The sequence below is a fragment of the Chryseobacterium sp. ON_d1 genome, assembly GCF_006829085.1.
Taxonomy (GTDB): Bacteria; Bacteroidota; Bacteroidia; order Flavobacteriales; family Weeksellaceae; genus Chryseobacterium.
The window spans coordinates 57,672-288,357 of sequence record NZ_BJTC01000006.1; the positions used below are offsets into that span (position 1 = coordinate 57,672).

At 36.5% G+C, this 230,686-nt stretch carries 203 protein-coding genes, 24 tRNA genes and 1 pseudogene (2 of these 228 only partly in view); 91 read left to right on the forward strand and 137 right to left on the reverse strand.

What is annotated here, in order from left to right; all coding sequences use genetic code 11:
• A protein-coding gene (locus CRS_RS10720) for a sodium:solute symporter (RefSeq protein WP_142724064.1) crosses the window boundary here: on the forward strand, window positions 1-89 show its 3' portion. It extends 1,471 nt beyond the left edge of the window; only the last 89 of its 1,560 coding nucleotides appear in the window; its start codon lies off the left edge, out of view; the stop codon is at window positions 87-89.
• 74 nt (window positions 90-163) lie between these two features.
• On the opposite strand, the gene CRS_RS10725 is transcribed toward CRS_RS10720, so the two are convergent.
• Complete coding sequence (locus CRS_RS10725; protein ID WP_142724065.1) at window positions 164-2,401, reverse strand: reprolysin-like metallopeptidase; 2,238 nt, start codon at window positions 2,399-2,401, stop codon at window positions 164-166.
• Window positions 2,402-2,703: 302 nt separating this feature from the next.
• Here CRS_RS10725 and CRS_RS10730 point away from each other — a divergent pair, with 302 nt between their 5' ends.
• The 3 genes from CRS_RS10730 to CRS_RS10740 all read left to right on the forward strand — a co-directional run bounded on the left by CRS_RS10730 (window position 2,704) and on the right by CRS_RS10740 (window position 5,148).
• The gene (locus tag CRS_RS10730) at window positions 2,704-3,219 is read left to right on the forward strand and encodes a hypothetical protein (RefSeq protein WP_142724066.1); all 516 of its coding nucleotides are present in this window, start codon (window positions 2,704-2,706) and stop codon (window positions 3,217-3,219) included.
• Window positions 3,220-3,288: 69 nt separating this feature from the next.
• The gene (locus CRS_RS10735) at window positions 3,289-4,173 is read left to right on the forward strand and encodes a transketolase (protein ID WP_228451236.1); all 885 of its coding nucleotides are present in this window, start codon (window positions 3,289-3,291) and stop codon (window positions 4,171-4,173) included.
• Between the two features lie 30 nt (window positions 4,174-4,203).
• On the forward strand, window positions 4,204-5,148 hold the full coding sequence (locus CRS_RS10740) for a transketolase family protein (protein WP_142724068.1): 945 nt from the start codon (window positions 4,204-4,206) through the stop codon (window positions 5,146-5,148).
• Window positions 5,149-5,342: 194 nt separating this feature from the next.
• On the opposite strand, the gene CRS_RS10745 is transcribed toward CRS_RS10740, so the two are convergent.
• The 7 genes from CRS_RS10745 to CRS_RS10770 form a co-directional block, all read right to left on the reverse strand.
• Window positions 5,343-5,861 (reverse strand): hypothetical protein, encoded by a 519-nt coding sequence (locus CRS_RS10745; protein ID WP_228451228.1) that lies wholly within the window; start codon window positions 5,859-5,861, stop codon window positions 5,343-5,345.
• Window positions 5,839-6,318 carry a hypothetical protein gene (locus CRS_RS10750; protein ID WP_142724069.1) on the reverse strand — a complete coding sequence of 160 codons (480 nt, stop codon included), beginning with the start codon at window positions 6,316-6,318 and terminating at the stop codon, window positions 5,839-5,841. The genes CRS_RS10745 and CRS_RS10750 overlap by 23 nt, the downstream gene beginning before the upstream one ends.
• 29 nt (window positions 6,319-6,347) lie before the next feature.
• Window positions 6,348-6,884: a DUF4375 domain-containing protein gene (locus CRS_RS10755; RefSeq protein ID WP_142724070.1), complete on the reverse strand. Its 537-nt coding sequence runs from the start codon at window positions 6,882-6,884 to the stop codon at window positions 6,348-6,350.
• Between the two features lie 39 nt (window positions 6,885-6,923).
• Window positions 6,924-7,457: a DUF4303 domain-containing protein gene (locus tag CRS_RS10760; protein WP_142724071.1), complete on the reverse strand. Its 534-nt coding sequence runs from the start codon at window positions 7,455-7,457 to the stop codon at window positions 6,924-6,926.
• Between the two features lie 98 nt (window positions 7,458-7,555).
• Window positions 7,556-7,732, reverse strand: coding sequence for a hypothetical protein (locus tag CRS_RS24400; RefSeq protein WP_172617037.1), 177 nt, complete (start codon window positions 7,730-7,732; stop codon window positions 7,556-7,558).
• Window positions 7,733-7,758: 26 nt separating this feature from the next.
• Entirely contained in the window at window positions 7,759-8,712 is a 954-nt protein-coding gene (locus CRS_RS10765; RefSeq protein WP_142724072.1) for a DUF3829 domain-containing protein, read from the reverse strand.
• Between the two features lie 48 nt (window positions 8,713-8,760).
• Window positions 8,761-9,081 carry a DUF4870 domain-containing protein gene (locus CRS_RS10770; protein WP_142724073.1) on the reverse strand — a complete coding sequence of 107 codons (321 nt, stop codon included), beginning with the start codon at window positions 9,079-9,081 and terminating at the stop codon, window positions 8,761-8,763.
• A gap of 239 nt (window positions 9,082-9,320) precedes the next feature.
• On the opposite strand from CRS_RS10770, the gene CRS_RS10775 reads away from it, so the two are divergent.
• The 5 genes from CRS_RS10775 (at window position 9,321) to gwsS (ending at window position 14,938) form a co-directional block, all read left to right on the forward strand.
• Window positions 9,321-11,171 carry a hypothetical protein gene (locus CRS_RS10775; RefSeq protein ID WP_142724074.1) on the forward strand — a complete coding sequence of 617 codons (1,851 nt, stop codon included), beginning with the start codon at window positions 9,321-9,323 and terminating at the stop codon, window positions 11,169-11,171.
• A gap of 450 nt (window positions 11,172-11,621) precedes the next feature.
• Window positions 11,622-11,822: a TIGR04139 family peptide modification target gene (locus CRS_RS10780; RefSeq protein ID WP_172617038.1), complete on the forward strand. Its 201-nt coding sequence runs from the start codon at window positions 11,622-11,624 to the stop codon at window positions 11,820-11,822.
• Between the two features lie 65 nt (window positions 11,823-11,887).
• The gene (locus tag CRS_RS10785) at window positions 11,888-12,793 is read left to right on the forward strand and encodes a hypothetical protein (protein WP_142724076.1); all 906 of its coding nucleotides are present in this window, start codon (window positions 11,888-11,890) and stop codon (window positions 12,791-12,793) included.
• Window positions 12,790-13,692, forward strand: coding sequence for a grasp-with-spasm system ATP-grasp peptide maturase (gene gwsG / locus CRS_RS10790; RefSeq protein WP_142724077.1), 903 nt, complete (start codon window positions 12,790-12,792; stop codon window positions 13,690-13,692). Before CRS_RS10785 ends, gwsG begins: the two co-directional genes overlap by 4 nt.
• Before the next feature lie 175 nt (window positions 13,693-13,867).
• Window positions 13,868-14,938, forward strand: coding sequence for a grasp-with-spasm system SPASM domain peptide maturase (gene gwsS / locus CRS_RS10795; RefSeq protein ID WP_142724078.1), 1,071 nt, complete (start codon window positions 13,868-13,870; stop codon window positions 14,936-14,938).
• 93 nt (window positions 14,939-15,031) lie between these two features.
• Here gwsS and CRS_RS10800 read toward each other — a convergent pair whose 3' ends face one another.
• The 3 genes from CRS_RS10800 to CRS_RS10810 all read right to left on the reverse strand — a co-directional run bounded on the left by CRS_RS10800 (window position 15,032) and on the right by CRS_RS10810 (window position 20,873).
• Window positions 15,032-15,409 carry a hypothetical protein gene (locus CRS_RS10800; RefSeq protein WP_142724079.1) on the reverse strand — a complete coding sequence of 126 codons (378 nt, stop codon included), beginning with the start codon at window positions 15,407-15,409 and terminating at the stop codon, window positions 15,032-15,034.
• 68 nt (window positions 15,410-15,477) lie between these two features.
• Complete coding sequence (locus tag CRS_RS10805) at window positions 15,478-15,948, reverse strand: Lrp/AsnC family transcriptional regulator (protein WP_002984446.1); 471 nt, start codon at window positions 15,946-15,948, stop codon at window positions 15,478-15,480.
• A 134-nt stretch (window positions 15,949-16,082) separates the two neighbouring features.
• The gene (locus tag CRS_RS10810) at window positions 16,083-20,873 is read right to left on the reverse strand and encodes a translocation/assembly module TamB (protein ID WP_142724080.1); all 4,791 of its coding nucleotides are present in this window, start codon (window positions 20,871-20,873) and stop codon (window positions 16,083-16,085) included.
• 4 nt (window positions 20,874-20,877) lie between these two features.
• Between CRS_RS10810 and tsaD the strand changes: the two genes are divergently transcribed.
• A complete protein-coding gene (gene tsaD / locus CRS_RS10815; protein WP_142724081.1) occupies window positions 20,878-21,894 on the forward strand; it encodes a tRNA (adenosine(37)-N6)-threonylcarbamoyltransferase complex transferase subunit TsaD in 1,017 nt (338 codons plus the stop codon).
• A 287-nt stretch (window positions 21,895-22,181) separates the two neighbouring features.
• Entirely contained in the window at window positions 22,182-22,877 is a 696-nt protein-coding gene (locus CRS_RS10820; RefSeq protein WP_142724082.1) for a 16S rRNA (uracil(1498)-N(3))-methyltransferase, read from the forward strand.
• A 47-nt stretch (window positions 22,878-22,924) separates the two neighbouring features.
• Here the strand turns inward: CRS_RS10820 and CRS_RS10825 are convergent, their stop codons facing one another.
• Window positions 22,925-23,605, reverse strand: coding sequence for an RNA methyltransferase (locus CRS_RS10825; protein WP_142724083.1), 681 nt, complete (start codon window positions 23,603-23,605; stop codon window positions 22,925-22,927).
• A gap of 163 nt (window positions 23,606-23,768) precedes the next feature.
• Between CRS_RS10825 and CRS_RS10830 the strand changes: the two genes are divergently transcribed.
• The 4 genes from CRS_RS10830 (at window position 23,769) to CRS_RS10845 (ending at window position 26,674) form a co-directional block, all read left to right on the forward strand.
• Window positions 23,769-24,785, forward strand: coding sequence for an asparaginase (locus tag CRS_RS10830; protein WP_142724084.1), 1,017 nt, complete (start codon window positions 23,769-23,771; stop codon window positions 24,783-24,785).
• A gap of 55 nt (window positions 24,786-24,840) precedes the next feature.
• Window positions 24,841-24,927: transfer RNA gene (locus CRS_RS10835), tRNA-Ser, on the forward strand.
• 178 nt (window positions 24,928-25,105) lie between these two features.
• Entirely contained in the window at window positions 25,106-25,522 is a 417-nt protein-coding gene (locus tag CRS_RS10840) for a hypothetical protein (RefSeq protein WP_142724085.1), read from the forward strand.
• A gap of 417 nt (window positions 25,523-25,939) precedes the next feature.
• Window positions 25,940-26,674: a hypothetical protein gene (locus tag CRS_RS10845; protein WP_142724086.1), complete on the forward strand. Its 735-nt coding sequence runs from the start codon at window positions 25,940-25,942 to the stop codon at window positions 26,672-26,674.
• Window positions 26,675-26,753: 79 nt separating this feature from the next.
• On the opposite strand, the gene CRS_RS10850 is transcribed toward CRS_RS10845, so the two are convergent.
• Window positions 26,754-29,222, reverse strand: a complete 2,469-nt coding sequence (locus CRS_RS10850; protein WP_142724087.1) for a TonB-dependent receptor — start codon at window positions 29,220-29,222, stop codon at window positions 26,754-26,756.
• Window positions 29,223-29,709: 487 nt separating this feature from the next.
• Here CRS_RS10850 and CRS_RS10855 point away from each other — a divergent pair, with 487 nt between their 5' ends.
• Window positions 29,710-30,504: a DUF2490 domain-containing protein gene (locus CRS_RS10855; protein WP_172617039.1), complete on the forward strand. Its 795-nt coding sequence runs from the start codon at window positions 29,710-29,712 to the stop codon at window positions 30,502-30,504.
• Between the two features lie 111 nt (window positions 30,505-30,615).
• On the opposite strand, the gene CRS_RS10860 is transcribed toward CRS_RS10855, so the two are convergent.
• Together CRS_RS10860 and CRS_RS10865 are read right to left on the reverse strand one after the other, a co-directional pair.
• Window positions 30,616-31,311 carry a hypothetical protein gene (locus tag CRS_RS10860; RefSeq protein ID WP_142724089.1) on the reverse strand — a complete coding sequence of 232 codons (696 nt, stop codon included), beginning with the start codon at window positions 31,309-31,311 and terminating at the stop codon, window positions 30,616-30,618.
• A 324-nt stretch (window positions 31,312-31,635) separates the two neighbouring features.
• A complete protein-coding gene (locus tag CRS_RS10865; protein ID WP_142724090.1) occupies window positions 31,636-33,168 on the reverse strand; it encodes a M20/M25/M40 family metallo-hydrolase in 1,533 nt (510 codons plus the stop codon).
• A 188-nt stretch (window positions 33,169-33,356) separates the two neighbouring features.
• Between CRS_RS10865 and CRS_RS10870 the strand changes: the two genes are divergently transcribed.
• Window positions 33,357-33,965, forward strand: a complete 609-nt coding sequence (locus CRS_RS10870) for an FMN-dependent NADH-azoreductase (RefSeq protein WP_142724091.1) — start codon at window positions 33,357-33,359, stop codon at window positions 33,963-33,965.
• 253 nt (window positions 33,966-34,218) lie between these two features.
• Here the strand turns inward: CRS_RS10870 and map are convergent, their stop codons facing one another.
• The 14 genes and pseudogenes from map to CRS_RS10940 form a co-directional block, all read right to left on the reverse strand.
• The gene (gene map / locus CRS_RS10875; protein WP_142724092.1) at window positions 34,219-34,983 is read right to left on the reverse strand and encodes a type I methionyl aminopeptidase; all 765 of its coding nucleotides are present in this window, start codon (window positions 34,981-34,983) and stop codon (window positions 34,219-34,221) included.
• A 426-nt stretch (window positions 34,984-35,409) separates the two neighbouring features.
• Window positions 35,410-35,736: pseudogene (locus CRS_RS10880) on the reverse strand (RHS repeat-associated core domain-containing protein); the annotation flags it as partial.
• A 197-nt stretch (window positions 35,737-35,933) separates the two neighbouring features.
• Window positions 35,934-36,647 (reverse strand): hypothetical protein, encoded by a 714-nt coding sequence (locus tag CRS_RS10885; protein WP_142724093.1) that lies wholly within the window; start codon window positions 36,645-36,647, stop codon window positions 35,934-35,936.
• 148 nt (window positions 36,648-36,795) lie between these two features.
• A complete protein-coding gene (locus tag CRS_RS10890; protein ID WP_142724094.1) occupies window positions 36,796-37,380 on the reverse strand; it encodes a hypothetical protein in 585 nt (194 codons plus the stop codon).
• A 235-nt stretch (window positions 37,381-37,615) separates the two neighbouring features.
• On the reverse strand, window positions 37,616-38,323 hold the full coding sequence (locus tag CRS_RS10895; protein ID WP_142724095.1) for a hypothetical protein: 708 nt from the start codon (window positions 38,321-38,323) through the stop codon (window positions 37,616-37,618).
• A gap of 4 nt (window positions 38,324-38,327) precedes the next feature.
• Window positions 38,328-39,131 (reverse strand): hypothetical protein, encoded by an 804-nt coding sequence (locus tag CRS_RS10900; protein WP_142724096.1) that lies wholly within the window; start codon window positions 39,129-39,131, stop codon window positions 38,328-38,330.
• Between the two features lie 153 nt (window positions 39,132-39,284).
• Entirely contained in the window at window positions 39,285-39,977 is a 693-nt protein-coding gene (locus CRS_RS10905) for a hypothetical protein (protein WP_142724097.1), read from the reverse strand.
• A gap of 1 nt (window position 39,978) precedes the next feature.
• The gene (locus tag CRS_RS10910; protein WP_172617040.1) at window positions 39,979-43,563 is read right to left on the reverse strand and encodes an RHS repeat domain-containing protein; all 3,585 of its coding nucleotides are present in this window, start codon (window positions 43,561-43,563) and stop codon (window positions 39,979-39,981) included.
• Between the two features lie 12 nt (window positions 43,564-43,575).
• Window positions 43,576-46,266: a hypothetical protein gene (locus tag CRS_RS10915; RefSeq protein ID WP_172617041.1), complete on the reverse strand. Its 2,691-nt coding sequence runs from the start codon at window positions 46,264-46,266 to the stop codon at window positions 43,576-43,578.
• Between the two features lie 5 nt (window positions 46,267-46,271).
• Complete coding sequence (locus CRS_RS10920; RefSeq protein WP_142724100.1) at window positions 46,272-47,861, reverse strand: T9SS type A sorting domain-containing protein; 1,590 nt, start codon at window positions 47,859-47,861, stop codon at window positions 46,272-46,274.
• Window positions 47,862-48,339: 478 nt separating this feature from the next.
• On the reverse strand, window positions 48,340-49,797 hold the full coding sequence (locus tag CRS_RS10925) for a TolC family protein (protein ID WP_142724101.1): 1,458 nt from the start codon (window positions 49,795-49,797) through the stop codon (window positions 48,340-48,342).
• Window positions 49,769-52,960, reverse strand: a complete 3,192-nt coding sequence (locus CRS_RS10930; RefSeq protein ID WP_142724102.1) for an efflux RND transporter permease subunit — start codon at window positions 52,958-52,960, stop codon at window positions 49,769-49,771. The genes CRS_RS10925 and CRS_RS10930 overlap by 29 nt, the downstream gene beginning before the upstream one ends.
• Window positions 52,961-52,981: 21 nt before the next feature.
• Window positions 52,982-54,064 (reverse strand): efflux RND transporter periplasmic adaptor subunit, encoded by a 1,083-nt coding sequence (locus CRS_RS10935; protein ID WP_142724291.1) that lies wholly within the window; start codon window positions 54,062-54,064, stop codon window positions 52,982-52,984.
• A gap of 146 nt (window positions 54,065-54,210) precedes the next feature.
• The gene (locus CRS_RS10940) at window positions 54,211-54,597 is read right to left on the reverse strand and encodes a hypothetical protein (RefSeq protein ID WP_142724103.1); all 387 of its coding nucleotides are present in this window, start codon (window positions 54,595-54,597) and stop codon (window positions 54,211-54,213) included.
• A gap of 655 nt (window positions 54,598-55,252) precedes the next feature.
• On the opposite strand from CRS_RS10940, the gene CRS_RS10945 reads away from it, so the two are divergent.
• Both CRS_RS10945 and CRS_RS10950 read left to right on the forward strand, forming a co-directional pair.
• Entirely contained in the window at window positions 55,253-55,645 is a 393-nt protein-coding gene (locus tag CRS_RS10945; protein WP_142724104.1) for a multicopper oxidase domain-containing protein, read from the forward strand.
• Window positions 55,646-55,682: 37 nt separating this feature from the next.
• Window positions 55,683-56,117, forward strand: a complete 435-nt coding sequence (locus CRS_RS10950) for an META domain-containing protein (RefSeq protein ID WP_142724105.1) — start codon at window positions 55,683-55,685, stop codon at window positions 56,115-56,117.
• Between the two features lie 69 nt (window positions 56,118-56,186).
• Here CRS_RS10950 and CRS_RS10955 read toward each other — a convergent pair whose 3' ends face one another.
• The 9 genes from CRS_RS10955 to CRS_RS10995 all read right to left on the reverse strand — a co-directional run bounded on the left by CRS_RS10955 (window position 56,187) and on the right by CRS_RS10995 (window position 66,777).
• Window positions 56,187-56,447 carry a SemiSWEET transporter gene (locus CRS_RS10955; RefSeq protein ID WP_142724106.1) on the reverse strand — a complete coding sequence of 87 codons (261 nt, stop codon included), beginning with the start codon at window positions 56,445-56,447 and terminating at the stop codon, window positions 56,187-56,189.
• 35 nt (window positions 56,448-56,482) lie between these two features.
• Entirely contained in the window at window positions 56,483-57,517 is a 1,035-nt protein-coding gene (locus tag CRS_RS10960) for an FAD-binding oxidoreductase (protein ID WP_142724107.1), read from the reverse strand.
• Window positions 57,518-57,571: 54 nt separating this feature from the next.
• Entirely contained in the window at window positions 57,572-58,510 is a 939-nt protein-coding gene (gene gldN / locus CRS_RS10965; RefSeq protein ID WP_142724108.1) for a gliding motility protein GldN, read from the reverse strand.
• Between the two features lie 22 nt (window positions 58,511-58,532).
• Window positions 58,533-60,125 carry a GldM family protein gene (locus tag CRS_RS10970; RefSeq protein WP_142724109.1) on the reverse strand — a complete coding sequence of 531 codons (1,593 nt, stop codon included), beginning with the start codon at window positions 60,123-60,125 and terminating at the stop codon, window positions 58,533-58,535.
• A gap of 53 nt (window positions 60,126-60,178) precedes the next feature.
• Window positions 60,179-60,871 carry a gliding motility protein GldL gene (gene gldL / locus CRS_RS10975; RefSeq protein ID WP_142724110.1) on the reverse strand — a complete coding sequence of 231 codons (693 nt, stop codon included), beginning with the start codon at window positions 60,869-60,871 and terminating at the stop codon, window positions 60,179-60,181.
• A 57-nt stretch (window positions 60,872-60,928) separates the two neighbouring features.
• Complete coding sequence (gene gldK, locus CRS_RS10980) at window positions 60,929-62,350, reverse strand: gliding motility lipoprotein GldK (RefSeq protein WP_142724111.1); 1,422 nt, start codon at window positions 62,348-62,350, stop codon at window positions 60,929-60,931.
• A gap of 108 nt (window positions 62,351-62,458) precedes the next feature.
• Entirely contained in the window at window positions 62,459-64,312 is a 1,854-nt protein-coding gene (gene glmS / locus CRS_RS10985) for a glutamine--fructose-6-phosphate transaminase (isomerizing) (RefSeq protein WP_142724112.1), read from the reverse strand.
• Between the two features lie 28 nt (window positions 64,313-64,340).
• Window positions 64,341-65,993, reverse strand: coding sequence for a DUF4270 family protein (locus CRS_RS10990; RefSeq protein WP_142724113.1), 1,653 nt, complete (start codon window positions 65,991-65,993; stop codon window positions 64,341-64,343).
• Window positions 65,994-66,006: 13 nt separating this feature from the next.
• On the reverse strand, window positions 66,007-66,777 hold the full coding sequence (locus CRS_RS10995; protein WP_142724114.1) for a glycogen/starch synthase: 771 nt from the start codon (window positions 66,775-66,777) through the stop codon (window positions 66,007-66,009).
• Window positions 66,778-66,948: 171 nt separating this feature from the next.
• Between CRS_RS10995 and panC the strand changes: the two genes are divergently transcribed.
• Complete coding sequence (gene panC / locus CRS_RS11000) at window positions 66,949-67,797, forward strand: pantoate--beta-alanine ligase (RefSeq protein WP_142724115.1); 849 nt, start codon at window positions 66,949-66,951, stop codon at window positions 67,795-67,797.
• A gap of 182 nt (window positions 67,798-67,979) precedes the next feature.
• Here the strand turns inward: panC and CRS_RS11005 are convergent.
• The 3 genes from CRS_RS11005 to CRS_RS11015 all read right to left on the reverse strand — a co-directional run bounded on the left by CRS_RS11005 (window position 67,980) and on the right by CRS_RS11015 (window position 68,296).
• Window positions 67,980-68,052 (reverse strand) — tRNA-Lys (locus tag CRS_RS11005).
• 53 nt (window positions 68,053-68,105) lie between these two features.
• Window positions 68,106-68,188, reverse strand: a tRNA-Leu gene (locus CRS_RS11010).
• Between the two features lie 35 nt (window positions 68,189-68,223).
• Window positions 68,224-68,296, reverse strand: a tRNA-Lys gene (locus CRS_RS11015).
• 116 nt (window positions 68,297-68,412) lie between these two features.
• Between CRS_RS11015 and CRS_RS11020 the strand changes: the two genes are divergently transcribed.
• Window positions 68,413-68,928, forward strand: a complete 516-nt coding sequence (locus CRS_RS11020; protein WP_142724116.1) for a shikimate kinase — start codon at window positions 68,413-68,415, stop codon at window positions 68,926-68,928.
• A 16-nt stretch (window positions 68,929-68,944) separates the two neighbouring features.
• Here the strand turns inward: CRS_RS11020 and CRS_RS11025 are convergent, their stop codons facing one another.
• Window positions 68,945-69,382 (reverse strand): RNA-binding S4 domain-containing protein, encoded by a 438-nt coding sequence (locus CRS_RS11025; protein ID WP_142724117.1) that lies wholly within the window; start codon window positions 69,380-69,382, stop codon window positions 68,945-68,947.
• A gap of 55 nt (window positions 69,383-69,437) precedes the next feature.
• On the opposite strand from CRS_RS11025, the gene CRS_RS11030 reads away from it, so the two are divergent.
• Entirely contained in the window at window positions 69,438-70,196 is a 759-nt protein-coding gene (locus CRS_RS11030) for a TrkA C-terminal domain-containing protein (RefSeq protein WP_142724118.1), read from the forward strand.
• 76 nt (window positions 70,197-70,272) lie between these two features.
• Here the strand turns inward: CRS_RS11030 and CRS_RS11035 are convergent, their stop codons facing one another.
• From CRS_RS11035 to CRS_RS11055, 5 genes are all read right to left on the reverse strand, one after another.
• Window positions 70,273-71,790 carry an FMN-binding glutamate synthase family protein gene (locus CRS_RS11035; RefSeq protein ID WP_142724119.1) on the reverse strand — a complete coding sequence of 506 codons (1,518 nt, stop codon included), beginning with the start codon at window positions 71,788-71,790 and terminating at the stop codon, window positions 70,273-70,275.
• 53 nt (window positions 71,791-71,843) lie between these two features.
• The gene (mtaB, locus tag CRS_RS11040) at window positions 71,844-73,190 is read right to left on the reverse strand and encodes a tRNA (N(6)-L-threonylcarbamoyladenosine(37)-C(2))-methylthiotransferase MtaB (protein ID WP_142724120.1); all 1,347 of its coding nucleotides are present in this window, start codon (window positions 73,188-73,190) and stop codon (window positions 71,844-71,846) included.
• A 66-nt stretch (window positions 73,191-73,256) separates the two neighbouring features.
• Window positions 73,257-73,847, reverse strand: a complete 591-nt coding sequence (locus tag CRS_RS11045) for a DUF1572 domain-containing protein (RefSeq protein ID WP_142724121.1) — start codon at window positions 73,845-73,847, stop codon at window positions 73,257-73,259.
• A gap of 74 nt (window positions 73,848-73,921) precedes the next feature.
• Window positions 73,922-76,024, reverse strand: coding sequence for a T9SS type B sorting domain-containing protein (locus tag CRS_RS11050; RefSeq protein WP_142724122.1), 2,103 nt, complete (start codon window positions 76,022-76,024; stop codon window positions 73,922-73,924).
• Between the two features lie 191 nt (window positions 76,025-76,215).
• On the reverse strand, window positions 76,216-77,013 hold the full coding sequence (locus CRS_RS11055) for a hypothetical protein (RefSeq protein ID WP_142724123.1): 798 nt from the start codon (window positions 77,011-77,013) through the stop codon (window positions 76,216-76,218).
• A gap of 204 nt (window positions 77,014-77,217) precedes the next feature.
• Between CRS_RS11055 and glgP the strand changes: the two genes are divergently transcribed.
• Window positions 77,218-78,882: an alpha-glucan family phosphorylase gene (gene glgP / locus CRS_RS11060; RefSeq protein ID WP_142724124.1), complete on the forward strand. Its 1,665-nt coding sequence runs from the start codon at window positions 77,218-77,220 to the stop codon at window positions 78,880-78,882.
• Between the two features lie 79 nt (window positions 78,883-78,961).
• On the opposite strand, the gene CRS_RS11065 is transcribed toward glgP, so the two are convergent.
• Window positions 78,962-79,150, reverse strand: a complete 189-nt coding sequence (locus tag CRS_RS11065) for a DUF6496 domain-containing protein (RefSeq protein ID WP_065400615.1) — start codon at window positions 79,148-79,150, stop codon at window positions 78,962-78,964.
• 11 nt (window positions 79,151-79,161) lie between these two features.
• Window positions 79,162-79,635 (reverse strand): hypothetical protein, encoded by a 474-nt coding sequence (locus CRS_RS11070; RefSeq protein WP_142724125.1) that lies wholly within the window; start codon window positions 79,633-79,635, stop codon window positions 79,162-79,164.
• A gap of 122 nt (window positions 79,636-79,757) precedes the next feature.
• Here CRS_RS11070 and CRS_RS11075 point away from each other — a divergent pair, with 122 nt between their 5' ends.
• The 8 genes from CRS_RS11075 (at window position 79,758) to recG (ending at window position 91,139) form a co-directional block, all read left to right on the forward strand.
• Window positions 79,758-81,887, forward strand: a complete 2,130-nt coding sequence (locus CRS_RS11075; protein WP_142724126.1) for a S9 family peptidase — start codon at window positions 79,758-79,760, stop codon at window positions 81,885-81,887.
• Window positions 81,888-81,895: 8 nt separating this feature from the next.
• Entirely contained in the window at window positions 81,896-82,606 is a 711-nt protein-coding gene (locus tag CRS_RS11080) for a hypothetical protein (protein ID WP_142724127.1), read from the forward strand.
• Between the two features lie 121 nt (window positions 82,607-82,727).
• The gene (locus CRS_RS11085; RefSeq protein ID WP_142724128.1) at window positions 82,728-84,383 is read left to right on the forward strand and encodes a peptide MFS transporter; all 1,656 of its coding nucleotides are present in this window, start codon (window positions 82,728-82,730) and stop codon (window positions 84,381-84,383) included.
• Between the two features lie 133 nt (window positions 84,384-84,516).
• Window positions 84,517-86,271, forward strand: coding sequence for a peptide MFS transporter (locus CRS_RS11090; RefSeq protein ID WP_142724129.1), 1,755 nt, complete (start codon window positions 84,517-84,519; stop codon window positions 86,269-86,271).
• Window positions 86,272-86,332: 61 nt separating this feature from the next.
• The gene (locus CRS_RS11095; protein WP_142724292.1) at window positions 86,333-86,728 is read left to right on the forward strand and encodes a DUF1016 N-terminal domain-containing protein; all 396 of its coding nucleotides are present in this window, start codon (window positions 86,333-86,335) and stop codon (window positions 86,726-86,728) included.
• 84 nt (window positions 86,729-86,812) lie between these two features.
• A complete protein-coding gene (locus tag CRS_RS11100) occupies window positions 86,813-88,324 on the forward strand; it encodes a peptide MFS transporter (protein ID WP_142724130.1) in 1,512 nt (503 codons plus the stop codon).
• A gap of 41 nt (window positions 88,325-88,365) precedes the next feature.
• On the forward strand, window positions 88,366-88,899 hold the full coding sequence (locus CRS_RS11105; RefSeq protein ID WP_142724131.1) for a thioredoxin fold domain-containing protein: 534 nt from the start codon (window positions 88,366-88,368) through the stop codon (window positions 88,897-88,899).
• Between the two features lie 152 nt (window positions 88,900-89,051).
• A complete protein-coding gene (gene recG / locus CRS_RS11110) occupies window positions 89,052-91,139 on the forward strand; it encodes an ATP-dependent DNA helicase RecG (protein ID WP_142724132.1) in 2,088 nt (695 codons plus the stop codon).
• Window positions 91,140-91,751: 612 nt separating this feature from the next.
• On the opposite strand, the gene CRS_RS11115 is transcribed toward recG, so the two are convergent.
• From CRS_RS11115 to dapA, 4 genes are all read right to left on the reverse strand, one after another.
• A complete protein-coding gene (locus CRS_RS11115; protein WP_142724133.1) occupies window positions 91,752-92,198 on the reverse strand; it encodes a response regulator in 447 nt (148 codons plus the stop codon).
• Window positions 92,191-92,772, reverse strand: coding sequence for an AraC family transcriptional regulator (locus CRS_RS11120; protein WP_142724134.1), 582 nt, complete (start codon window positions 92,770-92,772; stop codon window positions 92,191-92,193). Before CRS_RS11120 ends, CRS_RS11115 begins: the two co-directional genes overlap by 8 nt.
• A gap of 298 nt (window positions 92,773-93,070) precedes the next feature.
• Complete coding sequence (locus tag CRS_RS11125) at window positions 93,071-93,574, reverse strand: GNAT family N-acetyltransferase (RefSeq protein ID WP_142724135.1); 504 nt, start codon at window positions 93,572-93,574, stop codon at window positions 93,071-93,073.
• A gap of 124 nt (window positions 93,575-93,698) precedes the next feature.
• A complete protein-coding gene (dapA, locus tag CRS_RS11130) occupies window positions 93,699-94,571 on the reverse strand; it encodes a 4-hydroxy-tetrahydrodipicolinate synthase (protein WP_142724136.1) in 873 nt (290 codons plus the stop codon).
• A 107-nt stretch (window positions 94,572-94,678) separates the two neighbouring features.
• Between dapA and CRS_RS11135 the strand changes: the two genes are divergently transcribed.
• The 4 genes from CRS_RS11135 to recO are packed head-to-tail and all read left to right on the forward strand — an operon-like array spanning window position 94,679 to window position 99,330.
• Window positions 94,679-95,437, forward strand: coding sequence for a 5'-nucleotidase C-terminal domain-containing protein (locus CRS_RS11135; protein WP_142724137.1), 759 nt, complete (start codon window positions 94,679-94,681; stop codon window positions 95,435-95,437).
• Entirely contained in the window at window positions 95,437-96,387 is a 951-nt protein-coding gene (locus tag CRS_RS11140) for a bifunctional UDP-sugar hydrolase/5'-nucleotidase (RefSeq protein ID WP_142724138.1), read from the forward strand. Before CRS_RS11135 ends, CRS_RS11140 begins: the two co-directional genes overlap by 1 nt.
• A gap of 1 nt (window position 96,388) precedes the next feature.
• The gene (locus CRS_RS11145) at window positions 96,389-98,644 is read left to right on the forward strand and encodes a T9SS type A sorting domain-containing protein (RefSeq protein WP_142724139.1); all 2,256 of its coding nucleotides are present in this window, start codon (window positions 96,389-96,391) and stop codon (window positions 98,642-98,644) included.
• On the forward strand, window positions 98,644-99,330 hold the full coding sequence (gene recO / locus CRS_RS11150; RefSeq protein WP_142724140.1) for a DNA repair protein RecO: 687 nt from the start codon (window positions 98,644-98,646) through the stop codon (window positions 99,328-99,330). The genes CRS_RS11145 and recO overlap by 1 nt, the downstream gene beginning before the upstream one ends.
• Before the next feature lie 28 nt (window positions 99,331-99,358).
• Here the strand turns inward: recO and CRS_RS11155 are convergent, their stop codons facing one another.
• The 4 genes from CRS_RS11155 to CRS_RS11170 form a co-directional block, all read right to left on the reverse strand.
• Window positions 99,359-102,028: a glucosidase gene (locus CRS_RS11155; RefSeq protein WP_142724141.1), complete on the reverse strand. Its 2,670-nt coding sequence runs from the start codon at window positions 102,026-102,028 to the stop codon at window positions 99,359-99,361.
• A 91-nt stretch (window positions 102,029-102,119) separates the two neighbouring features.
• On the reverse strand, window positions 102,120-102,929 hold the full coding sequence (locus CRS_RS11160; RefSeq protein ID WP_142724142.1) for a glucose 1-dehydrogenase: 810 nt from the start codon (window positions 102,927-102,929) through the stop codon (window positions 102,120-102,122).
• A gap of 73 nt (window positions 102,930-103,002) precedes the next feature.
• Entirely contained in the window at window positions 103,003-103,476 is a 474-nt protein-coding gene (locus CRS_RS11165; protein ID WP_142724143.1) for an N-acetyltransferase, read from the reverse strand.
• A 5-nt stretch (window positions 103,477-103,481) separates the two neighbouring features.
• A complete protein-coding gene (locus CRS_RS11170; protein ID WP_142724144.1) occupies window positions 103,482-104,099 on the reverse strand; it encodes a DUF1684 domain-containing protein in 618 nt (205 codons plus the stop codon).
• Window positions 104,100-104,228: 129 nt separating this feature from the next.
• On the opposite strand from CRS_RS11170, the gene CRS_RS11175 reads away from it, so the two are divergent.
• Window positions 104,229-105,809: a GMC family oxidoreductase N-terminal domain-containing protein gene (locus CRS_RS11175; RefSeq protein WP_142724145.1), complete on the forward strand. Its 1,581-nt coding sequence runs from the start codon at window positions 104,229-104,231 to the stop codon at window positions 105,807-105,809.
• A gap of 2 nt (window positions 105,810-105,811) precedes the next feature.
• Here CRS_RS11175 and CRS_RS11180 read toward each other — a convergent pair whose 3' ends face one another.
• The 3 genes from CRS_RS11180 to mqo all read right to left on the reverse strand — a co-directional run bounded on the left by CRS_RS11180 (window position 105,812) and on the right by mqo (window position 108,659).
• Complete coding sequence (locus CRS_RS11180) at window positions 105,812-106,678, reverse strand: AadS family aminoglycoside 6-adenylyltransferase (RefSeq protein WP_142724146.1); 867 nt, start codon at window positions 106,676-106,678, stop codon at window positions 105,812-105,814.
• 1 nt (window position 106,679) lies between these two features.
• Window positions 106,680-107,081, reverse strand: a complete 402-nt coding sequence (locus tag CRS_RS11185; RefSeq protein WP_142724147.1) for a hypothetical protein — start codon at window positions 107,079-107,081, stop codon at window positions 106,680-106,682.
• A 72-nt stretch (window positions 107,082-107,153) separates the two neighbouring features.
• Window positions 107,154-108,659, reverse strand: coding sequence for a malate dehydrogenase (quinone) (gene mqo, locus CRS_RS11190; protein ID WP_142724148.1), 1,506 nt, complete (start codon window positions 108,657-108,659; stop codon window positions 107,154-107,156).
• Between the two features lie 512 nt (window positions 108,660-109,171).
• On the opposite strand from mqo, the gene CRS_RS11195 reads away from it, so the two are divergent.
• Genes CRS_RS11195 through CRS_RS11205 form a run of 3 tightly spaced genes read left to right on the forward strand, consistent with a single transcriptional unit; the run spans window position 109,172 to window position 111,895 of the window.
• Window positions 109,172-110,278 carry a hypothetical protein gene (locus CRS_RS11195; RefSeq protein WP_142724149.1) on the forward strand — a complete coding sequence of 369 codons (1,107 nt, stop codon included), beginning with the start codon at window positions 109,172-109,174 and terminating at the stop codon, window positions 110,276-110,278.
• Between the two features lie 13 nt (window positions 110,279-110,291).
• Window positions 110,292-111,113: a hypothetical protein gene (locus CRS_RS11200; protein WP_142724150.1), complete on the forward strand. Its 822-nt coding sequence runs from the start codon at window positions 110,292-110,294 to the stop codon at window positions 111,111-111,113.
• Between the two features lie 11 nt (window positions 111,114-111,124).
• The gene (locus tag CRS_RS11205; RefSeq protein WP_142724151.1) at window positions 111,125-111,895 is read left to right on the forward strand and encodes a hypothetical protein; all 771 of its coding nucleotides are present in this window, start codon (window positions 111,125-111,127) and stop codon (window positions 111,893-111,895) included.
• A gap of 76 nt (window positions 111,896-111,971) precedes the next feature.
• Here the strand turns inward: CRS_RS11205 and CRS_RS11210 are convergent, their stop codons facing one another.
• Window positions 111,972-113,012: an NAD(P)H-dependent glycerol-3-phosphate dehydrogenase gene (locus CRS_RS11210; RefSeq protein WP_142724152.1), complete on the reverse strand. Its 1,041-nt coding sequence runs from the start codon at window positions 113,010-113,012 to the stop codon at window positions 111,972-111,974.
• A gap of 225 nt (window positions 113,013-113,237) precedes the next feature.
• Between CRS_RS11210 and CRS_RS11215 the strand changes: the two genes are divergently transcribed.
• Window positions 113,238-114,266 carry a M23 family metallopeptidase gene (locus CRS_RS11215; RefSeq protein WP_142724153.1) on the forward strand — a complete coding sequence of 343 codons (1,029 nt, stop codon included), beginning with the start codon at window positions 113,238-113,240 and terminating at the stop codon, window positions 114,264-114,266.
• Window positions 114,267-114,564: 298 nt separating this feature from the next.
• Here the strand turns inward: CRS_RS11215 and CRS_RS11220 are convergent, their stop codons facing one another.
• The 5 genes from CRS_RS11220 to CRS_RS11240 all read right to left on the reverse strand — a co-directional run bounded on the left by CRS_RS11220 (window position 114,565) and on the right by CRS_RS11240 (window position 118,475).
• Window positions 114,565-115,737, reverse strand: a complete 1,173-nt coding sequence (locus tag CRS_RS11220) for an MBL fold metallo-hydrolase (RefSeq protein ID WP_142724154.1) — start codon at window positions 115,735-115,737, stop codon at window positions 114,565-114,567.
• A gap of 21 nt (window positions 115,738-115,758) precedes the next feature.
• Complete coding sequence (locus tag CRS_RS11225) at window positions 115,759-116,412, reverse strand: NAD(P)-dependent oxidoreductase (RefSeq protein ID WP_142724155.1); 654 nt, start codon at window positions 116,410-116,412, stop codon at window positions 115,759-115,761.
• Between the two features lie 60 nt (window positions 116,413-116,472).
• Complete coding sequence (locus CRS_RS11230) at window positions 116,473-116,883, reverse strand: Rrf2 family transcriptional regulator (RefSeq protein ID WP_142724293.1); 411 nt, start codon at window positions 116,881-116,883, stop codon at window positions 116,473-116,475.
• 65 nt (window positions 116,884-116,948) lie between these two features.
• Window positions 116,949-117,899, reverse strand: a complete 951-nt coding sequence (locus CRS_RS11235) for a hypothetical protein (protein ID WP_142724156.1) — start codon at window positions 117,897-117,899, stop codon at window positions 116,949-116,951.
• 141 nt (window positions 117,900-118,040) lie between these two features.
• Window positions 118,041-118,475, reverse strand: a complete 435-nt coding sequence (locus tag CRS_RS11240; protein ID WP_052198510.1) for an FKBP-type peptidyl-prolyl cis-trans isomerase — start codon at window positions 118,473-118,475, stop codon at window positions 118,041-118,043.
• Window positions 118,476-118,768: 293 nt separating this feature from the next.
• On the opposite strand from CRS_RS11240, the gene CRS_RS11245 reads away from it, so the two are divergent.
• The gene (locus CRS_RS11245; protein ID WP_142724157.1) at window positions 118,769-119,776 is read left to right on the forward strand and encodes a catalase; all 1,008 of its coding nucleotides are present in this window, start codon (window positions 118,769-118,771) and stop codon (window positions 119,774-119,776) included.
• A 237-nt stretch (window positions 119,777-120,013) separates the two neighbouring features.
• On the opposite strand, the gene CRS_RS11250 is transcribed toward CRS_RS11245, so the two are convergent.
• The 9 genes from CRS_RS11250 to CRS_RS11290 all read right to left on the reverse strand — a co-directional run bounded on the left by CRS_RS11250 (window position 120,014) and on the right by CRS_RS11290 (window position 127,323).
• Window positions 120,014-120,427, reverse strand: coding sequence for a nuclear transport factor 2 family protein (locus CRS_RS11250; protein ID WP_142724158.1), 414 nt, complete (start codon window positions 120,425-120,427; stop codon window positions 120,014-120,016).
• A 3-nt stretch (window positions 120,428-120,430) separates the two neighbouring features.
• Window positions 120,431-120,958, reverse strand: coding sequence for a TetR/AcrR family transcriptional regulator (locus CRS_RS11255; RefSeq protein WP_142724159.1), 528 nt, complete (start codon window positions 120,956-120,958; stop codon window positions 120,431-120,433).
• A 398-nt stretch (window positions 120,959-121,356) separates the two neighbouring features.
• A complete protein-coding gene (locus CRS_RS11260; RefSeq protein WP_142724160.1) occupies window positions 121,357-122,403 on the reverse strand; it encodes a TerC/Alx family metal homeostasis membrane protein in 1,047 nt (348 codons plus the stop codon).
• An 85-nt stretch (window positions 122,404-122,488) separates the two neighbouring features.
• On the reverse strand, window positions 122,489-123,097 hold the full coding sequence (locus CRS_RS11265; protein WP_142724161.1) for a TerD family protein: 609 nt from the start codon (window positions 123,095-123,097) through the stop codon (window positions 122,489-122,491).
• A 35-nt stretch (window positions 123,098-123,132) separates the two neighbouring features.
• Window positions 123,133-124,080: a hypothetical protein gene (locus CRS_RS11270; protein WP_142724162.1), complete on the reverse strand. Its 948-nt coding sequence runs from the start codon at window positions 124,078-124,080 to the stop codon at window positions 123,133-123,135.
• 16 nt (window positions 124,081-124,096) lie between these two features.
• Window positions 124,097-125,272, reverse strand: coding sequence for a toxic anion resistance protein (locus CRS_RS11275; RefSeq protein WP_172617042.1), 1,176 nt, complete (start codon window positions 125,270-125,272; stop codon window positions 124,097-124,099).
• A gap of 2 nt (window positions 125,273-125,274) precedes the next feature.
• Complete coding sequence (locus CRS_RS11280; RefSeq protein WP_142724163.1) at window positions 125,275-125,832, reverse strand: TerD family protein; 558 nt, start codon at window positions 125,830-125,832, stop codon at window positions 125,275-125,277.
• Window positions 125,822-126,646 (reverse strand): phosphoribosyltransferase family protein, encoded by an 825-nt coding sequence (locus tag CRS_RS11285; RefSeq protein WP_142724164.1) that lies wholly within the window; start codon window positions 126,644-126,646, stop codon window positions 125,822-125,824. The genes CRS_RS11280 and CRS_RS11285 overlap by 11 nt, the downstream gene beginning before the upstream one ends.
• Window positions 126,647-126,654: 8 nt before the next feature.
• Window positions 126,655-127,323, reverse strand: coding sequence for an HAD family hydrolase (locus CRS_RS11290; protein WP_142724165.1), 669 nt, complete (start codon window positions 127,321-127,323; stop codon window positions 126,655-126,657).
• A gap of 625 nt (window positions 127,324-127,948) precedes the next feature.
• On the opposite strand from CRS_RS11290, the gene fusA reads away from it, so the two are divergent.
• Window positions 127,949-130,015: an elongation factor G gene (fusA, locus tag CRS_RS11295; RefSeq protein ID WP_228451232.1), complete on the forward strand. Its 2,067-nt coding sequence runs from the start codon at window positions 127,949-127,951 to the stop codon at window positions 130,013-130,015.
• Window positions 130,016-130,171: 156 nt separating this feature from the next.
• Here the strand turns inward: fusA and CRS_RS11300 are convergent, their stop codons facing one another.
• The gene (locus CRS_RS11300; protein WP_142724167.1) at window positions 130,172-131,710 is read right to left on the reverse strand and encodes a SulP family inorganic anion transporter; all 1,539 of its coding nucleotides are present in this window, start codon (window positions 131,708-131,710) and stop codon (window positions 130,172-130,174) included.
• Between the two features lie 605 nt (window positions 131,711-132,315).
• On the opposite strand from CRS_RS11300, the gene CRS_RS11305 reads away from it, so the two are divergent.
• Both CRS_RS11305 and CRS_RS11310 read left to right on the forward strand, forming a co-directional pair.
• Window positions 132,316-132,744 (forward strand): helix-turn-helix domain-containing protein, encoded by a 429-nt coding sequence (locus tag CRS_RS11305; protein WP_142724168.1) that lies wholly within the window; start codon window positions 132,316-132,318, stop codon window positions 132,742-132,744.
• Between the two features lie 11 nt (window positions 132,745-132,755).
• Window positions 132,756-133,094 carry a helix-turn-helix domain-containing protein gene (locus tag CRS_RS11310; protein WP_142724169.1) on the forward strand — a complete coding sequence of 113 codons (339 nt, stop codon included), beginning with the start codon at window positions 132,756-132,758 and terminating at the stop codon, window positions 133,092-133,094.
• 429 nt (window positions 133,095-133,523) lie between these two features.
• Here the strand turns inward: CRS_RS11310 and CRS_RS11315 are convergent, their stop codons facing one another.
• The 4 genes from CRS_RS11315 to CRS_RS11330 form a co-directional block, all read right to left on the reverse strand.
• The gene (locus tag CRS_RS11315) at window positions 133,524-134,363 is read right to left on the reverse strand and encodes a hypothetical protein (RefSeq protein WP_142724170.1); all 840 of its coding nucleotides are present in this window, start codon (window positions 134,361-134,363) and stop codon (window positions 133,524-133,526) included.
• A 547-nt stretch (window positions 134,364-134,910) separates the two neighbouring features.
• Window positions 134,911-135,132, reverse strand: coding sequence for a phosphate ABC transporter substrate-binding protein (locus tag CRS_RS11320; protein WP_142724171.1), 222 nt, complete (start codon window positions 135,130-135,132; stop codon window positions 134,911-134,913).
• A gap of 342 nt (window positions 135,133-135,474) precedes the next feature.
• Window positions 135,475-135,852 carry a hypothetical protein gene (locus CRS_RS11325; protein WP_142724172.1) on the reverse strand — a complete coding sequence of 126 codons (378 nt, stop codon included), beginning with the start codon at window positions 135,850-135,852 and terminating at the stop codon, window positions 135,475-135,477.
• A gap of 151 nt (window positions 135,853-136,003) precedes the next feature.
• Entirely contained in the window at window positions 136,004-137,521 is a 1,518-nt protein-coding gene (locus CRS_RS11330; protein WP_142724173.1) for a TROVE domain-containing protein, read from the reverse strand.
• Window positions 137,522-137,809: 288 nt separating this feature from the next.
• On the opposite strand from CRS_RS11330, the gene CRS_RS11335 reads away from it, so the two are divergent.
• Entirely contained in the window at window positions 137,810-138,262 is a 453-nt protein-coding gene (locus CRS_RS11335) for a VOC family protein (RefSeq protein ID WP_142724174.1), read from the forward strand.
• 346 nt (window positions 138,263-138,608) lie between these two features.
• Here the strand turns inward: CRS_RS11335 and CRS_RS11340 are convergent, their stop codons facing one another.
• Window positions 138,609-141,305 (reverse strand): DUF6493 family protein, encoded by a 2,697-nt coding sequence (locus CRS_RS11340; RefSeq protein WP_142724175.1) that lies wholly within the window; start codon window positions 141,303-141,305, stop codon window positions 138,609-138,611.
• Between the two features lie 739 nt (window positions 141,306-142,044).
• Between CRS_RS11340 and CRS_RS11345 the strand changes: the two genes are divergently transcribed.
• From CRS_RS11345 to CRS_RS11360, 4 genes are read left to right on the forward strand one after another with little or no spacing between them, the layout of a single operon-like run.
• Entirely contained in the window at window positions 142,045-142,470 is a 426-nt protein-coding gene (locus CRS_RS11345) for a MarR family winged helix-turn-helix transcriptional regulator (protein ID WP_142724176.1), read from the forward strand.
• Window positions 142,471-142,477: 7 nt separating this feature from the next.
• Window positions 142,478-142,816 carry a GIY-YIG nuclease family protein gene (locus CRS_RS11350; protein ID WP_142724177.1) on the forward strand — a complete coding sequence of 113 codons (339 nt, stop codon included), beginning with the start codon at window positions 142,478-142,480 and terminating at the stop codon, window positions 142,814-142,816.
• 1 nt (window position 142,817) lies between these two features.
• Window positions 142,818-143,258 carry a DUF1330 domain-containing protein gene (locus CRS_RS11355; protein WP_142724178.1) on the forward strand — a complete coding sequence of 147 codons (441 nt, stop codon included), beginning with the start codon at window positions 142,818-142,820 and terminating at the stop codon, window positions 143,256-143,258.
• Window position 143,259: 1 nt separating this feature from the next.
• Complete coding sequence (locus CRS_RS11360) at window positions 143,260-144,144, forward strand: alpha/beta fold hydrolase (protein WP_172617043.1); 885 nt, start codon at window positions 143,260-143,262, stop codon at window positions 144,142-144,144.
• Window positions 144,145-144,200: 56 nt separating this feature from the next.
• Here the strand turns inward: CRS_RS11360 and CRS_RS11365 are convergent, their stop codons facing one another.
• The 32 genes from CRS_RS11365 to CRS_RS11515 all read right to left on the reverse strand — a co-directional run bounded on the left by CRS_RS11365 (window position 144,201) and on the right by CRS_RS11515 (window position 162,386).
• Window positions 144,201-144,752, reverse strand: coding sequence for a 3'-5' exonuclease (locus CRS_RS11365; protein ID WP_142724180.1), 552 nt, complete (start codon window positions 144,750-144,752; stop codon window positions 144,201-144,203).
• Between the two features lie 90 nt (window positions 144,753-144,842).
• Window positions 144,843-145,385 (reverse strand): 3'-5' exonuclease, encoded by a 543-nt coding sequence (locus CRS_RS11370; RefSeq protein WP_142724181.1) that lies wholly within the window; start codon window positions 145,383-145,385, stop codon window positions 144,843-144,845.
• A 114-nt stretch (window positions 145,386-145,499) separates the two neighbouring features.
• Window positions 145,500-146,063, reverse strand: a complete 564-nt coding sequence (locus CRS_RS11375) for a metallophosphoesterase family protein (protein WP_142724182.1) — start codon at window positions 146,061-146,063, stop codon at window positions 145,500-145,502.
• Window positions 146,064-146,272: 209 nt separating this feature from the next.
• Entirely contained in the window at window positions 146,273-147,217 is a 945-nt protein-coding gene (locus CRS_RS11380) for a peptidase (protein ID WP_142724183.1), read from the reverse strand.
• Between the two features lie 169 nt (window positions 147,218-147,386).
• Complete coding sequence (locus CRS_RS11385) at window positions 147,387-148,403, reverse strand: RNA ligase, Rnl2 family (RefSeq protein ID WP_142724184.1); 1,017 nt, start codon at window positions 148,401-148,403, stop codon at window positions 147,387-147,389.
• A 6-nt stretch (window positions 148,404-148,409) separates the two neighbouring features.
• The gene (locus CRS_RS11390) at window positions 148,410-148,973 is read right to left on the reverse strand and encodes a DinB family protein (protein WP_142724185.1); all 564 of its coding nucleotides are present in this window, start codon (window positions 148,971-148,973) and stop codon (window positions 148,410-148,412) included.
• Complete coding sequence (locus CRS_RS11395) at window positions 148,973-149,344, reverse strand: cyclic-phosphate processing receiver domain-containing protein (RefSeq protein WP_142724186.1); 372 nt, start codon at window positions 149,342-149,344, stop codon at window positions 148,973-148,975. Before CRS_RS11395 ends, CRS_RS11390 begins: the two co-directional genes overlap by 1 nt.
• Window positions 149,345-149,393: 49 nt before the next feature.
• Window positions 149,394-149,879 (reverse strand): ribonuclease H-like YkuK family protein, encoded by a 486-nt coding sequence (locus CRS_RS11400; protein ID WP_142724187.1) that lies wholly within the window; start codon window positions 149,877-149,879, stop codon window positions 149,394-149,396.
• A gap of 97 nt (window positions 149,880-149,976) precedes the next feature.
• Window positions 149,977-150,047: transfer RNA gene (locus CRS_RS11405), tRNA-Trp, on the reverse strand.
• Between the two features lie 10 nt (window positions 150,048-150,057).
• A tRNA-Gln gene (locus CRS_RS11410) sits at window positions 150,058-150,129 on the reverse strand.
• Window positions 150,130-150,215: 86 nt separating this feature from the next.
• Window positions 150,216-150,291, reverse strand: a tRNA-Phe gene (locus CRS_RS11415).
• An 83-nt stretch (window positions 150,292-150,374) separates the two neighbouring features.
• Window positions 150,375-150,450: transfer RNA gene (locus CRS_RS11420), tRNA-Leu, on the reverse strand.
• A gap of 523 nt (window positions 150,451-150,973) precedes the next feature.
• Window positions 150,974-151,045: transfer RNA gene (locus CRS_RS11425), tRNA-Glu, on the reverse strand.
• A gap of 78 nt (window positions 151,046-151,123) precedes the next feature.
• Window positions 151,124-151,210, reverse strand: a tRNA-Tyr gene (locus CRS_RS11430).
• A gap of 209 nt (window positions 151,211-151,419) precedes the next feature.
• Window positions 151,420-151,501, reverse strand: a tRNA-Cys gene (locus CRS_RS24405).
• Between the two features lie 218 nt (window positions 151,502-151,719).
• Window positions 151,720-151,791 (reverse strand) — tRNA-Asn (locus tag CRS_RS11435).
• A gap of 4 nt (window positions 151,792-151,795) precedes the next feature.
• Window positions 151,796-151,869, reverse strand: a tRNA-Ile gene (locus tag CRS_RS11440).
• Between the two features lie 2 nt (window positions 151,870-151,871).
• Window positions 151,872-151,946: transfer RNA gene (locus CRS_RS11445), tRNA-Glu, on the reverse strand.
• Window positions 151,947-151,949: 3 nt separating this feature from the next.
• A tRNA-Pro gene (locus CRS_RS11450) sits at window positions 151,950-152,024 on the reverse strand.
• 69 nt (window positions 152,025-152,093) lie between these two features.
• Window positions 152,094-152,167, reverse strand: a tRNA-Arg gene (locus CRS_RS11455).
• Between the two features lie 8 nt (window positions 152,168-152,175).
• Window positions 152,176-152,249 (reverse strand) — tRNA-Lys (locus CRS_RS11460).
• Window positions 152,250-152,322: 73 nt separating this feature from the next.
• A tRNA-Arg gene (locus tag CRS_RS11465) sits at window positions 152,323-152,396 on the reverse strand.
• Between the two features lie 8 nt (window positions 152,397-152,404).
• Window positions 152,405-152,472 (reverse strand) — tRNA-His (locus tag CRS_RS11470).
• 576 nt (window positions 152,473-153,048) lie between these two features.
• Complete coding sequence (locus tag CRS_RS11475) at window positions 153,049-153,177, reverse strand: penicillin-binding protein (RefSeq protein ID WP_142724188.1); 129 nt, start codon at window positions 153,175-153,177, stop codon at window positions 153,049-153,051.
• 416 nt (window positions 153,178-153,593) lie between these two features.
• Window positions 153,594-154,616, reverse strand: a complete 1,023-nt coding sequence (locus CRS_RS11480) for a hypothetical protein (RefSeq protein ID WP_142724189.1) — start codon at window positions 154,614-154,616, stop codon at window positions 153,594-153,596.
• Window positions 154,609-156,303 carry a PRA1 family protein gene (locus CRS_RS11485; RefSeq protein WP_142724190.1) on the reverse strand — a complete coding sequence of 565 codons (1,695 nt, stop codon included), beginning with the start codon at window positions 156,301-156,303 and terminating at the stop codon, window positions 154,609-154,611. The genes CRS_RS11480 and CRS_RS11485 overlap by 8 nt, the downstream gene beginning before the upstream one ends.
• The gene (locus CRS_RS11490; protein WP_142724191.1) at window positions 156,293-158,671 is read right to left on the reverse strand and encodes a hypothetical protein; all 2,379 of its coding nucleotides are present in this window, start codon (window positions 158,669-158,671) and stop codon (window positions 156,293-156,295) included. Before CRS_RS11490 ends, CRS_RS11485 begins: the two co-directional genes overlap by 11 nt.
• Window positions 158,662-159,405 (reverse strand): hypothetical protein, encoded by a 744-nt coding sequence (locus CRS_RS11495; protein ID WP_142724192.1) that lies wholly within the window; start codon window positions 159,403-159,405, stop codon window positions 158,662-158,664. Before CRS_RS11495 ends, CRS_RS11490 begins: the two co-directional genes overlap by 10 nt.
• The gene (locus CRS_RS11500; RefSeq protein ID WP_142724193.1) at window positions 159,378-160,511 is read right to left on the reverse strand and encodes an AAA family ATPase; all 1,134 of its coding nucleotides are present in this window, start codon (window positions 160,509-160,511) and stop codon (window positions 159,378-159,380) included. Before CRS_RS11500 ends, CRS_RS11495 begins: the two co-directional genes overlap by 28 nt.
• 12 nt (window positions 160,512-160,523) lie before the next feature.
• Window positions 160,524-161,105, reverse strand: coding sequence for a DUF4919 domain-containing protein (locus CRS_RS11505; RefSeq protein WP_142724194.1), 582 nt, complete (start codon window positions 161,103-161,105; stop codon window positions 160,524-160,526).
• Window positions 161,092-161,748 (reverse strand): hypothetical protein, encoded by a 657-nt coding sequence (locus CRS_RS11510; protein ID WP_172617044.1) that lies wholly within the window; start codon window positions 161,746-161,748, stop codon window positions 161,092-161,094. The genes CRS_RS11505 and CRS_RS11510 overlap by 14 nt, the downstream gene beginning before the upstream one ends.
• A gap of 245 nt (window positions 161,749-161,993) precedes the next feature.
• Window positions 161,994-162,386, reverse strand: a complete 393-nt coding sequence (locus CRS_RS11515) for a VOC family protein (RefSeq protein ID WP_142724195.1) — start codon at window positions 162,384-162,386, stop codon at window positions 161,994-161,996.
• A gap of 263 nt (window positions 162,387-162,649) precedes the next feature.
• Between CRS_RS11515 and deoD the strand changes: the two genes are divergently transcribed.
• Entirely contained in the window at window positions 162,650-163,360 is a 711-nt protein-coding gene (gene deoD, locus CRS_RS11520) for a purine-nucleoside phosphorylase (protein ID WP_041462068.1), read from the forward strand.
• A gap of 51 nt (window positions 163,361-163,411) precedes the next feature.
• Here the strand turns inward: deoD and CRS_RS11525 are convergent, their stop codons facing one another.
• From CRS_RS11525 to CRS_RS11570, 11 genes are all read right to left on the reverse strand, one after another.
• Complete coding sequence (locus CRS_RS11525) at window positions 163,412-164,197, reverse strand: TatD family hydrolase (RefSeq protein WP_142724196.1); 786 nt, start codon at window positions 164,195-164,197, stop codon at window positions 163,412-163,414.
• A gap of 7 nt (window positions 164,198-164,204) precedes the next feature.
• A complete protein-coding gene (locus CRS_RS11530) occupies window positions 164,205-165,032 on the reverse strand; it encodes a Sir2 family NAD-dependent protein deacetylase (RefSeq protein WP_142724197.1) in 828 nt (275 codons plus the stop codon).
• A gap of 19 nt (window positions 165,033-165,051) precedes the next feature.
• A tRNA-OTHER gene (locus CRS_RS11535) sits at window positions 165,052-165,121 on the reverse strand.
• A gap of 4 nt (window positions 165,122-165,125) precedes the next feature.
• Window positions 165,126-167,057, reverse strand: coding sequence for a hypothetical protein (locus CRS_RS11540; RefSeq protein WP_142724198.1), 1,932 nt, complete (start codon window positions 167,055-167,057; stop codon window positions 165,126-165,128).
• The gene (locus CRS_RS11545; protein WP_142724199.1) at window positions 167,044-167,565 is read right to left on the reverse strand and encodes a hypothetical protein; all 522 of its coding nucleotides are present in this window, start codon (window positions 167,563-167,565) and stop codon (window positions 167,044-167,046) included. The genes CRS_RS11540 and CRS_RS11545 overlap by 14 nt, the downstream gene beginning before the upstream one ends.
• Before the next feature lie 23 nt (window positions 167,566-167,588).
• A tRNA-Ser gene (locus CRS_RS24410) sits at window positions 167,589-167,660 on the reverse strand.
• A gap of 97 nt (window positions 167,661-167,757) precedes the next feature.
• Window positions 167,758-167,831, reverse strand: a tRNA-Asp gene (locus CRS_RS11550).
• A 3-nt stretch (window positions 167,832-167,834) separates the two neighbouring features.
• Window positions 167,835-167,906: transfer RNA gene (locus CRS_RS11555), tRNA-Gly, on the reverse strand.
• A gap of 88 nt (window positions 167,907-167,994) precedes the next feature.
• Entirely contained in the window at window positions 167,995-169,359 is a 1,365-nt protein-coding gene (locus tag CRS_RS11560) for an SDR family NAD(P)-dependent oxidoreductase (RefSeq protein ID WP_142724200.1), read from the reverse strand.
• Window positions 169,360-169,539: 180 nt separating this feature from the next.
• On the reverse strand, window positions 169,540-170,190 hold the full coding sequence (locus CRS_RS11565) for a hypothetical protein (RefSeq protein WP_142724201.1): 651 nt from the start codon (window positions 170,188-170,190) through the stop codon (window positions 169,540-169,542).
• A gap of 4 nt (window positions 170,191-170,194) precedes the next feature.
• Window positions 170,195-170,908, reverse strand: a complete 714-nt coding sequence (locus CRS_RS11570) for a DUF434 domain-containing protein (protein ID WP_172617045.1) — start codon at window positions 170,906-170,908, stop codon at window positions 170,195-170,197.
• A 287-nt stretch (window positions 170,909-171,195) separates the two neighbouring features.
• Between CRS_RS11570 and CRS_RS24675 the strand changes: the two genes are divergently transcribed.
• On the forward strand, window positions 171,196-172,035 hold the full coding sequence (locus CRS_RS24675; protein WP_228451233.1) for a DUF4822 domain-containing protein: 840 nt from the start codon (window positions 171,196-171,198) through the stop codon (window positions 172,033-172,035).
• 169 nt (window positions 172,036-172,204) lie between these two features.
• On the opposite strand, the gene CRS_RS11580 is transcribed toward CRS_RS24675, so the two are convergent.
• The 3 genes from CRS_RS11580 to CRS_RS11590 all read right to left on the reverse strand — a co-directional run bounded on the left by CRS_RS11580 (window position 172,205) and on the right by CRS_RS11590 (window position 177,001).
• Entirely contained in the window at window positions 172,205-173,254 is a 1,050-nt protein-coding gene (locus CRS_RS11580; protein WP_142724203.1) for an MBL fold metallo-hydrolase, read from the reverse strand.
• Between the two features lie 12 nt (window positions 173,255-173,266).
• Window positions 173,267-174,847 (reverse strand): Na+/H+ antiporter, encoded by a 1,581-nt coding sequence (locus tag CRS_RS11585; protein ID WP_142724204.1) that lies wholly within the window; start codon window positions 174,845-174,847, stop codon window positions 173,267-173,269.
• 402 nt (window positions 174,848-175,249) lie between these two features.
• The gene (locus CRS_RS11590) at window positions 175,250-177,001 is read right to left on the reverse strand and encodes an AraC family transcriptional regulator (protein WP_142724205.1); all 1,752 of its coding nucleotides are present in this window, start codon (window positions 176,999-177,001) and stop codon (window positions 175,250-175,252) included.
• Between the two features lie 194 nt (window positions 177,002-177,195).
• Here CRS_RS11590 and CRS_RS11595 point away from each other — a divergent pair, with 194 nt between their 5' ends.
• The 12 genes from CRS_RS11595 to CRS_RS11650 all read left to right on the forward strand — a co-directional run bounded on the left by CRS_RS11595 (window position 177,196) and on the right by CRS_RS11650 (window position 189,358).
• Window positions 177,196-177,387 (forward strand): hypothetical protein, encoded by a 192-nt coding sequence (locus CRS_RS11595; protein ID WP_142724206.1) that lies wholly within the window; start codon window positions 177,196-177,198, stop codon window positions 177,385-177,387.
• A gap of 8 nt (window positions 177,388-177,395) precedes the next feature.
• Entirely contained in the window at window positions 177,396-179,597 is a 2,202-nt protein-coding gene (locus CRS_RS11600) for a prolyl oligopeptidase family serine peptidase (RefSeq protein ID WP_142724207.1), read from the forward strand.
• Entirely contained in the window at window positions 179,598-181,826 is a 2,229-nt protein-coding gene (locus tag CRS_RS11605) for a lantibiotic dehydratase family protein (protein ID WP_142724208.1), read from the forward strand.
• Window positions 181,819-182,673: a thiopeptide-type bacteriocin biosynthesis protein gene (locus CRS_RS11610; protein WP_142724209.1), complete on the forward strand. Its 855-nt coding sequence runs from the start codon at window positions 181,819-181,821 to the stop codon at window positions 182,671-182,673. Before CRS_RS11605 ends, CRS_RS11610 begins: the two co-directional genes overlap by 8 nt.
• 399 nt (window positions 182,674-183,072) lie before the next feature.
• On the forward strand, window positions 183,073-184,512 hold the full coding sequence (locus CRS_RS11615; RefSeq protein ID WP_142724210.1) for an SIR2 family protein: 1,440 nt from the start codon (window positions 183,073-183,075) through the stop codon (window positions 184,510-184,512).
• A complete protein-coding gene (locus CRS_RS11620; protein WP_142724211.1) occupies window positions 184,512-185,204 on the forward strand; it encodes a TIR domain-containing protein in 693 nt (230 codons plus the stop codon). The genes CRS_RS11615 and CRS_RS11620 overlap by 1 nt, the downstream gene beginning before the upstream one ends.
• Window positions 185,205-185,206: 2 nt before the next feature.
• Entirely contained in the window at window positions 185,207-185,788 is a 582-nt protein-coding gene (locus tag CRS_RS11625) for a toll/interleukin-1 receptor domain-containing protein (protein ID WP_142724212.1), read from the forward strand.
• Window positions 185,789-185,857: 69 nt separating this feature from the next.
• The gene (locus tag CRS_RS11630) at window positions 185,858-187,018 is read left to right on the forward strand and encodes a toll/interleukin-1 receptor domain-containing protein (protein ID WP_142724213.1); all 1,161 of its coding nucleotides are present in this window, start codon (window positions 185,858-185,860) and stop codon (window positions 187,016-187,018) included.
• Between the two features lie 7 nt (window positions 187,019-187,025).
• Window positions 187,026-187,694: a hypothetical protein gene (locus CRS_RS11635; RefSeq protein ID WP_142724214.1), complete on the forward strand. Its 669-nt coding sequence runs from the start codon at window positions 187,026-187,028 to the stop codon at window positions 187,692-187,694.
• Between the two features lie 311 nt (window positions 187,695-188,005).
• Window positions 188,006-188,272: a nucleotide modification associated domain-containing protein gene (locus tag CRS_RS11640; RefSeq protein WP_142724215.1), complete on the forward strand. Its 267-nt coding sequence runs from the start codon at window positions 188,006-188,008 to the stop codon at window positions 188,270-188,272.
• Window positions 188,269-188,754 carry a TIR domain-containing protein gene (locus tag CRS_RS11645; protein ID WP_142724216.1) on the forward strand — a complete coding sequence of 162 codons (486 nt, stop codon included), beginning with the start codon at window positions 188,269-188,271 and terminating at the stop codon, window positions 188,752-188,754. The genes CRS_RS11640 and CRS_RS11645 overlap by 4 nt, the downstream gene beginning before the upstream one ends.
• A gap of 1 nt (window position 188,755) precedes the next feature.
• Window positions 188,756-189,358, forward strand: coding sequence for a hypothetical protein (locus CRS_RS11650; RefSeq protein WP_142724217.1), 603 nt, complete (start codon window positions 188,756-188,758; stop codon window positions 189,356-189,358).
• On the opposite strand, the gene CRS_RS11655 is transcribed toward CRS_RS11650, so the two are convergent.
• The 5 genes from CRS_RS11655 to mce form a co-directional block, all read right to left on the reverse strand.
• Window positions 189,355-190,359, reverse strand: coding sequence for a thymidylate synthase (locus CRS_RS11655; protein WP_142724218.1), 1,005 nt, complete (start codon window positions 190,357-190,359; stop codon window positions 189,355-189,357). The genes CRS_RS11650 and CRS_RS11655 overlap by 4 nt on opposite strands.
• On the reverse strand, window positions 190,320-191,342 hold the full coding sequence (locus CRS_RS11660; protein WP_142724219.1) for a nucleotide kinase domain-containing protein: 1,023 nt from the start codon (window positions 191,340-191,342) through the stop codon (window positions 190,320-190,322). Before CRS_RS11660 ends, CRS_RS11655 begins: the two co-directional genes overlap by 40 nt.
• Before the next feature lie 117 nt (window positions 191,343-191,459).
• The gene (locus CRS_RS11665) at window positions 191,460-191,690 is read right to left on the reverse strand and encodes a hypothetical protein (RefSeq protein ID WP_142724220.1); all 231 of its coding nucleotides are present in this window, start codon (window positions 191,688-191,690) and stop codon (window positions 191,460-191,462) included.
• Between the two features lie 237 nt (window positions 191,691-191,927).
• Window positions 191,928-192,001 (reverse strand) — tRNA-Ile (locus tag CRS_RS11670).
• Window positions 192,002-192,063: 62 nt separating this feature from the next.
• A complete protein-coding gene (gene mce, locus CRS_RS11675) occupies window positions 192,064-192,462 on the reverse strand; it encodes a methylmalonyl-CoA epimerase (protein WP_142724221.1) in 399 nt (132 codons plus the stop codon).
• Between the two features lie 94 nt (window positions 192,463-192,556).
• On the opposite strand from mce, the gene rbfA reads away from it, so the two are divergent.
• From rbfA to CRS_RS11710, 7 genes are all read left to right on the forward strand, one after another.
• A complete protein-coding gene (rbfA, locus tag CRS_RS11680; RefSeq protein ID WP_002983518.1) occupies window positions 192,557-192,916 on the forward strand; it encodes a 30S ribosome-binding factor RbfA in 360 nt (119 codons plus the stop codon).
• 3 nt (window positions 192,917-192,919) lie between these two features.
• Window positions 192,920-194,125 carry an ABC transporter permease gene (locus CRS_RS11685; RefSeq protein ID WP_142724222.1) on the forward strand — a complete coding sequence of 402 codons (1,206 nt, stop codon included), beginning with the start codon at window positions 192,920-192,922 and terminating at the stop codon, window positions 194,123-194,125.
• Window positions 194,126-194,204: 79 nt separating this feature from the next.
• Window positions 194,205-195,995 carry an endonuclease gene (locus CRS_RS11690; protein WP_142724223.1) on the forward strand — a complete coding sequence of 597 codons (1,791 nt, stop codon included), beginning with the start codon at window positions 194,205-194,207 and terminating at the stop codon, window positions 195,993-195,995.
• Between the two features lie 62 nt (window positions 195,996-196,057).
• A complete protein-coding gene (locus tag CRS_RS11695; protein WP_142724224.1) occupies window positions 196,058-196,795 on the forward strand; it encodes a shikimate dehydrogenase in 738 nt (245 codons plus the stop codon).
• Window positions 196,796-196,869: 74 nt separating this feature from the next.
• Window positions 196,870-198,672 (forward strand): DUF349 domain-containing protein, encoded by a 1,803-nt coding sequence (locus CRS_RS11700; protein WP_172617046.1) that lies wholly within the window; start codon window positions 196,870-196,872, stop codon window positions 198,670-198,672.
• A 63-nt stretch (window positions 198,673-198,735) separates the two neighbouring features.
• Window positions 198,736-199,761 carry a bifunctional diaminohydroxyphosphoribosylaminopyrimidine deaminase/5-amino-6-(5-phosphoribosylamino)uracil reductase RibD gene (gene ribD / locus CRS_RS11705; RefSeq protein WP_142724225.1) on the forward strand — a complete coding sequence of 342 codons (1,026 nt, stop codon included), beginning with the start codon at window positions 198,736-198,738 and terminating at the stop codon, window positions 199,759-199,761.
• Window positions 199,762-199,802: 41 nt separating this feature from the next.
• On the forward strand, window positions 199,803-200,462 hold the full coding sequence (locus tag CRS_RS11710; RefSeq protein ID WP_172617052.1) for a YigZ family protein: 660 nt from the start codon (window positions 199,803-199,805) through the stop codon (window positions 200,460-200,462).
• On the opposite strand, the gene CRS_RS11715 is transcribed toward CRS_RS11710, so the two are convergent.
• A complete protein-coding gene (locus CRS_RS11715) occupies window positions 200,459-201,169 on the reverse strand; it encodes a zinc metallopeptidase (RefSeq protein ID WP_172617047.1) in 711 nt (236 codons plus the stop codon). The two genes, CRS_RS11710 and CRS_RS11715, sit on opposite strands and share 4 nt — an antisense overlap.
• 105 nt (window positions 201,170-201,274) lie before the next feature.
• Between CRS_RS11715 and CRS_RS11720 the strand changes: the two genes are divergently transcribed.
• From CRS_RS11720 to CRS_RS11805, 19 genes are all read left to right on the forward strand, one after another.
• Entirely contained in the window at window positions 201,275-202,402 is a 1,128-nt protein-coding gene (locus CRS_RS11720) for a GNAT family N-acetyltransferase (RefSeq protein ID WP_142724226.1), read from the forward strand.
• A gap of 55 nt (window positions 202,403-202,457) precedes the next feature.
• On the forward strand, window positions 202,458-202,634 hold the full coding sequence (locus CRS_RS24415; RefSeq protein WP_172617048.1) for a hypothetical protein: 177 nt from the start codon (window positions 202,458-202,460) through the stop codon (window positions 202,632-202,634).
• A gap of 121 nt (window positions 202,635-202,755) precedes the next feature.
• Entirely contained in the window at window positions 202,756-203,127 is a 372-nt protein-coding gene (locus CRS_RS11725; protein ID WP_034693436.1) for an NADH-quinone oxidoreductase subunit A, read from the forward strand.
• A gap of 103 nt (window positions 203,128-203,230) precedes the next feature.
• A complete protein-coding gene (locus CRS_RS11730; RefSeq protein WP_002983540.1) occupies window positions 203,231-203,791 on the forward strand; it encodes an NADH-quinone oxidoreductase subunit B in 561 nt (186 codons plus the stop codon).
• A 6-nt stretch (window positions 203,792-203,797) separates the two neighbouring features.
• Complete coding sequence (locus CRS_RS11735; protein WP_065400513.1) at window positions 203,798-204,292, forward strand: NADH-quinone oxidoreductase subunit C; 495 nt, start codon at window positions 203,798-203,800, stop codon at window positions 204,290-204,292.
• Between the two features lie 77 nt (window positions 204,293-204,369).
• A complete protein-coding gene (gene nuoD, locus CRS_RS11740; RefSeq protein WP_065400512.1) occupies window positions 204,370-205,593 on the forward strand; it encodes an NADH dehydrogenase (quinone) subunit D in 1,224 nt (407 codons plus the stop codon).
• A 104-nt stretch (window positions 205,594-205,697) separates the two neighbouring features.
• Window positions 205,698-206,207, forward strand: coding sequence for an NAD(P)H-dependent oxidoreductase subunit E (nuoE, locus tag CRS_RS11745; RefSeq protein ID WP_002983545.1), 510 nt, complete (start codon window positions 205,698-205,700; stop codon window positions 206,205-206,207).
• 102 nt (window positions 206,208-206,309) lie between these two features.
• Complete coding sequence (gene nuoF, locus CRS_RS11750; protein WP_089697000.1) at window positions 206,310-207,668, forward strand: NADH-quinone oxidoreductase subunit NuoF; 1,359 nt, start codon at window positions 206,310-206,312, stop codon at window positions 207,666-207,668.
• Between the two features lie 5 nt (window positions 207,669-207,673).
• Window positions 207,674-208,549: a hypothetical protein gene (locus tag CRS_RS11755; protein ID WP_142724227.1), complete on the forward strand. Its 876-nt coding sequence runs from the start codon at window positions 207,674-207,676 to the stop codon at window positions 208,547-208,549.
• 41 nt (window positions 208,550-208,590) lie between these two features.
• Window positions 208,591-209,589 (forward strand): 2Fe-2S iron-sulfur cluster-binding protein, encoded by a 999-nt coding sequence (locus tag CRS_RS11760; protein WP_142724228.1) that lies wholly within the window; start codon window positions 208,591-208,593, stop codon window positions 209,587-209,589.
• Window positions 209,590-209,677: 88 nt separating this feature from the next.
• Window positions 209,678-210,742 (forward strand): NADH-quinone oxidoreductase subunit NuoH, encoded by a 1,065-nt coding sequence (gene nuoH / locus CRS_RS11765; RefSeq protein WP_142724229.1) that lies wholly within the window; start codon window positions 209,678-209,680, stop codon window positions 210,740-210,742.
• A gap of 111 nt (window positions 210,743-210,853) precedes the next feature.
• The gene (locus CRS_RS11770; RefSeq protein ID WP_002983553.1) at window positions 210,854-211,411 is read left to right on the forward strand and encodes an NADH-quinone oxidoreductase subunit I; all 558 of its coding nucleotides are present in this window, start codon (window positions 210,854-210,856) and stop codon (window positions 211,409-211,411) included.
• Window positions 211,411-211,908, forward strand: coding sequence for an NADH-quinone oxidoreductase subunit J (locus tag CRS_RS11775; protein WP_142724230.1), 498 nt, complete (start codon window positions 211,411-211,413; stop codon window positions 211,906-211,908). The genes CRS_RS11770 and CRS_RS11775 overlap by 1 nt, the downstream gene beginning before the upstream one ends.
• Before the next feature lie 4 nt (window positions 211,909-211,912).
• Window positions 211,913-212,242: an NADH-quinone oxidoreductase subunit NuoK gene (nuoK, locus tag CRS_RS11780; protein ID WP_002983557.1), complete on the forward strand. Its 330-nt coding sequence runs from the start codon at window positions 211,913-211,915 to the stop codon at window positions 212,240-212,242.
• A 2-nt stretch (window positions 212,243-212,244) separates the two neighbouring features.
• Window positions 212,245-214,158: an NADH-quinone oxidoreductase subunit L gene (gene nuoL / locus CRS_RS11785; RefSeq protein WP_142724231.1), complete on the forward strand. Its 1,914-nt coding sequence runs from the start codon at window positions 212,245-212,247 to the stop codon at window positions 214,156-214,158.
• A 2-nt stretch (window positions 214,159-214,160) separates the two neighbouring features.
• Window positions 214,161-215,654 carry a NuoM family protein gene (locus CRS_RS11790; RefSeq protein ID WP_142724232.1) on the forward strand — a complete coding sequence of 498 codons (1,494 nt, stop codon included), beginning with the start codon at window positions 214,161-214,163 and terminating at the stop codon, window positions 215,652-215,654.
• Window positions 215,655-215,670: 16 nt separating this feature from the next.
• The gene (locus CRS_RS11795) at window positions 215,671-217,050 is read left to right on the forward strand and encodes an NADH-quinone oxidoreductase subunit N (RefSeq protein ID WP_142724233.1); all 1,380 of its coding nucleotides are present in this window, start codon (window positions 215,671-215,673) and stop codon (window positions 217,048-217,050) included.
• Window positions 217,051-217,403: 353 nt separating this feature from the next.
• Entirely contained in the window at window positions 217,404-219,869 is a 2,466-nt protein-coding gene (locus CRS_RS11800; protein ID WP_142724234.1) for a TonB-dependent siderophore receptor, read from the forward strand.
• Window positions 219,870-220,085: 216 nt separating this feature from the next.
• Window positions 220,086-222,398: a GAF domain-containing protein gene (locus CRS_RS11805; RefSeq protein WP_142724235.1), complete on the forward strand. Its 2,313-nt coding sequence runs from the start codon at window positions 220,086-220,088 to the stop codon at window positions 222,396-222,398.
• Window positions 222,399-222,545: 147 nt separating this feature from the next.
• Here the strand turns inward: CRS_RS11805 and CRS_RS11810 are convergent, their stop codons facing one another.
• Window positions 222,546-223,721 carry a Pycsar system effector family protein gene (locus tag CRS_RS11810; protein WP_142724236.1) on the reverse strand — a complete coding sequence of 392 codons (1,176 nt, stop codon included), beginning with the start codon at window positions 223,719-223,721 and terminating at the stop codon, window positions 222,546-222,548.
• A 26-nt stretch (window positions 223,722-223,747) separates the two neighbouring features.
• Here CRS_RS11810 and CRS_RS11815 point away from each other — a divergent pair, with 26 nt between their 5' ends.
• On the forward strand, window positions 223,748-227,464 hold the full coding sequence (locus tag CRS_RS11815; protein ID WP_142724237.1) for a metallophosphoesterase: 3,717 nt from the start codon (window positions 223,748-223,750) through the stop codon (window positions 227,462-227,464).
• Between the two features lie 278 nt (window positions 227,465-227,742).
• Window positions 227,743-228,465: a hypothetical protein gene (locus CRS_RS11820; RefSeq protein WP_142724238.1), complete on the forward strand. Its 723-nt coding sequence runs from the start codon at window positions 227,743-227,745 to the stop codon at window positions 228,463-228,465.
• 93 nt (window positions 228,466-228,558) lie between these two features.
• On the opposite strand, the gene CRS_RS11825 is transcribed toward CRS_RS11820, so the two are convergent.
• The 3 genes from CRS_RS11825 to CRS_RS11835 form a co-directional block, all read right to left on the reverse strand.
• Entirely contained in the window at window positions 228,559-229,431 is an 873-nt protein-coding gene (locus tag CRS_RS11825; RefSeq protein ID WP_142724239.1) for a hypothetical protein, read from the reverse strand.
• A 52-nt stretch (window positions 229,432-229,483) separates the two neighbouring features.
• Window positions 229,484-230,251 carry a nucleoside triphosphate pyrophosphohydrolase gene (gene mazG / locus CRS_RS11830; RefSeq protein WP_142724240.1) on the reverse strand — a complete coding sequence of 256 codons (768 nt, stop codon included), beginning with the start codon at window positions 230,249-230,251 and terminating at the stop codon, window positions 229,484-229,486.
• A 237-nt stretch (window positions 230,252-230,488) separates the two neighbouring features.
• Window positions 230,489-230,686, reverse strand: partial view of a DUF5606 domain-containing protein gene (locus tag CRS_RS11835; protein ID WP_142724241.1) — the 3' portion only. It continues 363 nt past the right edge of the window; the window shows 198 of its 561 coding nt (coding positions 364-561); its start codon lies off the right edge, out of view; it ends in the stop codon at window positions 230,489-230,491.

Genomic DNA, 230,686 nt, shown 5'->3' on the forward strand with positions numbered 1-230,686 from the left:
TTGGGGTGGAGCTGATTGTTCTCAATGGATTATTAACCTTTATTGGGTTGTGGCTGGTAAAAGACAGACAACATTTAAGAGTCGTTTAATTCAATCGTAAAAAACATAAAAAGGCTGTTTTCAATTGCGAAAACAGCCTTTTTTATATTTATGGTCAAATGGATTATTCTTTAATCCATTTAATTGTTTTATCTATATTTTTAGATTTAACCTTGATCAGATAGTCACCTTTAATCAGGTGAGATAAGTCAAATGTACCCGTTTTATCATGACTCAGTTTATTATTAGCCTGGCTGAATACCAATTTTCCACTTACGTCATATACGGTAATATCATACACTTCATTTGAGCTGGTAAATTTAATATTCAGAAGTCCTTTGCTTGGATTAGGATATACTGCAAACACATCTTTATTTCCTGTAGTTTCATTCACTCCCAATGTCTGGGTAATGGTAAAATTAACAGGGTTGATGTTATAGAAAACGTTTGTCTCTGCTGCTACCATAATTCTTGCCTGTGTCGTATTTATGTTAGGAATAGTAACCGTCTCAGAACCATCGTTCGGTGTGGAACCCAAGATCAGTGTAGGATAAGTAAGACCTCCGTCTGTTGAAAGATAAATATTGACAGTGGCGGCATTCACCGGAAATGCAGTTGTATTGGCAACATTCCATGTTATGGTCTGGGTAGAGTTCCCTGCCCAGTTTACTGCTGTGGTAGGTGCTGTTACAGTAAATGGTCCTGAATTGCCATCAACAGTAATAATAGCATCATCGTTAGCAACTCCTGCACAACCTGCATTGTTATCCCTTACAGTTAATCTGAACTCCATCGTTCTGGCATAAGTTGGCTTAACTTCACCTTTAGAAACAGTACCATTGATTACATCTGTAAGTTTTGGAAAGTATCTGTAAGGAACTGTTACCGGTACGTATGATCTGAACAGAGGAGCATTTCCTGTAGGGGCATTCCAGTCACCTGCAGGCCCTACATCATTCTGTTCCCAACTGTAAGTAAGTGGATTGTTATCAATATCTGAAGCAGATCCTTCTAATCTGAAGGGAGTGTCTAAAGGAATTGTATAATCCCCACCAGCATTTACAGTAGGAGCAAAATTATTGGAAGGAATAGTCACCTGACATGTTGTTGACTGAACTTTTGTCGTAATAGACTGATATGATTTGGTATGGAAAGTAGGAATACTGTTGGCTGCCAGGTTATTTACACTACCGCAAATTCCTGCGTAAGCCATAATTGTAATTCCACTTCCAGGCTCTACAGCATTGGCTGCGCTGCGATTTCCACCGCCACAGCTTCCTGTAGTTGCATTAAAGGTATGTGGCCCTCCAAACTGATGCCCTACTTCATGGGCAACATAATCAATATCATAAGGATCACCCACTGGATTTGGCGAACCCGTGATTCCTCTTCCTTTATTGGTACTGTTACAGATGACACCTAATCCTGCTAATCCACCACCACCGGTACTGAAGGTGTGCCCGATATCATAATTGGCATTTCCAATCAGTAAATCAATTTGAGTCTGGCTTTCATTGATTAGCGTATTGGCATTATTATTTCCATTAAATGGATCTGTAGCTGCATTTGTAAAAACTACATTAGCTTCATTAGCTACTAATACCAGTCTAGATGCTACCTCCTGCTCATAAACTCCATTGACTCTGTTTACAGAGGTTACAATGGCCGAAAGTGTCTGTGCAACAGTAGGAGTAGCTGAACCAGTTGCTGCCACCGCATATTCACCCGTACAGGCGACTGCCAGTCTGAAAACTCTAATTTGAGTTCCTACGCTTGGACTTACGGTTTTTTGAGCGTTTTTTTTTCCTAATGGAGAATCATCCTCATCTTTTACTCCACAGGTTCTGGGATTTTTATCAATTAAATCACTTTTTCTGTAAATGATATAATTATTCACGTCCATTTTGGCATAAGGATCAATATAAATATCACCAGTGACTACGGATTTTATCTGCGCATGGAATCCAAGCTCGGTAAAATCCAGTTTTATGGTAGCATACTTATCATCAATTCCCTGCCCGGTAAGGGTAACAATCTGAGGAAACTGATTGGCCAATCCCGGAGCCATCACAGAAGACTTCCAGATTCTGAATTTTGCTTTTGTACCATCCGGCATTGGCAGTACAATGATAGGCGCATTGTCTTTACGGTCACTGTCTTTCAGTTCCGGAACGGAATTAAAATAGCTTTTCATCCCGGCCACATCTAAGGTATATGTCAGTGATTTTTCCGGTTGTACAGTTCGGTTTTTAGGATCTGCCTTAATAGACCTTTCGCTGATCACTGTAAAAAAATCCTGAGCCTTACTCAAGGAAACGGATATTACAAATATCCCCAAATAAAATAATTGTTTAATTTTCATATATAATGGTGTGTAATTTATATTAATTCAAACAATAAGGCCAAAAACTAAAAAACAATTAGTTAAAGGATTATAATTCTAATAGTCTGGAATTATAAAATTAGTTAAATTAATCTAATTATCATTTATGAAAATTCAAAAAGTTGCTGTTAATTTGTAAAAAAACAAACGATCCGGTTGGTATAAAGCATTTCACTTCATACAATATTTTTATTTTTTTCTTCATTAAAAGCAACTGATTTTATAGACTTTTGCTTTTTAATTATCTTTGAAGCCAGGATTAAAAACAAAAATTAAAAACCATGAAAAAAATGATCTCAATTTTCATTTTCGCATTAACATTTGGGTTTATGAATGCTCAGGAAAACTTTGAAGTATCGACCTTAAGAATCGGACCATTTAAAGTATTTATGCCAAAGGCTGAGGCTGAAAAAATAGCAGGTATAAAATTGGTGAATTCAAACGGAGAAAAGAAAAATATGGTAAAATATCAGGGTGAAACTATCCAGATTGATCTTTTTGACAATTACATCAATGAAGCCAACCCAAGTGTTCCTTCTATCACTTATATGACAACAACGAGTAAAAAATTTAAGACCAAAAGCGGAATTGGAGTTGGAAATACCCGGGAGGATCTTATCAATGCCTACAAAAATTACCCCAACTTCAGTGTACGTCCGGATTGGGAAAATGACAAACCGGTTAAAGATTCCGGTTATTTCAATATTGAAGACAGCCAAGCGGGAACGCTTCTAAGCTTTAAGTTTGTTAATAATATTGTTACTGAAATTTCCGTTTACCTCAATGAAGGCTGCTAAAGCGGAGCATTAAATAAATCTTACAAATCCGGGTTTTTACATTCGGATTCCGGACATTTCCGGTAAAAAATTGTAAATTCGCATACAAATAAATCAGATATAATGAGTAAAAGTATTGAGGAGTTAAAAACTCTTACTACGCAGATCAGAAGAGACATTTTAAGAATGGTTCATGCTGTAAATTCAGGGCACCCAGGTGGGAGCTTAGGCTGTACAGAATTCTTCACAGCCCTTTATGGAAAGGTAATGAACTATAAACTTCCTTTCACTATGGAAGGCAAAAATGAGGACCATTTTTATCTATCAAACGGACATATTTCCCCGGTATTCTACTCTACTTTGGCAAGATTCGGGTTCTTCCCGGTGGCAGAGCTGAGTACTTTCAGAAAATTGGATTCAAGATTACAGGGACACCCTACCACACATGAAGGACTTCCGGGAGTTAGAATTGCTTCAGGTTCTCTGGGACAGGGACTTTCTGTAGCGCTTGGAGTAGCGCAGGGTAAAAAATTAGATGGTGATCAGTCTATTGTTTACTCTCTTCACGGAGATGGTGAGCTTCAGGAAGGTCAGGTTTGGGAAGCCTTGATGTATGCTGCTGCTAAAAAAGTAGACAATATCATTTCTACTATTGATTATAACGGACGTCAGATTGACGGAGATACAGATGATGTATTAAGCCTGGGAGATCTTCATGCTAAACTGGAGGCATTCGGATGGATTGTTTTAGAAGAAAAGAATGGTAATGATCTTGAAGCGGTAATTGCAATCCTTGAGAAAGCAAAAACAGAAACTGGTAAAGGGAAGCCTGTAGCCATCCTTCTTCATACAGAAATGGGTTATGGAGTAGATTATATGATGGGATCTCATGCATGGCATGGTAAAGCCCCTAATGATGAGCAGTTAGACACAGCATTCAAGCAATTGTACCTAGAAGCTCCGGCTGATTACTAATATCTTAACATCTCGATTAATACAATAAAAATGAAATATACATATACAGAAAAAAAGGATACACGTTCAGGATTCGGAGCAGGATTAGCAGAACTCGCTGACAAAAATCCTAATGTAGTAGCACTTTGTGCTGACCTTATCGGTTCTTTGAAAATGGAGAAATTCATTGAAAAGGCTCCTGAAAGATTCTTTCAGATAGGAATTGCGGAAGCTAACATGATAGGAATTGCAGCAGGTCTTAGCATTACAGGAAAAATTCCGTTCACAGGAACTTTTGCTAACTTCTCTACCTCAAGGGTATATGACCAGATCCGTCAGTCCATCGCTTATTCTGACAAAAATGTAAAAATCTGTGCATCTCACGCAGGTCTTACTTTAGGAGAAGACGGGGCTACCCACCAGGTTCTTGAAGATATCGGTATGATGAAGATGCTTCCTGGGATGACAGTGATCAATACTTGTGATTACAACCAGACCAAAGCGGCTACATTGGCAATTGCAGATTTTGAAGGTCCTGTATATTTAAGATTCGGAAGACCAGTAGTTCCTGTATTCATCCCTGAAGATATGCCTTTTGAAATCGGAAAAGGAATCATGCTTCAGGAAGGTACTGATGTAACCATTGTTGCAACAGGACACCTTGTATGGGAATCTCTTGTTGCTGCTGATGAACTTGAGAAAGAAGGAATTTCCTGTGAGGTTATCAACATCCACACCATCAAACCTCTTGATGAAGAGATCATTTTAAAGTCTGTTGAAAAGACAGGTAAAATTGTAACGGCTGAGGAACACAACTTCCTTGGTGGTCTAGGTGAATCTGTTGCCGGTATGCTTGCAAGAAGAAGACCAACAAGACAGGAATTCGTAGCAGTGAATGATACTTTCGGAGAATCTGCAACACCTGCAGAACTGATGAAAAAGTATAAAATAGATGCTGCTGCAGTGAAAGAAGCTGTAAAGAGAATTTTAGCTTAATATCAGCTGTTTTATATAAACAAAATCCGGCGGTTTCTCCGAAACCGCCGGATTTTTTGTTGGTAGATTTGTGAAAATCTGTTTTTATGATGTATAAACCACCCCGTCAAAAATTCTTTGAATTTTCGCCACTCCACCGGAGGAGAGGAATGGTTACACCTCCATCCTTCATCGTATTAGTTTTACCCTGCTTATTATTGCTCTTCCTGATTCAAGGGAATTCCTACAGCAATCAGAATGGGAAATAAGATTTCTTTGATGTATTCATCTTCTCTCCTTTCCGAAGCTTTTGACCCTGAAAAATAATTGCTGATTCTGTAGTTTTTCACAAACTGATTTCTCTTTTTTCCGATTGAATAATAATAACCGCCTCTTTCATCATTCACAAAATAGGTCATCTCATCAAAATTCATGAGCTTTCTGGAAAATAACACTTTTCTGTAAATGCATTTTTCCGATTTATTAAAGATATATTTCACGGGAACTCTGAAAAGAAGATCAAACAGGAAGTAGATCATATACACACTCCATAATCCCATTGCAATTTTAAACTGGTCACCAGACATTTTATCCATGAAATAATACAAAATGACAGGAAGAGCAATCATACCCAATACCAGCCACCATAACAAAGCACGCAGGAAACTATAATTGGGCATCAAACTTATTTCACTTCCGTTTTCTTCAAACTTATAGCGGTCTCTGATATCCATTCTCAGGATTATTAACATTCATTATATCTTCTGTTTCGTTGACCATTTTCTGTATCCCTTTCTGGGTAAGGGCCTGGCCAATCGTAAGCTGTTTCTCCTTACCATCTACTTCAAAGTACATAGACAGCATTACATTTGTAGTGATAAAGCCCATATATTTTGTGGCCAAAACATGAAAATTTCTGAAATTCTCTATGGGATAGGTTCTTACCGGAACAAAAATGGAGTGTTTTCCAGTAATCGTTTTTCGGTCCAAATCAATGATAAATTTCTTAGTAAAGAAATTGACTAAAATAAGAGCTACCACAGCAATGATAATATAGGTTCCGGTTCTTACACTGTTAAAAATCAATCCTGCGATGATGAGAAAAATAATGCAGAGTACCGATACAAATACCGGCTGGTTTTTAAAAATATATTGGTTCCCTTCTTGTTTATAAAATTGATAGTTATTCATAATTAATGTAATTTGTTTAGTAATTAATTTTATCTCTTAATTTTCTTTCCTAACCATTTTTCCATTTCTGAAAACATTTCATCGATAGACAAAACCCTAAGGTCAGGATGACTTTTCAGCCACTGAGAGTGAAGCTCTGCCAGATTTTCTTCCAGCAGGTAAAATGAATCGTTATTCAAATAGTCTCTTGTATTGTTGGGTCCGAAATATTCGCTTTCCAAAAAGTTCTTCAGTTCACCTTCTTTCAGATGTTCAACTTTTGAAGATTGTTCCACAAACAATTCAAGATGTTTTTGTGCATTGATTTTGTTTAATCCTTCTTTGATAATTCTGTTTAATTCTGCTGACCAGCCTGAATTCCAGACAAACTGAGAAAAATTCCCGTTTTTATATTGACTGACATAGTAATCAATATAGTAACTGGTAATTGAATCTTCAAACATATTCTCTTCTTCCATTCCTTCTTCATGTAAAAGATTTACAACAGAAATATTGGAGTTAATAATATCATAAGGATCATTACTTTTAAAAGAGGCTTCTGAGACAATTATTTTATCGGGCTTCATATGTATATATTTAAAGTGTTTTTTTAATTCATCATACTTTTAATTGCCCCAGGTAGCCATCCAGTTCAGATATTCACTTTTGTATTCATTGTCATTAAGTCTGATAATAAGATCTTTCAGATCTTTTTTTTCAAACTCATAATCTGAAACAGTGAAAATCAGAAATATATCTTTGCCTGTGATCTTTGTGAAAAAGTTTTCATTTTTAAGTTTCTCCAGCACTTCAATGCAGGTGGAGAATAACTGAGTCTGAAAACCTTCAAACCATTGATCATCGTCATCATGTTTGTTAAGTTCTGCTCTCAATTGAGTGCAGATATCATTGAATTCTTTATCAGCCCCTTCCATTTCATAGGTCCACTCTGCCGGCTCATACTTATAATAAAGAGCATCATCTTCATCTACATCTTCCATTACTTTCATCGTATTGGCTGCCGGGCATACAGTCATTGCTCCTTCATCACTGTACAATGCAAAACAGTAAATTTCTTCTGCTCCATGCTTTTCGTACACTTCTAAAAAAGCTTTTTTAGCAGCTTCTTCAATCTGTTGTTTCAAAATTTCAAAATCCATACTTCTTTTCTTTTTTAAAACGGGCGTTAAAAATACCTTTATCCTGTCAAATCAGCACATTATATTTTATAAAGGTATAGCCAGTTTCATGATTATAGCTATCTGTTTTTATTATACATGAGCCATCCGGGAATCAAAACAGCTGCTCCAATTAGCATCGGAGGCAACTCTCCATATCTGAATAACCACGAAGTTTCTCTGGATGGTCCTATTTTAATGACTACTATCAGGCAGAAACTTATAATAATAAGGATAACTCCTAATGTTTTTTTCATACGATAAGATTGTAATGGCTCATCAGTCAATCTACAAAAGTGTTATAACGGTCAAGAACATATCCTGCTTCTCTTTCCAGATTATCAAGATTACGGTTCAGTTCCTGATTACCTTCATTCAGGCTTCGTTGTACAATCCTCATTTTACCCAGAAAATCATTAACAGAATTATTAAATGCCTGATAACTGCTTTCCTTCTGCTTCTCTGAAGACGGAATCTTTTCGCTGATATTTCTATTGTACAATTTTTCCATTTGCAGATACTGCTGTGAAAACTTGTTTTGATAAGCATTCATATCCGTTACATCATAAGAATCATCAATAATCTTCTGAGCCAGCTCCATGATCTCTCTGGATTGGATGATCTGTGTCTTAAGCGGATGATCTTTAAGCACCTCTATTTCGGCCTTATTTGCTTTGGGGGAAAGCCGGATAAATAAATCATTGGCTGCGGTCCGGTTTTTCTTGATAAGTTTTATTGCCTTTTCATTAATTTCAGCAACCTTTTTTCCTTTATCATCTTTCCAGTCCTCTGCCTGTTTATAAGTGTCCAGTTCCTTTTTCAATGATTCCAGTTGGATCATTGTATCCTTCATCTTATCAACAAGTGCCTGAAAATCTTTTCCCAATACATCCGGAGCCTTTAATTCCTGACGGGTATACATCATCACTGAAGGGGTAAAAATAGGCACTACACCAGAAAACTGTGGATTTGCATCAGCATTTTTTACATAATCTTCCATCTGTATCAATATACTCTGAAAATCTTTGATAAAATCTGACTGCTCATCATCCATTTTCACGACTTTGTTATTAAAAGAAATAATATCTCTGTTGGTATCCCCGGAATTAACACTGAAAGGATTTACCTGGCTGGTATCATTCTGAGATAGTTTTGCTTTAACTTTTTCCAGTTTATCACATGATATAACAGAAAAACTAAAAAGAAGCACTCCAGCGATGATTAATGGTTTTTTCATTATTCTATATTAAATGTTAAATAGGTATTTTCTCAAAATCTTCGAATCCTATCCGATAAAAGAGAATTTATCTTCAAACATTTTCCCGATTAATGGTAAAGGTTTTTCAACATTATTGGCCGCATTGATAATTCCTATAATCATCAGCACCAAAGGAATAATGCCAAATATTCCTAAAATTCCGATTTTGGTCACCATCAATATAATATTGAGAATGACAGATAATACAATTGAAAAAAAGATCAGTCCCAAAGATTGTTTCAGATGGTATTTTAAAAAACCGTTTGATTTTTCTTTTCCGATAACAAAGGAAATAAGCCACCCGAACAGAGTGATGTAAGATACAATTGATAATGTTTTATTGTCCATAATGTAAAAATTTAAGTGAATATTTCTGATTTTTTATCTGTTGTAAAATTGCCACAGAAAAATGTGTACAGCTTCTTTTCTGTAGCTACAAAATATCTTCAACTCAGATTTCAGGTGACTACAAAACGACTACACAAACAAATAAACAACTCATTAACAAATACTTAAATAAATAACCTGTTTTTATTTTTTCATAGGGAAAATTGACAGGTGTCTACAATTTTTGTACTTTCACCCCTATGAAACTGAAGTACTCATTTTTATTTTGTCTACTTTTTATCTGCACCCTATACCAAGCACAGAATACATTTATTGACAGCCTCAAAAACCAATTGAGAGGAGATGATATTTCTATTGAACAAAAATTCAGGGCATACAATGAGCTTACAGAATATTACAGGGTTAGTGATCAGTATAGTACAGCCGAAAAATATATTCAGCTACAGCTGCAGCTTGCCAGAAGAGAAAAAAACAATGCTGAAGAAGTAAAGGCTCTTACTCAGCAGGGCATTATTAAGCTCAATCAGTCTGAATATGATAAGATTCCTGGCATTATTGACGCTGCGAACTTAGTTGTTCAAAAAAGCAATGATAAAACAGCTTTATTATATGCCGGTTATCTGAATATTTATTATATCAATGCTTTGGGGGAAACTGAAAATACAATCAGGCAGGTACAGAAACTCCTTCCGCTTGTTGAAAGGCAGCCTTCAGAAATTCTTCTGAATGCAAAGCTGAATTATCTTCTCTATGCAATCTATACAGAATGGAATGATGCTGAAAATGCCAACAAATATGCAAAAAAAGCAATTGAACTTTCCGAAAAATCAGGAAATAAGAATATGCTGAGCTCAGCCTATTCTGCCCTAGCCGTATGCTATTCTTTTCTTCATGAAAAAACAGGAAATCTAAAAGACCTTGAACCTGTAATACAAACTTGTAAAAAAGCTGTTTCTTTATATTATAAATTCCCTGGCCGCATTTCATCCCATGTACATGCCATGGCATTGCTTAATCTTATCAATTATTATTTAAACTATCCTGTCATGACTCCTGCAATCCGTGAGGATATTCAGAATAATGCCAACGAAATTTTAACGCTTACCCGGCACACGACCCTTAACCAGGGAATTCAGGCAGGGGCGCTGGGAGTTTTAAGTAACCTTGCTTCACGGGATCAGAATGATGCTTTATCTGAGCATTATCTTCTGAAAGCAGAACAAATTCTTCTTACTCAGCAGCCGGTTTATTACCATGTCATGATCAACGTAGTGAAAGATCTTGCCAAGCTGTATGCAAAGCAAAAAAATTATCAGAAAGCATTTGAATATGAATCAAAGGTAGCAGAATACAGTAATCTGCTGTTTGATGAAGGGCAGGCAGAAACTGCCAAAAGGCTGGAAGCACAATATCAGTCCCGGAAAAAAGAATCTGAACTTCAGATTCTTACAGAAAAAACAGACCGTCTAAAAAGAGAGAAACTATTATACATTATTCTGGGGATTATTGGATTGGCTGGTGCATTTTTTATGTTCCGTTCTTATCATTTTAAACTGAAATATTCTATTGAAAGAGAAAATAAACTTGATACTGAAAAACATGAGGCAGAAATGCAGATCAAACTGCAGGAAGAAGAACAGGCAAGATTAAAAGCTGAGCAGGAGCTTCTTACACTTCAACAGCAAAAACTTCAAAGCGAAGTACTGGCCAGTCATCTGCATCTCCTGCATAAGAATAAAGTCCTTCAGCAACTTCAGACTCAGCTTTCTGACGCTGATATTAATATTCATCAGGTGGTAAAGGGAGAAAACCGAGTGGATAATGATTTTGAAAAGATCAGATTCACCATTCAGGAACTTCATCCGGATTTCTTTAAAAACATCGATGATAAGGCAAAACTGAAGCTCACTGCACTGGACCTGAAATACTGCGCCTATATTTATCTTGGAATGGATACCAAACAAATTGCCAACCTTCTCAATGTGGAACCGAAAAGTGTAAGAATGACTAAATATCGTTTGAAAAAAAAGTTCGGACTGGATGAAACTACAGCTTTAGATACTTTTTTTAGAGGAATATTTTCTGAGTAAATATTTCTGCTCTTTTACAGCCTCTATTATCAGCAGACCAAAAATTTCTTACAACCAGATGGTTCATCTTCTGCTTTTATTTTTTACTTTTTGCATTATTGTACAATAGAAAATAATACACAGTACTTTATTGGTATATTTTATTTTTTTTATTCGCTTGTATAAGTTTAGTTTATATTTTTTTTAATTATAAATATTTCACCAATACTCAATTATATTTTATATTAAAATTTGTATTTGTGTACATAAAAAAAACAAATCATTTGCAAATTTTATCCCATCAAAGTGATCTAATATTTTATAGATTTGGAAGCATCAACGTTGATGAAATATATTCTTCAGCTTTAAAATGTATGTGTACAGTACATGATAAATATGAGAATTATTCAACCCAAATGTCAGGGTTTGTATGACACAAATGATTTTACACAACACAAAAATTTTATCACAATGAAAAAATTAAATGGAATGAAGGGTGGCTTCTCTTCTACAGAAAACAAAAAATTACAAAGAAAAGATCTAAAATCTATTTTAGGTGGAGATGATTATAAATATGTAGAAACAGATTGTGGTTCTACATGTTATGATAAAGAGACATGGAAAGATGGCGTTCGTATCAGCACTTTGAAAATAGATACCAGCATTAATTAATATTAATACAGATAGAGGGGTATCCCTCTATCTTTTTCTATCAGATCATATTCGTTAGAGAATTTATGAAAAAAGATATTTGGAACTATACTTCATTTGCTTTAATAGCCATAATTTTTGCTCTTACAAGCTGTAAGAGCAAAAATTTAAACTATATAACCTATTATAATAAGATCAATGAAATCGACAGTATATTTCGTTTTCAAAAGGATACAATATTGACGATCAAGCAGTACAAAAAAATATTCAGACAATATCCTCCCAAAAACCAGGAACGGAGAGAAGAATATGAAAATTATATAAAGCTTGCAGATCAACATCACAAAAATTTCGGAGGAAAGAAAAGTCTTTACAAGCTTATTCCGTTAGTTGCACCTAATTGGAAATATAAAAAGCAAGATACTAGCTTTATACAACTCTATCAAAAATATGGTATTGACAGACAAGAAATGGAATTGAAAGTTGAAGAATGGAAAAAAAGACTTAATCAAAAACTTGTAGATTCTTTTACAGTCGCGTTTAAACGTGATCAAGACAGTCGTATTGATTCAAATTATGCAGATATCAATAAAAATGATAAAAAGAATGCTGAACTTCTTAGGTGGATGTTTGAGAACTATGGATTTCCAGACCTGCAAAAAATAGGTTTATGGAATGGTGATTTTTTTATGCCCTCCGGCCCCATGTTACTTCATATGGCCGATTATGAAGAGTATTACTCATATTTGAAAATAAAAGTATTAGAGTATGTAAAATCCGGTGAATGTCCCCCACGAGACTACGCAGCTATGATAGATAGAAATAATTTACACCATAAAGTACCTTATACTTATGGCGTTTATCAAGGATATGAAAATATAAAAGACTCCGCAACCGTCAATCGTAATCGCAAAAGCATAGGGCTGCCAAGCTTAAAGCATGCTCAGTTGATTACAAAAGATTTCTTCAAAAAAATAAAAAAGAAAAATTGATACTGATCATTTCTCAAAATAACGAAATAACGACTACAGAAGTCATTAAATGGCTACTAAAATTGGATAAAAGCTTTATCCGGGTGCATGAAGATGAAATTTTTGATATTAAAATCCAAGAAAAACGGATTTATCTAGAAAGCCCGAGAAATTGTTTTTTTATTGATGAAATTACTAGTATCTGGTATAGAAGAGGTGGGTTGAAGTTTAACCGCCTGCATTATAAAAATGAAGCAATTAATCTTAATATGAATGAATATCAACACTGGTTGGAAGATTATATAATAAAGGTTTTAGAGTCAAAAAAACATATTAATAAACAAAGCAATAGTGATATCAATAAACTTCTCGTGCTTGAAGCGGCTCAAAAAGTTGGATTAGATGTTCCGTCTTATTTTCTGGCTGACACCACAGATGATGTTACTTTAAATAAAACAATCATCAAAACCATTGGTGGAAATCCGCGAATGGAAAACATACTCAAAGATTCCAGTGGTATGATGTATACAACAATTGTTCAAGAAAATGAAGACGAAAATTTTTTTATCACTTTCTTTCAGGAAAAAATTGAAAAAGATTTTGAGATAAGAAGCTTTTATTTAAATGGTAAAGTCTGGTCTACAGCCATCTTTTCGCAAAATGATAACCAGACTAAAATTGACTTTAGGAGGTACAATGATGAAAAACCAAATAGAAAAGTTCCTTATAATCTTCCGAAAAATATTGAACAAAAAATACATCAGCTAATGAAGTCATTAGATCTTAATTCCGGTTCTCTTGATTTCATTAAAAATGATCGTAAATATTATTTTTTAGAAATCAATCCTGTAGGCCAGTTTTTGGGAATATCAGTAATATGTAATTATTTATTGGAAAAAGAAATAGCTGATTATTTATGAAAAGAGATTTTACTAGCAAAGAAAAACATACACTTCCTCTCACATTTAAATATATTGACGTTGTAAAAAGTAAAAGTCGTGAGAAAAAGCATTTTAGCATTACCATTCCTTGTGAAAAATATTTTACGGATTCTTATGCTAAACTTAATCCTTATAAATTTCTGACAAGATTACTATGAAATACTTTAATCTTTTTTCAACAATTGTGATCACAAAAGGAGCCACCAGAATTCTTATTTCAGATCTACAGAGAAATGTATCGGAATTATATCCCTTGGAATTGTACGAACTGATAGAAGAAATTAAAAAACATTCTCTTGAAGACATACTGCAAGATTATGATGAAGAATCCAGGTCAATTGTTCAGGAATATATTAATCTTCTGCTGGAAAAAGAATATGGATTTATTACTGAAAACGATTGGGACAGGAACTTTCCTCCTCTTTCTTATGAATATCATGAGCCCAGTGCTATAACAAATCTCTTTATCGAAATGGAAGATATAGAGCTGCTGAAAAAAATAAAACCTTCTGTAGAAAACCTTGGCATTAAACATCTGGTGATTTATAGTTTAAAACCTTTAACAATAAATGAATTCATAGAAATTGATGATACTTTTAAAACCTCAGTGCTGTCAGGAATAGAAGTCTTTTCACCATTTCATAAGGAAACCAATCTATCTTTTATACAGGCTCTTCACAAAAATACAGTCAGAATATACAGTCTCATTTTCTACAATTGCTCGAACCCTCCTTTCAAAGCTAAAGATGAATACAGATTTTCGCTGAATTTTCTGAAAGATGACCTGAAACTATCTGCCTGTGGAAAAGTGGATCTGAAATATTTCAACACGAACCTTCCAAAAATACTGGAAGCAATGAATCACAATTCCTGCCTGTATAAAAAGATAGGTATTGACAGACATGGCAACATCAGAAACTGTCCTCTGATGAATGAAAGCTATGGGAATATCCAAAATCAAAGCCTTGAAGCAGCCTTATTTCAGCCTGGTTTCAAACAATACTGGAACCTTACCAAAGACAGCATAGAGACCTGTAAAGACTGTGAGTTCCGGTATGTCTGCACAGACTGCAGGGCATATACCGAGAATGCCGAAAAAAACAAGGAAGGTCTGGATGTATCAAAACCCCTTAAATGTGGTTATAATCCCTATTCAGGTGTATGGGAAGACTGGTTAGAGAATCCTTTAAAACAACAGATTTTCCATTCGCTTGAGCTTAAATAGTATTTTTCTCATCCCTCTTATTATTCGAAAACCGCTTTTAAATAGAATTTAAAAGCGGTTTTATTATCTTATTGCCAATGCCTAAGCCTTGCCTTATTTAAAAAATTTCCATTTCGGAATAATAGCCAGCATTCCGAATCCTGTAAACAGGAAAAGATTGGTAACATCCGTATAAAGGAATGTAGAAAGATAATAATTGTGCATAAAGAAATGCAGTACCAGTAAAGCCGGAAACATAACTATTCCCACTTTTCTGTAAAAGAACATCAGCACCAGCCCAATCATCATCAGTACGTCAATGGAAAAAATAATATAGAAGTACCACCTAGGAATCTCCAGGTATTCATGCTGCAGATACTCATCCACATCTATTCCAAGTCCCATTATAGTAAACAACATCAAGGCAGCAAATGCCAGTATGAATCCCCATCCTTTCTTTGGGTCTTCGTCAAAATAGCTGTACTCTTCCATACCTGCAAAAATAAAGAACTTATGAGTAATTTCATAAGTTCTTTTATAATTATTCGTTTAAAATTTGATTAAACAGAGATCGCGTTGATCAGTCTGTTTTTGTCACTTAAGAATTCTTCCATAGAAATCATACTTTCAGTTCTCATTACGTCCTGAATGTCATCGATCTGATAGATAATTCTTTTAGCGTCATCGGTATTTTTAGCTCTTACTTTACAGAAAATATTATATTTTCCTGAAATTACGCTAGCTTCGATTACGTTAGGAATAGTTGACAACTCTTTCAATACTTCCTGAGTACGGTTTGACTTTGTCAAAAGGATACCTATGAAAGCTGTAAAGTGATAATCCAGCTTACCATAATCGATATTAAGAGATGATCCCAAAATAATACCTGCATCTTCCATCTTTTTCACTCTTACGTGAATTGTTCCAGCAGAAACATCCATCTGCTTTGCAATTTCAGTAAAAGGCATTCTTGTGTTTTCTACTAAGAAATCAAGAATCTTCTTGTCTATTTCGTCCAGTTGATAGTTCATATTAGTTAAATTACAATTTTTTTAAAAAATCTATGTATTTTTTGCAAATTTACGAAAAATAATTTAACTAAAAAATATATATCAAATATTAACAATAATTAACACAGATGATAAAAATCATTAAAATATTCTAATTATTTACCTTGCGATTTTATAGAATCTGTTTTTATTTCACCTTTTGCATCTGAACTTTTTTTGTCTTTTTTCTTCTTTTTAAACAAAGAATTGAAGCTTTTACTCCACACAACCCCTCCTCCATACGCTTGATTAGTAGAACCGTTTGTACTCACCATTCCGATGTTGGTAGGCTTGGAATAAGCACGGATGACCAATGAACCGTCATTCTTTTTAGACAGGTCATACTCGACTGAACCTTCCGTAGAAAGGTAATTGTTTTGTGCACCATCTGTTTTTGATAAAGGAATACCCAAACCTGTCTTAATATTAACCCTTGGAGAAACAGCAACACTCACCCCTGCATTAGCCCTGTCTCCGAAGTTTGAATTCTGATCACCTTTTACATAGTTAAGGTCGATCTGGAATTCATTACTCATGGTATTAAGAACAGATCCCAACTGTTTCAGAAGCATATTATACCCTGAAGACTCCGCTACATTCCCTACATTCACATCCACCCCACCGGTATTGGAGACATTAAAAGTACTCAACAGCAGGACAGATCCAAACTGAAGGACCTTCTCTCCCTCCTGGCTCATCTTTGCGGCGAGCGTTTCCCTTACCTGGCTGGACACATCCATGGCAGTTACGTTAAGATCAATCTGAGGATCCACCAGCGACTGGGTTATATGGGCCTGAAGCAGGATACTGATAGGCTGCAGTTTTCCCATACTAAGATACTCTCCGGCATTGGAAACCATTCTTATGTAGTTGGCGTTAATATCTAATGCGGGTTTCATTGCATCACCATCCCATCTGATACTGCTGTTTCTTTCAATCTGGAATGTTTTGTTAAGAATAGCCTTAGAAACGAATGTTCCGTTATCTACTTTATAAGTACCACTCATGGCAATATTCCCCTGCCTGTTCATATGGAACCTCAACGGATCAGCAGAGCCTTTTACCGTAATATTTCCTACATCATCTCCTACCAGTACGTTGACAGTAGTTCCTTTGTCTACAGCCAGGTTGAAATCAATATTCATATTGGCTCCTGTTTTTTTCTTTTCCTCGAGTGTGATCAGACCGTCTTTTCCTTCTTTAAGGAACCTCAGCATTTTAAATTCTTCAACATTGGACGTAGAGCCGGAATTGAAGGTAAAAGTACTTCCGTTAAGCGCCTTCATGTTAGGAGTTGTTATACTTAGCCCCGAAACCGGTCCATCCACATACAGGTCTCCCTGCCCGTAAACTCTTCCCCAAAACAGGTCAGAATCTTTCTGTGTGGTATTAAGCATCAAAAGATTGTCAGCTCTCATTACCAGAGATACCCCCATTGATGAAAGTGTTTCAAACTGGATTGCCCCGGAAATATTCCCCTTAGAATTGGTTCTTCCGTCATGAACCTCAATATTGTTGAGGATAGCAAGTCCTTTCGACAGCTGGATTACAGTATCATCAAATGAATAATCTACTCCTGTAAACAAAAGTTTTAATCCAAAATCTTTCAGAGCAATATCACCGCTATAGTCAAGGTTGTTAAGCTTTCCATTGATTTTCAGATCTCCCGTAGCTTTTCCACGAAGATTTCCGAAAATAGTCTGCACAAACTGCTGTGTAAATGACAGATCAAAATCACGCATTTCTGCGGTAAGGTCGATAATAGGAGAAGACGTATTATTGTTAACAGTTCCTGTCAGATTAAGACTGTTATTTCCCAACACTCCTGCAGAATGCACTTTTACATCAATATCATAGACATTCAGTGAAAAACCATTGGTAGCAGCAATAGAAATATCTCCCATATCGTTACCATTCATCTTAATATCATCAATATTGAGATCTACCAAAGGCTGAAGGGTGCTTTTATCCATTTTGATCTTAACACTTCCGTTGGCAAGACCCTTTATATCCATGGTATTCCCTCCTGACTGCATTTCCAGCAGTTTTTCTACAGCAAAATCATTGATATCTGCATCTACGTAAAAATCTTTTGCTGATTTAAACTGCGCTTCTTTAATAAACAGAGCACTCTTATCAGAATAAACGCGCAGATTCCTGATATCAAAATCCCCTGTCTTCTTTCTGTACGTAATGGAATGATTCAGTTCAGGACTTGTATCTATAGCCCAGGTAACTTCATTGAATTTTACTTCAGTAGGTTCAAACCTGAATACATAATCACCCACGGCATCTGTAGACTGGTCAACATTGATGGCATATTCCTTAAGTTTTTCATTAATCTCATCATCAGGACTTCCATGCTTAAATACGGTGGCCAGATGCAACGTATTCCCATTCTCATTATTTCCTTTAAGCTCGAAATCTTTAATGACATTTTTATTATAGATCACTCTATTGATCTTGGCATACAACTGCTGATTAAGATCTGCGGTATTAATTCTGATCTTAACACTATCCACCATAGCACTGTCCCTGTTGACATTCTTCCTGTCGTTCACTTTATAATCAGGATTAGAAGCAGCAAGTGCTTTATCAGCATCTGTAATTTCTTCTTCCTTTGTCATGATATATTTTAAAGAAGCTGCATCAAGATTCAGGATCAGATTATTTGAATTTCCGTCATATTCCCCTTCCACCACCGCTCCCTGTGGTAACCTCAGGTCAGGCAAGAAGTAGTTGATTAATCCCTGCTGAACATCAAACTTAAGGGCAAAATTCTGTCCACGGTATAATTTTCTCGGAGGGGGTCCTACCAAAATTTTTCCGACTCCGTTTTCTACCATTCCGGCAAGATCTGCCAGGCTGTATTTCCCGGATATTTTACCGGTAGCAGCACCTGGCGCATCTACATCTATTACACGGGACCCTCCTTCTACAAATGTTTTTAACTTGGCGTTCGGAATATTATATTTTTGAGTGGCAGAAGCAAAGTGAAGATTATTGGCATTAACATCTAAAGTGAGGTCGTTAATGGAAGACATTGCCATTTTCCCTTCAACCTGTCCGCTTACCACCTGACTCCCCGGTTTATTGGTAAAGTAGTTCATATTCAGATAAGTGACATCAGCATTGACATCCATTGCAATCCTTGATGTACTGAAGTCTATTAATCCTTTGATGGTAGCTTTTGCCTGCTCATCATTTACAGTAATGAGTCCATTGTATTTTTTATGATCCAACAATCCGTCCAGATAAAGATTATTGATCGTTTTATCCATAATTTCAACACTTGCAATCTGAGATTTTGTGGTCAGACGCATGGTATTAACATCAAAGCTTTGCCCGTTAAGATCAAATTTACCCGAAATTAAACCCACTGTTTTATTCTTGGTAATCACAGAGGTATTAAGGTCTTTCACGTCAAGATAACCTGAATATTTTGGCATAGCCGTGCTGTAACCTGTCAAAGTAAGTCTGGAGATTTTCGCCTGTCCGATTCCTGTCATCAGGTTTCCGCTATCCACATAGATCTGGTCCGGATTTACTTTTGCTGTTCCGTTATACTTTAACTTCCCGAAATCATCAGCAAAATTCTTCATCTTTTTGGAAATAAATGAAGGCATCATTGCTTTTAAATCTTTGTAGGTAAAATCTGTGGAAAGATCCTTCGTTTCGATTGCAAAATGTCCTTTCAGTAAATGGTCCACCTTCATTGTTTTCGTGGCAATATTAACATCGGGATTTCTGATCAGGAAGTTTTCCAGATGGAACTTATTTAAAGGCCCGGTCATTGTTCCTGAAAGATTGAACGGCTTAATATTATCCCAGTTCGTCACAAAATAGCTGATATCGTAACCGCTTAACTGGCTTCCCTGCTTGATATTCATATCCCAGCGTACTTTATCTGCAAAATCTGCCCACGATCCGTCATGAAGATTAAATTTAATATCACCCTGAAGTAAAGTATGATCTGTATTCAGCGTAAGATCTTTTAATGACAAAAACTGCTTCGTTAAGGAAAGTTCTGTTGAAAAAGTATCTACAATATGGTCTTTCCCCCATCTTGAAGTGACAAATGACATATTATTGATTAACGCCGAAACATTCGGACCGTTGACTTTTACATTAGGCGCTTTTAAGTTGAATTTTGTTGCTGTAAGCCATTTGCCATGTTCTCCTGAAGAATTTTGATTAACAATAGAAACTTTGGAATCAATAATCTGTATCCTGGAATTCAGCTGAAAAGGAGGTTTTTTCGGATCTCTTTTCTTTCCGTTATCAAAAAGTTCTACAAATCTTACAAAATTAGAAATGCTGTCACCCTTATAAGTAATTACTTTTACATCGGCATTAACAAGAGCGAGAGAGTTAAAACTTAAGGAATTGCTGTTTCCGGAAATGGCATTCACAGCAAGAGATATCCAGTCTGAATCAGCACGAAACTCACGGGCTGTAATAAAATTAAAGCCTTTATAATCTTTTACTTTTAAACCTTTTATGGTAACATCTCCGAAGTAATTCACATCTACACTTTCCGTAGAAAAGTCAGATTTGAAATCGTTATTAACAAGTTTCAGCGCCTGATCAGCCGCCCATTGCTTTGTCACCGGAAGATTAATGGCAATAAGAACTCCTCCAACAAAAACAATCCCCAGCCAAAAGAGAATCAAAAGAAGCTTTGCCCACCAGGTATAGCTGGTAACGTCTTTCATGGCCTGCTTCCCAAACTCTTCAGCCGTTTCCACAGGATGATGTATGGCATCTGAAGCAAGCTCAGATGCTTCTTTCACTGTCTCCCGAACTTTCTCCTCTACATTTTCGACAGTCTTTTGTACCTGATCACCTAAGTTTTCAGCTACTGATTTTTTATTCTCATTCTCGTTATTATTCTCTAACTTTGCCATTATTATGAGCGACTCTATAATTTTAGGTATTGAATCGTCCTGCGACGACACCTCAGCAGCTATCATCAAGGGAAATTCTATTCTTTCAAACATTGCCGCGAACCAGGCCATCCACAAAGAATATGGTGGTGTTGTTCCGGAACTGGCTTCACGTGCCCATCAGCAAAATATTATCCCCGTTGTTGAAAAATCTTTTTCTAAAGCAAATATACAACAAAATGCAATCTCAGCTATAGGATTTACACGCGGACCCGGACTTTTAGGATCTCTTCTTGTAGGAACATCATTTGCTAAGTCTCTGGCTATGAGCCTCAATGTTCCGTTAATTGAAGTAAATCACCTTCAAGCCCACATTCTGGCCCATTTCATCGAGGATGCAAATCCTGTGCCGCCTGCCTTTCCTTTCCTATGTCTTACAGTAAGTGGCGGACATACCATGATTGTGCTGGTAAAAGACTATTTCGATATGGACATTATTGGAAAAACCATCGATGATGCCGCAGGAGAAGCTTTTGATAAAATAGGAAAAATCTTTGACCTTGATTATCCGGCCGGACCTATCATTGACAGACTGGCCAAAGAAGGAAATCCTGATGCTTTTAAATTCAATAAACCCAAGCTGGAAAATTATGATTATTCTTTCAGTGGAATTAAAACTTCTGTATTGTATTTCATCCAGAAAGAGGTCAGAAAGAATCCTGATTTCATTAAGGAAAATCTTAATGACCTCTGCGCTTCCGTTCAGAAATCCATTATTGAGATTCTGATGAATAAGCTTGAAAAAGCAGCCAAAGATCTCAACGTAAATGAAGTTGCTATCGCAGGAGGTGTTTCTGCCAATTCTGCCTTGAGAAAAGCCATGGAAGACAATAAAGAAAAACTGGGCTGGAATATCTATATTCCGAAATTTGAATATACTACAGATAATGCTGCTATGATCGCTATGGTAGCAAAGCTGAAATTTGAAAGAGGAGAATTTACAGATCTCAGAACAACGGCAACGGCAAAATATGATTTATAAGGATGCGGAGCCACGAAGTGGTGACGTAAAAAGCAAAGGGTTTTAAGCCCTTTGAAACAGAGATAAATAGGCATACATCAGCAATCAAAAACAACATCATACAATCAAAAATTTCAAGGAAGAGTTTTTAATGTTTCTTAGAAATTATGATATGGAATTTGATGAAAGATATGTCTGGGATTAATATTTCGCTCTTTCAGAGCTCAGATAAACAAACATTAATTCAGACAAAGACCTGCAGTCTTTGCTAATTATAGCGCCACTTCGTGGCTCATAAAAAAAAGAAAATGAAATTATTCTACGGAGAAATAACAGATCAAAAAGTCAGCATCAACGATGAAGAGCAGCAGCATATTGTGAAAGTTCTTCGGATGAAAGATGGAGAGGATATTCATGTGACAGATGGCAAAGGAAAACTGGCTTCCGGAAAACTCATTATAGAAGGGAAGAAAGCTGGTATTGAAATTTCAGAGATCAAAGAAAATATGCCTGAATTCAACCCCAGGCTTCATATTGCCATTGCTCCTACCAAAAATATTGACAGGATCGAATTCTTTGTGGAAAAAGCTGTGGAAATGGGCATTTCTGAGATTACGATCCTGCAGACTGAGAAAACAGAACGTAAAAACGTCAATATTGATAAGATCAGGAAACAAGCTGTTGCGGCATCAAAGCAAAGTTTGAGATTTCATTTTCCGGTTATCAATGATTTAATTAAAATTCAGGATTTCCTGAAAAGTATTGATCCGGAACATACTTTTGTAGCCCATTGCCATGAAGACCTGGAAAGAATTGCTCTGAAAAATATTCCTAAGATGGAAAAGCTTACATTTTTAATAGGTCCGGAAGGTGATTTTTCTGAAAAGGAGATTGCATTTTTAGCAGAAAATAAGGTAAGAGCTGTATCACTTGGGAATCAAAGACTGAGAACGGAAACAGCTGGCGTTTTTGTGGCAGCATGGAATTATTATAATATGATATAAATATAAAGAGAAGGTTGCTCAACCTTCTCTTTTTTATTTCAGATTGACTATTTCCAGTCAATATTATTTTCTTTCAGATATTTTTCAAAAATCTGCTGTCCGCTTCTGATTGAATTCACTGCCCAAAGGATTTTCATCCTTAAAAGTTTATCTTCATTCAATTTATAGTCGATATCAGATTTTATCAGTTTCTGTTTCAATTCATACATACAGATTGAAGCCGCTACAGAAACATTGAAGCTTCTTGTAAAGCCATACATCGGAATCGCCAGCGTTTCATCCGCAAAATCTAAAATCTCCTGAGAAACACCTTCCATTTCAGTTCCAAAAACCAAAGCAATAGGTTCTGTTACTTCATATTCAGGAAGCATTTTAGCATTATTCTCCAGTGAAACAGCCACTATTTTGTATCCTCTGTCTTTAATATTCTGAAAAGATTCCATATTCCGGGGAAGTTTTTCAACCTCAACCCATGTATCTGCTCCCTTTGTTACGCGAAGATTAGGCTCAAAACTATATTCTTCCTGTAAGGCCACCACTTTATGAAAACCGCAAGCTTCTACAGAGCGTACAATTGCCGCTGCATTTCTAAACTGATAGACATCTTCCACTACCGGAAGCACAAAGTCTGAACTTTCTTTGGAGAAATGTTCAATTTTAGCCAGTCTTTCTTCGGTCAAAAACTGTTTTAAATATTCAAAAGTTTGCGCTAAATCACTCATCCGCATTTAGTTATTTTTTTTCATTAGCCCCATAAAACGTCAACAATTTCCATTTTATTTTTATAAAATTTCACGATAAGCGTTTCATCCATTTTCAAATCTTTGCAAATTAACGTAATTTTGGCCTATGAACCCTAATCGGGCTCCAATTCTTAATTAAAATTAGTACATGAAGCGAAAAGTCCTGCTCATCTATACCGGTGGAACCATCGGAATGGAAAAAGATTACGAAACCGGAAGTCTCCGTGCCTTTGATTTTGGTAATATATTTGAAAAGATGCCTGAAATGAGGCTCATGGAATGTGAAGTCTTTGTTCATCCTTTCGCCAAACCGCTAGACTCTTCGGATATGGGGCCTGAAGAATGGAGGGTTATCGCCAATTATATTCACAAAAATTATAATGATTATGACGGCTTCCTGATCCTTCACGGAACCGACACCATGTCTTACACGGCTTCAGCACTGAGTTTCATGCTAAAAGGGTTAAGAAAACCGGTGATCATGACCGGTTCTCAGCTTCCGATTGGTGACCTGAGAACAGATGCCAAAGAAAATCTGCTGACCAGCCTTTATTATGCCAGCCTCTATGAAAATGATGAAGCGGTTATTCAGGAGGTTGCCATTTACTTTGAGTACAAATTGTTAAGAGGAAACAGAACATTGAAATATTCTGCAGAATATTTTGATGCGTACGCAAGTCCGAATTACCCAATTCTTGGTCAGTCAGGAGTTCATTTGAATATTATCAAAGACAACTTATTCCGCTGTGACCCTACAGTAGAATTTCATGTTGATGAGCATATTTCCGAAGATATTTTATTCTGGAGAATTTTCCCTGGTATGCATTTGAGCCATTTCAGAGAAATCCCTAAAATGAAGGTTCTGATTCTTCAGGTGTTCGGTTCAGGAACAATTTTCAGCAGTGAAAAAACACAGGAAACACTTCAGGAAATCAGAAACAACGGAACTGAGATTGTGGTGGTAAGCCAATGTATTTCAGGAGGTATCTCATTTGGAAAGTATGAAAACAGCAATGTTTTTTCAAGAATTGGCGCCATCAGCGGAAGAGATATGACTGCGGAAACGGCTATTACCAAAGCCATGCACCTTATAGATAATCCAAGCTATACCGGAAGCTTTGCAGATAATTTCACCAGAAGCCTTTGTGGAGAAATTACAGATTAAATTGCAATAATAATTTGGATATTCCAGAAAATACACTATTTTTGCAATCTCAAAAAGAAAGGTGTCCGAGTGGTTGAAGGAGCTACCCTGGAAAGGTAGTATACGGGTAACTGTATCGAGGGTTCGAATCCCTTCCTTTCTGCAAGAAACTAAATCCTGTGCTAATGATTAGCACAGGATTTTTTATGAACTGAATTTTTTGATTATTAACCTATAGGTATTTCTACTCAGTATAATAATTGGTAGTTTCTACGCTACCATTTCTTCTTTGTACTTCGTTACTTTGAACTACAATCTAATCAACTAAAAACAACCTAATCATGACATCAACAAGTGTAAATGCGAATTCTTCAGGTCAGTTAGTCCTGGGAAACGGAGCACAGTTCTGGGTATACCTTTCACCACAAAATGAAACTTCCAGAATGATCTCTACATGGCGTGTAACCTTTTCACAGGGAGACTGGAGCGACTTTATCTCTAGTGAAAACCCTACCAAACAAATTCAGACCCCTAATCTTTCAGGGATCTTTGATATCAAAGTGGAATTGTTAAGCGGATCTACGGGTACATGGCGTCAGATTCCGCCTCAGACAGGAAGTAATAATGAAATAGGATGTAACTCCAACTGTGCTTCTATGGTAGGCATCGTTGCTGACAGCACGCATCCTCCTGTTGGAGCGATCAACGCCCATTTCTGGACAACATGGGACGCCATGTGCGGAGTAAGACAGAACTAATATAAATAAACAGTCTATAGCCAAATAGCCACAATATGCTGCATATTGTGGCTATTCACTGTTTAAAAGCATTTCTTTTTGTCATTATTAATGATAAGGTTATTTAAGCTTTACCCAACCACAAAAGTCACAGAAGGTTTTATTTAAAACACTTGATTTCACTTCAGTAAGTTTAAAATAATCCCGCAGAAAAGATTTCGTAAAACTTAGGAGCATTTATTACGCATAAGGTTTGATTCTGAAAAAACTTAAGTGTTTAAAACTTTTGTGCCTTTTGACTTCGTCGAATCTTCGATTTGTAGTTAAAATAATGATTATAAAAGTTAAAACAACCTCGATTTGAAAATCCTATCGGTACAATAATTTCAGAATTTCATTTTTCACTAAATTTGCTCCCAAAATACGATTCAATCAAATATGTATACCCTAAAGACAGCATTCTCATTGCTGTTACTTTCAGCATTTTTTCTATTGCCCCAATCTGCAAAAGCCAGTGCCTATTGGATGGAAATTCACGGATCAGGAAAATTAAAAGATCCTGTAAATATTCAGGTATGTTATGGTTTTATTGATGACCTTAGTGAGCGTCACCGGACCACTGGACCCGAATTTCAGAGGATCAAAGATTTTATTTTTTTTCTTTTTAATGCCAGAGGTGAAAAATTAAAAATCGAATTACAGCCTAAAGGAGATCATTGGGAAGGAACTTTTACTCCAGACCAGGAAGGAACTTATAGAATTTTAGGAATGAATGACCAGCAACCCGTTCTGGTAAGGTCTCAAAATCCGCAGGAAAATGTAAGGCCCATTGATTTTATGTGCGGAGCTTATCAGGTGGGAATCCCATCTAATAACAATCCACCACTTCCATTGATGGATATACGGCTTTCTGAAAAAAACGGCGTTTATACCATTTTTCCTTACCGCAATATGAAACCTGCAGAGAAAGGAACAATGCTTAGGATCTTTAACCCTGAAAACTGGGAAAAGAATATTCCGGTAAATGAGAATCATAAAGCTTTCTTTAAACCTACCATGCGAGGGCTTTATGTAATCAGACAGGATTGGCAGGAGAATACTTCCGGAGTATTTCAGGGAACCCCTTACACAAAGATAAGATACCGTAATAATTACTGTCTCTGGAGGAATTAAGGAAACTTAGAAAATCTTTATAATATAAAAGTCCCGGATCTCTGAATCCGGGACTTTTATATCAACTATTCAACCTTATTTAGAATTTCAAGGAAACGCTTCCAAGAAAACGTGATGGAGCCTGTGGAGTCAAACGCACAGACCATGCTTTTTCGTTGGTAATATTGTCAAATTTCAGTCCTACTCTATATTTTGGCTGATCGTAGAAAATACCTAGATCAAACATTTTGTAAGACGGAATAATCACTTTAGTTGTTTGTGTATTGGTCTGATATGAAGAGGATCCCATATTTCCGCCGCCACCTATTCCCAGACCTTTTAATTTTCCTTGAGGAATACGGTAACTGATCCAGAAGTTGAACATATTGGCAGGACCGGACAATGCAGGCCTTAAACCATTGACCGAAGGGTTGGCATTGGTATATTTACTGTCATTATACGCATATCCGGCCACAACATTGAATCCGTCAAACGGGTTGGCCGTCAGCTCAGCCTCTATTCCTTTACTCACCTGTGTCCCATCCTGTATGGAATAATTAATATCATCCGGGTTGGTTCTTAAAATATTATCCACCCGTATATTGTAATAGCTTAAAGTACCTACAAGTCTGTGATTGAAAACATCTGCCTTTACTCCAAATTCCAGCTGATTGGCATATTCAGGCTTGAAGATATTCCCGTTGATATCTGTTCCACTTACGTTATTAAAACCATTCATATAGTTCCCAAACAGAGAAAGTTTATTTTTCAATACTTCATAAACGATGCCCATTTTAGGTGAAAAAGCGGTCTGCCCATAAGGCCCGGATTGCGTTCCACTGTTGCTAAGGCCTCCTTTGATTTCTCCCGTCGTAATATCATAAACTCCTTTAAACTGAAACCGGTCTACCCTCAAACTGGCCATTACCATCAGTTGATCCGTAATATTAAAAACATCTGAGATATAAGCAGCATAGGTATTGTCACTATTATTTTCCTTTCTGAAAGCAGAAGTAGCTGTAAGCGCATCGATTATATTGCTGTTGACTCTGAAGTCCGGTGACGGATGAACAAAATTAAATACTTTGGTGTTGGTATGATAACGGTCAAAATGATTGGAATTGTTATAAAAGTCCAATCCAACAACCATTCTGTTTCTGAAACGTCCGATACGGAAATCTCCGATAAAGTTCTGCTGAATATTGGTTGCAATAAATGAAGTCGTTCCCACCATAACCTGAGCACTTGCCGTAGAATCTGTCTTCCCATTGATGGCTGAAATATATCCGTTGATTGTAGATCGTGCCCGTGATAATATTGTCTGAGACGTCCAGTTTTCTGAAACTTTATAATTCATCTGCGCAAAAATGTTCAGCATCTGTGTTTCATAAGCCAGGTCATCACCCAGAAATTTTTTATAGTAAGGAAATTTCATATCCGCAATGGACTGAATTTTATTACTTCCTGTATATGGATTGAAGCGGACAACCGATGTTCCTTTTGCCTGGTTGAATTCCACATCTAACAGAAGGGACATGCGGTCATTAATCTGATAGGAAAAGCTCGGCGCAATCGCCAGAGAATTGGTAAACCCAAGATCCTGGAAACTCTTTTCAAAGGTGCCTGCGGCGTTAAGACGGAAAAGAGCAGTTCTGTCTTTGTTCACCGGTGTATTGACATCTACTGTCAGCCTGTTGTAATTCCAGCTTCCTCCTACATACCCTGCTTCACCACCAAAATCATTGTAAGGCTTTTTGGTCACCCTGTTGTATACTCCTCCGTAACTGCTGGCCACACTCTTTCCGAATAAAGTAGCTGAAGGTCCTTTAATAGCTTCTATACGTTCAAGGTTTACAGGATCTATTACTGAAAACGCAGCCCCTGCTACTCCATTTCTGGCGTTAGGCTCTGTTTCAAATCCTCTTGAACGGAATGTCACCCTTCCCTGATTGGCAATCATAGGAACTCCTGCTCCCGGTACATTTTTGGAAATGCTTCCCAGATCTACAGCAACCTGTTCCTGAAATAATTCTTTGGTAACCGTATTGTATACCTGCGGATTTTCTAAATTTTTCAAGGGCAGTCTGGCTACAAAACCACTTTCTTTTTTCGAAAAACGGTTTGTGTTTTTCATAATGACCACTTCCTGTATAGCCTGAATATTTTCTTTGGTCAGCTGATAATCCAGTGTGGTTGTTTCCCCAGCTTTTACCTCCACCGGAAGGCGAACTTCTTTGGTTCCAAGAATCTGTAGCTTTAGGGTATATGAACCGGCATTCAGATTGGCAAAATGATAATATCCTTCATCATCTGTAAGGGTCTGGCGATTTGCTTCCGGCAACGAAACAGATATTGCCCTCAACGGCTGTCCATCTACCATATTTACTTTTCCCGAGATCCCACCCTGTAAATTCTGAGCATGTATTGTCATTAACCCTATCAGAGAGAATAAAAAAATAAAAAATGGCTTTGACCACTGTGGTTTCTGTATTGAAATATCATTTTGCTTCGTTCCCACGGAATGAGCCATATATCCTTCAGCAGACATACATTCATTAGATTGCATCATTTTTTCAGCCTTATTTAAAGTGATTATAAATAAAGGTGCAAAATAACGGAATCATAAACTCTCCCACAATATTAATTTGAATTATTCTAAATAAATTTTAAAATCTATAGAATCCAGGTTCTGGCAATTTTAGAAACACCCACTAAAACAGGGGCTTAATCGTTATCCAGCCTTCAATAAAGAATGGTAAGCTGACTTTTCCACATGTTGTTAATAAATTATCCACATGTTATCCACAATTTTATTAATTATGAAAATAAGAAAAGGTTTTTAAAAGCTCCTGTTCCTAATTCTATCCTAAATCAGATGTTTATTTTGTCTTGATTTTAAACAGTATTAAAAGATTTTGAATAAACATTTTATGAACAAAGCCAATAATTTTACGACAATAAAGTATTCTCTCTGCGTATCAGCGGTATTCTTTTCCATCTTATGGTTTCGCAGTCATTTAAAATTAGCCGTAAAACAGCTATCCACATTATTGAGCATGAAGAAAATTTTTGCAGTATTAATTGTATTGGGGTGCATAGGAACCACCATCAAAGCACAGATCAGCCCACCAGGGTTAGGAGATGCCAACAATGCATTCTGGGGTGCCTTTGGTATTAAGCAGCAACTGGACTCTCTGGGGAAAAAACAGGCTTTGAGCTATGTTGCCATCGGGAGAAAAAGCAGCCCGGATCATCATAATCTGTTTTCGAAGCAGGCCATCATTGTTTTAAATCATGAAGTGTATCATTCCTTTGCCCCTCACCAGCAGTATAGCTATGCTTTAAGTTACCGACGCCAGCCACAGTATGAAAGTACAGCCCCTTATGATAAAGAATACACAGAACAGGAATTCAGGATTTACGGAAGATATGCATACACATTTGATCTTGGAAAAAGATGGAAACTGAAAAATGTGATAAGGCAGGAATTCAGGAAGTTTTTTGATGCAGACTTTCATAAAGCAGAGGAAGATTTTCAGCTAAGAACCCGTATTAAAAGCCAATTAACATATAACTTATCTCCAAAAAACAATCAGAAGCTGGCACTAAGCGCAGAAGCTCTTTTTTCCATAAGCCACCTCAATGACGCGGATTCGGAGTGGACCCCGTTCGGGTATCGTGAAATGCGGATTGCAGCTTACTATATATTGACCATTCCAAACTCTCCTTTTACGGTAGATTTAGGGTATATGGATGATCTGATCCGAGGCAGCAGAAGCATTCATCATGGAGGCGTTCATTATCTGGCAGCTGATCTGATCTGGAATATTCCTTACAGAAAGAGACAGTAAAAAAATTCTCATTTTTACAAACAAAATCCCAATCATCACTGACTGGGATTTTTGTTTGAAAAACATAAGTTTTTCCACAATATAATTAAGTATGAATGTTTGGTGTATAATTTAGTTGCAAAGCTTCAGATATTCACGGCTCATCTGTACATTAAATTTTGCTTCAGCTTTAGAACGGGCATAAATTGTATCCTTAAAAGCATGTACAGTTTTTAGTTTCTGGTCAATAAATTCTGCAATCTGTACAATGGAAAAAAGAAAATCCCTGTACACCGCCATATTGACTGTCTGCCCATAGTAGGGTAAGTACGCTTTCAAAAAAGGTATTGCTTTCTGATGGCGGTTATAGCTGATACAATATCCCACCCCATCTACTGAGGTAACAACAGCATAGTTATTAAGATAATCCTGAATATTCTTGCTGCCATCAAGAGCCTGAGGATTTTTGGAACAAAACTTATTGATCTTATCCAGAATATGCTGGGCATATTCCATCATGGAAATATTTTTAAATTCAAATACCTGGTGTATCTTATTGGCTGGCTGGATTCCGTTTTCACAATCAATACAGAAAGAGATTCCTATTTTTTCATGATAAGGAAAAAAACAGTCTTTCACTTCAATGGAGGCATCCGGCTTCAACCTGTCTTCAGCAAAATTGTAATAGACGTAAGGACTGTAAAGTTCAGCAAGCGCATTCAGATAATCTGTTTCGCTGGTGTTATGATATTCTTCAAACCATTTTTCAAGGTTATCGTAATAATTACGTTCAAAGTCGTTAAAGTTTAAGTAAAATGGCAATTCCATAGCTCTGTAATTTTGATATGACAAAGCTATATCTGTAATGCGACAAAACTTGACGCAATATATTTTTTGTGAAAGATTTTTTGGTCAAAGATCAATTTTTGTTTCGCAAAGTCAATCCTCAATAATTATTAACGCTGATGTTCGCAAAGTTTATTAATATACATAGCTTATTTGTTCGCAAAGGCGTTTCATTTAGCAGAGAGACATACTTTTTCTTTGCTGAGTGAAACGCCTTTACGATCGAAAAAATAATAAGATGGTATAGAAAACTTCGCTAACTCTCCGTTTAATAGTATGCATTATCCCTAGATCCCGTACCCCGAATTACTTATCATAATTCTTCATAATGTACTCAAAGTAGTGGATCATTTTCAGATAGTTTTCAATGCTGAGATATTCATTCGTGCTGTGAATGCTTTGCTGTTCGGCACTGTTGATCTTGATCGGCATGAAACGGTAGACGTTTTTACTTACGATTTCGTATTTCCCCGCATCTGTTCCCGCCATGGTAAGATATGGGGTAACAATTGCTCCGGGATGAATTTCCTTCACTCCTGCTTCTATTATTTTAAAAGCTTTTGTATTGGTTGGAGAAATATTGGAAGCTTCCCTGGTGTTATCAATTTCTTCTACTTCAACATCAAAACCTTCAGTGGCTTTCGCAATATGATCTTTCACATCTTTCACCGAATTTCCGGGAAGCAGTCTGAAATTAACCACAAATTCCACTTCAGGAGAAAGCACATTGGTTCCGTCACTTCCCTTCATCATCGTTAATGCTGTGGTTGTTCTTACCAACGCATTGGTTGTATTGTTTTTGGTGAGCTGTGAAATCAATACAGGTTTTAAAAGCCATTGATTGGCCAGAGCCATTCTTGTGGCAAAAGGCATCTCACCACCAATATTATTAAAAAACTCTTTGATTAAAGGTGTGATAACAGGCTTCATCTGATGATCTTCCAGACGCTGCATGATAACAGCTGCTTTCCCGATAGCACTTTCCATAGGAGGCATAGAGGAATGTCCGCCAAGTCCTTTTACTTTGATTTTTGCCGAAAGAAATCCTTTTTCGGCACACCCTACAACGGCAACGTCAGTATCAATTCCTGCTACATTTCCTTTTCTCATAATTAATCCTCCCTCATCATAAACAGCATCGAACTTCAAGCCTTTTTTCTTAAAATAATCAGCAATCTGAACAGCTCCTTTCTGTCCGCCAACTTCTTCATCAAAACCGAAAGCCAGATAAATATCACGTTGAGGAATCTGTCTGTTTTTAATCATAGAATTCATAGATTCCATTAAGGAGAACAGCATTCCTTTCATGTCTATCGCTCCCCTGCCGTAGATTCTTCCATTGGCAACCGCTCCTGAAAAAGGGGCAAAATCCCAGTCCTCCGCTACTTTTGAAACAGGATTAAGCGGTTTGTCATCCGGACGGAATACATTTTCTTCGTTATTTTTGATATCTGCATCCCCGGGTGGCACAACATCCATATGGGAAAGAAATAAAATCGGTTCCAAAGCAGGATTGCTTCCTTTAAGCCTGAACACCAATCCATATTGGTTAACCTCGACATTTTCGGTATTCTGATACACTAATGGATAGGAGGTTTTTAAATAGGTTTTAAACTGATCGAATGGTGCGTAATTGAATTCACCCAAACTACCCGTAGAAACGGTTGGAACCTTTATTCCTCCCGACAACCGCATTACTGCTGAGTCATTTTTTATCGGCTTCCAGCCTTCGCCTGCCCCGATATTATTTTTTTTAAAAGGATAAGTGTAAGTTTTTATTAATACAACAGCAGCCAGAATGACAATGATTCCCAAAAGGATTAAAAGAAATTTTTTCATAGCAGATAGTTTGTGAAGTGATTTGATTTTATAAATATAGCAAAGTATTCAGTGCCTGACAATTTAAAGCCGGACTTTTTCAATCGACAAACTCATGGAATACACTCTTTACAGTTTTAATCTGATAAAAGGCAAAAGATATGTCCCCTCAATGGAAACTTATTCGTCATCAGAATAAAGAATAAAAAATGAAGAATATACTGCACATTATTTCCAGCGCAAGAGGAGAACTGTCTTACAGTAACCAGCTAAGCTCAGCCATTCTGGAAAAACTGTTACAACAAGGCAATATCAATACGATCACTGTAAGGGATCTGGTGAAGGATGCTCCTCCATATGCAGATGAAGTGTCCATTCATGAATTTTATAAGCATCCGGAGTTATATGATGAACAGAGTAAGCATCTTCTCTCATACGCCAACAGGGTTGTGGATGAAGTGCGTGAAGCAGATATTATTGTTATTGGAACACCAATGTTTAATCTGGGAATTTCCACCTCTTTAAAAGCATGGCTGGACCAGCTGATCCGGGCAGGAGTGACTTATGTTTTTGATGAACAGTGGAACCGCGTAGGACAATTTAAAGGTAAAAAAGTATATCTAGCAGTTGCTTCCGGAGGCAGGAGTGCAGAAGGTGCTCCGGATTATGTTTCTGCCTATATCAAAGATGTTTTCAGAAATTATACGGGAATTACTGATGTAGAAGCCTATCGTATTGAAGGGACTATGGAGAATGGTTTTACAGCGGATTATGAAAGTATTTTGAAAGATTTTAATTCTGTCACTGAAATGCCTTAAAAGCGGGTGTTATTGTAAACGCAAAGTTTTTTATTGTTAATGCTGAATATAAGGGAGCAAAGAAGGAATCAACAAGTTGATTGGATGAAGCTTTGGAGCTTTATAGTATTTTGTTTTTAACACAAAGGCGCTAAAGGATTTTATCCTGATGTATATTTAAGGCGCAAGAAAATCAAAGATTTTCAGCAGGGGAATTATGATAAAATCTTGCGCCTAAAAAATAATTATGATCGTTCTTATCGTTGTGGTTTCTTTAATTCAGGATTTCATTCATTTCGGTTAAGATGATAGGTTTTCCGTCGGTAATTACAATGGTATGCTCGTGCTGGGCCATATAACCGCCTTTATTACCTACCATGGTCCATCCGTCTTTTAATTCTACCGCAATATTGGAATCGGTGGAGATAAATGTTTCAATAGCCACCACAGAGTTTTTCTTAAAACGCCTGGAATCATAGCGGTTTCTGTAGTTCAGCAATTCATCAGGCTGCTCATGCAGGCTTCTGCCTACTCCATGTCCGGCAAGATTCTTAATGACCTTAAGACCTCTTTTCTTTGCTTCTGTCTCCATTAAATGCCCTATATCAGCAATTTTCACACCACCTTTTATATTGCTGATCGCCTTTCTCAGAATATCTTTGGATGCCTCCACCAGTTTCTGATGTCCGTGAATATCTTTTCCGATGACAAATGATCCTCCATTATCGGCCCAATATCCATCCAGCTCTGCAGAAACATCAATATTGATCAGATCGCCTTCCTTCAAAATCCTTTGATCTGTAGGAATACCATGGCAGAATTCATTGTCCACACTGATACACGTCCAACCCGGAAATCCATACGTTAGGTAAGGTGCCGATTTTGCCCCGAAACTTTCCAGTATTCCTGCTCCATACTCATCAAGATCTTTTGTGGTCATGCCAGGTTCAGCATACGCTATCATCTTTTTCAAAGTGTAGGCGACAGCTTCGCTTACTTTTTGCATTCCAAGCATCTGATCTTCGTTGGTGATTGACATATTTGTTTTGATTATTATTGATAATGACAAAGTTAAGAATTAAAATATTATGATACAGATTGTTTTAATGCATGAAACCGATTGAGTGGAAAATACGGTTATTCAATTCATTTCCTCCCTATCTCAATAGATAAGGGGCTAGATGGTATTCATAAGGGACTAACAACAGTTTGAAAAAGGGTTACAGAGGCTTAAGGAACTAGCTAAAAACAGGGTTGAAGTGTGTTCTGAAGTAATTACACCACCTTGATGGAGTATCGAGAAGATGGCTCCCTTTCAGTATACTCAAACCCACCAAAGTCTGCCGATGTAACACCGCTTCCATTAGGAACTTTTTGGTGAGGATTAAAAGTACCTCCTAACATCTGCCACATATACGAACCTACTACCAAATGGTTTTCCATCCCTTCATAAGGAACAGGGACAGGGATCGATAAAGCTTACCGGGTTATTTAAGGCATAGGCATAAGGTGAAAATCTTCTTGATGTTTCAGCCAATGGATCAATAACGCCCCATCGTCCGATATCAGCCATGTACATCCTGGCGCCATAATCATTCCAGCCGGTTTCTTTTTATAGTTCCTTACCGTTGTATTGATAATTGTAAGATGGGTTTCCTCCTACATTATTATATCCCAAATGCTTTAACCCAAAAAGATAGGAGTTGTTTTCTTCAAGAGCTTCTGCGCTACCGCCGGCATTTTTAAAATAGCTGAGGCGTACATTTCCCAGGTGGTCTGTATATGATAAAATATTCTGTTTTTTACCAACACATCTGAAACATCTTGTATGATCCTCAATATTTTAGATAGACTATTTCTCTTTTCTTCTGTTCTAGCTATCCACAATATTAACTCAACTTTACATCTTACTAATATAAAATAGAGTATTGAAAATCAATACTCTATTTTATATTAGTAAGATGTTTGATGTTTGAAACATTATCGAATTTATTCTGTGGGTAATATATTAATCTTATTACTCTTAATAGAACCCGTAAATAGTTTATATCTATTAAGCTTTTGTCTTTGTGATTTAGTAAGATATTTTATGTAAGCTTCTTTATCTATTGAAATAGAAAGATACCCTATATTTTCTTTTTCATTATCTAGAATATAAAAGCCTTGCAAAGGCCCAACATCTCTATTGGTAATATTTTTTAGATTAAAAGGAACATGAAATACAATCTTTTCTTGTGGTTTAAGAAGCAATAAATTATTCATTATATAATAATTTATTTTGACATCTGATTTAGGAACATTGTTTTTCTTACCCCATTTTTCCTTTTTGAGATTAAATTCTTTTTTTACAGAATCATTCTTTATTTTTATTTTTTTAAAATCTGATAAATCTAGTTCAGAATGTAAATAAGTTTCTACATTTTTTTGTTCAAAATTATCATAAATATTGATAGTCAATCCAAAAAAAGGATATTGATCAATCCATTCATCCTTAATAATATTATAATTATCAGTATAATATGGTTGCAATGATGTCGTATCAATTGGTATTATAATATTTTCTTTACTTTCATTATATAGAGTAATATTAGCGTTTTTTTTTTGAGAATCTAACTGCCAGTTAATTTTAATTTGAGCTTTAAATTGTCCAAATATTGAAAATACAAAGATGATTTGAAATATTTTTAGTACGTTGAGAATCATTATTATTTTATTTACGGTTATTATATTTTATTTCACGTGCTTCAATAGTAAACCCCTGCTATTGCAAGGGCTACCTTATTAAAATATAATTAATACAGTAAAGCATTGGGATTTCATCTATTTACAATGCCTAAGCTAATTGAAAAAATCACCATTTAATATACTTAGTATTTTTTAAATTCCACTTAATTCTAATAGGATTACTTTTTATCGTATAATTAATTTTCTCTTTATTATGAGTTGGCGAATTAGAACCACAATTAGTAAGATAGACAGTAATAGTATAATCTTGATTGCTTATAATATTAAAACTATCATATTTACCATTTTCTACATTAAATTGAAAAGGATTAAATTTGATTGGAATTACCAGTTTTTCTTTTGGCTTAATTTTAATTATTCCTTCCTTACTTTCTAAATATGTAAGCTGATTTCTTTTATTAGCAAGATCAATCTGTGTTTCATCTAATTCTATTAATCCAGTTTCATAATTTACAGACTTATTTTTACGTTTCAGTTCAATTAAAGGTCTAAAGTTACCTGCATTATATTGTTTGCCAAATGGTTTAAAACTTACAGTATCTATAGGGATTGAACACGTAATATTCGAATTATTATATATTTCCATCACAATTATCTTACTATTATTATCAGTATCTAACGATTTAATATTTAATAATAATTGAGATTTAACATTGATTATTGCCAAAAATAATACAAGAAGATATTTCATGGTATTTTAAATATTCATTTTCATTTTCCTGGAGTTCCTGCCGTTATAATTATAGCTGTAGAAACTTCCGAACCTTGAGGTTTCTGAACAAACCCGAGATGAGGTTCAGTCAAAGATAATAATTGCTGGTATCCTAAAAAAAACCAAATCCTCTTGTGCTTTTCAGAAATACAAATTATTAAAGCCATTATTTTTGTAGTCACTTTGTTTTATTTAAATAGTAGTAAAATATTTGTTATTTATAAGCTTCAAACGAAATACTATTACTTTTAATCGTTCCTAAAAAGAATTTATATTTTTCAAATTTCTTTTTCTGCTCCTTTGTTAGCCATTGATATGCATCATCTGTAATGCAAAGGTGCAACCCGAGGTTATATCTAGAAAATTCCAGAAAATAGGCATCATATAAAAATGAAGTATTTGTTCTCAATAAGTTACTTAAATCTACAGAAATTTCATAACTATATTTTTCATGAGGCCTCAGTATTAACAAGTTATTTGTTATGTAATAATTTTTAAAAGCATACTCATAAGAATTAAAATGATGCTTTTTTTTCCATTTATTAATTTTATTAAATTCTTTATCTGCGACTTCCTGTAATGTTTTTATGTTTTCTTTCGATTCTCTATCCGAGTGCCCTCTTGAAGATTCAGGATAGAGATAATTTTGATCATAGTCCCTATTTATCATTATTGTGGGAGCAAAAAAATTGTAAGGATAATCTTTTTCATTGTAAACTCCACAGTATTCTGAGTCATAATATCCTTTAAATCCATTTATATCAAAGGGAAGTAAATAATTATCATCGGTAAGGTTAACTACATCGATTTTTAATGTGAATTGATATGTTTCTACGTGAGATTTAATGGTATATTTAATCTTGATTTGTGATTGAAGAACAAAACTAACTAGTAAGCTTAATAATCCTAAATATTTTTTCATTTTTCTATTTTATACTATTATTCCAATTTAGATATGCTTTCATAATAATATTGAAGTTATTGTTAAATTTATTAATAGCTGCTTCTGGATAACGAAAAATATCTGGTATTTGTTTCGCACCATGCTTATTATATGTATAATCTAACGGATCTTTTATGTTTTGATTTCCTATTCTTGACTCCCAAGAGTAGGAAATATACTCCGAAAAGTAGCTAAAAGCATCACGAGCAGTTGGGCTATTCTTATTGGATTTAATATTATCGAAGAATATATCTCTAAAGTAATGAGTTATAGAATGACCTACTTCGTGACCAATAATAAATGAATACTCTAAAACGCTTGGAGATTTACTCAGGTTTACCAAAATATTAAAACCATTAGATTTTCCATGGAAAAGAAAGTTTTTAGTTTCTATAAATTTAATTCCTCTATCCCCTGGTTTATAACCTCCAACTGAATATAGTTTAGAGATAAGACCTGAAATTTCATCTGTTTTTATTATTTTATTCCAATCTTCAAAACTTGCAATGGTATTCACAGGATCACTCCAACCTACTTTCTTTAATTGCTCAACCATAGAGAACAAGGCCCCAATATTTCCGCCACCACCAAAATATGATTGAGCAAAGGTAATTGCCTCCAGACTTGTAAACGATAATCCTCCGGAGGATTGTTCACTGTCAGTATACCCAAACCCACCAAAATCAGCAGAAGTACCACCGCTTCCATTAGGAATTTTCTGGTGAGGATTGAAGCTGCCACCAGCCATCTGCCACATATAAGAACCTTCTACCAGATGATTCTCCATCCCTTCATAGGAAACAGGTATGGCTTTTCTTCCATCGGGATCGATAAAGCTAAGCTTACAATGTGAATAAGATAGCTCTTAGAACGAAAGGGCTACTGTAAATATCTTGAAAATGTATGAATGGAAAATCGCGCAAGTAAGTAACAATAAATACTAGTTTCTTGTTTTATTATATATAATATTAGACTTTAATGTACCATAAAATAATTTATACCCTTGGTCTTTAATCTGTTTCTTTTGAATTTTTGTTAAATATTTATACATTTCTGCAGGGCTACAATACTGTAAATAATATTTGTAAGACTGAAGTGGATTATATGAATATGAATAAAATTTAAACTTTTGGTTAGTAATATTATTAATATCTACTTTAACTTTATAGCTGATGGTTTCATGGGGCTTTATGAATATCAAGCTATTCATAATACTATAATTTATTTTTGCATTATTTATTTTAGATATTTTGTTAGAAGCTTTCCATTGGTTAATTAAATTATCGTAATTGATTTTTTGTTTTTGATATTCTTTACTTATCGAATCAAATTTATTAGGATCAACATAGTCATTCACATAGTAAGTCAGTAGATTATTATCACTTAAATTCTCAATCATTAACATCAATCCCAAGCTTGGAAAATTATCTTCATATTCTTGATAATTATCACATAGAGGTTCATATGGCCGCAAGTATTTTTTCTCCAATGGTATTACATAATTTTCTGAGGTGTTATTAGTTATAACAATATCCGCAATATTAGAATTAAAGTCTAATTTAAAGTCCAATCTAACCTGTGAATACAAGGAGTTACTAATAATAAAAATAATTATAATAAAAATGTTTTTCATTTTATTTACCAAGTTGTTTGAGTTTCTGATTATAAATATTATTCCATTCCATTTGTAGTCGAGTATGATAACTACTTACTTTATCAATTATTTCTTGATTATACCCTGATCCTAAATTATTGATATTATAATAAAATGAGGCAGCTTCGAGTCCCGAAAACCCACACCATCTTGAACTACCTAATTTCATCTCCCAGTCAATACCCATAGTTTCCTGAAAAAAGTCAAATCCTCTTGTGCTTTTTTCAGGAGTACGAGTTGTTCTATTATAAATATCTCTAAAAAATTTATTTGCAAATACATGCCCATACATTTCATGTCCTAATGTATAAGCGAATCTAAGTATATTTGAAATATTATTCATATTTATAAGAATTCTGGTTCCTCTAGTTACACCTTGTGAGTTAATGCTAGAATCTTCCTCAAAACTGGGGTTAGTTATTAGAAATAATTCATTTAAAGCTGGAACTTCTTTAAGTAAAATATCTTTATCATTATATTTTGCTTTCGTATTAGCTGGATCACTCCAACCTGCTTTCTTTAATTGCTCAACCATAGAGAACAAGGCCCCAATATTTCCACCACCACCAAAATATGATTGGGCAAAGGTAATTGCCTCCAGACTTGTAAATGATAATCCTCCGGAGGATGGCTCACTTTCAGTATACCCAAACCCGCCAAAATCAGCAGAAGTACCACCGCTTCCATTAGGAACCTTCTGGCGAGGATTGAAGCTGCCACCAGCCATCTGCCACATATACGAACCTACTACCAAATGGTTCTCCATCCCTTCGTAAGGAACAGGGACGGCTTTTCTTCCATCAGGATCGATAAAGCTTACCGGATTATTTAAGGCATAGGCATAAGGTGAAAATCTTCTTGATGTTTCAGCCAATGGATCAATAACGCCCCATCGTCCGATATCAGACATATACATTCTGGCTCCGTAGTCATTCCAGCCGGTTTCCTTTTGTAATTCTTTACCATTGTACTGGTAATTATACGATGGGTTGAATCCTATCGTATTGTATCCCAAATGTTTTAACCCAAAAGGATAGTAGTTGTTTTCTTCAAGAGCTTCTGCGCTGCCGCCGGCATTTTTAAAATAGCTGAGGCGTACATTTCCCAGATGATCGGTATAGCTGTAAATATACTTATTATTTTCAAAATTATAATACCCTTCCGAAGTGGGAACAAATTTTAAAACAGGAGATTCTGTTCCTTTTTTACTTGTTGTGGTTTCGTATTGAAAACCATCCAGGTATTCTGTAATATTGGATGTAAGTTCTGTAGCAGTACCAAAGGGATTGAAGGGAGTGTAGTTATACACTTTCCTTACTTTCGTTCCATCTGCACGATACGTATAGATTGTATTTTCATTAATAATCCCTGTACGTGTCTGTAATCCCTTATCAAATTTGATATAATACGGGAGGTTCAGGAAGTTATAATCAATCTGCAAGACCCCTTTGTCCTTATGATCGGTCATATTGCCATTATCATCATAAGAGATTATATTTCCTGATCCATCAGGATACCCATCATAGTTGGTGGAAGTATCAGTGACAGAATTTAACCTGTTCCCGGTATAATTGTAGGTAAGGTCATCCATAAGGGCAGCCATTCCTGACATTCCTGTATTTCTCTTAAGCGAAGTGATATTGCTCCCGGAATCATATTCCACGGTTTCATTATAAAACCCATTTTGAGGAGCAGAAGCATTAGGTTCAGAATAAATTCCTTTCTTTAGCCTGTTTAAAGCATCATATTGGTAATTATACTGCCTTAATACATTATCCGTAGAAGTTTTCCAGGTTACTTCCGTTATATTCCCGTTATATTTTGCCGGGGAATTGGCGGTATTCTGGGGGGTGGTATATTTCAGCTCAAATCCAAACAGCTTTGTCCCTAGTTGAGCCGGATCGTTCAGTTTGGTGAGCTTGCCCCGGATATCATAGGCATAATCTATACTTTGCAGGTTGTTTCCTACCTTTTTGTTGCTGATCTGTGAGAGTTCATTATACGTATTTTCCGCCAGCAGTTCCTGTGGCTGGCTGCCTACCTGGTGCCATTTCTTTTTCAGGCGGTTTTTACTGTCATATTCATAAACCTGGCTGATGGTTTTCTCTGTATCGGCACTGACTCTTTTATGGTATACCCTGGTTTGTTTCACAACGCCTGCAAAATCAAATTCTGTCTCTGTTTTTGTGTAGCCGCCAAGATGATTGACAGAATAAGCACCGATAGCCATGCCTTTGGTATTATAATAAGCAAAGCTTTTAGTCCAGTTATTATCCTCGATATTTTTGATAAGACTAAGGGTAAGTAACCCTTTTGTACTGACAGAAGTTAGATCAGTAATTACATTTTGTCCCAATATGGCTGCTGGAAAGGCAGGATTAAAACTGTAAGCGGGATAGGTATCATAATAATTGATACTTAATATGGTAATATTCCCGCTTGGAAAAGCATTCTGAGTATAGAAAACCTGCATTCCGTTTGCGGTAAATGAAGTATCGCTCCTTGATTCATTATTTTCAGCATTTACCGTCACATTGTTGATATTATTCTGCAGCATGCCCCGTGAATCTTCGCTCGGAAAAAAACCAGAATACAGCACTCTTCCCCATTTATCATACTTGGTAAACATCCATCCTTTCGCAGAAAAAGTATTGTTTACGGTTCTCAGTTTAGCATCCTGTGTCATAATTACCCTGTCCTGCTGATCATAGATGATGTATTCCCAGCCTTTACCGGGAAGCTTTTTCTCTACCTGTCTTCCCTGGGAATCATAATGATATTGATAACACAGGTTATCCAGCATAGCAGTGGTAAGGGGGGCTGAAGCAGACATCCCGGCAGATGCCAGCGGAGGTATGACATAGGCGAGGTTTCCGAACTCATCATAGATATAATATGTATCTATGGGTTTTGTCCCGTCATTTTTCCTTACCAATACGGTTTTACCGGAGCCGTTTGTAAACTCAGTGGTCGTATTGCCATCTCCATCTGTTGCGATGCTCTTTGAAAGCTGATTGGGAGCATAATCAGGGTTGTAGCTCAGTGTATAAGAAGTGGCATTGTTCACCCATGAGGTGACCACAGTTATTTTTCTGACCTGATCTCCGGAAGCATTTCCGGAAACGGCAAGCTGCAAAGGGTGGGAAGCCCATGCATTCCCTGCGGGAATCACCTGTTTTATCCGTCCGGAGATATCATTCTGAAATATTTTTTCGGAATATATTTTCTCTGACCCATACACCGCATTGGCATTGGCAAGCGGAGCGGAATAAATAGCTCCGCCCTGTGATCCGGACTGGGGAACAGGAAGAAAACTTTTTACCTGCCTGTCATAATTGTCATATTCTATATGCTGAACAATATCCTTTCCGGAAGGAGTCGCTCCAATAGAAATTACCTGTTTATTTCTTCCGAATCCATCTGCATACTGCACCGTTTCACTTTTTTTGGTACACGTTTCATCCAGGCAGGTTTTGCTGTATATATAATTTTCAGCCGGGCTCAGTGTCTGGGCATCTATAAACAATGCCAACCCTAAGCTCACTGTTGTTAATATTCTTTTCATGATCATTTGTTCTTATTGTTTATAGTGATATTGATATGTTTTCAGTGTTTTACCGTCCTGGTCCACTACCTTTTCAAGCCTTCCGGCTTTATCGTAGGTATACATTTCTTTTGCTCCGTTAGGGGCTGTTACAGAAGTCATCCCTGTGAAGATATCCCAGGTATAGGTAGTGACATTGAAGTCTTTCACTGCACTGCTGGTCCGCAGGTTTTCAAGAGCCGTTTTCAAAGCTCCTTCATTTTCCGGGGTTGCAGAATTGGAGGCTGTTACTGCATTCTGTACGGCAGGCAGTGAAATAATCTGAGCATAGGAAGCTCCCTCAATTTTTGCAATAGGCTGGGTATTGTTATATCCATATACAACAGCGGTTGGAATCCCTTTAGGCGTTTTGGTTTCTACGGGATTTCCATAGCTGTCATAATTACTGAAAATTACTTTCGTCTGTGCTGACTGGTTCTGCATTTCATATGAATTCACAGAGGTTACCTGAAGCGATGCCGGATTATCATATTTGGTTTCTGCTTTACTGACTAATTTCCCGTTTATTTTTACTTCTGTTGCTAAAGGAGAAGAAAGGATACGGGCATTTACCAGTTTGGTATTATTAAGTTCAGAAGAGTATTTGATATTTTTTTCGGTTACTGTTCCGTCCGGAGCTGTAACCTTTGTATAAACAGGCTCAAAATTAACAGGGCTGTAAGTCACTTCAGAGGTGTTTTCCAATGCTGACCCATCGCTGAAAAATGTTTTTGAAGTTGTCTTTGCAGACTGTGTCCAGGATGATTTGCTTGTTGTTCCGTCACATAGGGTGTATTCTGGTGTACTATTGATTTCAGTGAGTACATAGTCTGTATTTTCATTTGAAACCAATTGGTTCTGATTATTATAGATTTCTTTCTTATACAGTAATCCTCCTGAAACGATATTATAATGAGGCCTTGTCCCATTTCCCGTAAAATCTTTTGGAGTTTTGAAGTAATATTGGGTATATCCAAGATTATTAGAATCTCCATATATTTCTTTTACATTGTTATATAAGATAACCGAATTCAGATAATCATATTCCTGGGACTGGCAGGTTTCCAGTGTAAAGTAGTCCCCACTTGAATTCATGGCATTGTCAAACGCATTATATTCATAGTTAATGCTTTTTTTCAGGGTATTATCATCATAATATTCTATCCTTCTTATTCTGGCTCCTGTAGCCACTGTTTTAGCATTTCTGTAAGGTGGTGGATCCGTCTGGATTTTCCCAATATTAAAGCCGCCATTTCCAAAACCAGTATTCACTTCTATTGTATAAGTTCCTGGTGTCAATAAATATTTCGGCATTTCACTACTGGTGATCACTGTTCCTCCTTTTTTAATAACATAGGTGATCTTGTAATTATAAGTATCAGGATCATCATGAATACCGAGATGATACTGGTCTTTATAGAATACATAATCATCTTTTCCAATAAAAATAGCCCTCGGCTCATCTACCTGAAAAGTATAGATACGGCTGATATTGGTATCAAAAAACACATTATCATAAACATATCTCTGTATTTCAGGATATTTAATTGAATAATTATCAGCTCCGGGGTAGCTGACAGCAGTGTAGACTTCATTGGCATCATATTGATATCTGATACGACCTCCTTCTGGCAGTTTCATTTCCGCCAGGGCTCCGATCATTTGTGAAGGAGAGACACTTGAACTTTCATATTGAAAAGAATAACTTCCGATTGTATTCTGGTCTTTATCAACTTGGTACAGGTTTGACAGGATTCTTTTTTCTTCTGCCTGATTATTGTTAATTGTGGAATATTCAAATTTATATTTAGACACCTGCCTTCCTGAATTATCCATCAGAGAAATACTTTGTATTTTATTGGGATCACTGTTTCCGTGATCTTCCCAATAAGGTTCATACATATTTTCAAAAGCGATTTTTCCAAAGATACTTGTAACTGTTGTCAGGTTGCAAGTCTGATATTTTACAAATGTTCCGCTATATCTGGTGTCTTTCTGATACACAAGACTTACAATTTCAACATTATTTTCATCCAGAATTCTGCTCAGATAAAACGCAGATCTGTAATTGGTTTTATAGCTGTCCCTCGAAGCTATACTGTAATTGTCGTATATATATTTGAATCCTTTATCATCCGTCAGTTTGAATGATTCCAGGATAAGGGTTGCTGTATTGGCAGTCCTGGTAAATTCTATTTTAACATTATTTCCTGAGATATTGTTAAGTGTAAAGGTATTGTTGATCGTATCCCTTACAAACTTAAACTTCCCGGAACTTCCCGGCAGATAGTAGTGATACACATCATCAAAGGCATTCTTCTTATAATCGGGTTTTGAGGCATTATCATACTTTTCATCCACATCACTGTTGATTACTCTGGAAATAATTCCGACCTTTGAAAGTGACCAGCCCAATCCTGCTTCACCAGCAGGCTTTTTTAACCCCACATTGTATACATGATTACTCAATCCAAAAGGAATACTAAGATTCTTATTGCTGGTAGGTAAAGTAAGCAAGGGAATGGATATTTCCGGTATGCCTGTCGCTAAAGAAACAGGGGTATTGGAATAAGAGGTAAAAGAAGAGGCTGAAGGCACCGGAACTGGTGTACTACCGAAATTTCGTTCTATCTGAGCCTTTCCCAATCCATAGATTAAAATAAATAGTAATAGTACTTTTTTCATCATGTTTATTTCTTAATTAATTTAGCATTCGCCGTTTTGTTGCTATCCGTTTTAATGGTCACCAAATAAGCTCCCTGTACAAGTGCCTGGGTATTGATCTTAGTCACTTTGTTCTTTGTTTTAATACTCTGCAACTGTCTTCCACTCATGTCATACAAAAGAATATCTGCATCCTTGAAATCAAAACCAATTTCTACATATGCATAATCAGACACTGGATTCGGATAGATTTTGATATCGTATTTCTCAATTAACTGGTCAACCTGTTTGTCTCCCAGTTTCACGATCTTCCAATTTTCTTTTCCAAGCTCTTCTGCACTGGTTCCGGCCAGAATAATAGAACCGTCTCTGTTCAGCTTTAAATCGGAAAGTCTCTCTTCCTTCTTTCTGGATTCTCCTTTTACATGTTTTCTCCACTGCTCATTTCCATTCTGGTCAAGGTATAACATCCAGAACGTTTCATCGTCGGTTTCTACTCTTCCCTCAGACTGAGTATAACCTCCCAATAAAATTGCTTTGGAAGATTTGTCATCCGCAGAATGAAGAACACTCATGCCCATCAGAATATCACGGTTTTTGAAATTGTAAGATTTCTGCCACTGTTCATCGCCTCTGTCATTTAAGGAAATCAGCCAAAGGTCTGTTCCTTCTTCCAGTCCTACCGCTTTATTTCCTGATCTTTCTGATCTGGATTCTCCACCGATAATGAATCCGGTTGAGGTAAATGCAAGGGTTCTGATATGATCATCACCTTTTCCTCCGAAATTCTTTTCCCATTCAACTTTTCCGTTTTTATCCAGCTTTACGATCCAGTAATCGCCTTCGCCAAAGTTGTCGCTTTGTTTTTGTACCGTTGTCAGATGTCGGGTGTCGGATGTATTTTGAGGACTTTGTACAGCTGAACTTCTTGAATACATTCCTAGTAAAGCTCCTCCGTCTTTTGTTGGAATCATCTTCTCCACCTCATCCAATCCTTTTCCACCTAAAATAAGCTGTGAAAGTTCTTTTCCGTCCTTGTCCAGTTTTGTAATCAAAACATCCTTGGAACCGTAGCCTTTTGCAGCGTTTTGTATGTTACCCGCGACAAAGAATCCCAAATCGGTAGTCTGGATAACCGCTCTGGCTTCTTCATCAGAAGAGCTGCCTAAGGTCTTCTGCCATAATTCATCTCCAAACTCATTGATCCTGATCAGCCAGATATCGGATCCTCCTTTGGAATCTTCTTTTTTATCCAGCCCTTTCCCTGAATAAGAAGTTCCTGCCAGAAGAAATCCTCCGTCCTGTGTGGTAACAGTGGCTGACAGATAATCATGGTTTTGTCCTGAGAAATATTTTTCCCAGATTTCTTCTCCCTGCTGATTCAGCTTGATCAGATGAAAATCATAACCGTTGTTCTGCTTACTTCCAGTCTCCAGCTTTCCGCTTCCTGACTGTATAGAACTTCCTGTAATTAGGTATTGCTGATCGATGGTTGTGGTGATCTGGCTCAGGAAATCCTGGGTAGAGGATTTGATGTCTTTCTGCCATACCACTTCCTGGGCTGATGTGCCCAGATAAGCGCATAAGGTGAGCGCTCCGAGATAGATTTTTTTCATTCCCGTGTTTTTTAAGTTAACATTGTTTATAGTGACAGATCATGGTTAAAATCCAATTCTCTTATAATATACTAAGAATCAGAGATCTTTATAGTGTAAAAATATTTCAAAACTATTCAAAATAATATTCTTTTAAGGCAAAAAATATTGTATTTCAATGTGTACACATTGAAACTCTTATCTGTACACATTAAATTGATTTTGAATATTTTAAAAGTAACTGAAGAATATCCGCCGAATGAATATAATTGAATAAAAATTTCATAGTTATTGTTTTTTTTAGCCATAATTTGACTACGTTATAAAACTTTGCAAATTTAACGTTTTTTAACATATCTGTACACATATGATCCTGATGTAATACAAAAATATTTCTTTGAAGCGACAGAACATGTCGTATAAAAATAAAAAAGGGCCAACTCAAAAGAATTGACCCTTCCAAAAAACATTAACTGTTTATTGATAGAATTATGATGTTTTATTTCCAGCCTCCACCTAAACTTTTATAGATGTCGACTACTGTACTGAGCTGTTTCTGTTTTGCCTCAATAAGTTCCATTTTAGCATCCAGTGCATCCCTCTGGTTCAGAAGAACTTCAAGATAATCTGCTCTGGAATTCCGGAACAACTGATTGGCGATATCAATAGACTGGTCAAGAGCTTTCGTTTCCTGAGACTTTAACTGATAATACTGATCAATATTTTTAACCTTTGACATCAGATTGGCAACATCCAGATAAGCATTCAGAATGGTTTTGTCATATTCGTACAATGCCTGGATCTGCTTTGCATCTGCTGTCTGGAAATTGGCTTTTATCGCACTTTTATTAATCAGCGGACCTGCCAGTTCACCCGCAAGATTGTACGCAATTGATTCGGGCATTTTAACGAGATAGGAAGGCTTGAAAGCTTCCAGACCTAATGTTGCTGAAATTTCCAGAGAAGGATAAAATTCTTTTCTTGCTGCTTCCACATCCAGCTTTGAAGCCTTTAATTCCAGCTCTGCCTGCTTGATATCAGGACGGTTCGCCAAAAGCTGTGACGGAATCCCGGTATATACCGTTTGAGGAATGGTAGACATAAAGTTTTCCTTCATTCTTACGATCGGTTGTGGATATCGTCCCAACAAAGCATTGATTTCATTTTCCTTCTCCGTGATTTGCTGACGGATGGTATATTCTGCCGCTTTGGATTTCGCCAGTTCTGCTTCAAATTTCTTCACTGCCAGTTCTGTTGCCGCTGCAGCTTCTTTCTGAATTTTGGAAATTTCCAACGCCCTTTGCTGAAGCTTGATATACTGCTGTATAATATCCAGTTGGTTATCAAGCGCTAATAATTCATAATAATTATCTGCAACTTCTTCAATAAGATTAGATAAAACAAAGTTTTTACCTTCTACTGTAGAAAGATAATGAGCCACTGCAGATTCTTTTTCAGTTCTGAGTTTTTTCCAGATATCAATCTCCCAGCTTGCATTTAATCCTGCTTCAAAATTACCCAGCGGATCCGGCATTTCTTTTCCCGGTTCAATCTCTGTAGTAGCATCCCCGGCGCCTTCGCTGGTGTAACGACCTGATTTTTTCAGTCCGGCTCCTATTCCCGCAGAAACGGTTGGGCTCAATCTTCCTTTTTTAGCTAAAACACCACTTTTAGCAATCTCAATCTCCTGAAGAGTGATCAACAGTTCCTGGTTATTTTTTAAAGCTGTTTCAATAAGCGTTACCAGATTTGGATCGGTAAAGAACTGTCTCCATGGAGTTGTTCCGCTATTGTTATTCGCATCCTGCTGTTCTTCCTGATTAAAGTTCTGAGGAATATTTTCTTTTACCTCGTCTTTTATGACAGTCGCCATGGGCGCCTTACAACTTGCAAGTACAAGTGATAAGGCAATGGCGGTGATTATATTTTTAGTCTTCGAATTTTCCATCATGTTCATAAGGTTCAGTTTGTTCTGTTAAAGGATTCTCTTCTTCATATCTTGCCAGTCTGGACTTGTCTGCAATGGTTCCGAAGATGTAATATAATCCCGGGATGATCATCAATCCGAAAATGGTTCCGATCAACATCCCTCCTGCTGCTGCAGTACCAATTGTTCTGTTACCAACTGCTCCCGGCCCTGTCGCAACCACCAATGGAATCAATCCGGCAATGAAGGCAAACGAGGTCATCAGGATAGGACGGAAACGGATGGCAGCTCCTTCAATGGCAGCCTGTGCTACAGGAATTCCTTCCTCAGCCTTCTTCTGTACGGCAAATTCAACAATTAGCACCGCATTTTTCCCCAGAAGCCCGATCAGCATGACCATGGCCACCTGTGCGTAGATATTGTTTTCCAAACCTAAAAGTTTTAAACATAAAAAGGCTCCGAAAATACCTACCGGAAGAGATAAAATAACCGGTAACGGAAGAATAAAGCTTTCATACTGGGCAGAAAGGATCAGATAAACGAATCCTAAACACACCAGGAAAATAAATACCGCCTCATTTCCACGGCTTACTTCATCTTTGGAAATCCCTGCCCAGTCGATACCAAAACCTCTTGGAAGTGTTTTATCCGCAACTTCCTGAATTGCTTTGATCGCCTGACCACTACTGTATCCAGGAGCAGGTGTTCCACTTACCTGCGCAGAATTATACATATTATGTCTTGTCATTTCAGACAGTCCATACACTTTTTCAAGTCTCATGAAGTCTGAATAAGGAACCATCTGGTCTTTATCATTTTTAACATACAGTTTCAACAGATCTGTCGGTAAAGCCCGGTATTGTGGTCCGGCCTGAACAATCACTTTATAGGGTCTGTCGAAACGGATGAAACTCGTCTCATAGTTGGACCCGATCAATGTGGATAAGTTATCCATTGCCTTTTCAATGGTCACTCCTTTTTGCTCTGCCAGATCATTGTCTATTCTAAGCATATATTGTGGGAAACTTGCAGAATAGAAAGTAAATGCTGATCCAAGCTCCGGACGCTTTTTAAGCTCTTTCACAAAGTCGTTACTTACCTGTTCCATTTTATGATAATCACCGCTTCCTGCCTTATCCAGCAAACGAAGCTCAAAACCTCCTGCAGCTCCATATCCCGGTACGGAAGGCGGCTGGAAGAATTCAATATTGGCTCCCGGAATATTTTTGGCTTTTTCCTCAAGCTTTTCAATGATTTCAGCAGCAGATTCCTTACGTTCTTCCCAGTTTTTAAGGTTGATCAGACAGGTTCCTGAGTTGGATCCTGTACCTTCGGTCAAAATCTCATACCCAGCAAGAGAGGAAACAGACTGCACTCCGTCAATGTCTTCAGATTCCCTTAGAAGTTCTCTGGCAATCTGGTTGGTTCTTTCTAATGTAGACCCCGGAGGTGTCTGAATAATGGCATAGATCATCCCCTGGTCTTCTGCCGGAATAAATCCTGACGGCAAAGAGTTGCTCAGGAAGAATGTACAGGCACAGAAAGCTAATAACAATGGTAATGTTATGGTCTTTTTCGTAACTGTTTTATTCAGCATCTTCTCATATCTTCCTGCTCCTTTTGTAAACAGGTTATTGAATTTATCCAGGAAGATAGTAACCGGAGTTTTCTTCTTAGCTTTTCCATGATTATTTCTTAAGATCAAAGCACATAAAGCCGGTGTCAAAGTAAGTGCCACAACCCCTGACAGGATAATGGACGAAGCCATTGTAATGGAGAACTGACGATAAAATACCCCAACCGGTCCGGACATAAAGGCAATCGGAATGAATACAGATGCCATTACCAGTGTGATGGCGATAATCGCTCCACTGATCTCATGCATGGCCTCTTCTGTTGCCTTCAATGGGGAAAGGTGCTTTTCTTCCATTTTAGCGTGAACAGCTTCAATGACCACAATCGCGTCATCTACCACGACCCCGATCGCCATTACCAAAGCAAAGAGGGAAATCATATTCAGGGTAATTCCAAAGGCAGACATTACTGCAAATGTTCCCACCAGAGAAACCGGAACGGCTAGTGCCGGAATCAAAGTTGAACGCCAGTCTCCGAGGAATAGGAATACCACAATTGCAACCAAAATGAAGGCCTCAAACAACGTATGAATTACTTTTTCCATAGAGGCATCCAGGAATCTGGAAACGTCATAACTGATCTCATAATGCATCCCTTTAGGAAAGTTATTTTTCTCAAGGTCCTTCATCAATGCTTTTACGTTTTTAATAACGTCACTTGCATTCGATCCGTATGACTGTTTTACCGTAATCGCTGCAGAAGGTTTTCCGTTCAGTGTGGAATAAATATCATACATGGAACTTCCGAACTCAATATCGGCCACATCTTTCAGCCTTACAGACTCCCCGTTCGGTTTTGCTTTCAGAATGATATTTCCGTAATCTTTTTCATTATTATAACGTCCCGGATACTTTAATACATATTCAAAAGACTGAGAACGTTTTCCTGAGCTTTCTCCCGTTTTACCAGGAGAAGCCTCCAAACTCTGCTCATTCAGAGATTCCATTACTTCATCAGCTGAAATATTATAAGCCGTTAACCTATCCGGTTTAAGCCAGATACGCATTGCGTATTCACGGGTTCCGAGGATATCGGCAAAACCAACACCGCTTACCCTTCTCAACTCAGACATTATATTAATATCTGCATAGTTGAAAAGAAATTTCTGGTCAGCTTTAGGATCATCACTATACAGGTTAATATACATCAACATGTTAGGTTCTTCACGGGTGATCTTTACCCCTTCACGTACTACCAGAGGAGGAAGTTTATTCACTACTGAAGATACACGGTTCTGAACGTTTACTGCTGCTACATTGGGATCTGTTCCCAGGTCAAATACCACCTGGATGGATGCTTCCCCGTCATTTCCTGCATCTGAGGTCATATATTTCATACCGGGAACTCCGTTTAGCCCTCTTTCTAAAGGGATTACTACGGATTTGATCAACAATTCGTTGTTTGCCCCGGGATATTCTGCGGTAATATTTACTTTAGGCGGAGAAATGGATGGAAACTGTGTCACCGGAAGTTTTACCAATGACAATATCCCCATAAATACAATAATCAATGAGATTACTATGGACAGAACTGGTCTGCGAATGAATTTTTTAAACATACTGCTTCATTTTAGAGACCACTACTCTGCTTTTAATTTCAATGACTGAAGAACTTTCTTAGGATCCTGGAACTTTGTTTTCAGCTTTTGATCATCCTTTACTTTCTGAACTCCTTCCAGAAGGATCTGATCCCCTTTTGAGATTCCTGAGCCTACCACATAAAGGTCCGGAAGTTCGTATGCTACTTTGATATTTCGGGACTTTGCCACTCCGTTTTTGTCAATAACAAATACATATTTCTGATCCTGAATTTCATACGTTGCTTTTTGTGGAATAATCAGCGCATTATGAACAGGCATTGACATCTGTACTTTACCGGTTTCTCCGTTTCTTAAAAGTTTGTCAGGATTAGGGAATTTGGCACGGAACGCAATATTTCCTGTTTCGTTATCAAATTCTCCTTCAATAGTCTGGATTTCTCCTTTCTGTGTATACATTTCTCCGTTAGCCGTGATCAGGGATACCTGATTACTTCCTCTGTCCGCAGCATGGGTCTGATAGCTCAGGTATTCCGGTTCTGATACATTAAAATATGTATAAATACCTGTGTTGTCTGATAAGGAAGTCAGCAAATCGCCTTCATCAACAAGGCTTCCCAGCTTTAATGGAATTCTGTTGATAATACCGGAGAACGGTGCTTTGATATCGGTAAATGAAAGGTGGATCTGAGCGAGTTTCATTTCTGCATTGGCAGCATCAAGCTTGGCTTTTGCCATTGCTCTTTCATTCTTGGAAACGATATTGTTTCCTGCCAGAGTGCTTGCATTTTTAAGCTCGATGGAAGCCTGTTCTACCTCTGCTTTTGCTTTTAATAATTCTGCCTGATACAGTTTAGGCATGATTCGGAACAGTGTCTGTCCCGCATGTACATACTGGCCTTCATCTACAAAGATTTTTTCGAGAAAACCTTTCTCCTGCGCCCGCACTTCAATGTTTTTTACAGATTGAATCTGGGCTACGTATTCTTTGTTGATTACAGTATCCATTACTACTGGGGTTGTCACCGGATAGACGGTAACTTCTTCTTTTTCTTCTTTTTTCTTATTGCAGCCAACTGCCAACAGAAGGGCACTCAACGCAATTCCCGAAGCAACTCTTTTTATCATAATTCTAGAGTTTATATAAATCGTTAATGTTTTAATAGAAATAAAACGGTAATAAAAGGGGGAACGATGTGATGAATTACCAACAAGCACAACGCAAAGTATTTCTACCTGAAATCAGGCAGAAAAGAACAGATGTCAAAATTTTAAATTCTGATAGAACGGATAAGAATGAATCTTTTTGTAGCAAAACCAAGAACAAAGCCATGAATATCCGGCTTAAATCTTTTGTTGTTTTTTAATCCAAAAATATAGATCAGGCTGAAAACTCCGGCCAAAACAACAATAGCCTGCCATACATCAGAGAGCTGGAAATCATTCTCAGCCAGTTCCAATGTGGAGTTATCCACATGATCTGCCATCTGCTGAACAGATAGCTTTTCAAATGTCTGGTTAAGGCGGTTGGCCCGTTTGGGCATATGATGAGAAACATGACCATTGTAGTCATTTCGAAGAGTTTTAACGTTGAGTTTGCTTTCCACTACAAAGAGCAGAAAAAGACCCGTTAAAAAGTATACTATAAAGTTTCTCATTTTGAAGTTGCAAATGTACACCCTGTTTATGATATTATCATAGTAGATTAACAAAATTTAACTCTCCTTTAAAATACCTGAATTTAAACGCATGAAAAATATTAAATTTTTCTACTGTTCAAGGGTATTTTAGACAATTACAATTTCGAATTGTAAAGATTCGGATTTTTAAAAAATTAAGCTATTTTATGAATTGCAAAAAAAAAATAGCTCATCGGGTGTTCATTTTTTGAACATTTTAAATAGCCTAAGATTGTTATTTGTAATTTTTTTTGGCGAAAGTACAAAAAAAGCAGAGAGCTAAACTTTGTCATAATTTCATATTATTAACATTCCCTTATTGTCATTCTCTTCTTTTTGAATTATTTTTGCCGAAAATTTACACAACAAATGAGAAATAAAAGAAAATTATATTATTACACTGATAATAAGTCCGTTAAAATTCCCATATTAACAGCTCCTGCACTAAGTTTTCCACAATAAATATTACTTTCCGTTTTCTGAATTGTGCTTCAATAAGCAGTGAGATAAATTAAGATAAATTTAAAATTACTGTTAGTTTATGCAAAATTAACACATATTTATTAAAAATATTCGTAAATTTATATAGCATTAATATTGTAATTCATGAAACACTTTAAAATCACTTATCACTATGAAAAAATTATTAACTCCGATCCTTTTGGGATTGACCATTCTTTCCTTAACAGCGTGTAAACATCCCGGAAAAGAAGCCGAAACCATTACAGCTGCTGCTCCTGAAAACAAAGACGACATTTCGAAAAATGTGTATGTTGACAGTTATGGAGAAAAAATAGAAGTCACAATCAACAACACCAAAAATACCGCTACAATTCATTTAAACGGTAAAACTTTTGACCTTAAAAAAAGTGATGCTTTACCTGAATATACAGCCTCCAATGAAGAGTATCAATACTCTGATATTAAAGGGAATATAACTTTCCTTAAAAAGAACGTGGACATGGTCCTGTTCCATCTTAAACAGGCAAAAAAAGAGTCCGGGCCTGCAAAAATGGCATCGTATTAGCATAGGGAAAAGCATTCATATTAAAAAAATAAGCATTATGAAAAGTTTATATTATTATCTATCGGCACTTGTTATCGCAACATTTTTGGTTGTTTCCTGCAAAACACAGAATGCTCAAAAAGCAACTGCTGATATTACAGGAAAAACATGGAAGCTTACTGAACTGAACGGGAAGCCTATTGAACTGAAAAATCCTAAAAACAATCCTTATTTCAAACTTGATATGAATGAGATGAGGTATTCAGGTCATGCCGGATGTAACGGTTTAGGCGGTACATTCGAAATTAAACCTGAGGTTATGAGAATTAAATTCAATCAGGGAATGTCTACCATGATGGCTTGTGAAGATCTTGATATTGAAAACCAGTTTACAAAAGCGATCCTTGCAGCGGACAATTACTCTGTCAATGGAAATACCCTTACTTTGAACAAAGCCAGAATGGCTCCTCTAGCCAAATTTGTTCTTCAGTAATTGAATCTCACTTAAATAAAAATACAATACGCCTCGTGATCACGGGGCGTATTTTATATATGGGTAGTGCTATTTTCTCCTGCTGTACATTATATAGCAGATCAGAAGACTGATATTGACCAGAACAGCAAATGAATTTGACAAGATAATGGGCAGCTCGTCTTTTTTAAAACCATACCACACCCACAAAGACAGCCCCGAAATAAGGACTAAAAGCATAAGTAAAGAAATATCTTCAACATTCTTCTCTCTGATTACCTTTACAAGTTGTGGAATCATGGATACGGAAGTAAGAACTCCGGCTACTATACCTAATACATTTTCATTCATAAATTTTCAGCTTTACCTGTATTTGCCTCAATACCTTATTGAAATCTATTCAGTGAAACTTCTTCATGCAAAGGAATACCTTCTTCCATAAAACGGAACAGATCTCTTGCAAAATAGCATCCATTGAGAATACCGCGAGCTCCCAATCCATTAAAAACATACAGGTTACTGAATATGGTGTGTCTGCCAATAATCGGTCTCCTGTCTTTTACCGTAGGTCTGAAGCCAAAATGCACTTCCTTCACTTCGAAATCGTAAGGATAAAACTCAGAAAGTCCATTGACCAATTGTGTGACTGCTGATTCATCAATGTGATGATGAAGCTGCTCTCTGTCGTAAGTTCCTCCATAAAAGTAAAGCCCCTTTCCGGTTGGGAATAAGAAATGTTTCTTCTTAATGGTTATATTTTCAGGAATAGGTTGAGAGAGTTTTACTTTTATATGGTGACCTTTGTTGGGGTTCACCATTATTTCAGAAAAATAAGGATTCTCCTTTACTCCCATTCCTTCACAGAAAATAAGATGTTTGAAATTAAAATCCTTATAAGTGGCTTCGGATGGATTCAATTTTGTGTAATCAAATTTTTCTTTTACCAAATGATCATTTTTTTCAAAATAATTGAATAAACCAATGAAAAATCCATTAACATTAAGCCTGGCAGACTGATTTACCTTTCCGGAGAGAAAATCATTTTTTACTCCATTTAAGCGATCAAAATTCTGATCAAGAAAATTTTTAAGCTCTTCATTTCCGGATTTCTTTAACCATAGATTCTGTTCATTCTCATCATGAAAAATTCTGTGAATAGGATCATTAATAAGATAGTTTTCTCCGGTATAGGATTGTATTTCCTGAAGACTTTCCTTCAGAAAATCTATTTGTTCCTGTGCTTTCCAGAAGGTGGTAAATTTTTTCAGAACAACAGGATTGATAATCCCCGCTGAAACCTGAGAAGCACTTTTTCTTCCTTCAGAAAAGATCACAAAGGATTTATGATGTTTAATAAGCTGATGAGCCAGAAAAAGCCCTGCATACCCGTCTCCTACAATAATATAATCTACATTTCTCATAATAAAAAAACCTGAGTAAAAATACTCAGGTTTTGTATAAATATCAAGTGAAATCTAGTAATTCCACATATCATTTTCCATTTCCAGAATCTGTGCTTTGATTCTATCACTTTCTTCCAGCTGCTCATCAGCATTTTTAGGGATATAGTCTTTGATGGTACCGTCTCCTAAACCGGCAGAAGATTTATAGATAATAGAAGAGAATCTTCTTGCATTGATGATATCATCAAAAGATAAGTCAGCAGAAGAGTTTTTTCTATTAAAAACATAATTGTTTGCCAAAATATCTCTTGCACTTGGATAGTAGATCCAGAATAAGTCGATCAATTCATCAGCTCCTGCTAAAGGCTGCCCATCAGGACCAATTCTCCCTACAGATGTAGGATCTGGCCCCATGGCTGCGATACCAAGAGGTCTGTATTTCATTTGACCATCTCTTTTATCGATAAACCACATACCCATTACTTTAAGAACTTTTACTTTATCAGTAGTGGTTCTGATGATATCGGTTAATCTTTTCTTTTCGTCTTCTGTAAGAGTTCTTCCTGAGTTAAGGATATCGATCGCCTCTTCATCTAATCTTACACTTTCCAATCTTTTCTGAATGGCTTCCGGAGTAAGTCTTGTAACAAAGTTTTCGTCATCATAAACTTCCTTGATGTCACCTTTAAGAGCTCCATCTAGTAATAACTGATATAAAGATCTTGTAGAAGTTGAAAGAAGACCATCCGGGTTATCATAGTAGAATGGCTGGTTGATCTTATCATTCATATCAATGATTTCCCAAACAAACATACTTTTGTAAATATCCTTCTCATCAACGAAACCATATTCAAGAGGTTTTACTTTATTGCTGATAACAGTATCCCCTGCTTTTCTCATAGATTCAGCTCTCATCTGTCTAAATTCTTCAGGAGAAGCAGCATTCAGAATAGTCTGGGAAAAAGCAAATCCCGAAACTAAAACTAAAAGGGTGCTAATATATTTTTTCATAATATGATTTTACAAATTAACCTTATTGAACATTAATAATTACAGGTGAAATTTCCTTAAGCTTCTGGTTTCCAAGTCCTGTAGCAGTCGCCTGAATATCATAGATCTGAACTACATCACCAGGTCTAAGATTTCTAAGCATACCCTCTGCCCCTGATAATGAGCTACCCTGAATCAGAGTACCTGCTTTTCCTGGCAGCTTGATAATGAAGCTGTTTACAGTGAATGAAACAGGGAAATCAAAATCTGGTAAAGTTGCTGAAACAATCTGGTTAGGTATAGAACCTGCCGGCATAAAGTTTACTGCTTTACCTCTGATCTGACCCTGAGGTCTAGGGATATTCTTAATTCTGTATTCAAATACCTGAGAAACTGTCTTACCATATGGATCCGTACCTGATAATGTCAACTTAACCACATTTCCTGTAGTAGGTGTTACATCCCATTTACCCTGACCTGTACTCTTCACAGTAGCTCCTGCAGCAGATAATGAAAGTTTAGAATTATCAGCCCCTAAGATTGATCCTGAAACAGGGTTCTCAAGTCCTCTATACATTACATTCATTTTATCAGCAGAAAGCAATAATCCTTTCTCAAGTTTTACTTCTCTTGGTCCTGCAATGACATTATAAGTATGCGTCCAAGGGAAGCTTTGCGGCTTACCGGAAGCATCTGTCAATGTAATGGTACCACCTAATTTATGTTCACCAATTCCAGAACCTGAAATCTGCATAATACCTTTACCGTTTTCTACTCTGCTAACACCAGAAATACTGATCTTATTGCTGTTGGAGTAGGTACCCAGCATTACTTTTACTTCAGCCTGTTTTCCAGCCTGGATATCTACCGGACCTGAAACAATAGGCTCATAGCTTGAGAACTTGATGTTCGCATCTACTTTTTCCTGAAGTAATAGGGCCAATGCATCAGACTGTACATTTCTGGCATCATTTTGGATAATTTCCAAATTAGATATTGCAGCAATTAGCGGCTGATGGTAAAATTTATTTTGGAACCAAGTCTTTTCATTTGGAGATGTTCCTTTAGGATATTCTGCAATTAGAGACTTATTAGCTCTTTCCACTAAATCTTTAAGTTGAGGATTATTTCCAAAAGTTGCATTGATATAGTTTCTTACATCATCAATTTTAGCTTTCAGATCTAATGCATTCTTTGAAGGTGTATTTTCATCTCCTTCCTTAAAGAAATATTCAGTAGTTGCTTCATTATTATTCAATGCAGCAAAATTCTCGCTTACATCAATATCTTTTCCTGTTTTAGGATCTTTATCATGAAACTCAGATTGTTTCTTTAATAAATTTTTGACATCCTGAGCAGAATTTACCAACACATCAATCTTAGATTTCAATACTTTGTATTGTGCCCAAGGCTGTGCATAGGTATCGGGAACCTGTTGAGCTTTAGCTTCCAGGGTTCTTTCAAAGATCTTTTCGTTTTTCTTTTCTGTTAGAGTTCTTGTCTCATTCAATGCTCTGGTAGAGTCATAGTATGATCTGATGATTTCTGCATCAATATTTAGGGCCATCATCGCGATGAACACCAAATACATCAGGTTGATCATCTTCTGACGAGGGGTCTGTTTTCCTTGTGCCATTCTCTTTTCTTTGTTTTTTTGATTAAGTAGTTAAATTTAGAAATGGTTAGGAATTAAGACTTCATAGCAGTTAACATACCACCATAAACTCTGTTTAAATTATTAAGATTAGTTGTTAAACCTTGTAACTCTTGGTTGAATTTCTCAGATTGCTCTGCAGATTTCTGCATATCTGCTACATATTTGTTGGCAAATTCAGATTGCTTTTTACCGCTTTCCAATTGCATCGCATAAAGTGCGTTCATGCTTTCCATATGCTGAGCTGCTTTATTTAGCTGATCGTTATATTTATGAGTGGAAGCAGATACGTCAACGGTTTGATTGATCTGATCAACAGAGTTTGAAAATTTATCAATTCCTGTTCTTAATCTTTCAAATAACTGAACATCTAATCTTGCATCTTCAAGCATTTTATCCAATTTGCTGGAAAGGGAGTTTTCCAGTTCAGCAAACTGAGCACTTGTATTTTTAGTAGTAACGTTTGAGTGTAAAGGGTTTGGATTGGCATGTTTATCTAATAATTCAGGATAAACATTTTCCCAGGCATAAGACTCCTCAGTTTTTGGTGGGTCAAATGCGAAAATAATAAAGATAATCGCTTCAGTAATAAGCCCTACTGTAAGAGCCATATTCCCGTTGATGGGTCCCAGTGTAATGTGAGTAATTTTAAGCCAAGCTCCAAGAATTACAATTGCAGCACCGAATGAATAAAAGAAATTCATCCAAGCATCTTTAGTCTTAAACATATTGAGTTAGTTTTTTTAATGTTAAATAAAATTGTTATTGAAAAATTGTCTGGTTAGTTATCTGTTAATTCTTCTTGGCTTAACTGCTGCTTCAGGAATATCCTGAACTGTTCTGAATCCGATATAACTTCTCGCTGAATCTTTTCTTTCCCAGTCTCTGGCACCTGTCATTAGTGCAGATCCTATATCTTTCCAAGATCCACCTCTTACAGACTTCTTAGTATCCTTTTTATCTTTAGTAGAAGGATTGAGTGTAGAAGAGAATCCGTATGAAGAGTTGTTATATGAAGATGATGTCCACTCAGAAACGTTTCCAGCCATATCAAATAACCCAAACCCATTTTTCTTAAATTTCTTAACTGGAGCTGTATATGTATAAGTACCCTTTTTCTCGTCTTCCATGTAGTTACCTCTCTTAGGTTTGAAGTTGGCAAGGTAGCAACCTCTGTCGTCCATTAAATATGGACCTCCCCAAGGATAAGTAGCATTTTGCATTCCGCCTCTTGCAGCATATTCCCATTCGGTTTCTGTTGGAAGACGGAACTCTAATGGTCTTTGTTTTTTTCTTTTTAAACTTTCGTTGTAATCTGTTTTCAATTTAGATCTGAAGTTACAATAAGCCCTTGCCTGATCCCAGGTAACCCCAACAACAGGATAGTCTTTGTAAGCCTTGTGCCAGAAATACTGTTCAAACAATGGCTCATTGTAAGCAAAGTGGAAATCTTTTACCCAAACGGTAGTATCAGGATAGATCGCAATACTTTCGCTTCTCAGGTAATTAGCTCCTCTTTCGTTATCAGCAACTGCAGCATCCATATCTCCCCAACGGTAAGTATATTTAAGCTTGCTTACATCTAGAATTCTTTCGTTTCCAATTCTTGAAGAAGTAGGCAGATACATAGATTCTAAAACCTCTGCGTATTCTACATCCGGATATTTTGATGTGCTCCAGTGTAAAGGAATTTTCCAATCTAATCTTTTGCTGGCATCATATCCTCCATCTTCTCGGCCTCCCTGGCCTTCCATATATTCTTGATAAGGTGTTAAGTTTTCTTCTTTTTTAGCAAGGTATGCATAATCTCCTATGCTTGCTCCTCTACGTCCGCCTTCATCACCGCCTTCTCCGGCAGCTTCAGCAAGTAAAGTTCTCGCGATAGAGTCTCTTACATAATTGATAAATACTCTGTACTCCGCATTGGTAGTTTCTGCTTCATCCATGAAGAAAGAAGAAACAGTAACCGTCTTCAATGATGCTTTTTCAGGTGTATGTGTTGGATCCTGGTCTGCTAAACCAGCCACAAATGAACCTGCAGGAATAGCGACCATTCCGTATGGTCTTTCCGCAACAAATGATTTAGTTTTTTCTCTTGGTATCAATTCTCCTTTTGTTCCTGGCTTCCCTACAGAAGAGCTGCCACCACCTGAACAAGATACCGATGCTACCGACGCAGACAATAATAAAAGAAATATCCTTTTCATGTTAATTTTTATAATTAAGCCGTAAATATATAATTTTTTTAAGAAACTTTTAAGATTTTTTTTGAAATAACGGAAGAAATCTAAATTTATTTTATTTACAACAACTTTTTATTCCACGGTTACGGATTTTGCAAGGTTTCTCGGTTGATCTACGTTGGCTCCTCTGTATACTGCAATGTAGTAAGCAAGCAGTTGCAGAGGCACGGAAGCAACGATAGGAGAGAAACATTCTGAAGTTTCAGGGATTTCGATAACATAATCTGCCATTTCGCTCACCTGACGGTCTCCTTTGTTCACAACAGCGATAATTTTTCCTTTTCTCGCCTTAATTTCCTGAACATTACTTACAATTTTATCATAGTGGCCCTTTTTAGGAGCTATAATTACAATTGGCATATTCTCATCGATCAGGGCAATCGGACCATGCTTCATTTCCGCAGCCGGATATCCTTCTGCATGGATATAAGAGATTTCTTTTAATTTTAATGCACCTTCCAAGGCTGCAGGATAATTGTATCCTCTTCCAAGATAAAGGAAGTTCGTTGCTGACACGAAATCTTTTGCAATATTCTGGGTAAGCTCATGAGTCGTATTCAACACTTCTTCAATTTTCTTAGGAATAGCATCAAGCTCAGAAATTAAGCTCATAAATTCAGCATTTCCTAAATTTCCGTTGTGTTTCCCTAATTTAAATGCAATTAATGTAAGGATAGTAAGCTGAGCAGTAAATGCTTTTGTAGAAGCAACTCCAATTTCAGGACCTGCATGCGTATATGAACCAGCATCTGTAATTCTTGCGATTGAAGAATCAACAACATTACATATACCATATATAAATGCTCCTTTTTCTTTTGCCAGTTTTAAAGCAGCCATTGTATCAGCCGTCTCTCCAGATTGAGAGATAGCAATTACCACATCTTTATCTGTAATAATCGGATTTCTGTATCTGAACTCTGACGCATATTCTACTTCTACAGGGATTCTTGCATATTCCTCTATCAGATACTCTCCGATAAGACCGGCATGCCACGAAGTTCCACAGGCAATGATGATAATTCTGTTGGCATTTTTAAATTTCTCTACGTGATCCCAGATTCCTGCCATTTTGATAATCCCTTCATCTACAAGAAGTCTACCTCTCATGGTATCATGTACAGATTTTGGCTGTTCGAAGATTTCTTTAAGCATAAAATGCTCGTATCCTCCTTTTTCAATCTGCTCAAGACTTAGCTTAAGTTCTTGAATTTCAGGTTCAATCTTAGAATTCTCATTGATGGTTCTGATATCAACCCCACCTTCAAGCGAAATGGTTGCCATATGCCCTTCTTCTAGATAAATAGCCTCTTTTGTAAATTCTACAAAAGGAGAAGCATCAGATGCAATAAAATATTCTTTATCTCCGATCCCGATTGCCAGAGGAGATCCCAGTCTTCCTACCACCAATACTCCAGGATAATCTTCGTGAAGTACAGTGATCGCATAGGCTCCATACACCTCGTTCAGTGCATATCTTACTGCTGTCGGGAAATCAGTATCAGAATTAAGATCCATAAAATACTGGATAAGATTTACCAATACTTCCGTATCTGTTTCTGATTTGAAGGTAAAGCCTTTTTCAGTAAGCATGGTTTTAATGGTATCATAGTTTTCGATAATACCATTATGTACAATTGCGATCTTTCCGTTATTTGACAGATGCGGATGGGAGTTTCTGTCACTTGGAACACCATGGGTAGCCCATCGGGTATGCCCCATTCCAATTTTAGACTTCCCTTTCAGTTCTTTCGAAATATTCACCAAATCCTCAACTTTACCTTTTGTCTTTTCAACTTCCAGCTTATTATCTGGACTTTCTAAAACAATTCCGGCACTGTCATACCCTCTATATTCCAATCTTCTAAGACCGTTAATTACAATTTCGTAAGCGTCTTGAAAACCTGTATATCCTACTATTCCGCACATATTATTTTGTCTAGTGTTTTATTGTGTTCTATTTTTTTGTAGCGTACGTCACTTTTAACTGTACTCTGTTTTCATTTGTTTTATCCGTTCCCGTAAGAATAATTCTGTTCATATCAAATGCTCTTGTTGTATTACGAACTCCCAAAAGGGTACCGGTAGCATTGGCAGCAAATGATCCTGCACTGATATATAATAGCTTATTCACTACTGGCTGATCATTTCCACTTGAGTCTTTTTCTGTTTTTTGTTCAACAATATCCTTTAATGCCTTGGTAACTATAAAATCATAATATTCAGGCTTATTGTCTTTACTTTTATTATAATAATACAATCCAAGACCGTTCAGTAAATCTGATGTAAATGCCAGTTTAGAGTAATCAATTGTAGTATTTGCCAATGGGTTTGTAAGAAGGATAAATCTACGGTCTTCTGTAGATCCAGTATTTTTCCAGCTGGCAGGGTCTACATATATTCTGATCTTAGCACTCAGAATACCTGCTTTATCTTTGTTGTAAATATCTCTAAGCTGGGCAATCGTCTCATCCTTAATTTTAACAGCAACAGAAGGACCTCCCATTCCCTGAACAAAAAGTCTCGCGTCACCTTCAGAAGGCTTGCTTGATGCCAGCGCACCTGCAACTGAAGTTCCTGCTCTTTCATATTCGTATAGGCCCAGGTGAGCATTAGGAGCTCCAAGGTTGAATTTAAGTGTTGTCTGCGGTCTTGTTGTAGTTCCGTTGTCCGTTTTATCATATTTATAATACATGATAAGTTCCAGATCATTAGGGGAGAACTGATACAGGTATCTGTCTGTTTCATCCACAGAAATTTTTATTCCTTTAAAATACCTGATAAAGTTAGCTGCATCCTGAAGTTCAGGCTTTCCCTTTTTATCAAGAATATGAGTCTGGAAAAAGTCTGTATTGCTCAATTTTATTCTGAATCCAAGATTTCCTGTAAACACAACCGAGTTATCGGATTTTTTCGTAACAGATAAAGAGCTGACATTGCCATCAAATACTCCTGATCCTAACAGTTCGCCAGTACTTAAAGTCTTATTGGAACGTTTGAAACTATCATCATTGGTATCTAAGAATGTAGTTACTTCATGTACATTGATTTTCATTGATTTTGAAGCACCTCCAATTTTACCGTATTTACGAACAGGATAAGTTTTTTTCTCAATCGAAACAGCCGTAGCCACTCCATCTACAGGAAAATCACTTTTATCAAATGTATTGGTCTTTAATGAATCACTTTCAAAAAAATAAGTATTCGTTGTGGTATTTGCAGGTGGTCTCACGACAAGAACCACAGAGTCTACTTTTGGATTGGCGCCGTTAAAGTCGAAATTATCTACCGGCATTCTTAACTGAGTAACATAAGATGCCCTCTGCATCCCGAACTGATTTTCAGTAAAAGCACCAAGAACTCCTACAGTTAAAGCGGTACCGCTTTCATTCAATCCGTTAATTAATCTTGACGCATCACTTCTGATTGAGTCATTATTATTATAGTTGTACGCAATAACGTCATATGAAACTTCATTTCCTTGCGCTGCATCATTATTGAACAACTGCTCGCCCAAAGAATCCGGATCAGGTTCACAGTTATAAAGGATTGTACTTCCGAAAATCGCCAGTAAAAGTATGGCGAAGGTCCTTTTAAGATTATGAGTCATTAAAAATGTGTTTTTAATAAAGTTGATTTATAGAATCTATGTCCAGATATTCCGACTTTTGGGTAGCAGTTTCATTGAAAGCCTTATCCAGGTCTTCATCAAGGAACTCATCCCCTTTCACAACGGCATCCACATAGTTCATACTTTCGATAACAAAACTTTTAATAGTTGGGTTATCTAACGCTTTTAATCCTGAAATATTATCAAACTGAAGTTTTTCATCTATTTTTTTATCCAGGTCTGCATCTTTCTCATTGTAAAGAGAAAGTACAATTTTTGCGTCTTTGAAATAAGTATCTGATTCGTAATAAGTTTTAAGATAAATTGGAACGAAAGAAGACATCCATCCGTTCAAGTGGATAACATCGGGTACCCAGTTTAGCTTTTTAATGGTTTCAATAACTCCTCTGGCAAAGAATATAGCTCTTTCGTCATTGTCTTCGAAAGGGTTTCCTTCATCATCGAAATAATATTGCTTTCTTTTGAAGTATTCTTCATTGTCAATAAAGTAAACCTGAAGTCTTTCCCCCGGAAGCGACGCTACTTTAATGATCAGAGGCTGATCCAGGTCATTGATAATAATATTCATCCCTGAAAGACGGATTACTTCATGAAGCTGGAACTTTCTCTCACTTATTTGTCCAAATCTTGGCATAAAAACTCTTACATCATTGCCTTCTTGGTGCATCTTAAGTGCCATTTTGTTTACCACTGCAGCCATATTTGTGTCTTCCTGATATGGATACATCTCTGTAGTAATGTACAGTATTTTTTGATTCGGCATAAACTTTCTATCTAATTTTTGTAAAAATGCTTTAATGTGCAAAATTACAAAAAAACATCCAACATTATTTTAATTAACATTTTTTTACGAAAATTACCTTTTCCAATTTATTAAAACCCCATATTATTATGCGATATTTTTAGTATTTTTGAAATAGTATTAAAATAAACTATGGAAGTTATAAAAAACAGGAAGGTCCTTCAGGATTTCATTGAAAGACAGAAGGAAATGGGAAAAAAAATTGGCTTTGCTCCTACTATGGGAGCCTTACACAAAGGCCATCTTTCTCTGTATGAAGAGGCAAGAAAAGAAAATGATCTTGTCATTTCTTCAATTTTTGTAAATCCAACCCAGTTCAATAATCCTGAAGATCTTGAAAAATATCCAAGAGATATTAACAGGGACATTCTTATTCTGCAGAATTCAGGGCTTGTAGATGCTGTATACATTCCTGAAGTTGCAGATATTTACCCTGAAAAAACAGAAAGTCAGCATTATGATTTTGATGGTTTGGAAAATGAGATGGAAGGAAAATCAAGACCCGGACATTTCGACGGAGTAGGAACCGTTGTAGAAGAACTTTTCAGACAGGTACAGCCAGACCATGCTTATTTTGGTGAAAAAGATTTCCAGCAGCTTGCCATTATTAAAAAAATGGTAGAGAAAAAACATCTCCCTGTTAAAATAACCGGAGTTCCTATTTACAGAGCAGAAAACGGATTAGCATTAAGTTCAAGAAACCAAAGACTTCATGAAGACCGTAAAGAAGCTTCAAAAGTTATCTATGAGACTTTAAAAAAAGTAAACGACTGGTTCAGAACCGTTACTATACCAGAAATCAAGCAAAGAGTAACTGATATTTTCGATGACCAGCAGGGAATGAAACTCGAATACTTCCTGATAGCGGATGAAAAGACACTGCAGGAAACAGATTTCTTCTATAAGGACAGAAATTTCAGAGCATTTATAGTAGTTGTTGTAGATGGTGTAAGATTAATTGACAATATGCATCTGGATTAATATATAATATACTAAAAAAACAAATGCTCTGACAGCAGTCGTCAGAGCATTTTTATTTAGGATAATTCTTATAGTCTTATTTTCAGCATTGATACAAAAATCAAAGGCCTCCTGTAGGAAGCCTTTGAAACACCAAATCACAAAATATTAATATGAAAAAAATTTACTTTTCAGTAAACTTGTGACCCGGCTGGGATTCGAACCCAGGACCCATACATTAAAAGTGTATTGCTCTACCAGCTGAGCTACCGAGTCGGCCACAATTAAATGAAATAAATTTCAATATTAATTATAAATTTTCTTTGCAGTGCCTGCGACTGGACTCGAACCAGCACATCCTTAGGAAACCACCCCCTCAAGATGGCGTGTCTACCAATTTCACCACGCAGGCAATAAAATCACAAATCAAGTAATTTTTATTGCTAGTGACCCGGCTGGGATTCGAACCCAGGACCCATACATTAAAAGTGTATTGCTCTACCAGCTGAGCTACCGAGTCGGCCACTTATTATAACAAGTTTTCATTTAAGTAATGTCCCTTGTTTTAAGTGGTGCAAAGATATGACTTTTTTCTTTATCTCAAAACTTTTTCGCAAATTTGTTTAAAAAAAATTCATGGTAATTTCATTGATCGGATACATGGGAAGTGGCAAATCTCACATTTCCAAAATATTAAGCGAAAAAATCAATTTTAAATTAATTGACCTCGATAAAGAGATTTCCAGAAGAAATAAATTAACCATTCCTGAAATTTTCGAAAAGAAGGGGGAGATTTACTTTAGAAAGCTGGAAAGAGAGGCTCTGGAAGAGATATTGGCATCAGAAGAGAATGTGGTTTTAAGCCTCGGCGGAGGAACTCCTGTATATTATAACAATATGGAGATCATCAATCATAACTCCCAAAGTGTGTTTCTAAGAAGCTCTGTGGGAACATTAGTTGAAAGACTTTCAAAACAGAAAGAAAAAAGGCCATTGATTGCCAACATATCTGATGAAGACCTGCCGGAATTCATCGCCAAGCATTTATTTGAAAGGAATCAATTTTACAGTAAGGCTCAGTTTAGCGTGGGAACAGATTCCCGGGAGCCAGAAGATATTGTTAACGAAATAATAGAAAAGCTCTATCTCTAGAGCTTTTATTTTTTATTTAATCTTCATCATCCGCTTCACCATCTACCTCTCCAAAGAAATCATCCCAGTCTGTAAAGTCTGAGTCGATATCATTTCCTACATATTCATCCATTTCTCTTCTGTCTTTTTTAGTAGGCCTTCCCTCTCCTTTATTTCGGTAATAGTCTTGTGACATCTTACGAAGTTTCAGCAATTCATATTGTTCTTTATCAGTCACATCCTGGATATGAAGCGGTACCAGTTTGGCTCCTATCCTGCTTTTAGGAATCTGAATTACCTTTATTTTATAATCAATCTGATTCTTACGGATTTTAATCGTATCCCCCTCTTTTACCTCCTTAGATGACTTTACGGCAGACGTTCCTATAGAAACTCTGTTCTTTTTAATCTCCTCTGCTGCAATACTTCTCGTCTTATAAAAACGAATGCTCCATAAAAATTTATCTATTCTCATAATTTTTTATACTTTTGCCGTTATATTATTTGTAAAGTAATTAAAGTTTTTTGAAATGAAAAAAATATTTTTATATATCCTTGCAGGATCTTTGTGTTTTTCTGCATGTAAAAAAGATGATTCGATTGACACCTATGTAGAGCCGGAAGACATTGCAACACAAAACAGCTATGATGATCAGGCCATTAAGAAATTCATGGATGAAAACTATCTTGACGCACAAGGTAATATAAAAGCATTCAGTTCTACGGATACTACAGATGATAATGAGAAAAAACTATCTGAACTGAATCCTGTAACGCTTCCTTCAGGAACCATCTATATCGTCAGAAACGGAGCTCAGCCTGTAAACCCAGGTGCTGATCAGGTCATTAAAAATAATGACATCCTTACCTTAATGATGAAAGCTACCACTTATCTTGCAATTAATACAGACGGACAGTCTTCATTTACTTCTTCGACATCCTTTGTAAACACAATCAACGGAAGTGGTATTCCTATAATTGATCCTAAATTTTATTATATTTCTAATGTGGAAGGCAAGAAGGATCCATTGATAGCAAACGCAACAACTGACGCTGCAAAACAACCAAGCTATTATACAATTGAAGGATTTAATGAAGCTATGCAGAAGTTTACAGCATTTAAAGATTATTCCAGCGGATCACCTTATAATCTACAGGGAGTAATTATTGTTCCTTCAAGAGCTGCTTTTGCAAGAGATCCATATTATACAGGCTACAGTTCTGTTTCACTTAGAAATAAGACTTTTGTTTTCAACTTCCAGGTATACGGAAGAGCAGACAGGCCATAAATAATATTAAGTTTAAATAAAATAATAACCCCGCAATCATTGTTGCGGGGTTTATTTATATCAGTATTCTACAGAATTACGATCTTGCTTTCTGCTTTACATTCCCTAAGATATCCGGGAAATATAGATCTGCAAGGTGATCAAACTCATCTCCTCTCATGAACATAGTGGCATCTACCTCTTCGTAAGAATTTCTTCCTGCTGCTGCAATCAGCTCATTACAAGTATGCAGTGTGTTTTTATGGAAGTGATATACTCTTTCTGCTTTATCTGTCACATCAAGTCCTTTAATAAGCATCTTATCCTGCGTTGCTACTCCTGTAGGACAGTTGTTTGAATTACATCTCAATGCCTGAATACATCCTAAAGAGAACATAAACCCTCTTGCATTGTTACACATATCAGCTCCCATGGCCACTGCTCTCAGGATATCAAGACTCGTAAGCACCTTGCCGCTGGCAATTACTCTTAATTTGCTTCTTACATTATAATTATTAAGCGTTCTGTTTACAAAAATCAAAGCGGGTTCTAATGGCATCCCTACTCCATCCGAGAATTCCGGTGGCGCGGCACCTGTTCCTCCTTCCGCTCCGTCTATCGTGATAAAGTCCGGATAAATCTTCAGGACATTCATTTGTACACAGATATCTTCAAATTCTCTAGTATCTCCGATACAAAGTTTAAAGCCAACCGGCTTTCCTCCGGAAAGATCCCTCAATTGCTGTACAAACCTCAACAGCCCAGCAGCATCGGAGAAAGCTGTATGTGATGGTGGCGAAATAACGGTCATTCCCGGTGTTACGTGGCGGATCGCTGCAATTTCCGGAGTATTTTTCACCCCTGGAAGGACACCCCCATGCCCCGGTTTTGCTCCCTGTGACAATTTGATTTCAATCATTTTTACATTCGGAAGGGTAGCATATTTGGTAAATAATTCAGGATTGAATTTTCCCTCGTCGTCACGGCATCCAAAATACCCTGTTCCAATCTGCCAGCACAGATCTCCTCCTTCCATATGGTAAGGTGAAATTCCTCCTTCTCCGGTGTTATGATAAAAGTTTCCTTTTTTTGCTCCTCTGTTCAGAGAAATCTGTGCTCTGTCACTCAACGCTCCGAAACTCATAGCAGAGATATTGAATAAAGAAGCATGGTAAGGCTGTGTACACTGCTCACCTCCTACCCACACTCTCGGAAGTTCTTCTGATGGTGACTTTGCGTAAATAGAGTGCTTGATTCCTTCATATTTCCTGTGGTTCACTTCCAGCTGTGTTCCGAAAGCTACTGTATCACTTAAATTTTTTGCACGTCTGTATACTGCAGAACGCTGGTTTCTTGGAAACGGTTTCCCGTCTGTCTCCCTTTCAATGAAGTATTGTTGCATTTCAGGTGAAATACTCTCGAAAAAATACCGGAAATATCCTAATACAGGAAAGTTTCGCAAAATAGCATGTTTCGATTGGTACGCATTGTAAACACCCAATGCATAAATTGCGGATAACAGCGTTGGTATCCAATAATGCGCTCTGATCAGTATTGCTATAATCCATGTAGCAACTACCAATACGATTCCCCAAGATAAAAACTTATCTCTCATGAATGTAGTATTTAAAGTTTAAAAATAAATTTAGTAGAATTTTTGCAAAGAGCCTATGCTTTTGCTAAAAAATTTTGGTAAGAAGATTGCACAGAAACCGTGCCATCTGACAGGATTTTTTCTAAATTCAGAAATTCAATTTGATTTACGGATGCAGGATCAAAGTCTTTCTGAACTCTCACATAATTTTCTGTGAAGCCAAACATTTTCCCATCTTTATTTTCGTGCTCCCAAAGAACAGGAAGTGTCTTTCCAAGTTGCGTCTGGTAAAATGCCATTTTCTTCTTCTCAGAAAGAATTCTCAACATTTTATTACGCTTTTTCCTTTCTGCTATAGGAACTACTCCATCCATTGCAGCAGCTTCAGTATTTTCTCTTTCAGAATAGGTAAATACGTGAAGGTAAGTAATAGGAAGCTCATTAAGGAAATTATACGTTTCCATAAATCTTTCCTCTGTTTCTCCCGGGAATCCTACAATAACATCGACACCGATAGCCGCATCAGGCATTACCTCGCGGATCTTGTTCACTCTGTCATTATAAAGTTTAGTCAGGTAACGACGCTTCATTTTTTTCAGGAGCTCATCACTTCCGGACTGTAAAGGAATGTGAAAATGAGGAACGAAGCTTCTGCTTTTAGAAACCAGTTCAATACTTTCATCTTTTAAAAGGTTGGGTTCAATAGAAGATATGCGAATTCTTTCTATTCCATCTACTTTATCCAGCTCTGAAATAAGATCAAGAAAAGTATGCTCGTGTCTTTTATTTCCAAACTCTCCTTTACCGTAATCACCGATATTTACACCGGTAAGAACAATTTCTTTGATGTCTTTTGCAGCGATCTCCGTGGCATTTCTGAGTACATTTTCTATGGTATCAGAACGTGAAATTCCTCTAGCCAATGGAATGGTACAGTAGGTACATTTATAGTCGCAGCCATCCTGTACTTTCAGGAAAGCTCTGGTTCTGTCTCCAATAGAATAACTTCCGATAAAAAAATCGGTTTCTTCAATTTCACATGAATGAACTACTCCTTCATTTTCAGATTTCTCCAAATCGTCAAGATAACTCAGAATATTGAATTTTTCTTTTGCTCCCAAAACAAGATCAACACCTTCAATCTGTGAAATTTCTTCGGGTTTCAGCTGTGCATAGCATCCAACAATTACTACCAGTCCTTCCGGATTGGCTTTCATTGCTCTTTTTACGTGAAGTTTACATTCACGGTCAGCATTTTCTGTCACAGAACATGTATTGATAACATACACATTCGCTTTTTCATCAAAACTTACCTTCTCATAACCTGCATCTGTTAATTGACGGGCAATAGTAGATGTTTCTGCAAAGTTTAATTTGCAGCCCAGTGTATGAAACGCGGCAGTTCTGTGAAAAGTTGACATTTGTTACTCCTGAATTTTATGGGTGCAAAGATAGTAATTTTAATAAGAATGCAAGATTGATTCAATCTATTGTTTATATTCGCCCCTCACTTCGGGACTGTTTTGAAAACAGACAGGTGATGAATTGATTTCCTGATCCGGGTTTGAAAATCTGGTTTTCATTTCTGTATTAAACTCCTGAGAACGGTTTCTGGCTATAGAAAGTGTATTCCAGTCTTCATTTTTTATCATTTTAGCAATATACACGATCTGCCCGATGTGATAAGGATAATGAGCCAATTGACGCATAACAGCATCTATCACAGAATGGGCTTCTCCCCTGATATATATTGTTGAATAAAGATTCTCATCATTTATTTTGTCAAGAGCATTAAAAAAACAGATCCAGCCTTTTTCCCAATACTCAAGGACTTCCTCTTTAGTTGTAAAAGAGTTGACAAATTCGTCATCACGGTTACGAGAAGATTTTTCTCCATCTTCTGTAAGGAAATTGGTCCATCTTGAAAGCATATTTCCAGCAATATGCTTTACTATTATGGCAATAGAATTACTTTCATCATTATACTGCCAGAACAGCTGCTCCTCCGTAAGCTGATTAAAGGTTTTATCACCAAGCGATTTATAGTATTCAAAGCGTTTTACAAACAGGCCTTTCATTCTTTCTATTTTGATATCTAATTTAAAATAAAAACCACTTCGTTTGAAGTGGTTTTATCTATATGTTTTATTTATTATTCCCTGTTTTTCACCAGAACCCAGCCTGTGTATTTAATTGCTGTATTCTTTTTATCATTTTCATTCCATGTGATAGAATACCAGTAGGTTCCTGTAGGGACTCTTCTTCCGCCCTGGGTACCATCCCATTTATAACCATTTGACCTGTCTGCCTGGAAGATCTTATTTCCGTACCGGTCAAAAATATTCATGATCAGGTTTTGTTTGTTGGCCAGTGCGGAATAGTCGATCACATCATTTATTCCGTCTGCATTAGGGGTAATTACATTGATCAGATTAGGCACAACGATTCCGATTTCTATAGGATCACAGTCATAAGCATCTTTTACATATACTTTATGGTCTCCTCTTGAAAGGTTATTGAAAACATTGGAATCCTGCCAGATGATATTATCTATTGAATACTTGTAGGCAGGTGTTCCTCCAATTACAGATACCGTGATTGTATTATTCGAAATATCAATACCGGAAACCACCGGCTGCTCTGAAGGGAGCACTTTTACAGTCTGTGTCGTGATACATTCTCCTGTTTTAAGCTTTACCCAATATACTCCTATCCCTGCTTTGATGGTCTGTGTAGTCGCTCCAGTACTCCACTCATAACTCTTAAATCCAGGTCCTGCATCCAGTATTGTCTGGTCTTCCGCACAGATAGTCACATCTTTAAGCTTATCAGAATATACCGGTGGAATAACCGCTAAAGTGATCTTTGCTATATTATAACATCCCTGGGCATCAGAAACTCTTACATATACAAATCCATTAGGTGCAATATAGTTATTGGCATTCAGAATCTCATTTGTCTGACTGACAGCATCTGTCAATGATGGATAATATTTTTTTGTAGGATTAGTCTGCCCTGTTACCGAAGCATTAACAAGATTGAAAGAGGCTGTTGACGGATTGGATTCTATAAAGCATGACCTCAGGGTCGCTTCATTGACTACTACAACCGGGTAGAATTTCAGGGTAATCTGTGCCACTGCGGTACAGCCGAATTCCGAGATTACTTTCACATAGATGATTCCCTCTGCAGACACAAATGCCATTGGGGTGGTTATTTCATTGGTCCCGGTATTGAGATCAGCCATCGTGTGATAATATTTTTTAATAACATTTGGGTTTGAAATGACATCCGCTGTTGTTAAATCAAATAAAGCGGTACCTGCATTATTATTGTTACACTCGGTCAATGTTGCATTCTTAGCCGTAATAGAGCCATTTTTAAATTTAAATGTTCCGACCTGTTTACATTTATTAAGCGGATTGGCGGCATTGGTGGGATCAGTATAATTGATACTGTAATAGTAAACTGTTGTTGTATTGACTGTGATAGGAGCTGTGATAGGATTATTCCCTGTTAAGGCCTCATTCTGACTCAGATGATAACTTACTCCAAAGTTTTGATTTCCGTTGAGAATTCCGGAAGATAGTGTAGAAAAATCAAATAAAGCAGTAGCAGAGCAAATTACAACTTCTCTTGGATCAGCAGGATTGGCTGCCGGAATTCCGGGAGGATTAAATGGCTGAGTCTGAATATTGGGATCTGTAAATGGTGAAGCCAGCGTTGCAGTTCCGCCCCATGTCAAAGAAAACGGAGCTGTGGTAGAACTGGTACTGCTCACCCAGTTATCAATAAATAAATAATAGGTCTGCCCTGGCAAAACATCAAGATATTTGCAATAAGGAGTCAGAGAACCTCCTGCAGCACTTAAAAGAGTACTTGTCATATTCAATCCTGTAGCAGGACCAGGCCCTATAACCGTCGCCGCGTTACAACGTATGGGTGAACCCAAAGTACCGCAGGTCACATTAGGACCAAAAATAGCCCAGTCATAATCGGCATCCGGATTATTCGGTACCAGATCGAAAGTGAGGGTTCCTCCTGTAGCAATAGTAATTTTATACCAAATTGAATTATGTTCCCCGGTAAAGTCTATACAACTTCCCGAGTTGACCAATTCTTTTATATTACCATATCCCGTTGGACTATAAGTGATATTTGAGTTTCCACAAACTGAAAGTGCAGTGGCACAATCCGCCTGAGCATAGAAAGTATGAGAGAGGCTTAAAAATACAAATAGTAGAAGTTTTCTCATAGATTACATGTTTTTATGGTTACACTAGCTATACATCACATTGATACTCAATGCACATCAAATATACCCATAATTTAATTACAAACAATAAAAACTAAATAATTTTAAACTATTTTAAATTAAAACATCAAATAATTTAGAATTATTCATATTATTCAAAATTAAAACACAAAATAACCAAACGAAAAACACTACTTTATGCTTGTGATATTTCCACACAGATTTTCAAGGTGAAATATTTTATGAAAAGGACTTTTCACTTCTTTCAGATGCTCTTTATCCTGAATAAAAGTATACCTTGAGGCAATAGAATTCATATCAGAAACAATAACCAGCCAGCACTCATCTACAGATGTATCGTAATAAGGAAATTTTTCATTCTTCTTTTCAATAAGTTCCAGAATCTTTTCAGAGCACAATTCATCAAACAGATTCATACTGTATTCATGGGTAATAAAAACATTTCTCCGGTGGAAAGACTTTCTTACACTTTTTACACAGCCAACGGGTTTATTTCTTTTAATGCTTTTGTAAATACTGATGATATTTTCCTGCTGCACTTCCAGATTATCAAATTTAGTTTCCGGGTGGAATTCTAAAAAATAAACACCACGATATTTCGTAGTGTCTTCCTGTTCTAATAATATTTCTGCCTGACGGAACATCTTATTCAAAGTACTTTCCACTTTCTTCATTTCCAGATGATTGATTACTTCAGTCAGTTCTATTCCAATTTTTTTGTCGTTAAGTTTTGCGATAAAGTCCGGACTCTCGCAGGTAAGGTTTTCAAATTTGACTTCGGGGAAATGATGCATAAAAGAGTTGAGAAGAAGAATCTCAGATTTTTTTCTGTACTTTTCACGGTCATGAAGCGGAGATTCGTCTATGGTACGGTGATACTTCTCTATGGGCTTTTTTTTCAAATGCCTGTTCAGGTAATATAAACTCAGATTCTTGATCAGATCTTCATCAGAAAACGTCTTTTTCATGTGTGATTTTTTTATTTAATTAAAGAACACATGCAGCCATTGGCTTTCATCATTAAAAGTTTTTGATAATCAAAAATTTACACACTTAAAGATAAGTAAAAAAACAATTCAATGCTTTGTTTTAAAAATAATTTATCTATTAATTAATGTAAAGTTTATTTTCATAATTAATACCTTTGTTTTTTTAAACACAAACCCACATTTATGGATTTCAGGAATTTCAGAATACCTTACAATATCAATCCTCAATATTCCAAAAAAACAGTCTATTTCTCGATGGAATTTGCTCTTGAGCAAGTACTGAAAATATATTCGGGCGGACTTGGCTTTCTTGCAGGATCTCACATGAGAAGTGCTTATAACCTGAAACAAGATCTTATCGGAATCGGAATTTTATGGAAATTCGGCTATTATGACCAGGCCAGAAATCACGATCAGACTTTACAGCCCGTATGGACAAGGAAAATGTACAGCTTCCTTGAAGACACCGGAATCAAATTCCAAATCGAGATCCACAGTGCTCCGGTCTGGGTAAAAGTATGGTACCTTGATCCTGAAATTTTCAATACAGCACCCATGTTTTTCCTTTCTACAGATGTTCCGGAAAATGATCATGTTTCCAAAACGATCTGCCATAAGCTGTACGATGCCAATGAATCTACAAAGCTTGCCCAATATATTTTATTAGGAAAAGGTGGTGCCAAGTTACTGGATGAAATGAATATTGAAAGAGAGGTTTACCACCTTAATGAAGCTCATGGACTTCCGGCCGCCTTTTATCTTCTGAAAAAATACAACGGGGACCTTAATAAAGTGAAAGAAAAACTCGTTTTCACAACCCATACTCCTGAAGAAGCAGGTAATGAAAAGCACAGCTTCAGATTATGCTATGACATGTCCTATTTTTCAGGCTACAGCATGGAAGAAGTAAAAAAAATTGAGGGCTCTGATGATGACCGCTTCAACCATTCTCTTTGTGCATTAAGAATGGCAAGAATGGCCAATGGGGTTTCTCAGCTTCATGGTGTAGTTTCAAGAGCCCTGTGGAGTAAATATCCCGGCATCTGCGAAATAACTTCTATCACCAATGCTCAGGAATTTAAATATTGGGCAGACAAACCTTTATATAACGCAAAGGATGAAAATGATGCCACTGTTTTCGACTTCCGCAAAAAATATTTAAAGAAAAAACTGTTCAGCATTGTTGCAGATCAAACAGGAAATTTATTTAACCCTAATATTTTTACCATTGTATGGGCCAGAAGATTTGCAGGGTATAAGCGTGCAGAACTTCTTTTACATGATAAAGAAAGATTTTACAGACTGCTGAACCATCCTAAATATCCGGTACAGATTATCTGGGCAGGAAAACCTTACCCAATGGATTACTCTGCCATTTCTACTTTCAATACATTAGTTGAAGAAAGCAAAAATCATAAAAACATGGCTGTCCTTACAGGATATGAGCTTTCTTTAAGTAAATCTTTAAAACAAGGATCTGATGTGTGGCTTAACAACCCACGGGTTCCAAGGGAAGCATCCGGAACCTCAGGGATGACGGCCGCAATGAACGGATCTGTGAACTTATCCACAGATGACGGCTGGATCCCGGAATTTGCCAAACATAAGGAAAACTCTTTTGTAGTCCCTAAAGCAGATTACCTGAACATGAGTATCTATGAACAGGATAATTATGATTTAAACCAATTATATGAAATCCTTGAAAACGAAATACTTCCCACTTACTACGATCGTCCCGATGAGTGGAGAAAAATCCAATACAATGCTATGAATGATGTTAAGGATCACTTTAACAGTGACAGGATGGCGGATGAATATTACAGAGTGCTTTATAACGAATCGAAATAATAAAAAGCGAATAGGCACACTTGCCATTTTTGCTCTTCAACAAAAATGCCCGGAAGTTTTCCGGGCATTTTTATTAAGTTTATTTACTTTTTTTCTTGGCAGGCACTTTAAGGCCTTTTTCTCTCGCTTCAGAAATACCGATAGCTACGGCTTGTTTTCTGCTTGTCACTTTCTTTCCGGAAGAAGACTTCAGTTTTCCTTCCTTGAATTCGTGCATCACTTTTCCTACTTTGTCCTGAGCTTTTTCTGAATATTTAGTCTTGCTCATGATATTTTTTTTTAAGATTTTGGCAGGGATACCCCTAATTCATAAACGCAGGCATGTTTCAAATATTTTGAACGCTCTCTCGATGTTACCGATTCAAAATGATCATTTTTAATCACAATGATCGGGTCTTCCGCATTTTCAATTTCAAAATTGGCAAAATATCTTTCATCCGGCGGAGACTGCTGTTGTTTGGCTTTGATTTTCTGCAGTTCATCCGCATATTTTCTGAACCCCGGATCTGAAGAATGGATAAATTTATATTCATCGCCTGCATACACATAGTAATGAAGTTTTTTTTCTATCAAACCCGCTTCATCAGTAATTTCGGGATTATCATTTCCGTCTCTGAATACGACTTCCACCAATGTTCCTCCTTTTTTATGAGCACATTCTTCAGCGTCCTTAAAACTGGAAAAACCTGTGTAAACAATCCGGTCGTTTAATACATAACGGTTGAGTTTCTGGTTGTATGCATTCGTTTCCATAATTATTATTTGATTTGATTATAGATAATGATATTCAATTTTTTTGCCAAAAAGCGTATTTCAAAAGCTTTTTTACACATTTTAATAAAATCATTATCTTTGAAATCCATTACTAATTAGAAATGAAAAAACTACTTTTAACTCTTACTGTAGCGGCTGTATTTCAAAATCTGTCAGCACAGGAAATCACTTTAGATAAAATATATTCTGGATATTACCGCGGAAAAGGCATTGCGGGGATTACTTCCATGAAAAACGGAGAAAACTATCTTGTTATCGAACCATCAGGAATTGCAAAATATTCTTACAAAACTTCACAAAAGGAAGGTAATCTTGTAGACGGAAAGTTTGAAAGCTATATCTTTTCTGATGATGAATCTAAAATCCTTTTACAGGTGGGGAGTCAGCCTATTTACAGACATTCTTTTCTGGGAAAATTCGATGTTAAAGATTTAAAGTCCGGAAAAATAATCAGTCTGAATGAAGGAAAACCGGTTCAGGAACCCACATTTTCACCTGATGCTACAAAAGTGGCCTTTATTTCTGAAAATAATCTTTTCTATCAGGATCTTACTTCTGGAAAAATCATACAGATTACTACTGACGGTAAAAAGAATTCAATCCTGAATGGTTTGGCAGATTGGGTATATGAAGAGGAATTCGGACATGCAAGACAATATGAATGGACAAAGAATTCTGATGCGATCGTATTTGTAAAGTCTGATGAAAGCCAGGTTCCGGAAATTTATATTCCAATTTATGGAAAAACCCTTTATCCGGCTGAAATGCGCTATAAATATCCGAAGGCCGGAGAGAAAAACTCTGTAGTTTCAGCACAATTATACCGCCTTGACAGCGGAAAAACAATGCAGTTAAACCTGGGTTCTTTTAAAAACTATTACATCCCGAATGTATTCCAGACAGCAAAGCCTGATGAAATTGTTTTAATTACTTCTGAGAGAATCCAGAATGCTTCAGATATCTTAAAAGTAAACACCAAAACTGGTGCTGTTCAGAAATTATTTACTGAAACAGATGACAAATGGATTGACACGGACAGTCCTACGCTGGAATTCCTTGAAGATGATTCTTTCCTTTGGGCTTCTGAAAGAGACGGAAACCGACACCTTTACTGGTATGATAAAGACGGCAAGCTGAAAAAACAGATTACCAAAGGGAATTGGGAAGTAACCGATTATTATGGATTTAATCCAAAATCTAAAGAAATCTACGTTCAGACCACTGAAAAAGGAAGTATCAATAAGGTTGTTTCCAAAGTAAATATCGAAAACGGAAAAACTCAGCTGATTTCCAATGCGGAAGGAAACAATTCTGCCAATTTCAGCAAGAACTACAACTATTTCATTGAAACTTCTTCTACCGCTGCAAGACCATATACTTATGTTTTAAAAGATGGTAACGGAAAAGCGGTGAAAGAACTTCAGAACAACAATGATCAGCTACAGAAGTTAAAAGCAGATAATTTTGTTGAAAAAGAATTCATCACCATTCCGAATGCTGTTGGCGATCAGATGAATGCCTGGATCATGAAGCCTAAAAATTTTGACCCGAATAAAAAATATCCGTTATTTATGTTCCAATACTCCGGACCGGGATCTCAGCAGGTAGCAAACTCATGGGATAACGGAAATGCTATGTGGTTCAACCATCTTGTGCAAAAAGGATATATTGTCGCTTGTGTGGACGGGCGTGGAACCGGTTACAAAGGAGCAAAATACAAGAAAGTAACCTATATGAACTTAGGAAAATACGAGATTGAAGATCAGATCACTGCTGCAAAGTGGTTTGGAAACCAATCTTATATTGATAAAAGCAGAATAGGAATGTTCGGATGGAGCTTTGGTGGGTATATGACCAGCCTGGCCATGACAAAAGGGGCAGATGTTTTCAAGATGGGAATTGCTGTTGCACCGGTAACCAACTGGAGATATTATGATTCTGTGTACACAGAAAGATTCATGAGAACTCCTCAGGAAAACCCTGATGGATATGATAAAAACTCTCCTACAGAATATTCTAACCTTTTGAAAGGAAAGTTCTTATTAATCCACGGAACGGCTGATGACAATGTTCACTTCCAGAATTCTATGGAGTTTTCTGAAGCTTTGATTCAAAATAAAAAACAGTTTGATTTCATGGCTTATCCTGATAAAAACCACGGAATTTATGGTGGACAGACAAGACCACAGCTCTATCAGAAAATGACGGATTTCATTTTGAATAATTTATAATATCCGCAATGAAAAAAATTATTTTATCAGCATGTATTTTATTATCCTTTTCTGTTAGGTCTCAGATAAAAGCATTAACAGAGGATGGAAAAGAAGTAGTTCTTTTAGAGAATAAAACATGGAAATTTGTAAACGAAAGTGACGAAAAAACTCTCGAAACGATTACGACCAATGATGAATTATTTGAAAAAACAAAAGAGTCTACCTTCATTGTAAAAAGTAAAAACGTTGATGGAGGATTTTATTATAATCCTAAAAAATGGAAAATCGTAAAAGCTCCTGAAAGCAGCACCTTTGTTGAATATGCATTTAACAATCTTTCAAACTCTACGGTATATGCATTATTTGGCAGTGAAATCATGCCGGTTCAGACCCTAAAGAATTTGAAGGATATTCTGATTCCCATTATCCAGAGAAATTCAGATTATTTTAAATTAAAAAAGTCTGAATACAGAACTGTTAACGGAATTAAAGTGCTTCATGTTGAATACAGTGCCAATGTCAAGGGGCTGGACTTTGAATATATCGCCAACCTCTACCTTACCAGCGGCGGTTACTGTAGCGTATCCACTCATACCTATGCCAATCAGTTTGAAGCCAATAAAAATGAAATGGAAAATTTTGTAAATGGTATTGTAAAAGCTGAAAAAAGAGGAACAGATGTGGTAGAAATCATGACTTCTCCACCTCCTCCAATGGCTCCTAAAAAATCTAAATAAAAGAATCCCCTCACTGCAGAGGGGATTCTTTTATTTATTTCATTAATCATTTGCGACGGTATTATTTATTTTATCAATTAAAATTAAAAACCTATTTTTGGGGAATTTGAAAATTGATTATATGAAGACTAAACATCCTAAAGGGCTGCCCTATCTCTTTTTTACAGAAATGTGGGAGCGTTTCGGGTACTACCTGATTCTTGGAATCTTTGTTCTGTATGTTATTGAGCCTACGGGTATGAAAGGCGGACTTGGATTACCAGATAAAACTGCTGATGATATTTTCGGAACATATATCGCATTAACCTATCTGACTCCTTTCATTGGAGGATTCCTGGCAGACAGGGTATTAGGATATATTAAATCTATTTATCTCGGAGGCTTTTTAATGGCTGCAGGATATATAGGAATGGGAGTTTTTAAAGATTTGCCCCTGTTTTACACCTCTCTTGCATTAATTATTATCGGAAACGGTTTCTTTAAACCTACTATTTCAACGCTGTTAGGAAATCTTTATTCTGAAGAACCTTACAAAGCCAACAAAGACTCCGGGTATAATATTTTCTATATGGGCATCAATATCGGGGCATTTATCTGTAACATTATTGCGGCTTTCATGCGTAATAAATTCGGTTGGGGCGAAGCTTTTATCACTGCCGGAGTAGGAATGCTTATCGGCATGGTTATATTTACAGTCGGAAGGAAGCACTATATCCACGCTGCACAGATGAAACCTGTACAGGAAGGAGACACCAAGCTTTCAGAGATTCTGATCAAAGTGTTCGTTCCTGCTATTATTGCCGGAGCAATAGGCTGGTTTATTCCTGATAATATTTTCGGGAGTGACAGTACGGATGCCTTCATTTTCGCATGTATACCTGTCATTTATTTCTACGCATCCCTTTACTTTAAAGCCAAACCGGACGAGAAAGCTTCTATCGGAGCCTTACTTTCTGTATTCCTGATCAGTATGTTCTTCTGGGCTGTTTTCAAACAAAACGGTACAGCCTTAACGAGATGGGCCAACTATTATACAGACAGAAGTGTTCCTGCTTCTCTTGAAAAACCGCTGGAAGGAATTTATATGGTGGAAGGAAAAAGCTATGAGGACAAAGAAGTACCTGTTTATGATAATCAGTTCCGCTCTCAAAAAGATGATAACGGAGAGACTAAAAAAGAAATGGGAAAAGATGTTTATTTTAAAAACATATCTCCTGAGCAGCGGGCCGTTCTTGAGAAAAGTCCTCAAAATAAAGTGTACCTGTACAATACGGAGCTATTCCAGTCTATCAACCCGTTTTGGGTTATTGCTCTCACTCCTGTTATTGTCGGATTCTGGGCTTTGCTGAGAAGAAAGGGAAAAGAACCTTTAACGCCTACCAAAATTGTTTTAGGGCTGTTTATTTCCGGACTTTCCTGTCTGGTGATGGTTTTGGCAGTAATGGCCGGAGACAACGGTGCTGTAAAGGTTTCTCCTTTGTGGCTGGTTGCCAGCTACGGAGTTATTACTGTAGGTGAGCTCTGCCTTTCTCCAATGGGACTTTCCTTCGTATCCAAGCTTTCTCCTGCAAGAATTACAGCATTGATGATGGGAGGATTCTTCCTCGCCAACTCTGTGGGAAATAAGCTTTCAGGAATTCTGGCCAGTACATGGTACAATTATGAAAACAAGACCAATTATTTCCTTGTTAACTTCGCATTGTTAATATTTGCGACACTTTTAGGTCTTTCCATGTTAAAAAGACTGAATAAGATTATGAAGGAAAAAGGGCATTAATCATTTGATATTATAACGATTAGCAAGCTGCGGAGTAGTTCCGCAGCTTTTTTATTTAAAAATAAAATTAAAACCTTGCCAAAAACCCAAAATAAACTATATTTGTCAGTCTTAACAAAAATTAACAATAGAAATGGATAATATTGAAGCATTGAGTCCGAAACCGGATGAATTTGTAGAGAATAAGAATTCCAGACATCCTAAAGGATTATGGGTTCTTTTCGGAACAGAAATGTGGGAGCGTTTCAACTTTTATGGGATGAGAGCACTTTTGACGCTCTTCATGGTAAATTCCTTATTAATAAAAGAAGCTGATGCAGCGATCATCTATGGTGGATTCCTGGCTTTATGTTATTTAACACCTCTTTTGGGAGGATTTATTGCTGATAAATATATCGGAAACAGATACGCTATTATCATTGGTGGATCGTTAATGGCTATTGGTCAGTTCTTATTATTCATCAGTGCCTCTACTTTCTCAGCGGATATTGGCAGTGCCAAACTTATCATGTGGCTTGCATTATTCGTAATCATTTTTGGTAACGGATTCTTCAAACCGAATATTTCCTCAATGGTGGGAAGCCTTTATCCAAAACAGGAAAAATCTAAACTGGATTCTGCTTTTACCATTTTCTATATGGGAATCAACATCGGGGCTTTCCTTGGTCAGTTCATCTGCCCATATGTAGGAGATGTAAAAGATGCAGCAACAGGAGTAAGAGATATCTTCGCTTTCAAATGGGGATTCTTGGCCGCTTCTATCGCGATGGTAATCGGAACGGTAACATTCTTTATCCTTAAAAACAAATATGTAGTAACTCCGGAGGGAAGACCTATCGGAGGATTACCAAAAAACAATACAAGTGCTGATTTCGAAGAAGGAGAAACCCAAACAGCTAAGTTCTCAGGTCAGGCTTTAGGGATCACAGGAGGAATATTTGTTGTTTTATTTTTCCTTTTCAGATATCTTCTTGTGGGTGAGTTTGGATTCAATTCCGTAGAAATGGGACAGCTGATCAAAGGAATCATTTATCCATTCATTTATTCAGCCGGTATTTCTCTTGCCTTCTTAATTATGTCTTCTGCTGAAAATAAGGTGGAAAGACAGAGAATATGGGTAATCTATATTGTATCATTCTTTATTATTTTCTTCTGGGCTGCATTCGAACAGGCAGGATCTTCATTAACGTTTATTGCAGATAACCAAACCGACAGAAACATTTTAGGATGGAATATGCCGCCTTCAATGGTTCAGATCTTTAACGGAATCTTCGTTGTTATTTTGGCAGTTCCTTTCAGTTTAATCTGGGATAAACTAAGAGCTAAAGGAAAAGAGCCTGTATCTCCATTCAAACAAGCGATGGGATTAGCATTGATCGCCCTTTCCTATTTTATTATTGCCCATAATGTAAAAGACCTAGGAAACTCAGGTTTATTGGCAATCAAATGGTTAATGTTACTTTATTTCATCCAGACATGTGGTGAGCTTTGTCTTTCTCCGATTGGTTTATCATTGGTTGGTAAACTTGCTCCAAAAAGATTTGCTTCATTACTGTATGGTGTTTTCTTTATTTCTAACGCTGCTGGTTATGCATTAGCGGGTTCTCTAGGAGCGCTTATCCCTGCCACTGGTGACAAGTTCAAGAAAGCGGAAGAATTAGGAGTTAATCTACAGGATGTTTTAGATAAAAAAGTAACGCTGACTGCTGATCAGGTAGCGGCTTTCGATAAAGCTCAGCTTCCGTTACACAACCCTACTTTTGTAGGATTTGAAATCCATAATCTATTTGAATTCTTTATGGTATTCGTAGTACTTTGTGGTATTGCTTCTGTGATTTTAGGTTTAATTTCACCGATCTTAAAGAAAATGATGCACGGTGTAAACTAATTGTATCAACAAAATATGATAAAGCCTCTGCCAAGTCAGAGGTTTTTTTTATTTTCGTATGATGGAAATTTCCGAAGATTCTTTATTCCAATCCGTAAAGGAAATCATTAGACAGTCGCGCGAAAAAGTGTTTCGGATAGCGAATTCTACGCTACTGCTCACTTACTGGCAGATTGGAAAACTTATTGTTGAAGATGAACAACAAGGAAAAGAACGGGCAGAATATGGAAAATATACGCTGAAAAAGCTTTCTGAAAAACTCACTTTGGAGTTCGGGAAGGGGTTTGATTATACAAACTTATCTAATATGCGGAAATTTTACACAGCATTTCCAATTGTTGACACATTGTCTCAACAATTGAGCGGGTCCCATTACAGATTTTTCCCACTCAAAATGATAAAAACAATTTATTTACCAGCAAATACCTGCTGTACCTCCCAAAAGAAGAAGAATTAAAACAAATTATTGACCAGGACAGAATCCGTTTTGAACTGGATCAGAAAGATAAAAACCCTAATTAGAACTTAATCATATATCATTATGAGCTTAACATTAGATGAAATACAAAATTTCAAAGGAAAATATCCCAGACAGATCTGGAGCCTGTTTTTCTCTGAAATGTGGGAACGTTTCTGTTTCTACGGAATGCGTGGAATGCTGGTCTTTTTTATGATCTCTCAGCTTAATTTCCATGAAAAAGAAGCCAATCTTCAATATGGTGCCACCCAGGCTTTTGTGTATGCCTTTACTTTTGTAGGTGGTCTTTTTGCCGATAAAATTTTAGGATTCAGAAAATCCCTTTTCTGGGGAGGCCTTCTGATGATTGTAGGAAGTTTAATTCTTGCTACGGATCCCCACAAATTCTTTTTCTTAGGAATAGCATTCACCGTAGTAGGTACAGGTTTCTTCAAACCAAACATTTCATCTATGGTTGGACAGCTTTATAAACCTAATGACTCAAGAGCTGATGCCGGATTTTCTCTTTTCTATGCGGGAATTAATCTTGGAGCATTGCTGGGTGGTTATTTATGTATTGCTATTGGTAAAGGAGAATTTCTAAGTAATATTATTGCAGAAGAAATGAGATGGCATATTGCTTTCGGGTTAGCTTCAATAGTAATGGTAGTAAGCTTAATTAACTTTGTTTTTACACAAAGAACGTTGGGTACTATCGGTTTACAGCCAGGGCATCCTTTAGCAGAAACGAAAACTGCTCCTATTCCAAAATGGAAAGAGTATGGGGTATATGTTTTATCGTTAGTTTTTGTTCCTGTCATTATGACCATGGTAGCGAAGACAGAATATACAGATTATTTTATGTGGACGATCGGGCCATTAACTTTAATCTATTTATTCTATGAAATGTCTAAAGTCACCACTTCTGAACGTAAAAAGCTTTGGGCAGCTTTAGTCTTCATTATTTTTTCCATCATATTCTGGGGAATTTATGAGCAAAGCGGTGGATCATTAAGTATTTTCGCAGCTAAAAACCTGAACAAAGACCTTTTCGGATTAGACCCCAATGGGGTTAATAATTCAGGAGGAGCCTTCTTTATTATCTTCCTTGCTCCATTGATCGGACTTCTTTGGATCTGGATGAATAAAAGAAAAATTGAACCCAATACGATTATTAAATTCGGATTAGGATTTATTTTCCTGGGACTGGGGTACTATGTTTTATTTGCCACCCGCTTATTTGCAGATCTTCAGGGAATTACTTCTTTGAACTTCTTTACTCTGGCATTATTAATCATTACTCTGGGGGAATTATGCCTCTCTCCTATCGGATTATCCATTATGACAAAGCTTTCTACCAAAAATCTTCAGGGAATGATGATGGGAATGTGGTTTCTTGCTTCAGCGTATGGACAATATGTTGCAGGGATTATCGGTGCCAGTCTTGCAACATCAAAAGAAGGTTCCAGTAACTATGATGCTTTGATCACTTATACTGATGGATATAAACAATTGGGATTGTATGCGGTAATTGCCGGAGTGGTATTAATTTTGATATCTCCGTACGTGAAAAAATTAATGCAGGATGTAAAATAGAAAATAAGTAATTATGCTTATTTTTACCTAAATATCACAATATGAAGAAAATTTTAAGCATAGTTCTCTTACTTCTATTAAATTTCAGCTTTGCCCAGGTAAAGTGGATGACCATTGAAGAAGCCTTGAAAGCTCAAAAAGAAAATCCAAAAAAAATACTTATTGATTTTTATGCAGACTGGTGTGGTCCCTGCAAGATTATGGATAAAAAGACTTACGGACATTCCGTAATCGCTCAGAATCTGAATGAGAATTACTATCCGGTAAAATTCAATGCTGAAGAAAAAAAGAGTATTGAAATCTTTGGAAGAACGTTTTCCAACCCTGATGCTGAACACAAAAAAGGAAGAAATTCTTTGCATGAATTTACACAGTATATGAATGTAGGTGCTGTTCCAAGTACAGTATTCCTGGATGAAAAGGGAGATCCTATCACCATTCTTCAGGGAGAATTATCAGCCAAAGAACTGGAGCCTTATCTGGAACTGATCTCCAAAGATCTGTTCAAAAAGATTAAAACCAGAGAACAGTGGGAGGATTACCAGAAAAAGTTCAAATCTAAAATTAAAGATTAATTTAGGGTTTAAGTCCCGATTTCCGGATTCAATTCTAAAAATTCACCATACAGACTTTCAATTTTTTTGGAAGTCTTTTTTATTTTACCGAAATTCGGACCTTTGTTTTTTCATACTGATCTGGACATGTTGAACCAGATCTCAAACGCAAAATGACTTTAGAAACTTCCATAGAATATGTAAAAGGAATAGGTCCGGAAAGAGCCAAACTCATTAAAAATGTGTTGGGCTTATCTACTGTAGAAGATATGCTGAATTTCTACCCTATCCGCTACCTTGACAAAAGTAAAATTTATAAAATTTCCCAGCTTCAGGAAGAAAGCAATCAGGAAATACAGCTGAAAGGGAAAATCACCCAGGTACAGGAAATCCAAACCGGCAAAACCAAAAGATTATCTGCAAAGTTCAATGATGAAACAGGCAGTATGGATCTTGTATGGTTTCAGTATTCAAAATGGCTGAAAGAACAGCTGCCTGTAAATAAAGAGGTTTATATTTTTGGAAAGATCAATGTTTTCAACCGCCAGTTTTCCATGCCGCATCCGGAAATAGAAGCTGAAGAAAAAAAAGAGGGAGATACCCGTCTGAAACCTATATATCCGAGTTCTGAAAAACTCACCAAAAGAGGGTTAAATCAAAGGTTTTTTCAGAATGCCTTAAGAAATATCTGCAAAGAGATCCCAAGCCTCATTGAAGAGAATTTTCCGGATTATCTGATGAAAACTTTTAAGTTCATGTCAAGGCAGCATGCTTTTCTGAATGTTCACTTTCCGAAGGATGCAGAACATTTTGATAAGGCTGATTACCGGCTGAAATTTGAAGAGTCATTTTTCTTTCAGTTAGGATATGGCTTAAAGAAACTCCACCATAAAACCCAATCACATGGTAATCCTTTTCCAATAATTGGTGATCATTTCAATGATTTTTATGAAAATCATCTTCCTTTTGACCTTACCAATGCCCAAAAAAGAGTATTAAAGGAGATCCGTATGGATATGAAAAGGCCAATCCAGATGAACAGGCTTTTACAGGGCGATGTAGGATCAGGAAAGACAATGGTAGCACTTCTTACCATGCTTATTGCGATGGACAACGGTTTTCAGAGCTGCCTGATGGCTCCAACAGAAATTCTTGCCCAACAGCATTACAACGGAATCAAAGAATTGTTAGAAAAAACAGGAATCAATATCCGTCTTCTGACAGGTTCTACCAAAGCTGCTGAAAGAAGAATTATCCATGAGGAACTGGAAAACGGGATCCTTTCTATTCTAGTGGGAACCCATGCCGTTTTAGAAGATAAGGTTAAATTTAAAAATCTGGGATTGGCAATTATTGATGAGCAGCATAGATTTGGGGTTGCCCAACGGGCTAAGCTTTGGGCTAAAAATAAAATTCCCCCACATATTCTGGTCATGACCGCCACCCCCATTCCAAGGACTCTGGCAATGAGTTTTTATTCTGATCTGGATGTTTCCGTAATTGATGAAATGCCAGTGGGAAGAAAACCCATTATTACCGCTCATAGACGTGAAAAAGACAGACTGTATGTCTATAATTTCTGTAAAGATGAAATTAAAAAAGGGCGGCAGGTTTATTTTGTATATCCACTTATTGAAGAATCTGAAACGTTAGATTATAAAAACCTGATGGAAGGTTTAGAACACGTCATGGATTATTTCTCAGAATACAATGTAACCATGCTTCATGGAAAAATGAAACCGGATGAAAAAGATGCTGCCATGGCCTATTTTGCCTCCGGGAAAGCAGAGATTATGGTGGCAACCACCGTAATTGAAGTGGGCGTAAATGTTCCCAATGCTTCAGTAATGGTCATTGAAAGTTCCGAAAGGTTTGGGCTGTCACAGCTTCACCAGCTGAGAGGCCGCGTGGGAAGAGGAGCTGAACAGAGTTACTGTATCCTGATGACTTCTGATAAGTTATCCAAGGAAAGCAGAACCCGTATCAAAACAATGACAGAAACCAACGATGGCTTTAAAATTTCTGAAGTGGATATGCAGCTTCGGGGTCCAGGAGATATTCTGGGTACGCAGCAAAGCGGAGTGGTCGATTTTAAAAGACTTGATCTTATCAATGATTCAGCCATCATTAAAGCAACAAAAAATACGGTAGAAAAAATTCTGGAGGCGGATCCTATGCTTTCCAGACCTGATAATCTGATTATTAAGAATTATTATATCAGATATTACAGAGGAAAAAATAAGTGGAGCAAAATATCATAAAAAAACCGCAGAAAAAAATTTCCTGCGGCCCCCTTATAAAACTGTTATTTAGAAGAAATTACTTTTTGTTTCTCTAAAAATTTATTTTAATAGTTTACACTTAATATTTTGTGATGTGGTGTGAAAATATTTATATAATAATATGTTATGAGATAAAGCCATAACTATTAAAATAAATTATAAAAAACAAAATGAATTATTTTTTTCCAACTTGCTTATTATAAAAACTAACTGTGTTTCGATGGAGATGAGGGAATGAAACGAATAAAAATACCTCCAACTACTATTGAGTTTTCATGATTGTACCGTTTTGTTTAAAGATCTTCTGTGCTTTAAAATTGGAAAATTATTATAATTCATTTTGTTAACTAACATCGTGATTTATATAATTTTTTTTTGTTCTTTAGAAACAATTACTTTTCATTCATCTGTATCTTCTTCTATATAATGAAATTTGTGTCTGAGATTACTTTTACAAATGTCAGTATATTAATTCAGATCCTTTTTATATTATTTTAATTATTAGTTATAAAATTTTCACTTATTTGTGAATAGTATACATTAAATATGATTTTAAAATCCTTAATATTAAATTAACAATTCCTTTATCCATCATACTTTCAGAATAAAATTATCTATATTTAATCCTGAAGTATGATATTGCCAATTGATAGTAATAATATCCGTAAGCACCTTTTTAAGTTTCTCAAAACACTCTGGTTTTTTCATATAAATATTAGCCCCTTTTACAAAAATATCTTCAACTTCATTTTCCGGAATCGCTTCTGAAAAAATAACGGTTACCATATTATTGAATTTTGGGTTCGATTCAATTTCTTCAAGGCATTCCATACTTTCTTTTCCGGGGATTGTATATTTAATGAAAACAAGTTCAGGCACTACGGCATCATCATTATTCAGGTATCTCATCAGGTCTTTCCCGTTAGTGAAACATTGAACTTTTATAGAGATTTTCAACTCTTTCAAAATATTCTTAAAAAAAATCAAGGTGTTTTCATCGTTGTCTGCTACTATTACATTCAAAAATTCTTTATTCATACTGCATTTTATGATTTATTGCTGTACTCTGTACCTTCCTCCGTTTTCCAATGATCTTTTGAAACTGGGACGGAGTAATTCCCGTTGTGTTTTTGAACTGGGTACTCAAATGGGCTACACTGGAGTAGTTCAGCTTATGGGCAATTTCTGTAAGACTTTGTTTGTTTCTAATGATCAGCTCCTTAGCATGTTCTATTTTTTGCATAATAATAAAATTCTCTATGGAGGTGTAGGCAAGTTCTGAAAACAGATTGGAAAGATACCCATAGCTATGATTCAGTCTCTCAGAAATATAGATCGATGCTTTTACCGGTATGATCTCTTCTGAGAAGACAAGTTCTACGATAGCATCTTTTATTTTCTGTACAAGAGCGGTCTTTTGGCTTTCTATGATCTCGATCCCATAGTCTTCAAGATTTTTTTTAAAAAGGGAGTGCTGTTCCTGTGTAAGAGGTTCATAGAATTCCACCTCACCGAAGTTCAGTAATCTGTACTTCAGTCCGTGTTCTTTTAGTTTCTCGTCCAATACCTTCTTACAAAGGGCATTGAAATCAAATTTGACATACATTTTCATCCTATTAGTATATATAAAGCCAATTTATTTAGTAAATATAATAATTTATTTCATTTAAAAGTGAAATAGAAGGATATTTTTTTATTTTGATATAGAGACGAAAAAACTCCTGTATTATTGAATACAGGAATTTAAACACTAAGGATGAAAAAAATATACTGATAAAAAGCTGAATCAGCTCAAAACCAAGCATATGAATGTATTGTTATAAGTGATTTGGTTCTGAAACAAAGATGGCTCAAAAAAAGAAGTCACCTGTTATAGAATTACAGGATAAAGTTACAAAATTTTAAGTCAATCATGGGTGAATTAGGAATTCCATCAGATAATCATCCATTACAAATCCGTTTCCGATATCAAAAACACCTTCGTCATATACTCTGTAGCCTTGAGACTCATAGAAGTTTCTGGCAGCATTGTATTTATTAACGTTCAAAATAATTCTGTTGTTTCCGTTTTCAAAAACCCTCTCATTCAGGAACTGAAGCGCGCCTTTTCCAAACCCTTTTCCTTTACTCTCAGGAATCAGATAAATGCGGTGAAGTTTGGTTGTTTTTTCTTCATAATGATGCTCATAGCCGATAAACCCTTCATAGGAATCATTATTTTCATCCTGAATAAGATAATAATGATAATGAGGATTTTGGAGATGATTAAGAATTTCTGCTTCAGAATACATTTCAAAGAGCATAAATTCCATTTGTTCCTTCGAAAGAATGTCTGCATAAGCATTTTCCCATGATCTTTGCGCAAGATCCTGAATTAATGGAATATCTGCTGCTGTTGCCTGTCTTAATTTCATGATCTGTTAATATAATGATGATTAAAAAAAGTGAAAAGCCTAAACTTTTCACTCTTTATTTATATTGTTCAATAATGGCTGGTGAATTTTAATACACGACCCAAATTCATTTTGCCTGCTCTTATTAAATGTTTGCCATTTCAGCTTTAATCTTTGCGTGAAGCCCTTCTGATGCTTTTACCAAAGGAAGTCTCAGATGGTTTTTAATGATTCCTTTTTCAGCCAGTATTACTTTAATACCGCAAGGATTTCCTTCTGCAAAAATCAAACGGGTAATGTCTACCAGCTTGTTGTGAATATCGTAAGCTTCTTTTACTTTTCCATCGAAAGCCAGCTGTACCATTGTAGAGAATTCCTTAGGATAGGCCTGTCCGATTACAGAAATCACCCCGTCTCCTCCTGCTAAAGTTACCGGTAATGTATATTCATCGTCTCCGGAAACTAAAGAAAACCCTTCAGGCTTTTTTCTCAGAATATCAAAATACTGCAAAATGTTTGGGGCAGCTTCTTTGATTAAAAACAAATTAGGAAATTCTTTTGCAAGACGAAGGGTTGTATCTGATTCTATATTCTGCCCCGTTCTTGAAGGAACATTATAAATAATAATATTTTTCCCTGTGGAAGCCAAAGCTTTATAGTGTTGATAAAGCCCTTCCTGATTAGGTTTATTGTAATATGGAGATACTGAAAGTACTGCTTCAAATGCAGAAAGATCTGCTTCTTCAATCTGTTTCTTGACTTCAAGAGTATTGTTGCCGCCAATTCCTAAAACCAAAGGAAGACGTTTATTATTCACCTTAATGATATGCTCAATTACCTGTTTCTTCTCCTCTGCAGAAAGCGTTGCGGCTTCTGCCGTAGTTCCCAATACCACCAAATAATTGGTTCCGTTTTCGATATTGTATTCAACAAGTTTTGTTAAACTGTCGAAGTCAACGGATAAATCTTCATTAAAGGGCGTTACCAATGCAACACCTACTCCTTTTAAAATGCTCATCTGTTAGAATTATTTTTGCCAAATTTAATCATTTACGGTAAGAATTTATAATAAATAATAATGTTTTATTATACATATAGTTATATTTGCATATACTAAAAGATATTATGAAAAATAAATTCTTATTATTAGGAATTGCCCTGGTGTCCATTACTGCATGCAAAACGGCTTCTGCGCCTCAGCTTGTGAATGTAAAGACCCAGAAAAATATTTCTATTAATAATGAGCTAAAGAATGATGAGGAAGTTGTAAAATTTATTGAGCCTTATAAACAGAAACTGGATAAAGAAATGAATCAGAAGATCTCTCATACCAATGTAGATCTTACCAAGCAGGGTGACAATAGCAACCTGGGAAATCTTTTAGCTGACTATACATTTGAAGGAGGTAATGAATGGATGAAAACTCATCGTAAGCAAAATGTAGATGCTGCACTGATCAATATCGGAGGAATCCGTACTACAATCGGAAAGGGAGATATTTTGCTTAAAAATGTATTTGAAGTAATGCCTTTCGAAAACGAAGTGGTCATTGTAAAAATGAAAGGAACAGATCTACAGGAACTCTTTGAGTATTATGCAAAAACGCAGGTCAACAATCCTGTTTCTCATTTATACATTGAAACAAAGAACGGACAGATCATCAAATCTTTAGTCGACGGAAAAACAGTAGATCCGGCTAAAGATTATTATATTGTCACTTCAGACTACCTTGCACTGGGGGGAGACAATATGAAATTTTTTGCCAAAGGAGAATCAATTTCAACCGGAATTAAAATGAGAGATCTATTTATTGATTACTTTAAAAAATCTCCTGAAGTTGTACCCAATTCGGATGTTCGTTTAAATTTTATCGGGAAGAAATAATGGATAGAAAAAGTTTTTTAAAAGCAATAGGAGGCGGATCTTTAGCAATGGCTTTAGCTCCCAATATGATGATGGCGGAAGATTTAAAAATGCTCAATGTAAAATCCGCAAATAAACTGACCATTCTTCATACCAATGACCAGCACAGCAGAATTGAACCTTTTGACTCAGGCTATACAAAAAACCCCAATCAGGGAGGTTTTGCAAGAAGGGCAAGCTTAATCCAGCAAATCAGAAGCCAGGAAAACAATGTGCTTCTTCTTGATTCCGGAGATATTTTTCAGGGAACTCCTTATTTCAATTTCTTTGGAGGAGAGCTGGAATTCAAATTAATGTCCATGATGAAATATGATGCCTCTACAATGGGAAATCATGATTTTGATAATGGTCTCGACGGATTTTTAAAGGTACTTCCTAATGCGAAATTTCCTTTTATCTGTTCCAATTATGATTTTAAAAATACGGTTCTTGACGGGAAAACTTCTCCATATCAGATCTTCAGCAAGAATGGAATCAAAGTAGGAATTTTCGGGGTTGGCATTCAGCTGGATGGTCTTGTAGGCAAAAAACAGTATGGAGAAACTATTTATTCCAATCCAATTGATGTAGCACAACATTATTCAGACTTCCTGAAAAAAGATCAGAAATGTGATCTTGTGATTTGTCTTTCACACATCGGTTACGATTATAAAGAAGAACCGAATAAAATAAGTGATAAAATTTTAGCAGCCAATACAGAAAATATTGATATTATTCTGGGAGGCCATACTCATACATTCTTACCGGAACCTCAATCTTTTACTAACAGACAGGGCAAAAATGTACTTGTGAACCAGGTTGGATGGGCAGGACTTCTTTTGGGTAGAATAGATTTTTATTTTGATATCAACAAAAACGTACAGCATATTTCCTGGAACAATCAGGCAATAGACAGCAGCATAATCGCATAATATGAAAAAACTCTCTCTAATTTCTCTTGGTATTTTAGCATCTCTGCAGTTGACAAAAGCACAGGTCATTTCATCAAAAAAATGGGCAGATCTGTTTTCCTACAATAATGTCTTGGCTATGAAAGAAGACAATGGAAAAATCATTGCAGCCACAGAAAACGGAATATTCTATTATACAATGGCAACAGGAGAAATTACGAAACTGTCCAAAGCAAATGGTCTTCACAACATCGGAATTACAGCTTTTGATTATAATCCCCAAACCAAAATCGGGCTTATAGGTTATCAAGACGGATCTATGGACGTTATCACTCCGCAGGAAATCAAATATATTGTTGATATCCCTATTGCAACGGGCTACAACGGAGATAAAAAAGTTAATCATATTTCCATAACCGGAGATCAGGCTGTCGTTTCTGTAGGCTATGGCCTTTCTTTATTTAATCTGAACAATAAAGAGTTCGGAGATTCTGCGTTCTTTCTGAATGGAGGAATATATGAAGCAAGCAATGAAGCAACCATATTGGGGAATAAAGTATATTCTGTAACCAATACCGGATTAAAAAGCCATCAAATGAACACTACCTTCCCGGTATATTCTACCTGGACTACAGAAGTTCCCGGAGCTTTCAAACATATTGACTCAGAATCTGAACTTGTTTTCTCAAATGCTACAGCGGCATATATTTATAATAATGGCACTCCGACACAGTTACCTACCAGCTTTGGAAATATCCGGGACGTTGTTGTTACTTCCAACAGTATTGTAGTGACTGACAACAGAGTGTATACTTACGGTCTGAACGGAGTTTCACAAAATTCAATAAGCCTTGGGGAAGAATGCAATACAGCTACTACCGCTGGCGGTAAAATTTTAGGAGGAACGGTATTATCCGGGATAAAAGATGAAAACAATAACACCTATAAGCCTTCAGGTCCTTATTTCAATATAGCTTATAACATTAATCTGTTTGACAATAATCAGATGCTTGTTTCTACCGGAGCAAGAGCAAATAACTATAATGAACCTGCCATTAACCCTAAGAAACCTGGCTTCTATTATTTCAATGGTACAGAATGGATCTACCCTTCGTTTTTCATTAATAACCCGAAGCAAATCAACGTATTAGATGCTACAATAAGTCCATTCACCAATAATGAGGTATTTTTTGCCAACTATACCATGTTTGATAATGGGGTCTACAGAATGAAATATAATGCGACAAGCAAAGACTTTGAATTGGTAAAATACTATAACCTTGGTGCACAGCCCTACTACAGACGTCCTGTAGGTTTTGCAGGGGATTCCCAGAGCAATTTCTTTGTCTCTTTTGGATTTAATGATGGTAACCCTTCCATGGGAATCTATGATAAAGCCGCTGATGATTTTATTATCAAGAAAATAGTGCTCGCCAGTGACGGGATCCAGAAAACTGTTTTCCATGAAAATATGCTATGGACTCCCCTTCCAAGATCTAATAACTTTTGGGTATATGACTATAAAAATGCAGCCAATCTTTCCGATGACACAGATTATATTCTTGCAGAAACAAACGGACTTCCGGGAAGTTCAAATGGAGCTTTATCTGTAGCATTTGACAAGTCCGGAGACGCATGGATAGGCACCAATAGTGGTTTAAGAGTAATGCCCAATGCTTCATCTGAAATCAAAAATTCTCACCCTGCAATGGAGCCTATCGTCATAGAGCAAAACGGTCTGGGGGAAGAACTTTTCAGAGAATCAGCAATTCTTCAGATTGCTGTAGACGGAGGAGATCAAAAGTGGGTCTCTGTGGATGGGGGTGGTGTATACTACCTTTCTTCCGATGGACAGAAAACAATAAAGCATTTTACCAAGGAAAATTCACCTCTTCCTACAAATACTGTTACTGATATAAAGATTGATAACAAAACCGGCAAGGTATATTTTGTAACTTACAATGGTATTGTGACATATCAGGGTGATGTTGCAGATGTGACATCCAACTTTGGAGATGTGGTAGTGTACCCTAACCCAGTAGTTTATTCAAATTTTAAAGGAAAAGTTACGATCAAAGGGCTTGCAGAAAAAACCAATATAAGGATCGTAGATGCTGCTGGAAATGTAGTGCATTCGGCAGTAGCCAGAGGAGGTTATTACGAATGGGATCTTAATAATCAGAAAGGAATAAGAGTAGCATCAGGAATTTATTTTGTACTTATGACGAATGAAGATGGCTCTGATAAAGCTACAGCCAAAATAGGAGTAGTCAATTAATGAATTTACAGAACGGTTTTTTACTCTCATTTATAAAATACGGAGAAAATGATGCAGTATTGCATTGTTTTACAGAAGAAGAAGGTTTTCAGAGCTATTTTTTAAAAGGAATTTATTCCAAGAAAAATAAGAAAAAAGCCCTCTTGCAGCCATTGAATCAGCTTAGCTTTTCTGTACATCCGTCCAGAGGCAACAGCATATCGTCTGTTTCCCGATTTGAACTGGTAAAAAATAATGATATCTACACAGACGTAAAGATAAACACTATCATCTTTTTTATTTCTGATTTTTTAAGCCATGTTCTTAAATATGAAAACAAGAATATGGCAATCTATTCCTGTATAGATACCTTTATCAATCAGCTGACCCATAAAAATTATCAGGCCCATCTGCTTTTCTTACTTGATGTTTTAAAAATTCAGGGAGTTGCTCCGTTAATGGGTGAAGGATCTTTTTTAGACCCTGAAACCGGCACATTTTCTCTACAAATAAGCCACCAGCTGTTCAATGAGGAAATCTCCACATTATGGAAGGAAGCTCTTTATGCCGATGATTTTTATGCAACAAAAGTCCGTTCTTCTCTTAGAAAGGATTTTCTTGACAGTATTTTAATATATTATCATTATCATATTACCGATTTCAAAACACCGGCTTCTCTGGAAATTATACAGCAGATTTTTGAATAAATTCAATTAGCCATAAAAGAATTGTCTTTTACTTTCCCTTTGTTTTATCAAGATCATCCGGCATTTGGGTTTCAGATTCTGCCATTTCTTTTTTTGAAAACCGGGGCTGCAGGATTTTGGCAATGAGCCCTGTCCAGCCTGTCTGATGGGAAGCTCCTACTCCACGACCGTTATCTCCATGAAAATATTCATAGAACAGGATATAGTCTTTAAAATCCGGATCGGTCTGAAATCTCTCATATTGACCATGAACCGGTCGTTTTCCGTTTTCATCTTTTAAAAAGATTTTGGTAAGTCTTTGATTCAAAGAGTCAGCAATCTGATCCAGGTTCGAATAATTTCCACTTCCAGTGGGATATTCCACTAAAAAATCAGGGCTGTAATAGAAGAAAAAACGCTGAAGACTATCAATAATAAGGAAATTAATAGGAAACCATACCGGCCCACGCCAGTTGCTGTTTCCACCAAACAATCCACTGTCACTTTCTGCAGGAGTATATTTTACATTATAATCCGTCCCATTCAAAGTTAAAGTGTAAGGATGATCTTCATATTCTTTTGATAAAGCTCTTACTCCATAATCGCTTAAAAATTCATCCGGATTCAGCATTCTGTGTAAAAGCCTTTTTAAACGGTGCCCTCGAAGCAGGGATAAAAGGTGTTTGGAATCCTGGCCCTTAACCTCCCATCTTGAAACGAGAGAAGCCAGTTCGGGTTTATTTTCCAGTACCCACTTCATTCTTTTCTTAAAATTGGGAAGATTCTCAATCATTTCATCATCTATGACCTCAACGGCAAACATGGGGATCAGTCCTACAATTGTACGCAGTCTCAGGTACATATGGGTTCCGTCACCAGAAGTAATAGCGTCATAAAAAAATTCATCTTCCTCATCCCACAAACTGAAATTTTCATCTCCCATATTATCTAATGAGTGGGCAATGGCCAGGAAATGTTCGAAAAACTTCATTGCCATTTCCTCGTATACAGTATTATAGAGTGCCAGTTCAAGTGCAATCCGCATCATATTCAGAGCAAACATTGCCATCCAGCTCGTCCCATCTGACTGTTCAAGCTGTTCACCATTGGGCAGAACAGCGTTTCTGTCAAAAACCCCTATATTATCAAGTCCTAAAAATCCCCCCTCGAAGATATTATTACCATTACTATCCTTTTTGTTAACCCACCATGTAAAATTCATCAGCAATTTCTGGAAGGCACTTTCCAGAAATTCAAGATCTGGTTTGTTCTTTAAATACTCATCAATCTTAAATACCCTGAAAACAGCCCATGCATGTACAGGAGGATTCACATCACTGAAATCCCACTCGTAGGCAGGAAGCTGTCCGTTGGGATGCATATACCATTCAAACAGGAAAAGCTTCAGCTGATGCTTGGCAAAATCAGGATCTACCAGAGAAAAACTGATCGTATGAAAGGCAAGATCCCAGGTGGCATACCAGGGATATTCCCATTTATCAGGCATGGAAATAATATGTTCATTGTTAAGATGTTTCCAGTCGTAATTTCTTATTTTTTCTCTGGATTTTGGAGGGCGCATTTCTCCCGGATCCCCTTTGAGCCATTTTTCAACATTGTAATGGTAATACATTTTGTTCCACAACATCCCTGCAAATGCCTGCCTTTGTATTAATCTTTCATCTTCGGAAGAAATCCCCTTCTGGATTTCTGCATAGAAGTCATCTGCCTCTTTTTGCCTTTGCTCAAAAATTATATCAAAATCACTGAACGGTTCACGTAGATCTTTGTCTGAAAATCTGAATTCAAAAGTTTTGGATTCTCCGGATTTAAAATCTTCATCAATAAAAAAAGATGCTTTAGTTCCTATATTCTGTGTATTCACTGACTGGGAATTTCCCGTCATCACAAAATTATTGATTCCATCCTTACAATATTCCGAATCATTGGAAGACTGATAGAGTCTTTCGTTATTGGTTTCATTGTCACAAAACAAAGTCTTTAAAGACTGCTTTGCATACACGTTCTTAATCTCAATATCCCGGTGATTCACTTGAATACGGTCTGCATCTTCGGCTTGCAGATGAGGTCTGTAGTCATCATAGCCCCACTTCCAGGTATTCCGGAACCAGACCGTTGGTAATATAACAAGGGAAGCTTCTTTTTCAGATTTATTAACAACTGTTATCCTGGCCAGGATATCATTCTGACTTTCTTTTGCATACTCAATAAAGATGTCAAAATATTCATTGTTATCAAAAATTCCTGTATCAATCAGCTCATATTCCGGTTCGTCTTTTCCTCTTCCTGCATTTACTTTGATCAGATCTTCATAAGGAAAAGTATTCTGAGGATACTTATACAGCATCTTCATATAGGAATGAGTAGGGGTAGAATCCAGGTAATAAAAATACTCCTTAACATCTTCACCGTGATTCCCCTGACCATTGGTAAGCCCGAAGAACCGTTCTTTTACCATTTTGTCTTTTTTATTCCAGAATCCGGCAGAAAATACAAGTTTCTGAAGATCATCGCAGATCCCACATATTCCTTCCTCTCCCCAACGGTATGTTTTGGCTTCTGCTGTATCATGATTGGTATAATTCCAGGCATCTCCGTTTTCACTATAATCTTCACGGACAAGTCCCCATTCACGGTTACTTACATAAGGTCCCCATTTTTTCCATGAGATATCTGAAATTCTCTGTTTTTCTGACATAAGCAATAATTATGAGTAATAAATAATGAGTAATGAGTAATATTTAATTTTGTTTCAAGTTCTACGAATAATCTCAAAACTTTAAACTGCATTACCCTCCTGTAGAAAAACTTTCAAATGTAGTCATACCGCCATCAATGAAAATACTGGTTCCGGTAATATAATCCGCGAGATCGCTGGCAAGGAACGCGGCTAAGTTTCCTATATCCTGAGGCTGTCCTATCCTGTTATAAGGAATGAGAGTAAGAAGAGAATTAAGGGCTTCAGGGGTATCCCAGGCGTTTTTATTAATAGGAGTCTGTATTGCTCCCGGACAGATAGAGTTGACCCGGATTTTGTCTGCGCCATATTCCTGAGCTAAAGTTTGCATCAGCATTCGGATAGCTCCTTTACTGGAGGCATAATTAGCATGTCCGGCCCATGGGATAATTTCATGTACAGAGCTGATATGGATGATCTTTCCGCAGGCAACAGAACGTGAAGGATCTATTCCCCGTCGAAGAAACTCTTTAATAGCTTCTCTTGCACACAAGAACTGTCCCGTCAGATTTACCCCAATGACAGCATTCCACTGATCCATCGTCATTTCGGTAAACTTTGCATCCTTTTGAATCCCTGCATTATTGATCAGGATATCTACCGTATGATATTCTGAAACTACATCCTGAAACATTCTGACCACCTGATCTTCTTTGGAAACATCACACTGGTAAGTCATTCCTTTTCCGCCTGCATCAGTTATTTCTTTCAATACCGCTTGAGCTTCTTCCAAAGATCTTTCTGATGAATGATTGACAATGACTGCCGCACCTGCAGCAGCCAATGACTTTGCGATTCCTGAACCAATTCCGCTGGATGCTCCTGTAACTACAGCTACCTGATTTTGAAGTGATATTTCCATGTTTTATAATTTGATGTTACTCAAAGTTATGGAAAGATATCAGCAGATAAAAAATAAAGATTTTAAAATTTTATTAAAGTTTTTTATGCATCAGGTACTGAGGTCCGCTTCTTCCGATTCTTGTTTTACCATCATAAACATATCCTGCCTGTAGATAAATATGATAAGCGGAATCATTTTTCTGATTTACGGCAAGTACAATTTCATCGCAGGTATTGAAACGGTCTCTTATAAAATCATCTACTTTCAGCATTGCTGCCTTTCCAATTCCTTTTCCCTGCATTTGCGGGTTCACAGATAAGGAACGTAGTAATGCCGAGTTTTCATTATCTGTAAGATCAAATTTATCTTTCCCGAAATCAATAACAAAAAAACCGGCCGGCTCATTATTTTCAAATATAGTTACCGGAAATGCATCATTATCATCCCGTTCGCTGATACTCTGTAAAGCCTGCTGAGCAGTTGCAGTGAACTTCATCTGGTTTTCATCCAATGCATAGCAGACCCCGGAAAGATCTTCTGGTTTAAAAAACTCTAAATGTATCATAAATATTAGTGATGGTAGATATCTTCATACATTACTCCTGCACGGATTTCCACGGGAAGTTTATTTTCCTCGGGAACAACAGGACAATTGTAATCATAAGCATTATAGGCACAGAAAGGATGATAAGACTGGTTAAAATCCAATATAATGGTATTTCCTTTCGGGATTTTTAGATCCATATATTTTCCGCCTCCATAGGTTTCTTTCTCATTGGTTGCATCACGGAAAGGAAGAAAAAGATAGTCTTTGTATTTATCCTGTTTGATCAAAGCCAGACTTTGGTATAGTGTTACGGTGTACGGTTTATCATCCAGCGTAAATGTTGCTTTACCATATTCCTGATAGGTTTTTGTTTTTCCCGAAGAGGTAGGAAGTTCAAAAGGCTTTGTATCTTTTGATTTAACAAATTTTGCAGTTACTCTGTATTTGGCATCAAAAGGAAAGAACGGATGGCCTTTAAAATTTTTAAAATTATCTCCTCTTAAAGGTGTCTCTTTTGGATTGAGATACTCAGCATTCAGCTCTTTCTGAAATTTCTGTACCTCTTTCTCTTCCTTTGAAACCATTTTCTGAGAAAAAGCCCATAACGGAAGAAGTAAAAAGAGTACTATATATTTTTTCATGAGTAAAAATTATAAGTAAAGCTATGAATTTTCATGACAACAAAAGTTAAAATTGTAATAAAAAATATAATCTGTTTTAAATACAATAAGGGCCTGGAGATCTAGCATACTTTTTGAAAAACAAAGCTTATGGACAGAAAAAAATTCATTAAGACCAGCACCTTAGCCATATCCGGCTTTTACTTTCTCCAATCCGGATTATTACGTGCAACCGGAAGAAAAAATAATCTGGTAAAAGAAAACATTGATGTTCCGATCGTGATCATTGGGAGTGGCTATGGAGGAGCTGTGTCTGCCTTACGCCTTTGTGAAGCAGGGAAAAAAGTTGTGATGCTTGAAATGGGGCTTAATTGGGAAAAGGCAGGAATTCCGTTTTCCAACTTATTGAAACCGGGAAAAAGCGCTGCATGGCTGAAAAAGAAAAGCATTGCTCCTTTTATGAATATTTTTTCTTTGACTCCTTTTACAGGAACGCTGGACCGTCTGGATTTTGATCATATCGATATCTGGGTAGGGAGAGGTGTTGGCGGTGGTTCTCTGGTGAACGGAGGAATGGCGGTTACCCCCAAAGAAAGTTATTTCAGAGAGGTTTTTCCAGAGCTTGATGCAGAAAAATTTTACAGCCACTACTTTCCTCTGGTAAGAAATGAGTTGAAAGTAAATGTCATTGATGAACAGTTTCTGAAAGACTGTCCTTATTATCAATTCACGCGGGTAGGTGAAGAAGAGGCCCACAAAGCTGGTTTTAAAACAATGAGAGTTCCGAACGTGTATGATTTTAAATATATGGAAAAGGAATTCAGAAATGAGGTTCCCCGTTCTGCTCTTAATACGGAAGTGATCTATGGAAATAATCATGGGAAAAACAGTTTAGACAAAACCTATCTGAGAAAAGCTCTTCAAAGCGGAAATCTGGAAATTCTTGACCTTCATCATGTTCAAACAATACAGCTTAATGATGATAAAAGCTATACCATAAATGTTCAGCAGACTGATACTGCGGGAATTTTGACTGCAGATAAGGTTTTCAACTGTAAAAAGCTGATTCTTTCCGCAGGAACTATGGGAACATTACAGATTCTGTTGCAATCCAATGCCGAAAATGGTTTTCCCATTCATGAAAAGGTTGGCAAAAACTGGGGAAACAATGGAAATTTCATGACAGGAAGAAACTGGGTAAAACCTTTATCAGGCGGTACAGGAGCCAAGCAATCCACCATTCCTGTGGGAGGAATTGACAACTGGGATGATCCCGAACATCCCTTTTTCACGGAAATAGCTCCTTTACCTATGGGAATGGATGTAGCAACAGCTTTGTATCTGCTGATCAATAGAGTTGATAAAAAAGGAGATGTTTCTTACAATAAGGCCAGCCGGTCTCTTACACTGAATTGGGATGAGAGCAATACCATCAAAATGAAAGAAAATGCCCAATATTTTGTCCGTAAGATGAATAAAGCGAATGGAGGCACCAGAAGTCACTTACTTTTCAACAATGGTTTTGGGGCGGATATCTGTTATCATCCTCTTGGAGGATGCGTTCTTGGGGAAGCTACCAATGAATATGGAAAGCTTAAGAATCATGAAAACTTATATGTTCTGGACGGATCATTAATCCCGGGAACAATTGGTGTCAATCCTTTTGTCACTATTACTGCTATTGCAGAATACTGTATCGAAAACCTCATCAGACAAAATGAGTTTGCCTGAAGTTAAGATATAGATCTTATTTCAGTAAGATAATTTCTGGTATCAGCTTCCAGCTTTACAGGATAGGTAAAATCAAGTTTCTCTGCCAAAGAAATTCCCAGTTGATGTACCAGATCAGCAAAGGCAAACAATGCTGTCCAGTTGTCTTCAATATGATTTCCTGAAAAAGTAGCTTCTACACTATTCCATAGTTCTGGGGATAAATATTTTTTGAAAAGTCTTCCATGTTTATTGGTTGTTATATCTTTCCAGTCATGGTTTCCGCCAATATACCATTCTGTCAAAGGAACAAGATAATCTGTCCGCAGAACATTTTCGGACATAAATTTGGCATAAAAAATATCTCCGCGTTTCAGACATTTTGCTACATAAGTAGTATCCCACCAGAAGTCATTCAGCAGCTGCTGAAATTTTTCCTCAGTTGGTTTCTGTATCATGATTGACTGGTACGTCGGAGGTTTCATATTTTTAGTCAGACCGTCTTTATCTATCAAAACTTTATATCCTACATCCCAATCTTCAGAAAGCTCTTCTTCATTGGCATCTTCAGTAAATTCTGTTACCTGATAGAGCTTAAAATCAACTTTTACATGGTCTTTATACAAAACCATTTTCATGGCATGTCTTCCATCAAAAACATGATCCTCTTCTTCAATCATAGAAATAGGATCTCCAAAAAGACTAATCCATTCATTATCTGATTCATAAGGTATTCTGTTTTCAAAAACAAGTTCTACATCAAGATCACTGAAATCATCTACGGGAGCGTAAGGATTTACCAATGAGCTGGTCAGGAGAACAGCACGGATGTCAGGATTGCTTTCAGCCCACTGAATAATCTGTTCCAGCTTTTCTTCCCTTGCTTTCATATTAATAGGATTCTGAAATTTTTACGCGATAAACGTCAGAAGAATTTCTTTTGATTGATTCTACAAAAAAGCCTCCTTCTTCAGGAATAACTTCCTTCAGATCAAAACTTTTGCAATCTTTTGGAAGTCCGGAAAATATTAAGGTGAACCAAAAATCTTTCATAAAAGGAACCGGTGTCCAGTATGGGGAAATTGAAATATTTTCCGCGTGGATCAGTTTGCTTCTATGCTCAGACTGATTATCAAAAAGATAGGTCGAGTGCCAGATCCTGATCAGGTTGCCCAAAAACGGAGATGCCGGGAAACAACAGTGTACAATAACCTGCCTCTCCTCTTCTGTTTTCGCCTGAAGAGATTCCAGGATTTCCTTTGCAATGACTGGTTTTACAATTACTTCTTCCACCTTTTATAAGTATGAATAATGAGCAATGAGTAATGAGTAATAGAAGCTACTACTCATTGCTCATGACTGATGTTAATATTCTAATTCTAATTTTTCTTTTGTATAATTTCTTACTGTATTGGTCAGTTCAGGATTTTCTGCGAGTTTTTGTCCATAAGAAGGAACCATCTCAAGCAGCTTCTCTTTCCATTCACCATGAAGTTTTTCCGGGAAGCATTTTTCCAGTACGTTCAGCATAGCATATACTGCTGTAGAAGCACCTGGTGAAGCACCCAACAGAGAAGCAATTGTTCCGTTTTTATTCACCACCACTTCTGTTCCGAATTCCAGCTTACCTCCTTCTTTTTCATCTTTTTTAATAATCTGAACTCTCTGTCCTGCTACTTTCAGTTCCCAGTCTTCTTCTTTGGCATCTTTAATAAACTCTCTCAAGTGCTGCATTCTCTGCGACTTTGTCATTGCTACCTGCTGGATAAGATATTTTGTCAGAGGAATATTATGCCACCAGGCTCCGAAAAGCGATCTTAAATTTTTGGTGTTTACACTTTCAGGAAGATCCAGATAACTTCCTTCCTTTAGGAATTTGGTTGAGAACCCTGCAAAAGGTCCGAAAAGAAGAGCTTTTTTCCCGTCAATAATCCTTAGATCAAGGTGTGGAACAGACATTGGAGGAGCATCCACCGTGGCTTGAGTATACACTTTAGCCTGGTGCTTTTCTACCAATTCCTGATTATGACTTACCAGCCACTGTCCGGAAACCGGAAAACCTCCGTATCCTTCACTTTCTTTAATATCTGAACTGTCCAGCAATGGAAGCGCATATCCTCCGGCACCAATGAATACAAAATCAGCAACTACCTCCTGTTTGTGGCTGTTGATTCTGTCTTTTACTTTCATTTCCCATTTCCCATTTTCTCTTGCATCAATATCCTTTACTTCATGGTATAAGAAAACCTCTACATTGGAATCTTCCAGCAGGTGTCGTCCCATTTTTCGGGTCAGCGTCCCAAAGTTTACATCCGTCCCCATATCCATCTTCGTAGCAGCCATTACTTCAGACTGGTTTCTTTTGCTCATTACCAATGGAATCCATTCTCTCAGTGTATCATGATCTGTAGAAAATTCCATTCCTGAGAAAAGAACAGATTCTGCCATCTTATCATGGCGTTTTTTAAGATATTCTGCATCTCTTTCTCCAAATACCAGGCTCATATGAGGGCATGAATTGATAAATTCTTTTGGCTGATGGATATATCCTTTGGTAATCAGATAAGCCCAGAATTGTTTTGAAATTTCAAACTGTTCTGCGATGCTTTCTGCTTTGGTAATATCAATAGATCCGTCAGGTTTTTCGGGAGTATAATTGAGCTCACAAAAAGCGGAGTGCCCTGTTCCGGCGTTGTTCCATGCTGCAGTACTTTCTTTGGCAAACCTTCCCAGTCTTTCAAAAATTGCGATTTCAAGATGGGGATCAAATTCATGAAGCAGCGTTGCTAAAGTGGCACTCATAATTCCGCCGCCTATCAGTACAACGTCGTATTTAGGTTTCGGTGTTCTGCTTGTAAGCGATTGTGACATAATTTTTAAATTTTACTTCAAATTTCGGGAAAAGTTTTAAAAAGCGGAACGCGTTTAACGATTTTAACACGTTATTTTTTGCCTCGAAAACACTTCTTAAGTACACAACAAAAAACAATGGAAAATTTCAATAAAGCATCATTGAAATGATTGATAATGTAAAAATTATTTTTAAGGAAATAGTTAAATTTTATATTTTTTAATTCACTGGATGGTAAATAATTAAGCTATTTTCACAGCCGCTTATTTAACAAAAATTTTAAGTTTATTTAAGTTCACTATAATAAATACAGCCATCATAACCTTTTACGCAACTATACTTTATCAACAAAAAGTGAAAAACAATTATATAAACAACATTAAAAATCACTTTTAATTGATAAATATGTAATTTTATAGATAAATTTCTATACAATACATATAAAATAATAGTTTTTTCTATGTAACTTTCAATTAAATTAATACATAATTCCACAGGTATTTAATTAAATTATTTCGTAAACATACTAAAGATGAAAATTATTAATTTCGTGAGCACACTGTTCGCAACAGTGGCATTTGCCCAAAGCGGAAGTGTAGGAATCAACACGTCCACCCCGGACCCGAGTGCTATTCTGCACATTGAGAACTTCAATGGAATCCCGGCCACAGCCACAGCTGCCATTTCAGGGGGAGCAGTTACCGGTATTACCATCACCAACGGAGGCAGTGGATATACCTCACCTCCAACAATCAATTTTTATGGCGGAGGACCTGTTGTAAACGGCGGTTCAAAAGCACGTGCTACAGCGGTTATTTCCAACGGTCAGGTTACAGGTATCACCGTCAATAACGGAGGCAGTGGCTATACAACATCTCCTTCGGTAACAGTTTCAGGAGGGAATAAAGGCTTGTTATTCCCTAATCTGAATATTTCCAATCTGAACAGCACCACCACCCCTGTTGCCTCTCCTGCCAATGGACTGATTGGATTTAATGGCGGAACTAACAGCAATAACAAAGCCCTGCATTTTTTCAATGGCACCACAAGCACTTGGCAAAGCACAATTGATACCCAAAATACACCAAAAGTTGCCTATCTTGATTTTACAGGATCTTTGTCTGCTCTGGACAATGCTGTAGCGGGCGCCAGCAATGTTCTGATTGTAAATCCTCCGGCGATTTCCGGGGTGTCAAACATCAGTGGTTTTAAAGTGGTTCCAAACACGGTTTCAGGAGGCTATTCACTGATCCTTCCACAGGGAAATTATCTTGTAGAAGTCAATCTGAATCTAAATTCACCTCAGGAAAACCCTGCCGGACAGGGTGGAACAGCCCCATTTTCAGGAAGTTCTTATTACCTGATGGGATATTTTATAGACTTCATCAGTGATACCTATAATAATACCACTAATACATTTACCGGAGGAAGTGCAACAAGGAAAGAAGTCCCTATTGTTTCTAAGATTAATACCAACCATCTTGCCACATGGTCCTATTATTATACTGTTCCTCCCAATGTCAATGCCAATATTATCGGAGGTCTAAGACTCAATCTTGGAAGAATGCAGAACAGCACATTCTACGATCTGGTGAATATCATTGCCAATGGATCTTATATTAAAATCTCTCAGCTTTAAAAAAAATTCACACATGAAAAAAAGTTATATTCTGCTATTATTGATTATAGTACAGATCACATATGCACAAGTTGCGATTGGAAAATCCACAGTGAACAGTTCGGCTGTTCTGGATGTGGCCTCTACAACCAATAAGGGAGTACTTCTTCCAAGAGTAGATATTGTAGATATTCTTAGTAATACCTCACCGGTAAATAATCCGGCAGAAGGACTGGTTGTATATAATAAAGGTAATTCTATAAGTCCTGGTCTTTACATCTGGAAAAACAGCAGGTGGACCCAGTTGTCTGATACTTATAATCTGGTAAGTTACATGATGCTTCAGCGTACCTCTGATTATGCTGTATTAGGAGGTTTCAATAATGGTATATACAAGAATTTCAATGACGCTGCTTTTACTGTGGTGTCTAATGATATCGGAGCTCTATACAATACTTCTACAGGAGTCATTACTCTGCCAGGGAACAGCGGCTACCTCGTAAATGTCTGTCTGAATATCAGAACGGCTCTTGAAAGTGCAACAGCAGGAATCGGAGGGACTTCCGTTCATTTACACCAGTATCTTGTCAAACTTATAGACCCTGTAAGCGGAACACAGTATGGCAAAACAATCAGTATCAATAGCCAATCGATTGCCAGCAATAAAACCCATACCCTGAATATGAGTTTTTCTTTTGTGACGACTTCGGTATCCCCTATCCTTTTAGTTCCCGCCATTGCACATGATGCAGGAGGTACTTATCAGAATGGAGCCGGCGGAACAACTCCCAATAACGGTGAGATTATCATTACCAATGCCAAAGTTGACATTCAGAGATCAGCCCTTAATCAATAATCAATTGCACAATGAAAACATCAATTTATATCAGTTGTATGGTACTTTTCAGTATTCTCACGAATGCTCAGGTTGGTATCAACACAAACACCCCGAATGCCAGCAGTGTACTGGACATCAACTCATCCAACAAAGGAGTTCTTTTTCCGCAATATGACCTTCTGGTCCTGAATAGCACTTCAACTCCTGTAGCAAACCCAGCAGATGGGCTCATTATTTACAACAGCGGAGGGGCTTCTGCTTTTCCGAAAGGATATTATATATGGATCAGAAACCAATGGCAACGTATTATTGTTTCCGGTTCTGAACCGCAGGCAATGTCTCTTCTCATTAGCCCGGGGATCCTGATCCCTACCGGAAGCACCAATAATACCTTAGGAAACTTTGCCGTAACTTCCAATAAAATTACAGGAGCTTCCCTGGGCACTGACAATTCTACCATAACATTACCGGCAGGAACTTATATTGTACGGTATTCTGTAGACTCCAGCAACGCCAATAACAATAACGGAACAGCCAATACCCAATATCTTGGTCAAAATTTTACCTGTACACGCTCTTATCTGATAAATTCTGCTACCAGCACAGCTATTACGGAAACCAACAGAATGTGCCAGCTGTCAAGTTCTTTTACATTCTTTCAGGGAAGTTATTTTTTAACATTGACTTCTCCAACTACCATTCGACAGAAATTTGAATTTGATACAGGAAACGGCTTTACAGCCAGCAATTTGAACGTAAGATCATCACTAACACTTGTCATTACCAAGATGAGCCAATAAAAAAACTTAAGCATAAGAATGCTTAAGTTCAATTATTTACAGTTAACGGGACTTTAATTCTAAGGTCCTGTTTTTTTTAATTCAGTTTTGCTGTCAGCTTTTTAAATTGTTTTTCAGCATTTTTACCTTCATAAAGGATAGCATAGACTGTATCGATAATCGGCAGCTTAAGATTTTTCTGTTTTGCTGTCTTATAAATAGAATCGGCAGCATAGTATCCCTCTGCCACCATATTCATAGACTGAATGGCTGATTTCACAGTATATCCTTTACCGATAAGATTTCCCAGGTTTCTGTTTCTTGAGAAAAGCGAATAGGCTGTTACCAGGAGATCACCAAGGTAAGCGCTTTCATTCACATCTCTGGGTGCTTCGTAGATGGCTTCCAGGAAGGTTTCCATTTCACGGATCGCATTGGAAACAAAAACAGCTGTAAAGTTATCCCCATAGCCTAAACCACTTGCTATACCCGCTCCGATCGCAAAAATATTCTTAAGAATAGCACTGTATTCGTTTCCTAAAATATCTTTGCTTGTATGTACTTTAATAAAGTCTGAACTGAAAATTCCTTCAAGCTTTTCGGCAGTTTCATCTTCCACTGCTGCAATGGTAAGATAAGAAAGTCTTTCCATAGCAACCTCTTCCGCATGACAGGGACCTGCAATCACTGCCTGATTCCTGAAACCGATTTTAAATTCATCACGAAGATAATGGGCCACCACATCGTTGACTTTAGGGATAATACCTTTAATTGCGGAGATAAAAATCTTATCTGAATAATCACAGGTCATCTTCTCCAGCGTATCAGAAAGATAGATAGATGGCGTTGCCAGAACAATAACATCACAGGCAGAAACCAGTTCATTAATGTCCGTTGTCAGTTTTAAACTTTTAAGATTGAAATGTGCGGCGGTAAGATAAGTCGGATTATGCCCCCGAAGCTCAATAGCTCCTTTTACAAATTCATTTCTGACACACCAGTGTACTACTTTACAGTTTTCAACAAGCATTTTTACGATAGCGGTTGCAAAACTTCCGCTTCCTACAACTCCTACAGAAATATCCTTTTTATTCTTTTTTGGATTCGAAGATTCTGAAATAATTTTCTTTTTAGCCATAATTGGAATGTGAACTGCAAAGATATTAAAACAAAGACGTAAAGGAGGCTTTGAAACTATGATAAAAGCCATTTTCTGAAAAAATTAACATACCTGCGCAATTAAATAGCTATTTAAACGTTAAATACAGAAAAAAGTGAATTTTAATTAAAAATAATCCACAAAGACTATTTTTAATTAAATTTGCAGCTTCAAAACCGTTTTAAATTTACTAAGAGAAGAAATATGAAAAAATTTCTAAACAGCAAGAAGAACGTAAACATTCTCCTGGGGGGACTTTTACTAGTAGTTTTTGCACAGGGTGTATTCATTGCGAAGCTCTTTTCTGAAAGAGATGACAAAACCTACGAAGTCAACCTTGTAAAAATAAACACTGAAAAAGACAGTGTAGATTATTTAAAAATGAAAACTGATCTTACTCTGGTGGATCAGACCGTTGCCCAGCTCAACTCCTTCCTGAAATCTAAAGACGTTCCGAGTGAAAAGCTGATAATGCTTAGCCAGGACAGTATTTCGAATTCCATTTATCTTTCCAAACAAGCCAACCGGTACAGCCAGTATCTGATGGATCTTCAGAAAAAGCTGATGCAGGTACCGTTAGGCATGCCTACAGACGGATATATTTCCTCTAATTTTGGAGTGAGAAAAAATCCTATTCCATTCAAAACTGTTTTCGCATCGGTTAAAACAAATATACCAACAGAAGCAAAATCCACCGTTGCTGCAGCACCAAAGCCTGAAGCAAAAGCAGAACCTGTTGAAAAAACCATTGAACTTACGGACAGCTATGGAAATAAGAGAGAAGTGAAGGTGATGGTTACCCCAAAAGCTGCCCCTGTAGCAACCTCCTCTGCTCCTGCAACAACAAAAACGGCAGCCGGAACGGCTACAGTCAAAACGGGTGTTGCTGAAAAAAATAATCCACCTGCTGAAGCTGATCAGATGCAGTTTCATAAAGGACTGGACATTGCTGTTGCCTATGGATCTGATGTTAGAGCTGCCGCTGCCGGAACCGTTATTTTCTCAGGACAGAAAGGCGGCTATGGAAACTGTGTGATTGTTTCTCACGGAAACGGGCTGGCGACGTTATATGGGCATTTATCCGAACTTATATCTAAAGTGAACGATAAAGTAAAGGTAGGTCAGGTGATTGCCAAATCCGGAAATTCCGGACGTTCTACAGGACCTCATCTTCATTATGAAGTACACAAAAACAATACTCCGGTAAACCCGAAATTGTTTATGAATCTATAAAAAGAAAACTGTCTCATGAGAGGCAGTTTTTTAGCTTCAAGAGGTGGAAAATTCATGTAATGGATTCTTTTTAAACACCAAGAACACTAATAATTTCACCAATATCACGAAAATAATTCTCATAATTATACATCTGCAGAATCTGTAATATCTGCGAGAGATTATTTTAATGCAAAGTTCTTAATTATTCTTCTTTTGATTCTAATGGAATCAGCAAGCTGATTTAACGAAGCTTTGAGGATATTTTGACTGTTAATTCTTATGATATAAAAAAACAGCTGCATTGGCAGCTGTTTTTTTATTTTAAGATTTTAAGCGTTCCTGTTGGATGGGTGAATGTACCATCCGGAGCGGCAATATTTGAATAGATAATATTTTTATTATAATCCTGAATATGGGTTACATTGAAGCCAAGATGAGGCTCATGCCAGTATACCATAAAAACATTTTTTGCCACTTCTACTGCAGTATATTCTACAGTATCTGTACTGTTTTTTGAGTTTCCTGCTGTTCCGGTAAATGTCATTGTTTTATTATCTTTAAAATCAAGAACAAATTTTACCGCTCCAAAATCCACCTCAACTTTGCGGCCAATTGCCGGATATGGTGATTTTAAATCCCAATCCATTTCCTTAAGGAAAACCTTCACTCCCATCTCCAGTTCTTCTTTTCCCGGCAGATCAGGATATTTCTTAACCATAAAATCTACAATGGAGGATAAAGTTTTATTCTCTGTCACTGCCTTTCTATAATTTTCCAAATAGCTTTTCACAAAATCAAGAGACTGCGGAGTTGTTGATAGCTTTGCAAAATGGGAAGGAATCACCTGCGCCGGATTCAATGCCTTCATGGCGTCAATCTGCCCTATCCACTGATCAATTGCTTTCACATTCTGAGTGTCAGCCATCCAGAGATGTGAGTCTACAGAAACTGAAATACCACCTGCAATGGTTTTAATGGAAGGAATCCAAAGAAAACTATGTGCCGGATCTTCCTGATTCTGTCTGATCTCAATTTTATTTCCTTCAAGATCAGGAATTGAAGCAGCTGCCTCAGGAACTATAATTTCTGACGGAGCATCTGCCTTCAGCTGCGGTTTCCATACTCCCATTTTATCATCTTTTGAGGCTGATATCAGGTAAGCAGTCTGTGCGGTTGAAATAATTTTAACATTGGGGAAAGCCTTCTTTATAACATCCAATCCAAAATAAAAATCCGGATCACTATGAGAAATGAAAACCGTTTTCAGGTTCTTTCCTATTGCTTTTATTTCTTTAACCAGCTGTTCTGCATATTGCTTCTGGAACTGAGCATCTATCAAAATGGCATCTTTATCCCCATAAATAATGGTGGAAGTAATTGGGAAAATAGCTTTGCTCCCTGGATTATATACTTTTACTTTCAGATTTCCGGCCAATATACTGATAAAGCCCAGCAGTGCCAACACCGACCATAATTTCTTTTGTATCATTTCTGTTCTTTTATGTTTATGTTAGTAAGCTGCGGTAAAACGTTCACGGATGTGATTGTTCTGCTCCAGTTCATCTACTAGAACTACCGCTACATCTTCTACAGACAGTCGGCTTCTTCCGTTTTCATCAAATACCGGAGTTTCCAGTGAAGTTCTGTATTTTCCCGTTCTTTCTCCTACATTCGCCTGATTCATTTCTATAGCAGGGCTGAAGAATGTCCAATCCAAAGAGTTATTTTCTTTGATTTTGTTTAAGTAATCTCTTGCTGCTGTTGCACCGGGCTTGTAAGCTTCAGGGAAGTCCGGAGTATCTACAATCTGTACATGATCCGGTGTGTAAAGGCTTCCTGCTCCTCCTACTACAATCAGTCTTTTCACCCCTGACTTTTCTACTGCTTTTTCAATGTTTTCAGAACCGTTTAAGAAATCATTGTAAAGATTAGGGTTTGTCCATCCGGCATTGAATGTACTGATGACCGCATCACTTCCTTTTAATGCTTCCGCTAGCTCATCTACATTATTTACATCAACACTTTTAGCGGTTACATTTTCCTGTGCTTTCACCTTCGATGCATCTCTTACCAGTGCCTCCACTGCATATCCTCTGTCTGCTAACTCTGTTACTACGTGTGTTCCTACAAAACCGGTTGCACCGATTACTGCTACTTTTTTCATAATGTTTTATTTTTAAATTAAATTGTAATAATTTTTGTTACATTTAAGGTTAAAAAATTTTTATTCAAACTGGTCAGTGAATTCCTGTAATGACTTGTCTCCTAAAAAATTGATAACCAATTGATCTGTTTCCTGAAATAATGTATTTAAATGATTATTGATCTCCTTTCCTACACTGCACGCCGGATTGGGATTCTGATTTTTCTTTCCTAATACTTCTGTATTTTTTACTGCCTTATAGATCTCAGAAATTGTGACCGTATCAGCATTTTTTGCAAGCTGACTTCCTCCTTCTTTTCCCTGTCTGCTGATAATCAGACCTGCTTCTCTCAATACGCTGATCTCCTTTCGGATAATCACCGGATTCACATTGATACTACCGGCTATCCAGTCAGAAGTGAGCCACTCCTGAGGACTCTTTGCCAGTAATGTCATTATATGTACTGCCGTAGCAAATCTTGTATTGTTCATTGTAATTACATGGCAAAGATAAGCATTTTTTAAATGTAACAAAATTTATTACAGTTAAATTTTTCTTAAAGGATTAATTTATCCAGATCCAGCAGCAGATAATTAATGTTCTGATTGATGGTACGTGTGGCCGACTGCATCTGATTAAGCATGGCTGCACGGTTATGAAGATCATCTGCCCTGTAATATCCCCCATCACTGAAAATCACCGACTTATCTGCCACTTCTTTATTGTCATCAAACTGATAGTGGAGCCATCTCATCTTCATATTTCCGATGATGGAATGTTCTTCCCTGTTGGAAAATTTTTTCTCGGTATACATATACCAGATAAAAGGAGGAAAGTTGGGAGACTCCAGTTTTTCTTTCCAGATGTCTCTTAAAAGGTTTCTCTGGTGGATGAACTCCACTTTTTTTCCTTTGGGGTTAAGGGTCGCCAAACCAAAACCTGCCCCCAAGATACCTCCACCAATTCCTATTGCATTATCCCATCCATCGCTTTTTACAATTCCTCCGGCAATAGAAGAAGCTGCTCCGGCAATGATAGAATACAAAATCAGCTTATTATTTCTCGAGGAATTCAGATTATCCACATAATTTCCGATCTGTGCCACCCTTTCTCCCTCACAGTCGAATTCTGCAGCCACAGCATCAAGCTCTGTCAGAGCAATGGTAATCCTGCTGTTGATTTTTGTTTTAAGCTGTAATATCTTCACCTGTGAGGTCAGGGAAGAATCTTTTTTAAGCTCTATAATTTGATGAACATCATCCAGATTATTGAGTGCATTTAAAATTAATATACTCTGATCGGTAAACATCCCTTTGAGATCTTTATTGGCTGTTAAAATGGAGTCTGAGTTATAAGATGGAAGCTTATTGTTATAATTGTATTTAAAAGGCGCCTTACAATAGCTGTCTTTCAGGGTAAGAATATTCTGCTGAATAGCCTGATTCTTTTTAGAAACACAGGATACCAGTAAGCCCGCAATAGCAAAAAGGTAAAAAAGTTTTTTCATGCAGTCATATTTTGTGTTGCCGGATGTATTGTAAGCTCATTTCTTGATTCTTCCTCATTTACAATTCATCCATACGAATATAATACAAATAAAAAAATTTACCTGAAATCAGGTAAATTTTTAATGTATTTTTAAGAAGGATTATTTAATATCCAGCAATTCAACTTCAAAAACAAGTGTACTGTTTGGCCCGATCTCCTTGCTGATTTCCTGATCTCCATACGCCAGATGCGGAGGGATAATCAGTCTCCACTTACTTCCGACAGGCATCAACTGAAGAGCTTCCGTCCATCCTGAAATCACCCTGTTTAAAGGGAAAGATGCAGGGGTTCCTCTTTTTACAGAACTGTCGAATACTTTTCCGGAAATAGTTGTTCCGTGGTAATGGCATTTTACCGTAGATTTCGGTCCTGGCTTTGGGCCGTCACCCTCTGTGATGATTTCATACTGCAAGCCGCTTGGTAACTGCACAACGCTTTCTCTTTTACCGTACTCTTCCATATATTCTTTACCATCTTTCAGGTTCTTTTCTGCCAATTCTTTTTTACGTTTAAATAACATATCTGCTACTCCCATATGATAATTTTTTACAAAGATAAGGCTTTTTAGTGTTGGGTGATGGCGTGAAGATGGAAATCCAGAATCAAAACATTATGATATTGCATCCTGCTTTTAAATATTCATTCATAACCTAAAACAACTAAACAGCTAATAATCAAAAATTTAACATATTAATTTATAAAATAGCAGGTTTAGTAAGTTGCAACATCCAGCTTCCATCCTCTGTCTTACTCAAGAATTCAAATAATTGTAATATATTCTTAACACAGATTCCGAAACTTGGCGTTATAATTGGATTTAAAAACTAAATGCCAAATCCATTAAAATATAATAAGAAGTTTGATGAACTGAATGAAGAGGAAAAAAAGCTTCTGGCAATCAATAAAAAAACAATAGCGGATTTTGTTGAACAGTCCTCTTCCATCAGTGACGTCAATTATGCTACCAGGAACGCTCATGCTAAAACCTATGCGGCAGCAGAGGGTACATTATGGATTGAACCTGATATCCCAGAATCTCTTCAACCTTTTTTTGATAAAGACAAGTTTGACCTGATCATAAGATTTTCCAATGCTCAGCTCAAAATTCAAAATTCAAAAAAAGATATTCCTGCTTACGGTTTTGCAGTGCAGATCAGGGACGAAAAAGGATTACTGCTTGCTAATTATCCATTGGTCAATTTTCCATTATTTCCTGTCAATTCTGTTTCCACTTTTTTAAAGCTGTTTACTGCTGTTAATAAATTTTATATAAAAAAATGGAGCAGCCTGTTTCCGTTGCTTTTTCAAGTGATCAAAATGATTCCATCATTATTAACGGGTGACATGATCCGTCACACGATCAGACTTTTCAGGAAAAGAAATGATTTTATTCTTTCGTTTGATTACTATTCAATAGGAGCATACCGCCTGGGAGATCAGATGATTAAAATAAAATTATGCCCTCAATCTGTTGATAAAAATACTGGCAGAAAACAAAAAATGAAAGATTCACTGCAAAATTATCTGCAGGCACAGGATTTTACTGCAGATGTTTTGATACAGATTTGTTATAAGCTTAAAGATCAACCTATCAACAAACTGAATGTTGAATGGAAAAATACTCCATTTATCAAAATTGGCGAGGTAAGAATAAATAAAGATTCCCTGTTAGACTCCCGTGATTGCACAACTGAGCTTCTTTCATTCAATCCATTTGAAAGTAAAATATTTTTTCAGCCGGTAGGAAAAATACAGAAACTGCGCGATGAAGCTTACAGAGTATCTGTCCAGACAAGGAGGAAAATTAATAAGTTACTGCATGGGAAAAACAGTTAAAATAATGATGAGTGATGAATTTTTGAATGAAGCGATAAAGATTTTATTCAAATAAAATAGGCTGTCTGAAAAATCAAATAATTTGGTCTATACCATTGACTACGCAGAATCTTAGATTTCTGACGAAGGAAGAATCTCATTAATAAATACATGAGATTCTTCACTACATTTATCAACTGCGTTCTCAGACTTTCAGTCTGTGCTCAGAATGACACTTTTGAGACAGCTCGCTCTATTTTATCTAAACTTCCGGTCTTCTTCTTTTATAGCCAGATCATTGATGCTTGCATATCTCTTAGCCATCAATCCATTTTCATCAAACTCCCAGTTTTCGTTTCCGTATGCCCTGAACCAGTTTCCTTCCTTAGTCTGGTACTCATATTCAAAACGAACGGCAATACGGTTATCTGTATGTGCCCAATATTCTTTCTTAAGCTTATAATTAAGTTCTCTTTCCCATTTTTTTTGAAGAAATACTACTATTTCCTCTCTCCCATTTACAAATGAATCTCTGTTTCTCCATTCACTGTTGATGGTATATGCTTTGGAAACCTTTTCAGGATCCTGACTGTTCCAGGCATCTTCTGCCAGTTGGATTTTTTCCAGTGCCGTTTCAAGAGTGAAAGGCGGAAGCGGATGTTTCTGTTCCATAACTTATTGTATTAAATTGGTAACTAATTTTTTTGATTTTTCAATCAATTCATTGGATTTGAAAAGCTGGCTTTCTATGATACTGCTTTCAAAAAGCATATAGATATGATCAGAAAGTTCATCATCACTCACCAATTCTGAAAAGAAGTTTCTGAGATCTGCTTTATGGGATTGAATAACACTCAAAATCTTAGTATTATCCATTGGTATCTCCGATAGAATATTCAAAAAGCTACAGCCTCTGAAGTTTTCTTTCCCGTTCATATAGACTAAGAAATCGAAAGTTTTGATAATTTTAGATTTTGAATCTTTTTCTTTTTCTAAAAAGCTATTGAGTTCCTTGAACCAATATTCATGTCTCACCTTCAGAAATTCTACACACAAATCTTCTTTGGATTTAAAATACTGGTAAAAGCTGGCTCTGGCAACTTCTGCCTCAGAAATAATCTGGTTAATTCCGGTGGAATTATATCCTTGTCTGGTAAACAATTGAAAGGTGGTTTCTATGATTCTTTCTTTTGGAGATTTCATATTGCTTTCTTTTATGGAACAAATATATGAAAAAAAATAATGAACAGACTGATCTGTCTGTTTTATTTTGAAAGTAATTTTTTGATTTGGAAAAACACAAAGACGCTAATTTATTGTTAAAGCATATTAAGGACGCAAGGATTTTATCTCCGATAAAATTTAACACTGCTAACAATATGCTTATGAATAATATAAATAATTTATAAAGCTCCTTGCCGAAAATCTATGAAGTTTCAATTCTCTTCGTTTTAAAATTCAACATTGCTGAAAATCTTTGATTTTCTTGCGCCTTAAAAACACTATTAATATTAATCTTTAGCGCTTTTGCGTTTTTCCAACAACAAACAAAAAACCTCCGGAATTATATTCCGGAGGCTTTTATTTTATTTTAAATGTAATTATTTTTCTTCCAGTTCTTTTTTCTTCTCTTCTTCCTTTTCAGGGAAAATGATAGATAAAAGAACAGAGATCACCAGTACACCTCCTACGATTCCCAATGAAACCGGAGACGGAATATGGATCCACGGTGCAATCAGCATTTTAACACCAATAAACGAAAGGATAATCGCCAATCCGTATGGAAGTTTGCTGAACATGTGAATAAAATTCGCTAGCAGGAAATATAATGATCTTAATCCTAAAATAGCAAAGATATTTGATGTATAAAGGATAAACGGGTCATTGGAGATCGCAAATATCGCAGGAATAGAATCTACCGCGAAAAGAACGTCTGTAAATTCAATAACACCTACTACTACTAAAAGAGGAGTCGCCATTTTGATTCCATTCTGAATGGTGAAGAATTTATCTCCATCATAGTTATCGGAAACTTTCCAGAAACTCTTGATCAGCCTTGCTCCTGCTGTATTGCTATAATCTTCATCGTCATCATCGTCACCATCACCCCATGATTTGATCCCTGCATATACAAGGAACAACCCGAACAATGTCATGACAACATTGATTTTCACAGCCTCTCCGAAGATATTCATTTCAGGAAGATAAGTCAGATTGATTAATCCTACACCCGCAAAGATAAATATAGCTCTGAAGATTAATGCTCCGATAATTCCCCAGAAAAGAACCTTATGATGGAGATATTTAGGGACTTTGAAAAACCCGAAAACCAGGATAAATACAAATAAGTTATCCACAGAGAGTGCTTTTTCAATCCAGTAAGCCGCCTGATACTGTGTAAATTTCTCTACTGCCAGAGCATGGCTTTCAGGACTTCCATCGGTATTGAATACCCAGTAAACGACCCCTGAAAACACCATTGAAAGTGAGATCCACACGATTGACCAGATCGTCGCTTCTTTGGAAGACACTTCATGGCTTTTTTTGTTAAATACCCCTAAGTCCAGGAGCAGCATGATAACGACCGTTAACGCAAATCCCCACACCAGACCAGGGTGCAGTTCTAAAATACTTTGATGTTTTTCCACTTGAGTTATGTTATTATATGATAAAAGCAATAGATGTACAATGTACAAATATTGCTATTTTATTGATCTTCTGATTGACAGCTGACTATAAGTAATTCATCTGTACTGTCTGGATCGTTTGCTCCAGCTTTCTGTCTGCTGTAGGATCTCCGATAGCATTGAATTTCCATTCCCCGTTTCTCTTATAAAAAACTCCCATTACCATGGCAACATGTCCTTTGAAAGAGGCATCATTCGCAATATCATATTTTGCAAAAACTTCTCTCACATTGGTAGGTGTTCCTTCATAGATACGGATAGAAGCAAAAGGAATGGTTCCGAAATCCTGACCTCTGTAGCTGTTCAGTACCATCGCCACATGTTCCACATTGGGTTCCAGTTTACTGAAGTCTACTGTAATCACTTCATTATCTAATCCGTCATCCCCGTCTACATCTCCGGTAAGGTCATCTCCACTGTGTCTTACAGATCCGTTTTTTGATTTAAGATTTCCAAAATAGATTACTTCAGTAACGTTTTTGTTTGAATCATATAAAATACAGCTTCCATCTAAGTCTACTGCTTCTTTTTTAGTTCCGAAAAATCCTTTCTTTTCAATTGCTCCCCAGTTGATTCCTACGCAAGCCTGGGAAAGTTCAGCTCCATTTTCTTTTTTAAGGTTGATTCTCTGACCTTTTTGTAAGTTGATAGCCATCTTTTTATGTTTAGTTGTTATTTACTATTTTGTCTTTAGTTATTATTCAAATTTAAATTAAGCATTGCCCGCAGAATATTTGTTTCTTCGTCAAAGTCAAATATTTTGCTCATAATGTCTATATTTTCCAGGTTTCTGATATAATCTTTCAAAACAGCTTCTACCTCTTTGGGCAGGGTACGTTTTCTTTCGTTCATACTGTGTTCCAGCTGTTCATTTTTATTTCTCAGCTGATCAATAATGGAACTCTGATTAGACTGATTTTCAGAAACATCCAGCTTATCCAGTTCTTTATCGAAAAGATACAATTTCTTTTCATCCACACTGAAAATAAAATAATCATCAGACTGAAAGATCCTGAAAAGCTCATAATCATGGGTTCCGATCAGGTAACCACATACAAAACGGACTTTAAATCCCTGTATATTAAGTCTTCCCAACAGTTTCCTTTCAATGGAATAATCTTTATACTGATATGCAGGGAAAGAATCGGGTTTCAGCAACGCTTCGTCTGCCTCTGTCCTGTAAAATTCCTGGGCATATTTTTTATGAAAGTACAGTACATGATCCCAATTGGCAGTAAAGCGATCTTCTGTAAGATCCTTATATAAAGTTTTCAGATGTTGGGAAAATACTCCGCTGTACATTTTCCTGTCGGTTTGAAAACTGTCTACCCGCCTTTCTTCAAAACCTGAAATATATTTGTTGTTGACGTCAATTTCATTAATGACAGCCAGCATATCATTTTCCTTCTGTTTTTTAATTTTGGTAAGAAGCTCTATGAGGCTGTCAGTATACTGCAGGTGGAAAAGTTCCAGTTTATTATAATCCAAAGCCGTATTCTCCTGGAACAGATTGTGGATAATATCTGTTTTGATATAAATTGATATAATGTCAATATGTTCAAAAAAGTTTGCGAGAAGCTTAAGCTTTGTTAATCTTCTTTTGCTTTGCGACAATATGGTTGCTGCATCATCCCCCACCTTAGTAATCTATAAATTAACCTCTGACATTTGCTTTAAGTTCATGCTCCAATGTCTGAAGATCCTGATCCAGTTTTCTTCTGTTATCAGCTCCCTGTTTTTGGATCTGTTTCACTTCATTCAGGGTATTGATAAGCATCGATGTAGTTTCTTTCAATGTTTCCACAGAAACGATAGTCTGCTCGTTTGCTCTGGCAACATTCACTGAATTCTGACCAAGACGTTCTGCATTCTTTCTTAAGATTTCTTCTGTAGTGGAAGATACTTTCTGCTGGATTTCAATATTCTGCTGCTGTCTGTACATCGCTACAGCAAGAGAAAGCTGGTTTTTCCAGACAGGAAGTGTAGTGGTAAGAATTGTCTGTGCTTTTTCAGCAATAGAAACGTTGTTATTCTGTACCAGCCTGATCTGCGGAAGTGACTGCATCATGATCACGCGCACTACTTTAAGGTCAGCCATTCTTCTGTCTAATCTTGCAATGAAATCTCTCTTATCAGCAATCTGATAATCCTGATAGTTCTGAGGGTTAGCCTCCATTACAGCAAGTTCACCTGCGGCTCTTTCCATTCTGATATTACCGGCAATGACAAGCTCTTCAATCTGCTTGATAGAATTTACATTGCTTTCAAAAATAGTCTGAAGCACGGCATTATCTTTTGTAGAAGTAATGATCCCTGCATTTACCTTATAAGAAATCTGCTCGATATTGTTGATGATCTTGTCATATTTTGCAAATAAATTTTCCACCTGAGTCATCACCTTTTTCATGAATGGCAATTTGCTCAGGAAGCTTTTCACTTTATTTCCGTTAAGTTCATCTACATCCACATAATTAAGCTCTACCAAAAGATCATTGATAAGCCCTCCTACTTCTCCGGAATTTGATCTTCTTACATTTCCCAGGAAACTGTCACTCTGGTTTGTTAGCGTTTTCTGAAGTTCCGCCCCGAAATTCACAATGGAACCCGGATTGGCTTCGTCAATGGAGTTCGCAAGAACTTCATATTTCTGACGTTCTTCTGACTGCAGCTGAGTCAGGTTTACATTTCCCTCTCTGTCCACAAGAACTCCCGGCGCCGCATTCTGAACAGGCTGAGCCGGAGCTGGAGGAACCATTGGTGTAGGTTCAAAGGTTTTAAGAGGTTCTATTGATCCTAGCGGATCTATGGGTTGATTTTCCTGATTATCCATGATTACTTCTGATAAATTGATACAAATTTCTCAAGGCCTTCTCTCTGTCCTGCCCCTACAGCCTCAAATTTCCATTCTCCGTTTCTGTTGTAGATTCTTCCGAATTCTACTGCGGTTTCGATTGAAAAATCTTCATCCAATTCATATTTTAAGATTTCTTCATTCGTATCTGTATTGAAAATTCTGATAAAAGAATTTCTCACCTGTCCAAAGTTCTGTTTTCTGGAATCTGCTTCGTGAATTGTTACTACTACTGTAATTTCCTTGATCGCGTTATCAATTTTTGTAAGATCAATTTTAATCTGTTCATCATCTCCAGCTCCTTCTCCTGTAAGGTTATCTCCTGTGTGGATTACTGATTTATCCGGAGACTCAAGGTTGTTATAGAAAATGAAATGATTGTCTGAAACTAATTTTTTGTCTTCTCCAAGCAAAAATAAAGAAGCATCAAGGTCGAAAGCAGTTCCTGTAGAAGTATTATTGATATCCCATCCTAAACCTACAGTAAATTTAGGTGCGTTAATATTTTCTCTTTGTCCTTTTTGTAAGTTAATAGCCATAATATAATTCCGTTTGTGTTAAAGTATTGATGTTGTTTTTATATTCTTTTATTAAATGATAATTGTTGCTGATGGCCAGCTCCAAAAGCAGATCCATCTGTTCTTTTTTTACTTGAGACGTAAGATAATCAAAATTACTTGAATCCAGGCCTAAAATATATTTTACAATCCTCGTATTGAACTGAAAGCTTTCTTTGTTCATCACTTCTGCAACATGGTTAACATTACTTACCGCGTAGTAATTAAAAAAATTTTCAATCTTAGGATCAAGTTCAAAATTCATCAGTTCTGCATAGTACAGGAACATAAAGTCTGCCTCCACCTTATATTCATTCAGAATTCTGTTCACTGTGTATTCATGGCTTCCTGTAATTTTTATATCGTCTATAAAAATACAAAGTTTTCCTCTTAAAAAATCTTTATCAATATAATAAGTATCATTGGCAATCAGATTCTTACGATCTTCAAAATTAAGATTCCCATAATCTGTGATATACGTATGGTTACGATTGATTTTAGATAAAATACTGGATTTTTTTTCTTTCTGGAACAGATAAAAATCCAGATGTTTTTTAAAGTAAAAGCACAAAAAGTTGGACGCTGTAGGAATAGCCATATACGGGCTTGGAAGCACTACAATTTCTTTGTCGGTCTCTAAAAGCGCATCATTTTCGGAAATAAATCCGTCGAATAATTCTCTTGCAAATTTTTCAGCATACGACTTATCGCCATACTTGAAATAGCTGTATTCCGCCGGTGAGAAACTAAACTCATCTGCGGAATGAATGTGGTGTAAGCTGTATCTTTTATTCATGTTTATTTTTAGTGTTTAAGTAAATATGCGCTGAAACCGAAGTCTTTTGCTCCCTGATAATCGGCGATCGGATTGTCTCCGATATGAAGAACCTGATGCAGTGGCAAATCCTGATCTTTAATATGATTCTTCACCGCCTGAAAAATAAGCGGATTAGGTTTGGAACAGTTAATTTCATCAGAATAAATGTGGAAATCAATATACTGATCCAGGTTTTCATGAATCAGGAATTTTCTCATGGTCTCTCCCTTGATAAATCCTGTGTTGCTCAGAATATTAATTGTTTTTCCCTGATTTTTGATATCCTCAAAAATATCATGAATATTCTCGAAAATCACAACCGGACTGTATTCCAGAAACAATTCTTCACTTTTACTGTAAAACTCATTAAGTTTTTGTTTATTCAACGATTTCACATCTATATTCAAAGCCCCGAGAATCATCAGATAAATTTCAAAAGTATCAATATTCCCACCTGTCACCTCATTAATAGTATTGCAAAGATCATCATAATATTTTACGGTTTTCGCAACCTCCTCTATAGGTTTATCTACATTAAAAAATGAGGAGAACAGCTCAACTCTTTTCGCTTTAAATTCAGGATGAGATTTGATTAAGGTGAGCCACAGGTCAAAGGAAAAATGACAGTGGTTATGAATGTCGATATCTGTTTTCAATAGATTTTAAGTTAAAAGTTTTTATTTAGCTTCTTGAAAAAGATTTAAAATTTTCTAATCATCAAAAAGTGTTTACGATACTATTCTTCCCAAAGATAAAATATTTATCATAAAAGCATTATGTCCGTCGTGTGTTTTAAGATATTTTTATGAAAATTGACGAATCTGACACTCTCACAGAAGAATATTCTGAACCGTTTAATATCCTTTCGCAAAAAATATTTTCAAAAATACTTTGAAAATCAAAAAAAAATTATAATTTCGCAACCGATTAAAAATCAATAATGTCAACAAAAATGATAAATATTATAACGTTAAGCAATCCTGTCAGAGCTGTGTTCTTTGGCAGCACTGAATATTTATCTGAATAGTTCTATAGATCTTTTATACCTAAAAATATAATAAAGACCTGTCTATTCGGATAGGTCTTTTTTGCTGCCCTTATTTCAGACTTTAACAATTCAAAGAATTTGTGTTATTTGTTAAGATCTCTGAAAATTTTTCATTGTTACAAAATACAAAAATGTTTTGCCGGCTTTATGAAGCCGGAAGGTATTTTGTGATCTTTTTTCTGAGGATCTTTTCTAAACACAAATCTAAAAACCAACAATTTAAATCAAACAAAATGAAATATAACACACGAAACATAGGGATTATAGCACATGTAGATGCAGGAAAAACAACATTATCTGAAAGGCTTTTGTATTACACGGGACTCATTCACAAAATAGGTAATGTAGATGACGGAAATACGACTATGGATAAAGACATCCAGGAAAGAAACAGAGGGATTACCATTTCATCAGCGGCAGTTTCTACCCAATGGAAAAAAGACAATAAAGTTTATAACATCAACATTATTGATACTCCGGGACACATTGACTTCGCCGTAGAAGTGGAACGTTCTCTACGCGTCCTGGACAGCGTTGTCGCAGTTTTCTGTGCTTCTTCAGGAGTTCAGCCTCAGACTGAGAATGTTTGGTTCCAGGCTGAAAAACACGGAACATCCAAAATATGTTTCATCAATAAAATGGACAGAATCGGAGCAGATTTCTTTGCTGCTCTCAATGATATAAGAACCAAACTGAATGCTGTTCCTATGGCACTTCAGATTCCGATTGGAGCTGAAAATGACTTTGAAGGTGTAATTGACCTGATCAAAATGAAAGCATTATACTGGACCGATGAAAACGGGGAAATCATTGTAGAAAAGGAAATTCCCGGTCATTACATTGCTGAAGCTGATGAATACAGAATAAAGTTAATGGAAACTCTGGCAGAAAATGATGAGAAGTTCTTTGAGATCTTTATGGATGCAGAACAAAAAGCCACTTCTGAAATGATCTCAGAAGCCATTCAAAGAGTCTGCAGATCAGGATCAGCGGTTCCTGTTTTATGTGGTTCCGCTTTTAAGAATAAGGGAATCCAGCCTCTTCTTGACGCTGTTGCAGCTTATCTACCGGCTCCTGATCAACTGGCTGACCTGCAGGGAAAAGATCCTTATACAGAAGAATCCGTTACATTAGAAAGAAATAAAGCGGCTGCTTTTTCAGGACTTGTTTTCAAGGTGGTGATTGATAAACATATGGGAAGACTGGCAATGCTTCGTGTATATTCCGGATTGATCAAATCCGGAGATACAATACTGAATGTAAGGACAGGCGAAAGCTACAGGATTTCGAGAATTTTACAGATGCAGTCGGATAAAACGTTATCCATGGATGAAGCTAAGGCAGGAGATATTGTTGCTTTAACAGGAATAAAGGATGCCAAAACCGGAGATTCTTTATCTTCTCCTGAAAAGCCGGTACTTCTGGAAGCAATCACGATTCCGACTCCTGTGATCAGAGTTGCCATTGAGCCTAAAACCAATGGAGATGAAAAATCTTTCGGTTTGGTACTGGCCAAGATTCAGGAAGAAGATCCTTCTCTGGTTGTTGAAAGAGATCCTCAGACCGGAGAAACTTTATTAAGCGGGCTCGGAGAACTTCATTTGGAGGTAACATTGGAGAAAATCCGTCTGAATCATGGCATTGAGATCAATCAGGGGAAACCTAAAGTTTCTTACCGTGAGATCTTAACAGAAACCAAAGTTCACAGAGAAAAGCTATCCAAACAAAACGGAGGAAGCGGTCAGTTCGCTGATATCACTTTTGAAATCGGACCGGGAAATGGCAATAAACACAGGTTAGAGTTCATTAATATGATCAAAGGCGGAGTTATTCCGACTGAATTCATCCCTTCTGTTGAAAAAGGATTCAGAGAAGCTATGGAATACGGGCCATTGAAAGGATATCCTTTAGAAAACATGAAGATTACTCTGCTGGATGGTTCTTTCCATGCTCAGGACTCTGCGGCACTTGATTTTGAAATTGCGGCAAGAGAAGGGTTCAAAACAGCAGCAAAGGGATGCAGCCCCAAACTGATGGAACCTATCATGCAGGTGGAGATCCAGAGTATTGAGGAATACACAGGTGCTGTTACTGCGGACATCAACAGAAGAAGAGGAATTATCACTTCTATTGATGAAAGATCAGGAAGAAAGATTTTTGCAGCGGAAGTTCCGTTAGCTTCAACGTTCGGGTACATTTCTGACCTGAGAACACTGACAAGCGGAAGAGCTTCTATCAGCATGAAATTATCGCACTATTCTTTAGTACCTGATTTCATCGCCAATACATTAATAACCTAAACAAGCAAGGACTGTAGATTTTTTTCTTACAGTCCTTGTCTGGTTATGGTATGTTTATTATGAATCGTCAATCGTCAATTCGCTACGCTTGTCAATTTCTATTCTGCAAAAATTCACTATTCGCTTGCAAAGCAAAATTACTCATTGCCTTCCTTTCTATTTTTCCGGCATCACCTTATACGTTGGATCTTCCTGAATATTAACTTCTATTACTGCTTCTGCATTTTTAAGTATTTTTCTGCAGTCTTCACTGAGGTGGCGCAAGTACAGTGTTTTATTTTGCTGCTTGTATCTTTTGGACAGCTTGTCTAAGGCTTCTATCGCACTCATATCTACAATCCGGCTTTCCTTAAAATCAACGACGACCTGTTCCGGATCATGTATAGGATCAAATTTATCTGTAAATGCCGTTACTGAACCAAAAAACAGGGGCCCATATATTTCATAAAATTTTACTCCGTTTTCATCAACATATTTTTTTGCTCTGATCCTTTTGGCATTATCCCATGCAAAAACCAATGCTGAAATGATCACTCCAACCAAAACCGCCAAAGCCAGGTTATGTAAAATCACCGTGATCAATGCTACAGTAACTCCTACAAAGATATCTGACTTCGGCATTTTATTCGCAATCCGGATAGACACCCATTGAAAAGTACTGATGGCCACCATCATCATGACCCCAACCAAAGCTGCCATAGGAATTTTCTCTATCACAGGTGCTCCCACCAGTATGATGACCAAAATAAGCAGAGATGCGATAATTCCTGATAATCTTGCCCTGGAGCCTGCATTAAGATTGACCAGAGTCTGCGCTACCATAGCACAGCCACCCATCCCTCCAAAGAAACCATTGGTAATATTAGCCAGTCCCTGTGCGACAGATTCTCTATTGGTATTTCCTTTAGTATTGGTAATCTCGTCTACCATTGATAAGGTCAGAAGAGATTCAATAAGACCTACTCCTGCCATAATCAGGGCATATGGAAAAATAATCTGTAATGTTTGCAAAGAAAAAGGAATCTGAGGGATATGGAAACCTGGAAGATTTCCGCTGATATGGGCAATATCTGCTACTGTTTTTGTTGGGATATTAAAACCAAGAACTATGGCAAATACAATGATAATTGCAACGAGAGAAGCGGGAACAACTTTTGTAATTTTTGGAAAAAAATAAACGATAGCAATGGTCATAGCAGTTAAACCAGCCATGATATATAAGGGCATTCCCTGCAGCCAGCTTACAGCTCCACTGCTGTCTGTAACTTTAAACTGCTCTACCTGTGCCATGAAAATAATAATGGCCAATCCGTTCAGGAACCCGTACATAACCGGCTGCGGAATCAGTCTCACAAACTTTCCAAGCTTAAAAATTCCTACCAGCATCTGCAACACACCTGCTAATGCAACTGTGGCAAAGAGGTATTCCACTCCATGAGATTTGATCAGGGCAATCAATACAACGATAGTCGCTCCTGCTCCTCCTGAAACCATTCCGGGACGTCCTCCCAGAACTGCCGTAACCAACCCCATCATACAGGCAGCATACAGTCCGGTAAGCGGAGATAACCCGGCAAGAATAGCAAATGAAAGAGATTCAGGAATCATTGTCATTGCTACCGTAAAGCCGGCCAGAAGCTCATTTTTGTAATTGATTTTTTTCGAAAAATCGAATAAACTTAAAGTATTTTTCATTGATATGCAAAGGTATGCACTGTCAGAATGGAATGCAATTTTTTCTTTTTGTCTTTTGATGAAACACTACGCTCTGAATAATTCACACATTAGTTCGTATAATATGTTAATTTTAATTAAAATTAATAGATAAAGCATGATTTTTATATTTTCGATTGTTTTTACTCCTTATTTTTGTTTACATTTGAAAACGAATAAGCAATTATTTGGTACTAACTAAAATTCAACGCGTAAAAAGCTGTTTATCAAATTGTCTACAGCTTTCACTCATAGAATTGTAAAAACCTTAATAGGTTATATATTATTTTACACAAATGGCAGGAAGGAAGTTTGAAAGAGAAGAAAAGGAAAAACCATTGAAATAAAGAATATATCACAGGTATATTAAGGTAAATGCATCTGTCTGCTATAGGATATTTGGAAAGACAACGAATCTTTTTAAAACTGATCTTAATTAAAACAGTCTGCTATTTTCAAATCGTAATCCTTTTTATGCAACGATTTCAAACTTAGGTGAACTATTTCCACCATATAAAATAATATATATCAATTATTATCGTTTTTTTGATATAAAAATTTAATCAAAAGAATAATATTCAATAAAAATGTTATACAAAGAAATCCATATTGGTAAATTCATTAAGGAAAGGGTTGATGAAAGTGAAATAACGATTGAGAGAATCTGCAAATTCTTAGGTAAAGATGAGGAAGTTATAGAAATGATGTATGACAGCAGATCGATGGATACGGATCTTCTTTTAAGATGGAGCAAATTATTGGAATATGATTTTTTCAGACTGTACAGTTCACATTTGATTTTATATGCTCCTCCTTCTGCGATCAACAAAAGCCAGCAGAAATCCGAAAAAACGCCTTATTTCAGAAAAAATATTTACACACAGGAAATCAAAGATTTTATTATGAAAAGAATTCTTTCCGGTGAAATGACCCAAAGCGAAGTAATTAAAGAATATTCCATTCCTAAAAGCACACTGCACAGATGGCTTCAGAAGAGTGACAATGCAAACAGGTAAACCCCAAAGACATGCGCCCCAATTACAAAAAAATTTATCTGGATATGCTCAGGATAGAATATCCCGACAAATTAAAAGATCCTAAAATTAAAGAACTTCTTGAAAAACTTCACACCAGTGAAGATGTACTTAAATTCAATGAAAAGCTATTCAAGCAGTCCAGAGAAAATCAGAAACTCAAAACATACGACAGGCAGACTATGCTCAAATTGCTGCAATACCAGAAAAAGCATGGTCATTCCACAAGTTATATGTCGAGAAAATACAAAATAAGCAGAACTACACTTTCAAAATGGAAACTCATGTTTGAAGAAGAGCTTGAAGATACAATGAAAAATGCCGGTAAATAATTCACCGGCATTTTTTAAAGGTAATCAAATAAGGAAAAAATCGGGATGTCGTTTACCGGAGTCTAACCGGATAACCTTGCCGGAGTGACCGGCTTCGCTATTCCTACCGTCATTATGGCCGATGTATTTTTCCTGACGACACTTCAAAATGGTCATATAAAGAAGCTGGGAGTGGAAAGAAGAAAGAACTAAAGTCTGAACATATTCGGACTTTATAGAAAATTATGATACAAAGAGATCTTTCAACGTTCCACTTCCGGCTTCCGATATAAAAAAACAAGGCGACAGACGAATAATGCAGTCGTGCTCTAACCAACTGAGCTACTCTTCCTATATTAATCGTGTTTTTTGCTGTGGAAGAGACGGGATTCGAACCCGTGACCCCGTCGTGATGAGCGAAGTAACATTTTTCTACGGCACTTGTTTATTTTATTTTTCTTCTTCAGCTATATATGTTTTAACAATAGGATGAATTCTGGCATTATCCGGATAATAGTTTAAACCAAACCCGCTCCATCCGGAAGACCAGTAAAGAATCATTTCTTTCAGATAAGGAATGTCTTTGGCTTCATCATATTTATAGTTTTCATTGAATATTTTTTGTACCTCATCAATAAGTTCCGGATAAAACATTTGATCCTCCTCATCAAAAACATTAATATAAATGTCAAGATGCTCTCTTAACTCATATAAAAGGTAAGTTCTGAAATCCCATCCTACGATGATAACATCTGAACCACTAATACTTACTACAGGATTCCATTTTAAATTTTTACTGTTTACCACACATGATGAATTTCTGACTGGCAGTAATTGAGGAAGCTTTGAAAACCATTCATCAAAGACTTCTTTTTTCCTTTCTAAAGATTTCGGTTTTAATCCCCATGATTTCAACCAAACATGATTTACACTGTTAACATCATTCCAAATACTTTTATAAATAAATCTTATGTGACTGATAATTTCCGCCTCATTTTCAAGCCAGTTATAAAAGAAAGTACATTCTTCTGCAATCATTTCTCCTTCGTCTTCGTATTCAACAATTTCCTTTTTATCAATCGCATGAAGAATCTTTAGAAATTCTCGGTGTTCTGGAGTAAAGCTAACTTCATATTTTCTTTCAACCTGATGAATCTGCTCTTCAGAAAGCCCTTGCCATTTGGCACTATAAAATCCTTTGGGACAATTTTCATCATCTACAGACCACAGTTTTTCTGTGCGCTCTTTGATCCAGTATAAAAAATCAGTCAGATTACTTGGTATATTCATGGTTATTCATTTTAAAATAAAAAGAGGCAAGATTTGAAAAGACTTATACAAGATCGTTTTCATGACCTTTTGGAGTTGAACCAAATTAAACCGAAGTAGGCCTTTTCTACGACACTCTTTTACAGATCAAGGTAATATTTTTGAGAATCTTCCGTGCATTTGCTCTACCCGCTGAGCTACCTCTCCTTTTCGAGGGAAAAGGCAGGATTCGAACCTGCGACCCAATGTTTACTCAATCTCGAAGTATGATTCTAAGACGACACTTGACTATATTTTTTATTGGTATTCGTTTTAATAAAAAAGAGACTAAGTTCGAAAAGACTTTGACAAAACTCTTTCGAGATCTGTTATGGAGTCGAACCAATATTATACCGAAGTAAGTCTTCTCTACGACACTCTTTTTTATAGTATCAGGGCAAAACGGCGGAATCTTTTCTTTTTCTTCTGCTCTATCTTTGAGCTACATTCCGTTTACAACAGGAATGGCAGGAATTGAACCTACATCTGAAGACTTAACTCGAAGTATGACTCCAAAACGGCACCTGATTTAATTTTTCCATTGGGTTTTTCTGTATTTCTTCCAGTTTCTCTGGAACTTTGTATACTTTGCATTCACTACTTCATAACCATGTGGAAAACAGTAGGAGCAACCCATTTCATTTCCATACATCAATCTTGAAATCTGTGTTCCGGAAATTTTCTTTGGAAAGTCAATGAGTCCATTTTCACTGAATCCAAATTTTTGCCTTAATGGTTTATTTTTTTTCATAAGTATTGAGTATTAACCTCAATACAATGTTCCTTTTAAATTGGATTTATAATTTTTCATAATTATTATTTTTATTTTTTCACAAATTTATATTGCGAGTGCGCATTCTTTTTACGCAGTTATTTTTTTATTAAAAACCAAGCAATAAGTTATAAGAGTAGTTGATGTTCAATTGAAAGTTGACGATGAAACTCTTATCTACGGCATTGGTTATAGCTACCGGGCAATCTGGTGAAAGACTCTGTCAGTTTGGAATCGAAGAATGTCTTTCTAACGGCACTGGAATTATTTAACACTGCAAAATTATATTGCATGTACGCAATCTTTTTACGTAGTTTATTTTTATTGAGAAAATTTCCAATCATCAATATTGCTTATATCACCACAGCAGTTGGGTTGTATCAATATTTTATCTTCTATTTTTAATACAATTCCACCATCAAAAGCCATGACATATATATCTTCTTCAGATTCGTTTGGTGCCGTATCTTCCATTTTGGCTTCTACAATCATCTTCAGATTTTCATCATCTATGGTTTCGATATCTGTCAAGTAAGATCCTTTCTCAATGGTCTCAAAATTAAAATTCAGTTGAGAAACAGCTTCTTCCCATTTTGCAAACCAATCTTCGTGGTCTGGATAATCTGAAATTTCCGGTAATTCGACTTCTTCCCTGGAATACCGTAACGGGCTTATTTCAATGGTATTAATGAGTTTCATAGTATATAGTTTAATTCAATAGCCCCGATTGCAACGGCATCCTTTTTCTTAATGGCTTGAAGAGAGTATTGGCGAAAAAGATAAAGTGGAAAGCGGGATTAAGCTCCTCAATATATTAATTGTTTATTCTATATTTTAAAAGCAGTGCCTGTTACAGCACTACTTTCTGAATCATTTTCAATGCTGATTTTTTGTCCTCCAACGCATTCAGTACATCGAAAATTTTGTCTGACCAGCCTGCAATAAGATGTACATCATTTTTTCTGATATCAAGGGGCTGTTTTCCATAGCCTGCCAGGTCAAAGATATACAGTTTAGCATGAGGAGCAATGGCTTTATATCTGTTCCACACATCTTCGAATGATTTGCTGTTTCCTTTGCTGTCCCACATCTGTGTATCGGTGAACAACATCACTTTATCTGCTTTTTCCTTTCTTTTGATCAGATCTTCGATGACCAGATAACCGTTGGTAGAATATCCTACTTCGCCTTCACGTTTGTAAAATGCATCTACATTCCTTAAAATACCGTTTTTAGGCATTGGAACTCTCAGCCAGCTGTTACCGAAGATACCTGTCACTACGTTTTTACACTGTGACTGAAGGATCATAGACATCAGCAAACCGATATCATACAGCAAAATTTTACTTTTACCGGAAACCGCTTTCTGCATAGAACCTGATACGTCCGCAGCGATTACTACTGAAGTATCAAAACCAAATCCTTTAATATTTTTAGCACTTACCACCACAGCATCCTCCAGTGCTTCCAATACGGAGGACAGATAAGGAGAATCGATATTTTTCAACTCTCTATAAGCTGCGAGGAATCGGAACGGGAGCTGCTTTGAATTGGAAACTGCTCTTTCATCGGAAAGATACCTGCACACTTTATCCATTGCATCAGATGATACTCTCGCTTCCAGGATATTCCTCAGGTTTCTCATGGTTGCCATATAACCCAGCTTATTACTGAAGATCAGTTCTTCCCATTTGTTTTTGAAAGCCAGATTTCTTTCTGCATCGTCAGCAAATTTTGTCTGTCCCAAAACAGAAAGTTCGACTTCCCAGGTATAAGGTGTTTCCAGAGTATTGTTCGCAATTTTGTTGAAAACAGCCTGCTGATTTTCATCTTTAGCTTTCGGGTGAATCAGGAAGAGTGCATCTTTCAGGGTCACGTCCGTTTTTCTGTTATACTTGGCAAACTGGTACTCATCAAATTTATTGAATGATTTCACCAGACCTTTCTGGATCTGTTTTGACAGTTTGTTCAGTTTTTTAGTTTCCGTTCTTTTATTGGCAAGCTGGTAATACGCCAGCAGTTCTGTGATTTCATCTGCTCTCTGAATAACACCATCTACGGTTTTGCTCACCAGGTCCGTACCGGAAGTCTGCTTTGCCAGTTCGGTAGTCAGAACCAAAGGAATAGAACGGAGGTACATATCTTTTCTTGCATATACAGCCAGCTTTGCAACAAATTCGGGATCATTTTTTCTGATCAGAGACCGGATTCTTTCCAGCCTGTCATTTCCTTTTTCATAGTTGGCGTCTGACAGTCCTGTTGTAACAACAGCACTATATAATTCTTCTGCAGGTGTCATCACATACGCTTTTACACCTTCGTAGTTCTGTACTACTTTATTTTCTTTTTTTAAAAAATTAAATTTCATGGTTACTGTTTTTATTGTTAAACATAGAAGGATCCATACTTCCTCTCTGATTTCCGATGCAAAGTAAAAACAGTATTACGCAATCATTTTGCGTAGATTTTTTTAATTTTTATTTTTTGAAATAAGATTGAAATCAATTATGATATTTAACAACAATCTAATACCTAATATCTAATATCTAATATCTAATTATAAAATTCTTCTATCATTCAGTTTCATTAAAGAAATCAGTGATATACTTTTTTTTAAAAGAGTGTTCTTTAGCTTTGTCATATTAAAATTAAAGCTATGATTAAAGGATTATATGAAACTCATGTTCAGGTAAGTGATTTGGAAAATGCGATACAGTTTTATACAGAAGTACTGGGATTGAAGTTAGCTCACAGGGATGAAACCAGGCCCATTGCTTTTTTATGGGTGGGAGAAGGTAAAGAATTTATGTTGGGATTATGGGAACAGAAAGAGCATCTTCAGACCAGACATTTTGCTTTTTCCAGCAGTAAGGAAGACATTTTAAATTACTCGGTAGAATTTTTAAAGAATAAAGATTTGAAACCTTATAATTTTCTGAAAAACGGCAGTGTTGAACCTATGGTATTTGCCTGGATGCCTGCGCTGGCTATTTATTTTAATGATCCGGACGGAAACCAGCTTGAATTTATTTCTATTCTTGAAGGTGATGGCAGACCGGAATTGGGAGTGCTTAGTTATGAAGAATGGATAAAGCAATCAAAAAACTAATAAGAAATATTAACCAGGCAATGAAATAATGCAGTAGTGTATTTTTTTGCACTGCTGCTGTTATCAGCTAATAAAAGATATCCCCTTTCTAAACTTTCACCAGCTTTTTCACAGCCAGAATATGTTTACAGGGATCCCTTTCTCCCTGATATTTATTGAACCACAGTACAACGTTGTTTTTTATCTTCATGATCACCGTGTGATGTAATTTCCTCAGAAAAAACATGGGTACCCGTATTTTTATCTGTCTCACTATATATTTAGCGAGAAAAAGTTTTTCCACAGCATCTTTCCTAATCAGGGACGATCTTCCTGAATAGTTCTATATAAGTGTATCTTCCATGGTTTATTTTTTAAGTAGAAGATTACAGATTTTTTTAAGACTTGAGTTTTCTTTCCAGCTGTTTAGTTTGCTGATAATCTCTTTATGTGCTTCTGAATGATTCAAAGCTAATACTTCATGATAAATCTCGAGAATTTTCTTCAGATTGGTGACGGGTGTCTCCATCTGAAATAGTATATTTTCAATCAATTCTTCAAGGGCTATATTATGATTTTTACTGATATTCAGCATATGATGCTGTATAAGGTCTGTTAATCTTTTAACGGGCGCCCATTCCAGCTTTTCATGCAAACCGATCACTCTCCCTAATCTGGCATTGTCCATGATCTGTCCGGAAACATGCTCCAGCCACATTTCAGCGGCTGTTGCACGAATGGTCTTATCACTGTCCAGAAAAATAGTTCCCAGATAGAGATATCCGATTTCATCCAAAGGCTTTTTGATCTGGTAAAGAGCATTTGCCGTATTCAGGACCAGGCTCCTTTCATACACTTCAGCAATTCCGGAGTAGAAAAGACAGTGCTTAATTACTTTTGCCAGAGCATTTGCCGGCGTATTTGGAAAACAAAGCATCAGTGCAGGAATTTCGATAAGCTCCTTTTGCTCAGCAACAAAATATTCAACGAACAGAGGTTCTTTTCTTTTTTCAAGATGGTATATAGGAATGGTAATGTTTAATTCTGCGGGATAATACGAGTTTTTTTTGCTGTCGATCGTTTTCCATTCGTATGACCCAGAAAAAAATTCCTGAGGAATAGTATCATATCCAAAACTTCTGAATTCTTCAAAGACAGCTTCCGGTGAGCGGGTAATTCCGGCGGTCATCCACCATGAAGGATGTTCATACGGCCCTTGCGGGAAAGTATTTTTTCCGAAAAAGAAAAGCAGCAGTTCTCTATATTCTCCTTTTAATCTTTTTTCAACCAGCTTTATTGCTTCTGAAGTATCATCTAAAGCGCAACGCTGCAATGCAAGCTGAATATCGAGATGATGCGGTATTACATTATTATTCTGATAGGCTTCCAGTCTTTCTACCAGGATGGCAGGAGAAATCCAGCACGGAGCATGGGTGATAGGAAACAACAGAGGAATCTTATCTCCTGACTGTATCTTTTGTACTACATGTATGGCAAGTTCTTTAAAAGCCTGCCTTGCAGGACAGTCTGCTCCTACATTTTCTATGGGACCTAATTTCTTCTGATAATTGGAATAAGATTCTCTCGATATCTCCTCCTCTTGGGTTTTCTGATATATTCTTTCCAGATTTTTTAGCTGCACAGGATATTTTTCAAGAAGGCTCAAACCATAATTGATAATAGCGTTGCACAATAAAACATTCAGAAACGGAACTTCCCATTTCGCAATCGTTTTACAGGCTTTTAAAAATACCGGCTCTATCAGTTTCACAGAATCAGCATCCACATTACCGGCAAAACGGATAAACCCGTTTAAAGCAATATCACAATGATGACTGTATGGGTCATCCATGGCCAGAGGAAGATGAAACATCAGATCTTCAAAGCTGTGAAGTACTCTGACAGAATTTTCGTCCGTAGTCAGAAATAATTGTTTTGAAGCAATAGCCTCAAGCTCATGCTGTTTCTCTTCAATATATTTGATCAAAAGCGGACGCACATTGGTCAGTATATTGTCAGAATAATGGGAAAGCGCTTCTATCATATTTTCAGAAGCGGGAATATATTTAAGGATAATCTTTGCTGCTTTTGACTGTATACCGTCATCTTTGCTTACAAAAGCAGTACTGAGAGGCATTCCCAATATTTCGGGATCAATCTTTTTTCTCTGAAATATTTTTTCTATGAGAACCAGGCTTGCCACTACTACTGTTTTCACCTCTGAGCTCAGTAAATTAGGAAGATAGTGTGAGAATTCATCCGTCTTAAAGCCAGGGGTTCCTACAATTTTCTTCAAATGAGATAATATGGTATTGACGGCTTTTGATTGTGGAGAAGATAATCCGGAAAATAATTCGTCCTGTAGCTCATACAATTCTTCTTCCGTTGGCTTTAATGCAGTAAATGCGTCCATAAACCAACCTGTGACATTTTTATTAAAATTCCTGTTGGAAGCCAGAAGACATTCTTTCAAAAATCTTTTTCTTTCGATTTTTTTCTCTGCAATCAGTTTTTGAACAATAGGCAGCCATTCTTTTCGGAAAGGTAAAGATTTAGATGGATATTCACATAAATACCAGAAATGGGTATTGAGAGTTTCGGGGTGACGGTCAAGATCAGCCGGATAATTGCTCAGATGATGTCCCAGCAATTCCGGTTTGGGCTGTACATATCCTTTTTCTGTCCATCCTAAAATATCTTTGTAATTAAAAGCTGTAAATTCCGCTTCTACAGATTCGTTGATAAAGTCTGAGAACCATTCCGGACAACCCCATTCCAGTATCTGTTCTGTCTGTTCTGCGTTACGGAAAAGACTCCAGTAGTTTTTACCGAAATTCTTTTTATCCATGCAGACAAAAGAAGCAATATCAATGATCGAATGCTGGCTAACAGACCCTGCTGTGTGATAGGAATTTTTGGTCATTACGATCTTACTGATCTCACGGTCCATTTTCTTAATAGACGGCACCAATGTTTTTCTTTCCTCTATACTGAGCTGCTGTAGAAAAGGAATGATCTCATGTATTTTTTCCTCATTAAGGATTTCATAAAGTCTTTCTTTCATGTGCTTCTAATTTGATGTATCGTTTTCAGGTTATTTTATGTTTCCATTTTCTGCCAATTCCAGAATAACTCATCTGACTCATAGCAATATTTATTAAACAGCTATAACAAATCCCCTGGTATTTTTAAATACCGAAATCATGGGAAATGCCTTGTTTACTAAGACTTCAAAAGCCATACCACTCTATTCTCTTACTGATTAAACAATTCAACGAAAATAAGCCAACAAAATCTTCCGGAATTGTAAACTCACAATATAATACCTTACATAGCTGATAAAGCTCTACTGTAATGGTGTAATGGTATAAGCTCCTAATAAAAGGATGATGTCCCTCTATTTTATAGTTTCATATATCATCTTAAAATCTTCATCTACAAGAATAAATTTATTCATACCGGCTAAAATAAAAAAAATTGATTGACAGGCAGAAAATTATCCCATAAAAGTGAATTTTTTAACAAAATATTAAGTTAATAAAACGGCTCTAGCTCATTTGTCAATACCAAAAAAATAATTCCCAAACAAAAGATATATAAACAAAACCCAGTCTAAACCCTCTCTATTTTGACATTTAGACATCATTTGGTGTCTTAATTTTAAAAATTGTCCTTCCTTATGGTAAAATCATTTCAGTATACGGATACGTTAATTTTTTTTAAAATAATAAAAACAGTATTGCAATTCATTAAATTTTATATATTTGCAAAACAAAAATACTTGACAGATCAAATACTTCTCAATGATAAGCGATGAATTATTATTTTTAGTTAACCTGAATAAACTGCAGTCCGTAATCGCCAGAAAGTTCGATTCTTTGAGTGCCCATGGCCTGGGTCTCAATGATTTTGTTATTCTTTATATCCTCAGCTCTTCCTCTGAAAGCAAGATGCGGAGGATAGATCTTGCTGAAAAAATAGGGCTTACTGCATCAGGAGTAACCCGTCTATTGAATCCTCTGGAAAAAATTGGACTGGTTGCCAGAGAGGCCAATGAAAGAGATGCCCGTGTGAGCTATGTTGTAATCACACCTAATGGCCAAAAGATATTTGAAGAAGCTAAGCGAAGTGCTGAGCATATTACAAAAGAAATTCTTTCTTCCAGGAAAAGTAAGTCGTTAAAAACAGTGAACGAATTTTTGTTTGATTTAGGAGGAAATATACAATAATGAAAACATGAAAAATGCAATAAAGAAACAGCTACGGGAAAAGGCAAAAGATCACATCACAACGATGGGTGTTCTTGCTGTGACCAATACTTTAAATGGAAAACAGTATATCCAGGGATCTTTAAATCTTGAAGCGCTGGTGAATAGGATGAAATTCCTTTTAAATGGTGGAATGTTCACCCACCCTCAGTTACAGAAAGAATGGAATGAATCCGGAGGTGATGCTTTCATCTTTGAGTTTGTCACCATTGTTCCTGACCAGAACAACGAATACATCAATTACCGTCAGGAGATACAAAAGGCTGAACAGGCCTATATTTCAGAAAACAACATCCAATTATATTAGAATGAAGTCAGAAAAATATCTGTCTCCTACTTTTGAAGCCGGGAAACATTTGTTCACTAAAAAGATCCAGGGATCAATTATCAATCTGAATTTGATCAGACTTAAGAAAGAAGCCGATTATTCGGCACATCCGGATCTGAAGCCTGATGAAAAAACAAGCGGCAGGGATGCTTATTTTACGTATATCAGGGAAACGGAGCCATTTTTAAAAGAAAGGGGCGGCGAAATTTTGTTTATCGGGAAAGGAGATCTGTTTTTGATAGGCCCTGAAAATGAATATTGGGATCTTTGCCTGCTGATTAAACAGAAAAGTGTGAATGATTTTTTCAGTTTTGAACAGAATGAAGCCTATATGAAAATTATAGGGCACAGAATTGCCGCAATTGAAGATTCAAGGCTTTTACCGTTGGAAGAGATCCTGCTGAATGGAAAAAGAAATTAAAATGGAAACAGTCAAAATTGGTGATGTAGACCTTTGTTATGAGGTTTTTGGTGAGAAAAACACTCAAAGTATAGTCCTGATTTCCGGATTAGGGAGTCAGATGATCCGTTGGGATATTCATTTCTGCAATCTTCTGGTTGAAAAAGGATTTAAGGTGATCTGTTTTGATAACAGGGATTCTGGGAGTACAGTTTTTAATACAAAAAAAGAAATTCCTTCTGATAAAGGAATTGAAGAAGTTTTTGCAGCCCTCAGCAAAGAAGGTATTCCTTATTCGTTGATGGATATGGCCAATGATGTTATTGGTCTTCTTAATCATTTAAAGATTGAAAAAGCTCACATTGCAGGACGTTCCATGGGTGGAATTATTGCGCAGCTCTTAGGTTCATATTATCCTGAGAGGGTTTTATCATTGACGATCATTATGTCTACGTCTTTGAATCCTGCTCTTCCGAAACCAGATCCTGAAATCATGGCGATGATGACTCAGCCTGCTGCTGATCCAAGTGTTGACAGAGAAGGATATTTCAGGGCAAAAATACATTTTGCAGAAAAAATATCAGGCTCGGGATATGTCTTTGACCTGAATCAAGAAACTGCCTTGCTTGAAGAGGAACTTACCCGTTCCAGAACCAAAAACGGCATAATCCGGCAACTTTTAGCAATGGGTTCCTTTCAGTATACCCCTGATATGTTGAAAAAAATAACAGTACCAGCACTGATTATCCATGGGACAGATGATCTGATCTTTCATCCTGACTGTGGAAAAGATATTGCAGATTCTATTTCAGGTTCTGAATTAATGATAATTGAAGGAATGGGACATTCTATTCCGAGGGAACTTAATGATTTTATCACTGATAAAATATGTGATTTAGTAAAATAAAAAGACTGCCTCATTAGGGAGGCAGTCATATTTACAAATCTGTTTTTATTTAGGATTTAATAATTCTTCAGGCACCAATGCAAAATTTTTGCAATGTTTTTTGCATCATCTACTCCTCTGTGGTGTGTCCCTTCCAAAGTCATACCCAATTCACCCAAAGCCCTGTGCATTCCTACACTTTTTCTGATGGTAGGGTGAATTTCACCAAATAATGTCTTCACATTGATGTGGTCATCACTCATTGGATAATCTGTGTAAAATCTCCTTGCCTGATTCTGAAGCATATTCAGGTCATAATTTCCGTAGCTGGCCCATGTAAGCTCTTCCGAATCATACTCTGCTCTCAGAATATCGAACGCATCATCCAGCATGATTCCTTCATGATCCAGCATATTTTGTGTAATGGTAGTCAACTCCGTACAGAATGGACTTACTTTTGAATATTGGGGCTTTATTAAAATCCCTTCATTTTTAGAGATCTTACCGGTTTTTGCATTCATAATACATACCCCGATCTCAATGATCTCACTTTCCTGTCCCCTTGGCGGCCGGTTTTCCCAACACGTTGCCTCGAGGTCTATGATTAATATATTTTCTGTTGTTTTCACTTGTTTAAAATTTAATTGTTAAATGTTGGAAGAAGGGCACTGTTTTACAGTCTGTAATCTACTTCCAGCCTCTTCCATCCTGATAATTACTTACAGAATTTTACTTAAAATCCTGGCTGTATTATAAGCATCGTCCGCTCCGCTGTGATGGGTACCTTCAAAATCCATATTCAGGTGGTTCAGGGCTCTTTTAAGCCCCATTGACTTATAAAGTCCGAAATGTCTTTTGAATTCATACATCACATTCAGGTAGTGCTCCGAAAAAGGATTTCTTATCCCAAGCCAGTCACATTGTTCTCTGATCTGCTCTCCATCGAAGTTCCCATATCCTGCCCATGTAAGACATGTGGAATCGTATTGCTCTCTGATCATTTCACACGCTTCTTCGAAATAGATTCCCTTTTCTTCTATCAGCTGCGGGGTAATTCCGGTAAGTTTTGTACAGAATCTGTTGATATCTGACCGTTCGGGGATTACATAGATGCTTTGTTTCTGGGAAATTGCTTTTGATAATATATTTAATTTACAAATCCCTATTTCTATAATATCGACCTTTTGCCCTGCAGGAATTCTGTCGTTTTCCCAGCACGTAGCTTCCAGATCGATAATTATGATCTCATTGGTAGTTTTCATGTTATTATAAAATGTACGATGTAAAAAGTAAAATGTATGATGAAGGCTGTTGAATACTCAATGAAATATCGTTCTCATTTTTCCCTCCATCAAATCATTACTTATTACTCATCATTAATTTCTTGGAGCAAATGGAGGTGTCCATTTTTTTCTCTTCATTATTTCTTTGACTTCCTCGTAAGAAACCGGATAAAAATTGTGGCAGTCTACGCCTACGTCAAAACTCAGAGCCATCTCATCATCCGGCAGTGTTCCGTGCGAATGGCCGTATAACTGCCAGACTCCACGGTGTGAACCATTCCAGGTACGCATAGCATAGTGGAAAAGAATGATTTTCTGTTTCCCGTTATTCTGATCCGGTTCATCAATTTTCAGTTCGTGATAATCTCTGATGGAAGCAAACCGTTTTGGATACGTTAAAGCTGCTCCTTCATGATTACCTTTAATCAAATGGATATTCCCATTTAGCTGATCTAAAATTTCCTTTGTAAAATCCGGTTTTCCTAAACTCATGTCTCCTAAATGGTACACCGTATCGCCAGGATCAACTTTCTCATTCCATCTTTTAATGAGTTCTTCATTCATTTGGTCCAGTGATTCAAAAGGTCTCTCTGAAAACTTTATAATATTCTCGTGACCAAAATGATGGTCTGCTGTAAAAAATATATTGGGTTTCATTTTTTTAATTGTTTGTTTAACTACAAAATTTTCAACGTTTTGCCGTCATTCTCAATACAGGCTGAAAAGTCTGCGAACGCAGTTCATAAGTGGAATAAAGAATCTCTTTCACTTTAAACAGATTTTTCCTTCATCAGAAATCGTAGATTCGACGTAGTCAATGACACATTCAATGTTTACTTCGTAGTTGAGTCTAATAAATATTTTAATTAATTCTTGCGAAATGCTTTATAAAAGGCAGTTTCAATTTCTTCCTGATCGCTTTCCGTATATCTTCTTGAGAAATGGATCGGAACGGCTTCTTTCACCCGGCACTCATTCATGATTTTTCCCGACGCAGAAGCAAAACTGTGATGGTTAACCTTAGCAAATTCCTGATCTGTATCTTTATAAAAGCTTTCGATATATACCAGATCTGCCTCTCCAAATACAGCTTGTATTTTTTTGTAATTGTTCTCATCTGCCGCATGATCCATAATGACACCAAGCTTATATCCGGCATTTCGGGTTAACAGATGAAACAGATCCACTGCTTTACAGATAGCTCCTTCAATTTCGATTTCTTTTTCGCCATCATTATTTTCAAAAGCATTCTTCAGCTCACTGATCCATTTTCCTTTTCTGAAGCCGGAAGCATTTTCATTAAAAGTGACCGAATCTTTTTCCTTAAATAAATAAGCAATAGAATCTGTTTTGTGATCCAGAATAGCAAAGTCAACATTCACATATTCGTCCTCAAAGAGGAAATGCTGAGTTTTTACAAATTCCAGTTTCCATTGTGGCGGACGAAGGGTGTAAACATTAATTTCTTCTTTTGAAACAATCTCACGGATTTCATATACGATTGCGTTTTCATCAATTAGATTCCATGTATAAGATTTTAATCTTGCTTCCACCTGTAAATGAATATTCTTTGGTCCTACGATCACTACTTTTTCCCCACTTCCGATCTGATGCCTGAATATCCCGTCAAAATTTGAAAAGTGATCAATATGGGTATGGCTGATGAATACTGCGGATAAGGACTGCACTTCTTTCACCGTCAGCAAGCTGGCTTCCCCACAATCACACAAATAATGTTTTCCTGAATTCGGAACTTTAATTAATATACTGATGTCTTCCTTTAAAAGACTTTTTATTTCTGCCTGTAACATTGTTTTTTTCTTTTTATTAAACCATAAAAGAAAGCCTATTTTCACTTTTAACAGTTGAGATTCCTACGGAATGACAAACTAACTGCATAATGAAAATCAGGTTCTTAACTCACGCAGCATTTATGGTTAGGTTTATACACAAAAAAGTTCCGGTAAAAATTTACCGAAACTATACTTTAAGAGTCATCATCTCTTCTTTTATAAAATCAATCACAAAAGAATTCAACTTTTTGTTGATCCTTTTCTGTTCCTCTTTTTCAATGCTGGTGAAAGCCACCGGAAAGTCTTTCTCGAAGTCTTCCAAAATATCCTGAGCAAAAAGGCCAATTACCTTACCTATTATTTTAGGTTCGAATTCACCGATTTTGCTGACCACATTATTTAATCTGTTGACAGTCGCATATTTTTGAATTTCTTCCCATATTTCCTGCGCCTTTTCACTGAAATGAACCTGTTTATGAACAGCTTTCGCCTGTTTTTTAACCATTTTGGATTTTTCGACCCATTTTTCATTCTTATTTTTCAGAATGACTCTTGCACCGTTTCCAAAATATCTGGTTTTCAAAGTTTTCACGATGGTACCTTCACACATATTGTCTTCTAAATCAGGTAGTCCAAGCCAGGCTGGAATGTATGAATTAAAAGCATTGGGAAATTTCAAAGCTTCTTCCAGAGTTCCCTGAAATAGGATTTTAGCATAGAAAAATCCTGTTTCTTCAAAAATCTGATTGACAACTTCTGTATCCATATAGGTAATTCCATTCAACTTGATATCGAAAGCGTAAAATTCGTTGTAAGGGGCGTACTCAATGCCTTTCTGCACTTTCACTGCATCTTTTACGGGTTCTACTTCGTTATGTTTGTAACCGCCACCGAACAATTCACCGTAGATTACCACAGTTTCTACATCCGGGTGGATGGTTTTCACTTTTTGAAATACTGCCATTACATTTTTTCTGTAGCGTTCCAAAATCTGATGGGCATTGAAAAATTTCTCATCTTTTTCGATGAAAGCAGTTCTCTTCGCGATTTTAATTTCCTTTCCGTCGGTAAAGAAAGAGAAATTAGCGCCATGAACTTTTTCCTGTACTATGAAAACCTCATCCCCAAAACCCTGTATCCTGATCTGTTCAATCACACGGGGTTGGTAAGCATTTTCTATAGAATTATATGTTTTGAAAATCATTTTGTTTTAGTTTTTAATCGTTTCTGATTCATTTTTCTTCATCTGGGTAATGTGCCTTTGGGCATGAAGCGAAAGGAAATAAATATATTCATATACATTAATTTTCCCAAGTCCATTCACTGTCATTGTAGTTGTATACAAAAGTCCTTCTCCATTTTTCATTACTTCCAGATAGTGTAAGCATTGAAGATACTGTTGGCTTATTAAGCTTCTGATTTCATCCGGACTCAGCTCTCCTTCCGGTTGCATATGATCCGGTCTTACCCATTCAAAAGCGCCATGTTTCCCTACTTTATTAAATTTTTCTTTATTGAAACTGTAGTTTTTTATTTCAGATTCAAGGTCAAGATGTAAAGAATTTTTTATTGCTTTTTTTGAGCCTTTCTCAATAAGGATCAGCAGATAAAAATTCGTAAGATAAATATGCTCTAAAATCTGCTGAATCGTCCAGCCTCCATTTAAAGGCTGATGATTCAACGTTTTTTTATCTTTTTCAAACCATCCATCTACATTATCAAATGTGAGTTTAAGATGGTTTCTTATATCCTGAATATGTCTAAAAATGTCCATTACAATTCTTTAAAGTTTTGCAGCAGGTTTAAGATATTTTCTTTTCCTACCGGGTTCATGGAGTGGCAGTAGAATTTTGGCAGATCCAGATAATTGTCCATACAGTATTCTATCAGCCATTTGGCGCAGTCATATCCTGTTTTTTCAACAAATTCCTGAGAATCCTGTTTCAGATAATGTTCATCAGCCAGATCATGGTCAAAAGAGATCATCTCCGGAAGTCCTTTTTCCAAAATCCCGTTGACAAACTGTTCATAATTCCGGACGATATGCCAGTCACTTCTGAGAAAAATATCCTGTTTCGTATAATGATAAGCCTCGATCGGATATCTTATATCATCCAGAAATAGTAATCTTTTTGTTTTTTCCATGATTTATTTTTTAAACTTCAATCCTTCCTGCATCTCTCTTCCAGCTTTATTACACCATCATATCAGCACAGTTGGAGCTTGCGAAAGCGTAAGGCTTTGCCTTGAACACATACCCCATTCCCAGGATATATCCCATGGCATCTTTTAATGCTACATTGGATTTAAAATCCGGGTCGGTATTAATGTCTGCGTGTACCTCCATTTCCACACCATAAGCATCCAACACAGAGCAGATCGCGTATGCAATTTCAACAGATTTGTTGACTTCATTCAGCATTCGCTCCTTGATACTGATACTCTGTATTTCTCTTTCTTTTCTGATAAAGGTAAACGCTCCTTTTCCCTCACGAATAAACACTACTGCCGTAGCATAACTGATGGCATCCCCGTATACATGAGAGTCTGATCCCACACATACTTTCAGACGGTGTCCGTTGGCCTGTTCGCGAATGATGGCTTCTTCTACCAGCTGTGTGATAGAGTGTTGGAAAATTTTTCCATTCATATTCTGCCATGTTTGTTGTTGCGTTTCCATTTTTTCTACATTTTTAATTCATAAATGATTGTTGATAATTGATAAATGATCATTAGCAGTCCTATTTTTAACACTGGTTTCTGCCTTCTATTTTTTGCACTCCGAACCGGGCTCGAACCGATACCATCAGTTTTGGAGACTGAGATGCTGCCATTACACTATCAGAGTAAGTGTACTGTTGATTCATTAGGACTCGAACCTAAACTCCAAGAATCAAAATCTTGTGTGCTGCCAATTACACTATGAATCAATTTTAATGATAATTGATAAATGATGATAGATAATTGATGAATTGCTCAGTAATCATTTATCATTGATCTCTTATCATTCATATTTTGGCGGAACAGACAGGAATTGAACCTGTACCTTTAGTTTTTCAGACTAACGTGCAGACCTTCTACACCACTCTTCCATCTTATAATTGATCAATGATGGTTGATAATTGATGAATTGCTCAGTAGTCATTTATCATTGATCTCTTATCATTCATATTTTTGGTACGGAAAGAGGGATTCGAACCCCCAAAAGCTTGATCCTAAATCAAGAGTGTCTGCCATTCCACCATTCCCGCAGGTTTTTCATAAGTAATGAGTAATTGGTAATTAGTAATATTTTTTATTTTCATTATTACTCATTGCTCATTACTTATATTCTGTACCTCTCCCCAGATTCGAACTGGGACTTTACGGGGTTTAAAGCCGTTTTCTCTGCCTATTGGAATAGAGAGGTGTATTTTATTAATAATGAGTAATGGATAATTAGTAATATGAAAATCTACGTTTATTACTCATTATTCATTGCTTATTATTCATTATAATGCTAGGTTTGAGAAAGCTCTGTCTGTTAATAAACTATGCCTGTTAGTGTTTGTAAAGATCTTCTGCGCTTGACAAACCTTTCTCATTTCCTAATTATGTTGTGTTTAAAAAAAATAAAAGGCTGTCTGTTTTTATTGATTAAAGATCTTCTGCTCCTGACAGTCCTTTTCTCTTTTCTTCATTTTTGTGTGAATGGTAACTGGTCAATTTTTTTAAAAAAAATCTGAACTTTCATGGTATTATATCAATTCATATTGACCAGCTATTCACATCCAGTACTCTATAAGGGAATCGAACCCTTGTTTTCTGCTCGAAAGGCAGGCATCCTTACCGTTAGACGAATAGAGCTTTTAAACCACTAACCAGGAATCGAACCTGAACAACAAGAGTACATTTCCTGCATGCTGCCTTTACATTATCAGCGGTTGGTGGAAGTAGTAGGATTCGAACCTACTCAGCAATGAAGCAACAGATTTACAGTCTGCCCCGACTCTCCAACTTCGGCGTACTTCCGGTTTCTCATGAGCAATTAGTAATGAATAATAAGTAATTCCTCATTTTTCCTTTTAAAAAGAAAAGGTCTGTCTTTATATTGAATGTTTGACTAAAGATCTTCTGCGCTCGACAGCCTTTTTCTTTTATTAATAAAGGATATTCTCTGCTATAGATGATAAAAGATCATTGATAAAAGATTCTTTATATCTCCTATATTTTTCATGTTGAGATGGTTATGGGATTCAAACCCACTCAGTTGACACAACGGTTTTGCAGACCGCCCCGACTCTTCCACTTCGGCGAACCATCAGATTAAAAAATAAAGTCTGTCTTCATGTATTGATATAAGAACTTCTGCGCCTGACAAACTTTATTTTTACCTAAAATTTTATAAATGATATGCTGTAATTCTCATTAATCCGGAGAGAAGAAAAGCCTGTCTGTATTTTTCGTGTTTGGCGTAAAGATCTTCTGCGCTCGACAAACTCTTACTTTTTCTCCTGGAACAATTAACAATTAATTACCTGCGATTCCGGAAAGACTCGAACTTTCAACTTCCGGTTTAACAGACCGGTGCTCTGCCATTGAGCTACAAAATCATTGTAATTCCGGAAGGACTCGAACCTTCAACCTTCGGCGTATCAGACCGACACTCTAACCACTTGAGCTACGAAATCATTGGTATTCCATAAGGGAATCGAACCCTTATCGTTCGGTAGAAAGCCGAATGCACTCACCATTATGCTAATGGAACAATTGGTCTGGAAAGCAAGATTCGAACTTGCGACCTCCCGCGTCCAAGACGGGTAAACAACCACCGTTATCTTTCCAGCTTTGGGGTTCACTTCTGTTTCTTTTCCGGGAGACAGCCGGATAGGAAAGTTTCCATGAACCTTTTTTGTGATTCCGAGAGGGCTCGAACCTCTAACCCTGGGTTTAGAAAACCCATGCTCTATCCAGTTGAGCTACGGAACCATTTTTTGTAATCCCAGAAAGATTTGAACTTTCAACCCCCGGTTTAAAAGACCGGTGCTCTGACCATTTGAGCTATGAGATTGTTTTAAAGTCGTGAATAGTCAATAATCAATTCGTTTCGCTTGTCAATCTTAATTTCACTATTCATTTTTTTGTAATCTCAGAAGGACTCGAACCCTCAACCTTCGGTGTCGTAAACCGACGCTCTATCCAATTGAGCCATGAGATTATCTATTTTGGGTATCTCCGGGAATCGAACCCTGTTCTCCGGTTCCACAGACCGGCGCTTTACCAAATAAGCTAAAGAAACCATAAAAAAAAGCGCCTCTTTTCGGGAGGCGCTTCATCTATTTTAACGTAAGAGATCATTAGCTGACCCACGTATATAAGCACCTTTTATCCACAATTCCACTTTCAAGAATACATGCAACACCTGTCGGCTCCTGTCCGAATAGTCTTGAATATCGATTGAATATGTTGTGTAACTGTTTCATTTTATTTTTGTTTGTTTCTAAATTATTTTTAAATGAATCCTGAAAACCTGTTGCTTTCAATTTTCGGTTGCAAAGTAAATATGAATTTTTGGAATCCGCAAATAAATTTTAAAATTAAATCATTGAAAATCAATTAATTACGTTGTAATTTTAGAATAGAGAATTTCTGTCCGCAATATTTTGCAGATCTCTTAATTACCTAAATGACTGTCTCTCACCGGGTTGCTTATCACTCTATTTTATCGAATTAAAGTTTCATTGTTGATTAAAAAATTTTCATGTTTATGGTTATTTTTTTTCATTCTAAATAATTTCTGACCTAAAAAACAAAAAACGCCTCGAAAAATCGAGGCGTTTCTGTCGTATTTTGATTAATTTTTTACAAGTTTACAGTAAATAATTTCCAAAGTCAGCACATTTCGCCTCATTCCATATCACCTCATCATACCCGAATAACCCTTTGATAGAAGGACTTTCGAATAGTTCTGCATTGATATGTGCTCTTTGTATTGTCATAATTTTCTGGCGCAAAGATAAATCTTTTTTATATTATTTTATAATGTTCATAATTATCGGGAGGTTTTTATATACATAAAGGCGCAAAATAATATCAAAAAATGATACTTTAAAACACAAGGATTTTATCTGCGATAAAATTTAATACCACTAAAAATATATTTCTGGATAATGCAATAATTAATAAATTACCCGTACTGAAAATCTTTGATTTTCTTGTGTCTGAAAATTATACATTACATTTATAAAATCTTCGCGTCTTTGCAATTCCCAACAAAATAGAATTGCAATATCTCATAAACGAAGTTTTTATTTTCCCAAATGATTATTTTTAATGTGCTAAGGGGAATCAATTAACATTCATTTGATGAAGCAAAAGCGTTTTTAAATATTTAAATTCTTCAATCTTTGAATATTTAATTCCTGAACATTTTATTTCTTCCGGTTTTGAATCTTGAAATATCTTTCAGGATTACCTGATCATCGGGATTAAAATATTTCAGTTCGTTTACAATTTCAGAACGGGTCGCTACTTTTTCGGCTATGATTTCATAAGCTATATTCCTTGTGACTGTATGTAACTTCGGATCTTTTCTGAATTCATATTTCATGGCATCCAGATACATAATTTTTTTATGGGCCGGAGTTTTTTCATACAAATCCCGTATTTCTGATTCCAGTTTTTTAATCTCAAAAATATTGGCAAAATAGTTATTCAGACAGTTGAATGCATCTTTATCCTCTTCCCATCCTTTCAGCAGTACTTTCTGTGCCTCCTCAGGTTTTTCCATTTTCTTACGGTATACCAGTGAAGCTTTCACCATCTGGTTATTCCCCGTATAATCATCCGCTACTATTTGGTAATAATGATGGGCATTTTTAAGATCATTGATTTCTTTATAGAGATCTCCTACTTTTTCCTTCTGTTCCATTTCTTTATAAAGGTCAATGGCTTTTTTATACTGCTTAGCTTTTTCGTAGCAAGCTGCAGCATCAGATTTATTATGCAGTTTTTTAAGATATACTACGGCTGCTTCGTTATAAAACCCTCCATTTTCCAGGGTCTTTGCACCTCTGTAATTATCCTGCAGCAGATTCATATAAACTCTTGCCGCTTTTTTATAGTCATTTTCAGCAATATATTTCTCGGCCAGTTCTTCATATTTACTTCGGATTCTGTCAAAAAGTGAATTTTCCAGATAGAAACTGCTGCTTCCGCTGCCTTTTCTTCCTGCTGCATTTCTTTTATTCTGCTCTTTATCTTTTAAAGAGGTGATCACAAGAAGAATGATGAAGGCTACAATTAAGAAAATGCCTAATGTTCCGACCACACTCCAGAAACTTTCATGGAAAAGCTGGGCAACAATACCGATAACTTTGAGCATTGCCAACAGCACAAATGCTGCCATAAATTTATCTAAAAACTTCTGTTTATTCATCGTCATCGGATTTTAAAATCGTTTTATCTTCCCTGAAAAGGCGATAAAGAATTAACAGCACTCCTATCACCAGAACCCAGACAAACCAGTTGTATCCGAACATTTCTACCAAGGGATAAAACAGATACACCAGCATCGCAACGAGAATTGCAATTAAAACAAATTTCACCCAGGCGGGCACGTTATCTCCTCCAAGGTTCAGGGATTTATTTTTAAACAGGAAAGAATACAGCCCTACCCCGGCAATCATCAGGATTACCATATACAGAATATCCGAAACCGGAGCTTTTTCTTTCAACGGAGTTCCCTCTGTTCCTATACCTTTTACTTTCGATTTGTCAATTGAGGCTGAAGATGGATCCAGAATATCCAGGGTTCCATAGAGTTTTCCCAGAGAATCTGCCATCAAAGCTTTTTTCCTTTTCAGAAGATATTTTACTACATCGCCATTTACTGGTTTTCCCTTGGTATACTGCTTCAGGGAATCTGAAATTTTACGTTTCAGCTTTTCCGTTTTCTGTTCAAGATGTTTTGTGATTCTTTTGGTATAAATGGTTTTAAGAGAATCCCTGCTTTGCTTTTCTTTGTTAACAAGCTTACTGATATCTCTTCCTATTTCACTTACATCTCTTCCTCCAGCTTTTTTATAATTTTCTTTGTCTTCTTTTGTTTTGGACTCTATAATACCGGCATTGATAAGCTCTTTGGATAATCCTTTTCTCTGCTCATGATACATTGAATCTATCTTCAGATCGATTTCTGAAGTTCCGGACTGAAAAGCAATCATATCCGATGGTGCTTTTACTGCATTGTTTGCTATAGTTCCCGAAGAAGTAGTATTTTCTTGCTGCTCCTGATTATTTTTATCTGAAGGCAAAGCAATCCTCAGCACAATGGCCGCAATAATGACAGCCCAGAACACCCTGTGGAAATTCCTTGTTCCTGAGCTCCCAGTTTTTCCATCGGCACCGCCAAATAGTCCTTCCAGCCAGGTAAATTTTCCGAAGCCATCTCCTCTGGAAGTTCCCATAATGTCAAGAGGTATACCTAATTCTACTGCGCGTTCAGGGTATTTTTCTATATACTTTAAGTACTTTTCTATTTCTTTTTTATTCCCGGCCATTACTTTTTTAAGGTCAAAAGGCAGGTTGTTCATCCATTCTTCTTCGGTTTGTTTGGGCTGTAATGTTTCCATGACTTTTTCGTCATCCATTTCAACCGTATAGCTTTCTATTTTTTGAGGAATCGAAACACCATTCAAAGGTTTCCTAACACTTTCATTGATTGTTCCGGGTTGCTGAATTATTGAAATCCAGTCGATTTCTTCGGACAGTTTTACCAATCCGAATTCAGGATGCATAATCAGGAAACGGGAATCAAGCTGTGCCCAGTCTTCCGGATTGATCTTAGGATAAAAAGTAGTGTTTTCAGGGATGAAAAGTCTGTCATCAACACATTGAAAATAAGCGTTCCTTCCTATTTCCTGTGGAGCATAGTCATTAAAAATAAGAAAACAGCCATACAGCACATTGGGACTGTTGGCCGGAATAGCGAATGATCTTGCCTCATTTAAATTGATACCCAATATTTCCATTTCCTGCAGCCATACCACGGGTGAAGAGCCTCTGAGCAGAAGTCCTTTTTTAGGATAGTTATTTTTCGGGAAAGGTTTTATTCTAAGCTCCATAATCCAGAATCTGTTCTATAAACGGTTTCAAAAACCTGTCACACATATCATCCATTGTTCTTACCTTCAGCAGGGCGTGTTCCGGAAGATAATATTCTGATCCTCCGAATTCGGTATAGGTAGCCAGCGACAGGAAGCCGCCAAGCGTAGAGGGAATAAAAAATTCTTCAATACTCTTGTTACTGCTTCGGAAGGTCAGCATCCCGCGTGCATCTGTAATCATTTCACTTCCATCGGGAAATGTAAATTTATTTTTGTTCTGCTCGGCAAAAATTTGAATATCATATTTATTTTTAGAAAAATACAGTGTGTTTTCAGAGGTGCTGTACAATTCATTGCCTGAAATAACCAGATTTCCATACTGGTTGATTCCGATCTTATTGAAATTATTGATCATCCGCAACCCAGTCCCTTTTAGTTTTGCAACTTCCGTTTCTGCTTTTATTGTATTTTTTTCAAGTTCTTTCTCTTTTGAAGTGATAGTTTCCACAGAGATATTCCCATCGATATTGATTTTGTAATGGTTTGAATTGTCCGGATGATGCAGATAAAAGTTTCGTCCAAAATAAATCAGTTTATAAAACGCCGGAATGTTCATCCCCGTGAGATTCTGTTCGGAATATTCCCCAGTGTTAAGATTAAGCTTTGATATCAACCTCTTATCATACTGATACTGACACAGAATAAAGTGCTGCTGCCTGTTTTTTGCCAGAGCAAACTGTCCTCTGGGTTTTATAGAAATCTTATCAAATAACACTTCACAGCCATGATGTGTTTTATAATAATCGTAAGAGTGCCTGTCGTAATAGTTATCAGAAAGATAAGTCTTCAGCAACTGCTTTTTTGAACTCAGAATGAAAAACTCTCCTTCATACAGGAACTCAGAGATCTTATTAACGGGCGTCGGAAACAGGATAGGATAGTTTTGCGGAAGGTCTGTTTTCTTTCCGTTGAAATTTTGAACAGATCGTTTTTGCTGAGGCGGATTGGCCCACAGCTCCTGCAATGGAAGTTTTATTTTCTGGATATGTTTTCTGGTTCCTTTGTGATGTTTATAAAAATTTATCTCACCATCCTCAGTGGTGGTCACCAAAAATTTCAGCTTATCCCTGTTCTCGTGTACAATCCGCTGTATTTTTTCATTCTCCATATTATCGTGATGGGTGATGAAGAATACCTCAAGATCTTTTTCTGAATGCTTTTCATTAAAAAACTTTTCCAGGGCTTCAGAAACTTCCAGCACCGGACTTACCTGATTAAGGCTTTCCACCACTTCTTCCACTTTATTGAGCGAAACAGGAACCGTTGCCTGTCCTAAGGTAAAAACTTTACATTCGGAGTGGGCTTTCGGATGTTTGATCACGGCAATGGCAGAGGCAAAAGCCAATACTTTTGGGGTTCCCCAGTTTCTGAGGGAAGTATCTATCAGGATAATTCTTTCAAAAATATTTTCTTCAGGCGGAATTTCTCTTTGAATATAAAGCGCCTCATTATTCGCCACACGATTCATAAAGACGTCATCTTCGTTGGCAAATTCGGAAAGGAGCATTCTGTGAAAATCTCCTTTGTTGGTCATATCGGAAATTCCTCCGATAGGCTGTTCACCGGGAGAAAGATGGCGCATTGGGATTTTCAGTCCGCTCCAGATTCTTTTGATCAGACTTCCTACCTGAAATGTTTTCGGTTCTTCAATCAATTCTGTGATAAAGTCTTTATCTGTATCTGCTGTTGTTTCTTCTTCTATTACTTCATCATCCAGTTCCGGTTCATCAATCAGTCCTTTCATGGCATCAATGATAGACTGTACTGTAGGAAACTTTTCATTCAGATTCAAAGCACTCAGATCTTTGTTCAGTACTGATGGGCTTGCATCTTGCTTTTCTGCACTGATGGCAAGCTCCTGTGGTCTTTTATAATAGATTTTTAAATTAACATCTGCTAAAAGAGAGGGTATCTTGTTATGACCATTGCTGAATAAAGTCTGCAGCAATACAATTCTGTTCTGTTTCTGCTTATAAACTTTGGGAAGGGACTGTATCTTTTCAAGGAATTCAATTTGTTTTTCCACGTTGAATTCAAAATCTTCCCCGCTGTAAAATTCAGCTGTGCGTTTTAAAGGTCCTGTAAAATCTGCATAACCCTCCTGCAACGCATACAGAATCATAAGCAATGCTCCAAAGGGAGGCCATCCCTGTGGCTGAAGTTCTTTGAGAATCTCCATCACATAAGGCCTGTAAGCTATCGCTCCCACTCCCGGAACCGAGAGGAGATTGTTTTCATGATAACCGGAATCACCGGGAACATCTTCATCAGTTTTCCATTCCCAAAAGTAATTTTCATAGGACTGGAAATAAGCCTTTAATTCCATTCTCTTGATTTTTCTGTCAGACGGAATGAGCTTACGGATAATGGACGGAAATCTGATTCTTTTACTGAAAGATAATTCCCATTTTCATCCCATAACAGCCATCCTTCCTGCTCTTGATTATATTTTTGCTGTAACAGTGTGCTTAGATTTTTAAATTCAAAATCCAGACCTGCCGGCAGTAAATGCCTGTCTTTGGTCCAATAGGTTTTCCCGGGAAAACTCAATAACGGAACTCCTAGAAATAAGGCTTTATTTCCTAACACCGTCCATTTTATTTTTTCAAGCTTAAACTTTGGTAATGCTGCGATGCTTTCTTCGATATCTGCTATATTGCTTAATAAAGCGATTACCGGCTGCTCCTCATGGCTTTCTTTTAATTTTACCTGAACCTGTTCCTGAATTCCAAAATAGTTTTGGTTGGAAGGTGGCAGACTAAGCTGTAATGCTTTATCTATAGGTATCCAAAGCAATGCGGTTCTCATTTTTTTACTGGGAACCAGAGCCTCTTTTTTAAATAACAATCCATCACGTAGTTCATACAAAATAAAATCAGGCAACTGCTGTATTTCCGAAGCTTCCGCCTGTTCACCGGTAAAACCTTTGAGCCAGATTGTTTCTTCATCTACGGCAATCTGAATGTTTTTCCAGTCTCTGATTGAGCCCAGAAAATCTTCATCAGCACAGGGAAGTTCCGCCCAGAATTCTTTTAAACGCTTTGAAGAATCTTCTGCCATAAGCTTTCAATTTCCTGCTGTATATACTGCTTCTGTTCCGGGTTTCTGATCCAGTCGCAACGGGTCTGCAGATACCTCAGTTTATCTTTAATTACATTCTGCTCTTCAAAACTCAATGTTCCTCCATTCCATTTTTCCACCAGAATCTTTACGTCTTTCATCACTTCCTCAGGATTGGGTGTTTTGTTCTGCATCGCCTGCGGATGGGAATCCGGATGATCATCTTTCTCGATTGTCCTGTTGATGATTCCCTCCAGAATTTCAATCTGTTCTTCTGTATCCCAGATATGCTTCAATACCCACAGGTCTGAAAGCACCGCTTCTTTTCTACCACAGATCAGAGCACTTGCTGCAATCAGGTTCTGAAGTTTTACGGCTCTACGGTCCGAAATAGCAATTCCCGTATTCCTAAGTGTCATGATCGTATTCAGATAAACTTCATAAATCGGTTTAAGATCTATGGTTCTGCACAGGTTTTGTAACTGCCGGATTTCATCGGCATGAATTTCGGGAATTTCCGTTTCTTCTTCATTTTCCAGTTTTCTTCCTGCCAGAAGGACTTGTTGTAAAAGTTCCGGATTCACATAATCGACATTAATTCTTACCAGAAAACGGTCAAATAATGCGTTCAGCGCTTCATCTTCCGGAAGAACATTACTTGCTCCTACAAACATCAGTGCAGGTAAGTGTTTGGTTTCCTTTCCCCGTTTAAAGATTTTTTCGTTAAGTGCCATCAGAAGGGAATTCAGAATAGCCGAGTTTGCATTGAAGATCTCATCCAGGAAAACCATGGAAGCTTCAGGCATCATTCCTTCTGTGTTGGTCAAAAGTTCTCCTTCTTTCAGCTTTCTGATATCAAAAGGACCAAAAATCTCATTGGGTTCTGTAAAACGGGTCAGCAGATATTCAAAATTTTTGCCGTCTTTTACTGTTTTTGACAGCGTTCTGACAATAGCTGATTTTGCAGTTCCCGGGGGACCGTATAAAAAGGCATTTTCTCTTGCCAAAAGACATATTCCCAATAGGTCTACGACATCATTTTTTCCTACAAAAGTATCTTTTACGTAGTTTAAAACTGTATTGAGTTGATTGATATTCTGATTCATTGATTTAAAAAATTAAAATTTCCACCACTTTTTCTTCTGTGGCTTCTCTTCTGCTTTATTTTCTGCCTGTTCATTTCTTTTGCTGAATGAAAAAGCAAGTCTCTGATAAGGCACTCTGATATCGAAGTACAGCTGTGTCCCGTCATCCAGCGTGAGTGCATCCATCATCTTATCTCCGTCCCTGACCAGACTTTGTGATACGTCCTGTTTATTAAGATGCTGCCTGATCAGATCTCTTTCATCGGAAATTCTTGTGATAATATAGGGGGAATCCTTGGTTCCGTCTCCTGTTTTTTCAAGGCATTCAAAAATAATCTGTGCTATGGTCATTTCAATGCTTCTCCCTTTTTCATCGCCCAATTCCTTGTAAGCAAAATATTTATAGATATGTGCTCTTGGGCTTAACAAAATATTGACATTGACATATTGTATAACTTCTTCAAATTTTGCATCATCAAGCAAATCCTGGATATTTTCAAGGTCTTCCGAATAGGGATCATATTCAGGATCATTGATCACCAGCTCACGGCATTTCAGGAATGTTTCTTTTGTCGGGTCTGCTAAAAATTCAAATACTTTCTCATACGTTTTCATTGTGGTCTTCGGTTATGGTTTTTAGTTCTCGCCAGAATGCGTTTTTGTGCATTCCGAATTCGGCTGTTAGTAGTTTATTGATAAACGGAATTTCTGCCAGTTTATAATCTTTTTTTTCAACAATTCTTTCCAGATAGAGTTTCCTGTAAGTTTTGTCTGCCAGTTCTTCCTGCCAGTTCACATCTTTCAGATCAAGATCATATCCTATTCCTGAATAGTGAAACCCGGTCAGAATATTTTCCAGCATAGCAATCAGCGGATCTTCAGGGTCAACTGTATTTAAAGCAATAATGATCTGGGGCAAAAACCTCAGCGATAAATCTGCAGATAAGATAGAAGAAATATCTCTTGTTCCTTTGAATCCGGGAATAAGTTTTTCAATATTTTTCTCTGTATTTTCTCTGATCAGATAGAGCTGTGCGCTATGATAGAGCACTTTTGCAGCCCATACGGCAGCCTCTTTGTTACAGGATAATTGGTCTGACAAAAACTCAAGCCGTTCTTTTTCGAATTCTGTTTCAAAATAACCTCCTGCTTCCTCCTCTTCCTGAGGGGAGATTTGCTGTAAGCCTGAAAAAAGAGTAATACATTCTTCCTTACGAAGCAAAAAGATCGTGTCTAAAAACGGTGACTTGGTTTCCATGATCTAACAAAAATAAAATTATTTCGTTGAGAATAAAATTTTTGTTGGGAAGATTCGTGTTAAATATGGATTCTTTTTGACGGTTACGAGGTTGAAAAACGCAAAGGCGCGAAGAGAATAAGTCTTGTAATTATTTTTAAGGCGCAAGAAAATCAAAGATTTTCAGCAAGGCTATCCCTTTTTGCGTCTTTGCGTTTTTAAAATCATCAATAGATTGCTTCGTCGTTTAAGCTCCTCGCAATGACTTACTGTGATACAATTTCAATGATATTATTTTCCGGATCCAGAATGACACTTTCATAATAGCCGTCTCCTGTTGTACGTGGTTCTCCGGCAACTGTATAGCCGTCTTTCCTTAACACTTCCGTAAGTTCATCTACTTTTTCTTTACTGTTTACCGAAAATGCAAGATGGATGATTCCATACTGCTGGGATTCGTATGAGTTTTCACTTTCTTTGATATCCGGTCTGGTCATGATTTCAAGACGGCAGCCATTATCAAAACTTAGAAAATAGGATTGAAAGTTTTTAATAGGGTTATGGTATTTTTCATTGGAGACCGCTCCAAAATATTTCTGATAAAATGCTCTGGATTGTTCAATATCTTTCACCCAAATGGCAATATGCTCGATTTTCATTTTAAAATGTTTTAAATGTTTTACTTCTGCAAAAGTAGCCCGGCTGTTTTCACGATACCTGCTCCTTATTATTATTTTATTGTTTTGTATTTACCGGATTATATTTTGAATAATGTAAAAGACTTTTTATATCATCTCATTTATAGCACTTATTGCTAACATCTTATGTATTCTGATCATGACAGGCAACTTCATTGTTTACATTGACGCAATACCTGAAACAATCTAAAAGTTGTTATCTTTGCCCTATTCAAAATAACATTATGAGTATTCACATCAGTGCAAAAAAAGGAGAAATTGCTAAAGTAGTATTGCAGCCGGGGGATCCGCTTCGTGCACAGTATATTGCTGAAAATTATTTAGAAAATGCAAAACTGGTAAGCAAAACCAGAGGTATCTTTTACTATACAGGTCTTTATAAAGGAAAGGAAATTACTGTAGGGGCAAGTGGAATGGGGTTCCCAAGTATCGGGATCTATTCTTTTGAGCTGTTTACAGAATATGAAGTAGATACCATCATCAGAATCGGGACTTGCGGTGCTTACAATACGGATCTTAAACTTTTTGATATTTTAAATATTGATAAAGCTGCCAGTGAAAGTACTTATGCTAAATACGCATGGGGAATTGAAGACGAAATCCTTTCTCACCAGGGAAATATCTTCAATACCATTAATGAAACGGCTAAAGAACTATCCTTAAACGCAAAAGCAATCAATATCCACAGTAGTGACATTTTCTACAGAAAAGATCCTGCTACTCCGGAAATTGCTACAAAATATAACTGTCCTGCAGTAGAGATGGAAGCTTTTGGTTTATTTGCCAATGCTCAGCATTTAGGAAAAAATGCAGCGACTATTCTTACGGTAACGGATATTATCCCTACCCACGAAAAAATTTCTGCTGACGAAAGAGAAAAAGCTTTGAACCCAATGATGGAACTGGCTTTGGAATCGGCAATTAAGAGTTTGTAAGAACTAAATTCATTATAAAAAAGAGCTTTACTTCATCAGTAGAGCTCTTTTTTATAGTCTGAAAAAATTTCTGGCAGTCTCTGTAGTTTCGTCTGCCACTTCGGAAATGCTGATCTTCTTCAGATGGGCAATGGTTTGTGCCACATAAGGTAAAAATGAAGGTTCATTCCGTCTGTTCTGTATTCTGGGCATGTTTTTCGGAAGCATAAAAGGGGCGTCCGTTTCAATCATCATCCTGTCAAGAGGGACATATTTTATAACGTCTTCAAGGTGTTTAAATCTTTTCTCATCACTGATAGCTCCTGTAAATCCTAAATAAAATCCTTTATCCAGATAAGTTTTTGCTTCGCTCAATGTTCCGGTAAAGCAATGTACAACCGCTGCCGGTAATTGGGAAAGATATTCATCTGTAATCTCATTAAATCTTTTAAATGCGGATCTTTCATGGAGAAAAAGAGGTTTATCCACTTCTATAGCGAGTTCAAGCTGTGCCTGATAGCATTTTTCCTGAATAGGTCTGGGAGAAAAGTCACGGTCAAAATCCAGCCCGCACTCGCCAACGGAAACCACATGATCCTGTTTTAATAATTTTCTGAGTTCAGCGGTACTTTCTCCGTTAAATGATTTGGCATCATGAGGGTGAATTCCGGCTGTTGAAAATAGAATTTCTGGATATTCTTCTGCAATTCCGGCAGATTCTTTGCTTCCTCTCACGCTGGTTCCGGTAAGAATCATATGCTCAAGCCCGTGATCCAAAGCACGGTTGATAATTTCTTCGTGTTCATTATAGAACTGTTTATTGGTCAGATTAATACCAATGTCAATATAAGTGTTCATTTGTTTTTTACTTTTTTATTATTTCCTGAATTATTGTTTTTAACGTTGGTAATGTTGATGTACTGCTTTCCCGAATTGAATAAAGTCTTTTGCTTCCTTTCAGAATATAATCGAAATAGGTATCACTTTCAGGGTTGACAAGGACAATCCACCTGGCTTTGATTTTTACTGTTTCTACAATATTGACAGGCAATGCAGTAGATCCCGAAGTTCCAATAACAAACAAAATATCGGTATGATCAGCAATATAATAAGCAGTATCAAAATAATAATATTTTTCATTATATGACTCATCAAACCATAAAGTATGAGGTCTTAGCCAGCTTCCGCATTTTTTACATTTCAAACCGTCAATATCTTCTGATGTAAGATCTTCTGTATACTCTTTCTGCTTTACATTTTCCGGAAAGTCAATAGGTTCACTGCATTCTTTTGAGCAGCGTACTTTCTGTTTATTTCCGTGGATTTCATAAACCTTTTGGGTTCCTGCTCTTTGATGGAGACCGTCTACATTCTGGGTGATTAATTTAAATCTGTCGCCCAAAAGATTTTCAATTTCCGTCAGCGCAAGATGTCCCTTGTTGGGTTGGGCTTCAGCTATGAGTTTTTTCCAGAAAAGATTATACTGCCAGACTTCTTCTGTTTCCTGTCTGAAATATTGTAAGGTTCCGAATTCTTCCGGACGGTGATATTTTGTTCCTTTAATCCAGATTCCATCAATGGAACGATATGTTGGAAGTCCGCTTTCAGCAGAGATTCCGGCTCCGGTAAGAAAAGTGACATATCCTTTTTTCTCTTTAATGATGGTATGTAAAATTGATTCTAATTCTTCCATGATTTTTAGTTTAAAAAATAGAAACAGACCGGGTTCGAACCGATGACCTTCCTTTGAGTGGAATGTTTTTCCAGTTAAACTACTGTTTCTTGTTTATGTTTCTGCTCTCAGGAGATTAAAATACTCTGAAGCCGTCAAAGGCCATATTTCTCCGGCCGGAGCTATTTTTTCCTTCAATTCGCAGATCAGCAAATCTCCTTGTCTTTTCAAACATCTGATATATGGAATCAGATTACTGTGTATTCTGAAGGTAGATGCAATGGCCGTTAAAGCATCATCTTTATACTCCTGTTCTATCCACAGCCAGTGTTCTTTTTTGGTGGAAGGGCACCAGCATTTCACTGCATAGGAATACTGCTGTCTTCCCCCCCATACAAATATTCCCAGTTTCTGATTTTCAACTTGGTGAACTTCATAACGGTTGGTTTTCCTGATTAACTTTTGGTTTCCGTTTTCATCATATTCAATATAATCAACTTCAATTTCTTTTTCATTGATTTTTTGAGCTTCCAGTTTTTCCATCAGATTTCCTACGCCATAATAGCTGAAACAGAAGAGTTTAAAATTCCGATTTTCTGCATTAAAAAATTCTTCAAACTTCATCGGTTCCACTTTATCCCACAGGCTTTCAATTTTATTTAAAATCTGTGTAAAAAACGGAGTATCAAAACTTTCCCACTGTCTTTCATATTCACGCGTCACAAAATTCTGAAAACTGCTGTGCCGTAATTTTAAAATGGCAATCAGCTTTCTCAAAGGATAACTTTTTTCATGAATCATAAAATGGAATGGCATCCTTGAAACAATGAACTGATCTTTTGTAAGATAGATATTATTATTAATTTTAAAATAAATATTCTTTGCAATCTGTTCAAAACCGTCATAGGTACTATACAAATAATTGTTGATACAGTTCAAAACCGGAAACTGAAGCCCCTGCTGTTTTGAATCACCCCATTCTCCAAGATACTCCAGTGATTTAAAATCTACTTGAACGTCCGCATGATAAGGAATCTGAATTTTCCCGTTAATTTTCTGAAGACGTCCGAAATCTACGTTTTCATGGATAATCAGATCTCCTATCTCAGCAATATTAGGAGCAACGGTTTTGAACGCATTGAAACTTCCTTTCACGTATTGAAGTGCATGCAGATAGCAGATTTCAGAACCATAATATTGATAGTTCCCGTTAATATTTGTCAATACCGGAAATGCGACTCCGCTTCCACCGTTGATAACTACGTTTCCACATCTCTCAAGCGCCTGAAAGTTAACATAAGAACCACTTTGCAGATTAATGCTTCCGCTGGCTTCCTGAAGTTTTGGAAACAAAACTCTTGTATTATCCAGTCTCAGATTACCAATCAGTTTTTTCAGTTCCGGAAAATGATGGGTAAACCTGTGTCCGGATGCCTCATTACATCTTATTCTAAGCGTACCATGAACAAATTCCAGATTCGGAAATGAAATATTCTTACCTACAACATTGATCTTACCCCGCATTTCCCGATGAGGAATCACAATATTATCTCCAATGATATTGATATCAAAAATACCATCCTTCAGAAGCGCATCGGCCTGAAACTGGTACTGAACAGGAATAACAACTCTTGTCTTCAGCAGCTGACCATTCCTGGCATATACCTTAGTATTTTTTACAGAAACATATCCACCGGTTATTTCCAGATTTTTAAAGGTAGCATCTATAATACATTTGAAATGACCGCTTACTTTTCTAAGCTGATCCAGTTGGGTACGGCAATGCATTTTAAAATATCCTTCCACTGTTTCAAGAAATGGAATTTCACAGTTCGGTGCATCAATAGAAAGATTTCCTTTAATGTGTTTCAGTTCCGGAAACCGGCAGCCTTCGCCACGCAAAAGCAGGCTTCCTATTATTTCGGTGCAATGGAAGGTCATATTTTTAGCATATACCTCTATCAAAGCATATTCATCAAAAACAATATTCGCCCAATCTTCTTCGGAGAATATTTTGTATCGTCGTATGGTATCAGTCGTAGGCATTTTCTATCATTTGGGTTATCGGGTTATATTCCTGCTGGATATATTTTACAAAGCAATCACTTTCTATACGGAGCATTTTATGTTCATTATGAGTTATAAAAGCATCTTTTGCAATCAGGAATGTTTCTGTAGTTCCATTTTTAGCATAGATATGATAGTCTTCTGCTTTCATCATGTGCTGATTGCTTGTTTTCTCAAGACAGTATTCTTTATAGCCTTTGGTATATTCTGCCAGATTTCTAATTCTGTTCAGATAGTTTCTGTTGGATTTTCTTTCTCTTCCTGTTGAAAAGTATTCCGGTATATTTTCATTTTTGGTTACAAGTGTATCTTCAAAAGATTCCTGTTTAATTTCCAACGGAATTACTTCTGTCTTTCTAACCAGTTCTGTTTTAGGAATTCTTGGTCTCGTAGTTCTTTCAACCGGTTTTCTTTCCTTCCACTGCATAGGCACCGGAACTTTTACTTCATCAATGATGTTCAAAAAAATCAATAAATCTTTAAGCATGGTATTATTTTTTAAAATGAAAGCCAGACAGACCGGGATCGAACCGGCAACCTATCCTTCAGGGATATATTTTTCCGTCTTAAACTACCGCTCTGACTTTCGGGTTAGGGAGATAAGCGTGATTCGAACACGCAACCATTCTGGGTAGGAATTATTTTTCCATTTAAACTATTATCTCCATTATTTAAGTTGGGAGTACAGCAGGACTCGAACCTGCAACCTCGTCCGTGACAGGGACGCATTCTTCACTGTTGAACTATGTACTCCTGTGAAACGGGCGGGAATCGAACCCGCAGCCTTTGACTTGGATGGTCAAAGCTCTTCCGTTGAGCTACCGTTTCAAGAGTTGGGAGATAAGCAGGAATCGAACCTGCAACTCATTTTAGCAAAATGTATTTTTCCATTATTACTATTATCTCCGTATGGATTTTACCAGGTATGAACTTTATAGTTTTTCAATAAAACTCCACTGAAGTAATTTCCTTTTATTCCTTCCATCACAGGATGCAGAATTCTGGCTGCACCATCCACAGAGTCCAACGGTGGAATGTAGCCCATCTCAAACTGTTTCTTTCTGAGACTTTCTTTCGCTCCTGTGGAAATCCATCCCACATCTACGGCACTCATATAGATCTGATCATTTTCAAATTCTTTTGCAGACGTTAAGGTCATCATATTCAAAGCCGCTTTTGTCATATTGGTATGCGGGTGAAAAATGGTTTTATTTTCATAGCTGAAAATCCCTTCTGATGAGGTTACATTGATGATGAATTTTTCTTTAAACGCTGAGTTTTTCATCAATGGTTTCAGTTCTTTGATCAGAAAATAAGGCGCTATGTGATTGATGAGATTCACCTCTACCAGTTCGTACATGGAAACCTCTTCCAGCGTGGAATTCCAGCTTGTTTTTTCTCTGTTATCCACAGGCTGTCCGAAACGGGTAAGTGCCACTTGTGTTTCTTCATGATAAGCATATTCCAGTTTCGCAATTTCACTTGAAATTTCTGTCTGATTCGGGATCAGGGTCTGAATATTTTTAAATTCTATCAGCTTTTCTTTTTCACGTTTTATTATAGGAAGGTAATACTCATCAGGATATTTTATGGTCTGTGCAGCATTATTGATCAGGATATCCAGTGTATCAAAATTAAATTGATAGAAGTTTATAAAATCCTGAATAGCCTTTAAATTTCTTAAATCCAGACCGTATATCCACAATCTGTCTTTCCAGTTGTCATAATCTGCTTCCTGCTGCATAAGCTCCATCGCCAATGCCGGGAAACGGGTTGTCAAAACCAGATTGGCCCCGCCTCTTAACACCTTCAATGCGGTGGCAAAACCTACTTTCACTCTTCCCCCTGTCAGAATTACATTTCTTCCGGTAAGATCTGCCGTTTCAAAACGTTTTTCATAATTTTCTTCAACACATACAGGACATAATCTGGAATAGAAAGAGTGCGCATACTGATAGCTCTGGTTACAGCAGTAGCAGTTTTTGGGAATCTGAAGCTTTGTAAGTTTCACTTCTTCCTTTTCATCATCATAAAAAGCAGAAACGCCTGCCAATGCTTTCTGCATTAATACTGAATTGGAATTTACTGCCAGGTCATGGGATTTCATTTCTGAATAATTCTCGTGACGGCTTTGTTTTTTTGCACCTTTATGAATTTTGGTAATCAGCCCTGAAAATGTTTTATTATCGGGATTCAGAAAAGGGTTTTCCTTCAAAGCATTCAAAACTTTGAGACAGGTTTCCCATTCTTCATTTGAAAATTTTTGATCTGATTGATTCATAGCTTCTGTTTTATGTCTGCAAAACTAGAAGCTCAGTGCGCAATGTTTTTACGTAGTAAAAAAGAAAACAAAAAAGACGAAAAACAGAAAGGTGAAATAGTTTTGAGGTTAAAAAACTGCATGATCTGCAAGCGTTTTTATTTTCCCACGTATTTAACAGATGACACAGATGTCTGTGTTTTATTCATTGATGAATTTTTCCAGAAAGCCAATCAGCTTTGTCCCTCCGTGGCTCCAGCGGATTCCGTGGCCCTGTTTTTCCCGGACTTCAAAAACCAGTTCATGTTTATAGTGGAAGAAAACATTCCACCAGGTTTTATGTTCAAGGATATAATGGATTTTTGCCATCACTTTTTCCTGTTTCTGCTGATTGTTTCCCTTTATTTCTCCCCAGAAATCATCATCCATTCTTCCGACATGTTTTTCCCAGGCTCTTTGTGCGATGGTAATCTCATTATTGAAGGATTCCTGACAGGCATTGATCAGCATGGTTTTCAAAGGCGGAATAGCATTTTCATCACGGACACTTGCAGAGGTTAGTCTCTGACCCAAAACATTCAGCCAATGTTCAAACGGAATTGCTTCCAGAGATTCAGCTTTTACCTCATCTGAATCGTTATTTTCAAGAATCGTAATCATTTTTCCAAAACTTTCACGTCTGTCGATGATTATTTCTTCGTTAAAATAAGGTATATCCAATTCTAAGGTATTATCCTTAAATTTATAGATATTTTTTTCCAGACTTTCCAGATGTTCTTTTGCTAACACAGCTTTGTATTTACTTTTCCATGTTTCAGAAAACAGAGAAACATAGGGTTCAAACAGATTCATATTTTTATATCAATTTGATCAGATTAACAGAGAGGTTTTCTTCTTTAATCAGATATCCGATCAGGTTAAACCATGCTTTACAGTGATCCAGAATCCAGGCGTCGGAGGAAATAACAGTTTCTGAACTTTCTGCCAGAAATTTATCGGGGTTGTACTGCAGATCACCCTCCCAATTGAGCTGATGCTCCTCAGCAAATTCCAGAATAATCTGTTTTATCCGTCCACTGTTGGAGACAGGCTTATCAAAGATCCAAACAAGCTTCTGAATCTGATTTTTCTGATAAAAAGAAGCGACTAGTTCTACTGCTCTCAGCGTTTGATTCACTCTTTTATAAGTTCCGTGAACCCCTGAAAGGTCACGGATGCAGCCATCCAGTCCTTCAAAAATATATGCTTCAGAAAGCAGACTTTCCAACAGGATCAGAACATTGAAGCCGTCAATATATACGGTCTCTCCTTTTAACGATGAAGAATTTACATGTTTCAACTGCCTGTTTTGAAGCTGTGTAGCAGATGCAGATGCTCCACGAAGAGCCTGTATCTGACGGGTTTTGAGCCTGTACCGGTTTCCTACCAGTTCAGAAGCTGCTTTTTCCGGGTATTCTCTACTCAGCAGATACAGCATGTCTTCAACAGCCAGTTTCAGCTTGCCGATCTGTTTCTCTGAGCCGAACAGGGTGTCATCACCCGTATTTTTTCCACGGTTTCTGTTATTCATGCTCAAAAATAGAGTTTTTATGGTAAGAAATATTTTTTATCTGAGAATATTAAACCACCCCGTCAAAAATTCTTTGAATTTTCGCCATCCCTCCAAAGGAGGGGAATTGTACGTATTCAATAGTAGTAGTTATTATAGCGTTGGTATGATTATGTAGAAATCAACACCAATATCATTTCTTACATTCTAATTTATGATCTGTTATGTTTTCTACAACAAATGAGATATTTTATACAACGCATTGATATCTATTAGGGATAAGTTTGCAAAGACTTAAAAATACCCTTATGAATACACTGAAAAAATTATGTTATTTGTCTGCGTCTGTATTGCTATCAGCATCTTTCATTTCATGTTCAACCGATGACAATGAAATGAGTATTGAACAGCAGACTCCCTCACAGGTACTGTCTTCTACTCCCTGGGAAACGACCGGAGCAAAAGATAAAAATGGAAATAATGTAGCCCTTACTGATGCCAGCGTAGCCGGATATGTAGGATTTGCTTACTTCAAGTCAGACGGAAAGTTTGCTATTTATAACCTGACAGATGTACTGAGATCGATGGGAACATGGTCTGTAGATCCACAGGGAAAGACCAGAACCATTGCTGCACTGAATCCGGACGGAACAACTATTTTCACCCGTGATGTTGAAATTCTTGTTTTGAACAGAAATGAATTCACTTACAGAATCCATCCTAACTCAAGTGATCCTTCTCTGTATTACGACATTATTCATACAAGAACGTCTCATGCCGAACCCGCTAACGGACAGCTTACACTTGCTTCTACTCCATGGGAAACCACAGGAGCAAAGGACAAAAGTGGAAATAATGTAGCCTTAAATGATCCCAGCGTCGCAGGTTTTGTAGGATATTCTTACTTCAAAGCCAACGGAACTTTCAGAATTTTCGGACTAAACGATGTACTAAGATCTGAAGGAACATGGTCTATTTCTCCAGACGGGAAAAAGAGAACACTTACCACCCCTACTTTTACCCGTGTTGTGGATATCCTGGTTCTGAACGAAACCATATTCACTTACAGAATTACTCCTGATATGTCCAATCCAGCTGTATTTTACGACATCATCCATACGAAGGTAAACCATAAGGAGCCTTTGTAGTGATTATTTTTTTATAATAAGGAAGAACCTGCTCCGTGATGGGCAGGTTTTTTATATTAAATTTCACAAAGCCACAAACCTTTATTTAAAAAACTTTAGTTTACTTAAGTAAGTTTAAATGGGTAAAAATAACAGATGTGAAAATTCAGACAATTTCTGTTTATTTCATTTATCTATATTCTTCCCACCATTTTTTCCAGTTTGCTGATTCTAACTGATCGAGATTTACTTTTTCTCCGATCATGGGAAGTGTTATCGGAATGTTGTTTTCTTCTGCATGCTTTGATGCCAGCTCCAAAGGCTCATACCAGATGTGCTGTGCCAGCTTGAATTTGGAATTGTGTACAGGGATAAAATTTTTAGCTTTCAGCTCTTTTATTTCTGTCATCAGCTGATCTGGTAATGTATGAATATACGGCCATTTTTCATTGTACTGCCCATTTTCCATGACAGCAAGGTCAAACGGGCCATATTGGCTTCCAATTTCTGTAAAATGATTACCATAACCGCTGTCTCCACCCAAAAACAGATTTTTAGTGGGAGTTTTTAAAACGAAAGATGTCCAGAGAGAGATATTACGGTTCAGTAATCTTCCTGAAAAATGTCTTGCCGGAGTAAGAGTGATCCTGAAACCTTCAGCAATGTCTATGCTTTCCCACCAGTTTTTCTCAATGATTTTGTCAAAGCTCCAGCCCCAGTATTCAAAATGTTGTCCGGTACCCAGACCACAAATGACTTTACCCACTTTATCTTTTAATTCCTGAACGGTTTTATAATCCAGATGATCCCAGTGGTCGTGTGAGATAAGCAGAAAGTCTATCTCCGGCATGTGTTCCGGCTTGTAGTAGTCTGCCCCCTGAAAAGCCTTTATGGAACCCGGCATTGGAGAGGCATTTCCACTGAAAACAGGATCTATCAGAAATTTCTTTCCATCCACCTGTATGAAGTAGGAACTGTGCCCGAACCATACCAAAACATTTTCCTCGGGCTGAAGATTCTTAAGATCAGTTACCACAAACGGAAGTGCCGTTTTGGGTGAGGTATTTTCTACTTTGCATAAGCTCTGGAGAAGCAGTTTGGTCATACTTTCACCTTCCAATAAAGCAGGTGTCGTCAATATATTCTGAAACCTCCCATTGAGATAATTGGGAAGCGTACTGAAATATTCTTTTCTTTTTTCATCGGGAAACTGCCCGAGCTGCTTTTTTAAATTTTTCATTCGCTTGATTTTTTACATTCTGAGTCTTTCTTCTTCCAGATCAAGCCTGGTTAAATAATGTCTTATATATTCTTCGTCAATATTAGGATTCCGCCTGTTTTCTTCCCGAAGCCAGATTCTTTGCTGTTCGAGAGTTTCAAAATAGATTTCTTTGGCCTCTTCGGATAACTTATGGATAGAGTCTTCTTTATCTTCCTGTTCCCAGCGGTCCATCAATTGGCTAAAGTATTCATTTTCCGTTCTTCTTTCTTTATAATTTTCATCCAGATATCTGAAGGCTACACGACGCATCTCCCTCCTTAAAAAATGCTCAGATTCTTCTTCAGACATATATCCTCCTCCCGAATCGGATAAATTAAGTGCTTTAATAAGGGTGGGTAATGTCAACCCCTGAATAATCAAAGTGGCAAGAATTACGATGAATGTAATGAAGAGAATAAGATCTCGGTGTGGAAAAGGCTGTCCGTTTTCCATCACAACAGGAATAGACAGTGCTGCAGCCAGTGAAACTACCCCACGCATTCCTGTCCAGCCCATCAATACCGGGGCCTTCATTCCAGGATTTCTGTCTGCTACATTAATAAAATTCCGCATAATCAAGGTTACAAAAACAGCACCAAATGAAGAGATAAAACGAACCAGAATCAATACAGCGGTAATCAGCAAGCCATAACCTATCGCATCGGATAAACTTATCCCTTCTTTATGTAAGCCCACCAAAATTTCCGGCAGATCAAGACCTATCAATAAAAATACAATTCCGTTGATCAGAAATACAAAGCTTTCCCATACATTGGACCCTCTCAGCCTGGATTGTGAAGTTCTGAAAATCTGATGTCTTCTTACGGAAAGGAATAAACCACCGCTTACCACGGCCAATACTCCTGAAGAGTGAAATTCTTCTGCCGCGATATACATCACATACGGAGCTACCAGGCTAAGGATCGCGTCCATATTGACATCAGTGGGAAATATTTTTTCTATTTCAAGAAAGACAAAAGCCAGTAGAACTCCTATTCCCAAACCTCCAAAAACCATCCATCCGAAGCTCAACGCTGCATCCTGCCATAAGAACTGTCTCGTAGCTACAGCCACCATTGCAAATCTGAAAATGATCAGTGAGGAAGCATCATTAAATAAGCTTTCCCCTTCCAGAACAGTAGACAGGTTTTTAGGAACTTTCACAAACTTCAAAATAGCTCCTGCGCTTACCGCATCCGGCGGTGATACAATTCCTCCCAGCACAAAGCCTAACGCCAATGAAAAGCCGGGAATGTATAAGTTTGCTGCAAAAGCTACGGATATTGCCGTAAGGAAAACCACAATAAAGGCAAAACTGGTAATGATGCGCCTCATTTTCCAGATCTCCTTCCATGATACGGCAAAAGAAGCTTCGTATAAAAGCGGAGGCAGGAAAATAATAAAGATAAGTTCAGGATCAATTTTCAACACCGGCAATCCGGGAATAAAACTGATCAGCAGTCCTGCGATAACCAATATGATGGGATAAGCCACTTTCAGCCGATTGGCCAGCATAATAGCCCCGATAATGACAAGAACCAGCCCTAAATAATAAATAAAATTTTCCACCATTGCTTTTTCAATTAATTTTAAATTAAGTCTCTGTTTTTTGGATCACGAAATTTAAAAGAAAATTAAATATAAGCATAAGATCCTGAGATGTGAAAAATAAATTAACCGGCAGTGAAAATTTTAATCAATGATTTTTGGAGTAAATACATTAATATTTAGAAGCCATCGACCAGTCCCACCATAATTAATCCCAACATTGAGCCTAACAGAATTAATATAGCTAACGTCTTAGCAAAAGTTAACCAATACGTCTTTCCGGCAACTGTAAAATTTGCAGGATTGATATTGTAGCATAAACGGAAGGATTAATACGTAGATCTGGTCTAAACAACTCCCTGAATATACCTCCTCTGTAAAGCTTTGAGATTTCCGATATCGTAAATGTAACCTGTATCTACTCCATCAAATTGGGTCAATAGAGTTTACAGCCTTTTCAATTTCTTTTAAATACACAGAAAGTAGAGTCCCTGTTTTCTTTTTAAAAGCCAAAGTAAATGCTTGCTCATTGTTATATCCCAGTTCTTCGGCAATAAATGGAATTTTATATGAGCGAAATTTTTTATCTTTTGCTAATCTGCCTATCGCATAATCAATGCGAAGATCGTTAAGATACGCTGTAAAATTCTTTCCTTTATGGGTATTAATTACCTCTGACAAATATTTAGAATTTGTCTTAATCATTTTTGCAAGTGTTCCCAGGGTAATTCCTTTATTTAAAAACTGTTCTTTACTTTCAAAAACACTAAGTCCTTTTAAAATGGTCTGTACAACGTCTTCGGAAACAGTTTTCGGTATTTTGTCCACTCCTGTTTCAGTTTTTTTCGGTACTTCTTCAGCAACAGCTTCCATTTTTATTTCCGGTTTTTTTTCGCTCTCATTTTCATTAACAGCCTGGATCAGGTCCTGTGCAATCTTTCTATATTTTCTTTCTGAATTTTTGTATTTGAGGTAAAACCTGATTAATAGTGAAATAATTATAAATAAAGCAGTTAAAGCAATGTAAAAGAATATTTTCCGGTATTTCAGCTCTCTGATAATAGCTTCTTTTTCTTGTAACAGATTTGGGGTATCATATCGTCGGGGAAGTTCTCTGGAAATATATCTGAAGCGGGAATCCAATACCTGATCTACCTTTAAAAATCTTTCAACATAATACAGCTGCTTCTCCCTGTCATCGGTTTCTTTATAATAGTCAATAAGGTAAGTATAAACCTCTCTAAGCTCCGGAAAAACATAGTTCGTTTTGAGCACCATTGAATCAATTTTAGCAAAATTTTCTATTGCTTTAGCTCTTTCATTTAAGCCAGCATAAGATCTGCCTAAATTCAAAAGTGTGTAGTTCTGGTTTCTTTTGCTTTTGTAGTTTGCTGTAAAAAAGTATTTTTTGCACTGCTGTAAATTTTCAATGGCAAGATTATATTTTTTTAAGGAATAATTGTAATACCCCAATAAACCAAGATTCTGATAATAGCTATAAAGATTTTTATTTTTTTTTGAAGCCTCAAGTCCTTCCTGTATTAATACAAATGCTGAATCCAATTTATTACCGTCTATGTAAGCATCTGCCAGATTAATTTTAAGAAGATTATGTTCGTCCTCATTCAGATAATCAGCATTATATAAATAATATCTTAGAGTTTTAACAGTCTCAGCATGCTTTCCAATATAGTTTTTTAAATAAGCAATACTAATATTGGCCATGGCAATTTGCCTCTTATACCCCTTCTCTTTAGCATATTTCAATCCCAGTACATAATTATTCAAAGCAGCCTGAAGATTATCAAACTTAAAGTATAAATTCCCTCTTAACAAAAAAGTCCTGGCAGGATAATAGATCTCTTTGGATTGCCTTGTGATCATCTGGACGCTATCAAGATATTTCAATGCATTGGGCAATGATTCATCAAAATGCAGCATGATATAAGCTTCTGCAATTTGCGTTTCATCATGATCACTTTTTGCTTTTTCAAGGTATGATTTTGCAATATTTTTTCTACCATTAGTATCATCCGGCGAAATTTCATAGAATTTTCCCTCCAGTTCCTGATAACTATAATTTTTTAAAACACTTTTGGCAATATTTTCAGTGTTGTTTTTTTGTGCATAAAATAAATTACATAAAACGAGCAACAAAAGCAACCTTATTTTAAACATCTTCCTCTTTTTTACAAAAATATTATTTAAAAATGAGAGTCATACTAAAATCAAAAAAAACAATAACAAAATACTGAAAATCAGAAAATTAAAAAATAACACCAACTCTAAATTCATGAATCTAGAAAAGCTTTTTTACGATCAAATAGAAAAAACGCTTTTATTTGCAAACAATTAAAAAAAATTTTTTTACAATGAAAAACGAAAAAAAAGACAAAAAGAAACTATCTTTAAAAAAATTACAAATGGCAAAGATTGATAATCTTCATAAAATTTTTGGAGGAGGCCCTAATCATCTTGTACAACATATCGATGGTTGTGCCAATGGTGATGATGGTAGCTCACTTGATGATGGATTAGGACCAAAGATTCCTATTACTAAATAATTTTTAGCATGCACTATAAAATATTTTTCATTTTTATTCTTTTAACAACATCCTTAAAAGCTCAGTTTAATAACCAGGCCCCCTCGGTTCCTGCTACAGATGACTATTTTGGGTTTAAAATAACAGATGAGTTTAGAAATTTAGAAAATTTAAAAGATTCTACAGTAACCCGGTGGATGAAGTCTCAATCCGATTTTACAGCTTCAATTCTCAGTTCCATCCCCAACAGAAATTATTACTACAATAAAAGGTTAGAGTTTGATAAAAGAGAAGGATATTCTATCTCAGACTTAAAAGTAACCAGAAATGATAAATATTTTTATTTAAAAAGAAATGTTGGCGAAAAAACAGCAAAAGTTTATTATAGAAATGGTTTTTCCGGAACAGAAAACTTACTCTATGATCCATCAGAATTTATTTCGTCAAAGAAAACAACAGTTGGCACCAAAGCACCTAACTTCATTATCAACCTGATAAGCCCCAGTTGGAATGGAGATAAAATAGCAATTTCATTAACCCAGGGAGGCAAAGAACTCTCTGAGGTTATTGTAATGAATGTGGATAATAAAAGTATTTATCCGCAAACCATTATAAACACAAATCCTTCAACCGTTGGTGGAATTAAATGGCTGGATGATAACAATGGCTTTTTTTATACTTATTATCCTGTTGTTGATTTACAATCAAAAGACTTCAGAAAAAATACCCAGGCCATACTCTACCGGATAGGAGAAGACCCGAAAGCTCTCAATGACGTTTTTTCAAATGTACATAACCCTGACTTAAAAATCAGCAGCACTGAATACCCAGCCATATTATCTTTCAATCCTGAAGATCAATATTACATCGGTATACTGGTAGATGCCGAAAACTTTAGAAAGACATTTTTTATTGATAAAAAAGATTTATTACAAGGAAAAAAAAATTGGAAGCCATTATATGATAAAGATAGTAAGGCATTTTCAATAAGATTATCAGGAAATGATATTTACTTTTTATCAGGATATAATTCATCCAACTATAAATTATGCAAAACCAGCATTAACACAAGAGATTTTAAAAACCCTGAAGTTCTGGTTCCTGAGAAAAAAGATGAAGTCATAAAGCAATACACCATTACAAAAGATGGTATTTATTATGTAACCACCAAAAACGGTGTGGAAGCTAAACTATATCTCTATCGGGATGGAAAAGAAATCCCAATTAAATTACCATATGTTGCAGGCAGCGTAGATCTACAGGCAAAGGGAGATCAATTTTCAGATGTCTGGATAAACTCTTCAGGCTGGGCTAATGATGAACAACGCTTTAAATATTATCTATCAACAAACACTTTTACCCAGGAAAACCTTGTTCCTCTGATAGATTTTCCGGAATTTAAGGATATTATTGTTGAAGAGCTATCTATAAAGTCTTACGATGGTACAGAAATACCATTATCTATAATCTATAATAAAAACAGTAAAAGAAATGGTAAAAATCCACTGCTTATAGACTGTTATGGAGCTTTTGGTGAATCTTCGACACCTTTTTTTGCAAAAAGTTATCTTTTGTGGGTAAACCAGGGAGGTATCGTTGCTATTCCCCATGTAAGAGGAGGAGGGGAAAAAGGGGCACAATGGCATATTGATGGGCAGAAAAATAAAAAGCCCAATACCTGGAAGGACCTTATTGCCTCCACTGAATATCTCATTAATCAAAAATTTACTTCTCCAGAAAAAATCGCAATATGGGGAGCCAGTGCAGGAGGAATTGCCATTGGCAGAGCAATGACGGAAAGGCCTGAATTATTTAAAGCAGCTATTATAGAATCAGGAGTATTGAATACCATCAGATTCGAGAATAATGGTATTCAGGCAACCAGTATCAAAGAATATGGTAATCCAAATGATCCTATAGAATTTAAAGGATTATTAGAAATGGATTCTTATGAACATATTAAAAAGGGGGAAAAATATCCTGCCACATTAATTTGTGCTGGAATCAATGATCCTAGAGTTGCAACTTGGCAATCTACCAAATTTGCAGCTAAATTATTGGCTAATAGCGATTCAAAAAAAACTATTTTACTAAATATTGATTATGAAGGAGGTCATGGCGGAAATATTCCGGTAGCCCAAAGGTATTCTAATTTATCAGATATCTTTGCTTTTGCTTTTTGGCAACTGGGGCATCCTGATTATCAGCCTCCAAAATCCCGTAAAAAATAAATGTCCCGTTTCCCCTATCAATTTTTTGAAGAATATGTTTTTCGTACTCCCTTATTTTCGCGGAAGAAATTCCAGGAGATAACAGGTTCTGATGAAATTCCAAAAGATGACCTGAAATCCATATATGCAGATCCGGTTTTTCAGGAAGCTATTTATCTTGCATCTCCTTACCTGCACAAAAAATTAAATGAATGGATCATATCCGGGTATGATCTTCATAATAAAGAAAATCAGAAACTTAAAAATAGTTTTTTAAAGTATTATAGCAGGATGAGCACCCGCTCTATTCCATTTGGGTTATTTACCGAGGTTGGTCTTGGTAAGTTTAGCGAAGCTTCTCAGCCTTTTATTAGAAAAGACCACCTATCGAGCAATCAGCTTATCAGGGAAACAAAACTTGATATGCATTTCCTGGTTGGTCTCTCTGATCATTTTGTAAAAATGCCAGAGATAAGAAACCGCTTATTATTTTATCCCAATAATAGTATTTACAAAATAAGAGATAGGATTCGATATGTTGAATATGAATACTCTTATGGAAAAAGAGATTATATTATCTCCTCAGTGCAGCTTTCAGATGAATTACAGGACATACTCGAATCTGCCCGCCAAGGTAAAACGATAGTACAACTTTCAGATATCCTGATCAACGAAGAGATCACCAAAGAAGAAGCAGAAGAATTCATCAATGAACTTATCGACAATCAGATATTAGTAAGTGAGCTGGAGCCGACTGTTTCCGGAAAAGATTTCCTGGACATTATGATTGATGCATTATCCAGATTAGAAATAAGAAAAGAAGCAGACATTCTGAATCAAATAAAAATCAAAATTAATGAAATAGATAATAAGATTGGAAACTCTATTTCTGTTTATTCTGACATCGAAAGTTCAATTCAATTATTTAATGCAGAATATGACCAAAAATATCTCTTTCAAACCGATTTGTATTTTAAAGAGAGGTTTATTTTACCCTCCTATTGGAAAAAAACATTAAAAGATGCCATTGTATTTTTAAATAAGATTACAATTCCTCTCCAAGACAGCAAGCTAGAGAGATTTAAAAAAGCTTTTCATGAAAGATTCGAAAAAAAGGAAATGTCATTACCATATGTGCTGGATACCGAGATTGGAATTGGCTACCGACAGGATATTCCAACAAAAGGAATGCATCCCTATATTGAAAATCTGAAATATTCTGAAAGCAACGAAAATTCAAATATAAAAATAGAACTGAATTCGTTTCAGCAAATCCTGAATGATAAAACACAACAGGCTCTATTCAATCAGCAATACAAAATCGAACTATTTGATAAAGATTTCGAAAATTTTCATGAAGAATGGGATGATCTGCCAGATACTATTTCTTTTGTCACAGAAATTATTTCTGATAACAATCAGGAAAAGCTATCGTTAAGTGGCGGTGGCGGAAGTAGTGCTGCAAATGTCATGGCAAGATTTTGTTCAGAAAAATCAGAAGTTCATGATTTTACAAAAAAAATAACCAGAAAAGAACAGGAATTAAATACAGACTATATTTCAGCGGAAATTGTTCACCTTCCTGAAGCAAGAATAGGAAATGTAATCAGAAGGCCGGCATTGCGGTCTTATGAAATTCCCTTTTTAACCCAGTCGGTCCTACCAAAAGAAAATCAAATTCCTATTGACGACTTATATATTTCCCTGAAAAACAACAGAATAGTTTTGCGTTCAAAAAGACTTAATAAAGAAGTTAAACCATATTTAACAAATTCACATAATTATTCTGCCAATCCCCTGCCTGTTTATCATTTCTTATGTGATCTTTATCAACAAAACATCAGACCAGCCATTAATTTTAACTGGGGAGATCTTAAAATGATTTATCAGTTTTTACCCAGAATTGAATATAAAAATATTATTCTCTCCAAAGCCTGGTGGAAAATTACAGAAAAAGAGTTTACCCAATTTTCAATATTTCAAAACGATGAATTCGGTAATAAAGAAGAATTATTAGCAGAAATAAGAGAATGGAGAAATAAAAGACTGATTCCAAAATGGATACAATGGGTACAATCTGACAACAAACTCACCATTAATCTCGAAAATTATGATCTGGTGAAAGTTTTTGTTGATACCATAAGAAAAAATAAATCAATTATTATTGAAGAGTTTCTATATAACGAAAATAACGATTTTATGCATCAGTTTATTTTTTCAATATACAACAAAAGCAAAATTAATGACTGAAAAACAATCTATTATCACGGATGAATGGCTGTATTTTAAAATTTATACAGGAATAAAAACAGCCGATATTATTTTAGAGGAATCTCTAGAGCCATTACTTGAATATTTATACAAAAATAAACATATCTCAAAGTGGTTTTTTATCCGTTATAATGATCCGAAATCACATCTTAGAATACGTTTAAAATTAAGGAATATAGATAAAAAAGAGCACTACACCGCAGCCTTTGATAAAATGAATAATATCATACAGCCCTATATAGAAAGTGGTGAAATCTCATCAGTATTGGTTGACAGATACCAACCTGAACTTGAACGATATGGATCTAATACCATGGAAGATGCAGAAACATTATTTCAGAAAAGCAGTGAATTTGTCCTCAAATGCCTGCATTATACTGATGTTGAAAAAATAATGCTCGTCCTTTTTTATATCGATGAAATTTTGAATAAGATCAATATAAGCATTGAGGAAAAGCTTCAATGGAGTGCAGATTTCAATAATATTTTCAAAAAAGAATTTAACACCATAAAAAAACTTAACAGCCAGCTGGATAAAAAATACAGAGAATTTAAACCTCTCTATTTAAATTTTATGCAATCAGAAGGATTCTCCAAAGAAAGGGATCTTGTTATGACAAATATAAAAGCAAGCAATGCTGCGTTGCAAAATATCATCCGCCATCATAAGAATCAAACTTTAGAAGTATCCTTACAAAGTTTTTTCCAAGCTATATTCCATATGAATATCAACAGGCTATTTACCTCTGATCAGCGTTTATTTGAAATGGTAATTTATGATTATTTACTGAGATACTATAAAACAGAAGTGTTTAGAAAATCTTAAAATCACATACTGAAAAACTCATTCTTTAAAATCATACTGAAAATTAGATTATAAAAACCTTTACTTATTTTTAAGATATATTAAGGTTGAATTTCAATAAAAAACCGCTCACATACGTAAGCGGTTGATTTTCTGTGGTCCCACCTGTAATGTACCCTGTGTATTTATGTGGTATTAGATGGAGTTATATTTACTTTATATCAGCTATTTATAAAAATATTGGAGCTGTGTGGAGTGCTGTGGATGTAGATGGGTTTAAGCGTGTTCAAGGAAGCTCATTAAATTACGGAAAACCGTATCTTAAATTACAATACTTTTTCTATTTTTATAGAATACACAAAAGTAAACACTCTTTCTACTAAGTTATTAAGAGCTAAAATAAAACTAATAATATAAATTATGGATTTTAATAAGCCCGAAATTAATGCATTTATTAATGATTATGTTTCTAAATTAAGACAAGGTACCGCAACAATCTTTTTGGGAGCAGGTATGTCAAAAGCTGCAGGGTTTGTTGATTGGAAAGGATTATTACGGGATATTGCAGGAGAACTTGGTTTAAGAATTGATGAAGAAACGGATTTGATTTCTGTTGCCCAGTTCCATAAAAATAAAAATAATAACAGAAATAAAATAGATGAAAAAATAGTAAATGAGTTTACTGATTCAGATATAGAAACTGAGAATCATCGTATTATAGCTCGACTTCCTTTTTCAACAATTTGGACAACAAACTACGATGATTTAATTGAGGATACTCATGAAAAAATACATAAAATAATCGATATAAAAAGTGAAGTAGATGATCTGTTTATAAATAAAGGTAATAGATCATGTATTCTTTACAAAATGCATGGTGACAAGGATAAGCCAAGTAAAGCCATTCTATTAAAAGAAGATTACGAAAGATACTACTATACACACGAACCATTTATTTCCATTTTTAATTCAGAACTTATAACAAAATCATTTTTATTTGTCGGCTTTAGTTTTACAGATCCCAACGTCAACTATATATTCGGTCGCCTTACACACAGGTATAGTGATAAAAGCAAAGATCACTATTGTATTATGAAAAAGACTGCAATAAGTGACTGGGGTAATAATCAGGAAAAATTCGAATATGAAAAGATAAAACAAGAATTATTTATTAAAGAATTAGGCAGATACCGAGTGCAGACTATTTTAATCGAGGACTATCCAGATTTAACTTTATTATTAAAAGAAATTGAAAGAAGATACAATTCTCATTCTATATTTATTTCCGGCAGTGCAATTAATTATGGTGATTTTACACAAAAAGAAGCTCAAAGCTTTATTCATTTATTATCAAAAGAACTTATTGAAAATAATCTAAATATTGTAAATGGTTTTGGTTTAGGTGTCGGTAGTGCAGTAATAAATGGGGCTTTAGATGCTATATATTCAAATCCCAAAAAATTTTCTGAAAACCAATTAATTTTGAAACCATTTCCTCAATTTGCTTCGGGTGAAAAAAAATTAGAAGAGTTATGGGAAGAATATAGACAAAATATGCTTTCAAGAGCTGGTATATCATTGATTCTTTTTGGCAATAAGGCAGATGGTGACAATATTATAAATGCAGATGGTGTAAAAAGAGAATTTGAGATTGCAGTGGAAAAAGGCTTGATTCCCATCCCTTTATCTTACACTGGCTATATGGCAAAAGAAATTTTTGATAAGATATCTCAAAACCCTACAGAATACAATTTGACTGAAGAAATTTACACCGATATTTCAAGGATAACAATCCAAAAATATAATATTGAGGCATCAGTAAAAGAAATTATTTCGATTATAAAAAAGATAGCTAAGTAATGGGACGAAAAGTTTTTGTTTCGTATAAATATGCAGATACACAAGTTCAAGATTTAAATATATATGAAGAAAGTTGGTTTGGAAGCCAAACTAAGATTCAGACTAGAGCAAGGCACTATGTTGATGAATTAGCTAAGATTTTAGATGATGAAGATCATATATTTAAAGGTGAAGATGATGGTCAAAGTTTAGCTGATTTTTCTGATGAATACATTGAATCATCCCTTCGAAATAAAATTTATGATAGCTCGATAACAACTGTATTAGTATCGAAAGGGATGAAAGAAATTTGGGAAGCAGAAAAAGAGCAATGGATACCTTGGGAAATTTCATATTCTTTGAAAGAGTATACAAGAAATGGACGTACAAGTTTGTCCAATGGTATCATAGTAATTGTTCTTCCAGATGAATGGGGAAGCTATGAATATTATATTACTAATGACAATATTTGCAATTGTAGATCCTTAAATACATCATTTCTGTTTCAAATATTAAAAGATAATATGTTCAACGCAAAATCTCCAACAACTGCGAGCTGTTCAAATGGATCAACAATCTATTACGGTGATAGTAGCTATATTCAATCAGTAACATGGGAAGATTTTAAAAAGAACCCAAATTTCTATTTAAATAAGGCGATTGAATTACGAGATAAAAAATATGACTATAATATAACTAAAACCGTGAAATAATTATGAGTTACATAACTGAATCAAAATTAAAATCTTATAGACCCTCCATACATTCTTCATATAAAACTACGAGCTCTGTATTAAGAGATTTTAAAAATGAAACTAAGTCTTTCAAAACAAAAATATTTCTTTCTCACAAACATGATGAAATGCAGGAACTAGAAGGAGCGATTGCTTTCCTTAAAAACTTCGGTGTCGACATATATGTTGATTGGCTTGATGAAGGGATGCCTAAAACTACTTCGGGGCAAACTGCTGTTAGAATCAAAGAAAAAATAAAGGAAAATCATAAGTTTATTTTATTAGCTACAGAAGCTGCGATTAATTCAAAATGGTGCAACTGGGAATTAGGACTTGGTGATGCATCAAAATACATTCAAAATATTGCCATTTTCCCAATTAAAAAAGATTATTCTGAGTTTTCAGGAAGTGAGTATTTACAAATATATCCATATATAGACTACTTGGAAACATCTAGATATATAAATGGTCATTATAGAGGTTCTGGTGCATATGTTGTTTTCCCCAATATTAATGGCAACAACAAAGTAATAACCCTGTCTGAATGGTTAAGATCTAGATAATTAATATATTTTAACATACTTTATAAAAGAATTGACAACCTAGCTTAAAATAACTTAAAAAAACAAGAAATGTTATATAAATATCAATTAGTTTTATTAGGAGAGAATAAGGAGCTCTTTAAAGAAATAAAGTTATCCTTACAAAAATCATTTGATGAATTAAAAATCATTATTGATCTATTAAAAATAATAACTATAGATAATATTGATGAATATTCTGGAGGTCAGCCCGCTTTTGTCATTTATTCAGGTAATAAAAATAACTTAGACAAAAAAACTTTAAAAGTTATAGAACATCAGAAATTAGATGGAAATGTTATTTTGCCAATCTATTACAACGATTTCTATGAAGAAATGCCTGAATTATTATATAACCAAAATGGTCTAAAATTCTACAATAATGTTAGCAAAATATGCAATATTATTTTAGAAGGGTTCGAATTATTAAGAAAAAATAGGAAGATATTCATTTCCTATAAAAGATCAGAATCTAGTAATATAGCTATTCAGCTTTATGAATTTTTAGAACAAAATAATTTTGATGTATTTATAGATACTCATTCCATAGATAAAGGAGAAGAATTTCAAGAGGAGCTTTGGCACAGAATGACCGATTGTGATTTAATTATAATGTTAAATACCAAAGGATTCTTGAATAGTGATTGGTGTAAACAAGAATTGGACAAAGCCCACGTAAAAAGAATAGGAATAGTGCATCTTTTATGGCCAGATTGTGATTTTGCTGATTTTGCTCATTTGGGGTTTTCCTTAAAATTAAAAGACTCAGATTTTGAAAAACCAATTTTTTCAGATTTAACCAAAGGAAAATTAAAACAAAACAAATTAAAAGATATTATTGAGCTTGTTGAAAGTTCTAGAGCAAGAAATTTAGCATCAAGGCAAGACGCTTTAATTACAGATTTTACTCAGGCTGCTCACAATAATCAAATCGAAGTAAATCTCCAATATAGTAGATATATCACTCAACTATTAGATAATGGGAAAATAAAAGTATACATTCCAACTATTGGTATTCCTCAATCTATTAATTGTCATAATTCTCAAAAGCTTATCAATAAAATTGAAAATAAGGAAATAGAATCGATAACATTAATATATGATGAAATGTCAATAAGAAACTATTGGTTGGAACATCTAGAATGGTTAAATAAATATTTGGAAATTAAAACACTTAGAAAATTAGATTTTAATAAACACTTCTCAAATTAAACAAGCTATGAAAAATATATTTCTATCAGCAAGTATTCCTTTACCTGAAAGACATCCTAAATATTATGATACAGCAGATATTATTGCAATTAGAGATGCTGTAATAGCACTAGCGAGTTTGGTTCTATCAAAGCACAGGATTATTTGGGGAGGACATCCCTCAATCACACCTTTAATTTATTATGTAATTGAACGGACTATTCAAAATGAATTTTTAGAGAAAGATTTTGAAGAATTAGATTCAGAAGAAGAGAAAAAAGCAGTTGAAAAAAAACTTAAATCAACAATATCTAAGCATGTTATATTATACCAATCTTTATTTTTTAAAGATAAATTTCCTGCAGACAATGATAAGTTTGAAAATATAGTTTATACGGATAGCTCTGGTGATATTCAAAATAGTATTCACTTAATGAGGGAGCGTATGTTATCCGACTATAAATATGATGCGGCTGTTTTTATAGGAGGAATGGATGGTATAGAAGTTGAATATAAAATGTTCATTGAAAAACATCCTCATGCATTGATTCTACCAATCGCAAGTACTGGTGCAGCAACAAAAATCGTATATGACAGTATTTTCCCTGAGCATAAAAAAAATGAACGCTTTCTCAAAGATTATGGCTATATGTCTCTTTTTCAAAAATTTTTAATGGACAATATGACTGATATGTAGAAAAATATGTATAAATGCAGTAATAAACGTGTCTCACACCCGAATAAAAAGACGACTTCTTCAAACTATTTTTCAGAGCATTCCTAATTTCAAAATTAAATGTAACCCATTAATACTATACAAATAATCAACGATAGAGATTATTAATAATTTAATAGAGTCAACCATTTAAAACAAACGATAATATAAAAAACATTAAATTACGACAATTTGACATACAAATATGTCATTAATTTGAATTATCATTATTAGGTATATATTTTGAATTAAAAATTTAAATAAAACTAATACTAATTTCAACTCAAATTAATATGCAAGAAAAAGAAATACAAGAGATTACAAATGAAGTAACCCAAATTTTATTAAAAAAAAACGAAGATTATGGAGGTGCTAGTTTTGATTTGGGATTAAATGGTAATATGGTTCATTTATGGGATAAAATTAGAAGATACAGAACGCTCGTAGAAAATAATATGAAAGGAAAAGCTCCCAATTTTGAAACAATAGATGATACTTTAAAAGACATTATTGGATATGCTATTATAGGGTTAATTATTTCAAAAAAAACAAAAAGATGAGAAGAAGTAAAACTAAAAATATTTTTATCAGCCATTATCACAAAGATGACAAACATGTCCAACAGTTGAAAAAACGATTGAAAGATGCTGGATATAACGTACGAAATTCGTCAGTAGATAGTACAAAATATCAAAACACAAAACCTAGTACAAAATACATTCAGCGTCATTTATCTCGTTGTGTCAGATGGTCAGGAACATTCATTTGTTTAATTGGGGAAAAAACTCATTCACGACCTTGGGTTAATTATGAAATAAAACAAGCAAACAAATATGGAAAAAATATTGTTGGTATATATAAGCATGGGTGTAACAACAATGTAGAACTTCCAAAGGAATTTAAAAAAAATGGAGGCCCTACTATAGGCTGGAATTCATTAGACAAATTAACAGACGTATTAGATGGCAAGAGCTTTCCTCAGGAATGTCCTGATTCTACCCCATCACCTCCTATATTTCCTGTAACTAGAATAAATTGTTAATATGAATTTTTCATACAAAATTGAACATGATTTTGGATTAGCACCTAATCCATTTTGGGGTTATTGTACCTTAGCAGTTTGTAAATCTCAAATTAGAAATAACTCTAAACTTCAAATCGGCAGTTGGATATTTGGAACAGGATCAAAAAAATTAAATAAAGAGAATCATTTAATATATGCTATGAAAGTAGAAGAAAAGATTACTTTTAGCGAGTATTGGAGTGATACTAGGTTTCAATGTAAAAAACCTGTACTAAATGGCCCTTTAAAAGTTATGTATGGTGATAATATTTATCATCAAAATAATGGAACCTGGATTCAAGAAGATTCCGCACACTCATTAATTGACAAAACAAATACAGAGCACTTAGCAAGAGATACAGGAGGAAAATATGTGTTAATCTCTAAAAATTTCTTTTACTTTGGTAATAAAGCCATTCCTATCCCAGAAAAATTTGTATCTGAAATTCCCTGTAAAGGAAGAAATTTTTGCTCTAAACAACTAAAAGACGATATAGTAGAAGATTTCGTAAATTGGTTAAATAATAAATATACTCCTGGAATTATTTACGGTGACCCTATAAATTGGCCACAAAATATTTAATTCAAAATTTCATTTAAAATCGGATTAATAAAATCAACCTTTTTACCCGATATTTTTCTATAAAAAATCTTTACCCAATCGTTAAAAAAATCATCATCCATATCAAACAATTGATCTAACCTACCCAATCTCATTTCATTTTCGAAATGAGATAATTTTTTAATTGACGCATCAAAGGTCTGAAGTGAATTAAATTTCTTATTGTAAGTATAGCCATTATCAATTGGAACCGTATCTGCAATACGTTCGATCATATTTTGATGTCTATGTTTGTAATAGTGTAGATTATTTGCTATGTGGTAATAACTACCTATTTCAAGGCCTAATATTGCTGCAAAATATTCTTGTAAAAATGTATAATTAAAGATGTTAACTCCAGTAGCTCCCCATATTAAATCATTAGACCTCATATAAACTGTCAAATTAAGTTTTTTATCTGGAGTACACATAAATTGAAGTAACCTAGTACAAGGGAGATCTTTTGTTATTTTTAAACTCTTATCAACATTTAAATAATCTTTTGGCGGATCACTTAATGTTAACACTGCCTGCCTATTGTAAAGATCATTTTTAAAACATTCTTCAATATAAACAAATTGATCAGTAATAATGTTTTCAAAAATTGGTTCAGCTGAATTTAAAGCTATTTGATAATCTTGAGAGTTTCCATTAAAAAATCTCATTCTTGGACCATACCCTCCCCTTATATATTTCTCATCGTCAGAAAATTCTTTTAATTTAGAGAGGTAAAATTCAATAAATTTCAAATCATTTCTTCCTGATGCCAACCATAGAGATTCAGCATACGGAAGGAAAATATTCCATCTCCTTTCTCCAATATTAATCCAACGTGCAGTTGGGTCTGTAATTTTAAACATTACTGGTTCTGGTAACTCAACACATTCATAACCCCTTACATTTCTTGTTACACCATTCTCTAATATAGCTTTGGAAACTCCAACTAAAAAAGAGTTAATCCCTGTAAATTCTGCTGTATACATTCCCTATTCAATTTATCATTAATTCCCCATTTAGGAGGAAAGAAAAATGTGATATTATTATTACTGCGTTTGTATTTTTGTTTAATCCTTACATTATCAATTTTTAAGTCTGGCATAACAGCTCTGAGATATTTGTCAGTTTCACAAAAACAATTCTGAATGTCAATTAATTTAGGCTCTCTTCCAAACAAATTTTTAAAATTGTTAAAACCGTATTTTTCTCTATATTTCTCACTATTGTCTAATGTATATTCTATTAAATATTCTCGTGAGAAATCATTATAATTTAAAAAACATTTTTTCAACCCTCTAACGGCACCTATACCAGCTTTTACAAAAGAATTCTCATCAAAATTAATTACTTCAGAATAATTAAAGTCTATTGTGTATTGATAGCCTAAAAAATCACCAATAAAAGGACAAGATGTTAAGTATAAATATATATCTTCTAATGATTTTGAATTACTAATTTTTAAGAATAATTTATCTTTAATAAAATATTTCTCGATCATTTTTAGCCATCGGGCATGCTTTGAGATGATATTATTAAAATCTTTATGAGATCCTGTCATTAGATAAGCAGAATTAAAAATAGGTGTAGATTTTATTCTCTCAGAAAGCAAGGAAGAAATTTTTTCCGAGTCAAAATTTTTGACAGAAATTTCCCCTATTTTGGAAGTTAAAAATTCCCAAGTCTCAATTTTATTGAATACTTTAAATATAAGTATCCTCAATAAAATATCTTCTTCAGAATTATTGATATAGTTTTTATTATAAATGACATTGTTAATTAGGTATTGACTTACCCTATCACTTGCTCTATAAACATTAGTAAATTTATGTTTTAAAAACACTTTATCTTTTGTTAAAAGATTTTGAGAGGAATAATACTTCTCCCAAAATATATTCATTCTTTCTTCCATAAAATAGAAGAAATACCTAAAGGCTTCCTCTCTTACAATTACATTTTTTTTAGTTAGCATGTTTTTAGTTAGCTGTGATTATTTATTATTTTTTTCATAAAATTAAGACATATAATATACATTTCTTTGTAATCTATTCATTTTTAGTATTACTAATCAATATACTCTACGCTTTTATTACAAAATACCTAGTTTTCTTCTACACTTCTTCAATTCATCTTCACTAAATAAAGATTGAAATTCTTCTAATAAAGCCAAATATTCTATTGACAAATCTACTCTATCAGCCAAAATTAAATCCCTTAGTTCTAACGTTTCCTTACCATTTATTAATCTCTTCGCTCCCTCAAAATAACCATACTTATCTAATAGAAGCCTCAATTGTCTGAATGAACGAATCTTTTCCATTTCAGATACATTTGTTGCTAACTGTATAGGCAAGAGGGATAGATATATAAAATGGAGAAATGATTTCATCAATTTTATAATCACAAAATCATTTTAATTTTTATTTTAAAATAGAACCACATCCTTGCAAAGTCAATCCAGCAAGGCTTTTCCGAGGAGGTTTAAGCGTATATTTCAGCGTTGTGATTTTTAGAAATAAAAAAGCCCCATAAATAGGGGCTTGTCGAGTTTTTGTAGTGGTCCCACCTGGGCTCGAACCAGGGACCACCTGATTATGAGTCAGGTGCTCTAACCAACTGAGCTATAGGACCTCAAAACTTGGTTAAATTTTGTGTTTGCAAAAATAGTAAAATTTCTTTCACTACAAAATTTTTTATTGCTTTTCTTGGCAAAGTTCTACCAGCACGCCGTTTGTAGACTTTGGATGTAAGAAGACAACTAATTTATTATCAGCACCTTCTTTAGGTTCTTCGGAGATAAATTGAAATCCTTCTTTTTTCAGTCTTTTCACTTCATCCAGGATATTTTCTACCCCAAATGCCAGATGATGGATCCCTTCACCCTTTTTATCAATAAATTTTGAGATCGGACTTTCAGGGTTACTGGCCTCCAACAGTTCAATTTTACTTTCTCCTGTTCCATAGAAAGAAGTGACCACCCCTTCCCTTTCCACAGTTTCTTTTTTGTAGGATTCTTTTCCCAATAATCTGGCAAAAAGTTCATCAGAAACCCCTAAAGACTTTACAGCAATGCCAATATGTTCTAACTTCATAAATGATTAATAAATATAATTAAATCGTAAATTTGATACTGCAGTTGAATTTCAAAGTATCAATTCAAACAAAAGTACTAAATTTGCAGAAATTATGGAAAGTAACAGACAAAGAAAAGTAGCACAGATCATTCAGGAAGACTTCGCGGAGCTTTTCCGTAAACAGGCTGCAGAAAGCAAACAGAGCATATTGGTATCTGTTTCAGATGTAAAAGTAACTGCTGACTTGGGAATTGCCAAGATTTATTTAAGTATTTTCCCACAGGAATTCCGTACTGCTGTTATGAAGGAGATTGAAGAAAACAAACCTCAATACAGAAACTTCATTGGCCAGAAAATGGCAAAGCAGGTGCGTATTATTCCACAACTTAACTTTTACCTGGATACCGCTCTTGATGATGTTGAAAGACTGGAAAGAGAATTACGAGGTGAAGGCGACAATCCTGTTTTATAGGTCTTGAAGAATATTGCATTTTACATAGCATCCCGATACCTTTTGGCTAAAAAAGGAAGTACTGCCGTGACGTTTATTACGTGGCTGGCCGTAGGTGCCATGACGGTTGCTGTGGCTGCAATGTTCGTCATTATTTCTGTTTTTTCAGGTCTTGAAGATCTGAATAAAGATCTTATTTCCAATCTTCACTCAGACCTTACTTTAAAAAGCACTTCCGGAAAAACAATTAAAAATATTGATAACGTCTATAAAATTCTGGCCAGCAATAAAGAGATCAGCAGTTTTTCCCGTGTTATTGAAGAAAAAGTATACATCAGCTTCAATGGAAAAGGCGATATTGCTTATCTAAGAGGTGTTGACTCCGCTTACATTAAGGTGAATCCCATCAACAAGGAGATTTTCTACGGAACTTATCCGAGTTTCAAATACTCTAATGAAGTATTGATGGAAAATAGCCTTGATAACAGGCTTTCAATCCCTGTGGATTCGTCTAACCATTATGCAACAGTTTTTATGCCCAAGCCGGGAACTGGGATCATTAATAAAGAAGAGGACATTTATAATAAAAGAGATATTCTGGTAACAGGTGTTTTCCCCGGAAAAGATCAGCTGGACAGCTATATCATCTCTCCTATCGAACTTACGGAAGAATTACTTAATCTTCCTAAAAAGTCAGCTTACCAGATTGTTATTAAATTAAAAAATCCGGAAAACGCAGATGCCGTAAAGCAGAACCTGCTTTCTTCACTTGGAAAAAATATAGAGATCAAAACCAAAGAAGAGGAGAATGCCGCTTTCTGGAAAATGATCAATACTGAAAAACTTTTTATTTATCTGATTTTTGCACTGGTCATTTTCATTACCACCTTCAATCTTGCCGGAGCGATTATCATCCTTCAGCTTGACAAAAAAGAGCAGGCAAAATCGTTGATATCACTTGGCTTCCCTTTAAGCCATTTAAGGATGACCTATTTCTATACAGGAATCCTAATTGTTGTTTCCGGTGTGATTACCGGATTGATCATGGGAACAGCACTTTGCTATTTCCAGCTTTATACCGAATTCTTCAGAGCCAATGAAGTTCTCCCTTTCCCGGTAAAGATTGTAGGAAAGAATTATCTTATTGTCGCGCTTACCGCTTCTCTGTTCGGAATAACAATTTCATGGTTCTTTTCAAAAATCAGCAAGGAATATATTACTAAAAACTAATGTTTTAAGTTTATATATTACATTAAATTAATACACTTCGTTATCATTTTTTTGTACCTTTACGCCCCAATTTTAAAAAATGAAACGAATTTTATCTTTTTTTCTATTAAGCGTAACATTGATAAGCGCTTTAGCACAGGCTCCGGCAGGATATTACAACCAGGCAGCAGGATTATCAGGAGCAGCTCTTAAGACAGCTCTTAAAAACATCATCAGCAATGGACATGTAGATCATGGATATAATGGACTATGGACAGGCTATGCTACGACTGACCGTGACTATTTTTATGAAAATGACGGAACTATTCTGGATATCTATTCTGAAAACCCAAGTGGACCTGATCAATACAGCTACACTTATGGAACGAACCAGTGCGGAACCTATTCTACTGAAGGGCAGTGCTACAACAGAGAGCACGTTGTTCCTCAGAGTTTATTCAGCAGTGCTTCTCCAATGGTCGCTGATATCCACTTTATACGCCCTACAGACGGGAAAGTAAACGGGATGAGATCCAACTATCCTTATGGAATCGTAGGAAATGCCTCTTTTGTTTCTAAAAACGGATCAAAATTAGGAACATCCATCTCTGCAGGATACTCAGGAACTGTATTTGAGCCAATTGATGCTTTTAAAGGAGATATCGCCAGAATGATCCTTTATTTTGTTACAAGATATGAAGATAAACTTGTCAATTTCACATCCGGTGGAATGCTTGCCAACAGCACATTTCCAGGTCTTCAGCCATGGGCATTGAATCAATACCTGGCATGGCACGCAATGGACCCGGTATCTCCGGAAGAGATTGCAAGAAACAATGCTTCTTACGCTTACCAGGGTAACAGAAACCCATTCATTGATCACCCTGAATATGTTGCTCAGATCTGGGGAACTCCTGTTGTTGATACTCAGGCTCCTACAGCTCCTACAAACGTTATTGCCAACAACCCTACTTCAAACTCTATCGCAGTAAGCTGGACGGCAGCTACAGACAACGTAGGAGTAGCTTCTTATCAGGTGTATGCCAACGGTAACCTGGCAGCTACTGTTTCTGGAACCACGACAAGCACTACAGTAAATTCTTTATCTCCACTTACCCAATATACATTCTATGTAATTGCTAAAGATGCAGCCGGGAATTCATCTCCACAAAGTACAACCGCTACAGAAACCACTCTTGACGGATCTACAGGTGGTGGAAGCTGTGGTACTGAAGATTTCAGTACCATGCAGGATGGTTCATCTTTACCATCTTCATATGCAACAAGAACATGGACAAACAATAATATAACCTGGACAGCAACTCTGGCAAGAACTGACGAAACTATTAATGGTAAAGCTGTTTGTACCAACAAGGGAACTCTAACGAGCTCTGTTGTTTCGGGAGGTGTTCAGACTTTAACATTAACAACCCAGAGAAAATACAATGGAAACAACGGTAACCTGAACGTTCTGATAAATAATGTTACTGTAGGAACCATCCCATACAGCAGTACTGTAACAACCACTACTATCAATGTAAATGTAGGAGGTGATGTAACCATTCAGATTGTCAATCCAAATAATGGTGACAGAGTTGCTATGGATGACCTTAGCTGGACATGTTTTGGGACGCTGGCAACTGCTGAAACACCAAAAAGTAAATCAGAATTCACAATTTACCCTAATCCGGTAAGAAACAATGAATTATCTGTAAAAGGAGAAAACTTAAGCAAAATTTCAAAAGCTGAGATCTATGATCTTTCAGGTAAATTAATTGAAACAATTACCAATCCTTTCAGATACTCAAACAAGATTAACCTTAAAGGAATGGTAAAAGGAACTTACATTCTGAAAACAGATAATTTCTCTACTAAATTTATCGTAGATTAATTATTAAAAAATATTTAAAACCAAAGGCCGGATTTGTCCGGTCTTTTTTTTATTTTTGATATATGGATTCCAATAAAAAATTAGGATTGATAGGACGAAATATTTCCTATTCCTTTTCTAAAAAATTCTTCGAAAATAAGTTCCAGAAGCTCATGCTGAAGAACTTCTCCTATGATATTTTTGATCTGAAAGAAATCAATGAAGTGGAAAATCTTTTTAGCTCTCCTGAGCTGCTAGGATTCAATGTCACCATTCCTTATAAAGAAAAAATAATTAATTATCTTGATGAATTAAGTGACGAAGCAGAGAAGATAGGTGCAGTCAACTGCGTTCTTATTCAGGATGGTAAAAAAACAGGGTATAATACGGATGCTTTCGGCTTTGAAAAAACGCTTCTTTTACATCAAAAGCCTACGCAGGATAAAGCACTCATCTTAGGAAACGGAGGGGCAGCAAAAGCTGTGAAATATGTTTTGGATAAACACAATATCCCTTCTGTAACCATTTCCAGAAGCACGGAGATCAATTTTGACAATCTTGGACAGGAAACCGTTGCAGAACACAAAATCATCATCCAGTGTACTCCGGTAGGTACATATCCGAATATTAAAGACTGCCTGAATTTCCCTTTTGACGGGCTTTCTTCAGATCATCTGGTTATTGATCTGATTTATAACCCCAATTATACCCAGTTCATCATCAATGCTTCTGAAAAAGGGGCCAAGACAGTAAACGGATATTATATGCTTGAGCAGCAAGCAGAAAAAGCCTGGGAAATTTGGAATTTTCAAAAAAAATAACATAAATTAGTGCTTTAATTGGCCTTAAAGCTATATTTAAAGGATATTAACGCCACTCACATAAAAGATTTGCTATGATTACAGAAAACAATCTTTCTGAAAACGAAGAAAAGAAAAATCCTAACGAAGTATCTCAGGACCCATCAGAAAACACCGTTTCTCATGATGCAAACCCGCATGAAGATGATGCAGAACACCTGGAAGAACATGAAGAGGAAGAGATCTCCCTTGCCGATGCTTTAAAGGAAATGGAAAAAATCATCAACACTCCCAACGCAGGAGAAAACTTCAAGAGATTCAACCAGCTGAAGGAAAAAGCAAGTCATTATATCCATGATGAAGTGGAAGACAAAAAGCATGAATATGTAGAAGCAGGAAACGCTCCTGAAAACTTCAGCTATGAACACCCTTCTCAGACTAAATATTCTGCGCTGGTTAATATTTTCAAGGAAAAACACGATGATTTTCAGAAAGGGCAGGAAGAAGAACAGAAAAAAAATCTTGAGCATCGTCAAAACATTATTGAAAGACTTAAAAATTTATATACCAGCTCTGAACCGGGAATCAATCTTTTCAAATCCATCCGTGAGATTAAGGAAGACTGGTCAAAAGCCGGACAGGTTGCCAAGTCTGAATTCAAAATTCTTAACAATAATTACTTCCACCACCTGAATCAGTTTTATCAGATGCTGGATCTGAATAAAGAATTTCTGGAGCAGGAATACAGTCATAACCTGGAAAAAAGAGAGCATATCATTGCCCGGGCTAAAGAACTGGAAAACGAACCGGTAATCCAGAAAGCATTAAATGAACTTCAGTATCTTCACAAACTGTGGAAAGAAGAAGCTGAACCTGTTGCTGAAGAATTCCGCGAAAAAACATGGGAAGAGTTCAAAGAAATCTCCAATAAAATTCACGAAAGAAAATCTGAACTTTCTGCTTCTATTGAAAAGGAACAGAATGAAAACCTTGAAAAGAAAAATCAGATCATCGCTGAAATCAAGAAGCTTTCTGAGCCTTCAGAAACACCCAACCACAGCTATTGGCAGAATGCCATCAAAAGAGTTGAAGATCTGCGTTCCGATTTCTTAAAAACGGGAAGCGTACCAAGAAAACTTTCCAATCAAAACTGGAACGACTTCAAAACTACACTTAGGGGGTTTAATACCACTAAAAATAATTATTACAAATCTTTAAAAGGTTCTCAGCAGGCCAATCTTGAAGAAAAGTTAAAACTGATCCAGACAGCAAAGGACAATATGAACAATGAAGAATGGGATATCGCCGTTCCATTATTCAAAAAACTTCAGGAAGACTGGAAGAAAATCGGCCACGTTCCAAAGAGCATGACCAATAAAATCTGGGACGAGTTCCGTGATGCATGTAATGCATTCTTCAACAATTACAGAGAGAAAAGCAATACTTCTACAGACAACTGGAAGGAGAACTATAAGAACAAAAAAGCGCTTCTTGACGAACTGAAAGAAGTTTCCAATGACGAAGGAAGCATTGAAAGAATCGAACAGATCAAAACATCATGGAACAATATCGGAAAGGTTCCGAGAGATAAGATCTCAATCAACTCGGAATTCAATAAAACATTAAGAGAGAAGCTTAAAATAAATAAGATCAACGAACTTGAACTGAAAGAGGAAGGTTTATCCGAAAATCAGCTTACCGACAAAGCCAGAAAGATCAAAAACCAGATCTCTGATCTTGAAGCTGAAATCGTAAAACTGGAAAACAACCTTTCATTCTTCAACAAGCCGTCAAGAGAAAATCCTCTGTTAAAAGATACTTATAATACGATTGATGAGAAAAAAGCTCATCTTGAAACATTAAAACAAAATCTCCATAATATCATCAGCGGAGAATAATACACAACAGAATACATAAAGGCGGAGCAAAGCAATTTGTCTTCGCTTTTTCTTTTTATCAATATGAACAACGACGAACTTTATATCAGAAGATGCATTGAGCTGGCTCAAAAAGCTCTCGGCAATACGTACCCTAATCCACTTGTAGGAAGTGTCATTGTACACAATGGACAAATCATTGGTGAAGGATACCATCATAAAGCCGGTGAAAATCATGCTGAAATCAATGCCATTAACTCAGTTAAAAATAAAGATCTTATCCCTGAATCTACAATCTATGTCTCACTGGAGCCATGTGCTCATTATGGAAAAACCCCACCCTGCGCTTTAAAAATTAAAGAACTGGGATTTAAGAAAGTTGTAATCGGAGCGATGGATTCCCATGATAAAGTAAACGGCAAAGGAAAAAAAATCATTCAGGATGCAGGTATTGAAGCCGTTTCAGGAATTCTTGAAAAAGAATGTGTTGAACTCAATAAAAGATTCTTTACATACCACGAAAAGAAAAGGCCTTATATTATTCTAAAATGGGCAGAATCCGGTGATGGATTTCTGGATAAAGATTTTAAACCGACTCCTGTTTCCAATACGCTGGTCAATCAATTCGTTCATCAGTTGAGAGCTGACGAACATGCTATTTTAGTAGGAACACAAACTGCTTTACATGACAATCCGAGCCTTACTGTAAGAAATGCGGAAGGAACAAACCCTGTCAGAATACTGATTGATTTTGATTTAAAAGTTCCTGCCAGTTTCAGCATTTATAATGATGAAGCAAAAACATTGGTTTTAAATTCTGTAAAAGAAGGTATTGAAAAACATATCCAGTTTGTTAAGATCAATAAGGATGATTTCCTGTCAGAATTAATGAAAGCACTGTACAAAGAACAGATACAGTCTGTCATTATTGAAGGTGGCCGTTTTACGCTGCAGCAGTTTATTGATGCTGAGCTTTGGGATGAAGCCATCGTGATTAAAAATGAAAACCTGAAACTGGAAAACGGAACAAAAGCCCCCGAATTCAATTATACCCCTGCAAGAATTGAAAATTTCAGAGATAATACGATCTCATTTTTCAAACAAAAATAAAAGAAAAGCCTTCTAAACTGACGGCTTATTTTATGATCATGATGCAGAATACTAAAGCATTTAATATTTTTGCATACATAAAGTCGGAATATACAATGACGTTTGAGTATAAAACCATAGAAAAGCCCATAGAAAATACTCTTTTAAAAGAAAAAGGAAGTAAGTTTATCGGATTTGCCTACCCTGTAAACAATGAGAAAGAGCTAAAAGCTGCACTTGAAAAGATCAGGGAAGAACATCCGAAAGCTACCCACCACTGCTATGCCTTCAGAATGGGATTAAATGGTGAAAATTATCGTGCCAACGATGATGGCGAACCTTCCGGAAGTGCAGGCTTACCTATTTACAATCAGTTATTGGCTAATGAAATCACCAATGTACTTGTCATTGTAGTCAGATATTACGGAGGAACAAAACTGGGCGTTTCAGGACTGGTAAAAACCTATAAAGAATCTGCCAAGATCACATTGGAGGAAGCCAGTATCATTACCAGAGAACTGGAGACAGAAGTTGAAATTCAGTTTAATTTCAATCAGCAGAATATTATTTTCACTTTACTTTCAAAATTTGACGCCAAAGTTTTGAATTTCGATGCGAATGAAAACTGCATCCTTACAGCATCACTGAAACTGGCCCAAAAAGAAAGCATCTCAGAAAAGCTTTCCGAGATGCAATATGTTTCATTTGAATTTAATGATTAATCCCTTCTTCCACCAAGGAGCAAAGATGCCCAGTAAAGAAGTTGCGCCAGAGAACCTAAAGCCGCGACCACATAAGTTCTTGCAGCCCATTTCAAACTGTCCTGTACTCCAACAAATTCTTCTGCAGTTACAGTTCCTGTATCTTTAAGCCATTTCATAGCCCTGTTACTTGCATCATATTCCACCGGAAGTGTTACGAAAGCAAAAAGTGTTGTCACAGCAAACATTGCGACTCCAATTGCCAGCACAGTAGTGTTTCCATTTGGATTCTCAATCGTTCTTGATGCCGCCATTACTGCGATACCCGCGATAAGAACAAATTGCATCAGATTAGAACTTATATTAACAATAGGAACCAGTTTTGAACGTAAATTTAACATAGAGTACCCTACAGCATGCTGTACTGCATGTCCGCACTCATGAGCAGCTACTGCCGCAGCGGCTGCATTTCTCTGCATATAAACCCCTTCCGAGAGGTTAACTGTTTTATCTGCCGGATTATAGTGGTCCGTCAACTGCCCGGGTACAGATATTACCTGAACATCATTTATCCCGTTATCTCTCAACATCTTTTCCGCTACTTCTTTCCCCGAAAGACCATTTCGAAGGTGTACATTGGAATAATATTCAAATTTCGATTTCAACCTGGAGGAAACCCACCAGCTCACCAGCATTGAAATACCAATAATGATATAATAACCCACCATTTTATATAGATTTTGTGTTTAATTTTTATCCATAATCAAATAAAAACTGTGCCAAAGTATAAGATTTTATTATTTATATTTGTCTTCTAATTCTTCTCAAAAAACATGTCTACAGTTTCAATTATTGAAGTAAAAACAGCGGATCAGCTCAAGCAATTCGTAAGATTCCCAATGGATTTGTATAAAAACAATCCTTACTATGTTCCATCCTTTATCAATGATGAAATCAACATTTGGAATGCTGATGAAAATCCTGCACTTCAATATTCGGAAGCAAAGCAATACCTTGCCTATAAAAATAACAAGATCGCAGGAAGAATTGCCGTGCTTATTAACCACAAAGAAGAGAAAGAGTTAGGCATTAAAAAAGTACGCTTTGGATGGATCGATTTTATTGATGATACTGAAATTTCAAAAGCATTGATTCAAAAAGCAATTGATTACGCAAAGGAGAAAAGCATTGACAAAATCGAGGGGCCAATGGGATTCACCAATCTTGATAAAGCTGGAATGCTCGTAAAAGGCTTCGACCAGCTGGCCACAATGATCGGAATTTACAATCATGAATACTATCCGAAACACCTTGAGAATCTAGGATTGATCAAGGAAAAAGAATGGGTGGAATTCGAAATTATCTTCCCGGAATCATTGCCTGATAAAATCCACAAATTCAATCAGCTTATCTCTGAAAAGTATAAGCTGAAAGTATTAAGATTTAAAACAAAGGAAGAAATCCTCCAGTATGTGGATGCCATGTTTGATCTTCTGGACGAAACCTACAAACACCTTTCCACCTATACTCCTATTTCGGACGAACAGCGCAAAACCTACAAGGAAAAGTATTTCAAACTGATTGATAAAGACTTTATTGTTTGCATCGTTGATGAGCACAACAATCTGATCTCTTTCGCAATAACGATGCCCTCTTACTCCAAAGCACTGCAGAAATCCGGAGGCAAACTGCTTCCTTTCGGATGGTGGCATTTCTTACAAGCAGGAAGAAAAAATGACAGGGCCAATTTCTATCTGATCGGAATTCACCCCGATTATCAGCGAAGAGGAGTAACTTCTATTATCTTCAAGGAAATTTTTGATGTCTTCAAGAAAAAAGGGGTAAAATTTCTCGAAACCAATCCTGAACTGGAAGAAAACAAAAGCATCCAGCTGTTATGGCAGGATTATAATCCGGTAAACCATAAAAGGAGAAGGACTTATTCAATGGAAGTGTACTAAGATCTACCGTTTCTTCCCAACCCTCCGACACTCAACCTTACAAACCAAAAACCTCATGAAACCACAGCTCATCATCTTTGCTATTTTAATTGCCGGGTTTATCAGTTATAATTTCTTTTTTCAATCACCGGACGACAAAACCAATACAGTGATCAATATCCTTTTTGCCAGCATCCTTTTTGGATATATATCGTTCATGGCGTATTCTCTCCTTAAAAAAATGAAGAAATAACTGTTATTTTTATTGATTCTAAATTATCGGTTTTCCCTATTTTCATCCGACTTTTAAGCTGATAAATTTCATGCTTTCTTGTTTATTCGCTAAATTTGCAAATTGAGATAATAATGCAAAAATGAATTTACCTGAAAGTTATATTCCAATCCTTATCCAGGCTGGTGTAGCAGTAGGATTTGTAGCGGTTTCTTTGCTTGGTGCACATTTCTTGGGGCCACAGCAGAAAAAAGGAAACTCTGTAAAAAACCAAAGCTGGGAATGTGGAGTTCCTGTAGAAGGAAATGCCAGAACGCCGTTTTCTATCAAGTACTTCCTGACTGCGGTATTGTTCGTACTATTCGATATTGAAATCGTATTCTTTTATCCTTACGCGGTAAATTTCAGAGAATTCGGCATGGAAGGATTCCTTGCTGTACTTACGTTCGTCGCGATCTTTTTCGTTGCGTTTTTCTATGTCTGGAAACGAGGCGCACTGGATTGGGATAAATAGAGCAATTATAAATTTTAAATTAAAAATTTTAGATGGTGATTTTAAATTAAACCAATCGTATTAATTTAAAATCTAAAATTTAAAATCTAAAATCATCTACAAGATGTCAGATAAAAAACCAGTAATAAGAACAGATGCACCTGCTCCCGAAGGCTATGAAGGAGAAGGGTTTTTCGCAACAAAACTGAGCAGTGTAATCGGGATGGCAAGAAAGTTTTCACTTTGGCCGTTACCATTTGCAACCTCTTGTTGCGGTATCGAGTTTATGGCTACCCTGAACCCCACTTATGATGCTTCAAGATTTGGTATGGAAAGAAACTCTTTTTCGCCAAGACAGGCAGATATGCTGATGGTTTGCGGAACTATATCAAAGAAATTGGGACCTGTCCTGAAAGAAGTGTACACTCAGATGGCTGAGCCAAAGTGGGTGGTAGCAGTGGGAGCATGTGCTTCCAGCGGCGGTATTTTTGATACCTATTCTGTGCTTCAGGGAATTGATAAAATTATTCCGGTAGACGTTTACGTTCCCGGATGTCCTCCAAGACCCGAACAGATCATTGAAGGAGTAATGCAGGTACAGGCTTTGGCTGAAAGCGAAAGCATCAGAAGAAGAGATATGCCTGAGTATCAGAAATTATTAGATTCTTACAACATAAGCAACTAAACGGAAATGACAAACGAATTTGTATTAGAGGCAATCACAAGAGAATTTCCGGAATCTGTCATTTCAAGTTCAGAGCCTTATGGGATGCTGACCATTGAAGTGAAGAAAGAAGATATAAAAAAAATCATTCACTACCTTAAAGATTCATCTCTGGAAATTAATTTCCTTACGGATGTCTGTGGAATTCACTATCCTGAATTTCCGGAAAAGGAAATAGGAGTTGTCTATCATTTGCATAATATGATGACCAATTTCAGATTACGTCTGAAAATCTTCATGTCCAGAGAAAACATAGAGGTAGATTCTCTTACAGATCTGTATGCAGGAGCGAACTGGATGGAAAGAGAAACGTATGATTTCTATGGGATCAAATTCAAAGGGCACCCGGACCTGAGACCTATTCTGAATATGGAAGATCTTGGATACCACCCAATGTTGAAGGAATATCGCCTTGAAGACGGGACAAGAACCGACAAGAACGATAGTATGTTCGGAAGATAAAAATAAAATATAAATGATAAATGATAATAGATAAATGATTATCGATTATCAACTATTAATTATCAATTATAATACTTATGAAAGATAACTCATTATCTAATATACTAAACCAGTACGAAAGTAAGGAACAGATTGACGGGCAGTTATATACCCTCAATTTAGGACCTACCCACCCTGCCACTCACGGAATTTTCCAGAATATCTTAACGATGGACGGAGAAAGAATCCTTCACGCTGAGCAAACAGTAGGGTATATCCACAGAGCATTTGAGAAAATTTCCGAAAGAAGAAACTATTCTCAGATCACTACCCTTACGGATCGTATGAATTACTGTTCTGCACCCATCAATAATCTGGGTTGGCACATGACAGTAGAAAAGCTGATTGGTGTAGAAGTTCCAAAACGTGTAGACTATATGCGTGTTATCCTGATGGAACTTGCCAGAATCGGTGACCACCTGATCTGTAACGGAGTAACCGGAATGGATTCAGGAGCTATTACAGGTCTTACTTACATGTTCATCGAAAGAGAACGTATTTACGATATGTATGAGCAGATCTGTGGGGCCAGAATGACAACCAATATGGGAAGAATCGGAGGATTTGAAAGAGATTTCACCCCTAAGTTTCACGAGCTGATCAAGGATTTCTTAAAAACATTCCCACCAAGATTCAAAGAATTCTGTACCTTATTAGAAAGAAACAGAATTTTCATGGACAGAACCATCGGTACGGGAGCGATCTCTGCTGAAAGAGCATTAAGCTACGGTTTCACAGGTCCAAACTTACGTGCAGCAGGTGTAGATTATGATGTAAGAGTTGCACAGCCTTATTCTTCATACCAGGATTTCGACTTTATTATTCCTGTAGGAACCTCAGGAGATACTTACGACCGTTTCATGGTTCGTCAACAGGAAATCTGGGAATCAATCAAAATTATCAAACAAGCATACGAAAACCTTCCGGAAGGACCATTCCATGCGGATGTTCCTGATTTCTATCTTCCTGAAAAGGCAGATGTCTATCAGAAAATGGAAGCATTGATCTACCATTTCAAGATCGTAATGGGAGAAACTGATGTACCGAAAGGAGAAGTTTACCATGCTGTAGAAGGTGGAAACGGAGAATTAGGTTTCTATCTTGTGAGTGACGGAGGAAGAAGCCCTTACAGACTTCACTTCAGAAGACCATGCTTCATCTATTATCAGGCATATCCTGAAATGATTACAGGTTCTGTGATTTCAGATGCCATTGTAACGATGTGTAGTATGAATATTATTGCAGGCGAACTAGACGCATAACAATTGTAAAAAGTACAATGTAGCATGTACAATGTACTTGAAAATATAAATTAGTTAATAAATACTTTGTACTTTGTACAATGTACATTTTACAACAAAATAAAATGAGCGAAACAATAGCTTTTAAACCGGAAAGTTTAGCACAGGTACACAAAATTATCGCAAGATATCCTGAGGGAAGACAGAAATCTGCTCTTCTTCCTGTACTTCACCTGGCACAGAAAGAATTCGGAGGATGGTTAGATGTTCCTGTAATGGATTATGTTGCCGGACTATTAAGTATTAAGCCGATCGAAGTATATGAAGTGGCTACTTTCTATACGATGTTCAATATGAAGCCGGTGGGTAAATATGTTTTGGAAGTTTGCAGAACAGGGCCTTGTATGGTTTGTGGAAGCGAAAAAATCCTGGATCATATCAGAACCAAACTGAACATTAAAGACGGAGAAACCACTGAAGACGGTATGTTCACATTGAAACCTGCTGAATGTCTTGGAGCATGTGGATACGCACCGATGATGCAGTTGGGGAAATTCTTTCATGAAAATTTAACGATAGAAAAAGTAGATGAAATCCTTGATCTTTGCAGACAGGGACAAGTTGCTTTAGACTAATAGAAATTTTAAATTCTAAGTTTTAGATTTTAAATTATTCACTTAACGTTTAATCATAATTAATGCAAGAAGCCAAAAGCCAATTGCAATAAGCAAATAACAATGAGTAAAAAACTTTTACTTAAAGACGCACATATAGAAGGTATCCGCTACTTTGAAACTTACCGTAAGCAGGGAGGTTATACAGCAGCTGAAAAAGCCTTGAAAATGACTCCTGATGAAATTCTTGAAGAAGTAAAAGCTTCAGGACTGAGAGGTCGTGGTGGAGCCGGATTCCCAACAGGGATGAAATGGAGCTTTCTGGCAAAGCCGGAAGGTGTTCCAAGACACCTTGTCGTGAATGCAGATGAGTCTGAGCCTGGAACATTCAAAGACAGATATCTGATGGAGTTCCTTCCTCATTTATTGATCGAAGGAATGCTAATATCTTCCTACTGTTTAGGTTCCAATACTTCTTATATCTACATCCGTGGAGAATATTCATGGATTCCGGATATCCTTGAAGAAGCTATTGAAGAAGCCAAAGCAGCAGGATTTTTAGGTAAAAATATTTTAGGAACCGGTTTCGATCTTGAAATCTATGTACAGAGAGGTGGTGGAGCGTACATCTGCGGTGAGGAAACTGCATTGCTTGAATCCCTTGAAGGAAAAAGAGGTAACCCAAGATTAAAACCACCATTCCCGGCTGTAAAAGGTCTTTGGGAGAGACCAACGGTGGTAAACAACGTTGAATCTATTGCAGCAGTGGTTCCAATCATTGATATTACCGGTGCTGAATATGCTAAAATAGGGGTTGGAAGATCTACAGGTACGAAACTGATTTCTGCTTGTGGAAATATCAATAAACCTGGTGTATATGAGATCGATATGACCATCACTGTAGAGGAATTTATCTATTCTGATGAATATTGTGGCGGTATTAAAGACGGTAAAAAATTAAAGGCTTGTATTCCTGGAGGAAGTTCTGTTCCGATTGTTCCTGCAAACTTATTGCTGAGAACGGTGAACGGAGAGCCAAGATATATGAACTATGAGTCATTGGCAGATGGTGGGTTCGCTACCGGAACGATGATGGGTTCAGGAGGTTTCATCGTTTTGGATGAAGACCAGTGTATTGTAGAGCACACCATGACGTTGGCGAGATTCTATAATCACGAAAGTTGCGGACAATGTACTCCTTGCCGTGAAGGAACGGGATGGATGTACAAGATTTTAAAGAAAATCGAGAAAGGAGAAGGAAAAATGGAAGATATCGATCTGCTTTGGGATATCCAGAGAAAGATCGAAGGAAATACGATTTGCCCGTTGGGTGATGCAGCAGCCTGGCCGGTTGCAGCAGCGATCCGTCACTTCAGAGATGAATTTGAGTGGCACGTGAAAAACCCTGAATTGTCTCAGACACAAAATTATGGATTGGCACATTATGCTGACCCTATCCCGGCTGTAGAAAAGAACGCATAGTTGAAATGAAAAAATTGTTGGTTGTCGGCTTAATGATGTCGAGTTTTGTTTTCGGACAAAATAAAGAGAAGGATTCTTTAATAGATAGAAGTTCAGATAAAGGAGCATTGGTTTCAAGAAAGAAGCCGGAACCTTTAAGCAAAAAAGGTCAGATGTTCGTTTTCTTTGGATGGAACAGAGCAGCATTCAGTAATTCTGATATCCGTTTCACAGGAAATGGTTATGATTTTCAGCTGAATAATGTATCTGCACAGGACAGACCTACCAAATTTGGAATTGTTTATATCAATCCGGGATGGTTTACAGTAGTGCAGTACAATTTCAGAGCGGGATATTTTATTAAAGATAACTGGGCTTTGGTTTTGGGAATAGACCACATGAAATATGTGATGGATCAGAACCAGACTGTAAATTTCAAAGGCCATATTTCAGATCCTGAATATGCAGGAATGGTACAGAACGGACAGGTAAACCTGGCAGACGAGAAGTTCCTTACTTTTGAACATACAGATGGACTTAATTATGAAAACTTAGGTCTTGAAAGATATCAGAATCTTATCAACAAGAAAAATGTTGATCTTGTCTGGTCTTATGGAGCCGGAATCGGATTCATGTTCCCGAAAAGTAATGTAAAGCTTTTTGGAAATGAAAGGAGTGACCGTTTTCATGTAGCAGGTATGGGAACTGACATAAGAACCAGTCTTAACCTTGTACTTTGGGACCATGTGATGGTAAGATTAGAAGGAAAAGCGGGTTATATCAACATGTGGGACATTAAGACTACATTGAATAATAAGCCGGACAAAGCCCAGCAGGATTTTGTTTTCGGACAGGTCCTTGCAGGAATCGGATATACATTTAATACTAAGAAATATAAATAACAAAGCCTATTGCTTAATGCATAAAGCTTAAAGCATACAATATGAGCGAAGAAGTTAAAAAATTCAAAATAACTATAGACGGACAGACTACTGAAGTTTTGCCAGGTACTTCTATCCTTGAAGCGGCAAGACAAATCGGTGGAAAATCTGTACCTCCTGCTATGTGTTACTACAGCAAATTAGAAACCAGTGGAGGGAGATGCAGAACTTGTCTGGTAGAAGTTTCTAAAGGGTCTGAAGCAGATCCGCGTCCTATGCCGAAATTGGTAGCAAGCTGCAGAACTAATGTAATGGATGGGATGGAAGTAAAAAATCTTACTTCTGAGAAAGCTCAGGAAGGAAGAAAAGCGGTTACCGAGTTCCTGTTGGTAAACCATCCGCTGGACTGCCCTATCTGTGACCAGGCCGGAGAATGTCATCTTCAGGATTTAGGTTATGAGCATGGTGTGGAAAATACAAGAACAGAATTCGAAAGAAATACTTACGAAGCCGATGACCTTGGACCACACATCAAATTGAACATGAACCGTTGTATTCTTTGTGCGAGATGTGTATTGGCCGCCAACCAATTGACAGGTGAAAGAGAACACGGTATTCTTTTCAGAGGCGATCACGCTGAGATTTCAACGTACTTAAATAAAGCTTTAGACAATGACTTCATCGGAAACGTTATCGATGTTTGCCCGGTTGGAGCATTAACGGACAGAACAGCCCGTTTTGCCAGCAGAGTATGGTTTACAAAACCAATGAACGCTTCTTGCAAATGTGATAAGTGTTCCGGAAAAGCTGTAGTATGGTTTAAAGGAGATGAAATTGTAAGAGTTACTGCAAGAAAAGACCAGTGGGGTGAAGTGGAAGAATTCATCTGCGATACATGCCGTTTCGAAAGAAAGTCATTATCAGACTGGAACATCGAAGGTCCTAGACATATCGACAGACACTCTGTAATTTCATTGAACCACTACGAAAAGCCAAAAGATGAGCTAAGAGTTTTAGACAATCCGATGGCTAAAGAAATCAGTGAAAAAGACGAAAAATAATTAATAAGACATCAGATTCAGATACCAGACTTCAGACAGCAAATTAAATCTGACATCTAGCATCTGACATCTTAATATCTAAATAAAAATGGATTTACTTACATTTAAACTTATACTTGTACTAGCACTTTTCCTGCTGTCGCTGACGATTGCCGCCTATTCTACCTGGGCAGAAAGAAAAGTTGCCTCTATCATGCAGGATAGAATCGGTCCCAACAGAGCCGGACCTTTCGGATTGCTGCAGCCTCTTGCTGATGGTGGAAAGTTTTTCTTCAAAGAAGATTTTACACCGGCCAATGCAGAAAAATTCCTTTTCGTATTGGGACCTGCGTTGGTTATGTTTATTTCATTGATTACAGGAGCTGTTATTCCGTGGGGTAAAAGTTTAAATATTGCAGGTACGTCTTTTGATCTTCAGGTAGCCAACATTGATGTTGGTGTACTTTTTATCATCGGAATGGCTTCAATTGGTGTTTACGGAATCATGATCGGAGGTTGGGCTTCGAACAACAAATATTCATTATTAGGTGCTATCCGTGCTTCTTCTCAGATGATTTCTTACGAATTGGCAATGGGGTTAGCGCTTCTTTCTATCATCATGATGACAGGAAGTTTAGATTTAAAAGAAATTACTGAAAGCCAGACTACCGGAAAATTATGGGGTGTTATTCCTTGGGTTTCCGGGTTGAACTGGAATATTTTCTACCAGCCGGTTGCCTTCCTTGTTTTCTTTGTAGCTGCTTTAGCAGAAACCAACAGACATCCGTTCGATTTACCTGAGTGTGAATCTGAATTGGTAACAGGATACTCTACAGAATACTCTTCTATGAAGTTAGGTTTATATATGTTCGGAGAATATGTGAACATGTTTATTTCCAATGCTTTTATGGTGGTTCTTTTCTTCGGAGGATACAACTATCCTGGTATTGAATGGGTAACGCAGAACTGGGGAGAAAATGCAGCAGGAATCTTGAGTATTGTTGCATTCCTTACGAAAACAGTAATCGGAATTCTGATCTTCATGTGGATCAGATGGACACTTCCAAGATTCAGATATGACCAGTTAATGCACTTGGGATGGAAAACATTAATTCCGATGGCATTGGTAAACCTGTTAATTACAGGAGCTGTAATTTTAGCGTTTGCAAACTAAATTATCTAAACCTAACGGATTTTAAAAACCTGTTTATTGAATATTAAAAATTAAGATAACAGACAAGATTAGTCTAAAATCTGGTGTCTAACATCTAATATCTATAATTAAATGAAACTTACAAACAGATCAAAAGTTGTTTCCAATAAAGAAATGACCCTTGCTGAAAAAATCTACTTACCTGCGATCTTTACAGGAATGGGGATTACATTTAAGCATGCTGTAAGAACCGTGATAAAGGGTGCTCCCGCAGTATATTCATATCCGGAAGTACAGAAGCCGAGAACAACCATCTGGAGAGGGCAGCACGTCTTGAAAAGAGACGAGGAAGGCAGAGAAAGATGTACAGCTTGCGGACTTTGTGCGGTAGCTTGTCCTGCAGAAGCCATTACAATGACTGCTGCTGAAAGAACTAAAGAGGAAAAACATCTTTACAGAGAAGAAAAGTATGCTTCAGTATATGAAATCAATATGCTGAGATGTATTTTCTGTGGTATGTGTGAAGAGGCTTGTCCTAAATCTGCCATCTATCTTACCGACAGATTGGTAGATGTGGAAACCAACAGAGGCTCTTTCATTTACGGAAAAGATAAATTAGTTGAAAAAATAAATGAAAGGATTGATATCACGACAAGACAATCCGAGAAACAAAAAAATGCGGTAAAATAATGGATCAGTTTTTATTTTTCTTGGTAGCGTTTTTAGCAGTGGCAAGTGCGGTTTATTTTGTGTTTGCAAAAAATCCTTTATATGCTATTTTGTCATTAATTGTTACAATGTTTTCAATTGCCGGAATGTACATTCTTTTAAATGCACAGTTCCTTGCAATTATCCAGATTATAGTGTACGCAGGTGCCATCATGGTACTTTTCCTTTACATCTTAATGATGCTTAACCTTAATAAGCAAGACGAAAGTAAGAAGAACAATACTTTAAAATTTGTTGGAGTTTTTACTGCTGGGATTCTTTTGGTGGGAGTATTAGGTGTTTTCAGAGGAATAAGAGAGAACCACATCGTTGTTGAAAATGTAGACAGAGGGGTTGGTCTTACGAAAAATCTGGGTAAACTTTTGTTTAATGAATATGTTTTACCGTTTGAGCTTGCTTCCATTCTAATTCTGGCAGGTATTGTAGGCGCGGTATTAATCGGTAAAAAAGATTTATAAAATTATGGGAGAAGTAAATACATTTATACAAAGCATCCCTTTGGACTACTTCATCATTCTTTCATCAGTATTGTTCTGTCTGGGAGTAATGGGAGTATTGCTTAGGAAAAATGCTATTGTGATTCTGGGCTGTGTAGAGCTTATGCTGAATTCTGTAAACCTTTTATTGGCAGCCTTTTCAGCATACAAAGGCAACGGCGACGGACAACTTTTAGTTTTCTTCATTATGGTGGTAGCTGCTGCTGAAGTAGCGGTAGGTCTGGCAATTATTGCTATGCTGTATAGAAACACCCGTTCTGTAGATGTGAGTATATTTAATAAATTAAGAGGATAAGAATGGAGAATCTAGTATATGCAATAGTACTTTTACCACTTTTAGGGTTTCTTATTAACGGGCTGTTCGGAAAAAATCTTCCAAAAATATTAGTTGGATCTTTAGCTACCGCAGTAGTTTTCGGGTCTTTCTGTATTGCGGTAAGTCTTTTCATGAATTTCAATTCTGAAAGCCAGCCTGTCATTGTAAAAGCTTTTGAATGGTTTAGAGTAAACGGAGTTCAAATTAATTTTGGATTCCAGATTGATCAGCTTTCTTTAATGATGGTAATGATCATTACGGGTATCGGTTCACTGATCCACTTATACTCTATCGGATATATGAGTCATGATAAAGGATTCTACAAGTTTTTTACTTACCTGAATCTTTTCATCTTCTCCATGTTACTTTTGGTAATGGGAAGCAACTACCTTATCTTATTCATCGGATGGGAAGGTGTAGGTCTTTGTTCTTACCTGCTGATCGGATTCTGGTATACTAACGAAGAATACGGGAAAGCAGCAAGAAAAGCTTTCATCATGAACAGAATTGGTGACCTTGCGTTATTGATCGGTATCTTCATGATCGCTTCTCAGACCAATGCTGTAGATTATCTTTCTGTAGCAGAAAACGCTTCAAAATTTGAATTAGACGGAACAGTGATCATCTTTATCACAGCGAGTTTATTCATCGGTGCTACCGGTAAATCTGCTCAGGTTCCATTATATACATGGTTACCGGATGCGATGGCCGGGCCTACTCCTGTATCAGCATTGATCCACGCGGCAACGATGGTAACGGCAGGTATTTATCTGGTAGTAAGATCCAACTTCTTATTTACTTTGGCACCAACTGTTCAGGGAGGTATTTTATTCATCGGATTCTTAACGGCTGCATTGGCAGGGTTCTATGCACTTCGTCAGAACGACATCAAAAAAGTATTGGCATATTCTACTGTTTCACAGCTTGGATTTATGTTCATAGCTCTAGGTCTTGGAGCGTATACAACAGCAATGTTCCATGTAATGACACACGCATTCTTTAAGGCTTTATTATTCTTAGGTGCAGGTTCTGTAATCCACGCGATGAGCAACGAGCAGGATATGCGTTTTATGGGAGGTCTTAAAAAATATATTCCTCTTACACACGCTACATTCCTTATCGGGACATTAGCCATCTCAGGTTTCCCTTTATTATCAGGGATGATCTCTAAAGACGAAATTTTAGTGGCCGCTTTCGCTAAAAACCCAATTTACTGGGTCATCTTATTTGTTTTAGCGGCAATCACTGCAACCTATATGTTCAGACTGTACTATCTTACATTCCACGGAGAATTCAGAGGTACTGAAGAACAAAAACACCACTTACATGAAAGCCCGTCTAATATGACATTACCATTGATCGTATTGGCTGTTCTTTCTGTAATCGGAGGTTTTATCAACCTGCCACACTTCATCGGCCATGGTCACTATGCCAAACTGATGGAATGGTTAAAGCCTGTTCTTACAGAACAAAGCTTCAGCCAGATGGAAGCGACTCTTTCAGGAGTACCTTTCAATACTGAAATGATCTTATTAGCAGCTACAGTGATTATGTTCTTCTCTGTGTGGTTCATTGTTAGAAACACTTATGTAAAGAAGAAAAAAATGGCAGTTGCAGAAGAGAGCTACACCGGATGGGAAAAGCTTTCTGCTAAAAAATTATACGTTGACGAACTTTACAACGCATTGATTGTAAAAACTGTTGAAGGATTAGGACGCGGAGGGAAAATGTTTGATAAGGGTATCTTAGACCGTTTTGTAAACTTTGTAGGTGATGGTGCTGAAGACAGCGGAAAAGCTATGAAGCGTGTACAGAACGGAAATGTAGAGACGTATATTCTTATCATGTCTTTAGCTGTGGGAATTATATTAATTGTTAACTTTTTATTACAATAATAATGTCTTGTTTATTATTAACATTATTACTTTTACCTCTAGTAGGTTCGGGATTAGTTTTTGCCTGGAAGAATAGTTCCAGCAAATATTTGGCGCTTGGAATTGCATTGGTACAAATGCTTCTTACGTTCTATGTACTTTCGGATTTTGATTTTAATCCGACAGTAGACAGCGTATTGCAGCATGAGATCAATTATCCGTGGTCACAATTTATGAAGAGCTCTCTTCACTTCGGTATCGATGGGATGAGCATGCTTCTTTTATTATTGACCAATATTCTGGCTCCCATCATTATTTTATCTTCTTTCAACGAAAATGTAAACTACAGAAATACATTCTACGGATTGATTCTGTTGATGCAGTTCGGACTTGTAGGAGTCTTCACTTCTTTAGACGGATTGTTATTCTACATTTTCTGGGAAGTAACTTTGATTCCAATTTGGTTCATTGCCGGACTTTGGGGACAGGAGAATAAAAGGTTCGAATTCACTACGAAATTCTTCGTATATACATTCGTTGGATCATTATTTATGTTAGCAGGATTGATCTATGTGTACAACCACTCTGCATCATTTGCTTTAACAGATTTATATAACGCCCAGCTTAACGAAACACAACAGACTGTGGTATTCTGGTTTATCTTCTTTGCTTTTGCAGTGAAATTACCGGTATTCCCTTTCCACACATGGCAGCCTGATACCTATACTTACTCTCCTACTCAGGGATCGATGTTATTATCAGGGATCATGCTGAAGATGGCAGTATATGGTGTAATGCGTTATTTACTTCCAATCACGCCGCTTCCGATTGCCGGAATTTCAGGACAGATTGTGATCATCCTTGCTATTGTAGGTATTGTTCATGGTGCTTTGATCGCCATTATCCAGACGGATATGAAGAGAATCATTGCTTATTCATCTTTCTCTCACGTAGGATTGATGGTAGCTGGTATCTTTGCTTCTGCGGTAGTGACTCTCAGAGGAACATTCAACGTAGAAGGCGCGGAAGGAGCATTGGTCCAGACTTTTGCTCACGGGATCAACGTAGTGGGATTATTCTATTGTTGTGATATTTTATACAAGAGATTTAAATCAAGAGACATCAGACAAATGGGTGGTTTAGCTAAAGTGGCGCCTAAGTTTGCTGTATTGTTCCTGATCATTATATTAGGTTCAATGGGAGTTCCATTAACTAATGGATTCATCGGGGAATTTATTTTGTTGAAATCGGTTTATGATTTTAACGGAACAGCAGCAGTAATTGCTGGTCTTACAGTAATTCTTTGTGCTGTATATTTATTGAGATTCTACGGAAAAGCAATGTTTGGAGAAGGTGATGAAGCCGTTTTAAGTACAGCAAAAGATTTATCTGGTGTAGAATTTTCTGTATTGGCAAGTTTAGCGGTTTTTGTGATTTTACTAGGTATTTTCCCACAACCGGTAATCGACATGGTGAGTAGTTCGGTGAAGTTTATCTACCAATCAATGGTAAGTTAATTTGATATTTTAAGAAATGAGTGTTTTAATTATTGTTTTCCTAACGGCAGTTATTGCGTTATTTTCAGGAGTTTTTGAACAAGGAAAATTCGCAAGATACATTGGGATTTTGGGATTAATCATCGCATTGTACGTAAGTTTTATGCCTGAATGTTCGTTCTTCGATCATTACAAGCATATGTATGAGTACAGTGGCAATACTGCATTATTCACTAAAATATCAATCGTAACAACTTTATTATTATTCTTCCTGGGAGGGTTTGCATTCAGCAACCACAGAAGCCACCAGTCAGAATTATATGCATTAATGCTGTTTGCATTATGCGGAGGGATTATCCTTTTCGGATATCAGAACCTGGTGACGATGTTCTTAGGAATTGAGATCCTTTCTATCCCATTATATGTAATGGCTGGAGCTAACAAAACTGATCTGAGATCAAATGAAGCTTCTATCAAATATTTCCTTATGGGTGCATTTGCAACAGGTTTCTTACTGTTCGGTATTGCATTTATCTACGGAAGCACAGGAAGTTTTGATCTGTATAAGATCCATGACTTCGGAGTGGCAAATCCAGGGAATGTAATGTTTATATTAGGAGTATTACTGATTCTTTGTGCATTGGCATTTAAAGTGGCTTTAGCCCCTTTCCACATGTGGAGCCCGGATGTATATGCAGGTTCACCTTCACTGATCACAGCTTTTATGGCGAGTGTGGTAAAGATCTCCGGATTCTTTGCTCTCTTCAGATTGATGACTCTTGGTTTCACAGGAGTAACTCATGAATGGATCAATGTTTTAGGAGTATTCTTAATCATTACTTTACTTTTAGCAAACGTGATGGGTCTTGCTCAGACGAATGCAAAAAGAATGTTGGCTTACTCTTCTGTTTCTCACGCAGGATATATCGGATTGGTATTCTTCGGAATGACAAGCCTTTCCACTTACAATCTGGCATTTTATCTGTTTGCTTATTCTTTATCTACTGTAGGGGTTTTTATGTGCCTTATCTGGGTAGAGAAGTTAAAGAGAGAGACATCTTTCGGAGCATTCAAAGGATTGGCAAAAACTGAACCTTTATTAGCGACTGCTGCTGCGATCTCTATGCTTTCAATGGCAGGGGTTCCGCTAACAGCCGGATTTATGGGAAAATTTGCTTTATTCTCGCAGGCTATGAACGGTGCAGCTTTCTTAGTATTGGTAGCAGTATTAGGTTCTGCCCTATCAATTGCTTATTATTTAAGGCTGATCATCGCAATGTTCTTCTTTAAAGAATCAACATTCAAATCATCAGAAAAAGTAACACTTACTTACAATATTGTTGCAGTAGCCGTAATCGTACTGATTATCATTTTGGGAATCTTCCCTGATTTCTTTGCGAATATGTTCGGATTGTAAACAACATTATAACGAATCAATATAAAACCTTCCAGTTAGCTGGAAGGTTTTATTTATTGGTACCTATATAGAAGGTGATTGTGTAAAAAACGATCCAATACATTAATCATTCCAATAGGTTTCAAAAAAAATTACTATGCTATGCATTGGAAAAAAAATTGACCAAAACACACAAAAAATAAAAATTATCAATTACATATTTTTATTTAATTAAAAATTAAAATAAAATAATGATTAACATATTTCAATGAAAATATTGTATTAAAAAAAGTTAAAATAAAGAATAAAAAACAATATAATATTCAATACATTTGTCTTGGATTTACAACAAAATACAATAAAAAAAACATGAAATGATGAAGATCAACAACAATGCCGCTGCCGCATTTTTATTATGCTCAATAGGCATGGCACAAGCACAGGAAAAAGATTCAGTAACCGCGAAAAAGCTGGACGAAGTAGTGATGGTTGGCACCAGAACTGCTCCCAGATCGAGTATTTCTACTCCCCTCCCCATTGATAATATAGATGCGGCTGTCATTCAATCGTCTGGCCATAGTTCTGTCGGGCAGGCATTACAGTACAGGATTCCCTCTTTTAATTCTACCAGCGCCGCAGTGCAGGATGCAACTTCATTACTGGATCCTTTTGAAATCAGAAATATGGGATCATCCAGAACACTCGTCTTGATTAATGGAAAAAGAAAGAATCAGTCTTCTCTTATCTTCACTCAAAATACAATTGGAAAGGGAGAAACGGGAGCCGATTTATCCTCTATCCCTTCTATTGCCATCAAAAAAATAGAAATCCTTAGAGACGGAGCTTCCGCTCAATACGGCTCTGATGCAATTGCCGGGGTCATCAATATCATATTAAAAGATAAAATAAGTTTTACGGAAGCCAGTGCCAATCTGGGGCTGTATTCAAAAGGGGACGGTTTTTCGCAAAATTTTAATTTGATCACCGGATCTACATTTAAGAACGGAGGCTTTCTTACATTTTCCACCAATCTTCAGAATAATGATTATGCCTACAGAAACGGAAAAGTAAATTCTTACTGGGAAGCACAAACATTTGGAGCCAGTCAAAGTGACGTAGATGCTTATTTAGCTAAATACCCTGATGCTCAAAATAAAAATGCATATCCCAAAAAGAACAGTATAAGTTTTTTGATTAATACTTCCATACCGGTATCTGATCGCTCCAATCTATATGCAAATGCTTCATTTGCTACCAAAAAGGTAAGCAGCTTTGCCAACCACAGAACACCTTATTGGGTAAATCCTGCTAATGTCCTGAATTCATCCGACGGCTTTACCCCTACATTTATTGGAGACATTACTGATTATGGAGCCACTCTGGGATACAAAACCAAAACAGAAAGCGAATGGAATATAGACCTGAGTACAACTTTTGGGGGAAACAAAATTTTATATACTGTAGGAAATACCTTCAATGCAGCATTAGGAGCATCCAGTCCTATTAATTTTAAGCCTGGCGGTTTCAGATTTAATAATATTATCGGAAATATTGATGTTTCCAAAAGATTGTCAGAACATATTGCATTGGCATTTGGTTCTGAAGCAAGAAAAGAGGAATATGAAATCTACGCTGGAGATCCCGCTTCCTATTATCAGACAGGATCCATTTCTTTTCCTGGAGCATCACCGGAAAATTCCGGAACTTTTTCAAGATATAATATTGGGGTCTATGCAGATGCAGCCTTTGATATTTCTGAGGCCACAACATTTAATGCCACTGCACGTTTTGAAAACTACAGCGATTTTGGGAATGCGTTGATTTGGAAATTCAGTGCAAGACAAAACATCATAGGAAAAAAACTGGTCGCCAGAGGATCTGTTTCTACTGGGTTCCGTGCTCCCACCCTTCAACAGGTATATCTTTCTACCATTCAGAATGTTTTTGCTAACGGTAAAATCGTTGCAGAGGGACTGTTTAATAATGTCGGTAAAGAAGCTAAAGCTGTAGGAATCCCCAAATTAGATGCCGAAAAATCCCTCAATTTCACCTTAGGACTGGGAATTCAGCCCAATAAAAACTTTTCTGTAACCATCGACGGATATCTGATCAATGTGTATGACAGAATCTTACTAAGCTCCAGAATGAGTGATAAAACTACAATTCTAGATCCTTTAAACAATATAGGAATTACCAATGTGAACGCCGCAAGTTTTTTTATCAATGGTGTAGACACTAGAACGATAGGCCTGGACCTTGTAGCCAATTATAGAAATATAGACCTGGCAAAAGGCAAACTTGCCTTTAATCTTGCCCTGAATATGAATCATTCTAAAATAACGAAGAATTCAGACAAACTGAACGGGCTTAACCTTTCTGCTCCTTTTAACAGAACCGAGGAAGCATTAGCCACCACTTCAAGACCAGCTTTAAAAAGTGTTCTCGGTATAGATTATACCATTCAAAAGTGGAATATATCACTCAACAATACTTTATTTGGAAAGGCTACTTATGCAAACAGTGGTATGCCGGGAGCTAATCTGGCCTGGAATGATCCTGATGCCGGATCACAGTCCTACCTGAGATTCAGACCAAGAATGACTACAGATATCACCATCAATTACAATATCAACAGTAAAAACACCATTAACTTTGGTATCCTGAATGTATTTAATGTTCTGCCTAAATGGGAACTGCGGAACCTTCCATCAAATACAGCGTATGATGAAGTTTACAATACTGTCACCTTCAACGGAAGATATCAGCAGTCCAGTTATGATGCCCAGCATTTCAGTATTTTTGGAACACAGTTTATATTGGGATATAATATTAAATTTTAACGTTCATATATTTTTAAATACTAAAGTTGTCCTGAATAATCAGGACAACTTTTTTTCAAATTCTTAAAAAAAACGTTTATCTGCACTTTATAAACAGTTCAAAATAAAAATATGTATGAAAACTCTAACAAAAAAGAAGGGAATAATCATTTATACCCATTCAAAATACATTTGGAAATAGCGTTTTTTTCATAACTTTACTTTAAATTTCAGCTCTTGTCTAATCTCTATAAAAAAGATTCCCCTTTTCAGGTTTATATATCATTCAAAAAATATTTGGATGTTCTGGAGCATATCCGGTATAATGACAGATTGGAATATAGGGTTAACTATGCAGAATCTTTAATTGAGAGTACCCGAAATTTTAAAGAGCTCAGAGAAGGCTTTCAGGATACTGCCCTTCTTGAAAAATATGAGGACCTCATCAGACTGCTCCTTGCTGATCTTTTTCCAACAGGTCTTACCCGAAATGAAATAAAAGCGGCCAGTATCCCTCTTTCTAATATTACGTTCAATTATACAGAAAGATTTAAAGATATTCTGAAAGATGCCGGAAAAGATTTTGAAATAGAACTGAGAAATATTTCAGATAATGAATTTTATGTATTCTGCTGCTGTCTTATTCTTCAGAGTTATTTCAAAAAAGATATTAAAAGTACCATTCCGTTTTATTATGACATTCCCAACAAGCAGGGAATCATGAAACATTATAAAATTACGGTCAACTCAGATTTTACCGAAATCACTCCTACAGAAGATGCTAAAATTCCATCGGATGATATTTTGGATATGCTGTTGGAAAATCTGGATGATTTTAAACTGTGGAAGAAATATTTTCCATCACAATCATGGATTTTGAAAGGGTTTACAATTATTTCTCTGGTAGATTGTACCTCTGAAGTTGCACTCTCCGATCTGAAATCAAGCATGATTGAGATTGACCCTGAAGATTTGAATCCCAATGAAAACCTGACTGAAATTTTCAAATCGTACTTTGATGTTCCTGAACTCAGCTTTGGCCTGATGACTTTCAACAAAAAGGAACAGAAACTTGATAAACTTCCGATATACGAGAGCCTCCTCACCAATCATATTCTGGATTTCTGGATCAATGCCTTTGATGAAGAAACCCGTAAAAGTACTTTTAATAATCTCAATCACAATTCAAAACCGATTGTTGTTTCTAATGTCAACAACCTGGATGAAAATATCAAAAAGCTTCCTTCGTTCAATATTTTAAAAGATAATAATGTCAACAGTTTCATGGTAATTCCTATCATGAAAGACGGAGATCTTCTTGCAATTATGGAGTTTACTTCTCCTATTGCCGGCAGTTTCAATGGTTTGAAGCTGAAAAAGCTGGAATTTTTCACCGATATGATTCTTTTCTCTCTGAACAGGTTTTATTTTGAAAAAAATTATCAGATAGAAGCTATTATTCAGCGTGAATACACCACCATCCATGATAGTGTAGTCTGGAAATTCAGAAATGAAGCTGAAAAATATTTCACCGCATCTCTTGGAAAAAAAATATATACATTAAAACAGATTTCATTTAAGAATCTTACTCCATTGTTCGGGGTTTCGGACATCCGCTCTTCTTCAGAAAAACGGTTTAATCTGATGCTTCAGGATCTTAACCAGCAAATTGAATTACTGAATGAAATTTTATCACTCACCAATTCGGATTCAGAGAAGTTCATGCTGGCGCTGGATATTTTTGAAAATGAACTGAACAACGAAATCAAAGCTGATACCGAGCAGCGTTTTCAAAGGTTGTTAAGGGAAGAAATCCACCCTTTTTTGCAGGGGAAACTGGAAATAAAAACATCAAGAGAAATAAAGTCGAAGATCAAAGATTACTTTTCACAAGTATTTGCGCCTACTGATCTGTTTTATCATCACAGAAAAAACCTGGATGATTCTATTACGCTGGTCAACCGTAAGCTGGCAGATATGCTGGACGAGAGCCAGGTAAAGGCCCAGGAAATTTTCCCGCATTATTATGAAAGATTCAAGTCAGACGGCGTAGAGCATAATCTGTACATTGGTCCTAGCATTGCTCCTGAACTTCACTATACCTCAAAAGTGGTTCATAAGCTGAGATACTGGCAGCTGAAAACCATCTGTAAAATGGAACTAGACTTCCAGTCTTTCAAAAAAGATCTTCCCATACCATTGGATATTGCTTCTCTGATCTTTGTGTATAATGAAAAAATAGACATCCGCTTCAGAATGGATGAAAAGCGCTTTGATGTAGATGGTGCTTATAATTCCTATTATGAAATTATCAAGAAACGCCTGGATAAAGCCCATATCAAAGATTCTTCAGAACGCATCACCGCTCCCGGAAAAATCACCATCGTCTATTTCGGAATGGAAAATCAGAAGGAATACCTTGACTATATTTCCAAACTTCAGAAGAAAGGTGTTTTACAGCATGATGTAGAATTTTTAAGGGTAGAAGATCTGCAGGGAATTACAGGATTGCTGGCAATAAGGGTTTCTTTTACACTTCCACAGGAATAATAAATCCGGAATATACACTCCTGATATATTTATTTTTTATGGTCAATAAAATCCTGATCTAAACTGCTATTTTACCAGATATTTAGACGTTTTACGAGAATAGCATCTACCAGAAATATTTATTCAATTCCAGGAAATATCTCTCTGTTAAAGACTCAGAAAAGCCGCTCCAAAAGACAGCACAGAAATAATAATCCCTGCCATAAAGATCTTATAGGTAATGGATAGAAGCTTATATTTCCTGTCCAGGACTTTACCAAGATAATACAGATCCTTCACCATAGAATCATAGATATAATCCCTGTCTTTAATAAGGTCTTTCATAGCATTATTATAATCATCAAATAACATTTGCTGAAAGTTTCCGAAGAACAGCAGGTTTACTTTTCTGTTCGCGATATCCTGGGCTGTAAAAGTTGTTTTCGTCACATTCGGTTTTGTAGATAAAATAGCAAATATGATGGTTAGAACACTTGAAAGTAACAAGATGAAGCTCGGAAGAATAAGATGTGAATTCTTAGGGGCATCCAGCTTGGGAACCAATACAGAAAGACAAACTGAAATAATAATGGCATTGACTGATAAAAGAATATTGGCTTTACTGTCTGCAATATCGCTCAGTCTTGTATGGTTATTAAGTGTAACTCTGAATAAAGTGTCAACACTTCTGTCTGACTTCTCCTTTTCCTTTTTACCTTCTGCATTATCTTTTTTATTTTCTTTCTTATCCTCTTCTTTCTCCAGCTTCTTCTCAATCTTCTTAATATTTTTCTTTTTCAGAGGCTCCCAGTTTTCTTTGGCATAATCCGTATAGAAAGTATGTTTGTTCTTCAGCATATCCAGATTCCCGGCATTCCATTCTTCATTGGAAAAACACCTGAAATTTGTAAGCTCCCATTCTTTTCTCAAAGCATCAGAGATATCATTATAATCGTGTCCCGCAAAATGGCTGAAATCAGCATCCTTTACAATTTTTTCCAGTAAATTCTGAGGCTCATAGTGTATTTTCGTAGCCAGAATCAGTTTTTCTACATCTGTTATATAGTCTTCCGGGTAATTTTCCTGTTGCAGAAAAGCTTTCATAATCTCCACACTCCTTTCCTCATGGTTCAGGGCGCACTCTATATATCCCGTATCATGAAACCACAATGCTACGAGTACTTTCTCCTGATCCTCTTCAGAAACAGGAGTATTTTTCATGATTTCCTCTGCCTTATTCACGGTGTAGGCAGTATGGATAAAATTATGATAAAAATATACTGAAGATAACTTATCTTTGAATAAGATTTCAACATAATTTTTAGCTTTTTGTAAAATGCTCATCCCTGAAATTTTGTTAATGTAAATTTATGAATTTATCCTTTAAAACTCATCTAAAAAATACTTCTATTGTTCTTCGAACAGTAATGTCCGCAGGAGTCCTTTATTCCTGTGCTACATATAACGTACAAAAGGGCAAAAACTTATTTGAAGTAAAAGATTCCGAAATAAAATCAGAAAATGATTTTAAACTTTTTCTGATTGGAGACGCAGGAAATGCAGATGAACCCCAGGCCCAGAAAACATTGAATTTACTGAAAAACAAGCTGGATTCTGCCGACAGCAACTCTATACTGATCTTTCTCGGTGATAATATTTACCCTAATGGGATGCCCAAAGAAAAAGACAAAGAATATGCACTGGCAAAGCAGAAACTGGAAAACCAGCTTGCAATCACCAAAAATTTCAAAGGAAAAACACTTGTAATTCCAGGAAATCACGATTGGTATAACGGGCTGGAAGGATTAAATGAGCAGGAAAAACTGGTAAAAAATTATCTTGATGATAAAAAAGCTTTTCTTCCAAAAAACGGATGCCCCATTGATGACATCAATGTCTCTAAAGATATTAAGCTTATTGCCATTGACACAGAATGGGTAATTGCCAACTGGGATAATTATCCTGGCATTAACAAAAGCTGCAATATCAAAACCCGTGAAGATTTTTTTACAGAGTTTAAAGATCTTATCATTAAAAATCAGGGCAAAAAAATAATTGTTGCTTTACACCACCCTGTCATCAGCAGTGGAACCCATGCAGGATTCAACTCCGCAAGGTCTCATCTTTTTCCTTTCAATGGTAATATTCCTGCTCCCGGAATTGCCAGTTTCCTCAATATATTAAGAAGTTCCTCCGGAGCCACCCCTGCAGATCTCAATAACCAGCATTATGCAGATCTGGCTAACAGGCTGAAAAGCATTGTCCAGGATAATGAAAATATTATTTTCGTGTCCGGGCATGATCATAACCTGCAATATCACGAAGATGGAAACCTGAGACAGATTATCAGTGGTGCAGGATCTAAAACAGACCCTTCCACTATTGTAGAAAGAACGGACTTCTCATACGGAGGAAGCGGTTTTGCTGTTTTAAATTTCAGAAAAGATGAAAGTACTGATGTTGAGTATTTTTCCACTAAAAATGAACAGCTCAAAAAACTGACTCATATTTCGGTAATTTCCAAACCTGATGTATTTGTCAATAATTTCCCTAATTCTTTTCCGCCAACATTCTCTTCAACGATTTACCCTGTACAGCTTACGGAAAAAAGAAAATTTTACCGATGGCTTTGGGGGGATCACTACAGAAAATATTACGGTATTCCTATTGAAGCTCCTACCGCCAATCTCTCAGAATTGAACGGGGGCTATATCCCATTCAGAGAAGGAGGAGGAAACCAATCCAACAGCTTACGTCTGAAAGCTCCGGACGGACAGGAGTTTGTAATGCGGGGCGTAAAAAAAAGCGCAATTCGTTTTCTTAACAATATGGCTTTCCAGAAAAGCACTTTGGGAGAAGAGCTTGCCGATACATTCCCTGAAAAATTTCTGCTGGATTTTTATACAACCAACCATCCTTTTACTCCGTTTACCATTGGAAATATGTCTGAAAAGCTGAATATATTCCACAGTAATCCAAAACTGTATTACATCCCCAAACAGCACGCCTTAGGAAGATATAACGAAAACTATGGGGATGAAATGTATATGATTGAAGAACGGTTTTCTTCCGATCCGAAAACCTTGGCATATCTGGACCACGCAAAGGATATCGTTTCTACAGAAGATGTATTGAAGAATCTCAACAAAAGCAGTAAATATTCTGTTGACAGAGAATCTTACATCAGAGCAAGATTATTTGATATGCTTATCGGTGACTGGGACAGACATTCTGATCAGTGGAAATGGGCAGAATATGAGGCCGGCGATAAAGTAATCTATAAACCCATCCCAAAAGACAGAGACCAGGCATTCAGCAAGTATGACGGTGCCGCCTTTAAACTTATCATGAATGTACCGGCCATCCGGCATATGAAGACCTTTACAGAAGATATCAGCAGTGTGAAATGGCTTGCCATGGAGCCTTATCCTATGGATCTTGTTTTCTTAAAAAGCTCAGACCAGGGAGAATGGGAGGCACAGGCCAAGTACATCCAGGAACACCTGACGGATGCAGATATTGATGATGCTTTCCATAACCTTCCGAAAGAAGTTCAGGATGATACCATTGCGGAAATACAGAGAAAACTGAAAATAAGAAAAACAAAACTGCAGACTTATGCTGCTCAGTATTATGATGTGCTGCAGAAAAAAGTTCCTCTGGCCGGAACCATACATCCTGATAAATTTGTCATTACCAAGAATGGGCATTCTGTACTTGTACAGCAATATAAACTGGGAAAAGATAAAGATAAGCACGAACTTGTCTTTGAAAAAACCTATCACGATTCAAAAACAAAAGAATTGTGGATTTACGGATTGGAGGATGATGACATCTATGAAGTTGTAGGGTCCGGAAAACCTAAAATGACAATAAGACTGATTGGCGGATACAATCACGATACCTACAATGTTGCTGATGGCAGAAAAGTAAAAATTTACGATTTTAAATCTCAGAAGAACACCTACAACTCAAGAAATGCCACCAAAAATATTACTGATGACTATGACATTAACAGTTATAATTATAAACACCCAAAATACAACTCAGTAGCCGGATATCCGAATTTGGACTATAACCCGGATGATGGGGTTATTGTCGGGGTTTTGGCCAATTATACTGTAAATAATTTCATCCGTGATCCCTTCACTCAGAGACACAGCTTAAAAGCTAACTTCTATACAGCTACAGCCGGATTCAGCCTTACCTATAAAGGTGTGTTTAAAAAAGCAATCTCAGGCTGGGATATAAATCTGGATGCATTTTATACCACACCAAGATTTTCTCAAAACTTTTTTGGACTTTCCAATGAAAGTGATTATGACAAAGAAAATACAGAAAGAGAATACAACAGAGCCAGGATTTCCAAATTCAATTTCGCTCCTTCCATCTCTCAGAAAAGCTGGATGAATCTAAGTCATCAATTTCAACTGACTTTTGAAGATAATAAGGTACAGAGAAAAGCAGACCGATTCATCAACCAGTCACCGGATGTAAGGCCAGGTGTATTTGACAGTCAGCAATTTGTAGGAGCCAATTACACGTTCGGCTATAAAAATGCTGATAATGCAGCTTTCCCTACTCTTGGACTTGAATTTATGCTTAATGCCGACTGGAAAGCTACACTTTCTGATTTTAACAAAAATTTTGTAACCGTAAAAGGAAGACTTGCTGTAGATCACAGAATAGACAAAAAAGGGAAATTTGTATTTGCCAACTCCAGTAATGTGATGTGGATCAATAACAATAATTTTGAATTCTATCAGGCCGCAGCTATCGGAGGTAACAATGGCATGAGAGCTTTCAGGAACGAAAGATTCTCAGGAAGATCTTATTTTACGAATAATTCTGAAATCCGATGGGACTTTGGAAGAGTAAGAAATAACATTGCTCCTGCCAATATGGGAATCCTTATCGGGTATGATATCGGGCGGGTATGGAATGACAATGAAAATTCCAGAAAATGGCATCAGTCTGCCGGTGCCGGAGTATGGCTGAGCATCGTAGAAATGATGTCTGCAAGACTGAATTATTTCTATGGATCGGATGGCGGAAGAATTTCAGCCGGAGTGGGAATGAAGTTTTAATTTTTCCATGCTCCCATTTAATGAGTATTGAAAATTCAATATCCAAACAGCTTTTAAAGTATTTTAGATCAGATATAAAAAAATCCAATTTTAATAAAATTTAATATTTCAAATTTTCAACCCACATTTTTTACCGATAAAAAGAATATGGCTTTTAAATAAAAGCCATATTTTCAGCTCTATAAGTCAAAACTACGCATAGTTCAATATGATTGTCAATTCTTTAAAAAATTGACAATAAAAAAACATTCTATATTTGCCGCAACAAAAATCAACAAATGATGAAAAAGAAGCTATTGTACATAGCATTATTTGTTATGTTCATTAATTCAAATGCACAGATAGGGATTAAAACTTCAACTCCTCAGAATACTTTACATGTCAATGGCTCACTTCAGGTCGTTAAAGACCTGAATGTAGGTGGAGACGACAGAACAAAGGGAAATTCCGGAAACAAAGGGGAATTCTTAATGTCAAACGGAGCCGGGAATACTCCTGTATGGAAAACGATTGAATCTGAAAATTTTTTAAAAGTGGTGTACGTGGGAAATAAAACAGATATCAGCCCCGCAAGCGGAAGCTATACAGGTACCCATTCTACTCCTGTCAATACTCATGAAAGTTATTCACAGACCTATGTTTTCAATGTGAGTAATAAGATTGATACAGCCTATTTGACTTATAATTCTACAACAGGCCTTTTCACAGTAGTAAAACCTGGATTTTATAATATTGTACCCTATGCAACCTATGATCTCAATTTAAACCCATCAGGACAAACTGCAGGAACAGCCAATTCTTATATACAGAAAGTATCTCCGGCACTTACAACCCTTGCAGGCATATCTACAGGGCACGGAGAGCGTACAACAGGCCTAAACCATAATCTTTCATCCATTAACTTTTTCAACACAGGAGAGACCTTCAGGATACGCTGCCGTTATACCCAGGATTTCAGATTATCCAGCGGAAATATTCATATTTCTTATCTTACTCCGTAAGCAATACAAACGTCAATCACTTCAATTACATTCATATATTCAAAAAAATCCACAGAAAAATCTGTGGATTTTAAATTTTTAATTTATTACCTTCTATAAAGAAAATGTGTATACATTTCCTCCTTCGTCCTTCCCTTTCTCATCTGCAATTATTAATGTTTTATCATCCAGAAATACAACAGCTTCCTTCTGGGAATTATGATTTAATGGAGTTTTCTGAATCTTTGCAGAGTTGAAACTATCAGCTGTAAATCCGGTAAGAACATGAATATTTTTATGGGTAAGCAATACAATTTTATCTTTTGTACTGTTAATGGTAGCCGACGTAATAGCAGCATCATTATAACCACCCTGAAGCTTTAATTTCCCCACTAATTTTGCTTCAAAATTACCTTCTTTATTAGGAACTTTGAATATCAGGAAAGTTCCGTCAAAACCTTTGCTCCTGTTCTTGGTGAACAGGTAAAAGTGCCCATCCATTTCTACAAAGGCTTCACAATCGTACAGCAGATTGGATTTTTTAGGAGGAAATTCAGTCTGCCCCTGATAATGGAATTTTGTGGTCTGAACAACTTTTGTTACTGTTTGCCTGCTGTCTTTCAAATCTGTCTTTAAAATGGCCAGATCCTGTCGGTCATTATCATTATTACCAAAATCCCCGATATAGATATTTCCCTGAGCATCTGATATGATATCTTCCCAGTCTGTATTTTCTGCATTTTCTACCGGAATTTTTGCCTGCATATCTCCCTGATCACTCAAACCGTATATTGCATTTTTATTTCCTCTGTCTTCAATCACCCAGATCGTTTTCTTATCTTTTGATAAAGTAATTCCGGAAACCTCCTTCAACTTTTTAGGTAAGGAGAATTGTATTTTTAGTTTATCTTCTTTAGCAGAGGAATTCTGAGCTTTTGGATTACAGCTCATCAAAAGTAAAGCAGGTAACATAAGAAAACGTAACATATTTTTTATTTTTTAATTGAATGTAAGAAGCATTAATTGTTCCAATCGGGAATTACGAAAGTTTTTTCGCCTTTTCCCATAGAACATCCATTTCTTCCAGAGACATATCTGCCAGTTTCAAATCCTGTTCCTCGGCAAGCCCTTCCATCTTTTGAAATCTTGAAATAAACTTTAGATTGGTTCTTTCCAATGCAGAATCCGGGTTGATTCCGGAAATTCTCGCATAGTTGATGAGGGAGAAAAAAACATCACCGAGCTCCTGTTCTTTTTTATCCAAATCTGTTTCAGCGTGAAATTCCTGAATCTCTTCATCCACTTTTTTCCAGGCATCTTCTGCATCATGGAACTCAAATCCTATCCCCTTTACTTTATCCTGAATTCTGTAGGCTTTCACCAGACTCGGCAGGCTTTTCGGAACTCCCCCTAAGATTGATTTATTTCCTTCCTTTAGCTTTAATTTCTCCCAGTTCTGTTTCACTTCCTCTTCATCTTTCACCTGGGTATCCCCGTAGATATGAGGGTGGCGGAAAATCAACTTCTCGTTCAGGGAATTGATAACATCGGCGATATCAAAACTTTCTTTTTCTGAACCGATTTTAGCATAAAAAACAAGGTGAAGCAAGACATCGCCCAGTTCTTTCTTTATCTCCTGTAAATCATTCTGCAAAATAGCATCTGAAAGCTCATAGGTCTCTTCAAGGGTAAGATGACGAAGGGATTCTAATGTCTGCTTCTGATCCCACGGACATTTTTCACGTAAATCATCCATAATATCCAGTAATCTTCCAAATGCTTCTAGTTTCTCCTGTTTTGTATTCATAAGTAATGGGAAATTCAATCTTATACAAATGTAAGGGTTATTCAGGCATCATTACAAACGTTGGAAGTAAAAGTTGCAGAGTGCAGAAATCCGGATAGATTTGATATGTAAACCTAACAGGTTTTCGAAACCTGTTAGGTTGGGACTATTAGCACCCAATGATCTGCTGTCTGGAAAAACAAAAAAGCCTTGTCAGGAAATTCCCGACAAGGCCTTGTATTTTTAATTCAAAATGAATTATCCTTGTTTTCTGTGTGTGCTCTTCGGAGCAGATTTTGCTGCTGAAGTCGCTTTCACTTTTGGTGCAGCCGGCTTTTCTGCTTTAGGAGCCGCTTTCTTAGCTTCTTTTTCAATGCTTACTTCTTCCGTAGCAGGCTCACCTTCTAAGGTTTCAGGTTCTGCTTTCACAAAACTTTCAGGAGTGATATATCCTGC

Coding starts and splice junctions, on each gene's coding strand:
- CRS_RS10890 (WP_142724094.1), bottom strand. CDS start 37,380: ATGAAATATCTTCTTGTATTATTTTTGGCAATAATCAATGTTAAATCT.
- CRS_RS11690 (WP_142724223.1), top strand. CDS start 194,205: ATGAAACGAATTTTATCTTTTTTTCTATTAAGCGTAACATTGATAAGC.
- glmS (WP_142724112.1), bottom strand. CDS start 64,312: ATGTGCGGAATAGTAGGATATACAGGTTTTCAAGACGCTTACGAAATT.
- CRS_RS11135 (WP_142724137.1), top strand. CDS start 94,679: ATGAAAAATAAATTCTTATTATTAGGAATTGCCCTGGTGTCCATTACT.
- CRS_RS11610 (WP_142724209.1), top strand. CDS start 181,819: ATGACTGAAAAACAATCTATTATCACGGATGAATGGCTGTATTTTAAA.
- CRS_RS10760 (WP_142724071.1), bottom strand. CDS start 7,457: ATGGATTTTGAAATTTTGAAACAACAGATTGAAGAAGCTGCTAAAAAA.
- CRS_RS11760 (WP_142724228.1), top strand. CDS start 208,591: ATGAGCGAAGAAGTTAAAAAATTCAAAATAACTATAGACGGACAGACT.
- CRS_RS11265 (WP_142724161.1), bottom strand. CDS start 123,097: ATGGCTATCAACTTACAAAAAGGTCAGAGAATCAACCTTAAAAAAGAA.
- CRS_RS10925 (WP_142724101.1), bottom strand. CDS start 49,797: ATGAACATGATGGAAAATTCGAAGACTAAAAATATAATCACCGCCATT.
- CRS_RS10840 (WP_142724085.1), top strand. CDS start 25,106: ATGACATCAACAAGTGTAAATGCGAATTCTTCAGGTCAGTTAGTCCTG.
- CRS_RS11275 (WP_172617042.1), bottom strand. CDS start 125,272: ATGGATAATCAGGAAAATCAACCCATAGATCCGCTAGGATCAATAGAA.
- CRS_RS10770 (WP_142724073.1), bottom strand. CDS start 9,081: ATGGACAATAAAACATTATCAATTGTATCTTACATCACTCTGTTCGGG.
- CRS_RS11380 (WP_142724183.1), bottom strand. CDS start 147,217: ATGTTACAGGCAGAAATAAAAAGTCTTTTAAAGGAAGACATCAGTATA.
- mqo (WP_142724148.1), bottom strand. CDS start 108,659: ATGTCACAATCGCTTACAAGCAGAACACCGAAACCTAAATACGACGTT.
- CRS_RS11160 (WP_142724142.1), bottom strand. CDS start 102,929: ATGGAAATATCACTTCAAAATCAGGTAGCTGTAGTTACAGGAGCATCC.
- CRS_RS11580 (WP_142724203.1), bottom strand. CDS start 173,254: ATGAAAAATTTAAAAAAGCAGCTCGGGCAGTTTCCCGATGAAAAAAGA.
- CRS_RS11540 (WP_142724198.1), bottom strand. CDS start 167,057: ATGCCTACGACTGATACCATACGACGATACAAAATATTCTCCGAAGAA.
- CRS_RS11725 (WP_034693436.1), top strand. CDS start 202,756: ATGAATTTACCTGAAAGTTATATTCCAATCCTTATCCAGGCTGGTGTA.
- CRS_RS10755 (WP_142724070.1), bottom strand. CDS start 6,884: ATGAAGCCCGATAAAATAATTGTCTCAGAAGCCTCTTTTAAAAGTAAT.
- mazG (WP_142724240.1), bottom strand. CDS start 230,251: ATGAATACAAAACAGGAGAAACTAGAAGCATTTGGAAGATTACTGGAT.
- CRS_RS11210 (WP_142724152.1), bottom strand. CDS start 113,012: ATGGCTAAAAAGAAAATTATTTCAGAATCTTCGAATCCAAAAAAGAAT.
- gldL (WP_142724110.1), bottom strand. CDS start 60,871: ATGTTTAAGACTAAAGATGCTTGGATGAATTTCTTTTATTCATTCGGT.
- CRS_RS10800 (WP_142724079.1), bottom strand. CDS start 15,409: ATGGAAGAGTACAGCTATTTTGACGAAGACCCAAAGAAAGGATGGGGA.
- CRS_RS11325 (WP_142724172.1), bottom strand. CDS start 135,852: ATGAAACTCATTAATACCATTGAAATAAGCCCGTTACGGTATTCCAGG.
- CRS_RS11565 (WP_142724201.1), bottom strand. CDS start 170,190: ATGAATCTGTTTGAACCCTATGTTTCTCTGTTTTCTGAAACATGGAAA.
- CRS_RS11755 (WP_142724227.1), top strand. CDS start 207,674: ATGAAAAAATTGTTGGTTGTCGGCTTAATGATGTCGAGTTTTGTTTTC.
- CRS_RS11165 (WP_142724143.1), bottom strand. CDS start 103,476: ATGATACATTTAGAGTTTTTTAAACCAGAAGATCTTTCCGGGGTCTGC.
- CRS_RS11645 (WP_142724216.1), top strand. CDS start 188,269: ATGAGAAGAAGTAAAACTAAAAATATTTTTATCAGCCATTATCACAAA.
- map (WP_142724092.1), bottom strand. CDS start 34,983: ATGTCAATCACCAACGAAGATCAGATGCTTGGAATGCAAAAAGTAAGC.
- CRS_RS11790 (WP_142724232.1), top strand. CDS start 214,161: ATGTCTTGTTTATTATTAACATTATTACTTTTACCTCTAGTAGGTTCG.
- CRS_RS11045 (WP_142724121.1), bottom strand. CDS start 73,847: ATGAAAGGCCTGTTTGTAAAACGCTTTGAATACTATAAATCGCTTGGT.
- CRS_RS11665 (WP_142724220.1), bottom strand. CDS start 191,690: ATGGAAAAGATTCGTTCATTCAGACAATTGAGGCTTCTATTAGATAAG.
- CRS_RS10955 (WP_142724106.1), bottom strand. CDS start 56,447: ATGAATGAAAATGTATTAGGTATAGTAGCCGGAGTTCTTACTTCCGTA.
- CRS_RS11530 (WP_142724197.1), bottom strand. CDS start 165,032: ATGGAAGAATTAGAATCAATTTTACATACCATCATTAAAGAGAAAAAA.
- CRS_RS11310 (WP_142724169.1), top strand. CDS start 132,756: ATGCGCCCCAATTACAAAAAAATTTATCTGGATATGCTCAGGATAGAA.
- CRS_RS11605 (WP_142724208.1), top strand. CDS start 179,598: ATGTCCCGTTTCCCCTATCAATTTTTTGAAGAATATGTTTTTCGTACT.
- recG (WP_142724132.1), top strand. CDS start 89,052: ATGACTTTAGAAACTTCCATAGAATATGTAAAAGGAATAGGTCCGGAA.
- gldN (WP_142724108.1), bottom strand. CDS start 58,510: ATGAAAAAATATATTAGCACCCTTTTAGTTTTAGTTTCGGGATTTGCT.
- CRS_RS11330 (WP_142724173.1), bottom strand. CDS start 137,521: ATGAAATTTAATTTTTTAAAAAAAGAAAATAAAGTAGTACAGAACTAC.
- CRS_RS11025 (WP_142724117.1), bottom strand. CDS start 69,382: ATGAGAATAGATAAATTTTTATGGAGCATTCGTTTTTATAAGACGAGA.
- CRS_RS11280 (WP_142724163.1), bottom strand. CDS start 125,832: ATGGCTATTAACTTACAAAAAGGACAAAGAGAAAATATTAACGCACCT.
- CRS_RS10920 (WP_142724100.1), bottom strand. CDS start 47,861: ATGAAAAAAATCTATCTCGGAGCGCTCACCTTATGCGCTTATCTGGGC.
- CRS_RS11650 (WP_142724217.1), top strand. CDS start 188,756: ATGAATTTTTCATACAAAATTGAACATGATTTTGGATTAGCACCTAAT.
- CRS_RS11630 (WP_142724213.1), top strand. CDS start 185,858: ATGTTATATAAATATCAATTAGTTTTATTAGGAGAGAATAAGGAGCTC.
- CRS_RS11775 (WP_142724230.1), top strand. CDS start 211,411: ATGGATCAGTTTTTATTTTTCTTGGTAGCGTTTTTAGCAGTGGCAAGT.
- CRS_RS10870 (WP_142724091.1), top strand. CDS start 33,357: ATGAAGAATATACTGCACATTATTTCCAGCGCAAGAGGAGAACTGTCT.
- CRS_RS11155 (WP_142724141.1), bottom strand. CDS start 102,028: ATGTCAGAAAAACAGAGAATTTCAGATATCTCATGGAAAAAATGGGGA.
- nuoE (WP_002983545.1), top strand. CDS start 205,698: ATGAGCGAAACAATAGCTTTTAAACCGGAAAGTTTAGCACAGGTACAC.
- CRS_RS11030 (WP_142724118.1), top strand. CDS start 69,438: ATGAAAAAAATATTTTTATATATCCTTGCAGGATCTTTGTGTTTTTCT.
- nuoF (WP_089697000.1), top strand. CDS start 206,310: ATGAGTAAAAAACTTTTACTTAAAGACGCACATATAGAAGGTATCCGC.
- CRS_RS11370 (WP_142724181.1), bottom strand. CDS start 145,385: ATGAAAACTACCAATGAGATCATAATTATCGATCTGGAAGCTACGTGC.
- CRS_RS11095 (WP_142724292.1), top strand. CDS start 86,333: ATGGAAATTTCCGAAGATTCTTTATTCCAATCCGTAAAGGAAATCATT.
- CRS_RS11735 (WP_065400513.1), top strand. CDS start 203,798: ATGACAAACGAATTTGTATTAGAGGCAATCACAAGAGAATTTCCGGAA.
- CRS_RS10930 (WP_142724102.1), bottom strand. CDS start 52,960: ATGTTTAAAAAATTCATTCGCAGACCAGTTCTGTCCATAGTAATCTCA.
- CRS_RS11595 (WP_142724206.1), top strand. CDS start 177,196: ATGAAAAACGAAAAAAAAGACAAAAAGAAACTATCTTTAAAAAAATTA.
- CRS_RS11505 (WP_142724194.1), bottom strand. CDS start 161,105: ATGAAAACGTATGAGAAAGTATTTGAATTTTTAGCAGACCCGACAAAA.
- dapA (WP_142724136.1), bottom strand. CDS start 94,571: ATGAGCATTTTAAAAGGAGTAGGTGTTGCATTGGTAACGCCCTTTAAT.
- CRS_RS11125 (WP_142724135.1), bottom strand. CDS start 93,574: ATGAAATTAAGACAGGCAACAGCAGCAGATATTCCATTAATTCAGGAT.
- CRS_RS11585 (WP_142724204.1), bottom strand. CDS start 174,847: ATGGTGGAAAATTTTATTTATTATTTAGGGCTGGTTCTTGTCATTATC.
- CRS_RS11620 (WP_142724211.1), top strand. CDS start 184,512: ATGGGACGAAAAGTTTTTGTTTCGTATAAATATGCAGATACACAAGTT.
- CRS_RS11020 (WP_142724116.1), top strand. CDS start 68,413: ATGGTAATTTCATTGATCGGATACATGGGAAGTGGCAAATCTCACATT.
- CRS_RS10750 (WP_142724069.1), bottom strand. CDS start 6,318: ATGAATAACTATCAATTTTATAAACAAGAAGGGAACCAATATATTTTT.
- CRS_RS11375 (WP_142724182.1), bottom strand. CDS start 146,063: ATGAAACCCAATATATTTTTTACAGCAGACCATCATTTTGGTCACGAG.
- CRS_RS11655 (WP_142724218.1), bottom strand. CDS start 190,359: ATGTATACAGCAGAATTTACAGGGATTAACTCTTTTTTAGTTGGAGTT.
- CRS_RS11730 (WP_002983540.1), top strand. CDS start 203,231: ATGTCAGATAAAAAACCAGTAATAAGAACAGATGCACCTGCTCCCGAA.
- CRS_RS10915 (WP_172617041.1), bottom strand. CDS start 46,266: ATGAAAAAAGTACTATTACTATTTATTTTAATCTATGGATTGGGAAAG.
- CRS_RS10730 (WP_142724066.1), top strand. CDS start 2,704: ATGAAAAAAATGATCTCAATTTTCATTTTCGCATTAACATTTGGGTTT.
- CRS_RS11050 (WP_142724122.1), bottom strand. CDS start 76,024: ATGAGAAAACTTCTACTATTTGTATTTTTAAGCCTCTCTCATACTTTC.
- CRS_RS11810 (WP_142724236.1), bottom strand. CDS start 223,721: ATGAGCATTTTACAAAAAGCTAAAAATTATGTTGAAATCTTATTCAAA.
- mce (WP_142724221.1), bottom strand. CDS start 192,462: ATGAAGTTAGAACATATTGGCATTGCTGTAAAGTCTTTAGGGGTTTCT.
- CRS_RS11360 (WP_172617043.1), top strand. CDS start 143,260: ATGGAAACAGTCAAAATTGGTGATGTAGACCTTTGTTATGAGGTTTTT.
- CRS_RS11070 (WP_142724125.1), bottom strand. CDS start 79,635: ATGGAAACGAATGCATACAACCAGAAACTCAACCGTTATGTATTAAAC.
- CRS_RS11205 (WP_142724151.1), top strand. CDS start 111,125: ATGAAAACATCAATTTATATCAGTTGTATGGTACTTTTCAGTATTCTC.
- CRS_RS11080 (WP_142724127.1), top strand. CDS start 81,896: ATGAAAAAAATTATTTTATCAGCATGTATTTTATTATCCTTTTCTGTT.
- CRS_RS11795 (WP_142724233.1), top strand. CDS start 215,671: ATGAGTGTTTTAATTATTGTTTTCCTAACGGCAGTTATTGCGTTATTT.
- CRS_RS11700 (WP_172617046.1), top strand. CDS start 196,870: ATGATTACAGAAAACAATCTTTCTGAAAACGAAGAAAAGAAAAATCCT.
- CRS_RS24400 (WP_172617037.1), bottom strand. CDS start 7,732: ATGAAAAAAACATTAGGAGTTATCCTTATTATTATAAGTTTCTGCCTG.
- CRS_RS11230 (WP_142724293.1), bottom strand. CDS start 116,883: ATGAACAATACAAGATTTGCTACGGCAGTACATATAATGACATTACTG.
- CRS_RS11485 (WP_142724190.1), bottom strand. CDS start 156,303: ATGGAGCTTAGAATAAAACCTTTCCCGAAAAATAACTATCCTAAAAAA.
- CRS_RS10940 (WP_142724103.1), bottom strand. CDS start 54,597: ATGAGAAACTTTATAGTATACTTTTTAACGGGTCTTTTTCTGCTCTTT.
- fusA (WP_228451232.1), top strand. CDS start 127,949: ATGAAATATAACACACGAAACATAGGGATTATAGCACATGTAGATGCA.
- CRS_RS11695 (WP_142724224.1), top strand. CDS start 196,058: ATGGATTCCAATAAAAAATTAGGATTGATAGGACGAAATATTTCCTAT.
- CRS_RS11035 (WP_142724119.1), bottom strand. CDS start 71,790: ATGAGAGATAAGTTTTTATCTTGGGGAATCGTATTGGTAGTTGCTACA.
- CRS_RS10895 (WP_142724095.1), bottom strand. CDS start 38,323: ATGAAAAAATATTTAGGATTATTAAGCTTACTAGTTAGTTTTGTTCTT.
- CRS_RS11100 (WP_142724130.1), top strand. CDS start 86,813: ATGAGCTTAACATTAGATGAAATACAAAATTTCAAAGGAAAATATCCC.
- CRS_RS11170 (WP_142724144.1), bottom strand. CDS start 104,099: ATGAAAAAATATATAGTACTCTTTTTACTTCTTCCGTTATGGGCTTTT.
- CRS_RS11490 (WP_142724191.1), bottom strand. CDS start 158,671: ATGGAATTAAAGGCTTATTTCCAGTCCTATGAAAATTACTTTTGGGAA.
- CRS_RS11235 (WP_142724156.1), bottom strand. CDS start 117,899: ATGAAAAAACTTTTTTACCTTTTTGCTATTGCGGGCTTACTGGTATCC.
- CRS_RS10995 (WP_142724114.1), bottom strand. CDS start 66,777: ATGCCGAATCAAAAAATACTGTACATTACTACAGAGATGTATCCATAT.
- CRS_RS10970 (WP_142724109.1), bottom strand. CDS start 60,125: ATGGCACAAGGAAAACAGACCCCTCGTCAGAAGATGATCAACCTGATG.
- CRS_RS11175 (WP_142724145.1), top strand. CDS start 104,229: ATGGACAGAAAAAAATTCATTAAGACCAGCACCTTAGCCATATCCGGC.
- CRS_RS11105 (WP_142724131.1), top strand. CDS start 88,366: ATGAAGAAAATTTTAAGCATAGTTCTCTTACTTCTATTAAATTTCAGC.
- CRS_RS10855 (WP_172617039.1), top strand. CDS start 29,710: ATGAAGAAAATTTTTGCAGTATTAATTGTATTGGGGTGCATAGGAACC.
- CRS_RS11625 (WP_142724212.1), top strand. CDS start 185,207: ATGAGTTACATAACTGAATCAAAATTAAAATCTTATAGACCCTCCATA.
- CRS_RS11800 (WP_142724234.1), top strand. CDS start 217,404: ATGATGAAGATCAACAACAATGCCGCTGCCGCATTTTTATTATGCTCA.
- CRS_RS11635 (WP_142724214.1), top strand. CDS start 187,026: ATGAAAAATATATTTCTATCAGCAAGTATTCCTTTACCTGAAAGACAT.
- CRS_RS11195 (WP_142724149.1), top strand. CDS start 109,172: ATGAAAATTATTAATTTCGTGAGCACACTGTTCGCAACAGTGGCATTT.
- CRS_RS10990 (WP_142724113.1), bottom strand. CDS start 65,993: ATGACTCATAATCTTAAAAGGACCTTCGCCATACTTTTACTGGCGATT.
- CRS_RS10905 (WP_142724097.1), bottom strand. CDS start 39,977: ATGAAAAACATTTTTATTATAATTATTTTTATTATTAGTAACTCCTTG.
- CRS_RS11115 (WP_142724133.1), bottom strand. CDS start 92,198: ATGAATAAAGAATTTTTGAATGTAATAGTAGCAGACAACGATGAAAAC.
- gwsS (WP_142724078.1), top strand. CDS start 13,868: ATGAAATACTTTAATCTTTTTTCAACAATTGTGATCACAAAAGGAGCC.
- CRS_RS11180 (WP_142724146.1), bottom strand. CDS start 106,678: ATGAAAGCAAGGGAAGAAAAGCTGGAACAGATTATTCAGTGGGCTGAA.
- CRS_RS11085 (WP_142724128.1), top strand. CDS start 82,728: ATGAAGACTAAACATCCTAAAGGGCTGCCCTATCTCTTTTTTACAGAA.
- CRS_RS10830 (WP_142724084.1), top strand. CDS start 23,769: ATGAAGCGAAAAGTCCTGCTCATCTATACCGGTGGAACCATCGGAATG.
- CRS_RS10775 (WP_142724074.1), top strand. CDS start 9,321: ATGAAACTGAAGTACTCATTTTTATTTTGTCTACTTTTTATCTGCACC.
- CRS_RS10860 (WP_142724089.1), bottom strand. CDS start 31,311: ATGGAATTGCCATTTTACTTAAACTTTAACGACTTTGAACGTAATTAT.
- CRS_RS11640 (WP_142724215.1), top strand. CDS start 188,006: ATGCAAGAAAAAGAAATACAAGAGATTACAAATGAAGTAACCCAAATT.
- CRS_RS11335 (WP_142724174.1), top strand. CDS start 137,810: ATGATTAAAGGATTATATGAAACTCATGTTCAGGTAAGTGATTTGGAA.
- CRS_RS10950 (WP_142724105.1), top strand. CDS start 55,683: ATGAAAAGTTTATATTATTATCTATCGGCACTTGTTATCGCAACATTT.
- CRS_RS11500 (WP_142724193.1), bottom strand. CDS start 160,511: ATGAATCAGAATATCAATCAACTCAATACAGTTTTAAACTACGTAAAA.
- panC (WP_142724115.1), top strand. CDS start 66,949: ATGGAAGTTATAAAAAACAGGAAGGTCCTTCAGGATTTCATTGAAAGA.
- CRS_RS11395 (WP_142724186.1), bottom strand. CDS start 149,344: ATGGAAAAAACAAAAAGATTACTATTTCTGGATGATATAAGATATCCG.
- CRS_RS11480 (WP_142724189.1), bottom strand. CDS start 154,616: ATGAATAAACAGAAGTTTTTAGATAAATTTATGGCAGCATTTGTGCTG.
- CRS_RS10850 (WP_142724087.1), bottom strand. CDS start 29,222: ATGATGCAATCTAATGAATGTATGTCTGCTGAAGGATATATGGCTCAT.
- CRS_RS10945 (WP_142724104.1), top strand. CDS start 55,253: ATGAAAAAATTATTAACTCCGATCCTTTTGGGATTGACCATTCTTTCC.
- CRS_RS10910 (WP_172617040.1), bottom strand. CDS start 43,563: ATGAAAAGAATATTAACAACAGTGAGCTTAGGGTTGGCATTGTTTATA.
- CRS_RS11400 (WP_142724187.1), bottom strand. CDS start 149,879: ATGGAAACGCAACAACAAACATGGCAGAATATGAATGGAAAAATTTTC.
- CRS_RS11300 (WP_142724167.1), bottom strand. CDS start 131,710: ATGAAAAATACTTTAAGTTTATTCGATTTTTCGAAAAAAATCAATTAC.
- CRS_RS11055 (WP_142724123.1), bottom strand. CDS start 77,013: ATGAAAAAGACGTTTTCTGATGAAGATCTGATCAAGAATCTGAGTTTA.
- CRS_RS11660 (WP_142724219.1), bottom strand. CDS start 191,342: ATGCTAACTAAAAAAAATGTAATTGTAAGAGAGGAAGCCTTTAGGTAT.
- CRS_RS11525 (WP_142724196.1), bottom strand. CDS start 164,197: ATGAACACTTATATTGACATTGGTATTAATCTGACCAATAAACAGTTC.
- CRS_RS10885 (WP_142724093.1), bottom strand. CDS start 36,647: ATGATTCTCAACGTACTAAAAATATTTCAAATCATCTTTGTATTTTCA.
- CRS_RS11820 (WP_142724238.1), top strand. CDS start 227,743: ATGATGAAAAAGAAGCTATTGTACATAGCATTATTTGTTATGTTCATT.
- CRS_RS11245 (WP_142724157.1), top strand. CDS start 118,769: ATGCCAAATCCATTAAAATATAATAAGAAGTTTGATGAACTGAATGAA.
- CRS_RS10780 (WP_172617038.1), top strand. CDS start 11,622: ATGAAAAAATTAAATGGAATGAAGGGTGGCTTCTCTTCTACAGAAAAC.
- CRS_RS11145 (WP_142724139.1), top strand. CDS start 96,389: ATGAAAAAACTCTCTCTAATTTCTCTTGGTATTTTAGCATCTCTGCAG.
- CRS_RS11075 (WP_142724126.1), top strand. CDS start 79,758: ATGAAAAAACTACTTTTAACTCTTACTGTAGCGGCTGTATTTCAAAAT.
- CRS_RS10820 (WP_142724082.1), top strand. CDS start 22,182: ATGAAATTATTCTACGGAGAAATAACAGATCAAAAAGTCAGCATCAAC.
- CRS_RS11355 (WP_142724178.1), top strand. CDS start 142,818: ATGAAGTCAGAAAAATATCTGTCTCCTACTTTTGAAGCCGGGAAACAT.
- CRS_RS11350 (WP_142724177.1), top strand. CDS start 142,478: ATGAAAAATGCAATAAAGAAACAGCTACGGGAAAAGGCAAAAGATCAC.
- recO (WP_142724140.1), top strand. CDS start 98,644: ATGAATTTACAGAACGGTTTTTTACTCTCATTTATAAAATACGGAGAA.
- CRS_RS10740 (WP_142724068.1), top strand. CDS start 4,204: ATGAAATATACATATACAGAAAAAAAGGATACACGTTCAGGATTCGGA.
- CRS_RS11140 (WP_142724138.1), top strand. CDS start 95,437: ATGGATAGAAAAAGTTTTTTAAAAGCAATAGGAGGCGGATCTTTAGCA.
- CRS_RS11220 (WP_142724154.1), bottom strand. CDS start 115,737: ATGATACAAAAGAAATTATGGTCGGTGTTGGCACTGCTGGGCTTTATC.
- CRS_RS11825 (WP_142724239.1), bottom strand. CDS start 229,431: ATGTTACGTTTTCTTATGTTACCTGCTTTACTTTTGATGAGCTGTAAT.
- CRS_RS11320 (WP_142724171.1), bottom strand. CDS start 135,132: ATGAAAAAAAATAAACCATTAAGGCAAAAATTTGGATTCAGTGAAAAT.
- CRS_RS11510 (WP_172617044.1), bottom strand. CDS start 161,748: ATGGAAACCAAGTCACCGTTTTTAGACACGATCTTTTTGCTTCGTAAG.
- CRS_RS11600 (WP_142724207.1), top strand. CDS start 177,396: ATGCACTATAAAATATTTTTCATTTTTATTCTTTTAACAACATCCTTA.
- CRS_RS11255 (WP_142724159.1), bottom strand. CDS start 120,958: ATGAAATCTCCAAAAGAAAGAATCATAGAAACCACCTTTCAATTGTTT.
- mtaB (WP_142724120.1), bottom strand. CDS start 73,190: ATGTCAACTTTTCACAGAACTGCCGCGTTTCATACACTGGGCTGCAAA.
- CRS_RS11240 (WP_052198510.1), bottom strand. CDS start 118,475: ATGGGAGTAGCAGATATGTTATTTAAACGTAAAAAAGAATTGGCAGAA.
- nuoK (WP_002983557.1), top strand. CDS start 211,913: ATGGGAGAAGTAAATACATTTATACAAAGCATCCCTTTGGACTACTTC.
- CRS_RS11305 (WP_142724168.1), top strand. CDS start 132,316: ATGTTATACAAAGAAATCCATATTGGTAAATTCATTAAGGAAAGGGTT.
- CRS_RS11065 (WP_065400615.1), bottom strand. CDS start 79,150: ATGAGCAAGACTAAATATTCAGAAAAAGCTCAGGACAAAGTAGGAAAA.
- CRS_RS11770 (WP_002983553.1), top strand. CDS start 210,854: ATGAAACTTACAAACAGATCAAAAGTTGTTTCCAATAAAGAAATGACC.
- CRS_RS11225 (WP_142724155.1), bottom strand. CDS start 116,412: ATGAAAAAAGTAGCAGTAATCGGTGCAACCGGTTTTGTAGGAACACAC.
- CRS_RS11590 (WP_142724205.1), bottom strand. CDS start 177,001: ATGTTTAAAATAAGGTTGCTTTTGTTGCTCGTTTTATGTAATTTATTT.
- CRS_RS11120 (WP_142724134.1), bottom strand. CDS start 92,772: ATGAAAATGTATGTCAAATTTGATTTCAATGCCCTTTGTAAGAAGGTA.
- nuoL (WP_142724231.1), top strand. CDS start 212,245: ATGGAGAATCTAGTATATGCAATAGTACTTTTACCACTTTTAGGGTTT.
- CRS_RS10745 (WP_228451228.1), bottom strand. CDS start 5,861: ATGGATATCAGAGACCGCTATAAGTTTGAAGAAAACGGAAGTGAAATA.
- CRS_RS10765 (WP_142724072.1), bottom strand. CDS start 8,712: ATGAAAAAACCATTAATCATCGCTGGAGTGCTTCTTTTTAGTTTTTCT.
- CRS_RS10785 (WP_142724076.1), top strand. CDS start 11,888: ATGAAAAAAGATATTTGGAACTATACTTCATTTGCTTTAATAGCCATA.
- CRS_RS11390 (WP_142724185.1), bottom strand. CDS start 148,973: ATGGACATTTTTAGACATATTCAGGATATAAGAAACCATCTTAAACTC.
- gldK (WP_142724111.1), bottom strand. CDS start 62,350: ATGAAAAGGATATTTCTTTTATTATTGTCTGCGTCGGTAGCATCGGTA.
- CRS_RS11720 (WP_142724226.1), top strand. CDS start 201,275: ATGTCTACAGTTTCAATTATTGAAGTAAAAACAGCGGATCAGCTCAAG.
- CRS_RS11495 (WP_142724192.1), bottom strand. CDS start 159,405: ATGGCAGAAGATTCTTCAAAGCGTTTAAAAGAATTCTGGGCGGAACTT.
- rbfA (WP_002983518.1), top strand. CDS start 192,557: ATGGAAAGTAACAGACAAAGAAAAGTAGCACAGATCATTCAGGAAGAC.
- deoD (WP_041462068.1), top strand. CDS start 162,650: ATGAGTATTCACATCAGTGCAAAAAAAGGAGAAATTGCTAAAGTAGTA.
- CRS_RS10805 (WP_002984446.1), bottom strand. CDS start 15,948: ATGAACTATCAACTGGACGAAATAGACAAGAAGATTCTTGATTTCTTA.
- glgP (WP_142724124.1), top strand. CDS start 77,218: ATGGATTTCAGGAATTTCAGAATACCTTACAATATCAATCCTCAATAT.
- CRS_RS24675 (WP_228451233.1), top strand. CDS start 171,196: ATGAATACACTGAAAAAATTATGTTATTTGTCTGCGTCTGTATTGCTA.
- CRS_RS11715 (WP_172617047.1), bottom strand. CDS start 201,169: ATGGTGGGTTATTATATCATTATTGGTATTTCAATGCTGGTGAGCTGG.
- CRS_RS24415 (WP_172617048.1), top strand. CDS start 202,458: ATGAAACCACAGCTCATCATCTTTGCTATTTTAATTGCCGGGTTTATC.
- CRS_RS11345 (WP_142724176.1), top strand. CDS start 142,045: ATGATAAGCGATGAATTATTATTTTTAGTTAACCTGAATAAACTGCAG.
- CRS_RS11250 (WP_142724158.1), bottom strand. CDS start 120,427: ATGGAACAGAAACATCCGCTTCCGCCTTTCACTCTTGAAACGGCACTG.
- CRS_RS10960 (WP_142724107.1), bottom strand. CDS start 57,517: ATGAGAAATGTAGATTATATTATTGTAGGAGACGGGTATGCAGGGCTT.
- CRS_RS11340 (WP_142724175.1), bottom strand. CDS start 141,305: ATGAAAGAAAGACTTTATGAAATCCTTAATGAGGAAAAAATACATGAG.
- CRS_RS10845 (WP_142724086.1), top strand. CDS start 25,940: ATGTATACCCTAAAGACAGCATTCTCATTGCTGTTACTTTCAGCATTT.
- CRS_RS10725 (WP_142724065.1), bottom strand. CDS start 2,401: ATGAAAATTAAACAATTATTTTATTTGGGGATATTTGTAATATCCGTT.
- CRS_RS11515 (WP_142724195.1), bottom strand. CDS start 162,386: ATGAAAATCGAGCATATTGCCATTTGGGTGAAAGATATTGAACAATCC.
- CRS_RS11200 (WP_142724150.1), top strand. CDS start 110,292: ATGAAAAAAAGTTATATTCTGCTATTATTGATTATAGTACAGATCACA.
- ribD (WP_142724225.1), top strand. CDS start 198,736: ATGAACAACGACGAACTTTATATCAGAAGATGCATTGAGCTGGCTCAA.
- CRS_RS11815 (WP_142724237.1), top strand. CDS start 223,748: ATGAATTTATCCTTTAAAACTCATCTAAAAAATACTTCTATTGTTCTT.
- CRS_RS11710 (WP_172617052.1), top strand. CDS start 199,803: ATGCAGAATACTAAAGCATTTAATATTTTTGCATACATAAAGTCGGAA.
- nuoH (WP_142724229.1), top strand. CDS start 209,678: ATGGATTTACTTACATTTAAACTTATACTTGTACTAGCACTTTTCCTG.
- CRS_RS11560 (WP_142724200.1), bottom strand. CDS start 169,359: ATGAATCAATCAGATCAAAAATTTTCAAATGAAGAATGGGAAACCTGT.
- CRS_RS11615 (WP_142724210.1), top strand. CDS start 183,073: ATGGATTTTAATAAGCCCGAAATTAATGCATTTATTAATGATTATGTT.
- CRS_RS11570 (WP_172617045.1), bottom strand. CDS start 170,908: ATGAATAACAGAAACCGTGGAAAAAATACGGGTGATGACACCCTGTTC.
- tsaD (WP_142724081.1), top strand. CDS start 20,878: ATGAGCGACTCTATAATTTTAGGTATTGAATCGTCCTGCGACGACACC.
- CRS_RS10825 (WP_142724083.1), bottom strand. CDS start 23,605: ATGCGGATGAGTGATTTAGCGCAAACTTTTGAATATTTAAAACAGTTT.
- CRS_RS11315 (WP_142724170.1), bottom strand. CDS start 134,363: ATGAATATACCAAGTAATCTGACTGATTTTTTATACTGGATCAAAGAG.
- CRS_RS10810 (WP_142724080.1), bottom strand. CDS start 20,873: ATGGCAAAGTTAGAGAATAATAACGAGAATGAGAATAAAAAATCAGTA.
- CRS_RS11215 (WP_142724153.1), top strand. CDS start 113,238: ATGAAAAAATTTCTAAACAGCAAGAAGAACGTAAACATTCTCCTGGGG.
- CRS_RS10865 (WP_142724090.1), bottom strand. CDS start 33,168: ATGAAAAAATTTCTTTTAATCCTTTTGGGAATCATTGTCATTCTGGCT.
- CRS_RS11090 (WP_142724129.1), top strand. CDS start 84,517: ATGGATAATATTGAAGCATTGAGTCCGAAACCGGATGAATTTGTAGAG.
- nuoD (WP_065400512.1), top strand. CDS start 204,370: ATGAAAGATAACTCATTATCTAATATACTAAACCAGTACGAAAGTAAG.
- CRS_RS10900 (WP_142724096.1), bottom strand. CDS start 39,131: ATGGAGAATCATCTGGTAGAAGGTTCTTATATGTGGCAGATGGCTGGT.
- CRS_RS11475 (WP_142724188.1), bottom strand. CDS start 153,177: ATGACAATACAAAGAGCACATATCAATGCAGAACTATTCGAAAGTCCT.
- CRS_RS11285 (WP_142724164.1), bottom strand. CDS start 126,646: ATGAATAAAAGATACAGCTTACACCACATTCATTCCGCAGATGAGTTT.
- CRS_RS11545 (WP_142724199.1), bottom strand. CDS start 167,565: ATGCTTAAAGATTTATTGATTTTTTTGAACATCATTGATGAAGTAAAA.
- CRS_RS11385 (WP_142724184.1), bottom strand. CDS start 148,403: ATGATTTTCAAAACATATAATTCTATAGAAAATGCTTACCAACCCCGT.